Genomic DNA, 230,686 nt, shown 5'->3' on the forward strand with positions numbered 1-230,686 from the left:
CACCTTAATCCATTTTGAACAGCTCGTGTTCTCATAGGTCTACCGAAGAACTACCCCCGACTCCGACCAGCGTCTTGACCTCCGCCAAGTGGCGAATCTCGTAAGTCGGCTGTTGGTTCAGTGTATTCGGGCGGTCATTCGGGTTATACCAACAGGTATCGATCCCGTAGTTTAGACCACCCTTTATGTCAGAAGTCAACGAATCCCCAACAATTAACACCCGGCTTTTGTCCGCTGGCCGAAGCCCCAATGCTTCAAACGCATAGTCAAAAATCCCCGGATGCGGCTTCGAATACCCCGTGTCTTCAGAAACGATGACAGCCTCGAACATTTGCGCCAATGCCGATCCGGCAATTCGGCTCACCTGCACCTTTTTGATGCCGTTGGTGATGATCGCCAGGTGAAACCCAGCTTCCTGCAATTCGCGGCAGAGCTCAGTTGCGCCTTCCAGCAGGAAGGTCCCCTCCCCAAGCAGCTCCAAATAGCGCTCACTAATCTCCTCTACCTGAGAGCGGGGAGTTACGCCGAGCTCCTTCACCAGTCTGGCGAACCGTTCCGTCCGCAAAGTGACCTGCGTCACCAGTCCCTGCTCCAAATCGCGCCACAGCTGCTGGTTAATGGTCTGGTATGCCCGCATCACGTCGTCGGTACAAGGAATGCCCGCCTCCGTAAGCGTTCGGCTTAAGGCGTGGTTTTCCGCCTTCGGGTAATCAAACAATGTGTCGTCCGCGTCGAATAAAAGATGCGTATAAGTCATGGGGCTCCTCCTGTTGCATTCTCTATCCTCAAAAAATATTTACTGGCATCCGCTCAGGATCATTATTCACTTCCACTTATGCCCTTGCTTTAATCGGAATGTATAATTCGACCTTCGCCTTGCCCTGCGTGTCCTGCGCCGGATCGTTCATACTGAACTCCAGACAGTACCGATCATCCGGGTCGTATCCGCTGTCCGGCAGCCAATTTCCGAATATGCTCTGGTACAGCAGCGCAAGCTTTTCCGATGTATCATAAAAATAAAACTTCGCATAAAGCCCGCCCGGCAGCGTTTGGAAGCCGATCTCCGGCGGGGCATCCGCACGGCTAAGCGTATTCGGCACGGTGACGCAGGCATCGTACCGGCATTCCTCCTCCTCGGTCACGGCTGGATCGTCCAAGGAAATCCCGATAAAAGATTGCTCCGGCGGAAATAGCTGATGCTGCGCCGCCCACTTACCTAACTTTGCCCAGGCCTGATAGGTTTCCAGATAACTTCCGACATGTCTCACATACGCGGCTTCCATCAAAGGAAGCTCTACAATCGTGGCTTGCATTTGCCAAACCCTCCTCAATAAATTGTTTTTTACAGTTTGATGATAAGGGTTTGGCGCGGCACCGGCTTCCTGCCGATTGCGGTCCGCTTGCGAAATATTGCGATCTTGCCGGGCTTGCTCTCGCATCTCGGTTGGTGTACGACCAAAGTGCTTCTTGAACGCCGCATTAAAGCTCGAAGCAGACTCAAACCCGCATCCCAGCGCAATTTCCAGCACGGATTGGTTGGTCTCCCGCAAGTAAGCCGCGGCCCGGGCTAAGCGCTGCTTGGTGATGTACGCAAACGGCGTCTCCCCCGTCACCGAGGCAAAAATCCGCGAGAAATGATACTTGGAGAAGTGGGACAATTCTGCCAATTGATCCAAATTGAGCTTGTGATGCAAATGCGCATCGATATATTTGCAGACCTGGTCGACCCTTTCCTGGTAATCGTTCATCTCGCTTCTTTCCTCCCCGAAGCCCCTTCCCAATAGAAGGGCCGTTTGAGGAGGGGAGGCAGCTTGGTAGCCGCGTCTCCTTTGGCGGCATTGATCTGAGCTTGCGTCAGGAACAGGCTCTCTGATAGATCAGCTCCCCTTACATCGGCATCCCGCAGGTCTGCGCCAATCATGTCGGCGCCGCGAAGGTCCGCTCCCCGCAGATCCGCGGCGATCAGGTAAGCACCTCTTAAATATATGCCGCGCAAATCGGCGCCCCGCAGCTTGGCGCTGATCAAGTCGGCACCACGCCCAAAGCTTCTGCGGCGTCCGGATGCAGTTCCGGCCTTCCGCAGCGCTTCAGCGCGGACGCGCTTGCTCACCTCCAGCAGCAGCTCGTTGACCTTCGCGCGATGCGCTGCCACATCATAGCTGAGCAAGTCGTCCAGCTTGGCGGAGGTCAACCGTTCCGTCTCGTCATAACGAATCCGCAAACGTTCATGTAAATGACTGACCTGAGGTAGACTTAACGCTTCATCCAAGTACCAGAGCAATTCATGCAGCTGCCACATGACCGGGAACACATCAAACATCGGCTTTGCCGATCCGGGCACCTGACGCCAACTTAACCCGGCGAAAGTCACCTGAGACACTCGTTGCCCTGCGCCAAAGCAGTCATAAACGGAACACCCCCGGTACCCCTGCTCCCGCAGACTGCCGTGAATCCCGCAGCGGAAGTCATCCCGCAAATGGCCGCAGGGCTGTCCAGCCGCTTTGTCCGCAGCGAAGTCCACCGAAGCCGCAAAAGGCAGGGCCGCACAACACAAGCCAAAGCATTGCTCACAGTCCGCCTGCAGCGTGAAGCGACGTCGGCCATATGCTGGTTCCTTGGTCGATAAATTCTCAGACATCGTAAGATTCCCTCTCTTTTTGCCATCGTTGTGTCTCTAATATTTAACGCTTAGGATCGCTGATTTGCCCCAGATGATGACGCGCATGCCGAATATAATCTTCAAGCAATTCCTCAAGAGTCATCGAGATGCCATCCGTAAAAAAACACCGTTTCTCCCAATCCGTCTCGGCAGAACTGCGCAGCGCATTCAGGATTAACCCGTTGAGTTGGTTCCACACCAAGAGAAGCTCCTCACGCCCATAATGATGCTGATACCCGTGACGTCTCACCCATTCATCCTGTACGTATCCTTCGAATGTGACCGGCTCATCCGTGGTCAGGATCCTCATAAACCGCACATGGTTATTGGCTGCGGAATCACACAAGTGTCCGAGGATTTCCAGCTTCGACCACTTCTCCGGCAACGGTTTCTTCTGAAATGGTGCCTCATCGATACTGTTAACCGTTGTTGAAAGCTTCTCCAGCAAGAGCTCCAGCTGTTCGATTCTTTTACTCATCTACGCTTCCCCTCCTCAGATCACCTTCAATTTGCCCAATAATCCTATCTTAGTCTAGAACAAGACTGGAAGTAAATGCCGACTTCCTAACTTTTGCCTAATATAAAAAAGCCTGCCGAAGCAACACAGATTCCTGCTCCGACAGACCTCCCGTGATTCCTTATGGGTTAACCTTTTTCATATCGTTTATCGTTGTTTCGCTTCTCTCTGACTACTCTCTCTTTATTTCAACTTCGCAACGGTAACGGCGACCTCCTCCAGTTGCGACGAACTTAACTTCCCGTCCGGTGATCTCAATGTAACGAACCGGTCGTCCAGTTGGAAGGACAGCATCGGCGTGTCGGATGGTGTGTACCATTTGGCTTTCGTGCCGTTGGACAAGGTGACCGTTTCCCCTTCATATCCATAGGCGTAATCCCGCGGGGAAATTGTAATCGTCATATGATTAAAGATCAGATTCACGCCGTCATCCGAATCGCCCACCATCTTGAAGGCATCTCCTTGGGCCATTTGCTGGGGCGCGTAAGGCGTTTCAAAGGATTCGAATTTGGCGAACGCCTTTTTGATTTTTTCCAATTGGGCATTCGTATACTTCACTGGAGTTAAACCGGTCTCAGATCCTGGGGTTTCCGAAGTTTCGCTGCCGATCTGCACCAGTTGTTTGTTCGCATCATAATTTACCGGGACCTTCAGCACGTCTGCCAACGCCCGAACGGGCAAATACGTCATACCGTTATAGGTAATCGGCGCTAAATGACGGCCTTGCCCGTCAACTGGAGCATAGGTTTTGCCATCGACCTGGATGCTGATTTGGTTGTTCAGATAGGCGTTGATTTTCTGCAATTTCGTACCGGCATAAACTCCGGCAGCTCCGGATAAGGTCATACCTACTACGGCGAAAGCCAGAATTGATTTTTTCATGTTGTTGTTCATATCGTTAGTTCCTCTCCCTTAATAAATTTGAATTTGAATTTTCTACTTAAAATCGATCACTTGAGTGACCAGCAGCGATTTCGGATCGTCCACCGTAATGCCCAGCCGTTTGCCCGATGGGCTCCAGCTGAACGGATAGATCGCATGAGGAGGCGGATCGACCGATGCGTAATAAGGAGCGAGCGGGGACACTTGCCCGGAGCCGGTGTCAAAAATATACACGCCATTCATCCCCGGCCTTCCATCGATCCGGCAGCTAAAATGTACGTTTCATCGTTTAGCCACCCGCCCAGCCCCAGGTAGTTATCCCCCGGGATTTGAATGATCTCCCCGGTTTGACGATTCTCTACAAAGTTGTCGGCCGTGTACTTATTCTTCCATTTCTGAATGAAACGGTACTGGCCATCGGGAGACGGGGTCTCCTTCACAAGCATGTAGCCGTCCATCTGCTGTCTCTCCTCTCCCGCAGGCTGGCGTGTCTGGCCAGTCACCAGGTTCACGATCGAGACCTCATACGCGAATTGCGCTTCCTCCGTCGCTGTCCCGGGTTTGACCAGTCGGGTCTTTTCCACCTTCACCTCGTCCTCCGAAATCCAGGACTGGATGCTCGATCCTCAATGGCATGCGTCCTGGCGACGCGAATTCCCGGCCTGCCGACCGAGGCGCATCTACAACCGTCAGCTGTCGCTTGGTATCCGCTTGCTCCACACCGGTTTGAACGGGCTGTTGTTGCCCGGTTTGGTGCGTTCCGGGGTCAACGACCGTGAGTCGTTTCTCATTCGATTGGCAAGCCGTCACGATAACCAACACAAGCGCTGCTGCCATAAGTTGAAGTGCTTAGGTGCCAATAGGGGGCTTCATTCCAGGTACCTCCTGCGTTTTGCCACAGGAGTCGCCGTCCATACCGCTCACCCCCGTTGTTTCGGGGCGGCTGATTCGGTTCCCCCTGTTGACTTCAGTATAGGGAAGACCTTTCACATAAAAATATCCGACTTGTAACGTTCTTGTAACATCGACTGCGATTGTAACGTCTGTTGCGATTGTATTGTAGGCTACTGCGAGTGTACCGTTGGCTGCGGTTGCAATGTCGGTTGTAAATGTATCTCTCCTGCGATTGCATCGTCGGTTGTCATTGTAACGTCACCCGCAACTGCAAAAGTGCAGTTCATTTCCCGCTGTAGACGGAAAAATGCCCCTCTAGATGTAAAAGTGCAGTTCATTTCGGCCCAAAACGCCCTTTGGGAGCGAAATCGCCCCATTTCAAATGCACTTTTGCATTTCACCGGCTCAAAACCAGCGGTTATCCTAGAAATCAACTGCACTTTTGCATTTGGATGCAAAAAAAGCCCCGACTTATTCAAGTCTGGGCTGAAATGAGCCAGCTTAGCCACCGTTCTCAGGCTGCGGACGTTCAAGCGGCAGCTCGATCACAAACGTGGATCCTTCGGGACCGGAGGCCGCCAGGTTCACCGAGCCGTGCTGCTTCTGCGCAAGGCTGCGCGCCAGCGACCAGCCTAAGGCCCGTCCCGCCGTGGGCTCTGGACCGGTCGCTGCTGACGGTGTAGAACGGATCAAAGATGCAGGCCTGTGCCTCCGGCGGAATGCCGATACCGGTATCCCTGACCGTGATTTGCATCCGGCCGGTTATATTTCACCGCGTTATCCAACAGATCCATCACCATATGCATCACATTATTTGCATCGGCCCATACCTTGCCGTCCTGCAGGTCGGTGACGATCTGGATGCCTTGCTGCTCTGCCCTCGCCTGCAGGCGTGCCGCCGCCTCCTCCAGCAAGGGCTTCAGGTCCACCGAGGCCGCATGCGTCTCGAATTCATAGACGTCCATGGAGGAGAGCTTCAGCGATTTCTCAACCAGCGCGTACAATCGTTCCGCCTCCATGCCGATCTGGCGGCACGCCTCATCGAGCAGCGCCGGGTCGTCCCGATACATGTCCAACAGATCCGTATAGGCGAGGATCGAGGTCAGCGGCGTCTTCAGCTCATGGCTGATGTTCCCGATAAACAGCTCCTGCTGCTGCTCCAGCTCCTGCAATCGGGTCACGGCCTCGATCAGCTTGCTTTTCTCATCGGTTAACTGGGCGTGGGTCGTGGCAATTTTTCCGCTCATTTCAAAAATCCCCAACGCCAATTCGCCAAGCTCGTCCTTCCGGCGAACTGTTGGCTCACGGAGGTACTCCCCTTCCCCGATGCGCATGGCGGCGCGGTTTAGCCGCGTAATCACATTGGCCTGCCGCCAGACATAGAGGTAGCCGAGCAGAAATCCCCCAACCAGTACGGCCCCGCCTACAAGCCAGAACAGCCGCCGAATCCTTTCGTAAAAAGCTTGCTGCTCCGCAAGGGACACATGAAATTGGACCGTCCCTACCGGCTGCTGATCCATCGTATATAGCGATGCTAGATACAATAGCTGATCCCCTTGCGTGATATACGCCGACTGTCCTTTGGCCGTATAAGCCAGCGCGTCCTGGACGTCCACCTTCGGCTGAAACGGCAACGAGGTGCCAGCAAGCGTCCCGTCCAACTTATATCATGTGACCGGGAGTCCGCTTTCGGCACCTAAATTGACGGCAAGGCCTTGTCCGCTGAGTTCCATAAACGCGTCCGGAGCCGGTGATACGCTCGTAAGCGCTTCTTGACGGACCCGGAGATTCGCGGTTTCCGCCTCTGCGGCCAGCATTTGCTCCAAGCGCTTACGCTGGTCCTCCCGGATCCCGGCCAATACCAACAGGCTAAGCACAGCGATCACAGCAGCAAGCAGGAAAGCCAGCAGCAGCGCAGCTCTCCATTTCAAACCAAACCCTAGGCCCCGCTGTTTCATGGCGAAGGCTCCACGCTTTTATAGCCGATGCCGTATACGGTTTGTATGCAATCGTTCCACTGGCCCAGCTTCTTGCGCAGCCGTTGCACGTGCATGTCCACCGTTCGCGTGCCGCCCGCGAAATCCATGTCCCACACCTGCTCCAACAGCGCTTCCCGAGAATACACCCGTCCCGGATGACCGGCCAAGAGCGCCAGCAAATCAAATTCCTTTGGCGTCAAATCGATCAGGGTATCTCCGGCATGAACCGTCCGGTTGAGCAGATGGATCGTAAGGATCACTGGCCGCAATGGCCGCCCCTCCAGCTTGCGGCAAACCTCGTATCCGCTTAGCTTAGGCATCATCACGTCCAGCACCATCACGTCCGGTTTGAACACCTCAACTTGGTCCAAAGCCTCTTGCCCGTACGCTGCCATCTCCACCGTATACCCTTCCCGCCGAAGCGCATACGACACGGCTCCGGAAATACTCGCCTCGTCATCCACTACAAGCACTTTGGTCATGCGATGACTCCCTTTACTTCAAGCTCAAAAAATAATGATAAAACTCCGTATCCCGATCATACCCGCTTGTTTCATACAATCGCTGAGCCCGGACGTTCGTGATCGCTGTTGACAGCTCTAGGCCTTTTGCGTCCGTCCGCTGAGCGTGGGATTTTGCTGCTTCCAAGAGCAGCTTCGCCGCACCTTGGTTCCGATATTCCTCCCGCACGTACAAATCATTTAATATCCACACCCGTTTCATCGAGATCGAGGAAAAAGACGGGTACAGCTGCGTAAACCCAATCGCGTTCCCGCTGACCGAATCGATGGCCAGAAAGACGACGGATTCGCGCCGGCTTACCCTTTCCGCCAGAAAACTACGGGCTCCTTCGAGATCCGAGGCTTGTTCATAAAATTGGCGATACTCGTCAAACAGCCGTACCAAGGTCTCCAGGTCACCGGATTCCGCTTCACGGACGATCAATGATGTAGGATTCATCGGTTTAGCTCCTTCGTAAATGATAAACTACTCTATGTTCACGCCGCCGGCAACCAGCGAAAGCTCGTGCATTTCCCTCGGAGCTTCGAGCAGCAGCCGGAACTCAAACCAATGGGGTTCGGTCCAATCGATTTCCTCATACAAGCACATGCTGCCCTGCAGAAGCTCAGGCTTTTCCACACGAAGTGATTTCACGTTCTGAAAAACAAGACGCGTGAATTGTTCTTTACCAACCTCATCAAGTACAATCTCAACGGAACCATCATCGCGCGGAGTGAATACCTGGATTCGGGCATCATGAAATCGGACATTCTCCCAAAGTTGCCGAGCGTCTGCAGGAAGGTTCTGCATGATCTGTTCATATCTATCCCTGTATTCGTCGCAACGCCGTTTCCATTCTGCATCCCAGTTGCCTTTCCACTCCCTGATCCAGGCAGCCAATTCAGGACTGGGCCATCTTGTCTTCATGAAGCTCCCATCAAGAACCTGAGGATGAATGCTGGAAGGGAAATGCTTTAACATCAGAGGTTGAATGAACCATTTATACATCTCCTTGGCTTCTTTATCATAGTCCCTGCCTTGCTCGACATACCAGGCTTTGTCTGCCTCCAGCTCTTGCTCAGATTCCGGATAAACCAGGTACCCCCGGATTTGCATTTGCTCATACATTGCTTTGGTAAAATACTTCAACTCAACGCCCCCGTCATTGCTTATGTCCCCAATTCCAGCAACCGACGGAGCTGCCACTGCCGCTCCTGCTCGGCCCTTGCTTTGGCCGCTTCCGCGTTGTCCGCAGCATAGGCGATCGCCTTGGCGGCGTAGGTGGCGCTGTGCGCCGCGTGCCCCGCCACATGCGCGGTAGCCGCCGCGTGGCCGGCGGCTCGCGCCGCAGCGCCGGCGGAGGCATGGCCGGCATCATGCGCCGCGTTATGCGCCGCAACCGCCGCCGCGCGCGCCGCGGCCATGCTGACTTCGCCGCGCACCCAAGCGCGCGCCGCTTCGATCGCCTGCCGCGGCCGCAGGTCCTTCGGCCGTGCCGCCTCGAAGCAAGGCAGCACGCGTTCCGCGCATTCCGCCGCCCATAACGCCAGCGTTCGCTGGTCCATCTGCTCCGCTTGGTCTGCGATGGCCCGTTTGATTTTCACATCAACAAACTTCCTGGATTCCAAGTGGATTTTCCCCTTTCCCCGATACGAAGCTAGTTAGAACAATCCCCAATAGAAAATAAGCAAGAGCGCAAGAATCACAGCGGCGGTAATGGCCAGGTTTGGGATCAAATTTCCGTAATAGCTTTTGAGGTGTGTATAGCATTCCGTTAAGAGTAATAACCCGGCGAAGATCGTTACAATCATGCCAAGAGCGCGTATAAACCCGAAGATGGGACGAAGCAGAAAGAAATCCATCGCCGGAAAAGGAACCAGACAAAAACCAACGCCGACCAGAAAAGCGTATAGCAAGCTCTTTTCCTTGCTCAGCGGAAGTCACCTCCTTGCTTGTAGCTCATGCCGCACACTTCTATACCATTTATATATGCTGACGCCCAGCAGAAAACCCGCCACGTTCAGAATAAGGCGGTAATCCGGTCAAATAACATTTGATAATACTCGTCCGAATTGGGCGTAAAATCCGTGAGCCGCCACGTGGCCTGTTTTTCCTTCAGAACCCCGTTGGCTTCATCCACGTAAACTCCCGTTGACGTCAGCTCGTCGCGTTCCCCGCGGCGCAGCTCCTGAAAAGCCAGCATGCCCACCCAATACAACCCGGTCAGTTCCTCGGTCTGGATGCGGTAATCGAGCAAGGGCTTTTCATTTTCGTAGATAAAGACATGGTTGACCTCACGGTCGATCAAATCGGGTGAAGGAAAATGCTCTTGAGCTACCCTGCCGAGATAAGTCAGATCCTCGACCGGCACCGCTAACCCAAGCTCCTCCTCCAATTCACGGATACCGTCCTTTGCGTCTTCTCCGGCTTGGAGATGACCTGCGCAGGAAGTATCCAATAGCAACGGGAATACGTCTTTGTTGGGATGACGCCGTTGAAATAACAGATAAATCTCACCCTGGGCATCCCGTTTAATGATCCAGCAATGAAAGGTTTGGTGCCACCACCCTTTTGCATGGACCTCTTCTCTAGAGGCTGTACCCAGCTTCTTCATATCCTTCGTGTAGATGTCAAACATTTCAGTTTCGCTCATGCTGTCCTCCAAGTGGGTTCGTTGTCAGCCGTTCTTCTTTAGTCCTGATCCTCCGCTCCACCAAGCAGTACTTCCTTATATAAAACGGTGAGCTTTCGTAAAATTTCCAAGCTTTCCTCCACCCGTTCCGTTTCCAAGACATGGTTAGCGCCGGGGATCGGCACAATCTTCAGCCGTTCGGATGCCTTCAGACGGCTTGCCAATCCGGGTGGAAACACATCATCCTTCGTACCGTATACGACAACCGCTTGAGTTTCATGGATGTACGGGAGGGTATCAGAAATTGGCGTCAGATAAATATGCCGGATTTCCTCTGCTCTGACCCCCAATCTGCGATGAACTTCGCCAGCCACCACCGTCCCCAAGCTTTTGCTGATAAACACAATTTCTTCATAGCTGCCGATGACCTGCCGTATCGCGTGTTCGCAATCCTCAATAACCTGCGGGATCTCCCGATACTCGAGCTCCTTACGGGCGGCCTGATAACCGTACTCCAGCGCCAGAATATCATATCCGCACTCCCGGGCTGCAAGCGCGGCATAATGCAGCGTGGGTTTATCGCAAGAGTAATTTTTGCCGGGAAACAAAACCACCAGCTTTCGATTGGAATCCGTGACTTGGATATATCTTACGCTCATCTCGGTCTTCCAATGGGAAGGAAACTTCAGAGTGGATGCTTTCATCCTTGTCCCTCTCCTCTCAATATTAGAGTAACTCCAGAGTACCTATAGCTGAAAGCGCTCCTGAATGATTTGAGCCACCTCGTCTGCCGTCTCCCTTCCGCATATAATACAACCCGGCTCTCGTATACGTTTGGCCGGGTCATGCAGCATATCACGTTCTATTCACGGCGGGGCAGCTTAGCATCCAGAAAATTCGTCTGGCAATCGTCCCGCAGCAGTTCCATGTAGATTTCATCGAAGTAGGTATTGTTCACGTAGTAGCTTTGCGATCTGCGGCCAAACACGCGGAAGCCCGCTTTTTCATAGCATCGGATGGCCGGTTGATTGAACTCAAAGACGCGCAGCATGATGTTGTTGAGGTTCAGGATCTTGAATCCGTATTCGCATAGGAGCTGAAGCGCTTCGGTACCGTACCCTTGCCCCCGCTGTCCCTCATCTCCCAAGAAGATCCCAGCCTCAGCCACTCTGCGGACATGATCGATGGCAAATAACGAACAGTTGCCTAGCAATTGGTCTCCATCCAGCTGAACGATCGCGTAATTTTGGCCTTCCTTGGCCATGTCTTCCAAAAAGCTCTTCTCCCGTTGCAACCCGATCACTTCACGGGAAGTACCGAGCCGGATGGAAACGGTTAGATCGTTGATCCACCGAGCGTAAGTCTCCGCATCCTCCGGATTCACCGGGGACAGGTACAGTCTGAACCCCACCAGCTTCTTAAAATACTTCATCGGTTATCTCCCTCTCTCGTGCGCTTGGATTCACCTTCGTGCCAGCAACCAGATCGTGGCAGGTCCGGCTTCCCTTAGTGGAAAATAATATCACAAGATAAACGATCATTAAACCGTTCGGCAAGTAAATCCAGCCTGGATGAGCCGGCGTTTCCACGCTCCACCAAGGTTCGGGCACCAAAATGATGGCGTGGGTCATCTCCCAGGGAAGCAGGCGCACCGCCGTTCTAGCCAAAGCTTGCCATAACCGGATCGGCTCCCCCCGGCGGTTCGTAACGCGTAGATTAAGCCACTTTTTCCCAAACGTCTGTCCATCGCGCAGCTCCATCACAGTAAAATAACTCCATACGGGCAACGACATCGTGGCCAGCACCCAAAGCTCAATTTCAATCCCCTTGTCGAAATCGTCGAAGGGAAAGCCGGAAGCGGCGGCATTTATCAGCCATTGCAAAGACACCAAAATGACTGCCAGCATTGTGAAATCGATCCAATAGGCAAATAACCTCTTCAGGGCGAGTATCATGTCTCACCTGCCGATTCTTTTTTTATACAAGATACGCTTTTCGCGACTCCATCTGACCTCGATGGCGGTGTTCATGCTCACTCCAGCCTTAACGCCATATAATCCTCATCAAAATAGGCTCCATCCCATTTCAAGGCTCTTCGCTCGGTTCCATACCTCTGAAACCCGAGAGATTCGTAAAGCCTTCGTGCCGAATCATTTGTAGAGACCACCGTTAAATTCAGCTGTTCCAGCCCTTCCATCCGCTTGTCTCTCGCAAGGAGTTCTTCCATCAGCGCCTGACCTATCCCCTTCCCACGCATCCCGGGGGTTACTAATAAACCAAACACGTTTCCTTTATGCCGGGTTTTTGGGGAACTTTCTCGAATAAACGTAACGATGCCGGCTAAGGTCCCGTGCTCGTCGAACGCGCCTAGCACAAAGCGGTCTTCGGTTGGTTTGATGCGCTCCGTCACCATGTCCATTGTAAAGTCCGCCTCCCGCTCGAAGGTAGAGCCGAAGGCTTCCGGATTTACCTGCAATCCTTGCAAGCGAAGGCTTTGGTAGATCGACGCGTCGCTCTCCTCTAATATTCGCAGATTCATAGCTTTCCCCCGTTCCGTCTTGGATAGATACCAGAATACCAGAACCCCATCAATTTGAAAAACCTGTAAAAAAAGTTGTTGTAAAACAAACCTCTAAATGGTAATCTATGTAATGATAGCGCTATCATATCAAAATCGAAACCGGTTTAGTATGAATTTCGCCTGTGGTAAGTTAGCCCAATCCATTCATTTTTGAAAGGAGCGATTTTTCATGATGCTAAAACGCGGTAAACCGATTCTTCTCTTTCTGGTGCTCACCCTCCTGGTCGTCTTTGTCCCCGTCCCCAACACGACAAGCGCGGCTCCCAACTGGCAGTTGGTATGGAGCGATGAATTTAACGGTTCCTCGTTGAATCGCGGCGTTTGGACGCCCGAAATTGGCACCGGCCAGAACGGATGGGGGAACAACGAACTTCAATATTATACCGACAGGCCGCAAAACGTACAGGTGACGGGAGGCAATCTGGTCATCACTGCCCAACGGGAAAATTATGAAGGAAGAAACTACACCTCTGCACGAATCAAAACCCAAGGCTTAAAGAGCTTCCAATACGGCAAAATCGAAGCCCGCATTAAGCTTCCAACCGGACAAGGCATTTGGCCGGCGTTCTGGATGCTGGGCGAAAACTTCAGAGATGTCGGTTGGCCTTACTGTGGTGAAATCGACATTATGGAACATGTCAACAATGAATCGGTTGTCCATGGTACCGTCCATTGGGACGCCAATGGATATGCCTCTTATGGCCGGGCCTCGGGCAATTTGGATTTCTCTCAATTCCATACGTACTCCATTGAGTGGGACCCGAGCTATATCCGCTGGTTCGTTGACGGCGTTCAGTACAATGAGATCTATATCGCCAACGGAACCGGGAATACAGAAGAATTCCAGAAGCCGTTCTTCATTCTGCTGAATCTCGCCGTCGGCGGCAACTGGCCGGGCAGCCCGAACGGGTCGACACCTTTTCCTGCACAAATGCTTGTGGATTATGTTCGCGTCTATCAGGATCAAGGGGGTTCCTCGCCCGTCCTTGAGAACGGTGCCGTATACACCATCGCCTCCAAAGTCAGCGGCAAGGTACTGGATGTCGTGGATGTCTCCACTGCGGACGGGGCTAAAATTCAACAGTGGACCAACTATTCCGCCAGCAACCAACGCTTCCGGCTGGAATCCACGGGCGATGGCTATTATAAGCTGACCGCCATCCATAGCGGCAAGGTGCTGGACGTCCCTAGTGCAAGCACAGCCGCAGGCGTGCAGCTGCAACAATGGACGGATAACGGCACCGATGCACAGCGATGGCGAATCGTAGATGCAGGCGGCGGATATTTCAAGCTGATCTCCAAAGCCAGCGGATTGGTCATGGATGTGTCTGGCGCTTCAACAGCGGACGGGGCGGCGGTCCAACAGTGGACCGATAACGGCACGGATGCGCAGAAGTGGATGTTTACGAAGGTAAATTAAGCTTGAGCTTCAAAGGGGCGGATATCAATTTCCGCCCCTTTGGTTCTAGGTAAGCTGGCAGGATAGCCCTTTTCCCCCTGCTCAGGATTGATCGGCGATTTGGATGGAGGGGTTCCGGCGAATCAGCTCTTGAATAAACCGCTCCTGATCCACCGGCGAAATGACGACGCTGCCCAGGACACCGTTCCGGTAATGGATTTCGATCGCATCCCGCGAGAATAAGAGCCGATATCCCAACCAGATATTCGGTTGCCGCGTTATTCGAGTGATATCCTCATAACGAATTTTTGAATGAAACATCCCGCCTTTGACAAACAGCAGATCCTCCCTGATCACATAAGAGATATCAAGCGCTAACCAAGCCAGCAATAGGGTGACGAGCGCATCGGGCACGATGATCCCTACAAGCTCCGTTCGCGTTAACGCTTGCGGATCAAGAAGCAGCGGCCAAAGCAGCACTAGATTAGCAACCAAGAGAAAGAATAGCCAAAGGCATACAAACAACGGATCCCGTTTCGTTTTGAATCGCATAGCAACCCTCCTGCAATTCACGTTTACGAGTAACGTCGAGATATCGCCGGATGTATCCGGGTGTTACGTGCGTTTTTGTATTATTTTACGATCAGGCCAAGCAGTTTGGCAAAGCCGATCGCTTGCTCCGGGGAAACCGTGCAGCCTGCCAAGGCATAGGCCGGGATATCTACGCGTTCAAACGTGCAGGTGCTGATATCCATTCCCTTCAGTGAGGTATCGTTAAAATCCGCCTCATTCAGATCCGAGTTCAGCAGCTCAACCTCTTTAAATTTGGCGCTGTAAAAATTCGCGTTCTGCAGAGAACAGTCATGAAATCTCACCTGCTTCAAGGAGGCTTCCACGAAGTCGCTTAAATTCATGATGCAACACTCAAACATCACGGAGCCGGCATTCACTTTGGACAGATTCAGCCCCGTCAACTTGCAGTCTTTAAAATGCACCCGGTGGATAATGGCATTCTCCAGCACCGCGTTGGATAAATCGCAATTTTCCAGCACGACGTCGGTCATGTCCATCCGCTCAAAAGTGGTACCCACAAAGGAACAGCCCCGAAGCATCACTTTGGATAAAATACATTTTTCGATACTCCCGTACTCATAGGATGCGCCCGCCACCGTAGCTCCAACCAACTCATGGTCCTCATCGTCCAGCACATCCTCCCAATCGGCTTCCATTAATTCAGCCGTAAGCTGTGGGGGACTCATTTTCGTTTTTTTGCTCATCAAGTTTCCTCCCGGATGACGTCTTCGCCAACTCATTCACTTCATCGATCAAGCTTCGGAGTTCTTGGATGCTTTCGCGGAGTGTAAATCACTTGGCTTCTGCGCCGCTTCCAAAGCTTCGGCTAATCCCTTTACATCCAGCCCGTCCACGGCAAAAGCGCGCCGTACCAGCTCATGCGGCACAAACTCGTCGTATTTGCCCAGATAAGGGGCTTCCGACGCAGCTAGCAGCGCCTCCGGGTGAGGAATCGAGGCGAGTTCTGCCTCAATGGCAGCAAGCAGCTCCTTGGCGCCTGCTCTCCCCGACACGACCATATAATAGGGTTCCATCGGCACGACCTGGCGCAGGCCCATTGGATCCGACAAGTTGTGCTTCAGCAATCGTTCCAGGGTGCGAAATTGCTTGCTTCCCGCCCACGGCAAAATAAACAGCGAATCGCCGCCTGCCGGAATCACAGGACTGTTAAGCAGCCCGCTCTCCCGGGCTAACCGGCGCGCCCGTTCCAAGCGATTGGCCGCGCCCGGAGCAAGATACGGGTACAAAGTTTGCTCCTCCAATACCTGGCGCATCTTCTGCATGACCCGGGTATGGACATCTCCCCCGGCGCCAAGCCATAGCGTATCCACCTTGCCGCGCGAGGATTTGACGTACACCGCTTTATGCTTGCTGTCCACTTCCTCGACCTTCCACAGCTTCCCGGCCAAAGAGAAGCAATAGCCAGGCGGCGGCACAGTGGTGATGCTGCCAATTTCCTCAGAGCCGTTGTAGACGACATGCTCCTCGTCATCTTTAAAGACAGCGTAGAAGCGGAAGTTATTTACGACCTTCTCTCCGCCGAGTCCGATGATCAGCGTGCCTTCCTCGGTCTGCTGGATATGGTCGGTTTGCAGCAGGTACTGTAACAACGCCTTGTACTCCTCGGGCTCAACGCCGCGAAACGCCGGCAACGTCAGTACAGCCCGGGCCAAATCCGCCGGTTCCGCTTCGCCGATGCTCTTAAGCGTGCTCATCGTCTGATGGTACAGCACGCCAACCGGCTTCTTGCGCAGCTCGACCGGCTCCACCCAGCGCTCGCGCACATACAGCTCGATGACGGCGATCGCCCGCAGCAGCGTCCACGGCATGCGTGCCGGCAATTGGGCGTCCTCATCCTCTTCCTCTGCGCAGAGGAACATCATCTCCGACGCCTGATCGCCGCGCCGGCCAGAGCGGCCCAGCCGCTGCACGAAGCTGGAGCAGCTGTACGGTGCACCGAGCTGGATGACCCGCTCCAGCTCGCCCAGATCGATGCCGAGCTCCAGCGTCACCGTCGCTGCGGCTACCGCCGGGCCGGGGCCGGAGCGCAACGCGGCCTCGGTCTCTTCACGCAGCATCGCAGAAATGCTGCCGTGATGGACATGGAACACATCACGCTCCTCCCGCTTTGCCGCAATCCGGCGGAGCTCGAGCGTGGTCAACTCGGCGTCCGTGCGGCTGTTGGTGAAGACGAGTGCTTTTTTGCGATGGGTGTTGTCGTAAATGAAGTTATAATACTTCTGCTTGGCCAGCTCCAAATGCTCTGCTTCCCGTTCGTCGCGGGCATCCGGGAAGGAGAAATGCTCCACCGACAGCTTTAGCTTGCGTCCGCCCGGCGGGGAGACCACCTCCACCGGCTGCGGCGTCCCCGCCCCAAGCCATCGGGCAGCGATCTCGTAATCACCAAGCGTAGCTGATAAGCCGATTCGTCTCGGCTTGCAGGAAGCCATACGCTCTAATCGGGTCAGCTGGCTGATAACCTGAATCCCGCGATCGGCCCCCATAAACGCGTGCACCTCATCGATCATGATATATCGCAGATCATGGAACAACGCCGGGATCGCATTCGGGCGGTTCATGAGCAGCCCTTCCAGCGATTCGGGGGTAATTTGCAGGACACCGCTGGGGCATTGCATCAGCTTGGTTTTCTCCGCTTGGGCGACGTCGCCGTGCCAATGCCAGACCGGCACTTCCCCGTCTCGCAGCAGCTCCTTGATCCGCTCGAACTGATCGTTAATCAACGCCTTTAACGGTCCGATGTAAAGAATGCCAACCGACTCCGAAGGCCGATGATAGAGCTCCGTAAGCGCAGGGAAAAAGGCCGCTTCCGTCTTCCCCGACGCGGTGCCTGATGCGATGAGAAGATGGTGCGGCGTGTCAAACAACACGCGGCAGGCTTCGATCTGGGCGTCACGCAGCGAGTCCCATCTTTTGCGGTAAATGTATTCTTGAATAAACGGCGCCAACCGGGAAAAAGGGCTCGTCCCGCTCATAACTCAAACTCCGCCAAAAAGTCGTCCAGCTCGTCGGTGCCGCCCTTGTTCTTGTCCCCTTGGTTCGCAGACGCCGCATATTCCTGCTCCCGTTCGCCCATCAGTTCCTCGAACGACAGCTCCGGCTGCTGGTGCATCAGGTGCAGCACATCCATAAAATCGCGCACGACCTCCCGGGTCGTGAGCAACTCCTCGGCACCCAAGCGGTTCACCGCCGCCTGCATAAAGGCGATCAACTGCTCATCGGTCAGGCGCATCGTATAACCGAAATGGATCGCGTGAATCTCGCGCAGCTTCTGCAGCAAGAGCAAAATTTCCTCATGCGACAGCATGTCCAGCTTCAGGATCGGCGACGTATGCGAACGGCGCGTCCCACTGCTGTAGCGCCCATCGATCAGCCGCGAGCGCAGGGCATCGTAGCTGAACAGCCCGCGCCGCTCGTCTTCCACGAATTGCGGCGTGCCGCCCAAGAAGATGCCGAGGTACTGGGCTTTCCCCTGCATCGTGTCGTTGAACATCGTCAGGATCTTCTCGTAATTGCTTTGGCGGGAGATGCTGTTTGTGATTTTGTACAGATTGACGCCCTCATCGATGAACAGCAGCAGCCCGCGATACCCGATGCGCACTGCAAATTCCGCCCACAGCTTCATGTAGTCGTACCAGTTGTCGTCGTCGATGATCACGCCGACACCCAGCTCCTGGCGCGCCTCCGTTTTGGTTGGCACCTCGCCGCGCAGCCAGCGTAAAGCCGCGGCTTTCCGGTCATCGTCGCCAAGCTTGTAGCCCGACCAGTAGGCTGCCAGCACCTTGGCGAAGTCAAATCCGTGCACGAGGCTTTGCATCTCGTTGGTCACCGCATAAATTCGCAGCTCCACCGCATCATGCAGCTGCGGATCACCGGGACGCAGGCCGGTGGCCTGCATTTGCTCCTGCTGGAGAGCGGCGATCCACTTCTGCAGCATCGTCTCCAGCGCGCCGCCGTCAGGCCGCGTTCGGGTGGATAAATGCATCATCAGCTCCCGATAGGTTGCCAGCCCCTGCCCTTTTGTGCCGACCAGCCGGCGCTCCGGCGAAAGATCGGCGTCAGCCACCACGAAATCGCGGTCCATCGCATAATTGCGAATCATCTGGAGCAGGAAGCTCTTCCCGCTTCCGTAACGCCCTGTGATCAAACGGAAAGCCGCCCCGCCCTCCGCAATATTGTCCATGTCCTGCAGGATCGACGCCACCTCCGGTTTACGCCCGACCGCGATATGCTCCAGCCCGACCCGCGGCACGACCCCGGCCGTCAAGGAATTGACGAGCGCGGTGGTCAGCCGCTTGGGGATTTGCACCTGTTTCATTCTCGTTCACCTCATCGTTCCAAACTTATCCTATATCCTACAATGTATCTCTCTTATCGCTTAGCGTTGACTTGCAAGCCACTCGTCAAGCTCTGCGCGGTAGTCATCTACAACTTCGTCTCCGTCGATTAAGAGATCCCCGATCTGCTCCATCGCCAGCTCATTGATCTCATCGATCAGCAGCTCAGGCATGGAGCCAGCCTGCTCGGCAATCGCTTGGCGTTCCGCAGCACTTTGGCCCTGGAGTAGAGCGGCCAACATCTGCGCCTGCGGAGCCGTCAAGCCAGCGAACAGTTCCTGCCATTCCTCCGGCAGGTTCGTGATCGCCCCGCTTTGGAACTGCTCAGCATCGCTTCGTTCCTCGGCCAATGGCTGAGGAACTTCTTCAACCGGGTGCGGGGACTGCGAATCAATGGCCGTCTCTTCCCTACGCTCCCCAAACGAATCTGCTCTATCGGATCGCGCCGCCTCTGCCTCTTCCAGCACCTGTTCATATCCCCGTTCAAAATCAAAGGCGGGCTGCAACGGTTCCACTTCGACAGGCGATCGTCCTAACGAAATTGCAGCCTGCTCCAGCGGCAGTCCCGGTGCTTCCGGCGCAAAGGCCAGCGTCTGCTCCTCGCTAAGCAGCATGTCTCGCACCTCGTCGGACTCCTGCTGCAGCTTGCGCAATTTGGCGGTGTTAATTTTCACTTTGGGTGCCCGGGCTTTCGCTTCTTCTGCCTTCCGTCGTTCAAATTCCTTGCTCAAATAACGGCGGACCAGTTGCTCGATCTCCGGCCCCACGTCGATCCCCCGCAGCTTTCCCTTAAACCCGGTTAACTCCCGTAATTGGTTCTCGGTCAGGCGTACGAGCTGGGTCAGAAAGGCTCGCAGCGGCGGATGCCCGCTATAAGGCAAGACGGTGACTGGCTTCGTGCGCCCATACAATTCATGATCATACACCGCGCTGCGGAACAGGTAACGGGCGATTTGAGTCTCCTTCGGCTTATACAGCTCCAGAATCCGAATGCCCTTGCTTCTGGAAAGATAGCCGTCGACCAACGAAATGACCCTCGGCACGTAGTTTTGCATGTCCTTGCGCCCTTGCTCCTGGTAAAAGCGGCTCTTTTCCACATCATAATCCACCAGCTTGAGCAGCAGCTCCCAGCTCAGGTCCAGCGGTTCGGCGGTGAATCTTCTGCGCCATTCCAGCTCCTTCAGCTCCATGGACAGATTGCGTGGCAGCTTGGCCATCGGTTCAGTGAGACGTTCCTCCAGTTGGAACACCAAGGCCAAATCGAATAACCACTCCCGTACGTAGAGATCCAGCTTAGGATAACGCTGCCGGTATCCCTGCCAAACCTGTTCCATTAAGGCATATCCTTCGGCCGGCTCCGACCAGCCGATCCCATGGATCAGCTCGTACAAATAAACGAATACGTAAGACAGATCAGTATCCGGATAACGTCCGGAACGGACTTCCCCGCGCCAGAACAAATACCATTTCAGCTGCCTTGGCTGCATCTCATCATAGGTCGGCCAATACGTCTGAAAAGGAACAAACTCCGCTGCCCCCTCAAAGGCTGTCTCCAATTCCTTCGCCTTCTGGACAAACCGTTGCTCCCGGGAAATATAACGAAAATCCTGTTGCCAATCCGTAGTACGCTCCCAAAGATCCGGCGCAACCACCCGGCTCACCGGCTCCTTCCTGCCTTCCTCCGGCTTGTTTCCGTCCACTACTTCCAATTCGGCGAAGGTTAGCTGGTGTTCCGGGTTCGTCTGTCGTTCCCGATTATTATGTAGATGTCGGCTGAAAAAGCTGTGTTTTTCATCCGTTCCGTCGTTCATCGTTCCTAAACCTCCGTCACGTCCATTATACCACCCGACCGAAAATTTGTTCGCCTTTTGAATACTATTTTGCCCTCCCTTATAATGAAAAGCAACTGCAAGTTGCCGGGGAGGGCGAAGGTTTGATGAATCAATGGCTGAAAGCTTGTTTTTTTCTGATCGGAGCGGCCGTTTTAACCCGATTGATCCCGTTCTCCGATTGGTTCCGCATGCTGGACACGATGGTGCATGAGTTGGGCCATGCCGTGGTTACCTTACTTGCGTCCGGACAGGTGCTTCGCATCGAACTGCACCCGGATCACAGCGGCGTCACCTATTCGGTACTGGCATCGGGATGGAGCCAATTCGCCGTATCCTTGGCTGGATATACCTCGGCTTCCCTGTTTGCGGTCGCCATGTTCTTCGGCTATTCCCGACAACAACAAGCCGCCGGCCTCGTCTTGATCAGTATGCTGGCGTTGATCTCGCTGCTGCTGTTTGTACGCTCGGGCTACGGCCGGGGATGGTTGATTTTGTTTGTGCTGGTGAACGCTGCATTTTTCCTGTGGGGAGGACGCATTCGCAACTTCTATTACCTGCTGCTGTCGTTCCTATGCTTGGAAGAGTCGGTGCTGGGGCCGGTCACGCTGCTGCTAAATTCCATTGTATCGCCCAGCCAGGCGGGAGATGCGACCAATCTGGCCCAGCTTACAGGAGTTTCCCCTCTGGTATGGTCGCTAATCTTTCTAGCCATTTCACTGCTATGCGCCTTGTCCGCGCTGCAACTGTATTGGAATGACCGCAGACGGAACCGGGAGAAGCGCAGAATGAGCCGTTCGAGCTCGGTGAGCCCGTAGAGGGCTCCCCTCATCGATCCTTAATGATCGTACATCTCAAGACATGAACTTCCTGATTGTCACGGATCAATGCATCGACATCATCGCTGGACTCCATATAGCCCTTCCCTTTATTTCTCACAATTACGCCCAATACGGCCGTTTCATTTGGGTTCGCGGTAATGGACGTCATGGGATGGGTCATGGCACTATCATAATCGCTCTTGGGCATTTCCGCTTTGGAGCTGACCACGTTTCCTTTTTGCCGGAAAGCAATCGTCCAGACCTCGTCCCCGTTCCTCATGCCAAGGGTCGTTAAATACAAGCGAAAGGTGTCTTTGACCTGTTCCAGAGAAGTTTCCAGCCCGAGCAAGGATCCCACTTTCTCCCCATTCACATACTGATCAACCCAAAAATGAACCCGATTGGCTTGAACCTCACCTAAGTTCACGTCAAATATCAATGAACTATCCGATCCTGTCGCTTTCAGAATGGCATACTCTTCGTCGTCCATCGGCAGGGGTTCAATCTTGATGCCCTCGATTACCTTCTTTGGTAAATGGTTCTCTAGGTCAACCGTCTCCGAACGACTCCCTTCGCAACCCGAGAGGACCAAGGAAGCAACTAGAACACAAGCCAGGATGGGATAAAAATATTTTCTCATTCTACACCTCACAAACTACTGATATTAAATCGATTTCCGTCCGGATCATAGAAATGAAAACTTACTAATCCCTGGGTCAGATAGCCGCCGATCCCGGAGGTTTCGATTCCGCGTTGTTTTAAATATTGATGATACTTGAAAAAGTCTTGACGCTCCTGAATCCAGCACACCGGCTGAACCTGCCCGTCCACTTTGCCGACGTACGCCTCATCACTTTTTTGTTCAAGCACCCAAAGCGACTTCGCTTCGGAATGATTCAGCTGCAGCTCCATCACTGCGTAGCCGTCGGTCGGATGATGCTGGGTACATTTCATGCCCAGATGTTGTCCGTACCATTGAATCGCCTCGTTTAACCGGCTGACGCCTACCCTGATCCAAGAGGGCGCTAAGTCGGAAGATGGCAACGTCAAATCCTCCTGCAGCGTTAACCGGATGCCTTCGGCGGTAGCCCATACATCGAAATACCGGGATTGGGGCCCAGCATATACGGCAGATACTCGCACGCCATCGGTGACAAAAGCTCGCCGCAGACGATCCAATTCCCGGGTTCGAAAGCAAACCCGAAGGTCGGCATCCACGGTCCCTCGTTCAGCATAGTGATGGGGGAGCCGGGTATCCGTAAGATAAGTCACCAGCCAGGTTCCAAAGGGTAACTGAGTCATTTTACCTTGGGAACAGCGGGGATCCACCTTCCAGTTCTCTTGCCGAAGCACCTTCCAGCCAAAGTACTTCTCGAACCACTTCACCACTTGATCCTGATTATCCCACAACACATCGATCGTTTGCCCGTCAAAATAAAGCTCGGGAATCTCCTTGCCCGCTGCCATAGGGAGCCTCCTTCATCCATTCATACAGAACTTTCCAATCCTATTATCGCTGAACCTGTCCGCAGGATAAAGGTAAATATTTGCACTTTGCGCCGCTTCCTTCTGAATCTTTCGTTCATATAATGCGACTGGGACTCACAAACAAGTTTAAAGAATGGCGATTTTGCGGTAAGATGGTATTCGATGTTTCTAGGAACTAGGGATTGGAAAGGAACGGTGCAGATGGATCGGCAGCACATCATCGAACAAGCCGAGCACTTTGTGCAAAACGTGCACAGCGGGGACGGGAGCGGCCACGACTGGTGGCATATTCATCGGGTGCGGAACATGGCCTTGGCCATCGCCCGCAAGGAGCAGGCGGATTTGTTCGTATGCGAGCTGGCGGCCCTGCTGCACGACGTCGCCGACGAGAAGCTGAATCCGTCCAAGGAAGCGGGATTACTTCGGGTTCGCAACTGGTTGGAAGCACATATCGAGGATCCATCCGTCATCAGCGAAGTCATGGAGATTATTTCGACCATGTCATATAATGGCGGCAAAAATCCCCCTATGGCGACGCTCAACGGACAAATCGTTCAGGATGCCGACCGGCTGGATGCCATGGGAGCGATCGGCATTGCCAGAACATTTGCTTATGGGGGCTCCAGAGGCAGATCCATGCATGAACCGGGGCAGGATTTCTCCGATTTGGATTACCGCAGCCATGAGAAAACGACGATTTATCATTTCTACGAAAAGCTATTAAAGTTAAAAGATTTGATGAATACCCGGCATGCCCGGAAGCTGGCCGAATCACGGCATGAATTTATGCTGCGTTTCTTGGAGCAGTTTTACCGGGAATGGGATGCCGCTGACGAACATCAGGATGAACAAACCACAACAAATTCAGGTGATATGAGTGAGAATCGCATTTTTTGACTCAGGGATCGGCGGCTTGACCGTGTTAACGGAGGCGATGAGGAAGCTGCCGAACGAGGATTTTCTTTATTTTGCCGATACGCTCCACGTGCCTTACGGGACCAAAACGCTGCCCGAAGTGAAACGGTACGTCGAGGAATCGGTAAGTCGTATCATGCAGGGCGACATTAAAGCCTTGGTCGTGGCCTGCAATACCGCAACGAGCGCCGCCATCGAGGAACTTCGCCGTACGTACGACATCCCGATTGTCGGCATGGAGCCGGCCGTGAAGCCGGCCGTGAAACGAAGCCAAGCCGCCGGCAAACGGGTCTTGGTTTTTGCGACCTCGTTGACGTTAAGCCTTTCGAAATACACTGACCTGGTGGCCCGGGTGGACGACCACAAGGTGGTGGATTCGATGCCGCTGCCTGAGTTGGTGCAATATTGCGAACAACTGCAGTTCGATCGGGACGAAATCGAGCGTTATTTCAGCCGCAAGCTCGCGGGGATCGATTTGTCGCAATACAGCACGATTGTGCTGGGATGCACGCATTTTCCTTATTACAAAAGCATCCTGCAGCAAATCCTGCCGCCCCATATTGAGCTGATCGACGGCAGCCATGGCACGGTAGAGCGGCTGTGTTCGCTGATTGGCAGCTCGGCCAATCCCGGTCAAGCTTTTAAAGGGCATATCGAGTTCAAATGCTCCGACGAAAACCCGGCTTATCTGGACAAAATGGCCCGGGCGCTGGATTACCTGCAGACGCAATATTCTGCTCAATAATGCGCGGTAACGTATAAAAGCCTTGTCCCGGCGGTGAAATCGCTTAGGACAGGGCTTTTTTAGCTGCGCGGGCATGGGGTTTAATTACTCCATCTCCTCATTGAGCAGAACCATATGAATATGATCTTCCCACTTCCCGTTAATTTGCAGGTACTTTTTCGAGATTCCTTCATTTTGAAAACCTAACTTCTGCACCACGCGAAGCGATGCGTGATTTCTTGGCATGATGTTTGCCTCAATCCGATGCAAGTGCAACTCGCGGAACGCATGGCCAACCACCGCCTCGACGGCTTCCGTCATCAGTCCCTTTCCTTGCTCCTGCTCATCGATTCGATACCCCATGTGGCAGGACTGGAACGCCCCTCTGACAATATTGCTGAGCGCCACCGAACCTATAATCCGGCCATCTTGGAATAGCCAGAATTTCCGGAGCAAACCTTGCTCCATCTTCTCGGCTTCGTCCCGCAGGATTTCCTGTTGAACGGAGTAAGTGTAGAAATCTTCCGTCCTTAGCGGTTCCCACGCCTTAAGGAAGTCTTTATTCCGAACGACAAACGCCAAGACCTGATCCGTATAGGTGTCATCGATGATTTTAAGCGTCATGCGTTTCGTGGTGATTTCATTTTTCATAGATAATCCTCACTTTTTGTAAAAATGGGGGTTGACGCGGCGCTCTTTTTTCTGTAGAATAAAATTAGGGAGAATTTAAATTTATACATTAAATTTGCGCGCATGCTATACCAATATAGCACGCTTTTTTGCGTTTATCAATTTTTTGCGTTTATCAATATGAAAAAATGCCCAAAGCCGCCCCTCTCCAATTGGAGCAAAGGCGGATTTGGGCATTTACGCATCTATAAAGGGTTACGGCAGCGTCTTGATTTTTTCCGCGATGGGTGTTCTTGGCTTGGCCTCCGGAATTTCGGCCGGATACCCGATCCCAAATACGCCAATGACCTCGTAGCCTTCGGGTACACCAAGCACTTCCCGGTTTTGCGCCGAACTTCCGACGGATGACCAGAACGTACCGACACCTGCTTCATGAGCAGCCAGCAAAAAGTTTTGTGCAAAACAAGCGGCAGCCATCACATTCTCATCCCGCGCGAGCGGAGTGGCTCCCGGCTTGGACAACAACGCGATCACAACGGGAGCTCCCCAGAAATCACTCTTATGCTTCAGCTTCGCTCGCGTCTCCGGTCCAACGCGCAATAGCTCCCACGGCTCGTTAAAGCGATGGTTTGGCGCGTAGCTTGCAGCTTCCAGCCAGCCCATGAGTGCTTCCTCATCAATCGGGTCGGGTTTGAACGCTTTTATATTTCTCCGGCTTTTGATCAAATCGATCGTAGACATTGGGTATGTACCTCCTTAAGTAACGAACAAATGGAATAAATGACCTTAAACTCTCCCTCTTGTTTTTATACATATCCTGAGCAAAAGTCAAGCTCGCCCAGATCTACACCCTCAAAACAAAAGACAGCCCCGAACAAAACAGGGCTGCCTTGAGTCGAGAATCTATTGTCGCCTAGTACAAACGTTCCTCACCGGTGACCGGATTTTTAAAAGCCGATTGAATATCGCTTTGGGTCAATTCATCGGCAAATTCCGTATCCTCGGCACGTTTTACGGGGGTTGCCCGCTTCTTTTCCGGGGTTTGCTCCCGGGCTGCTTTGGACGTATCTTTGGATGGATTCGCCATCACCTATGCACACTCCTTCTGCCTTTCATGTTAGGCCTGCTTATGTGCGATAGGTTGCGGCCTAAAGCCCTTTTTTATTCCTATGTAAGCGAATGGCTTAATACGCCGTCCATCCGGCATCCGCCGTAAGCGTCGTACCGTTAACGAAGCTCGAATCATCGGAAGCGAGGAACAAGGCTACCTTGGCAATTTCCTCAGGTTGGCCCGCGCCGGGATTTACACCGATTCCGACTTGCGCCCGCTCCATGCCAAACGGATTGATCGCCGTAAGGGTTGAACCAATGTTCGTTTGTACCGCGCCTGGCGCGATCGCTTTGCCCATTCCGGATGCTGCACCTGTGACGACCGCAACTTTTCCACGTTCCCGCCGTTAATGATAACGATCAGATCCGCATCCTGAATGGTGCTTAACCGATGGGCAATAACGAAGCTGGTACGCCCCTTCCACATCTCGCTACCCGATCCTTTCAGCTACGCTTGTTCGTCGGAGCCATCCGTTCCATCCTTCATTTCATGCAGGCCAAACAGATGGATAAACTCCTGAATCAACTCGTCAACCGCTTTCAGCTCTCCGCTAATCACCGGCTTAATCGCCTCAAATTCCGCCTGACTTAGCTGCCTCTGCAAGGTTTCGCGTTTAATTTGCATCCGTTCCAGAAAGGCGATCGCCTTGCCGCGCCTAAAGGTTTGGGCGCTGCGCAGCTGCGGCTCGGCTTCCTCATGAAATCTTCGCTTCTCCTCTCTACCGTGTCCTCGCCCATCCCGATGCTCATGATGAACGCGTTCATAACGCCCTCCGGGTCCGTGTCTACCGTCTCGCATGTGGCTCCTCCTTATTGTATACATTCGTATACGTTATTTTTGTTATGTATACAAATGTATACTAAGACTAGCAAAAAATCAACTTCTACCAAGCTCATCCAAGCCGTCGTCTTCGAGAACAGCCGCCAGCAAGGCCAGCGTCAGCCCTTGCCCCCAGCCCTGGGCCCATTTCTTATCGATGCCCAGATATCCTTCGATGTCCTTCATCACTGCGGTCCCGCCGGAAACGTTGAGCACCCGCCCACGATCGGTGACGTTCTTGAGCACGCCCTCCAACGCTTTCTGCACATATTTGGCATGCAGCGGATTGCCCTGGATGACCATCGCCGCCGCGATGCCCGCCGTAGCGGACACTTCACCGTAAGCGTCCGGGTAATCCAGCACCGTGCCCCATAAACCGTCCTCGTGCTGTAATTTTTTCAACGCAGCAAGCTGATCGCGCAAAGAGCTCCATATATGCATCATTGGCGGATACAAATAAGCTTCCGGAAAAATCTTGGCCGCACGGGACATCGTGTACGCAGCCCAAGCGTTGGCGCGCCCCCAGTAGATCCCGGACATATGATCTTTGCCGATGTGATTGTACCCATGATACCAGAGCCCGGTGTCCTCGTCCTGCAAGTAATTGATATGCCAGAAGAACTGATGCAGCGCATCATCGATAAGCGGCTTCTCGCCCAGCAGGATACCGGTACGCAGCATAAAATACGCCGCCATAAACAACGTATCTGCCCAGCATTGCTCCGGAAAATCATTGCCCGCAGATACCGTATGCTGAAGCACCCGGTCCCCGAAACGGGGAGCTTGGTTCTGCAGATAGTCGATTTTGCTCAGGATCAGATCGAGATATTTCTGCTCCTTCGTTTGTTCATATAACGTCAGCAGCATATGCCCCATCGCGCAGGAATTTACAGTCCACACCGGAAGTCCGGCGTCGATGTACTCGTCGCACCACTGGGCCATTCGCTCCACATAGGCCTTCTCCCCTGTCGCTTCAAAGGCCCGGCTGATCCCGTAATAAGCCACGCCGCACGGCCAATCCCAGGTCAGGTCCATCCCGAAGGTGTACTCTACGATGCTCCCGGCAATTTGCTTCAACTCGGAAGGGGCTGCCTTCAGTTTCAATCTTTCCATCTCCCTTCGTGTGAACGGCTAACTCTTACTTGTAATTCCCGGCATCAATCGCCGCTTGCTTCTCGTCCAAAATCTCCTGGTATCCGGCATCAAGGTACGTTTTCTTCGCCGCCTCATAGGTGGCATTGAACTCACTCTCCGGCGCGATCGCGATCTTGACATACAGCTCCTGGAACAACGAATTCAGATCCGCTTTATATTCATTTACTTTCTCAAGCACCACGCTAAACAAAGCGTCCGGTGTACGGTACTCCGCATATTTGTCGTAATAAGCTAACGAATCCTTCGCCAAATCTTCATGCCCTGGAGGCGACATGCTGCGGAGATATGCTTCGCGCATTTTTACCGGATCGTCGTATTTCACCGTTTCAACCACAAGGCACCAATAGTCTTTGTTGTTATTTTGCGAGAGGACAGAATCTCCTTTAAAATCCGGATTTTTCACCGCGATGCCATCGGCATCCAGCGTGTAGTTTTGACCCTCCACGCCGTTTTGCAGGAAGAACAGGTTCTCCGGCTGGCTCATCCATTCCAGATACATCCATACCGCTGCGCGTTCCATATCCGAAGATTCATAATTAATGCCCATGATCATCCCAAACGGCCAGTATGCGCGTCCCTGCGGCTTGCGTCCCTCCGGCACCCCGGCTTGCGGGTCCAGTACCGCGAACTCGGCATCCGGATTATTTTTCAAGGTTGAAGTGATCACGTCGGTGTTGCTGGAAAGATAGAAGCTGAAGGTACCGGTTTTTCCTGCCACAAATTCAGCTTTGGCTTTGTTCTCATCATCGCGCAGATAAAATTCTTTATCAATTAAGCCGTTATTGTACTGGTAGTTCAGGTTGCGCAGGTATCGCTCCGTATCCGCAGTGGTCAGATCCGCAACGCCCAAGTCGGAGTAAAGGGCGCGGTACTTCTCGTCAATCGGCCAATCGCGGAACGCGTAGTTGAACGTGTAGTTGTTCTTTTTCAACGTTTCACCGCCGACGCCAAGGCCCGCATCTCGCCATTTGCCCAGCAGTTCATTATATTTTTCAAGGGAAGTCAGATCTTCGACCTTCATGCCCACCTTCTCAACCCAGTCCTTGCGGATCAGCGTCGTGAAGCTGTCCAAGCTGGGGCGTTCACCAAAGAAGAACACGTTCTTCTTATCAACGACCCCGTACTGCTGAATCGTATCCCCCATCGTTTTCCAATACGTCGGTGCATAATGTGCGATTTCGTTCCAATCCAGCTCCTGCATGACGCCTTCGCCGTAGTAGGCCAAAGCCTGAGGCATATCATAATGGAAAATAATATCCGGCGCTTTATGCGAAGCCAGCAGCTGCTCGTAATCCGTCACTTCGTTACTGCGAGTGATCGGAATAAATTTCACGTCAACGTTGTACTTGTCGCCGAATTGTTGTTGAATCCAACGCGTGTAATAGTTGTCAGTTACGTTCCAGCCTTCGAAAGCCCTTTCATAAACCGGAAGCTCAAGCGTGACCCTCTCCGGAAAACCCGTCGAATAATCGGGATACTTGCCATCGGTGTTCGTGTTGGAGGAAGGAGACGGCTCCGTGGTGTTGTTGTCCGAATTGGCGCTCTTGCTGCTGCCTCCCATACAGCCGGACAATAAACCAACGATCATCACCAAACTTAAGATCCAAGTGAACCTTTTACCCATATCGATTCCCCCTAATGAATAGATGGCTACTCCTTAACCGCCCCGAGCATGACCCCCTGGACGAAATACTTCTGGATGAATGGATACACGAACAAGATCGGCAGGGTAGCGAATACAACACACGAGGCTTTGAGTACCTCGGGATTGCTTAACGATACTTGTGTGGCTTCCAGTTGGAAGCTTTCGCTCGCCTGAATGACCAGGTAATACAATTTGAGCTGCAATGGCCGTAAATCCACCCGTTGTTTAATGTAAAAAAGAGCGTCTTGATAAGCGTTCCAGCGACCAACCGCGTAAAACAGCGACAACGTAGCCAGGATCGGCTTGGAGAGCGGGAGCACGATGCTCCACAGGATGCGGAAATGCCCCGCACCGTCGATCCGCGCCGATTCCTCCAGACTGACCGGAATGCTGCTGGAGATCGCCGTCTTCATGATCAGCAGGTTAAAGGCGCTGAACGCCTGCGGCAGAATGAGCGCTGACCACGTATCCAGCATGCCGAGATTGCTAATCAGCATGTATTCGGGAATGATCCCGCCGCTGAAGTACAAGGTGAACATAAAGAGGAAGGTCAACGTCGTGCGGCCCTTCAGTTGCTTACGGGATAAGGGATAAGCTGCACAAACCGTAATGATCATGCCAAGCAGGGTAAACAGCACCGTCACCACCACCGACACGTACAAGGAGCGCAGGATGCTGGCGTCGGCAAAAATTTTACGGTACGCCTCCAAGGTAAACCCTTCGGGCCATAAGAACACCTTGTTCGCAATGACATACGCATCATCGCTTAACGATTTGGCGACGACGTGGAGAAACGGCAGCAGGCATACGAGCGAGGCGAGAACAATAGCGAGATGGATGAGGACATCCCAGATATCATAGCGTTTGCTGCGGCGCAGCGGCAGCGTGTTTGCGGATGCTTTCATGGTTCGCCTCCTTTCTTAGAGCAACCCGTCTTCGCCAAGCTTCTTGGCGACCCGATCGGCCATCAGCACGAGCGCGAGTCCAATGACGGACTGGAACAGCCCCAGCGCGGTGGCGCGGCTGAAGTTCCCGCTCTCAATCCCCCAGCGGTACACCAGAACCGGAATCGTCGTCGTGAATTCCGTGGTCGCTTTATTTTGCAAGGCAAAGATCCGTTCAAAAGATCCTTCCATGACCCGCCCCAAATTCATAATGAGCAGCGTCACGATCGTTGGGCGAATCGAAGGCAGCGTTACATTCCATACTTTCCGCCACCTTCCGGCGCCGTCCACGGTAGCTGCCTCATACAGCTCGGGGTTGATGCCGCTCATGGAGGCCAGATAGATGATCGTTCCCCAGCCCATGCTTTGCCACACGCCAATGGCCAGATAACTGACTAACCAGTTGTAATCTTCTTGCAGGAAGGGAATCCGCGTACCGCCCATCATCGCAATCAGATTATTGATGACGCCGTTACTTTCGCTGAGCAGTTGATATGCGATGGCACCGATAATGATCCAAGACAGGAAGTGCGGCAGATAGAGCAGCGTCTGATTAATCCGTTTGAACTTCACGTTCTTAATTTCATTGAGCAGGATGGCAAGAAGCACGGGAATCGTGAAGCTAAAAACCAGGTCCAGCGTATTCAGCAATAACGTATTACGGACGGCGCGACCGAAGTCGTGTTTTCCGAAGATCTCGGCAAACACTTCAAAGCCCACCCATTCGCTGCCCCAGAACCCCCGGGCGATTTTATAGTCTTTAAAGGCAAGCACAAGCCCGGACATCGGTGCGTATTTGAACAGCAATACAAAGGACAACGGAATCAGTAGCAGCACATAAAGCTCCCAGTCCCGCCGAAGATAAAATGCGGCCCCCCGACCTAACGAAGGGTCCAGCTTTGGCTTGGACTTCACATTTGAAGCGCTTACAAATTTCATAACATTCACCTCCTCGTACATTCTGGCCTGGCTCGTTTCGGACTCGGTTCCATCTCATCTTGCGGTTTAGCGATGGTGAGTTTGTGTCAAATCATACCGCCCCGCCCGGCCGCCGTAAATCATGAGTTTTGATACTAAGCTTCATTTTTGATTCTAAAGCCTGCAAATCGCTTGTTTCCTGCAGCAAAAAGATCAAATTTGATAGGTTGTAGCAAAAATGGAGCTATATGCCTCGGCTCTCTCCGAAGCAATACAGCTCCACCGTATCTATCCCGAGCTCCGCAGCTTGCTTGCCTTGTAACCGCTCGGCGGCATCCCTTCATATTTCCGGAAAAACCGGTTAAAGCTCTGGACGTTCCCGTAACCCACTTCCGCCGCAATCTGCTTCACCGTCATCCCGGACTCCAACAGCAGCTCCTTCGCTTTCTCGATGCGCCGCAGGTTAATGTAATCGATCAAGCTGGTCCCCGTCATCTCGTAAACGATCTTGCGCATATAGGAATAACTGATGCCAATCTCTTTGGCCATCTCCTCAAAGACGATTTCTTCGCAATAATGCGAATCCAAGTAACGAAGAATGCGTTCCCCATACCCCGCATCGCTCTCTGGCTTGCGGGCCAGGTACTGGAGAATATCGCGGTAGAACTCGCGCATATACGCATCCAACTCATCCAAAGTGTCCATGGACGCGATGGAGGAATAGATGTTGCCCCGCCCGGCAAAAATCCGCGTCGGATTGATTTGATTTTCCCGGAGCTGCTTAATCGTAACCCCAACCAACTGATGATATATAAACATGATGTTGTCGTAGGAAATCGACGGGGACGATTGAATTTCCTGACGAATCACCGTTAATTCCTCCATCAGGCGCTCAAGCTCACCCGCAGCCAAGTAATTGAGAATCCGCCTCTCGCTATCCGCGGGATAAAGATAATGCTTGCCGCGCCCACATTCATCCTCCTCGCTCCAGAAGGAGATCCCGCCGCCACCGCTCACCATACGCTGCTTGATGACTTCCATCGCCTCCGCTGCCCGATCCTGAAGCTCGGAGCAGCTCTCCGTCCGGCTGCTAACGCCTACGGTCACGGAATGACCCAGCAAATTGCCTGCATACTGGCTAAGCGTCCCCAGCGCTTCCTTCATCCCTTCGTATCCGCCATCCGCTTCTCCTTCTCCGAAATTGACCACCACGGCGAAGCATCCCTCGCCTTGATAAACACACCGCGCCGATATCCCTGGTGGAAACACAGTTTCGCTATGGGTGACGATCAGATACCGGTGATAGCTGCGGGTTTCCGGGTTCGTCGCGTCCACATAGCTTCGGTACCGGTCAATCGAGAGAACGGCCACCAGGTAATAAGCTTCGGGAAACATCTCTTCGACGTGTTGCACCTCTTCCCCTCGCAGCAAACGGTGAACCGCCAGACTGCGGGCATCCTGCTCCCGTTCCCGCAGAAGCTTATAGAGCTGCTCCTCTTCCTCTTGCATCCGGTTGAAAACCGAGTTGAGGAAGGCCAGTTCATTTTTGTCCGATACCCCCCGGCTGCCGCGGGATCTTACGGTCCTCACCAATTCGCGCAGCGGCTTGGACAGCCAAGTCGCGAGAAACACCGTCAGCACTGAGCCGGCAAATATAACGACAGCCGTCAGCCAAACGATATTGTGCTGCAGCTTATTCGTTTTGGTCATCAGCGCGTCCATGGAATAGACGTTAACATTCCACCAGTCAAACAGCTTGGAATGGGACCACGTATATAACAGCCGCTCCCCGTCCAGCTCATGGAAGGCATACCCTTCCTCCGCTTTGCTCTCCAGAATCTTCTGAATATAAGGTTGATTGCGCCCATCGGTAAGCAGCAGTGACTTATCGTTATGCGATAGGATCGTCCCGTCCGCGTCCAGCAGCATATAACCTTGCTCCCCAGGTTCAGTGGACTGTAAATACGTCCCAATCTGGCTTTCCCGCAAGTTGACTACGATGGTGCCGCGGGTTGTCGTGGACAAGCGGCTGAGCGGCAAGACATAAGATACAACGGTCTCCCCAGTGGCCAGCTTGCGCGGGAACCATACGCCGCTAATCCCTCGGCGCCCGGCCAACGCTTCATCCAGCCAGTCTATCGATTCATAGCGGTCCAGTGTTGTGATGCCCTTGTCGGTTGAGATCACATAATTCGCGTCACTCAGGTAGAAATAAGAGGAATACACCCCGTTCACCCGATGATTCAAATTCACCAGTTCCCGGAGCACGACCAGGGCTTGGCTGACATGTTGATAGTTCTCCTGCAGCTGAGCATAAGTTTCGAACGAACGAATGCGGTCAAATACCCGGTTCGCAGTCAGACGGACCGTATCTTGCGCCAGATTATTTAAGGCCGTTTCATTGAGCCTTCGGTTCGCATCCAGCCCCGCCAGGGAAGATTCTGCAATCGCCTTTTCTGAGTACCGCAAAATCTGCGTACCGCTGTACAACGTCAGAATGATCGCAGGAACCGCCATGACGCAGAACAGGATGATTCCCAACTGAAGCATCATCGGAATCCGTTTCATCTTCCCCTTCATCCCCTCCGAAATGGTCTTTTCCGCAGCAGACTTCTGGGCCAAGGAAATAAAGCGCTTTCATCGCACACTTGGATAAATTATACAACATCGGTGCTCTTAGGGTCTATTTCTATCATCTAAAATCTAATCATTCTCCAAAAAATTAAAAGCCCGCACCCTATAGGTACGAGCCTGATGAATCGGATTTTCACTCGCCGTCCGTGGGGAGGTCGGCTCCTGCGAACCGGGCGTTGCCGGCCACTAACTTGTCTCGATACTCCTGCGGAGACACGCCCTCCAGTTCTTTGAAGACGCGGGAGAAATGACGGGTGTTCTCGAACCCGACGGCATTGCTGATTTCCGACAGCTTCAGCCAACCCTTTCCGAGCAGTTCCTTCGCTTTGCGGATTCTTACTTTTTTCAAGTAGGTCACAAAGCTTTCGCCAGTATACGCCTTAAACGCCTCGCTGAAATAGGAGTAATTCAGGGATACATGGTTGCTGACGATCGCCATGTTCAGTTGCCGGTCGTAATGGCTCTCGATATACGCCACCGCTTCTTTCATATCTCCGTGCTCACTATGAGCGGATCGGATCTCCTTAATGTATTCGTCGAGGTCTGACAACAGCTGCTCCAGCGACCGGAAGTAGTCGTGAAAATGGCAGAAGTTCGACATGTCTCCCACTTTGCGATACAGCTTCAGCACGTCGACGGAGGCTTCGCCGTACACGCGGAACACTTCGTCCAGCACCTCCTCATTCATATGCCGGCTGACCGCTTCCAGGTATGACATATCGATCTCAGGCAACTGGTCAACCCGAAAAATCTCATGGAGGAGCGCTCCTATCTCCTTCTCCCGGTTCGTGCCCAGGATATTGCCCAGCTTACGGATGGCCTCCCTCGGCACGGGATAAGACAACCGCTTCATCTGCAAGTCCTCATACCAGATCAATCGAGTCTTCGGATAAATAAAGGTGTATTTCAGCGATTCGCACGCCTGGTGGTAGCACAACGGCAGATCCGTGAGCCGGCTCCCCTCCTGGCTGACACCGATCAACATCCCGTCAAGTTCCCGTTCTGCCGCCAATAGGGACAAATCCTCAAACTTGCTTCTAGGGCCGCCAACCAGAATCATTCGCCCATCGCGATCCAGCAAGGTAGCGCTGAGAATCCCATCCACGCTTTCAAACATATGCTCGGCAAGCGACTTTAGATCTTCTTTCTTCATGCGACTGCCATCTAAATTTTTGTAAGTCAGGGCCGCAACCGAGAATGGTAAAGCATACTGGTCGAAACCGATTTCGGAACTCCAAATGCCAATATCCTCTTCGCTCAAATCCGTTTGCAGCAAGAGCTCCTGCAAGCGTACCGATTGAACCTGCAGTCGATAGCTTTCCGTCACGGCTAACTGCTCAGCCATTTGCGAACGCTTCGCGATGTTCTCCTCGCACTTGCGCAGCGCGGCAAACAGCTCATCCCGGCGAATCGGCTTGAGCAAATAATCCACCGCCTGATACCGGATCGCAGCTTTGGCGTACCGAAAATCTTCGTATCCACTCAGAATCAGAATCTGTGGTCGACCGTTTTGAATGGCGGGCTGCGGTCCTTCCGATACTTGTTCGATGAGTGCAATGCCATCCATGACGGGCATGCGGATATCTGTAATGATCACATCAGCGCCTTGGGCCTGATACAGCTCAAGGGCTTCTGCCCCCTGAGCTGCCATCGAGATCTCGAATTGTTCCGGGAACTCCCGTTCAATCATCGTTTTTAGCCCAATACGGATATTCTTCTCGTCATCCACGATCAATAGTTTGAATCTCATCTGTGCCAACCCTCCCTGTTAACAGCACCTTCGGCATTATCATCACTACCTCTGTGTACTGTCCTTGATCGCTGAAAACCTTGAGGCCGTATTGTTTACCATAATATAAGCGAATGCGCTCCTGAACATTGCGAAGGCCAATTCCGTATTGATTTGGCGGCTTCGGCGCTAAATTCCCCGGAGCTTTATCCGTAAGGCCGACCTTATCCAGTTCCAGGTTCAATTCGGCCAGCGAATTCTCGTCGACCCCTCTTCCGTTATCCTTGACGACAATTCGAATGTCACTTTGCGGCAATTGCTGCACCTGAATCGAGATGTTCCGCGGCCTCGTCTCATCCCCTTCCCAAGCGTGCTTCACCGCATTTTCGACGATTGGTTGAAGCGACATTTTAAGCATCTCCATATCCAGGAGATCACTCGGAATATCCAGCCGCAGCTCGATCGGTTCATCAAACCGGATATTCATCACATCGATATAATTTTCGATGTGGCGAAGCTCATCCCGCAGCTTGACGTACTCCCCGGACCATTTGAAATTGTACCGCATCATGCCTCCGAGAGAAGTCAGCGCATCCGAGATTTGTCTTTGATTTTCGATCTCGGCCAGCATTTTAATGTTCTCTAACGTATTATACAAAAAATGGGCATCAATCTGATTGTGAAGCGTACGCAGCTCCGCTTCTTTCGTGAGCGCTTCTTTGTATACGGCTTGAGCCACCAGCGTATTAATGGTGTTCATCAGCTTGGAAAAATGATGCGCCAACTCCCCAACCTCGCCGCCGCCGCGGATCGTGATGCCGCTGTAGGCCTCACCGCGCCGGACTTTCTTCATCTCTTCGGTCAGCACGCGGAGATTCTTCAGGATAAACGCATTGAGGATATAAGCAATGACCGTTACCAACGTAATAAATCCGATATTGGCGCCAATCAAAATATTTCGCATATGTGAAATTTCTTTAAACACGCCGTCCATCGAGACGACATTCACCAAATCCGCGTTGATTCGCTCGATGGGCTTGTGCAGCAGCAGAAATGATTTTCCGTTCTCCTTATAATGAATATCCCAAACCCCGGTCTCCTTAAAGCGCATCAGGCGTTCCCGGATCGCCTGCTCCAACCCCGGATTCGCTTGGAGATAGGAGCTCTGAGCGCGGGTAAATATTTGAGCTTTGTTGTCCATCAGCACCATTTGCGATTCACTGTTCGGAGCCGCCGCGTAAGTTCTTGGACTGAACTTTTCGAGCAGCATATCCACCTGCACCATTCCGACATGATGATTTGCCGGAATGCTCATTTCCCGCAGCAGCGACACTTTGGGCGTTGGGGCGGGGGTCTGCCCTTGGTACCGTTCCATGATGTCTGGATCATTGTGCAAAAACGACCAAGACTCCATGCCCTTTAATTCCTTCGCTTCTTGATACCACGGCTCATCCGCTACCCGGTTCTCCCGGAAAAAGATCGGCCAAATTTCGGTTACGTTGCTGCTTGAGAACAGGCGCAAATGCTCCACATTCGGGTTGTAATATTGAATGCGTGTTAGGCTTTTAAAGCTGTGGTTACTGAAATTCACCAGTTCCTCGGTGCCGGGCTCGGTGGTATTCGCTAGATAATCTCGAACTTCGATATCATCATAGGCGACCTGCACCGCCCGTACCATCGATTCAATCTGCGTCTCGATATGCTGGATTTCCATCTCCAGCAACGAGTTGTTCTTGTCCTCGGCATCCCGGATATACATATTGTTGATCAATCCATAGGAATAATAGGACACCAGCGCGCTGGGTCCCAAGATGATAAAGATATACGAAGCGAGCAGGCGGCTCTGAAGTGAGCGGCGCCCAAACCAATACTTAAATGACTCCCACCATGCTGTCCAAGGTTTGCTTCTTCCCATATGCCGAGCGACTCCTTTGAATAAAAGCCCAAAAGCCCGCGAAATGCGGGCATTTTTGGGGCATTAACGATTATTGCATGCCAAGTTTTTTCTTGTTCTCTTCATACTTAGTTTGCTGGAACGCTTGGACTTTGGCAAGCCCCAGATCTTCTTGCTTTTTGATGTAATCCGCCCAGATCTTATCGAATTCAGCCTCGGACGATGCCATCAACAGCTTCGGCAATGTTTTGCCGCGAAGATCCTTGATTTTGCTGAGGATGATGCCTTCTTCCGAGTTTGCCAGCGGATCAAGCAGGTCGAACTCGGATACGCTTATCGTTTTACCGCGAGTCCAGTCTTCCAATTGTTTGTACGGTTCTACCGATTCAGGCTGCCATTGTTGGATAATGTTCGTATCTTGCATCATCCAGAACGTGAAGGAGGAGCCATATTGCTTATCGAAAGCGGAACGATCCTTGTTCATGAGATCGAGGACTTCCGGTTTGAATTGATCTTTCCCGTCAATGGTATCGTAGCTTACGCCTTTTTCACCCAGATACAGGTCTTTCTGTCCTTCCTCACTCATCAGGTACGTCAGGAACTTGATCGCGCGAGCTTTATCCTTCACATCCTTAGAGATCAGGGTGACTGTCCAGCCGGAAATTGAAGGACCATTTAACGTAGGCGGATCCAGTTTGGAGTTAGCCGGACCGTCCACAGCGATGTAAATTTTGTTTGGATCTTGTTGATACAAGGTACCTTGTTGAGCTGCAAAGTCGGTGCGTTGATACAGCATGGCGAAGTAACGGCCTTGCGCAATTTTTTCTTCCATTTGAGCGCGTTTGTCGATGAAGATGTCCTTCGCCAACAAGCCTTCTTCGTTGGCTTTGCGCAGCGTTTTCAACCAAGTAATATATTCCGGATCCGTTTCGCGGTTGTACAGCTTGCCGTCTTTCTCTCTCGGAATCGCCAGGAAGTTCTGCAAATATCCTTCCAGGGAGTCGTTGCCGGAAGCCGTGAACTCATGCAAGCCAAGCGGAATCAGCGGCTGGCCATTCACTTCAGGGAATTTCTCTTGAGCCGCTTTCAGAGCGGCGATGAAGCCTTCCGGAGTCCGCATGTCCGGGCTGCCAATCGCTTCATAGATATCCTTCCGCACGACGAACGTTTGGTTCGATACATATTTGTCGCCGTATTTCTCATAGTCTTTCGGAGAGGAGGAAGAGTTCGGATAACCGTATACATTCCCGTCTGGTTGCGTGTACCAGCCCAGTTTGTCCGGGTCGGCCACCTTGAAGAAGTACGGGTCATATTGTTCGGCCAATTTGTTCAGTGGCTCCACAAGTCCGCCCTCAATCATTTTCTTCACGCCGTCTTCCCACCAGCCCAGCGTAATGAAATCAGGCAGCTTGCCGGAAGCGATCAGCGTGTTCAGCTTCTCGTTCTCATTCCCGGCAGGGACGATGAAGTTGATGTTAACCCCGGTTTTCTTCGTGACGTATTGGGAGGTTGGATCAACGCCCCATTTATTCGGGAACCAAGCAAAGTTCAGGTACCAATCGAAGGTGATGGGGGACGTATCGGATTTCCATCCCGGTTCGTCTGCCGATGGTGTTGCAGCCGGATCGGTGGTGTCCTGCGTGCTGGTATTGTTGCTGTTAGTAGCAGCGTTGTTAGCGCTTTCTTTGCTGTTATTGCTGTTGCCTCCGCAAGCAGCCAGGGACAGGACCATGATGGCCGCCATCAGCAGCATCATCACTTTTTTGGACTTTCTTTTCATGCCCATGCTTTTTACCCCTTTTCTCATTTGATGTGATTCCATTTATGTGCAACTCCAGAGCCGCCGTAATGCGGCTCGGAGGAGTTACCAACTGTGAGATGGCGAATTCGCCAAAGACGGTCTCTTAACCTTTGATCGAACCAATCATCATCCCTTTAACGAAGTAGCGTTGCAGGAACGGATAGGCAAATACGATTGGCAAGGTTGTCACGACCATTGTCGCCAACTTGATCGATTGGGAAGTGACCGTTTTGGTTATCGCACTGCCCTGCACCGCTGTCGTCATGATATTGGAGCTGGACTGGGCCACAACCCGGTACAGGAACGTCTGAATCGGCTGCAGGTTCTCGTTGTTGACATAGATGATCCCCGTAAAATAGTCATTCCACTGATACACCCCGTGGAACAAGGCGATGGTGGCGAGAACAGGCAGCGATACCGGCAGCACGACCCGCAGGAAGACGGTCCAATCGCTTGCTCCATCGATTCGGGCTGCTTCCTCCAGACCATCGGGAATGTCCCGGAAGAAGGTCATGAAGATAATCAGATCGAAGAAACTGAACAACACGGGAATAATATAAACGATAAATTTATCGAGCATATGCAAATCGCGAATGAGGAGGAAGGTTGGAATCAGCCCTCCGGAGAAGATCATCGTGATCGTTCCCATCAAGATATAGAACTTTCCTGCAATCAGGTCTCTGCGAGAGAAAGCGTACGCGACCATCGCAGTAAAGAAGACGTGTGCTATAACCCCAATGACGGTCTTGGCAACCGTGAGTCCCATCGCCGTCATGATGCCGGGATTATCAAAGACCGCTTCGAAGTTCTCAAAGCTGAACTTCCGCGGCCACCAATAAATGCCGCCAAGCATCGCGTCCTTCCCGTCGTTAAAAGCGTTCACCAACACGTACCAAATCGGATATAGCGTGACAAAACATACGACGAGCATGACCAAATTGTTAACTGTATCGAAAACGACATCGCCTTTGGTTCTGCGGCGTAATGAAAACATAAGCAGGTCCCCCTTGGCCTAAAACAACGAAGTGTCGTTGAGTTTTTTGGTTACTTGGTTCGCAATCAGCAGCAGGGCAAGTGCAATCACAGATTTGAACAAATTGATTGCTGTTGAGTACGAATAACGGCCAGAGGATATCCCCGTGTAATAGACATAATAATCGATTACATTACTTGCACTATCGTTCAGTGAGTTACGCAACACCAGGATTTGATCAAAGTTGGAGTTCAGCACACCGCTGACAGCCAGGATGAACAAAATACTGATGGTCGCTTTGATAGCTGGAAGCGTCACATACCACATTTGCTGAAAACGCCCAGCTCCGTCAATGGTTGCCGCTTCGTACATCTCGGGCGAAATGCTCGTAATGGCCGCCAAATAGATAATTGCTGACCATCCCAGCTCCTTCCAGACATCCGAGGTGATGACGATCGTCCAGAAGTACTTCGGCTCCGCCAAGTAGGAGATCGGCTTATCGATAATATGCAAAGCCATAAAGATCTCGTTAATAATCCCTACATCCGACAACCAGGTTGCCAGGATCCCGCCGAGCACAACCCAAGACAGGAAGTGAGGCAGGTAGGAGATCGTTTGGATCGCTTTCTTGTACCGGAGCGAGCGAACTTCGTTCAGGAACAAGGCGAAGATAATCGGCAACGGAAAAGTGAGCAGCTTCAGGAAACTGATCCCCAGCGTATTTTTGATCACATAGCCGAAATTTTCATCGGACAGAAACTCTTTGAAATGTTCCAAACCGACCCATGGAGCTTCTGCAATCGTTCGAATAATGTCGTAGTCCTTGAAAGCGATAATGACACCGTACATTGGAATATAGTTGAAGATGATCATCCAAGCGATGCCGAGCAAAGCCATAATTTGAATATGTCTTTGCGAGTAAAGTTTCTTCAGCCATTTCCGCCTTGACGAGGGCGGCGTTTCTATCTCTTGCATGGCTGCGGGTTGCGTCGACGGCTGCATATCCATCCCCTCTGACCTCCAAGCTGTTCTAGTCTATTAATGTAAGCACTTTCACCTATCTGTATCTATTGTACTTGGGATCGGATCGTAGGGATATGCTCCAGATTTCGTCTCGGTGTATTCGTTTTTCGGCTAAAAATGAAAACCCGTACCGAAAAGTACGGGTTTTCAATGCTTACTTAATAATCAGCTCTTTTGGCTGAACATCGTACGGCTCTCTTTTCCCTAGAAGCACGTCCAGCAATCCCTCATGGGTGGCCTTGATTTCCTGCACAAAAGCTTCATAGGGCCGGTGGCAGACATCCACGATCCCGATTTGGTAGTTCTCCCCGTCGAATCGGCCAAGCGTCGCTTGATCATTCAGAATAAAATAATGCGTACCGACCAAATGCTTCTGACTCGCCGCAAACTCCGTGTAATACCGGTAGGCTTTGCCGCGATCCGCCTGGGTATAGACGCCCTTCAAGCCGGGGCTTAGCAGCCCGACGTCCGGGGCCCCAAAGTGGAACTCCCCGATCATCACCGGCTTCCCGGTCTGTTCATAAATGTACCTGATATCCGCCTCATCCGGTCTGAACTTGTAGCAGTTATAGGTATAGACATCAAAATATTCGCTCCCTTCCAGCACCAGCTCCGACGATATCCAGGCGTACCGGATGCCGAGGTTCAAATGATTCGGGTCTACCCGCTTTAAAGCTTCAGCCGGAACTCGAATAAACTCATGCGCCATCCTGCGGGAAAATTCCAATAGATCCGCATCGGCCGCATCAGTAAATTGATCATAATGAAGTTGCCGGACCCCGCCGAAATCGGCGAGCTCCATCGCCCATGCCTCGCTCAGCGCCTGGGGATCTTCTTGATATTTGTGCTCAAGGTAATGAATCAGCTCCTCCTTGCTGGCAAAAGCATGCGCGCTGCGAAACATTTCCCGCGCCAGGTTCACCCGGTCCCCAAACGCCCAATGCGGTTCGTTGGACATAAAATATCCGATCAGGCAGCGATCTTCCTTAAACGGTTTCAGCTGCGCGGCATACCGCTCCGAGGCCTCCCGGTATTCCTCGCTGAACACATCCGGGAAATCCCGGTACACGGGCACTTCTGTCATCGGAAACTCGGCCAGCGGGATTACATAGGGCAGCTTCGCCCATTGGGCAAAGTTCAGATCCGACCAGTTTCCGATCGTATTAAATCCCCAATCGATTAGCCGGGAGCGGGTCATTTGGCTCCAAGCCTCATCATAATTCTCGCCGAAGGCCCGAATCAAATTGCTGACGGCATAACTATAATATCGCTCCCCCTTCCGCCCCCCTCTCGTTTCGAACGCAGGGCGGAAAGGCCCCTCCTCATCCGGGAGCCACTCGAAACAAGGCTCGATACCGTCGATCCGTCCCGTTTCCCCGGGAGCGACTACATCCAGCCCTTTGCTGTAAAAAGCATACCCGTCCGGGTCCACCAGCCAAGATCTGCCGTCATGCTGCACCACCCGAAAGTATCCCGTCGGTTCAAAGGAAATAGATTTGTACCCTCCGTACACACTATATTCCGGTCCAAAATCCGCTGCCGGACCGGCTTTGGCTTCCTTCCGCAAATATTGAACCAATTCGTCCGCCGAACCCGTTTTGCCGCTCCAGTCCTTCATCTTCAGCTGTCCCAGCTCATCGACGATCGGTTCCACTTCTGCTCCTAGGCTGCAATCGGGCTTCTCGTCCGCCAGATACAAATCATGCAAGATCAAGGAACGATTCGTATAGAAGGGCAGAAAAATCATCTCGAAATGCTGGGCTTGCTCCGGCTCCAAGGCGGCTCCCTGCAGGAACGACTTCAGTTTGCCTGGCGTTCGTTCCAGATAGATGCTTTGGGCATCTAGATGTACGAGATCAAAATAAGTACGAATCCGAATTTGGGGCAAGAAGCCGGTCATGCAATACAAATCCGGCACACCCTGCTCCGAACCGGGGTCACGCTTGGAGAATCCCAGCACCATTTGAAACTCCGTGATCGATTGAACCGTCAGCTCCATCACCAGGTACTGGCCTTTCTTGAACCGCAGGCCGGCAAAATGGAGTCTTCCCCCATCGGGGGAGATTTCGATGACACGCCCGCCTTCTGGAAGCGATTTCAATTTAATGCCGCCGCTTACGTTCACCTGTGTAGGTCTCATGTCTACAGTCGCTCCTTCGGAATGGTCAATTCTTAGAAATTATACGACATTCCGAAGCGCTTCCTGCGATTTTCCGAAATTGCGTAACCTCTTCCGAAATTAGGAGACCTCTTTCATAAAGAAAACAAGTGAACGATCCAGTTCATCATGGAACGGGATCGTTCGCCTGCCAATGGCATAGAGATTGCTGCCGAAATCAACATGGCCAAAGCATCCGGCTCCAAAGTACTCGTAAGGAATGTCGATTTAAGCTCCGGCACTAGCTCGGCGTAATCTGCCATCATTCGATGGTAGCGAACTCAGCGGACCGATGCAACGATGATCATGACCTTCTCCCCTTCCGAAATTCCCGAGGGCCGGACCGAATATGTCCCCACGGCTGCTGGAACAATGGCAGTTTCGGCATAATGAACATCGAAAGGAGGAAAAGCATCGGTTTTGCTGTAGATCGTAATTTGCCCTCCTTCAACTAGGTTCAGCACCTGTACGCTGTCCTTGCAGGCGATCTCTACCTCCTGCGAAAAGGTGTAACGGAAGGTCTCGATAAATTGCCGCACATGCAGGCCGGTTCGCTCCACTTTAAAGTGTTCGTTTTCCTCCAGCACTTTCCCCTGTTGAATGAGATTCTCCTTGACCCAAGCGGTGTCCCAATCCCATTGGATATTCTTTAACCCATGCTCCAAATGGGTAGGACGAGGGAGACCATCCAAGCCTACACGTCCCCAATCCCAAAGCTTAAAGGTAAAAATATAAGGGGTCGCGCTAATCTCCAGCACCATCGTGTCCTTGCCTGAGCAGTGGATCGTACCTGCAGGAATAAGCAAATGATCATGCTTTTTGACCGGGATTTTGTTGACATACTCCTCTGCCGGAAAGGGCGCCTCTCCACTTTTCGCGCGGTACAGATCGCTCGCCATGCGTTCGCTGTCCACATTTTCTTTGAGTCCCAAATATACGTAAGCCTCTCCGTTTTCAGCTGCATCCAAAATATAATAGCTCTCATCTTGGGTATAGTGCATGCCAAAGGTCTCTTGGATGTATTCGGTCAGCGGATGTACCTGGAGAGACAAGTTCCCGCCCCCCATTGTGTCCAGCAAATCAAAGCGGATCGGGAATTCCGCCCCGAATCGGGCGTGTACTCGCTCACCCAGCAAAGGACGGGGGCAGAACAGCACCAGGTCCATCGCCGGAATCTCCAAGGTGACCTGCCCGAAGCGAAACTGAAGGCTATTCTCTTCGGGTACCCCGTCAAAACTCCAGGCATAGTTCGGCGGTCCGTCGGGGAGGCCAAAATTCTCCCGCATCCACTGCCCGCCCCATACCCCCGGATCAAAATATGGCTTTAGACGGAACGGTCGCGAAGCCGCCGATTGAAGAGCGGCGCGAAAGGCGTTCCCGGTAACCATGTTGGGCTGCCCCGGCGTGGTGGTTTCTATCAGATAGTCCAAGCTTCCCAGCAACTTGGCTTTATGCCGGTCCGCCATGCGCCATTCGACAAAGAAGCCGCGTTTGTATTTTTCCAGAATGGGTGCATCGGGATTGTCGGCTAGCCAGTTCGTCATTCCCCGGCGATAGCGCAGCTGGATTTCCCAACGGGGCAAATCGAGGTATACGAGCAAATCTCCTTTGGTGACGAGCGACGCGCCGGTTCCATAGAGAAAGATTGGCCCATCGGATCGCTCAATTTCTGTCCGCAATGCATCCAGAGAGGCGGGGTCAAAGCAATAATCCAACTTGCCGTAAAACATCACACCAAAAACCGGATCCGGCGGAAGGCTGGGGGCAAAGAGCTGTTCTAGCTGCTCCTGCGGCAACAGGCAGGTTTCGCAGTCCACCATCCGCGCTGGAGACAAAAGCGCCAGCTCCCTAGCCACTTCTTCTTTGTCCGTGCCTGGATAACAATCAAAAACGAATATACGGCATTGATCCATTTGCCGCCTCAGCTCTTCTCGGATGGCTTCCCATCCCGAAAAAGCATGGTCATCCCAGCCCGGGATGTCCAATACCGGCTCCAAGTCATAATTGCGGTATTTCGTGTTGTTCATATCTAAGTGCTCCTCAACGATTAGATGTAGAATGCGAGCAAGCCCTCGTTATAAGCCTCGCAAAGGCGCATCGCTGCTTCGGTTGTCTGTTTTTCCTGGCTGGACAGTGTAAAAGCAAATTCATAAAAGCCGCCCAAGTCAACCTTGAAGTTGGTCTCCCAGTAGTTGTTCATGACCCAGGCAAAGGTTTCCCCTCGGTTCAGCTCCCAATTGTTGCCGTCGCATAGCTGGATCGGTTTTGCTTCCAGGGGGCCAAACGTCAGCAAAGGCGTATCTTTGACAGCGACCAGAACCTGCCGTTCGCCAGCTTCCATCACCAATCCGTTTTGGATCAGATAGAATTCCATATTACTGCCGGGCAGCTGATCAATGCCCGGACGAAGGATGCAGCCGGTTTTGTCCACATACTTCACCTCATCGTCGCCCGCCGTAAATGGCAGTGACACATAAAGGTTTTCCGGCTCCCACACGCTATCCTTGTGAATGCGCACCATCGCTTCGATTTTATTAATCTCCCGGTACAGCTTCAGGAACACCTTGTAGAACCGCGTGCCCTCTAGGCTGTAGTCGAGCTGCAGCGAGACAAACAACGGCCCGCTCTCAACAATTTGGATATCGGTCAGGTGAGCTTCATACCGTCTCGTTGCCGGGGATTTACGGTTGCGTCCCATTCGCCGGCGTTCCTCCGTCGGGGAGGTGCGGATATCGGTCACCTCGTAGATTCCGCTAAACGGGGCGTAGATCGCGTCCTGCCGGACCAGATTTTTTCCGGTCTTCCGATCGATGATCGAGGTAATCCCCCGCTTTTGATCAAACTCCACCCGGTAGAACGCCGTCTCCACGCAGGCCACATCCTCGCGCAACACCCCAGGCTGCAGCACATCTTCAACCCCCTCCGCGCCAATATGGGCATGGCTCTGGGAGGTGCCATTCGGATAGCGACCAGTCGCACGAACCCCGACGTTGCGTTCCTCCTTGGGCTGCACCTTAAGAGGGATTTCGATTTCGTAGGCCCGGGCGATACGCTTCACCTGATGCGGGATCACCTCATTTGTTGCCAAATCAAACACTTCGATGGGAACATCCAGGCTGTAGTTCAACCCATCAACATACTCCCAAAACTCGATATAGATTTTGGCGGTCGTCTCCAGCGGAATGTCGTGGGGATTGATAATTCGATAGTGCTGCGGCCGGTCTTGCCGGATGGCCACCTCCCCTTTTTTCGCTAAAATCCGGTCCAGATTATCCGCTACCTCAGTGTTGCCATTGATCGCGTAAGCAGATTTTTTGTGCTCCAGTTCCCCAACCAGAGTTTCCCAAGGTTCCGACACGGAGGAGGAATAACCCCAGGTGTGCTCGCTGTAGAGGATCAGATTTTCCGCCGCTTTCTGCATCAACCCCGCATCCCCCAGAGTGGAATCGGGATCCAGCTTTTTGCAGAGATCGTACTTGCGTTGCCCCTCCCGATACACCTTGACAACCGCCGGTGTGGAGCCCACGCCATCCGCCCACCAATCGTTCCAATCCCCCTGGTACACCGGAATGTCCTTCCATTCTGCTTCCAGACGATCGAAAAATTGGTCCAGAGTAACCATCCGTACTTCCAAGGTTCCGGCGTACTTCCGGTTCAGCAAGTCAACCCGTTCGGCAATCTTGACGTTTGGCGGGGCATTGTCCGTGATCGCGCCCGAAACCATGAAGGGCACAAAATCGCCTGGATACCCCTCGGCCTCCAGATTTTGCAGATAGCGCTCCAGCCGTTCATCGAGAATGGCTAACTCCGTTTGCTCCGTATCCTCGGGGCTGGTCGTAAAGAGCTGATTGCCTCTCATTTTCTTGCTGATTTCATCGAAAATCATATAAGTCGAAGCTGCGTGCGGCGAAAAGCAAAGCTCATTTCCAAAGTGGTAATGCTCTCCGTTCCAAACCAGCACCTTCTTCCCAGACGGCCCTTGCCAGTAGAACGGGGTCTGTTTTTTATAAAGAGGGAACATTCCGTGATGGGGATGCAGACAGGAAAACAGGCGTTCCACGCCGCACTCCTGCAGCACATCCGCATATCCCCAGGCAAACCCGTTGATATCGGCGCTCATTCCGCTGCGGATGGGATAACCGATCTGCTCGCCATACTTCTTCGCTTGAATCGTACAATCGTAGAGAATATCTCGACTAACCAGCTCGGTTAAATTTAAATAGTTGCCTGAAAGGCCAATCCGTCCTTCCCGCACATATTTTTCAAAGTCCGTAATATAGTCCGAAGGCGCATGGTCATAGAAGTTTTTGACCTGCCAATGGTTTTCACACTGCCACACAAAGCCTTGGCGAGCTTCATTGCCGGTGCGATCAATCTCTCTCAGAATATCCACGGCCTGTTTAATAAAATCGCAATGATAATGGATAATTTTATCCTGCCGCTCGGTGTAGCCAATATCGGTGTGTGAGTGATGAATGAGGAAGACTTTCCATTTTTTCGATAGTTTCATAAAGCCACTCCGTTCATTTAGGATTACTTGCTCTGGTAAGCATAGCCAGCCTCAAAATGTTTGTTCAGCAAGAAAAATAACAGCAGCGTAGGAATCGATGCTACCACGCAGGCCATAAGAATCACCGGTACATTCGCTTTGTCCATTAATGAAATCGCAGCCATCACTGGACGAATCTCCCGGGATTTCGTGAAGGTCAGACCAAACATGAGCTCATTCCACACCCAATTGAACTGGGTAAGGAAGATAACAGCCAACGGGGCGGTAGACATGGGGACAAAGATATGCCCTAAAATTTGCAGGCTGTTGCAACCATCGATTTTTGCCGATTCACAAATTTCCTTCGATATGCCAAGAAAATAATTCCGGAGCACAAACATGCAGAAAGGCACGCAGATTGCCGTATAGAACAAAATCATCCCCAATTGGGTATCGTACAGCTTGGTGGCCGTCAGTCCCTTGTAAACCGGAATCAAATAGATCTGGAACGGGAAGATCGTTCCACTGTAGATAAATAGGAACCAGAACATCGGCCGTTTGATCTTGAGATGGGAAATGGCATAGGCGGCCAGGATGGCGATGAGGACGGCTGCCCCCGCCGAAACAGAAGCATATAGGAGACTGTTGACCATCCCCTTCACCATGCCGAAGGCGCCGGCAATTCCCTTTAGATTTTCGGCCAGGCTTATTCCCTTCGGCAGATCCCAGAAGTTCCCCAGATTATATTCCTGCTTCTTCTTGAACATCCCGATGATGGCGAACAAAGCCGGGAATATCCAAAAAATCGATAGAATGATCAGCACCGAATTTACGGCGATTCTTCCTTGGCTTACTTTTTTCATAGGATGGGCTCTCCTTTCACGCTTCCTCAGGCCGTCCGGTCGGTGTCTCCGAAGGTGTTGCGGATATTAAAATAGGAGACGATCAAGATCATGATGGTGAGCACCACAGCCACTGCCGCACCGACACCGAATTTACCGTGGATAAAGGACTCCTGATACATCGTCAACGCCAAGGTTTCGGAAGTTCGGTAAGGCCCGCCTTTTGTCATGACCCAGATCGAGTCAAACACCTTAAAGCTGTTCACCAAAGACATCAGCAACACCACCATCGTGGTAGGCTGGAGAAGCGGGAAAATCACCTTGGTGTAAAGCTGAATCGTCCGCGCGCCTTCGATCTTGGCAGCCTCAATAGGGGAAGCGGGAATGGTGGTCAGCCCGGTAATGAATAGAATGGTGTTCAAGCCAACGCCCTGCCACGTTCCCATCAAAATCATGATGAAGGTATTGACATAAGGGATGGCCAGCCAATCGCGAACCCAGCTCTTAAATCCCAGTAAGCCAAACAGCTGAGGAATGCCGTATTTCGAGAGAATGGCCACCATGATAATGCCCCCGATGGTGCTCGACAGTGCCGTGGGATAGTAGAAAATATTTTTAAACCCGCCAACCCAGGAACTGTTCTTAATAAAAACGGCCAACAGCAGCGGCAGCGCTAAGGTAAACACAAGGGAAAACACAACCCAGATGACCGTGTTCATAAAAGAAATTTTGAAGTTCACATCCTGAAACAGATGGCGATAGTTTTCTATGCCCACAAACCGCATAGCGGAAAATCCGTCATATTCATAGAAGCTAAGACGAACTGTGTACACTATGGATGTGGCAAAGAAGACAGCAACCAGCAAAACCGCCGGCAGCAGATAAAGATAATTCGTCCAAGCGAAGCTGCTTTTCTTCAAAGGAACCCCCTCACTCCTTCGTAATTAAACCGAATACTTCATCCGCCTTAGCCTGGATGGTATTCAGCACATCGTCAATATCCGCGCCGCTGTACATAAAGCGAGAGAGCTCATCAATGGCCGTATTGCGTAGATCCTCGGGAGTATTTTCATAGAAGCGAAGCAGGAGCTGGTACTTGGAAGAATCTCCGGTCATATCCAAAATGCGCTGAATGGTTTGATTTTCCACGGATATCGTACTAATGTTGGCAATGCCGTGGTCGTTGACCATCACCATTTGGGTACCCGGTTTGTAGAAGCTGCGCAGAGCGGCGAGAGCCTGTTCTTTGGAGGAGCTAGCCTCGGTCACGACAATTGGCGAAGCTTCAAAGAAGATCGTCCCCTTGCCACCCCTCATGCTAGGCAGGATAAAGGCATCAATATGGGTTCCGGGCTCCATGCCGTAATCGTTCCGTAAACCAGTAACGGTTGGGCTATCCTCCAACATCATCGCAACGACGCCTGTCGCAAATTCTTTATGGAGATCGCTGTAGACGATGGGCTCTCCAAAATAACCTTTATTAAACATGTCTCTCCAGATCGCCATCACTTCCTTCACAGCCTCATCCGTATAGGGCTTGGTGCCATTGCAAATATCGATATACAGCTGAGGATCGTAAGCTGCAATTAATTGCTGGAACCAGATGAAGCTAGCCCAGGAGTCGTTCTTCAAGCCAATCGGGGTGACGCCGCTGGCCTTGATCTTCTCGCAGGCCTCTAGAAACTCTTCGAATGTCGTAGGAACTGCCACGCCGGCAGCCTCAAATACTTTCACATTATAGAGTACGGACATGTAGCGGAGACTGTAAGGAGCAGCGTAGACCTTGCCGCCCACCGTGAAAGCTTCCTTGATATCTGCGGAAACACCGTCAGCGATGTAGTGATCCCATTCCGCAGACAGATCTGCCAGCTTGCCGTTTTTGGCCAGCGTTTCCAATTGCGGACCGCTCCACCAGGTGAACAAGCCTGGAGCCCCAGGATCATCGATCGTTTGTTGGATCGCAGTCTGATAGGCGGCTACATCCGGGTAATTGGTAAACTCCACCTCGATCCCCGAATCGTTCTTCCAGGCTTCAGCCAAACGAGACGCCTTTTCTGCATCGCCCAGTTTATCCAGCCAAAACTCGACTTTTCCGCCAGTCTGAGTAGGTGTATTCTCGGATTTAGCTGTATTTCCGGTGTTTCCAGAGGTGTTATCGGAGGCGTTCCCTCCACCACATGCTGCAAGGATTCCCGTCATTAGGAACATGGTAAGAAATAAGGACATCATTTTTTTGCCAGACATCGATTTATCCTCCCCTTGTTTGATCTGTACAATGACCCCGCGGCACGATGTGCAGCATCAAGCGGGTTTGTAGACTAAACGCGTTTGATTCCTTGCTTTACTGCCGTTGCCTGATACCCGTGCAAGTAAGCTGCGCCAATGAGTCCGGCATCATTGTTTAGTTTGGCAATCGTAATTTGTGGCAGCGGAACTTGCTTGCAGTACACCCCCTTTTTTACATGGGCAAGAATGGGCTGCAACAGATAGTCGCCTTCGCTGCTAATTCCACCCCCGATTACAATCATCTCAGGCTGAAACATATTAATGATGTCGATAATCCCCTCTGACACAAAAAAGTAGTATCTGTCCAGCAGCCTTATGGCTGCGGGATCGTTTTGTCTGGCGGTATCAAAAATGTTCTTCCCGTTAAATTGCCCGGAGCGCCTCTTCACCTCGGCCAGAAGGGAATGCGGAAATTGCGCTGCCATCTCCTCAGCCATACGAACCAGTGCCGTGATGGAGGCGTAGGATTCCCAGCAGCCTCGTCGCCCGCAGGTGCACGACACCCCCCCGGACACGATGACCATATGCCCGATCGCATTTGCCGCCGAATTAAATCCGCTATGAATTCGTCCGCCAAGGATAATCCCCCCGCCAACCCCTGTGCCAAGCGTGACGGTAACCGATGAGCTTGTTCCTTGGGACGCTCCGCAGAGATACTCGCCCAATGCAGCGCAATTGGCATCGTTGTCGATATAGACTTCCTTGGGTACATAGTTCTGCAGCGTTTTTACAAGCGGTACATGCTCCCAGGCAATATTGTTGGAGTAAATCACTTCTCCCTTTTGCTGATCCAAAATTCCCGGGCAGCCAAGGCCAATCGCCTCAACCTCATCGAGTCGGATTCCAGCTAGGTCCAGAACAGAATAAATGGAATCCGCGATATCACGCAGCACCTCCGTATAGGGCCGTCCCCCCCTTGTATCAAAGCTTACTTTTGAAAGAATGGTCTTATCCTCTCCTACCAGCGCACATGAGACCTTCGTGCCGCCAATATCCACTCCTATCCGCATAACAAAATCCATCACTCCATTCGTATCCCCGCAGGTTATAGGCAGATTGCTTGATGAACTCGGTTCCGAAACCTTAAAGAGGCTGCGATTTCATGCGGGAATAGCAAATAGTAAATATCTCTTACTAATAGGATTATAAAATCGCTTTCAACGGGATGTCAATACAAAATCAGTAATTTTAAAACATAATATTTTCTTCGATATAGCGTATATTTTAAAAACCAACCGCAATTAATAATCCACGTTTACTATTTGTCCTTCCGGATGCGATATAAACTACAGAACTGTTGAGAAAACTGCTATAGCACGAACCTCACATAACTGTGATATAATACGAGTAATATACTTTGAAATTGTAAAGGAATACCTATTCTTACATATGGAGATGGCATCAATGCGGGGCGTAAATCATCAGAACATGATCGAAACCAATAAGTTTCTCATCTTAAAGACCATTGCCACATGTGGTCCAATATCCAGAATCGAGCTGAGCAAAAAAACTCAGCTAAGCAAAATGACCATCACTTCGCTGATTGCTGATTTTTTGGAGGAGGGAATCGTCCGCGAATGCGGGACTAGCGCTTCAACCTCGGGACGGCGCCCAACCTTGTTGGAAGTCGTCCCCGACAGTTTGCTGACGCTAGGCATCAGCGTAGGCCGGGATTATTTGCAAGTGGGAATTATCAATCTGACCGGCGCGATTGTTCTTCACAATCAGGTTCCGATCGGGCAATTTACGACCGAGGACAGCTTTATCAACGGCTTGCTGGCCATGTGCGAGGTCATCCTCCAAAATGTCCCCATCGAGAAGGTCTGGGGCATTGGGATTGCGAGTATTGGCCCCATCAATATGACGGAAGGCGTCATCATCGATCCGCCTGATTTTAATATCGACATCATTCATATCGTTCCCCGGTTGAAGGAACGTTGGAATCTTCCCGTTTATATTGAAAACGATATGGCCGTATCCGCCTTGGCGGAGATGTATTATGGAGGCGGGAAGCAGTATAACAACTTCGTGTATGTGGGGGTCACGGCCGGGATCGGCGGAGGAGTGATCCTCAATCAACGCTTGTATAGCGGCACGAATGGATTGGCTTCGATTATTGGTCATATGATTGTGCAAACCGATGGGGAGTTATGCGCATGCGGGCAGCGCGGTTGTCTGGAGGCCATGAGCAGCGTCCGCGCTACCCTCCATTGGGCGCATCAGAATGGCGCGCCGCACGACTTAGATTGGATGCAGCTGCTCATCAAGGCAGAAACTGGCGATGCGATCTGTTCCGCCGCATTGGAGCGAATGAATCATTATCTTCTGAGCGGCCTGATCAACATCGTGAACCTATATGATCCGGAGTGTATTTTTATCGGAGGTGACCTGTGGTTTGCTAAAGACCAACTGTTTCAGCATTTTGAGCAGGAGGTTAATGCCCGCATCATCGCTGCAGGCAACCGCCGTAAGGTCCAGATCGCACGTTCAAAGTTCCCTGGAAATGCGTTTTTTATCGGTAACGCCGCCCTTGTCATGGAAAATAACCTCGAGTACCGTAGAGTCAATAGAAACGGATGATGTTACACCCTCTACTGCTCTCTCATACCGCAAAAAAACGCAAAGCGACGGCTTTGCGTTTTTTGTATATCCCCCCCTTGACTTTCCACTGCGATGGAGAGTTTATAATGGGTTCACGATCATTTCGTTAAGATGAGAAAGGAATATGAGGATGTTCAAGATCAGCGAATTCTCCAAGTTGAGTCAAGTTCCTGTCAAAACGTTACGCTTCTACGATCAGCTTGATTTGCTGAAGCCTGCTTATAAGGACCAGCAAAGCGGCTATCGCTATTATACAAGCGAGCAATTGCTTGTCCTGCATCGGATCTTGGCGTTGAAATGAGAGGGGTGTTTCGACTCAAACAAGCAGAAGTGCAGTCCTTGATCGAGTCTGAAGTCAATCGATTAAGACGGATCGAGGCCAGACTGGAACAGATCGAACGAGGCGGAACACCTCATCATGAGATCTTGGTGAAAAAGGTGGAGCCTTTAAGGGTCGTATCCGTGAAAGAAACGACGAGCAGAGCAAACATCCCTTGTTTGTTTGAGGAGATTGTTTTAAGACCAAAGTGCTCCCGGAAGTGACCGTTGCTTCGGTTAAGCATCGGAGCCGTCCGGATACAGATACGCCGGTTAGCGTTGATCTGGGTTCCTGGATTGAGAAAAATGGCTACGAAATCAGTCCGGAACTTCCCAGCAGGGAGATCTATTTTCCCCGCGAGATGAACGGGACGCTGTTGGCAGGGCGTATCCTAAGTTCCTTCGCTCACGGCACTCTCTTCGGCACAATTGTTGTTACTGCGAAAGATCTGGCCCGCCCTGGTCGGGAAGGGAGAAGTATCGCATTTGTTAGCTCAGGGTTAACCGTATCCGTCATTCTAGGCGCTCCGCTTGGAACCTTGCTGGGGCAACTGTTGGGTTGGAGATTCCCTTTTCTAATCATCACGCTTCTGACAGCGATCGCCTGGATCGGCGTGATGAAACAGATTCAGCCTCTGCCCCGACCAGAAGGCATGTCATTAAAAGGGCAGCTACGAATCTTTAATGTTGACCACTGCTAAGGTCGCTATAATGGAAATGCCGTATACTCCTATATCGGAAATGTACTGAATGCAATACCTGTGCAACCAATTTTAAACTAACTCTCAACCCTTCAAAGGAGAAAGTCCATGTTTAAAGAATCTAGAACTATTGTTAAATGGACACTTATCTTTGTTTTTTTCTTATTAGTCATTGCCTGTAGCAAGAACAATGAAGTTTTGAAAGGGATTGTACACACGGTAGATGAAGAGAATAAAAAAATTTTAGTAATTTCACACTTAAAAAAGGAAGACCTGAGCAAGAATTACAAAGAAGTATTGGAATCCAATGAGTATTCTCAAGCCATCTGGGTAAATAAAATTACACCTTCAAAATATAAAAAAGGTGATGAGGTTACAGTGTTCTTTGAAGTAAGTGATGATTCATTTCCAGCACAAGTTACCGCCAAAAAGATTACAAAAGACAAAAATTAGGCAATGGCAGATACAACATCCATTGAATCAAACAATCACAAAAAAAGTCCGCGAAGCTGTCGCTTTACGGACGGATTACGAGATTTATTATTTCGCGTACTTATTCCTGATCAAAATAAACGATTTTCCCCGTTTCCGCGGATTGATAGACCGCCTCCAAGATCTGAGACACGATCATCGCTTCCCTTGGTTTCACAAGAGGTTCCGTGTCGTTGACGATGCTGTGAATCCATTGTTTGGCTTCATACTCGAAATCGGTCAACTTCTCCCCGCGGAACAGTTCTCTTGCGTTTGGGTCCACGTCGATTTCATTCACGAACAAGCTTCCGTCTCTTTCGCCGTTGATCCGCAGTTTACGGTTATTAAAGTCCGCCCCGCCCTTCGTGCCGCACAGCAGGTTGCCTCCGCCGTCTGCAATATTCAGGGCCCAGCTCGTTTCAATAATCACCGTAGCCCCATTTTTGAATTTCACGTAGCCAAATGCGGAGTCTTCGACTTCGAACTCATTGGGATCCCAGGAGCCCCATTCGTTTGCGGCATTTTCGGTGTATTTCAGCTTATGGAACACACTGCCGACGACGCTTTCCGGTTCATAGTTATCCATCAACCAGAGGATCAGGTCCAGGGAATGAGTTCCGATATCGATCATCGGGCCGCCGCCTTGCTTCTCTTTATCCAAGAACACGCCCCAGGTTGGTACACCTCTTCTGCGAGTAGCCACCGCTTTGGCGAAATAGATATCTCCCAGTTCGCCATTTTGGATCATCTTCTTGAGCAGTTGGCTCTTGGCGCTGGATCGACTCTGGTAACCGACGGTGAGCTTCTTGCCGCTTCGCAAGTGAGCTTCATACATCGCTTTTGCCTCAGCACCCGTGACCGCCATAGGCTTCTCGCACATGACATGTTTGCCGCTTTCGAGCGCATCGATGGAAATCGAGGCATGAGAACTATTGGGGGTTAACACATGTACAACCTCGATCTCTTCCAGCGCCAGCAGATCCTTATAATTCGTGAACACCTTGGCATCCGGCGTACCAAATTTCTTCGCGGCAGCTTCAGCTCTTTCCGGGATCAGGTCGCAGAAGGCTACCATCCGCACATTGTCCACCTTCGCTAAACTCGGCATATGCTTGTCATTGGCAATGAGTCCGCAACCGATGATCCCTACTTTTACCGTTCTCATCCTTTCCCCTCCTCCGCGCTACTTGAACTCCACCGTTCGATTTTCCTTGTGGGCGATATAGGCTGCTTCCAGGAGCTCCGTCAATTTCGTTCCATCTTCCAGTCCGAACGGCATCGGCTTATCCTCAAGCAAGGCATCCACCCATTGAATGATCGGGAGCGGCTGCGCTGCAGGGAGCTGTGTTGGCGATATCCATCCGGAGAAGGGGAAATCGAACTGCTTCGAAATGACTTTTACATTCGAATCCGAGATGATCAACGTGCCTTCTGTGCCATAAATTTCAAGTGCAGAAGGAGTACGGTACGTCACCAGGCTGGTTTCGACCAAGGCAACCGCATTGTTCGCAAACTCGATGGAGCATTGCGCATTATCTTCTACGGCGCGCTGAGTGAAGTAATGGAACATGGAGGTGATCCGTTTCGGCTTCCCTAAATACCAGCTGGCGAGATACATCGGGTGACAACCTAAATCCATCATCGCCCCGCCGCCGGCTTGCTTCTCATCATACCAGTACTCCGGAAGCCAATTGTTTAATGCCCCGTCATGCCCGTTCCGAATGCGCAGAAGTGTCACATTCCCTAGGATTCCGTCATCGAGCAGCTGCTTTGCGAACAATTCCTGCGGTCTCGTGCGGGCCGGGAAGGAGATACAGAACTTAACGCCGGCCTCACGTACCGCTGCCGATATTCGGTCACATTCCTCCGTGGTCAGCGCCATCGCTTTCTCGGTGAAAATATGCTTGCCGGCTTGCGCCGCAGCCACCATGACATCAGCGTGCATGCTCGTAGGGGCATCCACCACTACCCCATCCACATCTTCCCGCCGCAAAAGAGTGTCCAAATCTGCCTCAAAGTCCGCGTCTAATCGGGCCGCCCATTCTCTGCCGCGCTCCGGTTCTTCGTCCCAGACCGCAGTGATCTTCACGTTCCCATGGGATTGCAACGTTCTGGCATAATCCTCTGCGTGCACATGCCATTTGCTTAACATCGCCACGTTTAACATCCTCGTTCCCTCCTTCATCTTCAGGATGAGAAGGGGTTAGAACCCTACATCATCCCGTTCTGCCGCTTTTTGCGCCACAAACTCTGCCATTTCCTCTACGCCCGCATCTCTAAATTTCTCTTGAACTTTATGCAGCATATTTAAGGCTTCTTCATCCGACGAGGCAAACAGTGCTTTCTTAAATTCATCATCAAAATTCAAGCTGCTGGTCTTATTGACGTATTCCTCATATTTTGGCCATTCTCTCGCGAGGTAGCTGGCGCTGACCTTGTCGATGATTTTGATCGGCATTCTGGCCGAGAAGCTCTCCTCCAGCTTTTGCCACTGCGTTTTTTGATCCTCTGGCGTTGGCCAAGTGACGGAATCGGAGAAAGCGCCAATGAATCGTCCCGGAAGGAAATTCAGCCCTGCGTCTCTCTTCAGATCCGGATTCTCATCAAATTGCTTCTTCACATCCGGAATCCATTGCGGAATCCCGTTTTCCAGCGTGTAGTGCGTGCCTTCAATGCCGTAGTAGGCAAGCAAACGTCCTTCCTCACTGTTCACATAATCAATGTAACGCAACGCCGCATCAGGATCTTTGATGTTCGCGCTTAAGAACAGGACGGGGAAGCCGGAACGTCCGGGTTTCTCGACTTGCGTCCGAATTTCTCCGCGCTTATTCTTCATCGGTCCAAGCAGCTCATATTGCATTTCCGGATTCGTCTTATACAGCGTCTTGGACAACTCCGCTAACATCGGTTGAGCTCCGAATACAGCGAGCTTGCCTGTCGTCAGCTTTTCGTTTGCGGTTGTGCTCGTATTACTGAAGGCTTCAAGGTCAAACAAACCTTCGTTTAACAACTTTCTCATGTAGAACAGCCGCTCTTCATGATCCTTGGATTGCGTCCAATGGATCAGCTTACCGCCTTCTTCACGGTAGTCCGAAATGTTGTAGTCTGACCAACCGGCAAGGAATTGGCCATAATCCCAGCCATTCCACATCGTACCTGCCGGAATGACCGGTTTGCCGGCAATATCCTTAAAGCCGCCGTCTCTGATTTTAACCAGCAAATCATACAGTTCTTCTTGCGTATCGATATCCTCGGCTTTGACATTTAACGCCTTCAGAATATCTCCCCGGGCATAAAGGCCATAGTTCCAGTTATGAATGCTCTCAGGGGTTCCGTCTGGAGTTTCTGTAGGAATGAGATAGGTTTTTCCTTCAAAATCCGGGCTATTCAGATCGAACTCGTTAAAATCCTTGGCGATCCCGGTTGTCACCAGTCTTTTTACATTCGGGTACTTATCCAGATAAGGTGTTAAGTCCAGAATCTGGCCTTCCATGGCCGCCTTCTTGATAACTTGTCCTTCTCCCCCGGTCGTCGACCAGAATGGGGCATTCACGATATCCGGAACTGTGCCGGAAGCGAAGATGGTGTTCAGTTTCTCTACTTCGCTGGTCGTGATCGATTCTAGTTTTAAAGTGACCCCGGTTTTTTCCCGGATTTTTTGAGCTACGGGATTATTCTCCTGATCTTGCGGGAAGGCGCCTCCGCCGCCATTCCAGGCGCTGAGGTACGTTAAGGTGACAGGCTTAAATTCTTCGGCACCCGTCTCATTCACGCTACCCGGTTCGTTCGAACCCGAGTTAACCGTGCTAGCCTCCTTATTCCCGCCTGACCCTGCGCATGCCGTCAGCAGTAAGGCGATCAGTGTGATGATAAAACCGCTCCTCAACCCGTTTTTGCTCATACGCTACTCCCCTTTCAATGAACATTTTTTATATAAAAGGCTTAGCCTTTTATACCAACTACTCCTTAAGCGAACCAACCAATACGCCTTTCACGAAATACTTCTGGAGAAATGGATACACACAAATGATCGGTGTGGTAATAATGATGACGAACGTCATCCGCAAGGCTTCCGGAGTCACTCCCCGCAGCTCCAGCTGGGATTCGGTCATGTTCTGAATCGCAGAACCGCTGTTCCCCGACGACGAGGTCATCGACTGGAAGGAAGCTTCACTGATCATTTTGTTCAGGAATGTCGCGGCAGGGTGTAATTTCTCATTTTGGATAAAAAACTGCCCGGTGAACCAGTCATTCCACACCCCTACCCCAACAAACAAGGCAATGGTCGCCAGCACCGGCATCGAGAGCGGCAGGATGATTCTGGCGAATACGGATAACTCGCTGGCACCATCGATCCGGGCCGACTCTGACAAAGCCTCAGGAATTCCGTCAAAGAAGGTTTTCATAATAATCGCGTTAAAGAAACTGTAAAGGGAAGGCAGCACCAATACCCAAAACGTGTTGAGAATGTGGATTTGCCGGAACAGGATAAAGGTTGGGATCAAGCCCCCGCTGAACAGAGTGGTAAAGAAAAAGAAGAAGACGATATACTTTCGGCCCGGCAAGCCTTTCCGCGAAAGCGCATAAGCCAGCAAAGCCGTCAACAATACCGAGCCAACCGTAACGATAACGGTTCGGGTCACCGAAATATAAAACGAATTTAAGATCAATGGGTTGGTAAACGCTTTTGCATAGTTCTCTAACGTAAAGACTCTAGGAAAAAAATAGATTCCGCCCTTCATCGCGTCGTAGCCGTCATTAAACGAAAGGGCCAGGAAATAGATAAAGGGATACAGCGCCGTGGCGCAAAATATAAACAACACCGAATAGTTAAGCACCATATAGATTCGGTCCGCCGACGTCAGCCTTTTTGCCCCCATGCGCACAACCTCCTCATGCTTGCCGTTGGCTTATTACCATAGCGATACCTCGCTCACTTTTCTGGAGATATAATTGACAAGCACAATGAGCCCAAGTGAGATCGCTGATTTGAATAAACCGATGGCAGTGGAATAAGCTAATTGCCCTTGCTGGAGTCCTGTTTTAAGCACATAAGTGTCCAATATCTCCGACACGCTTAAAGTAGCCGGGGTTTGCATCAGCCAAATCTGGTCAAAGCCTGCGTTCAGAATGCCGCTGAGCGAGAAGATGAGCAGGATCGCGATCGTTGGCGTCAGGCTCGGAAGCGTAATTTTAAACAGCTTACTCCACCTTCCGGCCCCGTCGATTTCCGCAGCCTCATACAAATGCGGATCGATGTTCGTTAACGCAGCCAAGTAAATGATCGATCCCCAACCGACCCCTTTCCAGATGTCGGATATGACGACCAACGGATAGAACAATTCCGGCTTACCCATAAAGAAGATCGGTTCCAACCCCATTTGATACCGGATGTCATTAATCAGCCCAACGTTCGGGGACAGGATTTTTTGCAGCAAAGTCACGACAACAACCCACGAAACGAAGTGCGGCAAATAAGAAATCGTTTGGAACACTCTCTTGAGCCTCCGGTGCATCACCGCATTGAGCATCAAGGCCAGGATCAACGGCGCTGGAAATCCGAAAATCAGTTTGAGCGCGCTGATGGACAAGGTATTGCGGAGGACATCGTAAAAGCTGGAATCGTTTAAGAACTGTTCGAAATACTTAAAGCCAGCCCACGGGCTCCCTAATATGCCCAGATTGTATTTGAAATCTTTGAACGCTATTAAAATGCCGTACATCGGATAATAGGCAAAAATGAGATACCAAATGATCGCCGGAAGTAAAAACAAGTAGATGTGCCGGAAATACCAAATTTTGCGTAATTTACTGGATCCCATGCTGTGTTCACCTCCTAAAGCTTCGTTGGATGGATTCTAGTGACTTGTACTCCTAAGCTGCTAACTTTGCGATAGACTCCCCCCTTAGTTGCAAGCGTTTTCTTTTCTATGTGTTAATAATATTCGATATAAATGAATATATTCAATATGATATAAGAAAAATTCCAAGATATTTTTTTTAAAAGTCACCTCTAAAGCTTAATATGTGTAAATTTCTAGGAATAAATTGGTTTATATATCCATTTTCGTGTAACATTCAATATGACATAATCAATATATGTAATAAGTTTTAAATGTAGAAAAAAGCCTAAGCTTGTCAGCTTAGGCTGAAGTAATTCCGATATACTCATAAGGTCATATGACCCGAGAGGTAGCCTCTATAGGATAGAGAATCGATTAAATGCCCATACCTTCTATCAGCTCTCCCCAGTCAATTCCATCCGTCCATTTTAGCGCCGCCGGTGAGTCTGTAAAATAGTTTGTGTAAACTCCTAAACCCAGTAAAATGGAAAGAGCAATTGCGGGCCTTCATTAAGGAGAACAAGCTGGTAACGGCACCACAAGACGCGCAGAATGCTTTGAAAGAACTGTTTGCTGAAACTCTTCAAGAAATGCTGGAAGCAGAGCTCGATACGCACTTAGGCTACGAGAAGCACGAGGTCAAAGCCAAGATGACGCCAAATAGCCGAAATGGCAAGAGCAAGAAGACGATGGTCAGCGAATACGGAGAGCAGGAAATTGCAGTTCCACGGGATCGGATGGGTGAGTTCGAGCCCGTTGTTGTGCAGAAGCACCAGAAGAATGTAACTGGCATTGAAGATCAGATCATCGCCCTGTACGCCAAAGGTGTCAGTACACGAGAGATTCAAGACCATCTGCAAAACCTTTACGGTATCGAAGTCTCGCCTACGCTCATTTCCAATGTCACCAACAAAATCGTGCCTCTCATTAAGGAATGGCAGAATCGGCCGCTTCAAGGCGTCTACGCGGTCGTCTACATGGATGCGATTCACTTTAAAGTGAAGCAGGACGGGGCCATAGTTAACAAAGCGGCCTACATGGTGATTGGCATCGACCTGGACGGGAATAAGGATGTACTCGGTATGTGGATCGGGGAGAATGAATCCAGTAAGTTCTGGCTCAGCGTGCTAAATGACCTGCGAAATCGTGGTGTCCAAGACATTCTCATCATCTGTGTGGACAATCTGAGTGGTTTCTCCGAAGCGATTGCGGCCTGCTATCCAAAGACCGAGATTCAAAAGTGCATCATTCACCAGATCCGCAACTCCACTCGTTACGTGTCGTACAAGGATTTGAAGAAGGTGACTGCCGACCTCAAGCCCATTTACAAAGCCGCAACCGAGGAAGGAGCGCTGCTAGAGATGGACCGCTTCGAGGAAGTCTGGGGCGCTAAGTATCCGCTTATAGTCCGCTCTTGGCGCAACAACTGGGTGGAGCTCTCCACCTTCTTCAAGTATCCGCCTGAGATCCGCAAACTCATCTACACCACAAATATGATTGAGAGTTACCATCGGCAGCTTCGCAAGGTGACCAAGGGGAAGAGTATTTTCCCTACCGATGAAGCCCTGCTGAAAATGCTCTACCTGGCCACGATGGATGTGACACGAAAATGGACAGGCCGTGTCCAAAACTGGGGGCAGATGCTCCTTCAGCTTTCGGTCTTCTTTCCGGATCGGGTCAGTAACTATTTACGTTAGAAGCACCAAATCCCCCCTCGGGGGGATTGCTTGGAATGAGTTTACACAGAAATCTTGACAGACCCGAGTAGTGTACAAAAAAAGTTTAACTATTTTTTTGCTTCAGGTTTTTTTGAATTTATATTGGCCCAGTTAACATTTTCTCTCGAAATAATGTTTTCTACTCGCTCAACTAGTAATGCAAATGGGTTCTCAGTTTTGTAGACTCCTGTTCTCGTTAAGTATGTGTACTTTTCTTGTTTCAAAGTCTCACAAATGCTTCTGTACTCGATCCGTTCTCATGGTGTTTTGACAAGCTCATAAGTCCTTCAATAACCGCTATTGCAGCACCCAATATACCAACAGAAATAGAAATGAACGAAGTATCTTTTGAAAAACCTGATAATAGTGGGATGAGAGCAGCTAAGACAAACTCAATTCTCTTGGCCCATTTATAGTTTTTTTGATGATTTTGGCTCTTTTTATCGTACCATTCTATCTGTTGATCAAGCCTTTCTTTAAAGTAATCTTTTTCAGTGATGTCCATGGCATCCCCCTAACATATGACAAATTTACTAGTTCTTTTCGATTTAATTCTACAGTAAAAGACCTATATTGGCGATATGTGGAAATGAAATCATAGAAAAATCATGATATTTTATATAAATGCTTAATATACATAAACACGCCTAAGACTATAGACCTGTGTTCAATGGGGTATTTATCTCCTTTTAACGATTAATCCATAAACGATAACTAATGTGTACAGAAGAATTCGCCCATCTTGAAATGATCGCCACGATGGTCTACCAGCTGACGAAGGACGCTACTGTGGAGCAACTTAAGGAAGCAGGAATGGCTCCCTATTATGTGAACCACGATCGTGCCTTGTTCTATGAGAACGCTGGCGGCGTCCTTTTTACGGCGACATATATTGCTGCAAAAGGCGATCCGATTGCCGATTTGTATGAGGATATTGCTGCGGAAGAAAAGGCGCGGGCTACATACCAGTGGCTCATCGACATGACCGACGACGTGGATATCCAGGACAGCCTGAAGTTCCTGCGCGAACGCGAAATCGTGCACAGCTTGCGGTTCCGTGAAGCGGTAGAAATTCTGAAAGAGGATCGGGAGCATAAGAAATTCTTCTAATTTTTGAAATGAACTTATTTTATCGTTGAAGGGGATCTGATCATGGCCAAAAATAAACGTGGAAAATCGCTTTGGAACTTACCTTCGCGCGGTCGTGGAACGTGTCCAGTGTGCGGAAGCACACGAATCAAGCTGCTGCATGTCAAAAACACCAGTGCAGGGCAACAGCTGAAAGTTTGCAAGAAGTGCTCGAACGCCTCGCAGGAACGAATTGATGCAGCAGGCCAGCAGGCGGGTTGAAGTGAAGAGATAATAGGGAGCGCGGTAACAGGAGAGAAACGGCGATTTTCTGTTTCTCTCCTGTTTTTACGTTACTGCATTCTTTCAAAGTCTATGATTCTTCTTCCTCTTCTTGAACTTTTCTGAAAAGGTACATGGTGAAGCTGACCAGTGCTAATCCAAGTGAAGTTTTGAAATATGGGAAAACCTGATCCATATTTAAATTGAAAACATATAAATAGCTAATGTCTGTTGCTCCTTGCATCGTTTGAATATATCCATAAAGAAGTAATATAGAATTCAGTGTAAATAGAACCCCGAGTATTAAAAATAAGTCTCGAAGTTTATGTTTGCTTCTCATCAAAAATACAGCTTGAAAGAGTAAACAAAGCAGTAGAACAAAGCAACCGAACATTCCCAATGTGATAACCTCCACTTTCTAGGTAAATTAGCCTGATGTATAGGAAAAATACATATTGCTGGTTTTTTGGCCCACAGCAGGGCTATAGATATTTTGAGCATTCCAAACATAATAAGTCCACTTTAAGTTTAACTTTTTTTGACCTGGGGAGCTATAGTGGCCGATACTAAAATTTACATCAAAAGTATGGGAGGTAGTTTCTAATCTATTATTTTTAGAAAGCTCTACTTTGGTTTGTCGTACTTTTGTAGTCCCACTATTATCAAAATTTTTAAGTGTTTTGGCAGTTATTGTGTAGAATTAGTATGAGTGTTAATAATGCTTGAAACTAATGATAAACCTGAAATGACTCCCAACACACGAGAAGATGAGATTTTTATAAGTAAAGAAGAAATAGACGAACCAAATAAAAATGTAATGAGCAAATCAATCCATATAATTGGGATAAAATTGTATGTTTCATCCACAGTTTGTTGAACTCGAGTTTGATAATTAAAAGAAATAATTGCAAATATAACCAAACCGACCAACCAAATTATTTTCCAAATATAAGATGATAATTCAGATTTTTTCACTTAAGTACCTCCTTGTATTAAGCTAAGTTTAGAAATGCACTAGTCTCATATCACCTAATAAGTTTGATTACATAACTTTTGTAAATATATCTTGGCGTGTCGACAAACATGCTAATTCTTTACATATATCTCATTTTACACCAAACCACATGTCAGTACAATCCATTATCTACATCTAAAGTTCATGTGCTTGCATTAAAGGAAACAAGACGCAAGATATCTGTACATACCGTATAAAGCGATAGATGTTCCGTGGTGCTTACTCCTCAACTTTTTATTACGACACGCAGATGTAATAATCCGGGTCGCCTGATTCGAGGTACATTTTGGAGTATCGTGAGCAGCACTCCACTTTTTATCCCCATGCATTCACATTTTTGCAAAGTAAAGGTCAGATTTTAACGATTCACCGAAAATCCGTTCGCTAAAGATTATCTGCTCAATCAACATATTGAAGTTTTTTACGTCGAGACTTTTCCCGATCTTCATTCAAAAGTATTTCCTCTAACTAAATGAACTTACTTCCTGCCGAAAAAACAAAAGCCCGAAGCGGTATGTTTTGCTTCGGACTTTTTGCCCCCATGATCACAGTGCGGGAATTTTCTAAAAAATATGCATTTTAATGCATATCTATGCGTTTCTCATTAATTATGAAATTTCACTCTCATCATTTTTGAAATAGTTCTCAACGATTCTGACAACACACACGTTGAGCAGACCACTCGAGAGTATATCACATACTATAACGTATTTCGAATTCAAGCGAAACTAAACAACCAGTCACCGATTGAATTTCGGCAACTGGCTGTTTAGTAAAGGTGTTTTGACCCCTGTCTCAAATCAGGGGGGCAGCCCCATTTTGCTTCGGGCTTTTTGCCTTTTCGAAAAAATTCATTTATCCAATTCTTACGAGCACTTGCTATACCCGCAGTTGCTGCAAGTTTTGCAGCCCTCGATGTTGATCAGCGAGGCGGAGCCGCAGGATGGGCACAGGTCGCGCGAGGTGGCCGGTGCACTGCCGTGGCTGTAGCCGCCATGCGAGCCGTCTGCCGTGCCGTGAACGTGTGCTGTCTCCTGTGCAACCGTTGCGGCTACCGGCGCTGGGTCGTGGTCGCCGTAAGGTCCGTTTTGTACGTGCGTCTCCAACGCTTTGGCGACGGCGTCCGCGATCGATTCTACACGGTTCGGACCAAAGCCGATTGCTCCCGTTCCGCCGATGCCTTTGAGGTGCTTAATCAGCAGTTCAACCTTCTCGCCATGGTCGCCGTAACGCAGGAACAGCGAGCAGACGCGGCCAAGGGCTTCTGCCATCGCGAACACGTCAGAACCAGCTTTACCTACGTTCAAGAAGATCTCACCTGGAGTCCCGTTCATGTCATTGATCGTGATATAGGCCATGCCAAACGGCGTGTTGATTTTATACGTTGCTCCATGCAGCACTTGCGGGCGTCTCTTGTATTGTTCGCCGGTTTTTGGGCTGCTGGCTTGAACCGAAGCATTTGCCGGTTGTGGAGTTGCCGCTGCGCTAGGTTGAGCAGATGCTTCCTCTTTCTTCTCTTCCTTCTTCTCCGTTTGCAGAACTTGCACATCGCGGCTGCCATCGCGGTAGATCGTTACGCCTTTGCAGCCAAGGTCGAAGGCCAGCTCATACAGCCGTTTCGTATCTTCAACCGTAAAGTCGGACGGGCAGTTGGCCGTTTTCGAGATCGAGCTGTCCACCCAACGCTGAATCGCCGCTTGTACGCGGATATGATCTTCCGCCGACAAATCCATCGCCGTTACGAAGTAATCCGGCAGCGGTTCGCCTGGATGCGCGTCCATCCATTCCTGCGCGATCGGCACGAATTGCTCGTCGAAGCCGAGACGGCTTTGACGGTAATATTTGAAGGCGAAGTACGGTTCGATCCCAGTCGAAGTGCCAACCATCGTCCCTGTGCTGCCAGTTGGCGCTTGGGTAATGATCGTGACATTGCGAATCCCTTTGGTGCGGACAGCTTCACCAACTTCTGGATACACTTCCGTCATGTTCTTCATAAAGCCGCTTTGTAAAAATTTATCTGCTTCAAATGCCGGGAAGGATCCTTTCTCTTCTGCGATATCTGCAGAGGCCAGGTAAGCTTCCTTCGCAATAAAGCCATACAATTTATCGAGGAATTCCAGCGATTCCGGGCTGCCGTAACGGATGTTCAGCTTGATCATCAGCTCGGCCAGACCCATCGTTCCAAGGCCAACGCGGCGCTCTTTCTTCTGGTTCTTCTCGTTTTCTTCAAAATGATAAGGTGTCTTGTTGATGACGTTGTCCAAGAAACGAACTGAATAACGCGTAGTTGTCGCCAGTTCATCCCATGCCACATCGTGCTTCTCTTCATCGTAGAACTTGGACAAGTTCATCGCCGACAGGTTACATACGCCCCAGCCCGGCAGTCCTTGCTCACCGCACGGATTCGTACAGATGATCGGGTTAAAGTACCAGCTGTTGGACATTTGGTTGTAGTATTCCATGAAGACCACGCCCGGCTCAGCGGATTTCCAAGCCGATTCGATGATCGTATGCCAGATCTCACGCGCTTTGACGGTACGGTAGTGGATCACTTTACGTCCATCGGCTTTCCATTTATCGAGATCGCCGTCCCACACCTCGTTGTAATCCTCGTAAGTTGTATCCGGGAATACCAGATCCCAATCGAGGTCTTCTTTTACAGCTTTCATAAAAGCATTGCTGACGCAAACCGACAAGTTCGCGTTGGTCACTTGGCCCATCGTCTGTTTAACAGTGATGAAGTCCAGCACGTCCGGATGCCAGTCGTTGATCATCAGCATCAGCGCACCGCGACGGCTGCCGCCTTGCTCGATCAGGCCGGTTGTGTAGCTGAACAAGCCGCCCCAAGATACAGCACCGCTGGAAGAGCCATTAACGCCACGAACGATCGCACGACGTGGACGCAGGGAGCTCAAGTTAATGCCTACGCCGCCGCCGCGAGCCATGATCTCGGTCATTTCGGACAGCGTCTCCATGATGCCGCCCCGGCTGTCCTTCGGCGAAGGAATAACATAACAGTTGAACAAAGTTAACTCATCACTGGCACCGGCACCAGCCGCAATCCGTCCGCCCGGAACAAGCTTCCAATCATCCAGAATATAACGGAATTTCTCTTCCCATTCCTTCTGTTTCTCTGGCGTTTCCTCAACCGAAGCCATCGCTTTGGCCAGACGGTCCCACATTTCTTCAGGCGTTTTCTCGATATTGAGGGTCAGCTTCTCGACGTCGGTCTCCACCAGATCGCCCCGGCGGGTCTTCACCGTAACCTTACGGCCGTCACGGGCAACAACCTCCCCTACTTCCTTCGTCGGGAATTTTGGGTCGTCCTTCGTCAGAACGAGTACGACATCGCCCACTTTGGCGTGGCTAGGATCCGCGTCCTTCCAGGCGTACCGGTCCAAGAAGATTTTCTCACTTAGCCCCTCAAGGCGCTGTTTTTGCACAGTTTTCAAAGAAAACACCCTCCTAAAAATTGATTCAGAGTATCCTTTAATTAATCAGTCATTCGCCTCGATTCCTAAAGTCGAAATTAGGCAAAAAAACGAAAAAAACGCTGTATCAAGCCGGAAATCGCCCGCTTGATCACCGCGGCACACACCCTGTAAACGGTAATATCATATGTATGAATCACAATATATTGTGTGCGAATACCATTATACTATACAATATCTCGTTGTCATAGCAGTTCAGGGTGAAATTTTAGGCTTTAATCCGAATACATCTCGCCCAACCCCCTGTTTCCTTCAATTCTCTCTATTTTTCAGACTCAAAACTATAAAACCGCTTTGTAACCATTTCCAAGAAACCAGGGAAGCATCTCCTAAGTTTTATTAGATTTGAATTAACACAATTTTAACAAATCAATGGGAATCCTGCCCCCAAAAAGGAGTAAACTAGAAATTGAGGTTCATAACTTACGAGGAGATGAGTTCAAGTGAAAGCTTTAAGATGGCATGGCGTCAAGGACCTAAGACTGGAGAACATCGAGGAGCCAAAAGCGGAACCGGGCAAAGCGAAAATCAAGGTGGAATGGTGCGGGATTTGCGGCAGTGATCTGCACGAATATGTAGCCGGCCCGATTTTTATCCCTCTGGAAACCCACCCGTTAAGCGGAGATAAAGCGCCGATCGTCATGGGACATGAATTTTCCGGACAAGTGGTTGAAGTTGGCGAAGGCGTCACCCGCGTGGCCGTCGGCGATCGCGTCGTGGTTGAACCGATCTATGCCTGCGGAACCTGCGAGGCTTGTAAGCAAGGGAAATACAATCTTTGCGATAAAATGGGCTTCTTCGGCCTGGCGGGCGGAGGCGGCGGATTCTCCGAATATGCCAACGTACCGGAACAAATGCTACATAAAATCCCGGATTCGGTATCCTTCGAGCAAGGCGCCCTGGTTGAGCCATCCGCTGTAGCACTTCATGCAGTCCGCTCCAGTAAATTTAAAGTGGGCGACAAAGCAGCTGTCTTTGGCACCGGACCGATCGGTCTGCTGGTGATCGAAGCACTGAAGGCTTCAGGGGCTTCGGAAATCTATGCGGTCGAGCTGTCTGAGGAACGGAAGCAGAAGGCTGCCGAGCTCGGCGCCATCGTCATCGATCCGAAAGAATACGATGCCGTCGAAGAAATTCACAAGCGCACGCAAGGCGGTGTGGACGTAGCCTATGAAGTGACAGGGGTTTCTCCCGTGCTAACCCAGGCGATCCTATCCACCAAAATCGGCGGTGAAACGATGATCGTCAGCATTTTCGAGAAGGAAGCCTCCCTCCATCCGCAAAACATCGTCATGAAGGAACGTACCGTAAGCGGCATTATCGGCTACCGCGACGTCTTCCCGGCGGTGATCAGCTTGATGGCTCAAGGCTACTTCTCGGCGGACAAGCTGGTGACGAAGCGCATTAAGCTGGATCAAGCCATCGATGAAGGCTTTGAAGGACTCCTCAAAGAGCGGAATCAAATCAAAATCTTGGTGAAAGCGGAGTAAAATAGATCAAGCAATCGCCGGTCAGGGAGATGATCCCCGGCCGGCTTTTTTTTTAATGAGATAAACCACCCTCTTGCTCTTACAAGGTTATGAACTCCTTCCTTTTCGTCCATACTACACCTACGTCTGCAATTTAAGCACAAGATCTGCCAGATTCGGATCTTTTCTCTCCGTAATCGAGCCGACAATCACGCACCAAAAGGGAGGTTTTACAACTATGAATCCTCATCCCTCCGGCCCTTCCCCCCAACCGGCCGCGTTGCCAGAATTGCACGCCCCGATTCCCATCGACTTCGACCGGGGCTGGTTCAACGAACTTAAGACCCGGCATCAAAAGGGCGGCCCCTGGGACGATTGGAAGCTGTTTAACCTTGCCCTTGAGGCCGAAACCGCTTCGCTTGTGACCAGCTTTGAGGAAATGCAGTGCTTAAAGCATCTGAACAACGTCACCCCGCTGCCCCATCAGACCGAAACCGCCCGCAAAGTCCTGTTCGAGATGCGCGGACGGGCTATTTTAGCCGACGAGGTGGGGCTTGGGAAGACGATCGAAGCGGGCTTAATTTTAAAGGAATATATCGTGCGCGGATTAGTGAAAAAAGCGTTGATCTTGGTGCCGGCCTCCTTGGTGCTGCAATGGGTTCGGGAGCTGAACCAGAAGTTCGGCATTCCGGCCGTAGCCCAGAAGAAGGAGCATTCTTGGCACAACGACGTGGTGGTTGCATCCATGGACACGGCAAAGCGCGACCCGCATAAGAACATTTTGCTGAACAACGAATATGACCTGGTGATCGTGGACGAAGCCCATAAGCTGAAGAATAAGAAAACGTCGAATTATCAGTTCATGCTGCAGCTGCGGAAAAAATATTGCCTGCTCCTCACCGCCACCCCGGTGCAAAACGACCTCGGCGAGCTGTTTAACCTGATCACGCTGCTGAAGCCGGGTCAACTGGGCGGGCAGAGCGAGTTTGCTGCGAATTTCGTCGTCGATAAGCGGCTGCCGAAGAATGAGGAGCAGCTCAAGGATGAGCTGGCCAAGGTGATGATCCGCAACCGGCGCGGCGACGGTGAGCTGGAGTTCACCAAGCGGATCGTACGCAACATCGACGTGGAGTTATCCCCGGAGGAGAAGAACCTGTACAACGGGGTAACTTCCTTTGTCAAAGACCAATATCATGCCAACGGCGGAGACCTCAACAGCATGCTGTCCCTCGTCACCTTGCAGCGCGAGGTGTGCAGCAGCCGCGACGCCGTGTTTGTCACGCTGGTGAACTTGTCGAAGAAGCTGGCTCCGGACTCCCCGATTCGCGACCGGATTTGGGATCTCGTCGATCTGATCCGCCAGATCAAAGCCAACAGCAAAGCGGAGAAAGCGATGGAGCTGATCCGCGAAATGAACGACAAGGTGATCGTGTTTACCGAATATCGGGCGACGCAGGAGTATTTGCTGAAATATTTTCGCGAGCGCGGTATGACGGCGGTGCCGTATCGGGGCGGAATGAATCGCGGCAAGAAAGACTGGATGATGGACCTGTTCCGCGGCCGCGCCCAGGTCATGATCGCCACCGAAGCCGGCGGCGAAGGGATCAACCTGCAGTTTTGCCACCAGATGATCAACTTCGACTTGCCGTGGAACCCGATGCGCGTAGAGCAGCGGATCGGCCGCGTTCACCGCTTGGGGCAAACCAATGACGTCCATATATATAACCTGTCCACCAAGGGCACGATCGAAGAGCATATCCTTCACTTGCTGCATGAGAAGATCAATATGTTCGAAATGGTCATCGGCCATCTGGATGTGATTTTGGAACGGTTCGAGAAGCAGCATTCCCTGGAAAAAAGCCTCTACCAAATCATTCTGGAATCCGGCAGCGACGAGGAAATCGCCAGCCGTGTCGACTCGCTGGGACGCGAATTCGATACGATTAAATCCGAGCTGGATGCGGAAGCCGAAGAACGTGGGAACAACGGCGGTCTGCAGCAGCTCTTGGGAGGTTGAGTTGCGGTTATGTCCATGACCCGAGAGCAGATTCGCGATTTTGTGATGACTTATTTGGAAGCGACGGAATGCCAGTTTCTCGAAAAATCGCCCCATCACGTCACGGTGAAGCTCTCTCCCCGCGCCGACCGCGATTTGACGAACCGCCCTTATTATTGGGGGTTCATCGATCGGACCGGGGCGGAGCCAGAAACGATGTCGTTTTCGTTTATTTTTGACCCGGAGGCGCACCAAGCGGTCGAGAAGGCGAAAGCCGCTCAGGAGCAGGCGGACGCCGGGCAGCAGATGGAAAACGCCCAGGAGGACACCTTGCTGGGACGTTATTTTGGGGCGGTCCGGCCGTTGCCGGTGCTTGGCCCCGGCCGGATTCAACGCGAGGAGCTGGCGTTTGGCAGCTCGCGGCTCAAGCAGATCTTTGAGGCGGCGCGGAAAGGCGGCCGCTATGTGTACTTGTTCGAGGAGCCGGGGCAGCGGCAGCGGACGGCCTTGCTGCCCGCCGCTTACGAGCCGTGGCTGGGCGTCTGCTTTAAGGTGGAGTTCTGCTGCGATATGAAGCGGGAGGAGCTGCATTTTTACGGCGTATCCTTACTGTCGGGCGAGGTCGATGAATCGTTTCAGTCCCGGATCGTGGGCAAGCCGCTGGTCCCCCGATTGCCGGAGAATATCCATATCGAGCCTACCCGGCTGTCCTTGGATGCCGGTCGCTTGGCACTCGAGCAGCGTCTGACCGAACAGATCCAGGCCTACGATGACACCTGGGCGCAAGAAGCCCGCGAACGGCTGAGCGATGAGCTGGCGCTGATCGACGCCTATTACAAGGATCTGATCAAGGATCCCGAACCCGAGCGGGCGCAAGGCGCAACCGAGCAATACGAAGCGAGACGGGAGGAAATCCGCTGGCAATACGAGCCGAGAATTGTCGTATCCGCCTTGGGCTGCGGCATCTTTCATCTGCGTTCGCCGAGGTGACGAGAAATAGACGGATCTCGCTAAAAGACCGCAAAAATAGAAGCCGATGGCGGCCAAACCGCGCGACAGGTTGCAACATCCTTTTTGGACCGGCTTCGGTACAATGGACAAGCAATCGAAATCAACAGGCCAAGGTGCCATACGAATTGCCAGGGAGGCGATGTCATGCCACAACCGCGTTATCTCCGAACCAACCTGAAAAAACGATCGATCACTTGCAAAATTCTCTTATGCGCAAGCATCTTATATAGCGCAGCCAGCGCAGGTTTGCCGCTGGCGGCGCCCCGGGCCACGGCGGATGCGCCAGCGCCTGAGGCGCTGCGGCGCTTTGCCGCCGAGGCCATCGACAAGCTGGCCCAGGCCGAGCCGTTTACAGCCTGGGCCGGCGCCGCCGCCACCATCGAGCCGCTGGGACCGGGCACGCACAGCTGGCTCGTCACCTTAGCCGGCGGCGGCGGTGCGCCTGCGCCGCGCGGCTATCTCATCATCTCCGCGACGGAGAGCGGAGATTACAAGCTGGTCGAATACGGAATGGGCGCTTATTCCGTATTCGACCCAGCGCTGCTCGAGGCCGCGCTGCGGCAGAGCGGCCTCGGCGCAGCCGCTGCGGGACGCGTGACCGCCGTCCCGCTCTACGCCGGCCCGGCATTGGCCGCGTGGAGGGTTCACCTGCCGGAGGGCGGTGAACCCGGCTACGTCAATGCCGCCGACGGCGAATGGCTGCCCGAAACGACGGGCAGCTGGGACAAGCAGGCGGGCGGCTATGCGCCGCCGCGGCTGGCCGCCGGCAGCCGCGATTCCCTATCGCCCGCCCCTATGGTCTATACGTCATCCCGCTTCGATCCTTACGACAATCTGCGATGGATGACGGCCAAGCCTTTGACGCTGAAGCCCGACGCCTTCACCGGTAAATTAACAGCGAGCCAGAAGCTCGTCTATGCGGCTTCCGGAGCCGAACGCACTTATTCCTTTCCTTTGCCGGTCTACGGCTATCAAATTTGGAAGAGCGACAGCTTGTCCGAGGCACCAACCGCACCATCGGCAGAAGCCGGGGCCGAAACCGAGGCCGTCTACGTTGTCACCGGCACCGACACCACCCTCCGGCTGATCGCGCTGGATGCCTTGATGGCCAGCGGTAAATTCGTCACTTTCTAGCTGCTGAACCTATAGAGAAGAGCACTGCCCTTAGCTGGCAGTGCTCTTTTTGGCTTAATCACGCGTACCCTTTCAGGCGATTCCTGCAAAAATACAGTTTTTTGAGACGGAATCGCCGTTTTATCTAAAATAACTGCAAAAGTGCAGGCTTTTTGCCCCCAAATCCTCCATTTGCCCCAATTCGCGAAAAATAACTGCAGTTTTGCAGGCTTTCGCTGAAAAATCAGGATTTCCCCGAAAAAAACTGCACTTTAAGTCAATTTCATAATTCAATTTATTAGCTACTGCAGGTAACCAATTTCGAGGTGTACATTTTCAAAAAAAGTTACGCGGCTTGTTTGGTCAAACGGATGTTCATGTTCAAATAATCCAGCGCATATTTAGACACATTGTACGCTAGGTAACTTAGTTCGAGATCGACGAACGCACGTTTTTTGAGCCTTCGTGTAGTGCCCATGCCAAAGTATAACTTCAGATATGCAAAGACGCGTTCAATAGCGGTCCGCTGCTTAAACAATTCGGCAAACTTCTCGCTTCCCCGGCCAGGTGCTGTGTATTTGCGGACGTCGGTTTCTATCCGGATTTTATACACCTTCTGGCAGCCTTTAGCTTGCAGCGGACATTCCTTGCATTCTTTCGGACGGGTAAATTTCACGTTGCCCCCCTTCGGGTCGTAGCTGTCATAACGGTACGGATGGCCTTGTTCACACAGCGGACGATAATATTTGTCTTCCTTCAAAGGCAGCTTGGTGCGGTGAATTAACGGGATAATCGGAAAAGCACCTAACTTGCGGATTTGTCGGTATACCGCTTCGCCGTCATAGCCCTTATCAGCCAAAACGTGCTTAACCTGCAGATCCGGAAATCGCTCCTGAAGTCGCTTCAGCAGCATAATGGCCGGTCTCTGGTCACTGACATGAGCGGAGCAGGTCTCGCCGGCAACAATATATTGGCTTGCCGTGTCGACGAGCAGATTCGCCTTGTACCCGTACCAGAATTTCACGCGGTGGGTGCCTCGCGGATCGCCTTTTGCGCCAGTGCTTGGGTATTGCGGCATATCGCGGGCGAGTTCTTCGTAACTGGCTGGCAACATGTCGGCTACTCCCCGTTCGAAGAAACCAAGCGACGCTTCGTAAGCATCCATTTGCTTCCGCCACTCGTCCCATTCCGCTTTCGGGATTCTCCCGCGTTTGGAACGTTTGGGCTTCTCCGGCTTGGCTTCCTGGGACGGCGTGCATGTGTCCGCGGAGAACAAGGCAGGGTCTTCGTCAACGAGAGGGCTGGAAGAAGTCGTCGTCTTCCCTTCATCCAGCTTCGGATTTCGGTCGAAGGCCTCAATGTGGGACGAATCTATTGCCAGAACCTCACCCGAAAGAAACCCTGCGGCAATTGCCTGGTCTACCACTGTATCCAGAACGTGTCTCAGTACGCCGCTTTGAGCCAGCCTGGCTACAAGGCGGGAATAGGCGGCTTCACTCGGTACCCGGTCCGAATCGGTAAAGCGGCATAACCTTCTGAATTCGGAACTGGTTCGCAGACGCTTGATCAGATCTTTCGTATAGCGGATATGTTCCAGTTTTCCAATAATGAGGGAATACATCATCGCTCTGGTATTTAAACTTTCGGAGCGGCCGCGGGTACTTTTTTTGCTAACGGCATGCAGGATGATCCCCATGGGGACGTGTTCCAGAATGGCACTGTATTTTGCCTCATCCGCCATTCCCATTAATTCCTCGAAGGAAAATAGCTCTGCTTGTTGAATACCATACATGGGAGTACTCCTTTCTCGTGGTTGGTGTGGTAACCTTTACTTCGAGATTTTGGGGAGGTACTCCTTTTTTACATGCTGAAAAACCTTATCCCACAAGGGGTTACAAATTATGAAATTGACTTCTTTTGCAGCTTTCTCCGGGCAAATACCTCCGGCGGACCCTATGAACCCGCCGCCGAACCCGTACCTCCCTCTGCGGCGGCCTGCGCCGTCAATCGTGCCGGTCGGCTGAGCAGCTGGCGCAAGCTGTCCAGATTGGTCAACACCGTGCCGGCGATAATCGCGACCCCGCCCAACACCGCAAACCATCCGGCCGTTTCTCCGTAAAACAATACGCCAATCGTCATCGCAATCAGCGGCGATACGTACAGCCAAGTTGACGGAAACACCGGGTTGGTCTTGGCCACCAGCCAGTAAAACAAGCTGTGCCCCACCATCGAACCCACCACGGTTAAATATAACAGCGAGCCTAAGGCAGTCGGCTCTAGTAGGTCCCCCGCCGTCACCCGCTCGGTGAAGCCCGACAGGAGGAACAGCAGCAAGCCGCCGTAAATCATTTGTGCGGCGTTCAGCGCAATCGGCGACACCGCTGCAAAATTCTCAGTGACTCGTTTGGTATACAAAGCGCCGATCGAATACATTACTTCCCCGGTCAAAATCGCCGCGCAACCGATTACCCAGCGGGGTCCGGCCTGTACCGACACCATGTTGGGCAGCACCAGCAGCATGACCCCGGCCAAACCGATCATGATGCCCAGGACGGCGCGTCCCGTCGCTTTTTGCCGCAGCACCATCATCTGCAGCAGCAGGATCATCAGCGGCCCTGTAGCCGATAATACCGCAGCGACGCCGGACGTGACGTATTGCTCCGCCCAATAAAGTAACGCAAACGTCCCGAAGGTCAGCAAAGCTCCCGTAACCAGCATTTCCTTGCGCAGCAGCAGGGTCCACTCCGCTTTTTTTCTCCAAACCATCCACAGAAACAGAATCGCCCCGGCCGCGAAGAAGCGGATCCCCGCGGAGAAAAACGGAGGCGCCGCATGATCTACCCCGATTTTTATCGCTAAAAACGTCGTGCCAAATACGAGACATACGATCAAATAGTTGACCACAATCATGGAAATCTTCCCCTTTCAGCTGTTGAAATGTATCATACAGGAAAGAGGACAGAACAGATGACTCATCATAGAACAGATACTCGGTTTTTATGTATAAAATAGACTCACGCCACAAAGCGAAGGAGAGATGGCGATGAACATAAGGCCAAAGCCGGCAGAGCCTGGGAGGATTCGGTATACGCAAGTGTATAAGTATATCCTGGACCGGATTCATCGGGGGGATTGGAAGGCGCACGATAAGCTGCCCTCCGTGCGTGAGTTAGCGGGCGAGCTGCAGCTTCACCGGTTAACCGTCTTCCGGGCCTACGGGCTGCTGAAGGAGCAAGGATACATTTACGTCAAGGAAAAATCCGGTTATTACGTGTCCGGAGGCCGACCGTATACTGATCCCGCCGAACCCGAGGATGCGAGCAACACCCGTTCCAACCTGACCACCGGCGGAGCAGGCGGAACAACGTTTAACGCTCTAGCTCGGCACGGGACCGGTCATCTGCAGAATACCTTAAGCGAGATTCACCAGATCCCAGCGGTCTACTCTTTCTCCCAAGCGCTCATCGACCCGAACCTGCTGCCGAATCTGTTCCTGTCAGACCACGTGAAGCAGGTGTTCGACCGTTATCCTAAGCTGCTGGGCACCTATTCCTCCGTCCAGGGGGACGAGGAGCTGCGGGAACTGCTCTGTGCGGATATGCAGCGAAAAGATAAGCTTCAAGTCTCCTACGACGAGCTGCTGATCACGACCGGCGGCCAGCAAGCGATCGACCTGCTGGCTGGCGTTTTTCTTCGTCCGATGGATTATGTGTTGGTGGAACGCCCAACCTACAGCTCGGCGCTCGATTGCTTCCGTCAGCGGGGCGCGCGTCTCCTCCCTGTGGAGATTCATCGGGACGGATATGACCTCGACCTTGTTGAGGGTTATATGAAGCGCCATAAACCCCGGATGTTTTATATGAATCCTACATTTCATAATCCGACGGGATTTATCGTGCCGGCCAGCCAACGCAAGCGGCTGGTGGAGCTGGCCGAGCGCTACGGCTGCCTGATCGTCGAGGACGACGCGGTTCATGACGTTTATTTCGATGCGCCGCCTCCCCCGCCGCTCTATTCCTACGATACGGAAGGCTGGGTTGTATACCTGCGCACCTTCAGCAAATACCTGGCGCCGGGGCTGCGTATATGCGCCGTTGCCGCTCGCGCGGCGGTAATGGCCCCGCTGCTGACGGCCAAATCGCTGGCCGACAACGGCACGCCGCTGGTCAACCAGAAGCTGTTCCAGCACTGCTTCGAGTCCGAGCGGCTCCAGCAGCACCTGGAGAAGCTTCGGACGGCGCTGCAGATTCGCCGGGACGTGATGGAGCAAGCGCTTGCCGCCGGCACCGGATGGCAGTGGTACCGTCCGCAAGGCGGATTAAACTTGTGGGTCCGCCTTCCTGAAGGCTTAAGCTCCAATCAACTGCTCACCGAGGGCGTCCGCCGCGGGTTGACGTTCGTCCCCGGAACGATTTGTGATCCCTTGGGGGAAATGGATGACCGGATCCGACTCAGCTTTTCGTTTAAGAATGAGGCACAAATTCGTGAAGGCGTTCACCTGTTGGTCCAGTTAGCGGATGAGTTGGCGCGAGGGGGATGAGTTGGTGCAGGGCAAATGGGCACGAAGGCGAAGATGACGATGGCAATGACAAAGAAAGAATATCCCCGGCTCCCAAGCGCATCTAAAAACAGCCGCCCTCTCCCTTTCGGGACAGAAGGCGGCTGTCATCAATAACCGGGTTCAGCTTCGGCTTACTCAAACTTTCCGTGAGTGAGAAGCCTGTTCTTTTCTCTGGGCTTCTTTCTTCTTTGGCTTGGGAAGCTGCCCGGCCCACAGGGAGATGGAGGACGGGATCATGCCGAACCAGCGCCGGCTCCACGGTTCCTTCGCCTTCGACCGCTCGCGGCGGATTTCCCGCGGGGTTTCCACGTAATCTACTACCCGTTCGGTGATATATTTGACCAATTCGTCACCTTTGGCCATGGAGATAAGCTCCTTTCTCGCATTGTCGTTCTTCGTTAGCCCTAGTTTGCGCCGATTCCCTCCACCTTAAACCCGCAAATCCCCAGACGTATGACCGCAGCCGCGGAATGCATGATTTCCCCGCCGCAGGTTCACTCTATAGAGGAAGTATCTCCTGAAAGGTGAGACAAATGGGAAAAATGATACGATGCCTGTTAACGCTAACGTTGACGGTCTCCATTGCCTTGGGAAGCGGCATCGCTCCGGCCGCGGCGGATGAAGGCAACGACCTCAGGCATGCCTTCCCCGAGCCGGTGATTCTGATCGATGCCGGCCACGGCGGAATCGACGGCGGCACGTCTTATAAACAATATCTCGAAAAGGACATCAATCTCGAAATCGGGCGTCGGCTTTACGTCGTCCTCCGAAGCCACGGCTACCGCGCGATTCTCAACCGGACTGGTGATTACGCCTTAAGCGACGACAACCGCTGGCTTCCAAGCCGCTCGCGGCACCTGCGGGATTTGGCGCAGCGCAAGGAACTTAGCGAACAGTTGCCCGCTTCGATCGTCGTCAGCCTGCATGTCAACTGGGGACGGAATCCGGCCAAACGCGGACCGCTTGTGCTCCATCAGAATGAAGGACGCAGCGCCATACTGGCCGCTTCGATTCAACGGTCGCTGGAGCGGTTTTACCAGCTGGACGTTTCCCGAACCCCGGAGCTTGGCAAGCCGTTTTATTTATTGAACCATATCGATTGTCCGGCTGTAATTGTAGAGATGGGCTTCCTCAGCAACGAGGAAGACCGCGCTATCCTCACGAACAGACGCGGTCAACAGAAGATTGCCGAAGCATTGTATCGCGGCATCGCCGAATACTTTACGGTAATGTAAACCCCGGTCCCAGCTGAAGGCTAGGACTAATTTGTTCCCAGACCAGCTCACTCGTCCCGATGAATTGGACACCTACAGCCTGTAAAATTGGGATGTTCTTTTGCAAGGCGGCCGCGGTTTTCTTACCCTGTACCCCTACATGCCCGATCGTTACGCAGCTATTGCGCTTACCTTTATTTAGGATGTTCAGGACCTGCCGCAGTTGTTTCGTAACATGCGCTTCGCTGCCTACATCGTCCAGAAAAATATCGTTTTCCAGCCGGGGCAGCCCCATCTTCTCGCTTAAGCGGGGAACAACGGACCGAGAGTTCGTTTTGCTGTCAATGAAAAATAACCCCCGCTCGCGGCATACCTCCAAAATCACCGACATCACCCGCTCGTCCTCAGTCACCTTCGAGCCCATATGATTGTTCATCCCGATGGCATAGGGAACTTGGTCAATCGCGGCTTCAACCCTTTGCCGGATCTCCTCGTCTGTCATGCTGGAGAGGATCGCCCCAGGTCCCAACCATTCCGCCTTCCCTTGCTTGGGCTCCATCGGCATATGAATGATCACGTCGTGCCCGTACTCATGCGCCCGCCGGGCATCCTCCTGCGTCGTTTCCAGGAATGGCATGACCGCCACGGTTAATTTGATCGGCAGGTTGAGGATTTCCTCTGTACCGGCCATCCCGTTCCCTAAATCGTCGATAATCACCGCCACCTTGTGGGAAGCGGATCGCGGTTTGAGGGCGGCCTTATGATCTTGTGTTTCTGACTTCAGTTCACTTGATTCCGTGCCCGGGTTCTCTGCTAAATTATTTGCTGTCGGCGCGGCTTGTCCGCTAATCGAGGCCGTTAGCAACAGCGCGGCAAGACCACCGGCAGCCAGTATTGGGATCCGTCGAACCAGTTTTTTGAAATAGGACATGAGGCTTCCTCCTTTCTCTTAAGCAACGATGGGCTAGATCAAGCTCCCGCGATATTCTCTTCGCCGCGTAAGACAGGTCCACGCCAGATCAATGGCAAATAACAATAGTAGCGCCGGCCCAACCACCGGCCATACAGGAGAAACGCTTCGATAGGCCTGTTCCGCCAGCGGGTGCACCACTTTCAGCGTGAATACCGACAGAACGCCCCAATACAACGAAAACTTCAGACAAATATGGCCGCCAAGCTGGAAGCGCAACCCCGAATAATCCCACCATCTCCGACCAAACAACATCAGCAGCAAGCAGCCGCTAACTCCTTCCACTACGGTGGGGATGATTAAGCACAGCAATCCGGTAAGCAGTAGCCGGTGTCCTCCACCCTCCTGGACAAGCCACAGCAACAGAACTGGGGCAACGCCGTACATCGGCTTAAACGGTCCTTTCATAAAACCTTCCTTCCAGAACTCGCCTTGCGTAAAAAGGTTGTACACATTTTCGAGCAGCCAGCCAAATAACGCATACAGCAGAAAGTAAAAAGCGATTTCTCCCGCCGTCAATCCACACCAGCCTCCTTTCTGCTAGTATGACTGTCCCTGTCCGGAAACATGCGCTACGCCGCCCTTACCTGAGCTTGATCCAACCTATAAAAAAAGCCCCCCGGAGAGTGAAGCCTTAAATCAGACTTCTCTCCCCAGGGGTCGGCTCTCTTCCCATCAGCCCTGCACCTGGATCTTCTTCAACGTCTGGACCCGTTCTTGAATTAGCGTAATAAATTCCCGTGCCGCCGCACCAAGGTATTTATCCTTCAGGTACACGATCCCTACCTTCCGGGTCAAAGAAGGATTCCGCAGCGGAAGGAGGCATAATTTTTCCAAATCGTACATTTCCAACAGCGTCTTGGACAGGATCGTTACGCCTGCGCCGGAACGGACTAGCTGCAGCAAGGAATCGATGGTGGTTGTTTCGATGTGGGGGTGCAGCGTAAACCCCTTGATTGCACAAGCCGCATCAACCAGTTGGCGGCAGCGATGCGTCTCGGGAAACATCACCACCGGCTCTTGCGCAATCCGCTTGAAATCGACGGAGGATTGCCCGGCGAGCGGATGATCCGGCGAAGCGACGAAATAGAATTCTTCATTATAGAGAGGAATGACCGCAAACCGTTCGTCTTCCTCCTGCAGGATCGTCACAGCAAAGTCCGCCTCCCCCGATACCAAGTTTTCGACGACGTCTTCGACCCCCAGCAGTTTGAGGTGCAAGCGGGGATGCCGCGGGTAAAATTCACTTTAAACGGACTAACTTCTGCGACTGCATCCATCATTCGCCTTGGAAGGAATAAGCCCTTTCGCAGCAGCTTGACGGAACAACCCTTTTTCCGCACTTATTTAGCCGCCTCCATCGTTCACTTCACCCTTCTCTTTTTTCCGCCAATAAAGGGTTGACCTGAAATGCATTTCATCGATTAAAGTATCTTCAGATAATGAATCGGAACAATCGAGGTGAAGAACCGATGTATGGTTACGAGGAGACGATCGCTGAAATGGAACAGCGCCACGCCGCATGGCTCCAGCTCTTGGACCAATCAGCCGATCGGTTGGAGGAGGCGCTGCTGGAGCTGCCGGTGCCGCAGAACGTAAAGGCGTATGCCTACTTGCAGGGATTAACCCGGTTTCATAACTCGCTGCTTGCCTTGCGTTTGCTTGTCGTTTCCGGTTTCAGCGAGGAGGCAGCCGGTCTGTTGCGTCACATGACAGAAGCGGCGGCGATGGTAAGATACATCTCGATGAGCGGGGATTCGCAAGTATGGCCCCTCGTCGAGGAAGCGGGGTCTGTTCCTTGGGATCCAGCTGACGCCGCCAAACCGGATGGCGTTCCAAACCCGCGAACGCTTGCGGAGCAAGAAGACTGGTTTCCGCCGATTGGCCCCTCCCCGTTTGATGCAACCGACCTGCTTTCCAAGGGGTGCCGACTGGCTGAACTACTGCTGGAAACCCTCCCGGAATAAGGTCCTTATGGCGTTTCTACTGGAGGGTTCAGCGAGAAACCGTCACTTCGTGATATAGTAGAAAACAAGCATGTGACGTGCGTAAGCTGCTGGATCAGGGAGGTTTTAGTAGAAATCATGTTTAACCAAATTGTATGCGCGGACAACGTTGGGCTCGAAGCCTGGGCCTTCGAGGAATTGCAAAAGCACTCGAAACAGCCCATCCTTCGGTTTGACCACGATCCGCAAAGCAAAGACGAGTTAATGGAAAGGATCCAAGGAGCGGATTGTGTCTTGATATCCTGGAGAACGAGAATCGATGATGAGGTGATCGCAAAGAGCCCTGCGATTCGATATATCGGAATGTGCTGCAGCCTGTATGATGAGCGGTCGGCCAACGTCGATATCCCTGCGGCAAGGGCCCGCGGCATCGAGGTTCGTGGCGTCCGGGATTACGGCGATGAAGGGGTTGCCGAATTCATTTTGAGCGAGCTCATCCGTTTGCTCAAAGGCTTGGGCCCGCACCAATGGCAAAGTGAACCGATTGAGCTGCAGCAGCGCAAGCTGGGGATCATCGGGATGGGCGCGACCGGCAAAATTTTAGCGCATCGGGCTTCCGCCTTCGGCATGCAAGTCCAATATTTCAGCCGGAGCCGCAAACCGGATTGCGAGCAGGCAGGGTATGCATATGCTCCGCTTCACGATCTGCTGCAAACCTCAGAAATCATCTCCATGCATTTGCCTAGAAACACCCAGCTCCTTGGGCCCGAAGAATTCGCCGCTTTGGGGCATGGTAAAATTTTGGTGAATACCTCTCTGGGTGCACCATTTGATGCCGCTGCCTTTCGGGAATGGGTCCAAGCGAGCGGAAACTATGCGATTTTTGACGCGGACGGTGCCGGGGAGTTCAAAGCTGAGCTTCACCGCTACCCCCAAATCATCTATACCGCGAAAGTATCGGGTTTCACCCGGGAAGCAAGGGGACGGTTATCCCATAAAGTACTGGACAATCTAACGGGGTATCTTAGCACGAACCCATGAAAAAACAGCCTCCCAACCGCTCCGAAGAGCGAGTTTGCGAGGCTGTTCTTTATAAGATGCGGTCGAGAGGACTCGAACCTCCACGGGGGGTTAGCCCACACGGACCTGAACCGTGCGCGTCTGCCAATTCCGCCACGACCGCATATATATGGGTTGATGCATCGTTTGCAGCAACAGAATTTATATTATCACTTATTTTTTAAAGAGTCAACAAAAAAATACCTAGTCCAACATGCAGATGATAGTTCAGAGGGGCTGGTATTAAGCTCTAACTCCCTTTATACTTGATACTTGAAAATATCCCGATGTATGAACTTGGAAATGGAGACCTTTATCGATGTTGACTCATTCCAATCCTTCAATTAAGAAGCAGATTTATGATCGAATTTCATTTCTCGGCACCGTCTCCAAAGCCGATTTAATGAACGAATTTCCGCTCACCCCCAGCAGCATGACGCGGTTCCTGGAGGAGATGACCTCCCGGGGGCTGCTCGTCATCTCCGGGCTGGGGAACTCGACCGGCGGCCGCAAGCCGATCCTGTTCCAGACCAATCCGAAGTATCGGTATATCTTGGGGCTGGAGATTTCCCGAATTTACTCGGTCCTCGGATTGTATGACATGCATTTGACCCCGTTGTCGCGGGCCCGCTGGAAAATGGACGAACACATGACGCCGGAGGTGCTGTCTGACCTTGTTGCCGACACCGCCAAGACGTTTCTTCAAGAGCACGGCATCACATCCGCCGACGTTCTGGGTCTCGGCATCGGGGCGGTGGGCCCGCTGGATCACCAAAACGGCATCATCCTCGAACCGGAGTGGTTCCCCGCACCTTACTGGAGCCATGTCCCGATCTGTGCCATGCTTGAAGAAAGGCTCGGAATCCCCGCCAAGCTTGACAACGGCGCCAACACAGCGCTGATCGGCGAACACTGGGCGCTGCGCTCGGATACAATCCGGCATGCCCTTTATGTGCATGTTGGCGTAAATATCCGTTCAGCCGCCATGTCGGAAGGCCGGATTCTCCGGGGCGCCGCCGATACCGAGGGAGCGATTGGGCAAATGATCATTCAGATGAATGGGCCAAAGCTCCGCAATAAAGGCAACTCCGGCGCGTTGGAAGCTTTTGTGTCCGTACCTGCGCTGGAAGATCGGGTACGTGCAGAGCTGAAAGCCGGCCGCAGCAGCGTGTTGTCCGGCCTAGCCCCGGAGCAGATCAACTTCGCCACCCTTGTGGACGCTCTGTCGCAGGATGATCCGCTGGTTAAGGAACAATTTCAGGAAACGGCCGTTTGCCTCGGAACCGGATTGGCCAATTTGATTAATGCTTTGCACCCCGAATACGTTGTGCTAGGCGGCCCTCTGATCAGCGCACACCCGCTTGTCTTTGATACCGCGGTGGAGGTCGCCAAGCAAAATGCTTACCATTATCCCGAGTATAATCCGCTGTTCACCCAAGGGCAGCTGACCGAATCCGCCGTGGCCACAGGAGCCGCCTTGATGGTGTTGCAGCGCTGGTCAGGCGAATAGAATATCCCCCAAAGGCGTTGTATGCACAACGTCTTTGGTGTTTTTTAAGCGGCTACCTCTTATCTCCCCTTCCGTTCCCATGCCGATATTCGCTGGGGGACTTACCCGTGGATTTCTTAAATTGGCGTGAGAAGTACAGCGCATCATTAAAACCAACGGACGACGCAATTTGGTCGATCGTTAACGGGCCGGCAAGCAGCTCCTTCGCTTTCTCAATCCTGACCTTCGTTAAATACTGCTTCGGCGACAGTCCTGTCCGGGCCTTGAAGGCGCTGAACAGATGGGCCCGATGGTACCCTAAATTGCGCGCCAGCTCTTCAATGCCGATTTGCTGCGGATATTGCAGCTGGAACCAACGGATCGCCTGCTCCACCTGCCGGTCGATCATTGCCGGCTCCTTCGCAGCGGAACGAGGCAGGTGTTCCCGGTTCGCAACCCCAAAATGATGAAGCAGCAGCGTCACCCAGCCTGCCGCCTCGAGGCTTTCCAAATGCGGGTGATCGCTTTGGCGGAACGACGATCGCAGGCGAGCGTAAAGCTCCCGTAATTCCTCCGGCTCCCCGGAGCTAACCACCGGTTTATCCGGCGTAATGCCGACATCCGCCAGCTGCCGAAGGACACCCGAACCTCTTAACGCAACCCATGCGTAATGCCACGGATCTAGGGAATCCGCCTCGTAAGTGAACAATCCCTCTGGAAAAATGACAAAGGTATCCCCCGTCCGGCAAGAATATTCCTGTCCTCCCCAGGTATACGTCCCCTTCCCTTCAAACACCGTATGCAGCAAAAAATAGTCATGCACGGACGGCCCGATGCGATGGTTCGGGTGCGGCCGCCCTTGTCCGCTAAACAAGACCGTGATGTCCCGCTCCCGGTCATCAGGGTTCATATGGACTTCAAACAAGTCGTGCTCGGGAATCAATCACCACAACCTCCTGAAAGCATAATGGCCTGCTCTCCCTAGCGTAAGGGATGGCAGGCCAAAATACAACATTCCTCCATACTTCCCTTTCATTCCTCCATACCTTTCTTTCAGGTGGAGAGCTATATTGAGGAGGAAAAAGGAGGAGATCTAACATGTCCAAAATTACATTTATCGGGGCTGGAAGTACGGTATTCGCCAAAAACGTGTTAGGCGATTGCATGTTGACTCCCGCGTTGCAGGGCTTCGAGCTGGCTTTGTACGATATCGACCTGCAGCGCCTCAAAGATTCGGAGAACATGCTAAACAATCTGAAGCACAGCAGCGGCAGCACATGCGTCGTGAAAGCCTTCACCGACCGGAAGGAAGCGCTGAGAGGCGCGAAATACGTCATCAACGCCATCCAGGTCGGCGGATACGATCCGTGTACGATTACGGATTTTGAGATTCCGAAGAAATACGGGCTGCGCCAAACGATCGCCGATACAGTGGGGATCGGCGGCATTTTCCGCAACCTGCGGACGATTCCTGTCATGCTGGACTTTGCCGCGGATATCCGTGAAGTTTGCCCGGACGCCTTATTCCTTAACTACACGAACCCGATGGCCGTGTTGACCAACGTCATGAATACATATGGCCAGGTTCGTACCGTTGGTCTCTGCCACAGCGTGCAGGTTTGTGTTCCGGGATTGTTCGACAGCCTGGGGCTGGACGCAACCGGGGTTCAGGCAAAAATCGCAGGCATCAACCACATGGCTTGGCTGCTCGAAGTCACCCGGGACGGCGTTGACCTCTATCCCGAAATCAAACGGCTTGCGGCAGAGAAGCAAAAGCAGCCGCATCATGATATGGTCCGTTTCGAATTAATGTTGAAATTTGGTTACTACGTGACAGAATCGTCGGAGCATAACGCTGAATATCATCCATATTTCATCAAACGAAATTACCCTGAACTGATTGATCGTTTCCAAATCCCGCTGGATGAATACCCGCGCCGCTGTGTCGAGCAAATCTCGAATTGGGAGCGCATGCGCGAGGAGCTCGTCGGCAACCGGGAACTGACGCATGAGCGCACGCACGAATATGCTTCGTACATCATGGAAGCCATTGAAACCAATGTCCCGTTCAAAATCGGCGGCAACGTCATGAATACGGGGCTGATTCCGAACCTCCCGGCCGAAGCCTGCGTGGAAGTTCCCTGCCTCGTGGATGCCAGCGGCGTAACTCCTACCTATGTTGGAAATCTGCCGCCGCAATGCGCTGCCTTAAACCGGACGAACATCAATACCCAGCTCTTGACGATCGAGGCGGCGATCACCCGCAAGAAGGAGCATATCTACCATGCCGCCATGCTGGATCCCCACACGTCCGCTGAGCTGTCCATCGACGATATTATCGCGATGTGTGATGACTTGATCGAAGCGCATGGGGATTGGCTGCCAACTTATCATTAATGGCGAGCCCCTCGTTATTTCACCGACCCGATCATCCCGGCCACAAAATGCTTCTGCATCACGAAGAAAACAATGGCCGTCGGGAGCGTCGAAATGACAATCGCCAGCATGATCAGCCCGTAATCCGGTGAATAGCTGGAACCCAGCGTGGAGATCAGCAGCGGCACCGTCTGCTTCTGAGGTGTTTGCAGCACGATCAGCGGCCACATATAGTTGTTCCAGCTGCTCATAAACGTGATAATCGCCGCTGCCGCATACGTTGTCTTCATCGTAGGCACATAAACGCGGAAGAACATCCCCAGCTCGGATAAACCGTCGATCCGGCCCGCTTCCAGCAGCTCCTTCGGGAACATCTTGGTGCTCTGGCGGAAGAAGAAGATCAGAAACGCTGTCGTCATCGTCGGCAGCACAACCGCGGCCAGCGTGTCGATACCGATCAAGGGCAATAGATTGGTAATTCGGCCGAACATGCGGTAGAGCGGCACCATCAAAGCCGCAAAAGGCAGCATCATCGACAGCAGCAGCACGTTAAATACCATGTCCTTCGCTTTGCTGCGGTAAATCTCGAAGCCATAACCCGCCAGTGAAGCGATCAGCAGGGCGAGCAGCGTCGTGGAGACGGAGACGGCCAGCGAATTCTTAAGCGCATTTAGGATATCAACGGAATCCAGCAGGTTGCGCAGGTTTGCCCCAAAATGGGAGCCCGGCAGCAGCTTGCCCCGGGTGACGTCCACCGACGGGTTTGTCGAGCTCACAATAATCCATAGAAACGGAAAAATCGAGACAAACGCCGCTACGGCAAGGAATACGTACATGGAAATTCGTTTGGCCGCCCTAAGCATCGCGATCACCTGCCACTTTAAACTGGATGATGGATAAGAGAACGATCATCACTACGATGGAATACGACACCGTTGCCGCATACCCGAAATTCGCCGAGTATTTAAACGATAGATTGTAAATGTATTGCGAGATCGTAGAACTGGCATTCCCGGGTCCGCCCTGCGTAATGTTCATCACTTCGTCGAACAGCTGCAGCGTGCCGATCGTCGAGGTGATCGAGGTAAATAAAATAATCGGCTTCAGGAGCGGAATCGTAATTCGGAAAAACTGTGTAACCGCCGACGCCCCGTCGATTTTGGCCGCTTCGTAAATCGTTGGCTCGATATTTTGAATCCCCGACAGGTAAAAAATCATGTTGTATCCGGTCCACCGCCAAGTAATAGCGATAATGATCGTCACCTTCGCCCAGAACGGGACCGGCGGCATCCCGGGCTTCATCGATCGCTTTGAAATAAGCGTATTTTAATCCGTCCAGTTCCTTCGCTTCACGGTGAAGCTCCAAGGTGGCAATTGTGACATGGAAGACAGCGTTCCCCAGGAACGATTTGAATTCAAAAGGCGTTTGCAAGTAACTGCCGGCCGCTTCGGCGGCGAGCTCCCGCAATCTCGCGAATACTTCCTCCGCCTGCCCCCGCTTCAGTCCGGACAGCAGTTCCTTCATGTCGAACGCAGGAAGCGCGCGAGCCGGAGGCGCTCATCCGCCTGTAGGACGGTTTTCCCCGGAAAATAAAACCGAAAGCCCAGCAGCTTCTGCCAATCATCCCGATACACTTTCCCCAAGTCGCTCAGCTCTGTAAATTCGCCGCCGATAACCCACGTTGTCTCCGGCATTGCCTCCGCCTTGTTCCGCGCGTACTCGCGAATCGCCTCGATCACTTCCTGGCTGTACGCACCGGAAAAATTCAGCAGCATCAGCAACCTTTTGTCCCCAGTAAAAATACTTTGGAACCGCACCGGAACAGACAGCTCGCATAATCGGCTTTCCAGCCCTGTCGCAAGCCCCTCCACCATAAATGTTCACTTCTGATGACAGCGGTTACATAAAAAGTTGAAACGGCGAAATCCCGCCGCTTCAACGTCACCGCAGGTTCAGCCGATAATTCACGGCGTATTCCGCCTCTAAATAAACAGGATTAAGACCAGCACAACCGCCAGCACGCCGATGGCGTACATCACGCCCAGCCGGAGCCAATTTCGGCCCGATTGTTGGGTATAACGCGGATTTTCCTCCCGGTTGCTTTGCGATTGCCCGATCCTTATCGTCGCGATCAAACCAAATGCCAAGATTAGAATAATGACTAGAATTAACCACACCATACTGCCACCCTTACCTTCCTATAGGAGTCGTCGTCCCTATTATATAAGACCGGGTCAATAGCGTACTATAGCATCTTCCTTCCTTGCGCTTAATATATTTGAAATCAGGAAGACGCAGGGAGGGTGGAATATGGAACTTAACCAGAATCAAGTCCAGCGCGCGATGTTCTTAGCCGCAGTGTGCAGCCAGACCTATGCGCAATTCAAAAATCCGGACGGTTCATTTGTCCTTCCGCCTCCCTATGCGCTGTACGATACGCTTGAAGCGAAATCTTTGATCGGAGTATGGGAACGCTTCGGATTTATTTGGCATTCGCCGGATGAGATCATCATCGCTTTCCGGGGAACAAGCTCGGCCTCCAATTGGATCGCCGATGCCATCGCAACCCAGCAGAAATTCAAATGGGCCAAGGATGCCGGCAGCACGCACCGGGGATTTACCGGGATTTATGCATCGGCCCGCCGCCAGATTCACTCGGCGCTGCGCTGGCTGCCAGAGGACAAAACGTTATATCTCACCGGTCACAGCCTCGGGGCCGCTTTAGCTACGCTATGTGCCATGGATATCGCCGCCAATACGAACCGGGTTCCCATCCTGTTTACGTTTGGTTCTCCCCGCGTTGGAGACCCGGATTTCGTTCAAGCTTTTACTCAGTACGTCCCGAACAGTTACCGAATTCATAACGAATTTGATGCGGTGACCCACATCCCTCCGACTGTGTTCAAGCTGCCCAAACAAGCGAAAACCTACTACTACCGACATGTCCCCGCCTCTTACCCCTTGTACTTCGCCGATACTTCATTATCTACCAATCATGGGATCGGCAGCTATTTTGCCGAATTGGCTAGGCTTGATCCGGGTTACGCACAATATTTATCCACCGTAAACCCTGCCTTCTGCCCGGAACCCTCCTAAGCGCTGAAAAAAGCCGCTGCCCGGCAACATATGCCCGGCTAGCGGCTTTTGAGTTCAATAAGGTTATTTCCCGCCGGCCGGCAGTTTCATGGAAGGCTGCTTACTAATGATCGACGAGTGAACCATCAACCCTTGTTCGTCATATACGATGAAGCCGCCGCTTCCTTCCGTGTTCACGGTAATCGTCCGCCCGGCCAAGGAAGGCTGAATGTTAAACCATCTTGCCTGGCCGCTCGGTTGAATGGTGATCTTCGATGATTTGCTCATCCAGATGCTGAAGCTCCCGGATTAACGTAAGCAACATTTGCTTGATCTGCTCACGCTGCCGCTCTTCATCATCACAAACCGCCACTCGGAACAATTCGGCCTCACCTCGCTTGGATCGTTGGTCTCCTGCCCGCACTTCTTGAATGATTATCCCTTTCGATCAGAATGCTCACCTTGGTTCTTCTTCCCCTCTGATCCAACGGGATCAGGCTGCAAAAGAACGGACCGAAAGGGGCAGATCCGCTGTTCATGCCTAGTATGCAAAAAAGCTCTTAAATTCTACAGGAGAATTCAAGAGCTTCTTACAGTTGAACGAATGCGGTCGAGAGGACTCGAACCTCCACGGGGGGTTAGCCCACACGGACCTGAACCGTGCGCGTCTGCCAATTCCGCCACGACCGCTTAGTGTTACCTCTCCGCGAAAGCCGTTAAACCATTTTTCGCGGCGACAAGATATAAAATATCATGCACCGCGAAAAGAGTCAAGCCTTTTTTTTCATTTTCACAGCTGACGCATGAAAATGTTTGTAGGTCTTGCGAATGGCTAAAATGCCGTTTTTACGGGGTATCCTATGAACTTTTCCGGAAAATATCCGGCTGTACGGCTGCATCACCACCTTCTCGTGATGTACTTTCTTCTTTGAGCGTACTTTTTTTCCTTATAATGGACAGACGTGTTGCGTCGCACTCTTGGATTCTTTATGCACATTTGCAGGTCATGAAGCAAAACGCAGGTACCTCTTCTGTTCCTGAAGTTCCCGCATCCGTACGAGGTCTAACCACGGACTCGCAATCGTTTCCCGCAGCAGCCGAAGAAATCCGCGAATGCCGAACTGAGAAGTTAATGCCGCCACAACTTCAACCAGTCCGGCCAGTTCATTCATCAAATGGGCCAGATGCATAAGGTAGTGGTATCCTCTCATCGCGTTCCAATCATAGGCGAAAACATGCTCGTACTGGTACCCTTGCCGTTTCTCTTGCAGGATGTCGTTCTCCAGTCCCCAGCGGCTCCGGGCCATCACGTTGCAACGCACATGCAGGTTGCGCTCATGGAGCGGTTCGCTGGAAAGCCAGGCATGGCGGGAGGTTTTCGTGACGATCTTGGCCTGCTCATCTGCTTCTTCCCACGTTTCTTCACAGACGACGACGTGTACGGTCTGCTTCAACCGTTCATTGGAGCCATAAACGTATTCGATGTCATTCGTATACCGGAATGTCTGGGCTCTCCCCTTCCAAGTGCGGGTGACGGTCTGCTCCGGATGGAGCTTCATGAGCGCATGTGCTTCCTTCCATACGCTCAGCAGCGAATCGTTCTGCAGCACGATCATAAATTCCCACCGGTTTTTGCGGCAAAGCGCCATCACCGGACCGTTGGCATACAAGCCATCCAGCAGAAGCGTCACGGGCAAGCGGGGAAACGCCGCTTTCAGTCGTGCCGCCAGCCGGTAAAACGCCTTTAATTCACAATCCTGTTTGCTGCTCCCTTCATCGACCGTGTTATCCAGAAATTCGCTCATCAGCGGCAACACCAACCCGCTGGGAAACACCAGCTTCGCTTCCAGCAGATACACATAGTATTCCGGCTCTTCTTTGCCGCCCGGTTTCCGGTGCAGTTGCTCTTCGGACAAACACGTTTGCGTCACCAATTTTTGTGTGCCGTCTACCGCGATCAGATATCGTTTCTTCACCAGATCGTTTCGAAACTTTTTGCTTCGGATGAGCCGCCGAAGCAGCTTCAGGTGCGCCTGCTCAATCTCCTGTACTTCGATCCGCTCCAGCAACCGGCACAGCGTATCGTGATGCGGCAAACTTTCCAGTTCGGGAAACAACGCCTTTAGATTCTCGTACAGCACAGGACGGCTCATCTCGCGTCCGGCTTCCCGCCGCGACGCATATTGAAACACAAACGCCAGTATCCCGTACAGCATCAGCACGGTGAGCTTGTGCTTGACTTTGTTGGGATGGCGCGGATCCTCGATCTTCCCCAGGTCATGCAGCAGCCCCGGCAGCAGTTGCCGGAATACGTTCAGGGTTCCCTCCACCGCCTGCTGTCTTCCCGCCTTTTCCTCTTCCGGCGTCTTCCATATGCTGTTGCGATTCGGAAGCGTTGCTTTACGCGGCATGGCTATGCCCTGCTTCTGCTGACGGACTCGGAGCATCTTCTGGCTTCTTCTTTTGGCTTTGCGGCGTAACTGGGCTGCGGACACCGGTTTACTCATCCCGCTCACCCCCGGATACGGGCAGCGAACACAGCTGCGCTCGAAAATCCCGCCGCAGCGGATAGACAAAGATGCGTTTCCGGCTTAGCGCATGCTCGTGTGTTCGGTCCATGCGCCCCCGTCCGGCGGTAAGACCAAGATCGATCCAATTGGCCGCCCGGTAACACGTCCCTGCGTAATGCGCCGTGTCCACGAATGTCTCCAGCAGTACGGGTGCATAGCCGTATCGCTCCTGCCAATCGACGACGATTTGGCATGATGCTATCGCCAGCGCTTTGCTCGCCAGGTTCTTGATCTTCACCCATGGAAAGATGAGAAACCGAGTATTGTTCACGACCAGATGCAAACGCTGGCTGCGGTCTTCCCTGCTCCAGCCAATCCAGTTGTCGCGTTCAGCCAAGGCCCATGCCGACGCAGAAAACAGCAGACATCCGAGCCGACGCTTCGGTTCGGCGCTTGACCAGATAAAGTAGCGCTGATGGGCGCCAAACGGGCGTTTGTAGCCCAGCATGTGGTAACGTTCAATGAAACTGTTCCAAAGGCGAACATCGGCTTGGTCTTGAACGGGTTCCAAAGCGATTGGGGCATATTGAGATACAGTGCCGGAAAGAACTGCTTGCTCCTGAAGTTCATCACTTTGCGCGAAAGGAACATAAGGATTACGAACGACCGTCTTCCGCTTTGCCGGAAGAACAATCTCACCCTTGGCTTCCAACTTCTCAAGCAATGCCATACAGGCATCTCGCTTATACTTTCCGTTAGGAGCGAACCATTCAAGCCCCTCACAGATGGTATGTGCCAACTCTGTTCGGGTTAAGTGCTTGAACCGGCGTACGATGTACTTGATATCTTCCAACTCTTGCTTGGTAAATATCCGTCCAGCTAACAGCTCCGAGTCCTGAGTCATAAAGATTTCGCCCCCCCCCACAGGTTCCCACACTATTATCGCATAGTGTTTTTGCCTTGTCCAGCACGGGATTGCGAAAAAGTTTTTTCGACGATCTATGAAAACCCGCGTCAAATGTTACATCTCAGTTTCATGCGTCAGTACTGTTTCATTTTATTCCACTGTTATGGCATGTAATTCGATTCGGCCCGCCTCCACACTGACGGTCAGCGTGGTATCCGCTGCCTCGCCAAGCACGACGCTGAAGCGGCCGACATCACGGCTTGGAGAAAGCGTCATACGCCCTCGCTCAACCCCATCTTGCTTTAGAGTGATCACCGCATCTTCCCGGCAAATCAACTCCAGCGTCGCCGTGTTGCCCGCTTCGATGCCGCAGAACGAATAGGCGGCAAACTCGCCGTCCGTAAGCTCCAGAGCGAGATTTTGCCAGCCGCAGTCAAACCCAAATTTCTTAGGTTGCGGCTCATCCGAGATCGGCACAATTTTCATGCCCGTTTTGGCCCGGTACTTATAAATGTTCCCTTCCGTGCGGCGTCCGCTGAACGAGATGCCTCTGCCTGGCAGCTCATCATAATCCGTGCCGCGAACCCGGCAGCCCGGCTTGCGGAATACCGACGCTGTCACCTCTGGATGGGGAGTGCAGTTCTCAACCTTGATGTTTTCCAAATAAGCATCAAGAATCTGCCGTGCACGCTCATAACTTGGCCGTGCTCCACCTTCGACATAAGCAAGCAGTTCGTCCCAGCCCTCGGGTTTGTTGACCGAATACGGCGAGTTCGCTCGCTCCATCTTCTTCCACGGCCATAAGTTATAACCGATCCCCAGCGACAAGGATAGCGGATACATCGCCGCAAACCACTCCAGTTCGTTCTCCCCGGTCTCGCCGAGCCATAGCGGCTGGTCCAACGCCTCGGACAGCGCCAGAAACTCCTCGTACGCTTCTTTGCCGGGTTTGCAGGCGTACCGATGGAAATGGATCACCATATTGGGATCGTAACGTTTATAAAAAACAGCCGTATTCGTCGCCCAATGATGCCCTTCCACCGAGAGCAGGTGCCGGTCGTCAATCTCCCGAATCGCCGCGATCACTTCCTCATAAAAATCCGCCAGCCGCCGCACGAGAAAATCCTCGTGTTTCCCTTCCATCAAACCGGGGCGAACCGGCTCATTTAACAGGTCGTACCCGCCGACGATCCAGCGGTCCCGATACCGCCGGGCCAGCTCTTTCCACAGCTCGATCGCTTTGTTCCAGTTGTCTTCATCGGTGAACAGGCGAGGGAAGTCGTCAACCGAGTCGTCGATATTGGCTCCGGTCTGTCCGCCCGGCGCACCATGCAAATCCAAGAAGGCGTAGAGGCCAAACTCCTCGCACCAATCCAAACAACGGTCGATCAATGCAAATCCGTCCTCTTTCCAGCGAATGCCCGGTTCATCCTCCATCAGCACTCTCCAATTCAAAGGAATGCGGACCGAGTTATACCCCTGCTCCGCCATCCGCCGAATATCCTCTCGGGTCACATAGTTCTCTCGGAAACGCTTCCATAACTGCTCAGCATAATCCCTTCCGGCCAATTCCTGAATGACGGCCTCAATCCGCCGCGGGCGATCGAACCGGGAGTGATGGGATAACCACATATAACCTTCGCACAAGAGCCAATTGCCCAGTCCCCAGCCCGTCAGCAGGATCTCTTCTCCATCCCCGTTGACGATTTTTGTTCCCTCTGCGCGGAGAAAGCCTTTCACCCGCGAGCGATCCGTTTGTTCGAGCATCGTTCATGTCCTCCCCCTGTAGATCGGTTTGTACGCCAATCATTATAGCACCCTATTCCTGCTTGGGAGGGGAATCCCGATATTTGCGCCATCGACCCGAAAAGTGCACACCTCCTGTCCATACCAAAATCAGATTCTCGCATAAGATGCTAGAAGATTGAAATAAATCTTCGCGGCGTGAAATTGAAGGAGGCTGAACCGTTATGCCAGAGAATGGGGGCAAACAGAAGAAACTAATCATTGAGATTCATTTTAACGATTGGGGAGGAACGCCGGAACGGACAACTCGAAACTGGATTGAGAAAAGGCTGGCTCTGTTCATGACCTGCACGCGAAAAAGCTTGCAGCTGCAAACCTCGCAAGATTTTTCCTGCTATGTCATCTACGATCCCGCCTCCGAGCGAATAATCCGGGAAATCCTCGACCGGTACGTACCTCTGCCTAGAAATATTCAGTTTGTGACGCCAAGGGGTTATTATGCCCATGTTGCCGAAGATATCGCAGGCTATGACTGCTACTACCGGGTGTATCTATCGAGCGACGATATGTACCACAAAGATTTCATCCGCAGACTGCACGCTTATACGCCGAAAAAAAATACAGCCGCATTGGTCCCCCAATACGGCTACATTTACGATTCGGTGCAACACCGGCTGGGCAAATTTTTCTTCTGGCTGCCGAGCTACGGCGCGACAATCCATGATGTCGGGAAGTTTCTGCAAGGTCAGCGGCCGAATTTCAGCTGGCGTGACGCGCTAAAGGTGCCCCATGAGTTTATCCATGTCAAAGAACCGATTTGGATCAATCATATCCATGCTTTAAACACAGGAATGTCCTTTGAAAGAGTAAAAACCTGGAAGACTCCCGGCATCAAAGATGCCATGACGATCGAGCCCTGGTCGGACAGCCAGCGTGCCAAAACCTTCTTTGGCCCGGAAATCGTCAGCCCAAGCGAAATCAAACGGGTGTTGTCCAACTTTTTCTAGTGCCGCTCCACTAAGGGTTCCGGCTTGGCGGTCCGCTTCGAGCGGCACGCCGTCAGTTCAACGTCTTCCCCGTTTTCGATATAAAAAGCCGGACCCTCGTGGTTTTCAATCGACACTTGGTTAAATCGTACGTCCCGCACATTTCCCAGGTAGAACCCGCGCCGTGCCGTCTCCTCGATTCCATCCATCATGGCGGGGCGGCCGGGAACCGCGTCCTTCGCCATGGAAATCTCGATTTGGTCGAAGGTGACTTCGGAAATGTACTGCTCCGCCAACCCGTACAAGAAGCCGGCAGCGGCGTGCACCTCGCGCGCCGTGATGTCGGAGAAATGAATCCGCCGGAACTGCGGAGTTTCCTCCGTAACGGGATAAGGATTTTTGTCCCACACGTATTTCTCCTTGCCGCGTGGACCGCAGAAATAATACAGATTCATAATAAACGGACAGATCACGTTTTCCATGACGAGGTTGCTGACGCGGATATCCTCGACGATACCTCCGCGGCCGCGTCGGGACTTGAGCCGGATGCCGCGGTCCGTGTGCTGGAAGACGCAGTTCGAAATCGTCACGTTCCGGATATTTCCGCTCATCTCGCTCCCGATCACCACCCCGCCGTGACCATGAATCATCGTGCAGTTTGTGATCGTAATGTTCTCACAGGGAACCCGCTCCGCCGTTTCTTCGGTGCCTGCCTTGATCGCGATACAATCGTCCCCGACATCGATATGGCAGTTGCTGATTCGCACATTCGAGCACGATTCCGGGTTAATTCCATCCGTATTGGGGGAATCCGCCGGGTTCAGAATCGATACGTTGTCAATCGTCACGTTGTGGCAGCGAATCGGGTTGACCGTCCAGCTGGGCGAGTCGACCAGCGAAACGTCCCTGATCGTCACCCGCCGGCAGCGGTCGAAGCTGATCAGCTTCGGACGCGGATAGTGCAGCTCCTCCGGACGGTTGCGCTGCTTCTCCCACCAGGGCTGGCCGTTCCCGTTGATGCAGCCGCTCCCCGTGACGGTCACATTCTCGAGATCTTCCCCGTAGATACAGGAGGCATGAACCTCCCGTTGCACCCCTTCCCATCTTGACTTTACGACCGGATAATCATCCGGGTTGGTGCTGAAGGACAACACCGCCCCGGGACTTAACCTAAGCTCGATATGGCTCTTCAGGAAAATCGCTCCGGTCACGAACGTCCCGGCCGGCACGACCACCGTGCCTCCTCCGGCTTCGCTTGCCGCCGTAATCGCGGCCGCGATGGCCGCGGTTGCCGGAACCCCGCTGTCCTTCACCGCACCATAATCAACGATATTATATGTGCACATCCGCGGGATCCTCCATTCTGCTGAGGAACATTTCCATTTGGGTGCAGGCCATCACAAACGCGCCAACCCCGTGCAGATCGTTTTTCACTTTCGGGCGCGCAGCGTAATGGTCATAATCCCCGGCCGATGTGCCGATACAGATATCCGGCAGCACCAAACGGCCTTTATCGTCCCATTCCACCACCCGGGTCAGCCCTTCATATCCCCTCAATGCGGCTTGCCCGGCGTCTTCACCGGCAAGGCCCTGCTGCACCGCCTTCGCCAGGGTGTATACGAACAGGCAGGAGCCTGACGTTTCCAGCCAGTTATCCGGCCGATCGCCTTTGTCGACCACCTGATACCAAAGCCCACTCTCCTTGTCCTGATAACGGATCAGCGCATCCACGAAACTCGATAACGCCCCCGCGAGCTCCTCCCGCCCGGGCTCATCTGCCGGCAGCAAATCGAGGAATTGAGACAACGCCAAACCATACCAGCCCAGCGAGCGGCTCCAAAATTCCGAGGAACAGCCGGTTTCCGGATCCGCCCAAAGCATCCGCCGGCTCTCATCCCAGGCATGGTACAGCAAACCCGTCTTCGCATCGCGCATATGTTTGCGCATCAGCTTCTCCTGGTGCAGCACCTCTGCCCGAAGCCCTGCTTCCCCAAACGCATTCGCATATTTCAGCGAAAATACACCGGCCATATAGAGACCATCCAACCACATCTGATAAGGATACTTATCCTTGTGCCAATAACCGCCCTCGCTCGTGCGGTTCAGCGTCAGCAACAGGTAGCGCAGTTTATCGGCTGCTATCCGGTATTTGGCCTTCCCGGTCCGTTCGTATAACGTGAACAGCAGCAATCCGGCCTGCACGGCATCCAGCTCATCGCGAGCGAACATCAAATTGCCCTGCTCATCCACCCGATCATCCACGTATTGTTGAATGTACTTGATGTACTTCTCATCCTGAACGACCTCCCACAGTTGCTCCATGCCGCACAGAAAGACGCCTTGATGATAATGCCAGCGATGGGCGGGAGGGAGAGTTCCCGCATCCGTGTAAATGTCCATCATCGAATCGCATGCCTTCTTCGCCCATTCCAAGGGAGTGTCTGGACGTTGCCTCATCTTTTCCCAGCTCCTTCCGCTTCGTATTTCATCGCCATGGATCACTCAACCTTTCATCGACCCCAGCAAAGCCCCTTTGGCAAAATGCTTCTGCAGATACGGATACACCAGCAGAATCGGCAGAGTGGCAACCACGATGACCGCCATCTTGATCGTCTGATCCGGCGGCGGTACGGTTCCATCCAGCTCAGCGCTGTGGTCCAGCCCGCTCGCGAGCACGACGATTTGCCGCAGCAGCACCTGGATCGGCCATTTGGCGCTGTCGTTCAGATACAAAATCGCCGACATGTACGTATTCCAATACGTAACCGCATAGAAGAGCGAGATCGTAGCGATCGCCGGCATCGACAGCGGCAGCACGATTTTGAACAAGATGCCAAAGTCGTTGCAGCCATCGATCCGCGCGGACTCCTCCAAGCCCTCCGGAATGTTCTGAAAGAAGTTCTTCAGAATGATCATATTAAACGCGCTGATCGAGGAAGGAATGATCAGTGAGGCGTACGTATCGATCATCCCCAGCTCCTTCACAACCAGAAACGTCGGTATCAACCCACCGTTAAACAGCATCGTAAAGACAACCAGAAAATTGATCGTTCTCCGGCCGTCGAGGTCTTTACGGGCCAACCCGTAAGCCATCAGCGCCGTCAGCAGCATGCTGAACAACGTACCGATCAGCGTGACGCCAATCGAGACGCCCATCGCCTTAAAGATCGTATTCGTTGAAAAAATAAACCGATAAGCCTCCAGACTCCACACTTTGGGAATCAGCACGAATTTGTTCGCCGCCAGCTCTGCGTTTGTCGTAAATGAACCGGCCACGACATGCACGAAGGGCAGCACCGTTATCAACGCAATGATGGCCAGCAGCGTAAAATTGATTGCCGCGTAAATACGGCCGCTGACCGATCGGTCCTCCACCATCAGTAAACGCCCTCCTCCCCGAACTTCTTGGATAGTTTATTGACCAGCATGACCAGGATCAGGCCGATGACGGATTTGAAGAACCCAATCGCCGTGCTGTAGCTGTATTGCCCCTGCCGCAGCCCCGCGGTGTACACATACGTGTCGATAATTTCCGCAACCTGCCGGTTCATCGAATTCAGCAGCAGATAGACATGCTCGAAGCCCAAATCCAGCACATGCCCGATTTTTAAAATAAACAGCGTAATGATCACGCCCCGAATCGACGGAAGCGTAATATGCCACACCTGACGCATCCGGCCGGCTCCGTCCATCCGTGCCGCCTCATACAATCCGGGATCGATGGCCGCCATGCCGGCCAGGTAAATGATCGTCCCCCAGCCGGCCTCCCGCCAAATCACCTGAAGGATGTACATCGGTCGGAACCAGTCGGGATTCAACAGGAAGTTGATCTTTTCAAAGCCGAAGTACACCAGCAGCTCGTTAATAATCCCGCCATCCATCGTCACCATCACGTAGGTAATCGACACGATGATGACCCAGGACATAAAATGCGGCAAGTAAACGAATGTCTGGAACAGCCTTTTGAAGAAGTTCCCTCTCAGTTCGTTTAGCATCAACGCCAGGATGATCGGCACCGGGAAATAGATAAACAAGTTGAGCGCAAACAAAATCACCGTGTTTTTCAAAATGACCATAAAGTCCGGTTCCGTAAACAGCCGCTGAAAATGCTCCAATCCTACCCATTCGCTGCCCCGGATGCCGTTATACGGCTTGTAGTTCTGAAAGGAAATGATCAGCCCGTACATCGGCAAATATTTGAAGATGATGAAATACAGCACGCCGGGCAGCAGCATCACATACAGCCATTTATTTCTCCACAGCCGCTTGCGGAGCTGTGCGGCCTTCGCACGTCTTTCGGGCGGTGGAAGCTTTGGCGCGAGTGAACTAGGAGCTGTTGCGTCTCTCATACGAATCTTCCTCTCTTATCTCGCTGCGTTATATTCCTCGATAATCTTCGAGCCGCCCCGGCTCTTCCATTGCTCGATCGCTTTCTCGAAGCCCGCCTTGTCGATTTGACCGTAAATATATTGATATGTGGCGTCCGTAATCAACTGCTGCAGCTCCACGCCCTTCTCCGCGTAGGTTTGCGAATCCAGCGCCGCCGTAGGGTCAGGCACGCCCACCTTGACGTTCTCCTTGATTAATTCTTCCGCATGGATCCGGCCTGGCAGCGTATTGTAGCTTTCGTACATGCCGTTGGTTTCGGGTTCCCCGATGACGCTGTCCTTAAACGGCTTCACTTCGCGCTCGATCAATTCTTTGTTATCCGCAGCCTTGGCTTTGCCTTCTACGACCGTATAGTGCGTGCCTTCAATGCCCCAGTACATCAAATTGGCTACTTCCGGCGTCATCATCTTGTCAAAGAACGCCAAAATCTTCTTGAGCTCCGCTTCATCCTTCACCGCCGATTTCGGGAACAGAATGATATTGTTGTAGCCCGGAATCATCCACTGGGCGAACTTCCCGTCGGGACCGGCTACCATGCTATGCGTGTCGAGTACGGCGTCCGGCACATTTTTGATCAGATCCTTGTTCAGCGAATCGATGTCCTGCATGGACCCGCCGATATAGAGCCCGGCCTTGCCGCTTGTGAACATATTGACGGCATCGGTTTTGCTGGTCGCTGCAAAGTCCTGGTTAATGTAGCCGTTATCCCGCAGCTTCTTAAAGAAATCCATCGTATCGATATATTGCGGGAACATAAACTCCGGCAGCAGCTGGCCGTCCTTCTCGCCCCAGTTGTTTGGCGTGCCGAACCAAGCGGATACCGTCTTGAACGCTCCGTAGACCAGCTCGTTCCGGTCAGCGATTCCGATCGTATCCTTTTGGCCATTTCCGTCCGGGTCTTGTTCCGTAAACGCCTTGGCCATTTCAAACAATTCGTCCACATTGGCCGGTGCGGACAAGCCTAACTTATCGGCCCAATCTTTGCGGTAAATGATCCCTTGGCGTGCCAGCGGTCTGCCGATATAGAGGGAGTACAGCTTGCCTTCCACCTTCGTATTGTTCAGAATTTCCGGCTTTAATTTGTTCAGGTTCGGGAATTCGCTTAAGTACGGGCCGATTTCCCAAAACTGTCCGTCCTTAATCGCTTCTTTCATTTGAATAAACGTGGTTTGGTTTTTGAGGTAGGTGACTTGAGGCAAGGAGCCCGTGGCAAACGCGGTGTTCAGCTTTTCTTCATAGGTGTCCGCCGGGAAAAACTGATAGTTCAGCTTCGTGTTCGTCAGCTTCTCCAGCTCAGCTTTGATCGTATCCGGCGGCGTCTCCGACGTATTTAACGGCAGCATAATCGTAATTTCCGTTGGTTTCTCCGCCTCTGCGGTTGTGTTCCCGCCGTTGTCAGAAGTAGACGCGGCAGGCTCTGTCGCAGCTGAACTGCCGCCCCCCTTATTGTTAGCGCTTCCACAACCGGCCAGCACAACGCTTAACGATAACAGTGCGGTCAGAATGAGGATGAAGGATCGTTTCTTCATAACCTTTGGACCTCCCATGGTTTGGATTGCTTACTCTTCCACGGTATCGTCATGGCGGCAGTACGGAAACAATCATTTCCTCATAACGGCAGCTGCTAAGCGTTGAACCTGAACTAATGATTATCGGCGTGATAGCGCTTCCTCAAATTCGCGGATTACGGCTTGACCGCCGCTTTGCTTCCACCGCTCAACCTCTTGGCGGAAGCCGTGGGCGTCGATGCGCCCCAGGATATAATTGTAGGTGGCATCGCTAATGATCGTGGACAGCTCCGCACTCTTCTCATCATAAGTCGGCGAGCTGAGCCGAACCGTCGGATCGTCCACCAGGAACGCTTCGTTGTCTTTGCTAAGCTGTTCGGCGATTTGAGTCAAATGCTCTTTTTGCGCGACCTCCATCAAATTGGGGTTACTGATATCGGCGATCATCAGCGAATATAACGGATTCACCTCGTTCACCCGCAGCTGCGACGTTTCTTCCGGCAGAATGACCATCCCGTTCTCCGTCCGGTAGTGCCTGCCTTCGAAGCCATATTTCATTAAATTGGCCACATCCCGATCCATGGTCCGGTCGAAAAACCGCAGCGCATCTCTCAGATCCTCCTCCGTTGGAATCATCTTCTTAGAAAATAGATACAGGCCGTTAAAATTCGGAATCGACCATACTTTATAACCGTACGGACCTTTGATCCGGTTCACCAGCGTAAAATCCGCATCCGGGTTGATGGCCCGCGCTTCAATGGCAAGGCGCTGAACGTCGGTCATACTTCCGATCAAAACGCCCGCCTCGCCGCGGATGAACCGATCCCGTTGCACCTCTTTGCTTGTCAGCGGAAAATCCGAGTTAATCAGCTTCTCGTCGTATAGCTTTTTCATAAAATTCATCGTATTCAGATATTCATCCGTCATAAATTCCGGAATGACCCGGCCATCCTCGATCTTCCAGTTGTTTGGGGTACCGAAATAAGAGCTGAGCGTCTTAAAAATACCGTACACCAGATCGTTCCGATCCACGACGCCAAGCGTGTCCTGCTTCCCATTGCCATCCGGATCCCCATATGTAAACTGCCGTAGCACTTCATAAAGCTCATCCAGCGTTTTGGGCTCCTCCAAACCAAGTCGCTCCAGCCAATCCTTGCGTAAAATGATCCCTTGCCGTGAGGAAGGTCGTTCGGTATAAAGCCCATATATCTTTCCGTCTACAGCCGCCTGATCTAATATGTCCGGATCCAGTTTGCTCAGGTTCGGAAACTCCGCCAAATACGGCCCAATTTCCCAAAAGACGTCGGAGCGGATCGCATTCTTTACCAGATGATAATCAGAAAATTTCACAAAGCTGACCTTGGCAAGGGAGTTTGTGGTTAACCCCGTCATCATTTTGTCGGTATAGACGCCCTCCGGCACCCATCTAAGATCCAGCCGAACATCGGTTAACTCCTCGATCTTGGCTACAATCTCCTTTGATGGCGGCTGAGGAAAATGAAGCGGCACCAAAACGGACAAATAAGGCCGATCAGGATCGGATGCCTGGAGTTGCGTGTTCCGGTTCATACACCCGCTTAGCAAGGAAACCAAGAGTACGAGCACGAGTAAGAGTAGCGCAATCGCGGATAATCCGCGGCCCCCGTCTTTTGTTCTAATCATTGGTCAAAGCCCCCCCAAACCGAAGAATAATACAAAATGATTATTGCCTCACGAGATGATTATTGCTATTATTTGACAGACGTCATACACTTGGAAATAACGACTTTTTAACGATAAGGTCAGGTGCTGAGATTAGTGAAACCTTTAAGCTTCTTAAGCAAACTGATGATTTTTACAATCGCCGTAAGTACGCTGCCCGTCCTGTTCATCGGTACGTTCTCCTATCTGACTTCAACCCGGGAAATCCAAAAAAATGTAAACCGAAGCAAAATTGAGCTAATTTCGCAAATTAACTCCAATGTAGAACGGAAGTTAACAACTGTCAACCAAACGTTAAATCAAGTCGTGAACTCGACCGTACTCAAAAGGGCTCTTCAAAACCCGTTAACTGAAAGCGATTTCAAATTATATAACGACCTGCGTAATGAAATCCGAAACATGCAATCCTTCGACACGAGGCTGGAGGACGTCGTTCTGATTAACCTGCAGCAAGACTGGATGGTGAAGAACTCCGGCTTGTACCGGATGAGCGAATATAAGGACCGTAAAGGCCTTGAACGGTTGATGGACACGCCTAATGACACCACCTGGATGTTAACGCCGTCCTCCTGGTTTTACAGCGAGGAGAATGCGGATTCCGCACCTTGCCATTATAGCATTAGCCTGATCAAGAAGCTGCCGGTCTCCAGCTTGCACAAATACGGGCTGGCGTTGGCTAATTTTCCCGCCTGCAGCCTGCAGGACGTTGTGGCGACGGACATCCAGACGGAGGACATCGTCATTGTCGTAGACGAGCGCGGGCAAATCCTGATGCATCCCGATCCGTCGCAGATCGGGCAGCAGCTGGAGGAGACCGGATGGGAAGATACCTCCCTGCTAGCGGACGAGGCCCAGCCCTCCGGGCAGTTTCAGACAAACATCGGCAAGAAGGCCTATGCCGTCACCTACTTGCGCTCCCAGCTGAACGGATGGATGTATCTCTCGGTAACCTCCATCGGCAGCCTGACCCGGGAAGCAGGAAAAATCGGGCTGTTCACCTTCTATGTCTGCCTATTCATGCTGGTGCTGTCGATCGGGCTGGCTTGGTTTGGTTCGCGTCGGATGTACTCGCCGATTGAACGCCTTCTGCATCTGATCGGCCGGCGCAAAACCGATGTCCGCCGGGGGCATGCCGATGAATTTGAGCTCATTGGCGAGGAGTATCATCGTTTGTTCCAGTCCAAATCGCAGCTCGAAACGGAAGTTCGTCAGCATATCCGACAAGTGCGGGCTTTTTCCTTGATTGAAGCGTACCAAGGGCATTACACCAAAAGCCAATTACTGGAGAAGCTTGAACAATACGGCTACCAGGAGCAGATCCACGCTTGGCGAACGATGGCGGTATTCACCTTAGCCCTGGATTTTACGGAGGATTCGGCCTATGCCAAAAAGGATCTCAACCTGCTTCTGTTCGCCGCGCAAAATATCATCGAGGAACTGCTGGATCCCCAAAGCCGGTTCACTCCCGTGATTATGGATCAGACGATCGTGACGTTGATCGGAAGTCCTGAAGAGGGGCCCGATTCGTTTCGCCAAGCCGTTTATGCCTGGACGGAGAAGCTGCAGCACGAAATCCATCAATGCCTGAAGGTCCATGTCAGCATTGGCTTAAGCCTGCCATTCCAGTCTATCGCGAAGCTGCCCATCGCTTACCGCGAAGGGATGGAAGCATTGAAATATCGAATGAAGCTGGGGACCGGGGTCATTATTCAATACGAGAACCTCAACTCCGGCAAGCATGTCCTGAACGTCAATTACCCGACGCATAAGGAAAGCAAGCTGCTAGACGCCATCAAGCTGGCGGAAACGGAGAAAGCCAAGGAAGTGAACGCGCGGTTGTTTAACTCCTTGTTTAGCCAGGAGCTGTCGCCGCAGGAATATCAAATTCCGCTGACCCGCCTGCTGAACAATCTGCTGGTGATGATGCAGGAAGCGGGGATCGCCTTGCACCAGATCCGGCCTGCAGGCAGCGGCTCATTATTTGAAGAGATGCTGGGGCTGCACACCAAAGCGGAAATCGAGGATTGGTTCTGGACGACGGTCATTCAACCGATGATCCGCATCTTTAATAACCGGCAAAACGCCCAATACCAGAACATTTCGGAGAAGATTATCGATTTGATTCACCACGAGTACGACACGGATCTGACCTTGGAGGCTTGCGCCGCCCGTCTTCATTACAACGCGAACTACATCAGCAGCATTTTCCGGAAAGAAACGGGCTACTCCTTCAGCGAATACCTCACGATGTACCGCTTCAAGATGGCCAAAGAATGGCTGCGCAACACGGAAATGCCCGTCAAGGAGATCGCAGCCAAGCTGAGATACAACAACTCGCAGAACTTTATCCGTTCCTTCCGAAAGGTAGAGGGTATGACGCCGGGGCAGTATCGGGAAGCTGAGTCTGCGCATTCGCCGGGGAACATTCGGAAATCGATTTAAAGCCGCGTGTGCAGTGTTCGTTGGCTGGGGGCTTTTGCAGGATTATCCCGTATGCTAGAGGGGCGTGCCCCTGAATGGAAACACACTCACTGCAGCGGGATCAAAACATACTCTTCATATCCCGCTTCGGTTTTGGAGCTCACTTTTTGGGAGGCCTTATCCTTCGATTCGATATAAAACTGCATGATCTCAAAAGCAACTTCAACCTGTCCCCGATTTCTTTCCGAAGTTAACTTGCGGACCGCGGGAGACAGCAGTTCAGGACATCCGCTCGTACAGAGGACGGTCAACTCAAGCTCCATTCCATGTGAGGCATTCGCAACGATCATGCCAACAAACTCATTTACCACGATCCCGCTGCCCCCTTGAAACCGCGCCAAAAAATCGGGCAGCTTGTCCACGTTATCGGCTGTCAGCACGAAAACCGCTTTCGGTTCGAGCTGAGCCGCATTCATGATCGTCTTCATCGTGTTCTCGTTCGTGAAGTCGTCCAGCACCAAAAAGCGCCGTTCGCTAGTTGCCGATCGCTCTCTCCATAAGGTGAACGCCTTCCGGTAATCAATCACAACTTTATGAAACAGCGGATCGTCTATAGGGGTGTCGAGCAGCACGATCGGCACCCCAAAGCTAAAGTGGATGGAGATGTCCCGGAATACTTCCTGCTTCACTCCGGCCAACAGTACCCCATCCACCTCCCGCTGCCGGATGATCTCTGGATTGGGTCGCTCACCGTCCATCCCCAGCACGAGCAGGTGATAACCTGCCTGCTTGCAGAGCGCTTCCATCCGTTCGGCCAACCTGCCGTAATACAGCTGCTTCCATACCCCGTCCCGCTCGCCGCGGCTAAAGAGCAAGGCTACCATGCCGGATTTACCCCGGACAAGCGAACGTGCCGCAAGACTTGGGATATAATTCAGCTTATTCGCGGCTTCCAACACTCGGCAACGCGTTTCTTCCGTAATTTTCTGGTTGTCTACGTTATTTAAAATGTAGCTGACCGTCGCCACCGAAACCTTCGCTTCACGGGCGATGTCTTTCATCGTTGCTTTTTTCACATCTAACACCTCATCGATTCACTAGCACTCTGGTAGGATGACAGCATATCCCTGAAGGCAACTGCTACTGACTTGTCCCGCATAGAATCAGGAAGTTGAATCATCCTCCCATTCCTCCACATTGAAATGCAGACGAACCGGCTCGGAGGTGTCGAAGCGTCGACTCGTTTTTCTGCGCTCATGGCAACCAAAGCCCCGGGATACCTTCACATCAAACGCCAGATCTCTGGGCAGCAAAAAGCTTCCCTGGTAGAAACCGTCCCGAACTTTCGGGATTTCGAACCCCGCATGGATTTGAGCATCCGCCGGGGTAGACGGAGGAACGGTCACGCTGATTTCGACCTGCACGTGATCGGATAATTCCGGAATCACCTCTATGTTTGCCGTTCCTGTAAGGCCGCCGAATTGAACCGCTACGTCGGCCTTCCCTGAGGCTAGCGGAACAATCAAGCCGTTGGATCCCACCGTCAACACTTCCGGACAGTCCACCTTATATTCCGCCGTGAGTAAACTCATTTCGAAGCCCGTGTCATAGGTCACCTTCGGATACAGCCGAACCCGGTATCCTTCTAGCCCGACTTGCCTTCTCCCGGCCAGCCTCAGGCTGCAAGGGCGTCCAATCTCGCCAAACAGATACATCAGCGGACGATGCAACCGTCTTGCCCAATCGGCTTGGGAGTGGCCTGCCGTCTCGTCGAGCAAAAACATCAAATCCTCGCCCGGCGTAAAGCCGCTTTCGATCATTTCATCCACAAACGCCCGTACGTGACGAGGCATGATAAGCCCTTCCGCTCCTCCGATATCGACCCAAACACGCAACGACGGCGGTTTCACCGGGAAGGAATGGTATACTTTTTGTTCGATCAGCGGCTCCTGTTTGTTCGTACCGTCTCCTTGCTTATTCACCACCGCATGCACCAGAAATGGCGACAGGATCGCCACCTGCCCGAATACGTCCGGCCGGCGAAACGCGATATGATACGAGACAAGTCCCCCCGCGGACGAACCGATGATCGCCGTATGCTCCCGATCCGTCAAAGTACGAAACCTAGCATCGATCATCGGCTTCAGCTCCTCGATGAGAAACCTTTCGTACAACTCCCCCTTACAGGTCGTATGGAAAGCTTCCCGAACTCCCGGATGATTGTGAAAATACTCCGAGCCCCGTTGATCCGAAATGGACGAGACGGCTACGATAATCACTTCTTCCATCCGGCCTTCCCGGCTTAACCGCTCCGCCGTTTGATGCATTTCCCACGAATCTCCCTTCGCGTCGGACGCAAACATATGCTGTCCATCCTGCGCATAAAGCACCGGGTACCGACGATTCTTCGACTCCGCATAAGAAGGGGGCAAATAGACGTAAACCTCCCGCGAATTCCCCAAAAGCTTGGAGTGCACGTTGGCAAGTGTGACGATTTTCGCTCCCATTCCTAGTCACCCCTTCGATAGACAATTTCAACTTAAACGATTAATCTCTATAACTTATACGTTTAAGTTTAAATCGATATTAGGCTAGCTTTTTCGATTTGTCAACGCGATTCCCCACAAAATGAAACAAAAAAAGCTCCTGATTCACCCTAAAGGCAAATCAAAAGCTCTTCTTCGTTAAAATCAATGCGGTCGAGAGGACTCGAACCTCCACGGGGGGTTAGCCCACACGGACCTGAACCGTGCGCGTCTGCCAATTCCGCCACGACCGCATAATCGGTATCGTACAAAATCATATTTTGCAGCGACAAGATAGATCATACCACGTCCAACCCAAAAAAGTCAATGCCCAACTTTCGGATAAGCCCCCTTGATTAAAAATAATCTATTGGGTTATGATAAGAACATAAGTTCGCATAAAGAGGTGTTGACCTATGGCCGTTCCCGGCATTAAGGAAGAGGAACTCGCGCTGATCAAGAGCGCGTTGCTGCTTGGTTTTTTGCAAAAAGTATTTCAAAGGGACGCCCGAATTCTCGAGCAAAGCGGGCTGCTGAAGAGCCCCGAAGCTTACGTTGAACTCATCCGCAACGGCGAGCGGCGAGCGGCGCTGGTTCTCTCGGAAATCCACGGCAATCTCCGCGAGCGGAACATCGCTATCGAACGCATTCACCAGGATGAGAACGGCATTCAGGCGGAATACCGTTGCCGGGGCTATCGCGGAAAGATGAGGATTTTGTGGGCCGGCCTGCAACAGGAGGTATCCTCCCGGATGCGCGCTTATTTGAACGGAACCGCCCAGGCGGCAGGTTCGTCCCGGAGAGAACGCATGGAAAAAGGGAACCTCAAGGCACATCTCCTTCCTTAAGTTCCCCCTTTTCCTTCATATCTTAATCCACCGGCGAAATTCTAGGCTCTTTCGCAGGCTGATAAATGTAATTGCGGTCCAGCTTCACCACGTTGCGGTTCGGTTTGCGGATTAACACATGCGTGTCGTCCCAAGCTACGACGATTCCCCGCACGTCGTTTTCCGGAAGGCCGTCGCGTACGACGCGTATTTTTTCTCCGGACAGCCGGTATTGGTCCAATAATTCATCCGAGATCATCGGATACCCCACCTCCTGGGAATCATTATACAACAGTTGCAGGTCCCGTCCATCCTTCGCCTTAGGGAAATGCAAGAAAAAGCCCCGCCGGCGAACCAGCGGGACTTCGATCATTTTGAATGCTTTAAGCAGCCGGTGCAGCACCGGACAGTATCAGGTCGCTTTGGACCTTGCGCAGGGGATTATCGCGAAGCGTGCTCCCTGCTGTCATTCGTTTCAAACCAGAAATCAAGCACTTTGGCCGACATGACTCTTTGCTCCAAATACCCTACTTGTTGCGGGCTGAACTGTTCCTTCCAAGGCACATCGAGCTCTTGGCACAGCCCGGCTATCGTTAACAATTGCGACCATGCTACATAGCGTTTGTACCAGAAAAACTGGGGATGTTCAAGCATATAGGGATAAAGGTCATCAAACTCGGTATGTTTGCAATCCAGGGCACGTTCAAAAGTTACCTTCGCTTCGGACAATTTCGAAAGAAAAAACTCCGCGTCTACTGCCAATTCTTTCCCCATTCTTTTAGCCTCCTCTCCCTAGTAATCCTCATTATAGCGAAAAAACGGAGGCCTGCAAAGGATTAACCGTAATTTGGCTGCATTTTCTTCGCCCGTTTGTCCTCAGTCAGCGAACGTGATTTGTCCGCCCTCCAACGATGCGATGCGGGCCAGCGTCTCCAGACGGATCCCCTGCTCCCGAATCGCCTGGGCTCCGGGCTGGAAGCATTTCTCGATGACGATTCCCGCTCCAACCAGTTCCGCCCCGGATCTTTCAATAATTCGGATCAATCCCCGGGCTGCGTCGCCATTCGCGATAATATCGTCAATGAACAGCACCCGGTCGTTCTCCCCAAGAAAATCGCGTGACACCAGAATGTCCGTCACGATTCCTTTCGTAAACGAAGGGACACGCTCGCACAGCATGTCCGGCTCGGCCAGCAGCGTTTTCTTCCGCCGCGCAAATACAAGCGGGACGCCTAACTCATAAGCGGTCGCAAACGCCACCGCGATCCCCGACGACTCCACCGTAATGACGCGGGTAACCCCTTGGTCGCGAAACCGTCTGGCAAATTCCTTGCCCATCTCCATCGTCAGTTGCGGATCCACCTGATGATTCAGCAGCCCGTCCAACTTCAGCACTTGGTCCGAGACGATGACCCCTTGCTCGACGATCTTTTGTTTTAACAATTCCATATCATTTCCTCCAAAGATCATGATCTATAGCTTCGTCCAACAAGTCAGATTTCGAGTTCATGCGGGAGCGGTGTGCGGCTGGGCGTAACGGAACGTACGGCCCTTATTTGCCCATTTCCCGGCTATTTCCCGCGCTAACGGAACCTAGAGGCCTTATTGGACCATTTTGACGGTCAATCAGCTGAATTTGTCCCAAATAAGGTCAGCTCGTTCCGTTAGAATCTGAATAGTCCCATTCTCCGGCGAATAACGTCTCTCAGTTCCGTTACATTGACGGCCAGCAAACCTGCCGCGCTCGAAAGATGACTTTTTGGACGACCTATAGGTTTTAAGTCATGTCCAGTTCTTGGACAACATACCTTGTACTATATATAGCACAAGAACCGGGGGGAAAACCATGAAAAATGCCGTAAAAGTTCTGCAGATCGCCTTCACCTACATCGGCACCGTCGTTGGCGCCGGTTTCGCGACGGGACAGGAAATTCTCCAGTTTTTCACCCGGTACGGCAAATGGGGCGTATTGACGATCCTGTTGTCCACGCTGCTGTTCGTTTGGCTTGGCACCAAAATGATGCTGCTCGCTCGAAGCATTAAAGCAGCTTCCTATGAAGACCTAAACCGCCGCTTGTTTGGCGAACGGATCGGCAGTGCGCTCAGCATATTTACGTTGATCGTGCTCATCGGCGTCAACAGCGTGATGCTGGCGGGAGCCGGCTCCGTCTTTATGGAACACTTGGGCTTGCATTATCAGACAGGCCTATGGATCACTTTGATTGCTACCTATTTGCTGCTAGGCCGGGGAATCAACGGAGTGCTGCAGTTAAACTCCATCGTGGTGCCGATGATGCTGATCCTCTCGCTCGCGATCATTATAAATACCGCGGGCTCGCCGGGGGCGGCCCGTTTCCTGACGTTGGAGACGGATACTCCGCTGATCGCAGCTTGGGCGTCGCCGCTGATGTATGCAGCCTTTAACCTGTCCATGGCTCAGGCGGTGCTCGTGCCGATCGGCAGCCATACCGAAAGCCGCCGGGTCATTGTCCTGGGCGGCGTTCTCGGCGGGCTGGGCGTTGGCTTTATGTTAATGGCCGGTCATTTTGCCCTGTCGGCTTACATGCCGGGGATCGTACAATACGAAATCCCGATGGGCAACATTGCCCAGCAGTTGGGGACAACCATCCAACTGATCTATGTCCTGCTCATTTTCATGGAAATCTTCAGCACCTTTGTCGCCGACGTGTATGGGGTGACCCTCCAGCTGCAGCAGCGGGTTCAAGTGCCGCCGATGCTGATTTCGGTTACGATTTTGTGTATCTGTTATATCACCAGCCAATTTGGTTTTAGCTCCCTGCTATCGGTGCTATATCCCGTGTTTGGCTTGTTCAGTTTGATCTGGGCGCTGATACTCGGGTTGTATCGGCAAAAAGAAACCCCCCGGGGTTAACCCCGGGGGCTCCAGGCAGCTTTCGCTGCCTAACTTATGTGATGGGTCTACATGTGCACGACCTTCGCTTCCGGCAACAGGTTTTGGACATGCCGAACCACATGCTCATGGCAAGTCATCATAATGAGTTGCTGGCGTTCCGCAACCTTCCGCAGCACCGATATCGCCCCGACTAAGCGGCCTTCGTCAAAGTTAACGAACAGGTCGTCCAGCAGCAACGGCAGCGGCGTTTGACCCGATACCGCTTCGGATAATGCCAGCCGCATCGACAAGTACAGCTGCTCCGCTGTCCCTCGGCTGAGCAGCGCGCTTTCGAGCGGACCCAGCTCCGAATGCTCGGCCATCAGCTCCTGCGTGCCGATTTTCATGACGATGCGGCGATAGGTGCCGCCGGTCATTTCCGCAAAGTATCCCGAGGCGGCTTGCAGCACTGCTGGTTGACGCTCTTCCTCATAAACCCGCCGTGCGCGGCCGATCAGTTCATGGCAAACCGCCATCACCGCATACTGATCGAGACGATCGCGCAAGGCCGCCCGCTGCTCCTCTAACTGCTGCATCAGATCGTCCTGCAAGCAGCGGGCGGCTAAGCTTTCCTGCTCCTGCAGCAAGCGTCCGCGTTGTTCCTGGAGCTGTCCAAGCCAGGCTTCCGCTTGCGCCAACTCCTGCTCCACCGTTTCCAAGCGCTGGCGGAGCTCCGATTCCTCCGTCGTCCGCAGAAGCTGCTCCAACTCCTCCTGCTTGGCTTCGTCAAGTCCCGCGAACAACATCACCTCCAATTGCCGAAGCTCCCGCTCCAAAGCCTCCCGCCGTTCTTTCGCAGCACCAAGACGCAGCAACTCTTCGCCGTCTGCAGCGCCCGCTTCGGCGAGCAACGCCTGCTCCGATTCAAGCACTTGCCGCAAGCGGTCGTCTAAGCGCTGTCCTTCCTCCTCCAGCGGTAACAGCTGGGCGGAAAGCTGGTCGTGATGTTTTTTCGCTTCGAGCGCGCCGTCCAGGTGAGATAAGGCTGCTCGCAGAACTGCCGCGGCTTGATCGGAGGTTGCTTGGTCGCCATAAGCCAAGCATTCCTGTTCAAACCGCTCGTTCTCCGCACGGAGCGCGGCCATCTTGGCCGCCAGCCCATCCAAGCGGGCCAGCCAGTCCCAGCCTTGCTCCGCGAGGCGGAACACGTCCGCAGCCGCCTCCGGGGACAGATCGGCAGACAATTTTCGTTCGGTCAGCCATGTCTCCCACTGCCCGGCCAACTCCTCAAAGGCGGCTTCGCGGCGCGCCAGCTCGCGTTCGGCAGCCGCGAGCTCATCCCGGGCGGCGGAGGCCTGGCTCAAGGCGGCCTCCGCCTCGCTCTGGAGCGCGGCGTGGCGCTGATCCCACAGCTGCCACGCCTCCATCAGCCGGCGCAGCTGCCGCTCCTCCTCGTCCCAGTCCACCGGACCGGACGAAGGGGCGGCCCCGCTGCGCGACCGGGAAGCGGCCGCGGCGCTCTGCGGATGGCGGACGAGCCGGGACAGGAGCGCGCCAAGGCGCGCTTCCGGGCCGGCGTCGTCCCCGGCGCCAAACGCGGCCGCACCGCGGCGCAGCCGCCGCTCGCCGGCAGGCGGTGCGCTGCGGAAGGCGGCCCGCGCCAGGGCCGCGTCCAGGCCCAGCAGCGCCGCCGCTGTGGCTGCGGCCGCCCAAGGCGCGTCCACCGTCAGCCACAGGATGACGGGCAGCGCCACCGTCAGCAGGCCGCAGCCGGCGAGCAGCTTGCGGTACAACGCACGCATCTGCGCTGCGGCCAGCGCCCTGGCGTCAGCCGCCCGCTGCTCGGACGCGAGCCGCCCTTGGCCTTCCCGCCAGCGGTCCAGCTCGCCGCGCAGCTCGCTCCAGAGCGCGCGGATTTCGCTCGGCTGCTGCGGGACCAGCATGGCGAACTGCCGCCGCCCCTCCGCCGCGCTGGCCTCAACCCGCGCGACCGCCGCCGCGGCGGCCTTCTCCGCGGTTGCCGCGGCCCGCTCCTGCTTGGCACGCTCGCTCCGCAGCAGCTCCATCTCTTTGTCGTACGCGGCAAACCGCGCCGCAAACCGGCGAACGCTCTCCCGTTCGCCCACTGTCCCGGCAAAAGCGCGCAGATCCTCCGCGCCCCATGCCGGGTTGATGCTGCGCAGGCACTCGGCCAGCCGCCCTTCGAGCTGGAGCGCTTCCGCCGCCAGCTCGGCGAGCTCGCCCTGCCGGGCCTCGTAGCCCGGCAGGCGGCCGGCCAGCTGCCGCAGCGCCGGCTCCTGCGCCAGCACCGCCGCATCCGGGCGGTGCCGCGCCAGCTCCGCCTGCAGCGCTTCCCGCCGCCGGGCCCACTCGCTGCGCTCGAGCTGCAGGCGCTCGCGTTCCGCCTGCAGCGCCTGCCAGCGCGCCGCCCCCTGCGCGGGGAAGCGGGCGACCGGCGGCAGCGCCGCCAGCTCCGCGCGGAGCGCCTCGCGCTGCAGCCAATCGGCCCGGCTGGCCGCCGCCCGCTGCAGCCGGGCCGTCTCCCGGCCCCGCGCCGCGCGGGCGGCTTCGGCTTCCGCCAGCTGCGCGGCCAGCCGCTCCAGCTCCTCCAGCACGTCGTTGTACCGCGGCAGCAGCGCTTTGGCCGCCTCGGCCTCGCGCTCCAGCCGCTCCACCGCCTGGAGGAGCTGAGCGATTTCCTGCGTGCGCCCGCGCGGCCGGTACAGCTTGTCCATGTCCTGGACCAAGCGTTTCTCCCCGCGCAGCACCGCCGCTCCGCCGCCGATCCCGGCGTGGAACAGGTAGCGGCTGAGCTCCTCCGACTGCAAGGCGCCAACTTCTTGCAGCTCCGTCAACGACACGGCGAACAGCTGCTTAAACATCGCCTTGGACAGACCGCCGAGGAGCTCCCGCTGCATCTCCTCTTGCGACGCCTCCCGCACGCCGCCGCGTTCATCGCTGCGCGTGATCCGCAGCCGGTCGCCGCGTGTGCCGGGCAGGTTCCGCCCCTCCGGCGGCTGCGAATACCGCTCGATCATCCAGCGCGTCCCGTCGTCGCCCAGGATCGTCAGCACCCCGCCATGCGCTCCGCCCCGCAGCGGCTCATACCGTTCGGCCGCCGCTGCCCGGGTGGGGATGCCAAACAGCATCGCCCGGACGAAGCCAAGCAGCGTGCTTTTGCCCGCTTCATTGGGGCCGTACAGCACCGTCACCTGGCCGGGCAACTCCACGTCGAGCCCGTTCAGGCGGCCGAAGCCGCTGATCTGCATCCGTTCCAGCTTCATGAGACGCTTCTCCCTTCCCGCGACGACGGCGTATCTTCATTCAGCAAGGTAGCCGCCAGCTCCTCAGCCCGGCGTACCAGCTCCAGCTTGGCTTCCGAATTCAGCTCCTGCAATATACGCCGCAGCTGCCGGTTGTCCACCAGCGGGGCCAACGCGGTGCCAACCAGCTCCTCCACCCGTTCAGGCTCCGCTGCCGTCCGTTCTCCTAACCGGAACAGCTCACCGAGGAAGCTGTCCTCCGCAAGCAGCCCCTCGCGGTCCAGCTCCATCCCGGTTTCCAGCTTGAAGCCCGCTGGCCATACGATTCCTTCGCCCAGCCCTGCAGCCTCGAAGCGTCCCAATTCTTTGCGCCGCAGCTCCTGCAGCAGCTCCGCCGCTTCCGGTCCTGATTGAAGCATTCCATGCAGCGGCCCGCGCCCGGTAAAAATCAACCGAACCACCGTGATCCGATCAGGCTCGGCTTCCCGCAGCTCGTCCAGCCGCTCCTCGACGCTCACCTTCAACGCTTCTTCCGTAGCCAGACCGTCGATCGCCAGGCCGCTCTCCAGCCACAACACTTGATCGAGGCGCCGAAAGGACAACTCCGCTTCTCCGTTCTCCGCAACCTCCACCAGATAGCAGCCCTTCGGGCCGGTTTCCTTTAAGCTGCGCCCTTGAATGTTGCCTGGGTACACGACCCACGGCGAGTCGCAAAGAATCTGCCGCTTATGGATATGACCCAGCGCCCAATAGTCGTATCCCGAGGCCTGTAAATCGCGAAGCGAGCATGGCGCGTAAGCGTCATGCCCCTCCTGGCCGTCCACGTTGCCGTGCAGCAGCCCGATGTGGTAGAGCGCCGAGCCCGGCTCGCGCCGATACTGGATCGCCAAATTCTCATGCACCGCCGGGGTCGGATAAGAAGCCCCGGTCAGCACCGCCACCGGCTCCCCGTCGCTGCGCCGTACAGCGATCACGCTTTCCGCCTTGGGACCAAACTCCGTCACATGATCGGGCAAGGCTAACCTGAGCCTCCGGCCGGACAAAGGGTCATGGTTCCCCCGGATCAAGTATACCGGAATGCCGTGCTCCCCCAGCTTGTCCCAGCCCTCTCGCAGGCGCAGCTGTGCGCGAAGCGAAGAATCTGAAGCGTCGTAAATATCGCCGCTGATCACCACGAAATCAACGGCTTCCTCGATCGCAAGCCGAATCAACCGCTCGAACGCGGTAAAGGTAGATTCCCGCAATAACTCGCGCAGCCGATCCGGCACACCGGACATCCCCGAAAATGGGGTATCCAGGTGCAAATCGGCCGCGTGTAGAAAACGAAAGGCTTTCATCCGCACAACAACTCTTTCCTATTTGAATTGCAGGTACAGCTTCTTCAGCTCGTGGACCACCCGGTTCAGCGAGTAATGAGTTTTGGCCTTCTCCGAGCCGCTACGGGCCAGCTGATAACGGTAATCCGGATCCACGATCACTTTCTCCAGCGCCTCGGCTAAGGCCTTCGGATCTTCCGGAGGCACCAGCAGACCGTTCACACCGTCCTCAATTTGCTCGGCAATCCCGCCGATCCGCGTTCCGACGAGCGCAAGACTGCACAGCGCCGCCTCGGCAAACACATTGCCAAATGCCTCCGCCCGGGAAGGCAGCACGAAGATATCAAAGAACGGCATAAATTCCTCGGGATGCAACGTATACCCGTAAAAAATCGTCTCGTCATAAATGCCCAATCGCTGCGCCAGCTGCTCCAGCTCCTGACGGATCGGACCGTCGCCGATGATGTGCAGCACATAGTTATGACCGCGCTTCTTCAGCTCCGCGCATGCATGCAGCAACGTATCCAGCCCCTTGGCCGGCACGAGACGGCAGACGGTGACGAGCTGAGCGACTTCATTTTCATGAGGGACCGGTTTAAACCGCTTCTCGTCAAACCCGTTGGGAATCACGCCGATGGCCGCAGGATCGTCCACGTACGGCGCCAAATATTCGGCAAAGGATTTCGATACGGTGAACAACCGGTCGGTGCGATGCTCCAGTTCGCGATACAGCGACGTAAGAAACCGGTGCTCCGGCCCGTTCTCCCGGATGCGGCCGTTTAGAATAAGTTCTTTTTCATAACTCGAATGAATGCTTTGGATGACCGGCGTCTGCGGAAACACTTCCTTCATCGCCAGCCCCGCGATCGGGTGATGGGCATGGATGAGATCGTACGGCTGCTTCAGTCGCAGCTTGGTCCACCACAGATAGTCGCGATAGGTTTGCACGTATTTTTGCACGATCGGGCTGTCCCCGTATTGCTGCCAATCAAAGGTATGAAAAATAACGGGATCGCTCCCCTTCGAACGGATCCGTTTTGGCAGAGAAAACAACTCCATCTCCCAATGAGGAGGATTAAACCGGTCTTGCAGGTACGGAATCATCGACGATACGCCCCCGGGCTGTTCCGGTGGAAAAAATAAAGCCTGCAGCAGTTTCATTGTGCTTCTCCTTTGCATGTCGTTACGTTTTGGCGAAAAGTCCGCTTCTTTTTCCATTATGCCATAGGCAGGAAGGAACATCCATTCCCCTTTTTTGCGAGTCATAAGAAAAACGTCTATCGACGTACATTCAAAGTAGACAGACCGCGTTTAGCGGATGTTTTTCTTGCGATATCACGATGCCAATCCCACGAAGTTTATACTTTCTGATATCTTCAAAAAGTCACTGCTTTATCAACTGCCTCTTTTGTGAATAAAAAGTGATATGATAAACTGCTGAAGTAGAGATGATCCGGCCTCCGATGGCCTTTTTTAGATTTTGGAAGGAGCAACAACGATGAGTAATCCATCCCTGCCGGCCACATACCTTGAGGCGGTAACGGCCCTGCTCGGCCCGGCCGAGACCGAGGCGTTTCTGGCAAGCTATGATGCGCCTCGCACCTATGGACTAAGATTAAATACGCTAAAAATCACCCCGTCCTCCCCGGCGGCAAACCAGCTCGCGGAGCTGTTCGCCTTGCGTCCGGTGCCCTGGTGCGGGACGGGCTATTATTACGAGGAATCCACGCGGCCGGGGAAACACCCATACCATGCTGCCGGTCTCTATTATATTCAGGAGCCGTCAGCGATGTCCGCCGTGGAGCTGCTTGACCCGCAGCCCGGTCAGACGGTGCTGGATCTAGCGGCTGCGCCCGGCGGCAAAACGACCCAAATCGCTGCAAAAATGGCCGGGCAAGGCCTGCTGATCAGCAACGAAATTCACCCGCAGCGCGCGCGCATTCTAGCGGAAAACGTGGAGCGCCTGGGCATCCGGAACGCCGTCGTGACGCAGGCGGCACCGCCGGCGCTCTCCGCCCGCTTCCCGCTTGCCTTCGACCGCATCATGCTGGATGCCCCTTGCTCCGGCGAGGGGATGTTCCGCAAGGATCCCAACGCGATCAGCGAGTGGTCGCCGGAGGCCGTGGAGCTGTGCGCTGCCCGGCAATGGGACATCCTTCAGGACGCGGTCGCGATGCTGAAGCCCGGCGGCCGGCTCGCCTACTCGACCTGCACGTTTAACCGCCATGAGAACGAGGACACCATCGCCCGTCTGTTAGCGGAGTACCCGTTCCTGCGGCTGATTGCCGAGAAACGGATCTGGCCGCACCGCGAGCAAGGGGAAGGCCATTACGTCGCCCTGATCGAACGGGATAATGACGAGAGGGACAGCGCGATCACACTTGCCGGCGCCGGACGGGCGGGGGCAGACGGAGTTCGCAGCGGCGGACGTGAGCGCGACCGCAAGCGCGGCGCCCGCTCCGGTCCGTCCGAGCGAAGCGCCGCCGCGGCCTGGGACAGCTTCCGCGCTTGGGCGGCGGACGAGCTGCCTGCCTTCGCGCCTCCCGCTGGAGGCACCCCGCTCCTGTTCGGCGAGGCGCTTTATCTGCTGCCAGCCAGCGGCGGTTTGGCGCTGACGCCGGAACACCTGACCGGCCTGAAGGTTCCACGCGCCGGGCTGCACCTCGGCGACGTCCGCAAAGGCCGGTTTGAGCCCGCCCATGCGCTGGCCATGGCGCTGAGCGCGAACGAAGCCGACCCGCGTCTGTGGACGCTGGACGAGAATTCGCCTCTCGTCGCGGCCTACCTGCGCGGCGAGACGCTCGAAGTGCCCGCCTCCTTGCGCGGCTGGCACCTCGTGACCGTCGCCTGCGGCGACGGCCAATACCCGCTGGGCTGGGGCAAAGCCAGCGGCGGACAACTGAAAAATCACCTGCCCAAAGGATTGCGTCATTAAAGTTTCAAAGGCGCCTATTTGCAGGTCACTCCTGCCGGATGTCCAAACGTATACCTCCTTGGCTGCATACAATGCACTATCTCGTTTTAAAAACGGGAAACCATCCTGACGTAAGGGAGGAATAACAATGAGTGGAATCCATGGAGGGGGCTTCACTTCAACGGCAGCAATTTTGGTACTGTTCATCTTGCTCGTGATCGTTTCCCGTTCGCTTCTGGTGTAATGCAGCCACGAGCCTGTAAAGAGGTTGGAATCCGGCCTGGATTCCAACCTCTTTTTTTATCCCTTGACAAGAAACCGCTTAGGATGAAATAATACACTCATCTAATTAAATGATTATCGAATTAGCGAGGGATGAGGATGCAGCTCGACCGATTAGTTCATTTTCATAAAGCTGTTGGCGATGTGACCCGGATCCGGATTATCGCCTTGCTTCAAAACGGCCCGTTACACGGTCAGGCACTGGCCGGAAAGCTTGGCGTCACGCCGCCGACGATTACCCACCATATGACCAAGTTAAGGGAGGCGGATTTGGTGTACGAACGCCGCGACAAGAATACGATTTATTTTTATTTGAACGAAAAAAGCCTCACCCAACAAGCTCAAGCGATTCTAAAAGTCGGCAAGGCGAGTTCTGCGGCCGAGGACAAGCAAGAAGCGGCGGCACGCAAAGCCGCGATCCAGGACAACTTCTTTAACAGAGACGGTACCCTTAAGCACTTGCCTGCTCAACGCAAGAAGAAGCTGATTGTGCTCGAACGTCTCGTCAAAGGCCTGGAGCCGCACCGCAAATATACGGAAAAAGAAATCAACGAGTATATTCGGCAATACCACGAGGATTATGCGACGATACGCCGGGAGTTTATCATGAACCATTTCATGTACCGCGAAAATGATATTTACGAGTTGAACCCGCCGGAGCTCTGGGACAAGAGCCCATCCTGATTGCAACAACAGCGGTCCAGGAATATCTCGCCATGCAATAAGGCTGTCCGTGCCCTTTTCGCCTTGTTGCCTTTTTTTCGTGAATGTAATTAGATAATCATTTAATTAGATAGATGTATAAAAGGAGTTGGCCTCATCCCATGAAATCATTACGAATCCTGCGCCACGAACCTTCCTACCGCCGCCTGTTTGCGGCTGGTCTGGTGAACGGCATCGGCGACCGCTTCAGTCAGGTGGCTGTCCTCGGTTTGCTGCTATCGTTGACCGGCTCGGGTCTGGCCGTCGGCATCACCTTTGCGGTTCGCCTCGTTCCCTACCTTGTCTTTGGGCCGATTGGCGGGTGGCTTGCCGACCGTTTTACCAAAAAAACGATCATGCTCTTCACCGACGTCGTCCGGATCTTCTTTGCGTTAACACCGCTTCTCGTTCACGATGCCGGAGACGTCTGGATCATCTATGTCAGCTCATTTGCCTTGTCCGCGGGCGAAGCGATCTATGCCCCGGCCCGCATGTCGCTCATTCCCCGACTCGTCCGTCGGGAGAACCTGCTGGCGGTAAACAGCCTGGAGCAGGCGATGACGGGATTTGTACTCATCGGCGGTTCTGTCACGGGCGGCATCGTTGCTGCGGCAGTTGGCAGCCAGGTGTCTTTTGTGTTGAACGCCCTGTCCTTCCTCGTCTCCGGCCTGCTGCTTCTTCGCTTGAATCCGGCAGCCCAGCCCGCAGCCGGAGCAGACGCGATCGACGCAGAAGCGGCTAAGTCAAGCTCGCAGCCCGCGATGCCCTCATCCACCACATTTCGCCGGCTGGTACGTCAGACTTTCTTTTTGCAAATCATGCTGATTGTCTTTGCCATTTGGCCGATCGGGGACGGGATCTTTAACGTACTGATCAGCGTATACGCCTCTGAAGTGTTTCACATGGGAGACGTCGGCATTGGGCTGCTGTATGGGGCGCTGGGTGCCGGGATGCTGATCGGCTCTGGACTCGCCGGCAAGATGGCCCGTCATATGCGGACCGCCGCGGTCCTCACCCTTGGACTGGAAGGAATCTCTCAAGTGATCAGCAGCCAATCGCCTTCATTTCTCCTGCTGCTTGGGCTGCTGACTTTCTCAGCGGTCATCACCAGCGTAGGCAACGCCTGCAACAAAACGGTTCTGATGCAGTTGATTCCAAGCGAATGGCAAGGCCGGTTCTTCGGCGGCCTGGCCACCCTGCAAAATACCGTAATGGGCGTCGCCATGCTCGCTTCAGGTTTTCTGCTGGAAGCCGTGACCCCTAGAACGTTGGGACTCGCCGGGGGAACGTTCCTCGCTTTGCTGGGCTTTGGCCTAGGCCTCGTCTGGCTGCTGCACCGCCCCAAATCCCGTCCCCTGCCGGACGCCGAGCAGCCGCGAATCTCCCTAGACTGACCATTTATGAGCACCCAAAAAAGCCGAACCCGGTTCCGGGCTCGGCTTGATCTATGTTCACGCTGTTAGGCTTCCAGGCAATATTTCTCCAACGCCCGCTTCACGCCTTCCTCGTTATTCGAGGCCGTGACGGCATCGGCGGCAGCTTTTACGTCGAGCGGCGAATTGTCCATCGCTACGCCCAGTCCGGCATAGGTGAGCATCGTGATATCGTTATAATAATTCCCGATCGCCATCACGTTTTCCGCCGGGATTCCGCGTTTTTCCGCCAGCTTCTGCAGGGCCGCTCCTTTCGAGGCGTCTTTATGCATCAAGTCGATGAAGAAATCGCCGCTGCGCAGCATATTAAACTCCTGCGTCCACTGACTCCAGTCAGCATACACCCGATCCAGCTCCTCCATCCCGCCGGCTGCGTTGAACTTCACGATCGGTTTGGTGAAATCTGCCCAGGCTGGCATATCCTCCGGTTCCATAAAAAACTGGTGGTACACGTCCAGCGTTTCTTGGGTCAGCCCGGCCAGATTTTCCACATACAACGTAAAAGTGGTATTCACGTCAAAATGAATGTTGTGTTTGCGGCAATACTCCATGTACGGCTCCAGCCCGTGCGGATTCATCGCAAATTCATGGATAACCTCCTCGGTCCGCACATCCACCGTAGCTGCACCGTTATGGCAAATGACGTAGCCGCCCAAGCCAATCTCACGCATATATGGGATCGAGCTCCGAGGAGCCCGGCCGGTGCACAACACAAACTCTGCACCTTGTTCCGCGATGGCGCGGATCGTCTCGATGGTTCCCGTCGTCAGAACATGGTCATCCGTCAGCAGCGTGCCGTCTACATCCAAAGCAATCAGTTTATATTTCATGTATGGTGGTGTCTCCTTTCTGTCTCAACCCTCCCCATCCCTCCCTTACCGTAAGGGAGGGGGCCCGAGGGCCTGCTGCCCTCTGGTCTCCCGCAATGGCGAGGAACGTGGGAGGCACAGAGGCGCTCCTGCACGCTCTCCCCTTTGGGGAATCGCTTAGGTTGGCTCGTGGAACGCTTTTCCCCCTTCGGGTACGTCTTACTTTTGGCGCTCCCGGGTTCCCTGGTGAACCGTGCTGCTCAACTCTGCTTCTGTCGGCGCACCCGGGCAGACTTCGTGCGTTTAGCCGCTTGTCGCCCTGCAGGCATGCTCTGCTTGGGGGCGCTCCTGCTAACTGGCGAACACTGCGACATAGGGCTTTTTATCCTTCTACTCCGTGCAAACAAACCGCTGTCCCTTCGGGATTCGCTTACTGTAGCGCAAACCGCTGGTTTGTTGGGGCTACTACGTGCTTCTTTGCCTCATTCCTGCAAACCCGGCGCTCTCCCTGCGGGATTCGCTTACTGTGGTGCTAAGTTTGAGTTACTTTGAGGGCTACTTTTTTGTCGCTCCGGGGCTTTTGTATGTTCGCAGCGACTGTAGCTCGGACTCGGTCAGCTCGCGGAAAGCGCCCAGCGGCAGGGTCTCGTCAAGAACGAGCGGGCCCATCGATATGCGCTTCAGGTAGGTCACCCTCGAGCCAACGGCTTCGAACATCCGCTTCACCTGATGGAACTTCCCCTCCGAGATCGTCAGCTGGATGCGTGAGATAGGAGTTCCGTCGGCATCTATGCCGTGCTCCAGCACCTTAAGCTCGGCGGGTAAGGTAACATAGCCGTCGTCGAGCTCTACGCCTTCCCGGAACCGGGCGGCTTCCTCATCGCCGACATGGCCGAGAACAACGGCTTCGTACGTTTTAGGCACATGCTTGCGCGGAGATAACAGGTCGTGTGCCAACTGACCATCGTTGGTCAGCAGCAGCAGGCCCTCCGTATCCTTGTCCAACCGACCGACAGGGAATGGGGAGAACACTTGAAAATCCACCGGGAGCAAATCAATGACGGTTTTCTCCCTCATATCCTCCGTAGCTGAGATGACGCCGGGCGGCTTATGTAACATCAAATAGACGAATTCGCGGTAAAAAATCTGCTCCCCGTCCAGCTCCACAACATCGACATCAGGATTGCATTGAATGCCGCTGTCCTTGACAACCACACCGTTGATCGTGACCCGGCCTTGTTTGACGTATTTTTTAATCTCCGATCGGGTGCCATAACCAAGATGGCCTAAAATTTTGTCCAGCCGCTGCGTCTTCTTGCCCTTACTCATCTTATGTCCACCTCCACCCGGCGGGATATTCGTTCTTCAGCAAGCCATCCTGCCATTTGCCCCAGCCCAGCGAATAGCCGTCGACCGTGACCAGAACGTAGCCTTTGGGGCTGGCGCCTTCCCGGCAGCGAATCCGCTCCTTGTCCACCTGCAGCGTCTCTCCCTTCAGGTATCGGATCACCTCGCCGTCCGAAGAAGGGAGATCCAGCACCCGCACCGCTTCGGTTGGCGACAACGCCGTTGCCAAAGGTTGTCCAGGCGTCAAACGCCCGTTTTTCACAGTTCCCACATACCAGCCGGGGCGCACGACTTTTAAGCCGTCCAGCCGCTCTTTAGCCAGCGGGGACAGATAGACGTTGCCGCCAAATAGCAACGGTTCCCCCGGCAATTCCGCTCCATCGAGTTGTTCCTGGGCAAAAGTCCGCCAGCTCTCCAGCACCTCCCGATCATCCACAGCCTTCGAATCACGACCAGTACCGGGACGGGACCGATGGGGGTGACGGGAATTCCGTTTATCTCGAGCGCCCCCTCCCCATTTCGAGGAGACGTTACGATCTTCTTCGGCTTCCTTCTGGAACTTCTCCGCCCCATGCCGCTCCAGCACAGCGAGAAAATGTCCCTCGCCCTCCACTTTGTGCGGCCAGAGCCTGCCGCAGCCGGCGGTTTGTGCAGCGATTTCCGGCGGATACATCTTGCCCTCACCCCACTCAGCGAGCCAAGTGAGCCACTCCGGCCGCCCGGGGGCGATGCCGTCATCTAAGCGCAAAGGCACAACCCGAAATTCCGGGTGCTCCAGCAGGAACTCGGCGATCGTCGCCTCATTCTCTTCCGGCGCAAACGTGCAGGTGGAATACACGATTCTCCCGCCCGGCGCCAGCATCGACGCAGCCGATTTCAAAATCTCCTGCTGCATGCCGGCATATTTCCGAACCCATTCCGGTTCCCAATGCCGCGCCATATCCTCGTCCTTCCGGAACATGCCCTCGCCGGAGCAAGGCGCATCGATCAGAATTTTATCGAAAAAAGAAGGAAACGCCCGCGCGATCCGCTCCGGCGACTCACCCAGCACGACGGCGTTTCGGACGCCGTACAGCTCGATGTTTTTGGCCAACGCCTTCGTCCGCTCCGCGTTGATGTCGTTGGTGACCAGCATCCCACGTCCGCACAGCTTCGCTGCGATTTGCGTTGACTTCCCGCCGGGGGCCGCGCAAAGGTCGAGCACCCGCTCCCCGGGAGTGACGTCCAGCAGCTCCACCGGCGCCATCGCACTCGGCTCCTGAATATAATATAGCCCGGCATGATAATACGGATGTTTGCCCGGCTTTGCCTGCTCCTCGACGTAGTACCCTGTCTGGCACCAAGGGATCGGCCGCAAATCAAACGGCACTACCGCCTTGAAGTCTATCGGATCGATCTTTAGCGTATTAACCCGGATTCCTGCAAATTTAGGACTGTCATAGGACGCGTAAAAGTTCGCAAACTCTTCCTCGCCCAAAAGCCCGCGCATCCGTTCTATAAATTCCTTTGGTAGTTGAACCGCCATGCTTGTCCCATCCATTCTTTGTTTCAATCCTGTTGGTAGCAGCCTTGTGCAAACGGCATACCGTAAAAACGCCCGTCTCCCCAACACCGGGGGACGGGCCGCTCTCAGCCTTGTTCACGCGCTCTCCTTTGTTCCAGCTTCCGCTGTCGCTCCGCATGCTTCTCCCCGCGCTGCGGCGTGCGCCGCTGCGGAATGTTCGGGGCGATGTTATGAGAAGCCTCCGCCACCAGGCGCACCAACTCCGGGTCCAGCACCTGGATCGTGAGGTCGTAATACGTAAAAGCTTGAATACTCCCTTCTGTCAGCTGCCGGACGTACGCTTCCGTGTCCCGACGCAGCTTCCCCAGGTCGATGCCAAGCGTGTGTTCCGGATAGGGGGCCAACCGCTCTAAAGCGGATTGCAGCATCTTCCGTCCGCCGGACAAATTGCCGCGCCGCGCGTGGAATAATCCGACAGCAACCTGCAGCAGTCCCTTATACAGCGGACTATGCCCCTGCTCTAGCCACAATTCTTCGAGCACCTCATGGCACTCGAAGTAATCGCGGTCGCGGTTGAAATATACGAGATACGCCACAAACAGCGGCTCATAACTCATCCCCGGGCTCCTCCACTTTTTTGTGCAGCTTGATCAGATCCTTCAGTTCGACCTGCAGCTGCTTCAGCCCATCAAAATCCTTCGCTTCCCACAACCGGTTAAACCGGTCCTGGCTTTCGATGGCTTCTTTGACCAGATGGTAAAAATAAAGCTGATGAATCGACGCAAGCACGGAGGAAACCACGTTAGAATCGTCCTCAAAGCTCTTCTGCGCCTGCAAAATTTCCTGGCGAATGCTCGACATTTCATTATCCAGTACGAATGCAGCTTCGGCAGCCTTTTTGAGCCGGCCCCGCATTTCTTCAGGCAGACTTTCCCGATACTTGTAGTTCAAAGAATGCTCAATCGTCGCCCAAAAATTCATCGCCAGCGTACGAATCTGAATTTCGGCCAGCACTTGCTTTTGACCCAGCGCGGTTTGCACTGGATATTCCACGATCATATGGAAGCTGCGATAGCCGCTTTCCTTGTAGTTTGTAATGTAGTCCTTTTCGTAAAGAACCTTCAGGTCCTTACGCATACGAATATATTCCGCCACCCGGCGGATATCCTCAACGAACTGACACATAATGCGAATGCCTGCGATATCCTCGATTCCGGTCTCCAGATTGTCCATGGACACATTTAACCGCTTCGCCTTGTCCAAAATGCTGGAGATTTTCTTAACCCGTCCGGTTACGAATTCGATTGGCGCATACTCTTCGCGTTTCTTCAGCTCGGCGCGCATCGTCTTGAATTTAACCTTCAGTTCTTCTACCGCTTGTTCATATGGAAGCAAAAATGTTCCCCAATCTCTACTGTCCATCCTTATGCCTCCTGTCTTCTGTCCCCCGGCTTGAATCGATGCCGGCTTAGCTTATCGGAGATCCGCCCCAACCGCCTCGGAGATATGGCGATAGCCGTCCCGGCGCAGCAACTTCCGCAAGCCGCGATGCAGTTTGCGGTTGATTTCCGGGCCTTCGTAGATCAACGCAGTGTAGATTTCGACTAAGCTGGCGCCAGCCCGGATTTTGGCATAGGCATCTTCCGCTGTGAAAATCCCGCCCGATCCGATAATCGGCAATCGGCCTTCCGTTTGCCGATACACGCGCGAGATGATCTCTGTGGATCGCGCGTTCAGCGGTTTTCCGCTTAAGCCTCCAGTTTCCCGAGCGTTCTGGTGCGTGAGGCCGTCCCGCGACAACGTCGTATTGGTGGCGATTATGCCGGAAACGCCGCTATTGCGAATGGTGTCGACCATATATTCCAGCTCATCCAAGCTTACATCCGGCGCGATTTTAACCAGCACTGCTTTGGATTTGCCATGCCGCTTCGCTTCGGCCGCCATCCGATCCGTTACTGCAGTTAGCAGCGAAGCTAACTCATTGCCATGCTGCAATTTACGTAAGTCCGGCGTATTTGGTGAACTGATGTTCACAACGAAGAAATCGGCGTATTCATATAAATCCGAAATACATTTCTCGTAATCTCGATAGGCTTCTTCGTTGGGTGTGATTTTATTTTTGCCGATGTTGACGGCAATCGGAATCGGGCGGTGTTTCAGCGCTTTTAAACGCTGTGCCATCGCCTCCGTTCCGCGATTATTAAAGCCCATCCGGTTAATCAACGCTTCGTCCGAAGGCAAGCGAAACAACCTTGGACGATCATTGCCGGGCTGTCCCAGCGGCGTGACCGTACCCACTTCCATAAATCCGAATCCGATGGCGGAGAAACCAGGCACCGCGTCGGCATTTTTATCAAGACCGGCAGCTAACCCCACCGGGGAAGGAAAATGAATTCCAAATAAATCCGTCGCGAGCTCCGGAGCTTCCGGCACGCCGTACATTCCGCGCAAGAGCGGCAGCATTCCAGGAACGGCAGCAGCAGTATGTAATCCGTTGATAACGAGATGATGGGCATTCTCCGGATCCATCCGAAAAAATACCGGTTTTCCCAATGTGCGATACAACACGTTGTACAGTTCACTCCGATCTTACGCTTTGCATTTTTGCTAATATCAGTTTAGCTGTTTCCGCTGGAAAAGAAAAGTTTAACCTATATGCCACGTGAAAGAAACAACAAGGTGATGGAATTTTGCCGTGAAAGCCATTACAATAAGGGGGAAAGCACCTCTAATATCGCTTAAAACTAGGTTAGAGAGGGGAAATGATCATGTCTGCCAAGCGCATGCCGCCTACACTCCAGAAGAAAAAGGACGAAGTCAACAAGAAAGCGCTCATCTGGTCCATATCCATCGTTGCCGCGCTGGTCATCGTGACTACCGTCCTTTTAATTGTAACCTAAGCTAGTTCAGCCAATGGTAAGTGCGGTGGGGATTAGTCTGATCCTGTCTATCGCCCAGGGCGAAACGCTCCGCCGGGACGTTCTTCAGCTTCGGCAAAATCCCCTTCCCAATCCTCACCTTCGTTCCCTTCGGAACCAAATCAAACAGCTCCTCCACATCCTTCTTCCCCATCCGGACGCAACCTAACGACTCATCCTTTCCAATACTATCCGGCTCATTTGTTCCGTGAATCGCGTAGTTCGTATCGGATAGCTGCATGCCGCGGTTGCCAAATTCGCCGTTATCCTTCCCGTTCGGGTTGATCACTTTTTCAGAAATAACAAACGTACCCTCCGGTGTCTGCGAGCCGCCCAATCCAACGGGATAACTTCGAATCAAAACGTTCCCGCTGACCACTGCCAAAGTGTGCGTGTCCGTATCGACGATCATTTCATAAGGTTCGGCAAAAAAAGGCTGCTGCCCCGGTGCCATCCCCTTCGCGAGCACTTCTGGCGCATCCGCATTTCCGGTTGCGCCGTCAACGCCTTTGCGTTTTAACTGTACAAGCAACGGCTGAAACGCCTGCTCCATCGTCGAATCGGTTCCGGCAATCCAGTTGTCGGGATACGGCCCGGCCAGGTCTTGCAGGCTCGCAGGCCATGCCCCGTTCGCCTGCTTGTAGTGGATCATCGCCGAGGCAAGCACGCCCAGCGATTCCTGCTGCGGGATCCACTGCCGCGCGCGCTGTTGCAGCGCGGCTGAATCCGGCGGCGCGCATTCGCACGCGCGCGCATCATAGGCTTGGAGCGCCGTCCGCCCCTCGGCCGGACTCTGCTCCAAGCCATACGCGACTGGCAGGTCGTCCGACCAGACCAGCCAGTCGCCGGCCTGCTCCATGCCCAGCGCTGCGGCATGGAGCAGAGGGGTTGCGGTTTGCCGCTGCAGCGCGAGCAAACCGCTTACGGCTGCCGCCTGCGTCCCGGCAGGGTCGCCGGCGAAGCCGATGGCGGTGAACGCCGGCTCCGCGAAAGCCGGCGTTCCCGCAGGCGCCCCTCCGCCCGCCTCATCCCCGGCGGGCTTCAGCGGTTCCTCCGATGCCTCCTCGTGGTCGGCATCGTCACTGGTACCCGCATCGACGGCGTGCACGGGCACCGCCGCCTGCCGATCCCCCGGCGCATGGGCGGAAGGAATCCACACCAGCAGCGCAATCAACAGCGCAAGACTGAGCTTGCGCAGGAAGCGGCTTCGTTTCTCCTTCCGGTGTGACTCCTGCAACAGCCCTTCCTTATAGCCGGCCAGCACTTCCTCCGGTAGCGGAATTTTGCTGGATTCAAACGCCTCGTACACGTTGCCCGCCTGAATATAACAATAGTGGGCTTTCCCCGCTTGCCCGTTCGCTTCATATTCTTTGCCCAGCAGGTACCAGGCCATTTTATTGTTCGGGTGGTTTTCCACGTATTTTTTAAGGTAAGCCGAGTTCCCCATCAGTTCCTCCAGATTAGAGAGTAGTTGAGAAATCCCCTTTCATTACTTATATCGGCAAAAAAATCCGCGTTCCTAACCCAATTCTCGCCAATCCCGCAATTTTGCGACTTAGTACCTACCAGCAGGTCGGTATCAAGGTAAAAACGCCGCCGTTCCTCAGTCGTATCACTGCACAGCTCTTTGCATGATTATCCCTTTCGTTCAGAACTCATCAGGACCCAACGGGATAATCCCTCAAAGAGCCGCACAAAGCGACCTGAGCCAGCGGGATAATCGTGCAAAGGGGGGCAGCAGAGGTAGTAGACCCCAGCCCCCGATCGCGATCACCGCATCATCTAATAAGAAAAACGTCTATCGACGTACATTCAAAGTAGACAGACCGCGTTTAGCGGAAGTTTTTCTTGCGATATCAGGATGCCAATCCCCGTAGTTTATACTTTCTGGCGTGTAATATAATCAAAATATAAAGAGGAAATCCCCAGCGACTATCGAAGAAAGAAGCACCTGACAGGGAAGCTTCAATCTTACCTACCAACCACAGGAGGTTAAAGTCGCATGGGGAAATCCTCGCACATTCAAGGCCGTAAGGGAACTAAGTTCAGTCAACAGCTAAGGGGCGTTAACCTGGAGCAAGTCCTCATCGTTGCAATCGATGCGGCCAAGCTCCACCAAAAAGCCTTAATATGCAATTATTTCGGCGACATCATTGAAAAACCCTTCTTTTTCTCAGCGAATAATTCTGGTATGGAGCTGCTTTGCAAGAAGATTAATCAAGCGGTTACAGCCACAGAGGCTGTTCGCTTGTTCCTGGGTATTGAGGCAACAGGCCATTACTATGAAGACATCGTCCGCGAGATGGCGAAACGAGGGTACCACGTTCAGATCTTGAATCCGTATACCACCTTCGAGGAACGCGCCGGCGCACTGAATTGGTGCAAAACAGATGATCTTGATCTTGTGGCCATCGCCCATGCCATCAAAAGCAACAAAGCCACTGAAAACCAGCTTTTGAATGGCGTGCAGCGTCAGCTCCATGTCTTGACTCGAGCACGGCGCTCAGAGACACGGAAGCGTGCTTCCTTGCGTACAGAGATTCGAGCACTTATGGACCTCATCTGGCGCGAGTACCAAGGATATGCAGATTATTCAGCCGGTAGAGCTCGAAAAATCAAAGTATTCAGTGACTTCTGGGGGAAAGCCTCGCTCTTCTTCATGGAGCATTATCCACACCCCGCTGCTGTCCTGAAACTAGGGGAGACCGGGCTACGGAAGCTCTCGATTCAGCATAATCTCAAATTGCGAAACACCACCATCCAGAAGCTCTTGCACGTCGCTGAACAAGCGTTATCGAGAAACTTACAGGAACTTCGGCCTGAGCTTATGTTACTGAAAATGAAGCTACGTGACTTACGAACATTTGATGCCAAAATTAATGTTTTGGAACAAGAGATCGAGAACCTTCTCCTTCAGACAGACGGACGACTGCTTCTTACCGTCCCGGGCTTAGGAGTGACTACCGCGGCTGAGCTTTATGCTGAAATCGGCGATGTATCTCAGTACTCGAACGCAAACCAGTTAATTAAGAAAGCTGGCACAAACCCCATTGTTAAGCAAACAGGTGGCGGCAAAGGCTCCTACCGCAAGATTTCCAAACAGGGAAACGATCACCTTCGTTATGCGGTATATCTAGCAGGTAAGAGTCTCTGCATGCATAATAAGGACCTTAAGCCTTTCTATGATCGTCTGAAGGAAAAAGGAAAACATGAACGAGCCATCTTTGTTGCAATGGGTAATAAGATGCTCAAAGTCGCTTTCGCCATGCTGCGAGACCGTTTACCGTTTCAATCGCAGTGCTCTGATTATCACATCCTTGATGAGGTCAATAAGAAGTTGAACTTCAATTGCGTTATGCCGACACTAGCGACGGCCTAACTAAGCAAGATCTTGGAACCGGTCTTTCTGGGACTGAGGGAAGATCGGATCACTTTCTTGGAGACCTTGGATCTCGTATGTCAGCTTTATCCACCTCGCCCTGTGAATGCGAATTGTACGTTAGCGTATACTCTGCACTCAGCCAGATTGCATCGCAGGATTGAAAAAACGAGGCTATTTCCTTTCAAGTCCGAGAAAGGCCGGTTTCAAGCATCGCTTCTCTGTCAGTTGCTAACTTTTTTGAAAATCTGGGGGGTTAGGTGTGTTTGGGTTACCCAGAAACCTAAAAATTCTACTTGACATAGTACGCTGATATCTTAAAAAAAGAGCACCCCCGCCAAAATCGGCGCAGGGTGCTCCTTATCCCAGTTATTCCAAAGGCTTAGCCTTCTTTATTAAATGGCTCATCTGCAACTTTGATGGAATCCGTTGGGCAGCCGTCGCAAGCGTCTTGGAGATCGTCGTACAGATCTTCCGGAATCTCCGTGATCCCGCGGTTGCCGTCATTGCCGTAAATTACTTCGGCCAAACCCTCATCGTCATAATCGTAGATATCCGGTGCTGTTGCGCCGCAAGCGCCGCAAGCGATACATGTGTCCTTCTCAACCCAAGTATATTTCGCCATCTCTTATCTGCCTCCTGAATAAACGGTACGAGTCCGGTGCTTTTTATAACACCATGATCAATATAATATAAATAGTTTACAATTTCAATTCATTTTCCGTATTATTCCAATCCCGATAGGTGATAATTCCTTCAACGAGCAGGGTCGTCCTCTTCGTCCCGGTTCTGGCGAAGGAAGTCAGTTTGCAACGAAGTTCCGCGAATGCGATGATTGCGAATTAATGCCGAGGGATCATCGGTCAACATTCCTGCCGTCAGCACAGCATCTTCTCCGAACTTATCTCTTAGCATGTCCATTGTTCGCGTTAATGACTCTTTTTTGGGCTGCCGCTCATAATCAAACAGATCCAGTTGCAACGCCGATTCCTCCCTGGGAACCAAATTTTGCAAAGTGATTCCTAGGAGTCGAACCGGCTTATCTTCGCTCCAATGGCGGCGGTACAACTCACAGGCTTCCCGGTAAATCACTTCCGCTTGTTCGGTGACGGTATCCAAACTTTGCGAGCGGGTGATCGTCTTCATGTCCGGGGTGCGGATCGTAATCTGGATCGTCTGGGCCATCAGATTTTGCCGCCGCAGCCGACGCGCAACTTGATCGGCGATGTTCAACAGCACGCGTTGCACGTCCTCCATCCGGCTGATATCCCGCGGAAGGGTGGTCGTATGGCCAATTGATTTATTCCGCTCGCGCTCATCGCTCACCGGCGAATCGTCCCTGCCGTTCGCCGCCTGCTTCATCCAAGCACCGGCCACCCCAAACCGCTCGATCAGCTTGCGTTCGTCGGCAGCCGCCAACTGCCCGATCGTATAGATTCGCATCGACTTCAGCTTCTCGGCCGTCTTCCGGCCGATGCCAAACAAGTCGCTGCACGGTTTGTCCCACAGCAGCTTCGGCACGTCCCGGATGCGCAGCACGGTGATGCCGTTTGGTTTTTTCATATCTGAGGCCATCTTGGCTAGCAGCTTGTTCGGCGCAATCCCAATCGAACAGGGAAGGCCTAGTTCTTCACGGATCCGCTGTTGGATTTGATTGGCAATTTCAAGCGGGGTCCCAAATTGTTTGGAGCCGGTAATATCGAGATAACATTCATCGATGGAAACCGCTTGAAGGAGCGGCGTGTATTCGTACGCAATGTCCATAAACGCCCGGGAATATTTGCGGTATAGATGGAAATCCGGCTGGATGACGATTAGCTCGGGACATTTCTTCAACCCTTGGCTCACGGTCATTCCGGTCGACACTCCCATTCTACGCGCGGTATACGAGCAGGTGACGATTACTCCTTTGCGCAGCTCCACGCTCCCCGCTACCGCGGTAGGTCGGTTTCGATATTTGTCCGGCTCCTCCGCCTCATGAACCGAACAATAAAAGGCGTTCATATCGACATGCAAAATGACTCTACCCCGCGCCGGGTAAAAATCAGCGGTATCTCTCATTTCCTACCCCTCGTTTATCATACGTTACTCCTAAGTTCAGCATACCTGTCCCCGGAAAGTCGGTCAATATCGCTAAGGGGCAAGAAGTTTATACTTTCTGTTCTCTCAAAAAAGCATGTTACATTTAACATGTTGATGTTATAATTATTAATTAAAAACTAAACATTCGGGGAGAGCTAACCACCCTCATCCATTGCTAAAGGGGGATACTTCGATCATGTCAAAGCCAATATCCATCTTCGACACAACCTTGCGAGACGGTACCCAAGGCGAGGGCATCAGCCTGTCGGCGGACGATAAGCTGAAGATCGCCAAAAAGCTGGATTACCTTGGGGTCCATTATATTGAAGGTGGAATTCCGGGCAGTAACGGGAAGGACATCGAATTTTTTAAGCGGGTCAAGGAGCTGAAGCTGCAGGCCAAGATTACCGCTTTTGGCAGTACACGCCGAAAAGACAGCCTAGCCGAACATGATGCTAACCTTAATCGGATGATCGAAGCCGGTGTTCCAGCTGCGACGCTGGTTGGAAAATCGTGGGATTTCCATGTGCATACCGCGCTGCAAACCACGCTAGAGGAAAACCTCGCCATGATCTCCGATTCGATCGCTTATCTGAAGCGGCAGGGGCTGGAGGTCATTTTTGACGCGGAACATTTTTTTGACGGGTATAAAAACAATCCGGAATACGCCCTCTCCGTCTTACGCAAAGCGGAGGAGGCTGGTGCCGACTGGCTGGTCATGTGTGACACGAACGGCGGAACGATGCCGCATGAGGTGTATGATATCGTCAGCGCATTGTGCGAAGTGATTCCCGGCTCGAAGCTGGGCATCCATACCCACAACGACTGTGAGCTGGCCGTCGCCAACTCGCTTAGCGCCGTCCGGGCCGGCGTAACCCAAATCCAAGGGACGATGAACGGGTACGGGGAGCGTTGCGGCAATGCCAACCTTTGCTCGATTATTCCAAATCTGCAGCTGAAGCTGGGCTACGAAGTGCTCGAGCCCGACCGGTTAAAGCAGCTGACCAATACCGCCCGTTACATCAGCGAGATCGCTAACGTGCACATGCCGGTCAACCAGCCGTATGTCGGGAACGCCGCGTTCGCCCACAAAGGAGGCATTCACGTCTCCGCCATCCTCCGCGATTCGCGGACATATGAGCACATCGCTCCCGAATTGGTCGGTAACCGCCAGCGCGTGCTTGTCTCCGAGTTGGCCGGGCAAAGTAACATCCTGTCCAAGGCGCAGGAGATGGGAATCGAATTCAATCCGGAGAACGAGAACACCAAACAAGTGATCGCCAAGATTAAGGAACTGGAGCATCAAGGGTATCAATTCGAAGGTGCGGACGCCTCGCTCGAATTGCTGCTGCGTCAGGCCAATGGCGATATGAAGGAACTGTTCGTCTTTGAATCGTTTAAGATGCTCGTTGAGAAAACCGCTGACCGTCCTGTCGTTTCCGAAGCCTTCGTCAAGCTGAAGATTGACGGAGTCAGTGTCTACACCGCTGCCGAAGGCAACGGCCCGGTTAACGCTCTCGACAATGCGCTTCGCAAAGCCTTGATCACTTATTACCCGGGCTTGAAGGATATGCATCTGTCGGACTACAAGGTGCGCGTTCTTGACGACAAAGATGCCACCGCTTCGAAGGTACGTGTACTGATCGAATCCCAGGATTATCACAACTCCTGGAATACCGTTGGCGTGTCCAGCAACGTCATTGAAGCGAGCTGGGAAGCGCTCGTTGACTCGATCCGTTACGCGCTGCTGGGGCAGACAAAACGGGAGGACTATGAAGAGATTCCTTCCGCCGGATGGGGACTCGTCAACCATTAAGCATCACCTCTTAAGCGAAAAGCCCAAATCTCCGTTACTGACGGCGATTCGGGCTTTTTACTTGTTAAATCAGGCTTTTAATCTTGGCTTCCAACTCTTCCGGCGAAATGACTCCGACGATGACATCTCGAATCACGCCTTGTTCGTCAATCAGCACGTTGGTCGGAAAGGCAATACCATTATACTTCCGGTAAAGCTCCTCTTTTTCATCCAAGAGAACCGGGAAGGTGTAGCCATATTTTTTGACGAAGGCCTTGGCCTCATCCAGGTTATCGTATAATGTAACGTTCACGGCATAGATGTCCAGTGAATCCTTGTATTTCTCAGATAACGCCTTCAGCTCAGGCGCTTCCTCCTTACACGGATCGCACCAGGACGCCCAGAAGTTCAGAAGCAGTACTTTATCCCGCTTGCCCCCAACCTCATACGTCTTGCCATCCAAACCGGTTAACTCGAACGTTGGCGCAGTCGTTCCTGGCTTCGGTGCCCCTTCGGCTGCCATGGCGCCAAGCGAAGGTTCGTTATTGTCTCCCTTAGAGCCGCTGAGGAAGCTGCCAAACCAGCCCTCCTGTCCCCCACGGTCCAGCAGAGCGATAACCAGCAACACTAGCAACCCGGCAAGTATCCATCGATTCCGTTTCATCTTTTGCCCGTCCTTTTATGACCTCATCTGGTTTTGAAGATTATGTTTACCGTAATTATTGTACCCTTTTTTAACGATTTGTTACAATGGATCGAGAAAAAGGTGAACTCTAACCTATCACGACGGGAGCATGCAAAATGAATCAATCCTGGATATTGCCGCCGCATATTCGTGACGAAATGCTGCAGGATGGGCAAGATCGTTACCCGGAGGAAGCCTGCGGGCTGCTGTTTGGATCGCTGGACGGCCGCATCGGCACCATTGAACGTTATCTTCCTGTGGCGAACCATTCGAAGATTCCGTTGCACGCTTTTGAACTCGACCCCGCCATCTGGGTTCGCAGTTGCTTTGATCCGCGATTGATTGGCGTCTACCACACCCACCCCACTTCACCGCCGCAGCCATCGTCAGAGGATTTGCGTCAGCTTCCGAATTTTGCCGATCGCCTTCAATTGTACCTAATTGGTGGTCGGATGAATCCATCAAACGATAAGCCGCCCGGCGAACCGGACGGCTTCATGCTACACGCGTATGGGATAAGTGCTTATTCAGGAGGTTATCGTCTGCTGCCCATCAAGTTACGTGAAAACTAGGACAGCAAAGGCTTACGTTCGGCTTAAGAAGGTGTACAGATCTCCCAAAGTAATCACGTTTTGTTCTTTCAACCGTTGGATTAACGCGGTCCACAGCTGAGCTGTCATCTTGGAGTCTTCCAATGCGTGGTGTCGCTTCGTTACTGGAATCTCGTACACGGCCAGCCATTCGTCCAGGCTGCCAGAGATACGCCGGTCCGGTTCCAGCTTACGGGCGATCATCATCGTGTCCAGCACCCGATGCCCGAGATGAGCTTTGCTTGTTTTCCATAACGCCACGTCCAGAAAAGCTTTGTCATGCGCACTGCCGTGGGCAACAAGCACCCGGTCATCCACAAATGCCATAAATTCGCGCAACGCCTCCAGCAAGGATGGAGCCGACTGGGCCATCTCCTGCGTAATTCCGGTTAGTTCTATAATCCGCTCAGGAATTTGGCAAGCGGGTTTGGCAAGCGAGTAATACACCTCATCGGTGATCCGCTCCCCTTCCACTTTCACGGCTCCAAAGGACAAGATTTCATCACCATAATGGTAATGAAATCCTGTTGTCTCCAAATCGAAGACGGCCGTTTTTAATTCAGCCAGCGGAACGTGAAGCGTCTCCGGACGGCGCTGTCCTTTGGTTAATGAACGAACGAAAGCGATCTGCTGTGCGCTGGGAGCACCAAGCATCGAGGCGATCCTTGGCGACACTCCGCCGCCCTTAAAAGCATCCCAAAAACCACCATTTCCCTTCATCGGTTCTTTCATAACCATTTCCTTTCCGCATACCGGTGCTGCCTTTGGAGTGTGCGGTACATGACCTTGACCGTACTGAGCGATTCCCGCAGCTCGCGCCGGAGCTCTTTCTGTTTTAGCATGTCTTGGGGCAAGTAGTGAGAACCCGTGAGCAAGCCGTCTTCGATAACCGGCGATACAAGCGATCTCAACTTGACCGCCGTGTTAAACGCGCGACTGCACGATTCCAGCCACCGCGTCGGAACAGCCTCAAGCTGAAGCAGTTGAGCGATCCGTTCCCAGGTGTTCGAGGCTTCGATCCCGTATTGCAAAGCCAAATAACGCACGGCGTTCACGATCGGGATGTACAGCCCGTATTTCACGTCAAATTCCCCGGCATGTTCACCGCTTTGCTCTGTGATCACTTGCCCCAACACATTTAGTGCCGCTTTGTGACGGACGGTATTACGCAGAATTGCCGCCACCACATCGCGTTCTCCGCCTTGATCCGCCTCCATAATCCGCTTCATGGTCTTGCGCAAGCCAGCGGTTAGCTCCGCATTCCCGCAGATATGGCGCAAATCGGCGGCAATCATCAAGTAGCGAACCTGTTCCCAAGCCAGAATGTCCCGCCATTCCAGCAGTTGCTTCTCCCACGAAGCGAAGTTGCCGCGCCATAACGGATTGGACACCATGACCCTGCCCGGGCATGGGGGATAACCAACCTGCTCGAGAATCTCTGACAGCTTCTGACCAAAGATCTCAAAGTAGACTTCCAGCTGATCCGCATCACCATCCCCGTAGATCAAACCGTTATCCTGGTCGCTCCATAACGTGGGTTCCGCCCGACCGGCGCTTCCAAACGCAATAAAGGCATAATGCGAAGGAGGAGGGCCGAAGCCCTCCTGGATCATTTCTTCTTCACAGCATCGGCAAGCTTGGGTCATGACGGCATCATGCAGGTCCGAGACCTCACGGTTCCAATCCTGAATCGGCATCGTTGTCAGTTTGCGATACAAGCGATTCTGCTCATCGATTCTGGCCGCTCTTAGCGAACCGGGAGTTGCGGCGGACCGAATCGCGTCTAAATTTGCGTTGTTCATGGCCGTCTCATGACTCATAAGCCCAACTTCCTTTCTCTTCCGGACGCCTCACGCCAGGATCTCTGTCTTCAATTATTCCGCAGGAATACCAGACGAAGTTGTTTTGTTCAGTATGCTCATTTGCTCCGGATACCCGTAAGTACCATGTTCGCTGATATCCAGACCCATCGTTTCTTCTTCTTCTGTAACGCGAAGCCCCATCGTCCATTTCATAATTCCGAGAATCAGGAACGACAGCACCAGTACGAAAGCGAAAGTCCCGATAACACCCAACACTTGAACCCCTAATTGCCCAAAACCGCCGCCGTAGAACAAGCCTGCTTTACCTACACCTGTAGTTTCAGCCAGCTCCGGCGTTGCGAAGAGACCAGTGGAAACCGCACCCCATACCCCGGCGATCCCGTGTACGGAGAAGGCATAAATCGGATCATCCACACCAGCACGTTCAAACCATCTAGCGGTAAAGAAGGTCAAGATCCCAGCAACCGCACCGATGATAACGGAAGCCCAAGCATCAACGAAAGCACAAGAACCAGTAATCGCTACGAGAGCCGCCAGCACGCCGTTCAGCATGCTTGGAATATCCGACTTGCCCAGAACTGCCCAGGAGATCAGCAATGCAGCAACTGCACCAGCTGCAGCAGCCAGGTTCGTTGTCATCAACACATAACCGAAGAATCCATCACCCAAAGGAGTTAATGCACTACCTGGGTTGAAACCAAACCAGCCAATCCACAGAATGATAACGCCGAGTACCGTCAACACTTGGTTATGACCTGGAATGTTGTTCGGTTTACCGTCTTTATTGTATTTACCAAGACGCGGTTTCAGCAGAATCGTTGCTGCAAGCGCCGCTGTAGCACCCGTTAAGTGAACTACCGTCGAACCAGCGTAGTCTTGCATCCCCAAGTTACCAAGCCAGCCGCCGCCCCATACCCAGTGAGCGACAATTGGATAAATCAATACGATAAAGATTGTTCCGAAGATAATGTAGACACTGAGTTTCGCACGTTCTGCCATCCCGCCGCAGGCGATCGCCAGCGATACTGCCGCAAACGCCATTTGGAACAGGAACATCAGATTTAATGGTACGCCGATTTCAGCAAATACGCTGAACGAACCGATATCCCCTTCTCCTCCAAAAAAGAACCCGGTTGTACCTAGGAAGCTGTTGCCGTCGCCAAAAGCGAAGCCAAAACCAATCAGCCACCAAGCAAGAATAGCAATCCCCAAGGTGAGGACGGTTTTACCTGCAACGTGTCCGGCGTTCTTCATCCGAACTGTACCCGCTTCAAGAAGAGCAAAGCCTGCTTGCATGAAGAATACGAGCATGGCTGCGACGAATACGAAAAGCGAGTTCAGGCCCAGCTCCAGAACCGGAGCGGTAACCTCTCCCTCCGCTGCGAACGCCGAGACCGGAAACGCAAACGATGCAAGAAAAATGAGTACCCCGTAAAGCCACTTCTTCTTCATTTTGAACACTCCCCCAATGTTAAGTTTCCTAACACAAAATGAATTGTTAATGTGATTATAAGAGAAAGATTCAGGGATGACAATACTTTTTTCAAAAAAAATCGCCAAATTGCATGTATTATTACATTGTATGTAAGGTATTTCGATAACACGCCTTATAGTTACTGACAAAAATAAAGTATGACGTTTGACTGTATGCTTGTTGTTAAGTATTATGGGGATAAATAGAATAAATATAGAACTCAATCCTTTGGAATTGTCGGGAGAGGTGATGAACTTGGAGTAAAGAAACTGTACCGGATCGGAGAGTTAGCGAAGGCAGCTGATGTGAGTGAGCGTACGATCGATTATTATACGAAGCTCGGGCTGATCTCCCCGGAGAAGCGAACCCAGACAAATTATCGTTTATACAGTGCTGAAACCTTGATCAGGCTGGAACGTATTAATCAATTGAAACAGGAGAAATATACGTTGGAAGAGATCCGTGAGAAGCTGGACCAGTGGCACCGAGTTTCTCCGGAAGAACAAGTGACGGAGAAGCTAAGCTCATTAGAGCTCCATATGCAGCAGCTGGAACGCGAAGTCAAAGAGCTGGAGCCGCTCATTTCCAGCTTACAGCCGAACCAGGCCAAACGCGCTTTCGCCAATTTGCTTCCGCAAAGCTTGGCCTGCATGGAAGCGATTCGGCTTCTGCTGAATCACGGACCCTTTTCCTAACTTTTACTCCTGAAACAACCTCAGTTACTTCTTTGATAACTAAATCATATGGAGGAATGATTCATGTATTCAGACGTGATGCTGATCCCCATTCTGCTCGCATTTGGGTTGTCCCTGTGGGCGCAGTTTCGGGTCAAAGGCACATTTAACAAATGGGCGAAGGTCCAGAACCTCTATGGCTTAACCGGCCATGATGCCGCAAGACGTATGCTGGATGCGAACGGTCTCTATGATGTCCCGATCGAGCCTGTGCACGGCGCCCTGACGGACCACTACGACCCGATTCACCGCGTGGTCCGCTTGTCAGAGCCGGTGTATTATGAGAGCTCCATCTCTGCGGTAGCCGTCGCTTGCCACGAGGTAGGACACGCAATCCAGCACAAGCAGAAGTACCCGATGCTGGTGCTGCGTCATCGGATGTTCCCGGTGGTGAACTTCGCCTCGGGGGTTGCTCCTTTCTTGCTTCTGGCTGGTTTCCTGTTCGGCGCGCTGAACCTGATCGGTCTGGGGATTATCTTCTTCTCCGCGGCCGTTTTGTTCCAGATCGTGACGCTGCCGGTCGAGTTTAACGCCAGCAACCGGGCCCGCAAGATCATGCTTCAACAAGGCTTTATTTCGCCTAATGAAGCACGCGGAGTTGGCAAAGTATTAAACGCCGCGGCTTTGACTTATGTAGCTGCCGCTTTGATCTCCATTTTGGAGCTGCTGCGTTACATCCTGATTTTCACAAGCAACCGCGAATAACAAGTAAACCAAACAAAGAGGCTGCACGGTACTGAGCCCATGGGCTCGAGATCGTGCAGCCTTTTTTTTCGTCCCCACATCTCGGAGAACGTTCCATGATGATTCAATTACTGCTGCTGGTTTGGCGGCGTATCCACCTGAAGCCCAAAGTATTCCAGCAGGAACATTCGGAACGATTGGGCTACCAGCGGCAGTTTCTCGTCGACCCGATGAATCAGCCCAATGGTGCGGGTGACCTTAGGTTCCGAAATCCGCACACGGATCGGCTGAAGCGTAAAGCTCTGAAACAGCGCCATTTCCGGTAGCAGACTTACGCCCATCCCAGCCGCAACCAGCCCCCGGATCGTATCGGTCTCTTCGCCCTCGAAGGCGATTTTTGGCGTAAACCCTGCCTCCAGGCAGGCATGCCAAACGATTGGCCGCAAGGAATAGCCTTTGCTGAACAAAATAAACTTCTCGTCCTTAAGCTGGCTGAGCTTGATGCTTTGCTCACCAGCCAAAGGATGCCCCGGCGGAAGGATGGCCACCAAATCCTCGGTTAATACCACATTGCCGGTGACTTGATCATGATTTTCCGGAAACGGAGAAATAAAGGCTAAATCCACTTCCCCTGAAACCACATCCCGAATTAACGTAGGATAAGTGCCTTGCCTAAAACGAAACTTCACATTGGGATACAGCTTGCGGAATTCTGCCACCACGCTGGGAATCATATGAATACCTAGGCTATTGGGGAAGCCTAAGCGAATTTCCCCTTGCTCCGGATCGAGAAATTCGTGCACCTCGCTCACGGCCCGGTCGAGATCCTTCAGAATCATCTCCACCCGGCTGCAGAATAGCTGCCCCACAGCGGTAAGGTGGAGATTCCTGCCCTTCTGCATAAACAAATTAACGCCAAGCTCCTGCTCGAGCTGGTGAATTTGCCGGCTTACCGCCGATTGGGCGACGTGCAGTTCCTCGGCAGCCTGAGTCACGTGCTCTTTCCTCGCCACTTTTACAAAATACTGCAGTTGTCTCAATTCCACGAATCTGATCGCTCCATTTCGCATGTGCTACGAACATCGAACATCTTCTGATGACATAATACTCTAAATTTAATGTACCATTTACAATCCATTGGTTCAACGCCGTTTTAACAAGCGGACAATGAGTCCATAGATAAAAAAGCCGCCGACAAGCCCGCCAAAATGAGCGGCCAGGTTGATCTTGGGAACCAATACCGAATAGATCACCCCGATAATGAGAAGGCTGTACAGCGTTTTTCGCGAGCTTTCATCCATCAGGTGACGCTGCAGCAAGGCAATGTAGAGAAACGCGCCATACACACCATAGACAGCGCCTGAGGCCCCAACCGAGATATGAGGGACCGAGCTAAACTGGTACACACCCATACTGATGAGGTTTCCGACCAGTCCGCTGCCCAAATAGACCAAGGCATATCGCCACCAGCCGAGCAGACGCTCCAGCGGCGGCGCAAATACCAGGATCGCAAACGAGTTGGAAAACAGGTGATCAAACCCGTTGTGAAGAAACATCGCCGTAAACAACCGCCAGCTTTGTCCGGCAAAGGGCTCGATGTCGCTCATTGCCCCGAACCTTAGCAGGGTGAGCCCGTTCCTCGATCCCCCATTCAGCGTAAGCACGATAAACATCACGATGTTGGCCGCCAGGAGCAAGCAGGTAACGGGATAATATCGCAGGTAACTTCGCCAGTTTTCGTATCGTATGAAAATCATCGGATCCTCCTTACCGTTGTTTTTCCTAATGTTGGACATTTTCTTTTCAAAACGATTATAATTAAATTTGATTGAATAAATCCATCTGACTAGGAGGAAATAAACATGGCCCAAGAACGCGCAAATGTAGCTACATTTAAAGGCAATCCGATCACGCTGATCGGACCGGAACTTAAAGTTGGCGATACGGCTCCGGATTTCCGCTTGAATAAAAACCTGCTGGAAGAAGCCACACTCCAGGACTTCGCCGGCAAAATCAAACTGATCAGCGTGGTTCCTTCGCTGGATACAGGCGTCTGCGACGCGCAAACGCGCCGGTTTAACCAAGAAGCTGCCGGCCTTGGCGATGACGTCGTTGTGCTGACGGTCAGTGCCGACCTGCCTTTTGCCCAAGCCCGCTGGTGCGGCGCCGCTGGCGTGGATCGCGTCATCACGTTGTCGGATTACAAAGACAACTCCTTTGGCAAAGCCTACGGCGTGCTCATCAAAGAGTTCGCGCTCGACATGCGTGCCGTGTTTGTCGTCGATAAAGACAACAAGATCCAATACGTCGAAGTATTGAAGGAAATGACCGAGCATCCGGATTATGAAAAACCGGTGGCTGCCGTTAAAGCGCTGCTTTCTTAATCGAAGGCCCTTCGGCACAAACGAAAAGCGAGTAGGAGAGGAATCTCCCTGCTCGCTTTTTTTTGTCGTAGTCAAGCGGATTTACTGGTTCGAGGACACTTTATAAGCCGCCAGCTTCTTATCCAGCACAGAGAAAAGTTGAAGAATGTTACGGTAATTTGCGCCGAGATCCCCCATCGATCCACGTGTCGCCGAGTAAATATCAATCGCGCTCCGTACCGGCCCGGTGCCCACGATCGATACGGTAATGTCCATCACGCGTCCGAGGCTGGTCCGTTTCTCCAGCGTAATCTCGCCGACGGACGGCACTTCATGCAGCACCTTATAGCCCGGAATTTTCTTTAAGGTTGAGGAAACTTCCTCCCAGCATTTCTCTTTGGATAATTGATAATATCTTGTTTTGAGTTCGGGCATCTTCGCACGGTCGCTGGTCCCTTCTTGGCTGCGGAAAATGCCGATTAACGTTCGCTTGAATGACAACTGTTCTTCCTCCTTCACGATCCTGCCCCATGTGACTTGGGTATGCGTTTTTCTTAATTTCTAGTTTAACATTCTTGGCAGACAAACAAAAGCGAGGCTGAACATTTTGGCACAAACAAAAAAGCACCTTGTCCCTTTTCTCAAGCGAAAAGAGTACAAGGTACCATTCTCATGCTTCATCATAGACCCGCCTATGCCGTCCGATTACATTATCTCGAACCTGCACCCGCAGGTGGGTGACCGCAACGACGCTTTTGAAGTCCCCTCATCCGATGGATAGGGCCTTTCAGCGGCGGCGCAATGTAGGTCTCCCGAGATAACTGTCATTGGTTCAAAATAACGGAAACCGAAACGCACATCGCAGGACGTACACCTATTATACGGCTTCATTAAGCAAATGTAAACTCATCTAACAAGGAAGATGATGGCAATTTAAGCCATTTTTCAATCCTTCTCTTTTTCCTCACTCGAAGGAAGTTCAAGCGCCAGGTCCTCGTCGTCTTGCTGGGTGCTACCATTATTCGAAGCGTCTTCGTTTTGGCGCATCCGCTCCACCTTCTCCTGGATCTTGTTATAAGCGATGTAGAAGTTATAAAACGCCACGAAGGCAGTTAAGCTGCCGAACCCGAAGAAGATCAACCAGCCGAAGCGTAAAGTCAGAAAACCAAGCACACCCGCGCAGATCAGCGTGGACAAGGTCCGAAACGGCCGAAGAATCGTAAACAGGATCGCATTCTTGATCAACTGAAGCGCACCCAGATGGTAATGCGCCACCAGCGAGAAGAAGTTAAACAACGACAGGGATAAGATCAACAGGAAGAACAGCATCACCATGCCAATCATCTGCAGGTTGTTCATCTGGTTCATGTAGACTTCATAGTCCACATACATAATCGCGAACAGGATCGTATAGAAAATACCGCCGACCATGCTTTGCTTGTAGTTCTCTTTGTACCCTTTGAAGTAGACTTTGATAATACTCAAGTCGCTTTCCCCCATCACCCATTTCCGAGTCACGGAAAATAAAGCGGCGGTTGCTGGAAACAGTGTAAACGGTGCCAAAACACCCATAACCCAAATCGTCAGCGTCTCCGGCTGAGGCGTCGGTGATTGCAACACCAAGAGCAGCTTCATCGCAAGGACGATCATAAATGGCGATGAGCACAGCAGCCACAGCAGGTTACTGCCGGCAATCCGCATAATCCATTCGGTAATTTTATAAAATCCGCCCATTAAACCTTTGTATTCCAAGTAAAGTTCCCCTCTCAAGCGTTGTATAGTGGATCGCTCTGCCTATATTAACTATACATGATTCGTCCAGCTCGTTCCAGCGCCTAATTTGTACTGCTTTGGGTAAGCGTCTAATCTCAACAGGCCGCTGTGCCATAGTATATACCGTAACTTCAAACCATCAACATCATCAAAGGAGGTTATCACATGTCCGGCGTAGGATATGGCGGTGGATTCTGGACTTCCACGGGTACGATTCTGGTTCTGTTCATTCTGCTCGTAATCGTGAGCCGTACAATTCATCTGTAATGAACAAACAAGAAGAAGACGGAGGTTCCTCCGTCTTCTTTCATTAATAGGATATTCGAACAACCTCCAGGATCCGCTTAATTGTCGAACGAGGAGTTGTCGTCGTATTTCGAAGGTCTGCGGTCTCCGCCGCCCGAGCTGGTACGCGGCTTGCGGTCGGAGGAACGATAGTCACGGCCGTCGCGGTTGTATCCGCCTTTGCCATAACCTCCGCGGCCGCCTTGGGAATCACGCCGGTATCCACCGCCGCGATTGCCGTAACCTGACGGTTTCCGCCCGCTGGAACGGATGTCCGGGTTGCGGCGTTTCACGCGGATCGGTTCTTCCGGTGTCAGCTCGATGCTGACTTTCTCATTCTTGTCACCCGTGATCAGCTTAAACGCAGCCGCCAACAGGTTCACCGAATCGTATTGCTCCAAGAGCTGGATCGCAATGCCCTTGTTCTCGTTCAGTTCACCGTTCTCCACCAGCTCGATCAAGCGTTCCGCAATAATCCGTTGCTTGCCTTCGATCGCTTCAGCAATACTTGGCAGCGGCTTGCGAGCAATCTTATGACGGGTAATCCGTTCGATAAAGCGCAGGTGATCCATTTCGCGCGGCGTCACGAAGGACCACGCTACCCCTTCTTTCCCGGCACGGCCCGTACGGCCGATCCGGTGAACGTAACTTTCCGGATCCTGCGGCAGGTCGAAGTTCACGACATGGGTAACCCCGGAGACGTCCAAACCGCGCGCAGCCACGTCGGTTGCAACGAGAACGTCGATGCTGCCGTCACGGAATTTACGCATGACGTTGTCACGTTGGTTCTGCGACAGGTCCCCGTGCAGGCCGTCGGCGGAATAGCCTTGCTTCTGCAGCGCTTCGGACAATTCATCGACGCGGCGCTTCGTCCGGCCGAACACGATCGCCAGCTCTGGCGACTCCATATCCAGCAACCGGGTCAAAGCATCAAATTTCTGCCGTTCATGAACCTCGATGTACGCTTGATCAATGAGCGGCGCGCTGACCTGTTTCGGAATAACGGACACGTGCTCCGGATTTTTCAGGAACTGCTGAGCCAGCTTCTGGATATTAGCCGGCATAGTTGCGGAGAATAGCATCGTTTGACGATCTTCTGGAACCAGCTTCAGGATCGATTGAATATCGTCCATAAAGCCCATGTCGAGCATTTCGTCAGCTTCGTCCAGAACGACGGTTTTCACATCGTCAAGCTTGATCGTTTTCCGGTTGATGTGGTCAAGCAAACGGCCCGGCGTACCGATAATAATTTGGGGCTTCTTCTTTAATGCGCGAATTTGGCGTACGATGTCTTGTCCGCCGTAGATGGGAAGAGAGCGGGTACCCTTAAAGCGGGACAGCTTGCCGATTTCTTCAGCGACCTGAATGGCCAGCTCCCGAGTTGGGGTCATAACCAGCGCAACGATACGGTCTTCTTCCTTAGGGATCTTGTTGATCAGCGGCAGGCCGAAGGCCGCGGTTTTCCCCGTACCCGTCTGGGCTTGTCCGATTAAATCGCGACCGGACAATGCGATCGGGATGGATTTCGCCTGGATCGGTGTTGCTTCTTCAAATCCAAGTTCCGTAATAGCTTGCAATACTTTAGGCTCTAGGCCGAAATCTGCAAATGTGTTCAATGTATCATACTCCTTCTATATAGTGGACATTCCACCAGCTTAACGGTATTCTTAAGTAGCGTTTAGTCCTGCTTTGCCCACACTCAAAACCTGACCTCGGGGACCTTCAAACGTATATAGGCTGTCCAATCCGCCTGTAAATTTTACATAGTACTAGCTTGGTACTAGCTTGAAAAATGGAAAAGAGTACCTACTCAAGAATATCTCAAACATTATAGCACAAAACATAAATGGAATACCAGCAAGCAGGTTGGGATACTTCCTCTATTTTCGTGAGGTGAACGATGGTGTTAAAGGAAATTCGAAATGCGGTTGTCATTGTACTCGGGGCGGCTTTGATCGCTGCGGGTTTTAATCTGTTCCTTGTACCGCTTCATTTGCTCAGCGGCGGCGTGTCGGGGTTAGCGATGCTGACAGCCTACTTCACTCCACTCGATATTAGCACGATGTATCTGGCTTATAACGTGCCGCTCCTGATCGCCGGATTGTTTCTGCTAGGGAGACGATTTATCGGACTTAGCATCCTGTCGGTTGCCGCCACGACCTGGTTCATCGCCTTGATCCCGTCGCCGGACAAGCTGCTGTCGTCGGATACCCTGCTCTCTGCGGTATTCGGCGGCGTGCTGGTCGGCATCGGCAGCGGGATCTCGTTCCGCGTCGGCGGCTCGTCCGGCGGGTTCGATATCGTGGGTTCGATCGTGACCCGTTTCCGCGATTTCCCCGTCGGCAATGTGATCGTCGGATTAAACGGCTTCGTCATCCTAGCGATGGGGTATCTCGAGGGCAACTGGGATCTGGCTTTGGCTTCCATGGTCTCCATTTATATTACCGGCAAGGTCGTTGACCTGATCCATATCAGCCATATCAAAGTCACGTTGTTCATTATCACCGACAAAACTGAAGCGCTGCTGGAACGACTGCTGACGCTGCCGCGCGGGGTAACGCTGATGAAAACCCAAGGCGCCTTTTCCCATAAGGAAAAAGATATGCTGATGACCGTCACGACCCGTTATGAGCTGGCTGAACTGCGGGAAATCATCAAGCAAACCGATCCCGCCGCCTTCGTCAATATCGTGGAAACGGTCGGGGTCATGGGCTCGTTTCGCCGTCGTTAAGCGTTTTCTTGAAAGAAGCGGCCGTTTTCAAACAGCCGCTTCTTTGTTATAATAATCACAGCGGTTCCTTCACAATTTCAAAGGGTTCAGCTTTACCCCGTATTTCACAGGCTTTTTGCTTTTCCGATTTAGGATTGATTCCGCGGCGAATGATTCTGAAAGGAAAGGGTGATGGATGTGGAAATGGAAACGGTAAGACTGGAACAAATCGTAAAGAAATGGTTTCCGGATATGCTGCCTTTTCTGAACCAAAAGGAACTGAATTCTACGATTCTCCTCCGGGATGGCCTGACCATCTTGGAACCGCAGGATGCGCTGGAGATTATTCAATTCAGCATCTGCGAGCATCAAAACCCGGCGTTGCTTCATTAATATGTAACGCTTCCATGCAGGATGAGTCGTTTCTTCTGCTTATGCAGGGGAAACGACTTTTTGCGCTTTATCGTCTATGAAACTCTGAAACTTTTTACCAATTATGACATTCCTGTTCTCTCTGAGGGCCGCTCTTCCGATATAATTAACAGCGAGTGCAAACAAGGGAGAGATATCATGTGAACATCATCTGGACATTACTACTTCTGGCCTTGGGAACAGGCAGCGGAGCAGCGCCTCAGGAGCAGGCAACGGGGAACGAAGCCATACAGGCGGACACGATGTGGGCATCGGTCGCTCACACTTTTAAGGTAAATCTAGCAGAAGGCCGCCTGGACAATCCGATCAAACCATCGGAACTGAAAGTAAACCCGCAGGTGGATGCCCCTAAAGTGAAAGGCATTTACGTTACAGCTTATAGTGCCGGGGGATCCCGTATGGATCAGCTCGTTGATCTCGTCGACCAAACCGAGCTGAATGCGATGGTCATCGACATTAAGGACGATTTGGGATATATCACGTACAAGACCGATAATCCCGAGCTGAACAAATGGGGGAAACCGCAGCCGTTCATCCGTGACATCGATGCGTTAATGGCCCGATTGCAGAAGCATGATATTTATCCAATTGCCCGGATCGTCGTGTTTAAGGATACGATTTTGGCCAAGAAGCATCCGGAGCTCTCCTTCCGCCATAAGGACGGATCGGTATGGAGCAACGGTAAAGGAGACAGCTTCGTAAATCCTTATAACAAAGAGGTCTGGGATTACAATATCGCAATCGCGAAGGAAGCAGCGGAACTAGGCTTTAAGGAAATCCAATTCGACTACGTGCGTTTCCCGGAAGGCTTCGAGAAGCGCGCAGACAGTCTGAGCTATACGAAAAATGAGATGAGCCGCGTCGACGCCGTCTCCTCGTTCGTCAAATACGCCAAGGAGCAGCTGGAGCCGTTAGGGGTTCGAGTATCCGTTGATATTTTCGGGTACGCCGCATCCGTGCCTTCGGCCGAAGGCATCGGCCAGGATTTCGTGAAGATCTCCGACAACGTGGATGTTATTTCTCCGATGATTTATCCTAGCCATTATACAACCGGTTGGTTTAATGCGAAGGACCCCGACAAAGCACCTTATCAGACCATTAAGGGTGCGGTGCAGGATACGCAAACGAAGCTCGCGGAACTAGGCGATAAGCAGCCGATCATTCGTCCGTGGATTCAGGACTTTACCGCCAGCTGGCTGGGAAGCGGTCATTATATCAAATACGGCAAGCATGAAGTGGAAGAACAAATTCGGGCGCTGAAGGAAATGAAGGTGGATGAGTTCCTGCTCTGGAACGCCTCCAACCGTTATACTTCCGGCGTCGATTATGAATAATAAAGCTGCACCGCCGTCAAACCCGGGCCCGCTGCCCGGGTTTGACGGTTGGTTGGGCTTGTACTCAAGTAACTAAATGATCGGAGTTAAGTTGGTTTATGAAACAAACGCATACGCTAAAGCAAAAATACGCTCAATTTTTACGCATATTGGTTCCGATTCTGATCACCCAGGTCACGATGTCGTTGATGACTTTTTTCGATACGATGATGTCCGGCCATGCGAGTCCGGCAGACCTGGCCGGCACAGCGATCGGTTCAAGCCTGTGGATTCCGGTGCAAACCGGACTCAGCGGTATCCTGATGGGCATCACGCCCATCGTTTCTCAGCTGATTGGTGCCGGGGCGAGGGACAAAGTAGGCTATCACGTCATCCAGGCGTTATGGTTATCGGTAGCCGTGAGCCTGGTCGTCCTGCTTGCCGGTGCGCTGTCCGTCTCCCCCGTGCTGAATTCGATGGATCTGGAGCCTAAGGTCCACCATGTTGCTTTCTATTTCCTAGTGGCGATTTCCTCGGGAATCGTACCCTTGTTTGGTTACATCGTGTTGCGGTCGTTTATCGACGCGCTGGGGCAGACCCGGGTATCGATGATGATTACGCTGATCTCGCTTCCGTTAAATGTGGGCGCCGGATACTTGCTTATTTTTGGCCACGGCGGCTTCCCACGTCTTGGCGGCATCGGCTCCGGGATCGCTACGGCTTTTACGTACTGGTGCATTTTTCTCATCGCCTTGTGGATCGTGCATCGGCAAGAACCGTTCGCGGCGTACGGCGTCTTCCGCAAGCTGCATCGCGTCTCACTGGCAAAATGGCGTGAGCTGATGCGTCTCGGCGTCCCGATCGGCTTCGCCATCTTCTTCGAGACGGCGGTCTTCGCCGCTGTGACGCTGCTCATGAGCCGGTTCGATACGGTGACGATCGCCGCCCACCAAGCGGCGAACAATTTCGCCTCAACGCTGTACATGATTCCGCTCAGCATCTGTCTGGCGCTGACGATCCTCGTGGGCTTCGAGACCGGAGCCGCCCGGCTGAAGGATGCCCGGCAATACGCGGCGCTTGGCATCGGCACCGCCGCCGCTATGGCTTTGGCCACCGCCGTCCTGCTGATGCTGTTCCGTCAAGGCGTCGCCCAGCTCTACTCAAGCGAACCCGAGGTCGTATCGCTGATCAAGCACTTTCTGGTGTACGCAATCTTCTTCCAGATGTCCGATGCCATTGCAACGCCAACCCAAGGCGTGCTGCGCGGTTACAAGGACGTCAGTCCCGGCTTCTGGATCTCGCTGCTCGCTTATTGGATCATCGGACTGCCGCTGGGGTTCGTCCTGGCCAACTACACCTCGCAAGGCCCTTACGGATACTGGATTGGTCTCATTACCGGTCTGGCCGTCGCCGCCGTTTTGCTGCTGTATCGCCTGATCGTGATCCAGCGCCGCCTGGCCAGCCGTCAGATTCATCCTGCGGAAGCGCAATAAAAGCAGAGAAGCCCGTGACCTTCATTCGGTCACGGGCTTCTGTCATTAGCGCGGTTCGCCGATAGCCACCACGTACCCGGCCCCGGGCACGATCCGCTTCTTCTCCACAATCGACAGCTCCGTGATTGTGGGAGCGGGCAGCACCTGCCGCTGCAAATGCTCTTCCGCCGCGGCAAACGCCTTCTCCTCCCCTTCGGCAGCAATGATGATCGTAAACGGACCGGCGGAGGTGTCGGCCTCCAAACGATACAGGTACATGTGAGATCCTCCTCTGACCCTTAAGCTCAACTTATTATAGCAAACTTCCCCATATCGTGGAGTTTCATCAACGGGCATCAAGAAGAGGCCGCCCCAACAGGGAACGGCCTCCTTCATCCATATCGGTTACTTGGCATAGGGATTAAATTCGTTGGTATACAGATCCTCCGGTTTCAATTGCCCCTCCTTCAGTTCACCCTCGTTAACCAACCAATCGATCCAGCGCTGGTATTCCTCCGGAGTAATCACTCCTCCTTCCGTAGCAATCCCCGGACTCTTCCAGTATTTCAGATTCAGGGTTGCGTCCTTGCCGTCTCTCTTCTCTACGATGCTTTCCATTCGCTTGATCACTTCTTCCCGCGGTGTGGTGCGTTCCCATTCGATCGCTTTTGCGACGCCTTCAACGAATTGCCTTACCGTGTTCGGGTTATTCTTAATGTACTCCTCGGTAAAAAAGTAATCGCCCGCCGTAAACTCCGTCTGATAAACGTCGATATCCCTGAATAATTCCACGAGGCCGCCCTTTTCCAAAGCCCGGTCTCTGGCCACGCCGCTCAATAGGACGACTTCGATCTGCCCGCTGCGCAAAATTTGCTCCGCGTTTCCAGAGGGCACCGTAACCAAGGTGACTTGGCTGATTTCTTTCTCGGTTAATCCGCCTAGACGCAAGTAATCCTTGGTCATAAATTCCAAATGCGCGCCTAACGTGTTCACTCCGACCTTTTTGCCGATAAAATCTTTGGCCGTCCGGATGGAGCTGCTCTCCAGCACATAAGCGCCGATATACGTATCTTTATCGCTGCCGTACGAGCCGACCACGGATTTGATCTTTACGTTCTGGACCACCGATTTAATGATCGCCCCGTTAAAAGCCGATCCAAAATCGGTCTGCTTCGTCGCCGTTAATTGAATGCTTTCCGGACCACCTGTCGTACTCCCGATCGACTCCAGCTTCACATCCCCCAGATAGCCGAGGTCCTCTGCCAGCTCCGGGAATGACACCGTGCCTGGGGACGAATTGTATTGGAGGACCTTATCTTCTCCTCCGTTCGCCCCGGCCCTGCCCCCAGCGCAACCCGCCAGCAAGGCCCCGGCAACCAGCACCACCGCCAGCAGCGTTATGGATTGTCTCCTTGGTTTATGCATTTACTTACACCGACCTTTATTTTTCGTTTGGATTTAGATCAAAGCGGATGGCGCTTCTTTGCGAGAGGGATAAGCGGGAACAGATAACCCTAGATTGCCGCGTAATGTGGTGCTCTCATATTCCGTGCGAAACAATCCGCGCCGCTGTAGCTCCGGAATGACCAGTTCGACGATATCCCGAAATCCTTCCGGGAACGTAGGCGGCATGATGTTAAAGCCGTCCGCCCCTTCATTCAGGAACCATTCCTCCAGTTGGTCCGCGATCTGTCCCGGCGTGCCCACAATTTCCCGGTGCCCCCGTGCTCCCGCAATATGCTCATACACCTCGCGGATCGTAGTTAACCCTTCACGTTCGGCCAGCGCACGGATCAGATTGGAGCGAATCTGCGGATTCGTCTTGTCCTCTGACGCCGCAAATTCCGGCAGCGGTGCATCCACATCATAGCCCGTCAGATCCGTCCCGATGAAGTTGGATAAATACTCCAAGCCGACTTCAGGCAAAATGTAGCTGTTTAACTCCTTCCGCTTGGCGATCGCTTCCGCTTCCGTCTTCGCCACCGTAATGAACACCCCCGGCATGATCTTCAGATCGTCCGGTTTACGCCCATATTTCGCAAGGCGGCCCTTCACATCCCGATAGAACGTTTGGGCTTCCTCCAGCGTTTGCCATGCGGTGAAGATAACCTCTGCGGTTTTGGCCGCCAGATCTTTTCCCGCCTCCGACGATCCCGCTTGTACGATGACCGGATGCCCCTGCGGCGTCGAAGGTGCGTCAAGCAGCCCCTGAACTTTAAACCACTCGCCTTCAAAATCCAACGGGTGGAGCTTCTCTACGTCCAGGATTCGGCCGCCTTCCTTGTCAAGAACAATCGCTTCCCGTTCGATGGAGAGCCAGAGCTTCTTCACGACTTCCACAAACTCATCCGCCCGTTCATATCTGCGAGCATGCTCGAGATGCTTGAGCTTTCCGAACAGCAGTGATTCCCGCTCATTGGCAGAGGTGACGACATTCCAAGCCGCACGCCCCTTGGATAAGTGATCGATCGCCGCAAATTTGCGTGCCACCTGATAAGGTTCGTTATAGGTCGTCGTCAGCGTCGCGGTGAGGCCAATATGTTTCGTGACGGACGCGAGCGCTGCGAGAATAATCAGCGGATCCAGCTTGAGTGCCGAAGCGGCCTGGTTACCGGAAGGGCGCAAGCCAAGGACGTCGGCGAAGAAGATCATATCAAATTTCCCCCGCTCAGCTAACCGCGCCAAATCCTGCAAATACTCGAGGTCGAACGTACGGTGAGCCTCGGTTTGCGGATGTCGCCAGCTCGCCACATGATGCCCTGGCAAATTAAAGAAAGCTCCCAATTTCATTTGCTTGTTTGACATCGTTCACCACTCCTAGTTTTCCAATTTGTTTAGTCATATTTTGACTATAAGAAAAACGTCGATTAACGTTATTCCTAACCTTAAACTCGTCAATTAGCCGTTCGTCTGCGTATTCCATTTCGATAATTTGCGTTCTAAACTTACTAAACCGTAGTTAATGATCAGACCCAGCAAAGAGATGGCAAGAATCCCCGCATACATCTTCGGAATTTCGAAGTTGTACTGCGAATACGTGATCAAATACCCGAGCCCTTCCTTCGCCCCGACCATCTCAGCGGCAATCAATACGAGAATCGCCCCTGTCCCAGCCATGCGGATTCCGGTAAAAATCGTTGGCACGGAGGCCGGCAAAATCACCTTCAAGAACAGCTTGGAAGAGGATAACTTCATCGACTTGGCGGACTTGATGAGCAAGGGGTCGACGTTGCCAACGGCCGCGATCGTATTCAGAAGGATCGGCCAGGCGCAAGCAAAGAGGACAATCGCAATTTTGGAGGTCTCCCCAATACCAAGCAGCAGCATAAACACCGGAAGCAAGGCCAGCGCTGCGGTATTCCGGAACAGTTCAAGGATCGGATTTAGCAGCTCCCGCGCTGTAGGGTACCAGCCAATGATGAGTCCTAACGGAATGGCCACAATCAAGGCCAACAGAAATCCGGTCAGCGATCGGACAATACTTGCCGAAAAGTGTTGGAGCAATTCACCCGAAGTGATCAAGTGAACCAGGGACCTCACCACCTCAGTGAACGGCGGCAAAAATGCCGGATCGACCAGCCCCAATCGGGGAGCGGCTTCCCATAGCAGAAACAAGCCAATCAGAACAATCGATTGCCGTACCAATTTGCGCAGACCTGCAACCAGAGTTACTTTTAAATTCCTTGCCGGCAGGCTTGCTGGGACGGACTTTGCGGTTTCCATTTGTATCCACTCCTTTTTTCGTTTAGATATAAGCTCCTTGATACACCGGCTCGTGAAGCAAATTCCAGACTTCATGACGGATCTTTACGAAATCGGGATGGGAGCGAACATCCGCATCGTCGAGTCTCGAATTAAGCGGGACATCGACGATATGCCTAACCGTACCGGGGCCCGGTGTAAGAACGACAACCCGTTCCCCCAGATAAACAGCCTCATCAATCCCATGGGTGATAAAAATAATCGTCTTTTTCGTTTGCCCCCAAATCCTTAACAGTTCCCCCTGCAAAGATTCGCGCGTCTGGGCATCCAATGCCGCAAACGGTTCATCCATCAGCAGCACATCCGGGTTAAACGCAAGGCTGCGGGCGATCGCGACGCGTTGCTTCATCCCGCCGGACAGCTCATGCGGATATCGGTCGCCGAAGGATGCCAGGCCGACAAGGGAGAGAAAATGATCCGCTTGTTCCTTCCTTTCCTGCTTGGGCACCCCTTTGGCCTCCAAACCAAACTCGATGTTGCCTCGGGCCGTCTTCCAAGGAAATAAGGCGTATTGCTGAAATACGATGCCGCGATCTAAGCCGGGACCGGTAATTTCCTCGCCATCCATCAGAATTCTCCCGCGGGTCGGAGCGGATAAGCCGCTGATCATGTCCAGCAGCGTTGATTTGCCGCATCCGCTTGGTCCGACCAACGTTAGAAACTCCCCTTCTCTGACGGTGAAGTTCAAATCTTTGACCGCTGTAAACAGTTGAGCTGCCCCGCTTTTTTTAGGGTCACGGACGGTGAACGTTTTCGTCACGTTCTCGAACCTGATTTTTGCGTGTTCTGACATCCTATCTACCTCCCCATTGTTTCATTGGAACAAAAAAGGCCCAGTAGACAAGACGCAAGCGTCTCTATCTGCTGAGCCTCCGGTGACCCGGTCAGCGATATTTTAAATTCCAACTATTTCGATGTGATTATATTAACATCTTGGATTTCTTTGTCAACCCCTCTATGGATTTGAATTTATAAAAAAGGAGCCAGGTCATAAACCCGACTCCCTTAGTTAATAAGGCCTAGCTCTAAATATTATTACTGCGACAACCGCGATGCCAGCTCGTACAGCTCCATGTTAAACGGCTTCTTCGTGCTAACGACCTTCTCGATGTCGGTCAATACCATTTCTCCGCCGATCATGCCGCAGGCTTTGTTCGATTCGCCCGCAATGAGGCTGCGAACGGCAAAGTCGCCGAGACGGCTGGCCAAGTTACGGTCAAACGGGGTAGGCGATCCGCCGCGTTGAATGTGACCCAGCACCGTTGCACGTGGTTCAACGGAGGGTTGACGTTGCTTGATCGCTTGTACTACGTCCTCGCCGCTGCCAACGCCTTCGGCTACGATCACGATGCTGTGGCGTTTCCCTTTTTCAAAGTTTTGCTTCATGCGGTCCGCTACTTCGTCCAGGTCAAACGGTACTTCCGGTACAAGGATCGTCTCCGCCCCCGCAGCCAAACCGGCATGCAGCGCGATATCGCCGCAATGACGGCCCATAACCTCAACGACGGAAGCCCGTTCGTGAGAGGACATCGTGTCGCGCAGCTTGTTGACCGCGTCCACGACGATGCTTACTGCGGTATCAAAACCGATGGTGTAGTCCGTAAAGGAGATGTCATTGTCGATCGTCCCCGGCAGTCCCATCGTCTTAATGCCCAGCTTGCTCAGCTTCTCTGCCCCTTGATAGGAGCCGTCGCCGCCGATGACGACAAGGCCGTCGATGCCGTGCTCACGCAAAATTTCCGCGCCGCGTTGTTGGCCTTCCGGTGTCTTGAACTCCAGGCAGCGTGCGGATTGAAGAATTGTCCCCCCGCGTTGAATGATATCGCCAACGCTGCGGATGTCCATTTGGAAAATGTCATTATTCAGCAAGCCTTGATAGCCGCGTTGAATCCCGTACACTTCCAGGCCGTAGTACAACCCGCTCCGGACAACGGCGCGTACAGCTGCGTTCATCCCCTGGGAGTCTCCTCCGCTGGTAAGCACTGCGATTTTTTTAACTGCTGACATGATAATTCCTCCTAATTCAGTTGTAAGTAAGTTAACAATGCACTAAATCTTAAAGATGCTTGCGAATCCACAGGCTGTTAGCGAAAAAGAACAACCGCATCAGCGGGCTCCGGCGCATCAACCGTTTGGATACCTCGCGGATTTCGTCCTGCTGGCTGACCTTCGGATCAGATAAATACAAGGCCAGCAGGCCTTCAATGATCATTTTATGAAACGAGGAAGCCGGCAGCTTCCGGATATCCTGCCGCGCTCCCTCGACGATCAACGTGATTCGGCTCAACATCGTTTCCTTGCTATCGTAGTAACTGCAAAAGTTCAAGTCCCCGCCAAGCTCATCCTCCGCTTGGTCAATCAAGTAGTCCAGCAGGATATGCAGCCCGCAGACATGCGGAAAATAAGCCGCGTGGATCGTTTGTGCGCTTCGTTCATCCAGCCCTTTGTGGCTAGACGCCAGGAACAACATAAACACCCCAAGGGTGGAGCCTGTCGCTGCCGCGAACTCATTCCATCGCAAATGCGGGGCACGGTGCTCGTGCTCAGCCCACCAGCTCAGCAGCTTCGCTTCGCGTTCCTGCGGATCGATGTGCTTGTACACCTGCAGGTCGGTATAAAGTCCTACAAGATCAACGATGTACGGCATGGCAGCCGGGTAACCCTGCAGCTCGGCAATTTGCGTCTGACAAGTCTTCACCAGCCGGTGCAAATAACCTCCATCGTCCTGCTCCTCGCGAAGGGCGTAGTAATTTCGCAGCTGTGCCGCTGGATTCACCGCGTCGAGCATGCTCTGGTGCAACAGCCGGAAATCCTCAGGATCCTTGGAGGTGCTTCGGTCGCATAAATTGTCCAAATAATCGCTGATCGTTTGAAACGCAACGATAAGCGGAATCAAGACGTGACGCATCGGTAAATTGGCGGCCGCATACACGGAACCGCCCTGGCAATGGAACTTCTTCGTCGCGATGCTGGCCAAAGCCTGTCGCCTTAGCTCAGGATCGGGAATCGCATCGGCATCCTTCCGCCAACGCTCCAACTCCTTATGGACATCCGGCAAAATAAATTTATAAACCCGACTCATCAGCCGGAGCGGCTCCTTCGGGAATTGGTTTCGGCTTTGCTCAAGTTCTATCAATGGCTTGCCTCCACTGCGTTGTTAATACGGCCTGTCTGAAAACCATTCTATATTATAATATGATCCAACTTTAAGCACAAATAAACAAAATCACATATGTCTTTTGGCCGAGGGCTCTTCCTGGACCGTACGGTACCAAATCAGCAAATCGTTGATCCGGCTGGCCAGCTCGGCAATCTCCCCATTCAGACGGCAGCTGCGCTCAAAGTCGGTCTCCTCGTTCATTTCGTTCAGCTTGTGCTCAATGGACTGTTCCAGCACCATCACTTTCGTTGGAATCCGGCCGCGGACTTCCTCCCAGTAGGCGATCATCGCCAGCCGTTCATCCAGCTCATATTCGTCAAAAGGGCGCTCCAGCATCGGCACATGGATATCCAGCCGCTCATCGTATACAAATCCTTCGATCATGGCGTTTCGCCTCCTTCTTAAGATTTAGTATAAAGGATTTTCGTCAATGAAAAGGAATTTTTATTGCCGCCGAACCTCTGGATTTCTGGTATACTTGCTAGCATAACGCAAAAAAATGATGTGACTGCAGAAACGGAGTACGTAAACCCCATGAATCGGAAAACCACGGCCCGCATGGATATCGCATGGCTGCGCGCCTTTACCTTTACAATATACGGAACAAGTGTCCTTGTTTCCTCCTACTTCCCGCTGTTTTACGCCCAGCTTGGATTTTCGACCAGCCAGATCGGCTTGCTGTACGCGCTGGGACCCATGATCTCCGTCGTCTCCAATTTGCTATGGAGTCTGGCCAGCGACCGTTATCAAACGATTAAGAAAGTCCTGCTCATCCTGTTGATCGGGCAAATTGCGCTGACGTTTCTTTTATCGGCGTCGACCTCGTTTTCTCTTATCATGGCGGTTATTACGTTGTTTTACTTTTTCTTCTATCCGGTCTTTCCGCTGTCGGATACAATCTCGATCACAACCGCCAAGCAGCATGGCATCCATTTCATCTCCATCCGGCTGTTTGGCTCGTTTGGATATGCTTTCTTTGCCTTGCTTATCGGTTACGTGCTCGCCCGGATCGGCTCCTCCAATACGATGTGGGTGTCGATTGCTATCGCCGGCCTTGCGCTAGGATTCATCCTGTTCGTCAAGGACCAGCCAACAACCGTGGCGAAGATGGACCTGTCGGGCATATGGGGCATTCTGCGGCAAAAAGAGCTGCTATGGTTCTTTGGCTGCGTCTTCTGTCTGGCGATCGGCATGCGGATGAACGAAGCGTTTATCTCGATCAGCCTGAAGGAGCTGGGGGCTAACGAGAATCTGATCGGCTGGGCGATGCTGGCCTCGTCGCTGTCAGAAATCCCCGTATTCATCTACCTCAGCTTCCATGGGGAAAAATATAAAGAGCTGCCGCTCCTGCTGCTAGCCAGCCTGCTGTTCGCCGTCCGGTTCCTGCTGATGGGGCTGACGGGGTCGCCATACGGCATCCTCGCGATCCAGGCGATGCACGGCGTGACGTTTGGCATCTTCTATGTCACGGCTATCCGCATGCTCACCCGGCTGATCCCCGACGAATTTCGGGCAACGGGCATGGCCTTGTACACCATCGTCTGGTCGAGCCTCGCCGGACTGCTCAGCGGAACCTTCGGCGGCGTGATGTTTGAGCAGCTCGGCCGACAGCCGTTCTACCTGACGGCGATGGGAGCGGCGCTGGTCGCGTGCGTCGGGTTCGCCAGCCGTTATTTTCAGAAGGGGCCGGGAGAGAACACCCCCTCGAAATTCGAGCATAAAGCCTAATGAATCAAGGCGAAGTGCCGTCACGGCGCTTCGCCTCTTGTTTGTCTCTGTTCAAAGGACAAGTCTTCCTATATAATAGTTATTATCAGATGATAGTACCTGGTGTTAAATTTGATAAAGCAGGTGAAAACGCATGGATTTCGCTTTGTTTCGGGACATCCTTCAAACCCGCCGCAGTATCCGGGAATTTACCCAAGAGCCTGTCAGTGTCTCCGATATCAAGGATCTCATCGACTGCGCTCGCTATGCGCCCAGCGACACGAATTCGCAAACCTGGGAATTCATCGTCGTCATGAACGCAGATAAAATCAAGCAGATCGAGGATTTTACCTGGGAAAGCCTGCATGAAATCGCAGCACGCGCCACAGAACAGGGGAAGGATCGGGAAGCCAAGCTGCTTGTGAAATCGTTTGGTCCTTATGCTACCGCTTTTTCCGGCGCTCCGGCGTTAATCGTAGTTTTGTCTGCGCCGTACACCTCGAAGTTCCGTGAGCGAATTTTTGACCCGATCTCCTTCGTCACTCCTGAAATTTGGGACGAAGAAGGCCTCAAGAGCAGCTGTCTGGCCGCGCAGAACCTGATGCTGGCCGCGCATGCCAAAGGCCTCGCCACTTGTCCGATGACCGGACCGGTACTGCTCGCGGAAGATAAGCTGCGCGAATTCCTCGACATTCCTGCCGATCGCGGAGTGAATATGGTGATCGCACTGGGCCATCCGGCGATCTCACCGAAGCCGGTGCCGCGGAAGGAAGTATCCGAGATTTTGCGGATCGTTGAGTAAAGTCCATACATGAAGAGGCTCTTTCCAGCAACATGTTGGAAACGAGCCTCTTTCTAATCTGGCTTAGGACAAGCGGCCGTAAGCCTTCAGCGTCTTCAAATTCTCTATGGTCAGCCAACCGCGCCATTCCTGCTCGCCCGCCGGGCTTACTGCCGGAAACGTGAGCGCCCAACCGCCATCCTCCTGCTGCGTGCTTATCAACCAATTCAAGTGCTTCTCGATGTCTTGCTCCGAGATGAGCTTCGCCGCGTAACTCTCCGGCGTTGGTGCGTAGTCCAGCACTTTATGGACGTACCCCTCCGCCAGCGGATCCCGCTCAATCCCGTTTGGTCCGGTCAGCCAGGCATCCAACCTGGATAGCGCCTTCACCGCCCGCTCCTGATCTGGCACATGCTGCAGGAAGGAAATCCACTGAACCGCGTCATGATAATCCTCGGGAAGGCCTTGCTCTACACATCCCCACAGATAGGCGACATTATTTTGGAACCAATCCTCACGGAAAAAATCGGTGCGTTCCTGTTGCCCCAGCAGCATGCCGATGATGCTTCCCGTCGGGTTGATCGAGGGGCCCCCGTCCTGCTCGGTCGTCCACCACGGCGCATGCGGATATCGATTCACTTCCGTCGTTGCCCGCGGCAAGCCGCCTCCCGGCAGTGTCAAACTGCGCAGATAACGGATCACTCCGTCCAGCAGATCCGACCCGAATCCGCCCACCTCGCGAATCACCAGCAACGCCGTTTCGGTTGCCACCGGCTGGCTATGCGGACCGCGCATATCCGGCTCCAGCGCATGACCAAATCCGCCATCCCCGTTCTGGTACGGGCGAAGCGCGCGAAGCACCTCCTCCGCGCTCCCTCCTTCAAAGTGGTAAGCAAACCGCTTGCGATCCAACAGCCGGGCATGCGAATAAATAAAAGTACTGGCCCGTTCCAATACGTCCCGTTTTTTCATAAAATTCTCGTCCCCTTCGCCACTCAGGCTTCGAATACCCATTCAGGATTGAAGACAACCTCCCACAAATGCCCGTCGGGATCTTGAAAATATCCGGAGTACCCTCCCCAAAACGTATCGTGAGGCGGAACCACGATCTTAGCTCCAGCTGCTTTCGCTTGCCCCATCACTTGATCCACTTCCGCTTTGCTCGCCACATTATGACCCAGCGTAATTTCCGTTGGACTTGGGGCATGAAGCGTTAGACCAGTGTCATGGGCGATATCCGCCCGCTTCCACAGCGCCAGCTTCAGTCCCGCCTGCAAATCGAAGAAGGCAACCGCCCCGTGCTCGAACTCTTGACCTACGATCCCCTCCGTCGCCCAGCCAAGGCCATCTCGATAAAATTGCACCGCTCTTTCCAAATCCTCCACACCAATCGTTAACACCGACACTCTAGGTTTCATGCATTCACCCACCGTTCTTCTTCGAAATAAATAGGTCTAAGCTAAGCGTTCAAGTCGGCGGTATCAGCTTAAGTCCGGTACCGCTCGGCCAGCTCCAACGCGCGCTGATGCAGCTCCTCGCGCATCGCCTGGGGCTCGAGGACTTCCGCATCCCGGCCAAGACCAAAGAAATAGGAAAACCGCCCAATCCCATTCCGAACCCGGCAGGGTGCAGTCGAGCTGCCACTCGGCCTTCTCCACCTGCTGCACCTCCTGACCAAAATGCGGATCCTGCTCCGCCAGCAGCGAACCGCGATACGTCAATTTCACGCGCAGCCGGAAATCCTCTCTCCCGGTTGCCGCCCGGGGAGGAGTCCCTTTGGCGGCCTCTCCCCTTCCGGCACCCGCACCCGGTGGGGGAGACGTCTCGGCCGCCTCGACGAAGCGATCGACGCGGAACGTTCGCTTCTCCCCATGCTCCAGCGACTCGGCTTCGCAGTACCAGAAGCCATGCGCGGCGTACACGCGCAGCGGCTTCAACGTCAGCTGCCGGCGATAATTCAGCGAGCGGTACTCTGCTCGGATCCACTTCCCGCCGGCAGCATATGCCATCAAGGCGCTGAGGAACGGCGCCTTGATGCCGCGCTCCGGCACCTCCATTTCCACGTGCCGGAGCAATGGAGCAATTTGCCCTAGCATTTGCTCGGGCAAAGCGGAGCGGATCTTGTCGCCGACAGTCCTTTTCGCCTCGCGAAAGGGGCTGTCGGCGTATTTGCCGATGCCGTCCAAAGCCAGCAGGACGGTCAGCGCCTCGCCGGCGTCAAGCTGCAGCGGAGGCAGCCGAAAGCCGTCCATGAGGCGGTAGCCGCCGCCCGGTCCTGGAAGCGCAACCAAAGGAATGCCGATTTCCGCCAAAGCCTGCATATCGCGAAGCACCGTCCGCTTGGACACCTCCAGCTTGTCCGCCAAGGATTGTGCGGTCTCCGGGCGCTGCTGCAAGGCCATCACAATCGCCATCATCCGGTCCATTCGCTTCATCGCGTTTGGTTCCCCTCCCGTTAACATCACTATAGCAGAGTAATGGTGACAACAGATTGTCACCAATTAATTTCATTCTATCTATGTATACAAAAAAACACAGCCCTATAAAGAGCTGTGCCTTTCATTATCGCGCTTAGTACCAAACTTTATAAGTGATCCGCTAATACGGAAGTGATCTTATAATTTGATTACGTTAGCAGCTTGAGGACCACGGTTGCCGTCAGTAATTTCGAACTCAACGGCTTGGCCTTCTTCTAGAGTTTTGAAACCTTCGCCTTGAATAGCGGAGAAGTGTACGAATACGTCTTCGCCACCTTCAACTTGGATGAAGCCATAGCCTTTTTCTGCGTTAAACCATTTAACTGTACCTTTCAAATGAACAACCTCCTAAAAATAATCGCCATCATTGACGAATACCCATATTATACTCTATGCCCACCGACAATGCAACGTGTCAGTTCGCCCATAACTTTTCGCGCCAAAAACCGCCGCCAGAATCGTATGGTTTCATTTGCTTTCCTCGGGGGCGTGAGTTATCATTTTACATAAAATATTCCCAATATCCCGCAGGTTTCATACCTGTGGTGCAAAGCCAAAGATTGGAGAACGTCAGAGATGATCAAAAAACACGAAATATACAAAAAAGACAAATGGAATATGATGACGGTAGAGGTTCAAGGCAGATACATCGTTCTCCGCGAAATTTCCGACCAATGGGGCGAGGAATCGCATACGTTCCTCAGCCGCCCTGCCATGATGGATTGGGTGAAGCGCCGGTTCCCAAAAGAGGAATATGCCGGCAACGAGGCGGAATGGAATGAAATTATGAACGCGTTTAAGCAGGTGTAGCCCGCCGTCCAATCTCGTACGAAACGGAGCATTGATTTTGATGGACACTTCCAATCTCTTGATCTTCATCATTTGCGCTTTTGCGCTGGGCGTCGTGGTCATCCTGAACAAGGATCGGCTGGAGCCGCGTCTAAGGCGCAGTCTGGCCTTGGCCTCCGTCGTGCTAATTGCACTGGCGTTTGGGCTGATGATCTACAGCTTCCTTGCTTGATCCCCTATATTTCCCGCAGCAGGCGGCCATACTAGGAAAATGCCCAAAGCGAACCGGACCCTAAGGTACGAAAATCGCGTTGGGCTCCCGACATCCATAAGGGAGGTTTTCTTGGTATGCGACCTAAGCGCATCTCACGTGCGATTCCCCTGTTGCTCACCGGCGCCCTGCTAGCTGCCGCATTCCCTGGCAGTGCTGCGATGGGCCAGCCGGCATCATCATTTTACCCAGTCCAAAGGAGGATTCCGATGAGCACCGTAATGAAACGTTCTGAAGTACCGAAGGAGCACACATGGCAGCTCCAGGATTTATTCCCTGATCAAGCCGCTTGGGACAAATCGTATAACGACCTCAAGAAGCTAAAGGATAAAGCGGCTGAGTTTGAAGGCAAGCTTACCGATGCAGAACATATCAAAGCCGTTTTCGAGTTGGAAGATGAACTCTCTTTGCAAATTGAGCGGCTTTACGTATACGCCCATCTCCATCACGATGAGGATACGACCAACCCTACATATCAAGCCCTTGTGCAAAAAGCGAAAAAGTTAAGCGTTGAAGTCAGCGAGGCCTTGTCTTTTATTACGCCGGAAATTTTGGCCCTGCCGGAGCAGGAGCTCGACAAGTTGATCAACGACCCTGTGCTGGCGGATTACAAGTTCACCTTGCAGGAAATCAAACGCGAAAAGGCGCATGTCCTGAGCAAAACGGAAGAAGCGCTGCTGGCCCAAGTAGGCAATTTGTCGCAGGCGCCTCAGCAAATTTTTGGCATGATTAACAATGCCGATATGAAATTCCCGAAAATCAAAGACGAAAACGGGAACGAAGTGGATTTAACCCACGGCAGCTACATCCAGTTCCTGGAGAACCCCAACCGCGAAGTACGCGAGCGGGCATTCAAAGCTGTCTACGAAACCTATCGGAAGCAGAAAAATACCATCGCCGCTACACTGAGCGCGAACGTGAACAAGAACATGTTCTACTCGCGGGTCCGCAAATATCCTTCCGTGCTGGAAATGTCCCTATATGGCGACAACATTCCGAAGGAAGTGTATACGAACCTGATCGACGCGGTGCATGAGAGCTTGCCGCTCCTGCAACGTTACATGAAGCTGCGCAAGAAGCTGCTGGGCGTTGACGAACTGCATATGTACGATTTGTTCGCTCCACTCGTTGAGGAATATAAGTGGGAAATCCCTTATGAAGACGCTAAGAAAATGGTCGAGGAAGGGCTGAAGCCGCTGGGCGAGGAATACCTGAAGGTCCTGCGTGAAGGCTTCGAAAACCGCTGGATCGACGTGTACGAGAACGAAGGTAAACGCACCGGCGCTTATAGCTGGGGCGCTTACGGCACCCATCCTTACGTGCTGCTGAACCATAAGGACAATCTGAACAGCATGTTCACCTTGGCGCATGAGATGGGGCACGCGTTGCATTCCTATTTTTCGGATGAAGCCCTGAAGTACCGTGATGCCCAATATACTATCTTCCTGGCTGAGGTCGCCTCGACGACCAACGAAGCGTTGCTGATGGATTATCTGCTCAAGAAATCCACCGATCCGAAGCAGAAGCTGTACCTGCTGACCTACTACGCCGACCAGTTCCGGACGACGTTGTTCCGGCAAACGATGTTCGCCGAATTTGAGAAGCTCATCCATGAGCGCGCGGAAGCCGGCGAATCGCTCACACCGCAGGAGCTGTCGGAAATTTATTACGACTTGAATGTGAAATACCATGGCAAAGACATGGTCGTTGACCAGGATATCGAAATGGAATGGGCACGGATCCCTCATTTCTATACGAGCTTCTACGTCTACAAATACGCTACCGGTTTCTCTGCAGCGACCAGCTTCTCGAAGCAAATTCTTGAGGAAGGCAAACCGGCGGTTGACCGTTACCTCGGCTTCCTAAAGAGCGGCGGCAGCGACTATTCGATTAACATTCTGAAGAAAGCCGGGGTCGACATGTCCTCGCCGCAGCCGATCCGTGAAGCGATGAGCGTGTTCGAGAACGTGATCGAGCAAATGGAACAGTTGACGAGCTAACATGTCCTGGGCCATAGCGACTACAAAATCCCTTGCTCCAAGCGGACAAGGGATTTTATACTGTCCTAGAAGGAGGTGTACCCTCATGAAAATCCAATGGTCCCTAATTCTGGCTTTGTTCTTTGCCTTGATTACCGCCGTATTTGCGGTGATTAACGTCGATCCGGTGCAGGTCAATTTGCTGTTTGGCTCCGTCAGCCTTCCGTTGATTTTGCTGATCCTTGGCAGTACGCTGCTTGGCGGTATTATCGTCGGGGCGTTTGGCATTTACCGCGGTTACCGGCTGCAGCGTGAAGTCAAAGGCTTGCATGCCAAGCTTGTACATATCCAGGAGGCTACCGGCTATGTTTTCCCGGAACCGGAGAAGCCAGAGCGCGGCAAGAAGAAGAAATCTGCCGGCAATGAAGCTGAAGCTGAAGCTGGAGCGGGAGCCGAATCGGCGGAGGAGGACTCCCCCATCCAGCCTTAACGCGTAATGAAGAGTCCGACCTAACCCATAAAGGAGGTTTCCCATGAATATCCAACCGAATGAAACCTATATTTTAAATTTGCTCAAATCCTTGCTGGACACCCCAAGCCCAAGCGGGTTTACACACAATGTCATGACGTTCATCGGGCGTGAGGCCGAAGCCTTGGGTGTACCTTGCAGCTTTAATGAAAAAGGTGGAGCGATCCTGACCGTGCCTGGCCGCGATTCGTCGCGGCGCATTGCACTCAGCGGCCACGTTGACACGTTAGGCGCCATGGTGCGCGCCATCCGTTCGAACGGTACGCTGGCAATCACCTCCGTTGGCGGGTTCATGATGAACAGTATCGAGAACGAATACTGCCAAATTCACACCCGCAGCGGCCGAGTATATACCGGCACGATTCTGTCGACCCATCCTTCCGTTCACGTCTACAGCGATGCCCGCGATTTCAAACGTGAGGAGAAGAACATGGAGGTCCGGATCGACGAGGTTGTGGAAAGTAAAGAGGACGTGCTGAAGCTTGGGATCGGGGTCGGCGACTTCATTTCGTTTGATGCCCGCGCCGTGATCACGCCAAGCGGATTCATTAAATCTCGCCACCTGGACGACAAAGCCAGCGTAGCGGCCCTGTTCGGGCTGATCGAATCGATCCGCCGTGAAGGCTGGACGCCGAGACATGATCTGGTGTTCCTCATCTCCAACTACGAGGAAGTGGGGCACGGCGCCTCCTGGATTCCGGACGGCGTGAACGAAATGATCGCCGTTGACATGGGCGCTATGGGCGATGATCTGAGCTGCAAAGAGACCGATGTCTCGATTTGCGCGAAAGACTCCAGCGGCCCTTATGACTACGAGATGACCACCCGGCTGATCGAGCTTGCCAAGGGCCTTGGCATCCCGCATGCGGTTGATATTTATCCGTATTACGGCTCCGATGCCTCGGCTGCCCTGCGCGGCGGCCACAATATCCGCGCTGCGCTGATCGGACCGGGCGTGCACGCCTCGCACGCCATGGAGCGGACACATAAACTGGCGGTCATTAATACGACCCGCCTGCTGGCAGCTTATGTTGCCGATTAAGGAGCAACGATGGGGAATCGCCATGGCTTCGGTCATGGCGATTTTTCTCGTCATCCTGCTGATGATCGGTTGGGGCAGCCGCTACCTGCTCCCCCGCCATTATGAATATCATGAAACTACCGCAGCAAACGGTGTCAAACTGCATGCCTTAGTTGTAGATCCGGAGCGCATTGAACTGCGGGCGGCGGATCAGCCACTGGGACGTTACCGCGTATATGGGATGAACGGCGGATTCTTTTACAACGAAGCCGTATTGTCGCTGGCGGTGAACAACGATCAGCCGGTCCAAGGCACGGCCGGCGCCTACGGGTCGGGGTGGTTCAACGCTAAATACGCGCGCGGCACGCTCGTGTGGGACGGCGCCACGGGCAGCTTCTCGGTGCAAGTGGTATCCGCCGCAAGCGAGCTGGCCGTTACGGACCGCACCCGCTATTTTGCCCAAGGCGGCGTCAGCATGAAGCTGCCGGATGACGCCGGATGGCGGGCTGCGGCGGTGGAGGCTGAGCACCTGCCGAATCCCGATGAGAACCGGCTCCGCTCCGGTCTCGCGTATGACGCGAACGGCCAGCTGTGGCTGATCGTCACCCCCACCCGCTGCACCGCCGAAGCGTTCCGCACCGCCGTCAAGGCGGCGTTAGCCGACGGCCAGCTCGTCGACGGCATCTTCCTCGACGGCGACGGCTCCGCGCAGCTGAACGCCGCCGAAACCAAGCTAAACGGCGATTCCCGGGATTTGCGGCAGATGATTGTGATTCGGTAAAAGAAAAAACGCCTGTTCGTTAAACTTAACGAATAGGCGTTAACTCTAATAGTCTCTTATGTAAGTTTTTTATGCGCCACCATTTTGAACATAAGTAGTGTAAGCAGGTTGATCTAAGTGAATCGCGCTAGGAGCAGTAAAAACTAAAGAAAAAAGTACCGCTAAAATAACAACGACTTTAGATTTCATAAACCTCGTTTCACCTCACTTACAATATTCTTAAAATTCTGACAGATCTCTACTGAAGCCATGTGCCTATGAAGTTCAAATAATATCATAAAATCTAGAAGGCCTTCCTTATTATTTATTATAACTGAATTCTCAAGGCCTTGCAGCAAATAATTAAACCCCAGTCTGTAATCTTTTTTACGTAGATAGTAATTGGTAAGATCATACAAAAATTGATTGTAACTATTAGGTAGAACCTGGTCTTTATATAAGTCATTCGTTTGTTTACGATTGATATATACCTCAATTTCCGACTTAAATTGATCTAGAATATGATCTACATTAATATGGTATCGGTTCGCAGCATACATCACATTCGAAATCGAATGTATGAATTCATCAGGGTTTTCTACCATAAACTCTACGTATTCAGGTAGATATTCGATTTCACCGCTCTTGAGTCGATTGACACAGATGTTGGCCCTCGACCATTTTTGGAATAAACTTAACCAATGCTTGGTATCCTCATCCGTTTCTCGTACCCAGCTCAAATCAGCATATTGATAAGTGTACTCCAACGCTTTAGCATAATCTTCTCTACCATCATATACTTCTGCACATAATAGTTTAGCATAAACAATGTATACAAACATCGGTCTGCTAAGCCGACGTTGCATTTCGTAAAATTCCTTTTCTGAGCGTCTGTTACTGAAATAGAGGAGGCGTGCCTTGCGCTCCATCTCGAGAGCTAGAACCTCAAGCCGGTCCCACTCACGAAGCGAGCGGTACAGGTTAGCCAAGTCCTTTAATGCGTCCAACTGCGTAACCTCATCCAGCCGATCTACGTAGGGTTCAAATTGGTAAGCAATTTTGAGATTGTGAGCCTGGTCCGACCCAATCCGAATCTTAAACAGCCGATACTGGCATAAAGCTAACCGCTCAGAATGTTGCTTTGTTTCGCTCATGGCCACATTTTCATACAGAATCTCCGCAGCACCATATAATCCCTTCTCATAAAACTCCTCGGCCAGCTCGAATAAGGACGTAGAGTACGTCAAATTATCCAACAGCATGCATATCGTTCTGCGAATGCAATCCAGCTTGTTCAATTCAGCACATTTCCGAAGGAAAGGGGCCACTCTCCGCCAATCTGGATTTCTCTCTTGGAGATAATCGTTAATATAATGCTCATAATAATGCCCCATGGGTAAGCCCATGATCTCCGTAATTCGATCCAAATGATCGATGGTTAAGGTGCGGTTACCATTGAGGATATAACTTAACGTACCCGCATTAATATTTAACTTGGCCGAAAATTGACTTAAACTTAGCTCATTTTCTTTCATAAAGGAGTGAACTTCCGCCAGAATCGTTGCTGTACTCATTGGCTTTCTCACCACACATTCTTTAGATAAAATGAGGTTGGAATTATATGTATGAAATAAATATATCTTGTTTTCATACTATGGTCAATTTTGGTATTTTACAAGGAAGTAAAAAAATCCTTGCTCTCCCTGTTTAAGAGATTGCAAGGATTTCCCTATGAAGTTATCCTAGTTGGCGTAAAAATATCCTTCTAATTCCTCACTATAAGTGAATTTAAGGACTAATGGGCAATCAAAAAAACCTTTAAGCCGCCATATTCCGCCCGCTCGAACTATTATATATGAAAAATCGATTAGATTTCGCTCGTTTTGGGGATTTCGACGAAATGTATATGAAATTTCATATAGATTTCGGCTTCCGAAGGACAAATCCCTCAATTCTATATGAAAAATCGAATAGAATACGGGTTATCGCCGCAAAAGGGAACAATTGTATGCGAAAAATCGAATACAATGTTGTTGCTCTCATTGCTGTACCTGCCGCAAGTGTAACATCCAATGCTGAATTGCATCGCCGTATCCCGAAAAAGTTGCAACCACCCTCACCCGTTCCGCTGGGCTTCGATCTTCTCCGCCAGCTCGTTCAGATACGTCCAGCGCTCCATCAGCCGGTCCAGCTCGGCCTCCGCTTCCTGCTGCTGTTGCATCAGCTCCTGCAGGCGAACGGCATCGCTCGCCGCAGCTTCCATTTCCTCGGAAATAGCGGCAAGACGTTGCTCGGCTGCTTCGATGGTCGCGTCGATCGTTTCGAACTCCCGCTGCTCGTTATAGCTGAACTTCAGCTTCTCGCCACGCCCTGAATTGCGGTTGCCAGTGTTGGCTTGGGAGGCTGAACCTCTGGCAGCCGCTGAGTCCGAAGAACCTGCCTTCCGCGAGCCCGAAGCCGCTGAACTACCTTCGCTCCCTTTACCCGCGCCATTCGCACCGCTCCCCTGCGTCCGTTCCTCGTAATCGCTATAGTCGCCCACATGTACAGCAACGACTCCGCCGCCCTCAAACGCCATAATCTTGTCCACGGTCCGATCGAGGAAATACCGGTCATGGGAGACAACAAAGACGGCGCCGGGGAACTCATCCAAATACGCCTCCAGCACGGTCAACGTCTGGATATCGAGATCGTTAGTTGGTTCGTCCAGCAGCAAAACGTTAGGCGCTCCCATCAGCACACGCAGCAGATACAGTCGCCGCTTCTCACCGCCCGACAGCTTGCCGATCGGCGTCCATTGCATCTCCGGCGGGAACAGGAACCGCTCCAGCATTTGCGATGCGGTAATCCGCGAGCCGTCCGCCGTCGTCACAACCTCCGCCGCTTCCTTGATATATTCGATCACCCGTTGCTGACTGTCCATTTCCTGATGCTCCTGAGTAAAATAACCCAGCTTCACCGTCTGGCCCAGCACAATATGGCCGGCATCCGGTTCGATTCGACCGGCGATCATGTTCAGCAGCGTCGATTTCCCGCTGCCGTTAGGCCCCACGATGCCCACGCGGTCGCCCGGGACCGCCGTGTAGGTCAGATCCCTGATGAGCAGCCGACCTTCAATTGATTTACGCAGCCCTTCGATCTCCAAAATTTTGCGCCCCAATCGAGTTGAAGCCACCGAGATTTCGAGGTTGTCGCTTTTGTATTCCGTCTTGGCCGCTTGCAGCTTCTCAAACCGTTCGATCCGCGCCTTCTGCTTGGTCGAACGTGCCTTGGCTCCGCGGCGAATCCAAGCGAGCTCACCCCGCAGCAGATTTTGCCGCTTCTGTTCGGAGGCGGCTTCACGCTCCTCACGCTCGCTCTTGAGCTCCAGGAAACGGCTGTAATTCGCCTCGTAGCGGAACAACCGGCCGTGATCGAGCTCCAGCATCACATTGCAGACGCGGTCCAGAAAATAACGGTCATGCGTAATCAGGAGCAACGCCCCGCGCCGTTTCTGGAGATACGTCTCCAACCAAGCGACGGATTCATTGTCGATGTGGTTGGTGGGCTCGTCCATAATCAATAGCTCCGATGGGAGAATTAACGCTGAGGCGAGCGCAACGCGCTTCCGCTGACCCCCGGACAAGCTGCCCATATTCTGGGTAAAATCGGTGATGCCCAGCTTGGACAAGACGCTTTTGGCCTCGCTGACCAGGGTCCATGTCTGCAGTCGGTCCATCTCCTGGGACAGCCGCGCCAGTTCCGCTTGCCGCCCCGCATCCCCCGGTTCCCGTTCGATCGCTTCCTCTGCCTCCATATAAGCAGACACCAATTGGAGCTCAGGCCCGCCGCCTTGGAACACGCCGCGCAACACGGAGATGTCCGGATCATAGTCGGGATTTTGCGCCAGAAACGTCACGCGGACGTCCCGGTTGATGGCGACTTTGCCGGAATCGGCTTGTTCCAGACCGGCGATGACCTTCAGGAACGTGGATTTGCCCGTTCCGTTGACGCCGATGATGCCGATTTTATCGTTTTCGTCCATGCCAAAGGAAGCGTCCTGAAACAACACTTTCTCCCCATAGGTTTTGGTCAGATGCTCCACCGTTAATATGTTCATGCTCGAATCCCTACTTTATCCTATCATCCCGATTCCCCAAGCCAGCAAACCCGCCGCCAGGGAACTGAGTAAATTCACCATATCATTATCTATCCAGCGAAAACCTCGCAGCACCACGGTCTCCTGACCGCAATGCGTCGCCACCTCAACCTCTTTGCCGCAAACGACGCAGCGATGCATATATTGAACCGTCGCGCCCAGCCAGGAGTCGGCAAAAGCCCCGGCCAAGCCGGAAATCCCGCCGATCAGCCCCCATTTCACCAGCGCAAGCAACGCGGAACCTACTCCGGCATAAGTGTCATCTCCGGTCCACATGCGCAGCAGCCATGCAGCCCCGCCGATGCATACGGCCCCGGCCAGCGCCGCCGTGCTACCCAGCAGCGTCACCCCGCCCGATGTTCCCGGAGGAACCCGGCGGCCGTTCAGAATCGAACGCGGCTCGCTTTTGCTAAGGCCGCCCCATTCCGTTGCCCACGTGTCCGCCGTTACTGCGGCCATCGTGCCTACGAAGAAGTAGGCCCACGCCGGATCCGGCCAAAACAGGTTGCCAAGGCAAGCTAGCATCCCCAGTCCGCCGTTCGCCAGCACCTGCCCCGCGTCCCGGCGGCCGCTCTTGGCATACGATTTTTCTAGCTCCGCCTTACGATCCCCGCGAAAATGCGAAAAGACCGACGAGCTGACGAAAAATAGCAGCAAGATCCCAAACCAGAACAAGTTGCCGGCCCCGTAGTATACGGTTCCCATGATCCATGCGGCCAGCATGCCGGAGAGCGATAACGATCGCTTCTTATAGGCGGCTGCAGACACGATTAGGGCGCAAAGCGCCCCAATAATCCAATCCATCATCATTTTGCCGAAGGACCGACAGCCACTGTGCAGCTGCCAAGCACTTTATCGCCGTAGGACAGCTCCAGCTTGTCCCCTTGATATACCGGGCCTACCCCTTCAGGCGTTCCGGTGAAAATCAAATCGCCTTCGCCCAGCCCATAATGCTCAGCGATATAATCAACGATTTGCTGCAGCGGGAAAATCATCCGGCTGATATTGCCGCGCTGCACAATCTCCCCATTCTTCCGCAGCACAAAATCTTCATTTGCCGTCTCCACCGCGCCGGGGAAAGCGATGTATGGCGTGATTGGCGCCGATTGCAGGAAGCCTTTGGCCGGCGTCCACGGATTGCCCTTGTCTTTGACGATGTTCTGCACGTCGCGCAGCGTGAAGTCGATCCCAAACGCGATCACATCCACCAATTCGTCGACCGTCATCCCCGGCTTATAATCGCGGGCGATACGCAGCACCAGCTCAGCTTCATAATGCACCGAGCCCCGGTCCGCCGGAAGCTCCAGCCCCCTGCCGTCCATGGCGGTCACCGCATGGGACGGTTTCAGGAAGATCATCGGCTCAGTAGGCACCTCATTGCCAAGCTCCTCGGCATGTGCCCGGTAATTTCGGCCTACGCAATACACATTAGCGATTAATTTGTTCATCGTCATCTTCTCCTCCAGGGGATTGTGGTTTCCCAATCGAATTTTTCACTTTCCCGTTACCGATCGCTTGGCGCCAGACATCCGGCCGGTTCGTGCATAGCAGGATTTCAGGATGCATCGCCGCCACCTTCCGCAGCGACTTCACATCATCCATCGTCCAAGCCATCACCTCAATGCCGTGTTTAAACGCTTTGGCAGCCATCTCTGCGGTTAATGCGCGATAATAAATCGATAAGAACGAACAGTGCAACAGCTTCAGCCGCAGCAGCAAATCTTTGGGCTGCCGGTCGATGATCAGACCCGTGCGGATCCCCCGGCCGATCTCCTTGATCTTCGCCAGTATCCGTGGTTCAAACGAAGTCAGTACAACCTCGTGCTCCATATGCCGCCGTTTGACCGCAGCGACCACCTTTTCCTCCAGCCCCGGGTACATATTCCCTTCGGTCTTGATTTCCAGATTAACCCGCAGTCGTCCGGCAACGGCATCCAAAAATTCATCAAGGCTTGGCAGCCGTTCCCCACGGTAGGCCTTGGATTTCCAGCTCCCGGCATCCAGCGTTTGCAGCTCCGCCCAGGTTTTATCCTTGACCGGTCCCTTTCCGTTTGTCGTGCGGTTCAGCGTAAAATCATGAATCAGCAAAGGCACGCCGTCCTTTGAACATTGTACATCAACTTCGATCCAGTGGACATCCTCCTGCTCCATGGCGAGCTGGACCGCAGCCATCGTGTTCTCCGGGGCAATTCCAGAGAAACCGCGATGGGCAACGCATGGGTTACGCATGCTCTCGCCTCCTTCTTATCGGAAACGAACCTTCCACTTATGTCCGGTCATCCGCTGACAGCGAAGTACCGGATTCTTGAATCCGCCCGGTCTTCGAGGCGCTCACATCTCCGTCCTCCGAGATCCGTACCCCCGGCGAGAAGCCTTCGATTTCTTTCAACAGTTTGTTTCCGTCCTCGGCGCTCATCGGCACGGGCTGGCCCAGTTCTGTACGAAACGGGATCAGCTTGAGATCGCAATCCCCGTCGCGTGTGCAGGAAGCGGCAAACACTGCGGTTTCCCACGTCTTCGGATCCTTTGATTTCGTAAAAATAAAGTTACCCGTACTGTACGCAATCCATTTGCCTTTGTATTGCTCCAGCCCTTGCATCACATGCGGATGACCGCCGATGACCAGATCCGCCCCGGCATCAATGAAGGCGTGCGCCAGCTCTTGCTGGTGCTTCTCCAGTTTGGTTGTCCGCTCCTTGCCCCAGTGGGCGATCACGAACACAAGATCTGAGTTCTTGCGGGCCGCCTTAATGGCGTTCAGCGCAGCTTCCGGCGCATACACGGAGGCTACCCCCGGTTTGTTTGCTCCAGCGACCCACCCTGGCTCCGGGACGACCCGGCTAAAGCCAAACAGGGCGATCTTGATTCCTCTACGTTCGAGATAAACCGGAGCGTACGCTTCCTTGCTGTTCTTGCCAGCCCCGACATACATCACGTTTTGCTGCCGCAGAGCTTTCATCGTATCCAGGAGACCGGGAACGCCTTGGTCCAACACATGGTTATTCGCCAAATTCACCGCGTCCACGCCGGCCTGAACCATCGGTCCAATCGCCTTTGGCGGCGACTTAAACACATAGGTTTTATCCTCCGCCGGCTCCCCGCCGGTCGTCATAGGCGTCTCTAAATTCAGTACGCTTAAATCGTCGTTCTGGAACAATCCCCGCACGTACTCATACGGGAGCTCGTATCCCGCTTTCTCTAACCGCTCCTCCACTTTGCCGGAGAACATCGTATCCCCTGCAAAATGAACCAACAGCCGAGCCGCATCGCCGCCTGCCTCGCTTAAGTCTGCACCAGCATTGGATGGCAAATTCGTTGCTCCATCTTTATCCTCGTTACCTGTATCGGTGTTATTTTTTCCGGATGAGTTCTCACCTGTATTCGTTGGATTCTGCTCGCTCTCGTCTTCCGTTTCCGTCGACGCAGCATCGCGATCATCCGGCTGCACAATCGGCGTCTCTCCGGTCGTCGGATCGCCAACATCCGATCCGGTGTCGCTCCATGCGCCTGGCAGCTGCTGCTCCGTTCCCGAGTCCAATCCAGCCTGCCCGGTGCGTTCCTCCAAATAAAAGTAAGCTCCCAGCACGAAAATTAAAGTGATGAGAGTCAAGTTTAACGTCAGCCAAATCCGGTTTAGACGCCGCTTTTTTTCCTGCTGTTTCTTCTTGTATTTTTCCGATCTTGATGGGTACATTACGGACTCCTTTTTGCATAGATCTATCGTTACGATGGAAGGCGCTGTCTCCATTCCTTCGTGCTTAAAAGCCGACCGTTTGATTTTATTATATCAGGTCTCCGGAAATAAATAGAACCCCTCGCCTATTTTGCGGGCAAGGGGTCAGGAAGTCCTATGTCAGGCCGTTTAGCCGGCCTTTGGCTTAAGCTTGAGCGACCTTCAGCTGGTCTGCCATCTGCTCCGCCAGCTCTTTCGCTTGCTTGATACAGTCGGGCAGGCCAACGCCGTAAAATGCCGCCCCCGTCGCATATACGCCAGGCAGCTTCTCCTCCAGTTGGCTGCGCAGCTCAGCAACCTGCTGCAGATGGCCCACCGGATACTGCGGCATCGATTTTGGCAGGCGGGTAATTTCTGTGAACAACGGCCGGGCCGTGATGTTCATCAGCCGCTTCAAATCGCCGAGCACCAGCTCCAGCAGTTCCTCGTCAGGCAAAAACGTTTTCTCCTCGTCGCCGGAACGGCCAACGTAGCAGCGCAGCAGCATTTTGTCTTCCGGGCTCGTGTGCAGCCATTTGATGCCGGTCCACGTGCAGGCGGTGATGTTCATGCCTTCCTTGCGCGGCACGAGGAAGCCTGAGCCGTCGAACTGGCCGGTGACATCCTTGCGATCAAAAGCCATGACAACGTTAGCCACGGACACGTAGTTCACTGCGTCCAGCGCGGCCACATCCACATGCGGCCGCAGCAGCTCGGCGGCGGCAAACGCCGGCACCGTAACGATCACGTCATCCGCCGGGAGCGATTCGCCTGAGGCGAGTACGACCTCGTACGCGTCAGTTCCGGTGCGGCGAATTTCCACCACCTCGGTCCGCAAGCGGCAGTCCACATCCGACAGCGACTCGACCAGGCCGTTGACCAAGGTCTTCAGCCCTTTGCGGAACGTGAAGAAGGCGCTGCGTTTTGTGCCGGTGTGCGTCTCCGTGGGCTTCTTGCCGGACATCATGCCTTTAATCAGGCTGCCGTATGCCCGTTCCACCTCGCCAAACTGCGGGAAGGTCGATTGCAGGCTGAGGTTGTAAGTGTCGCCCGCATAAATGCCCGCGAGCAGCGGCTCGGTGATGTTTTGCAGCACTTCGGCACCCAGCCGGCGCTCGATAAATGCGCCAAGCGACTCATCCTCTTCGCTGAGCCGAGGCGGCATCACGAGGTCCAGCATCGCCCGGGCTTTGCCACTCCATGAGACAAGACCGCTGCGCAAGAATGGCCCCAGCTCTGTCGGGATGCCCAGCACCAGCCCAGAAGGCATCGGATGCAGCTTCCCTTCGCTGACGATGTAGGTCTTCTTGGCCTCCGGATTCATCGAGACGAGTTCGCCTTCCACCCCCAGCTCCTTCGCCAGATCAATCATCGCCGTCTTGCGTGCCAGGAAAGAGTCCGGACCTTTCTCGATCACAAAATCGTCCTTCTCCAGTGTTTCAATTTTGCCGCCTAGGGAGCTCCCCTTCTCCAACAGCGTAATTTGCGGGGTAACACCCCGTTCCTTGTAAAATTTCCGAATGTAAAAGGCCGCGGACAGACCGGTCAGCCCCCCGCCGATAATGACCACTTGACGTGAAGAATCACGCATGCCTTCTCATCTCTTTTCCCAAGATTTGATAATGACGTCGCTGAGCGCTTCCATATACAAAGGTTCGGTGTTCAGCGATTCGATCCGCTCCAGCCGCATATCCAGCTCTTTGGCGACTGTTTTAGCTTCGATGTCCAAATCGTACAGCACTTCCAGATGGTCCGACACGAAGCCAACCGGAGCCACCAAGACGTCCTCTACCTGTTGCTCGCTTAATTCCTTCAGCGTGTCCAAAATATCCGGCCCAAGCCAAGGGTCAGCGGTACGTCCGGCACTTTGCCACGTAAACTGCCAGTTCTTCACACCGGCTTTCTCGGCAACAGCTTGGGACGTCTCCAGCAGTTGATCCCGGTACGGATCGCCCATTTGCAAGATTTTCTCCGGCAGGCTGTGAGCGCTGAACAGCACTTTCACTTCATCACGCAAAGCGCCAGCCTCCTCGAACTGATCCAGCTTAGCGGATACACGTTGGGCGAACGCCTCAATCAGCTTCGGATGCATATGATAGCTCTCTACGAAGCGTGCCGACACTCCCAGTTCCTCCGCTTTCGCTTGTGTCCGCTTAATATACCCGCCGATGCTCATTACGGAATAATGCGGAGCAAGCACGATGCCAATCGCCTCACGGATGCCGTCTTTCGCCATCTGCTCTACGCCATCTTCAATAAAGGGATGAGCATGTTTTAATCCTTGGTAGCAGACAAATTCAACATCTAGGTTCGCGGACATCCGGTTCAAGCTCTCCTGCAGAGCGGCAACCTGTTTATCGGTATTGGCGCGCAGCGGGAACACCCCGCCTACGATCGCCTCATACCGGCTGACCAGCTCCTGAAGTTGTTCTGCGGTTGGAGGATGTCCACGCCGAATATGCGTATAATACGCCTCAACCTGATCCATACTTTGCGGCGTGCCATAAGACATCACCAAAACTCCGATTTTTGATTTCACGATATCAATTCACCTCAAGTACAAAAGTTGTGTGGCTACATTCAATGCGGCTTAGTCTTACGCACGCCGTACAGGTTGATGCATGATGGCTTCCGCTGAATATTCGTGTACGAATTCCGTCAGCTCGCGCAGTTTGTCCAGCGAAACCTCCGGAAACAGACCGTGGCCCAGGTTAAACACATATCCAGGGGCGTTCAGGCCGTCATCGATAATTTCCTTTGCCTGCGCCTTAATGACGTCCATTGGCGCGGTCAGCACATACGGGTCCAAATTGCCTTGCATCGCAAACTTTCCGCCCGTCCGGCGCCGGCCTTCCGAGATCGATACCCGCCAATCAAGACCAATGGTATCGGCAGCGATATCCGTTAACGTCGGCAGCAGCTCTCCCGAGCTGACGCCAGGAAAATAAATTTTAGGTACATCCAAATCCTGAAGTTCGGCAAAAATACGGGTAATCGTTGGGAGTACATACCGCTGGAAATCTTTTGGAGCGAGCGCGCCCACCCAGCTGTCAAACAGTTGGAACGCCTTGCCTCCACTTTCCACATGGGCCCGCAGGTAGGTGATCACCATATCGCCCAGCTTGTCCATCAGCTTGAACCAAGCTTCCGGATCGCCATACATCATCGCTTTGGTGCGGCTGTAGCTCTTGGACGGCCGCCCTTCGATCAAGTAGCTGGCAATCGTAAACGGCGCGCCGGCAAATGTGATCAGCGGCACATCCAGTTCCTTGTCCAAAATCGCGATCGTCTCCAAAATATGCGATAAATCCTTGTGAACGTCGATAGGCCGAAGCCGCTCAATATCCGCAAGCGTACGGATCGGTTGTTCGATGACCGGACCGAAATTTTTGACGATGTCGAATTTGACGCCCAGCGAAGCAACCGGATTCATAATGTCGGAATACAAAATAGCCGCGTCCACGCCAAGCTTACGGACGGGCATCATGGTCACTTCCGCCGCCAGCTCCGGCTGCCGGCAAATTTCCAATAAGCTGTATTTCTCTTTGATTTTCCGGTAATCGGGATCATACCTGCCCGCCTGGCGCATGTACCAAACCGGAAGGCGATCCACCTCCTGCTTCCGCAGGGCCCGGATCAAGCGATCATTGTAAACCAAACCGCACGCCTCCAATACTCGTAGAAACCAAATTTTGATAACAAATCATTAAAGCTACACTATAAACATTCTAATTTACATTATGCCCTACTTAAAAATAAGTAACAACTATCACAACGTGGCGAACCTATGACAATCGGATGAAGATGCTATGAAGAATGCCCCGGACCCGGTTTTCAATGGTGTATACTGGTATAACTCTGATCTGGTTTCTCGCATCCTAGAATCCCAGCGAAAGGAAGTGAAAGCACAATTGAATACCTGGAAGATTAATCTCATTGTGCTTTGGTTCGGGCAGTTTCTGGTCAACGCCGGGATGACGATGATTACACCGTTTCTCTCGCTGTACCTAGCGCGGGATTTGCACGTGCAGGGAGAGCAGGCGATTGGGCTGTGGGCAGGAATGATTTTTGCCGCTAACTTCGCGACTTCGTTTATTTTTCAACCGATATGGGGGAAGCTCGCCGACAAATACGGCCGCAAAATTATGCTGCTGCGCTCCGGCTTCGGCATGGCCATCGTCATTACGTTGATGGGCTTCGCCACCCAACCGTGGCACCTACTTGGCCTGCGGCTCCTGAACGGGACGATCTCCGGCTTTAATCCGGCTTCCGTCGCGTTGATCTCAGGTACGGCGCCGAAGGAGCGGATGGGCTTTGCGATGGGCACGATCCAGTCCGGCAACGTGGCCGGTACGATCCTCGGACCTTTGATTGGCGGGCTTATGGCGGAGCGGATTGGATTTCGGCCGATTTTTTACATTACCGGGGTGCTGCTGTTTATCGCATCCATGCTGGCGCTCCTCTTCGTACGCGAGAAGTTCGACCGGGAGGAGGCGCTGCATACGCCGCAGCCTTCTGTGTTGCAAGGTTTCCTGGAGCTGAACAAAACACCGCAGCTCACCGCGTTGTTCGCCGTAACATTCTTGCTGCAGTTCGCCATGCTGAGCCCGATGTCGCTGCTGCCTCTCTATGTAGAGAAGCTGCATGGACAAACCGCCGATGTGGCATTCTGGGCCGGGTTCGTCAGCGCCGTCACGGGCATTTCCAATATGATTACCTCGCCGGTTCTCGGCAGAATCAGCGACAAGCTGGGGGCCCACCGCATTCTGACCTATTGCCTGATTGGAGCGGCGGCCACGCTGATCCCGCAGGCGTTCGTGCAGACGGTATGGCAGCTGATCGCTGTTCGGTTCCTGATGGGCGTGTTCATGGGCGGATTGCTGCCTAGCGTCAATGCGCTGATCCGCTATTATACCCCGGACGGCATGGAGAGCCGGGCGTTTGGTTTCAACAGCAGCACCCTCGCCCTCGGCAACATGATGGGCTCGCTGATTGGCGGCTTTCTCGCCGGGTACATCGGCATCGAGGGCTTGTTTGTGATCTCCGGCATCCTGCTGCTGATTAATATGCTCTGGGTGCGCGTGAAGCTGTACGCCCGGCCGAAGGTGACGGCGCCGAGGTAAGCTGCAGATTTGCAGGCTGCCTCCCGGCTTATGTTTGAATAATATCGGTTGCCGATCTCTCTGCTCGGGGAAATGAGACAACTAACTGGAAATCCTACTGTTATTTTGAAACCAAACCGCTGTTTTAGCTTAATTAACTGGAAAAAGTAACGTTATTTCAGGCGGTTTTCCCCAGAAGTGCACATTTCCTCAAAATTAACGGTAGGATTTACTGTTATTTTCTGAACACGAGGAGAATGTTAGAAATTAGCTGTAGGATTTACAGTTAAGCTTCCCACGTAAAAAAAAGCCGGGACATCTCCCGGCTTGACTACTAAATGTAAGATTATTTTCGCACCGTTACATTATACTGCCTGATCTTCTCGGTAATTTGCTTGGCGGCGTCTTCCAGCGCCTGCTTCGGAGCTTTTTGTCCGTTCAGCACTTCCTCAATTGCCGCTTCCACGAATTGCCGCGCTTCCGGGAAGACGCCCATAACCGCACCGGAGGTTGCTGTAGATTCGGTCGACGCATGCAACTGATCTACGGCGGTTTGGAATTGCGGATATTTCACCATATTATCCTTCAGCACCTGCTCGTCGTAAGCCGCCTTCGTAATCGGGAAGTAGCCGGTGTTTACGCTCCATTTCGCCTGCGCAGCCGGGGAGGTTACATATTTGATAAATTCCCAGGCCGCTTTTTGCTGTTCTTCCGATTTGTTGTTCATGATATACAAGCTGGCGCCGCCAATGATCACGCCGCCTTCTTTGGCGCTGGCTGGTCTTGGCAGGAAGGCGGTGCCTACTTCGAATTTGTCGCCAACCGCTCCCACGATGTTACGCAGCGCCGCAGTTGAATTTAGGGTCATGGCCACTTGGCCTGCAGCAAAGGCGGCGTCCGTATCATCGGTTTTGCGGCCCAGATTGGCTACCACCCCATTGTCCACCATCCTTTTCCACCATTCCAGTATGTTCACGCCCGCCTCCGATGCGAGCAGCGACTCGGTGGCATCCCCTTCACGCCCATTGCCGTTATTCACGTAATCGGCATTTTGGCTAGCAAACCACTGCTCGATGAGCCAGGCATAAACGGCGATCGCAGCGCCTGGCTGCCCCTTCTTGGTCAATGCGGTAGCTGCCGCTTCAAACTCCTCGAACGTTTTCGGCGGGTTTTTAGGATCGAGTCCGGCCGCTTTGAAAGCGTCCTTGTTGTAGTAGAGAATCGGGTTGGAAGTATTAAAAGGCATTGCGTTTAATTGGCCGCCGATCGTGTAGTAGCGAATAATGTTAGGCTCTAACTGCGAGAGGTCGTAGCCATCCTCATCAATAAACTTCTGCACCGGCGTGATCGCCTTGGAGTCGATCATAAATTTGCTGCCGATCTCGTACACCTGGATCAGGTCCGGGCCGCTTTTTGAGCCAAGTGAAGCTTTCAACTTATTTAAGCTTTCGTCGTAACTTCCTTGGAATACCGCTTCGACCTCAATATCGGATTGGCTGGCATTGAAATCCGAGACTAGCCCGTTAATCGCCTTCTCCCCCGCCCCCGACATCGAGTGCCACCAGGTTAGATGCACCGGCTTCTTCCCAGAACTGGCGCTGGCCGAATCTTCACCGCGAGTATTGGTTCCCCCTGTTGCCGTGCTGCTTCCTGCGTTATTCGTATTCCCGCCGCATCCGGCTATAACGATCAACAACGCTGCCATGAGCAGCAGAATACTTTTGAAGCGAAAGCTTTTCATTATTCGAATCTCTCCCTCATCAAATGATTTGGATATCCCTTATCCTTTCAGCGCTCCCGCCGCCATCCCGCGAACGAGCTGCTTGAGTCCAAACACCAATAGCAGCAAGGACGGCAGAATGACCAGCGTAATCCCCGCGAATACGAGGTTCCAGGAGGTTGTCTCCTGGAATTCCAGCATGGAGATACCGATCTGCACCGTGCGCATCGATTTGCTGTTTGTGATCAGAAGCGGCCACAGATAACTGTTGTACATGCTCAAAAAAGAGTACACCGCCAACGTTCCAAGCGCCGGTCTAGCCAGCGGAAGCACATGAAACAGGAAGTACCGGACATGCCCGCAACCATCGATCTTCGCAGCCTCGAACAGTTCCTTCGGCAGCTGCAGGAAAAACTGACGAAGCAGAAACGTCCCGAAGGCGGTAGCCAAAAACGGGACGATCAGCCCCTGGTAGCTGTCCAGCCAATTTAAGCTGCGTACGGTTAAATAGTTGGGAATCATCGTCACTTCCCAAGGCACCATCATCGTGGCGACAAACAAGCTGAACATCAGGCCTTTGCCCTTGAACTCCATTTTGGCGAAGGCATAGGCTGCCAGGCTGGAGGTGATCAGTTGACCGACCATCACAATGCCGGAGACCAGGAAGGTATTCCCGATAAACACGGCGATCGGAACGATACGAAGCACCTCGGTGAAGTTGGTCAAATGCAGCGAATGCGGCACCAAATGCGGTGGATAGGCGCTGGCTTCCTGTGGCGTCATCACGGACATAAACAGGCTGTAAACAATCGGATAAAGCACAAGTACGGCGGCAACGGTCATGAACAACAGAACGACAATTTGGCTTAAGGTCAGCTTGTTCATTGATAGTGAACTTTCCTTTCCACCCAATTGAACTGGATCAAGGTCAACAGCAGGATTACCAGGAATAGCAGAAGCGCTTGGGCGCTGCCCGTTCCAAACCGGAAGTTCACGAATGCCTCCTGGTAGATCGTGTAGACGAATACGTTCGTACGGTTCATCGGCCCACCCGATGTCAGAATGTTGATCTGCCCAAACGACTGGAAAGCGCTGATGATGGACACAACCAAGAGGAAAAATAACGTTGGTGACAGGAGCGGCAGCGTAATTTTGCGAAACGTTGTCAGCGGTCCGGCTCCATCGATCTTGGCACTTTCGTACAGCTCGTCGGGAACTCCCTGCATCCCGCTGGACAGGATGATGTAATTAAAGCCCATATTCATCCAAACGGTCATCAGCGACACGGACCACAAAGCCCAGTCAGGACTGATCAGCCAAGGTACCGGACGAATACCGGCCAAACCAAGCAAGTAGTTAAGCATGCCTAATGTAGGGTGAAACAGAAACTTCCAGATGACAGCCGCTGAACCAACGGAGAGCACCAACGGCAGCGAGTAGGCGAACTGGAAAAACCGTTTTCCCCGCCGAAGATGATGCGTTAATGCCGCGAGCACCAAGGCGATCAGCATTCCAGTCGGCACGGTGAATAAGGCAAAGAGCGCCGTCACCTTCATGCCGCTGGCAAACAAGCCGGAAGTAAAAAGGCTAGTAAAATTGTCGAAGCCAACAAATGAGGCGATCCGGCCAGTCGGGTCGGTGCTGTGTAAGCTCAAGTACACCGACTTTAGCAGCGGGTAGAACAAAAATACGCCGAACAGGAGCAGCGATGGAGCTAGAAACGTGTAGGCCAGCGCATGTTCTCGATATTTCTGTTGTCTTAAGGTTGCGGCATGGGCAGGGCGACGAGTCGCAGCAGAGGCAGACGGCACGGAATGGCCCCTAGATGGCAGACTCACCTGGTGATCCAGCTCGCTCATGACGGAAGCCTCCTTTTTTGTGCAGGTTGATGTGGGTTTGTTCGAATTCCTCTGCCAGTGTATAGCTTGGATGTCAGCGGAACGTTAGGCATAGATCAAGGGGGCGTCAAAATCGTTATCGCACGGTAAAGAAAACGCAAAAAAGCCGCCTCACGCGCGTTTGCGGTGAAGACGGCTTATAAGACAATGGACTTTTTCATCATGCTTTGGATTCGCTAACGATCAGCCGGAGTGAACCTGTCATGGCGGGCATGGTTCGGTAAGCTCCGTATTTGCGGTCCCATTCCCCGGATTTCAAAGCGTCGGCCAAGTGTTGGACAAGCCGCTCCTCCACGATGAAAGGGGCTAGATGGAATGAATTTGCATGCTTTACGGCTGTTTCACGTCATTGCGGAGACGGGCAGTGTGACGCGCGCTTCGGAGCTATTAAACATCAGCCAGCCGGCCATCTCCACCCAGATCCGAAAGCTGGAAAAAGAGCTGGGGTTGCCCCTGCTGAAAGCACAAGGACGCGGCATCGCCTTAACCGACGTCGGGAACAAGCTGTTTACATACAGCAGACGCCTCTTTGCGGTAGAGCAGCAAATCGAGCAGTTTTTACAAAATTACAAAATGGGGGAGCTGGGTCATATCCGGCTGGCAGCCACCTATTTGCCCGCGCACTTCCTCGTCCCGACCTGGATCGCGAAATTCAAATCGCAATACGAGCATGTGGAGATGAGCATCAACACCACAAATTCGACGGATGCGCTAAAGCAACTGCTGAATTTGGAGGTGGATTTGGCGATCTACGGCGGATTGCCGGAAGCTCACCCCGAATCCGTTTACGCGGAGGAAATGTTCCGGGACGAATTGTGGTTTGTGGTCTCCCCAAAACACCGGTATGCGGGACAACGCGTCTCCTTACACGACATGGTCAAGGAACCTTTTGTTATGAGGGAGATCGGCAGCTCGACGCGGGAGCGATTTATGGCGTTATGCCGTACCTACAATGCTCCTGCGCCACGCATCGCCTTGCAGTTTAACGGGTTAAACGAAACCGTCAAAGCCGTGATTGCCGGGTACGGGGCCAGCTTCGTTTCAGCGCTGGTGGTGAGGGAATACGTGGAGCGCGGACAACTGAGCCGCGTCTTCGTTGAAGGCGTGGACCTGATGAATACGATCTCGGTCTATACGCGAAAAAATGAACCGCTGTCTCCAGCGGTTCAACGTTTTGTCGATTTGATCCGTGAGCATCCGCATGGTTGACGCCCGGTATTTTTCATTACAGCCCTTGTTTAACAAACTCATAAAATGTGAGCGCATCCTCCCAGCTGCTGAATCCGGCCTGTGCCAGCTTGTCGCTGCCGCCGCCTTTGCCTCCGTATGCAGAGAGATGCTCCTTGAAGAATGCGCCGCAGGACAGCGAACGGCTGCCGTTATGGGCCAGCACCACCTTCTGCTCGGCTTCCGTTGCCAGCAGGACCGCTGCATCACTATGCGCCGTCAGCTTTTGTGCGAGGATCTGCAAATCCTTCAAGGACTTGTTCGCGAAAATTTGCGCAATGATCCCGCCTTCCCGCTTGGTAAGCAACTCACGAACGGTCATTTCGTCCATCGCTTCTTTTAACGTATCGAACTCCCGTTGCAGTCGCTTCTGCTCGTCCTCCCATTTGTCGAGGCGCTCTAGAATGCTGTCCCGGCCTGTTCTTAATTTGGCGGTGATGGAGCCTAAGATATGTTGCTGCTCCTGAAACTCTCTTAAGGCTCGGTATCCACATTTGAAAAAGATCCGGACATTCCCTTTCTGCTTCTCGGTCTTCAGCAGCTTAATCATCCCGATCGCGCCGGTCGCCGCCACATGCGTACCTCCGCAACCGTTGTACTCCACATCTTCCATCTCGACGATGCGGACGCGGTCCACCGCCTTCGGCGGCTTCACGAGCGGCAGTCGGGACGCCTCCTCCTGCGTGACAAAGTAGCCGGAGATTTTGTGATTCAAATAGATATGGCGGTTTGCTTCGCGTTCAATGGCTTCCAGCTGTTCCGATGACAGCTCGGGCCGGTCCACATCGATGGTGCAATAATCTTCACCCAGGTGAAAGCTCAAGGTCATCGCCTCATAAAGCTCGCGGCAAACCGCAGATAACAGATGTTGTCCGCTATGCTGCTGCATATGGTCAAACCGGCGGTTCCAGTCGATTTCGCAGCGCACCTGGGCCTCCTCTGGGAAACGCTCCACCTTATGCAGCACCTCATCGCCTTCACTAATCACATCCAGAACAGGAATCCCGCCAATCCTTCCGGTATCGTTGGGCTGTCCGCCCCCATGGGGGTAAAAGGCGCTCTCTTCCAGCACGACGTAAACGCCGTCCTCCCGCTCCAGCTTGTCCTTGACGCGGGTGGTCCAATCGGTTAAATAGGCATCGTCAAAATAAAGTCTTGTCGTCATCACTTGGTTCCCTCTCTTTTAGGTAACGGTCTATAGGATCCTCATCACCAAACTTCTTCCATCTACTATACCGAATTATCGCCGGACTTTACACCATCCCCCACTCATATAATGAGGTGACAGGTAAAGGGAGGGAGCAAGGATGGCACTGAGCAACGGCGAGATCCGGGAAGAAATACAACGATTATCCGAGGAACTGATTCAGCGGCAGGAGCCGGACGGTTCGTGGCGCTTTTGCTTCGAAAACGGCATCACGATTGACGCGTGCACGATCATTCTCCTTCGCACGTTAAATGTCGACAAGGAGGAATTGATCCGACAGCTGCACGATCGCATCGTCGCCGCCCAGCAGCCGGAGGGCTGCTGGCGATGGTATCATGACGACAAGGAGGGCCATTTGTCCGCTACGGTTGAGGCATACTACGCCTTGCTGTGCTCCGGATACAGCCGGCCGGAGGATGAACCGATCCAACGGGCGAAACGATATATCCTGGATCGGGGCGGCATTGGTCAAGCGCGAAGCCTGCTCACCAAAGCCATCCTGGCCGCCACTGGACAAAGAAAATGGCCGGCCTCCTTATCGCTCATCCCCATCGAAATCCTGCTGCTGCCCGAATCGTTACCCCTGAACTTTTATGATTTCTCCGGATATTCGCGAGTTCATCTCGTGCCGCTTCTGATCATGGCCGAGCGAAACTTTCGCACCAGATCGGTGCGGACGCCCGATTTAAGTGAGCTGTTTCTCGACGCCCGCAACGGGGAGGAAGACCCGCTCACGCTAACCCCGGAAAGCCGGGAACCGCTGAAGCTCATCCAATCGGGGCTGGCGCATCTGGTAGGTACACCCCGGCGCATCCGGCAAGCTGCTGTAAACCGAGCCGAGCAATACATGCTGGATCGGATTGAAGGCGACGGGACGCTGTACACGTACGCCAGCTGTACTGTGCTGATGGTGTTCGCCTTGCTGGCGCTGGGATACGAACCGCAGCATCCGGTGATCCAACGTGCGGTTGAAGGGTTATCTCAGATGAAGTTTACGGTGGACAGCACCGGCCAAGGAGGAACCCGCTATGTCACGATCCAGAACTCCCCTTCCACCGTTTGGGATACCGCGTTGATCTCCTACGCTTTACAGGAAGCAGGGGTTTCATCTTCCCATCCGGCCATTCAACGGGCCGCCGATTACCTGCGGAACCGTCAGCATCGCCGCCCCGGCGATTGGCAGATTCATAATCCGGGCATCGTACCCGGCGGCTGGGGTTTCTCGGAGACAAATACGTTCGTCCCTGACGTTGACGACACCACCGCCGCCCTCCGTGCCCTATCTGCCTTACACGGCAGCGAACCTGCGGTCTTAGGCGCATGGAACCGCGGGCTCAACTGGGTCTGGTCGATGCAAAATAACGACGGCGGCTGGCCGGCTTTCGAAAAAAACACCAACAAAGAAATGCTCACCTGGCTGGCGATTGAAGGGGCGAAATCCGCAGCCACGGATCCTTCCGAAGCGGACTTGACCGGAAGGACGCTGGAGTATTTGGGTAACTTCGCCAAGCTGAGCGTTCGGCAGGATTGGGTTGCCCGCGGGGCTGACTGGTTGCTGAGCCATCAGGAGGCGGACGGCTCTTGGTATGGTCGCTGGGGGATCTGTTACATCTACGGGACCTGGGCGGCACTCACCGGGCTGATGGCCGTGGGCATGCCCGCCGATCACCCGGGCATCGCCAAGGCGGCTAACTGGCTGATCCGCATCCAAAATGCAGATGGCGGCTGGGGCGAATCATGCCGCAGCGATCAGGTGAGACGATACGTCCCGCTCCATGCCAGCACGCCGTCCCAAACCGCCTGGGCGTTGGATGCGCTGATCGCCGTCCACGATCGGCGGGCGCCGGAGATCGAGCGAGGCGTTGCCCGGTTGATCGCGCTATTGCATGAGGATGACTGGCCCTCCACTTATCCAACGGGAGCCGGGTTGCCGGGTTATTTTTACGTGCACTATCACAGCTATCGATATATCTGGCCGCTCTTGGCCCTTTCGCATTACGTCAACAAATATGGGGACAGTTCGCCTTAGCGGTGAATCTGTCCCTCACGACACAGGCTGCGAATAAGATAGTTTCCAAGACGTCTTCTGCCAGGTATAATGGCCATAAGACGAAGAACGTCCCGATCCATTTAGGTTGATGGAGCCGGGGCGTTTTCTTTTTTTCCTGGGAGGGATGGAATGATGGGAACGGAGATGGCGTTTGAACAAGCGCACGCCGCATTTATTGAGGAGCACCTGAAGCGTAGGACCGGTGAACGCAAAGGACGTTTGGAACGCGGGCATCGAGAGGCCGAAAAGCTCTTTTGCCGAAAGGTGTGGTGGGAGGTTCAAGGTAACTTCGAGGGGCTGCACCCGGAGTACGAAGTGTTGGACTGGAGGGGATTGTCCTATTTTTGCGATTTCGTTTGGTTAGCTGGGCCGGTCAAGCTGGTTATTGAAATTAAAGGCTATGGCCCCCATGTCAAAGATATGGACAGGCAAAAGTATTGCTATGAGCTGAACCGGGAAACGTTTTTGGCCGCGATGGGGTTTCAGGTGATTTCTTTCGCCTACGATGATGTCGCCAACCGGCCGGAACTGTGCGTCACCCTGCTTCGTATGGTGCTCAACCGCTACTTGCCGGCCGCTTCCCCAGCCGATCCGCTTACGCTAAGGGAGCGGGAGATTTTGCGCCTAGCCTGCACGCTTGCCCGGCCGCTGCGACCCGTGGATGTTGAGACCCACCTGGGCCTCAATCATCGGACCGCTGTACGTACGCTGCAATCGTTAAGCGCGAAAGGGGTTCTCCTCGCAGTCGCAGGACCGGAAGGAAAGCACGTTACAAAGTACGAACTCCATAAGGATGCGATTTTGCGGTTATAGGGGGAGATTGAGGGGAGTACCCCTCCCTCCCTGCAACTTTCATCACTGGCAGGCCGCCGAAGTATAAAACTGCAAAAGATTTTTGCAGTTTTATGGAGGCGGCAGAAGCGAACAGCCAAGCAGCCAGTTCTTGGATGGAGGGTCTCCCCCCTAGATGGATCACTTCATAAACCACCGAATCACGGCCATGATTATAGAGAACACGACACTGAGCACGATACACGTTACGATCGGGAAGTAGAACCGAAAATTGCCGCGTTCGACCGCAATATCCCCCGGAAGCCGCCCCAGTTGCACAAACCTCCCCAAGAACATCCACAGCAAGCCAATCACGATAAGAACCGCACCGGCAACGATCAGTATTTTCGGAACGTTACTCATGACCTGTCTCCTTTAATGTAAAGGCTGTTTTGACCTCATCATACAAACCGTCTGCCGAAAATGCAAACCCGAGGGCTCCTATAAGATTCCCCAAAACATACATATCAACCAGATTTCAAACATAGATATTCTGTAGAAGCAATAGCGCCTATACATCGGAAAGGCAGGGAACAACATGGCGGTTTCTTATATGGATTTCACGTCACCAAACGCACAGTTCACGTTCGACGTCAACCGGAACACGACATTCCGCAAGGATCAACGTAACTTCATCAACACACTATCCATTCAGCAGCTAAATACGCTGGGCAATATGTCGTTATTGGATACCTACCTCGACAAAGGTAACGTCATCGAAATGCATATTCACCAAAACGCCTCGGAGCTGGTGTATTGCATTTCGGGTGAAGTCGTCGTCTCGATCATCAACCCGTTTACCAAAGAACTGAAACACTACCCCACCCGTCCCGGTTGGGCGACCAGCGTCCCGCAAGGCTGGTGGCATTATGACACCGCGACGATGGATGGGACGCGTTTTCTGGCTATTTTTGATCAGCCGATTCCGGAGATCATTCCCGCTTCCGATATGTTGCGGCTAACTCCGCCTGAAGCGTTCGCCCACACCTATTGCCTGGATGTTGAAAAAGTGAGAGCCGCGTTCGCACCGCTGAATCAAACCGTAATCATCGGTCCTCCGCTAGGCTGTCATCAACCGAACCCGCAATTCCAGGCGCAACAGACTTCTGCGTCACATTCCTATCATCCGCCGTATAACCAGGGTTACGGGCTGCGGCCTTACCAGCAAAGCGACGGCAATCCCCGTCGTCCGCAGGTCATTGGCAACGGCTGGGCGCATTTGTACCACGACGGACCCTAAAGGCAGCGGAGAGAACTCCAAGCATTCCATCAAATTTCTTAGTGTGGATAACAAGACCCCCAAGCGAAACTTGGGGGTCTTAATCTTGATATACCCTAGGTTTAGGGGTTCCGGGTTTATCCAATCTTCTCAATACTCACCTGCGTCCGAAGCTCCTCGATCAGCCCGCGCTCGGCCAAATCGTCGGAAAAAGCGGTGGCGCTGCCCGAGGCAACGCCGGCCCGGAACGCCTCCATCAAGTCTCCGCCCAAGGCGAGCATCCCCGTAAATCCGGCGATCATCGAATCGCCGGCACCAACCGAGTTGCGCACCTTGCCGGGTGGGACGTTCGCATGGTAAACCTCGTCGCCGCTGATCAACAGAGCGCCTTCTCCAGCCATCGAAATCAACACGTGCTGTGCCCCTTCTTCCAGCAGCTTGCGGCCGTAAGCGATCAACTGCTCCCGGGTCTCAATCACGACGCCAAACAGCTCGGCTAGTTCATGATGGTTCGGCTTCACAAGCAGCGGGTGGTACGCCAGCGCCCGGCGCAGCGGTTCACCCGTGGTGTCGATGACGAACTCAGCCCCTTGCTTTTGGCACATCCGGATCAGCTGCTCATAGAAATCACCGGGAAGCGTTGAAGGCAGACTGCCGGCCAAAATGACCAGGTCGCCTTCCCTCAAGATGGACAGCTTCTCCACCAAGGCATTCGCTTCTTCCGCCGTGATAGGCGGCCCTCCGCCGTTAATCTCGGTTTCCTCGCCATGCTTGAGCTTAATATTGATACGGGTCTCTCCGCCGCGAATGCGTACAAAATCGGCAGGAATTCCCTCCTTCTGTAAAGCTGCTTCAATAAAATCACCGGTGAAGCCGCCAAGAAACCCCATAGCGGTCGTGTCCGCCCCAAGCCGCTTTAGAACGCGGGAGACGTTAAGACCTTTCCCGCCGGGGAGCTTCAGGTCCCGTTTCATACGATTAAGTCCGCCAAGCTGCAGGTCGTCAACCTCCACGATATAGTCAATGGAAGGATTTAAAGTGAGGGTATAGATCATCATGGGTTTATCCTCCAATTAGGTTTGTGATTTCCGTGATGGGCTTGCGCCAGCGTTCCGGAACCTGCTCCGTAATAAGCGTCGCCCGCTCCAACTCGAACATCTTGGCAAAGGCAATGTTCCCGATTTTGCTGGAATCGGCAAGTACATACGTTAGGGAGGACTGCTCATGAGCGCGGCGTTTTAACGCAGCTTCCTCCGGATCCGGCGTCGTATACCCCGCATCGGGATGAACCCCATTCGCCCCAAGGAAACACCGGTCAAACCGAAAATGTGCCAATTGCTCCAACGCCAGGTGGCCGACTAGGGCTTTCGTGCGTTTTTTGGCCAGACCTCCGAGCAGATAAGCCGGAATGTCCGCCTCCAACAGCGCCTCCACTTGCGGCAAGCCGTTCGTCACGACGGTGATCGATTTCCCTCGCAGATAAGGGATCATGGCCAACGTCGTCGTTCCCGCATCCAGATAAATCGCCTCCCCGCTGCGTACCAAGCCGGACGCCATTTCAGCAATTTGCTGCTTTTGCGGGAGATTGACGGCGGACTTCTCCACCATCCCCGGCTCCAAGCCTCCGGGCATCATCGGGAGCGTCGCACCGCCGTGCACTCTGCGAAGCAGCCCCTGTTCTTCCAAATCGGCTAAATCGCGCCTTACGGTGGATTCGGACGCTTCAAGCAAGACGCAGAGCTCCTGAAGCTTAACGGTGCCTACCTCCTGCAACCGTCCCAGAATCCGGCGATGTCTTTCTTCGGTTAACATCGTTCCCCCTCCCAACTCCAACCATCGTATCATATCCTACGCAAAAATCAATCATATTCTATCATAATCAATCATTTTCAATCAAATTCTATCATCCTTCATCACAAGTTGTGAACGCCGCTTCCGTTCCCCTGCAAATCCGACATATGCAATACCTAGCCCGATCCCCACCATCGTAGCTGCCAACCAAGGGTGGAAGTGAAGCGTCGATACCTGCTGGAACAGCACTCCCCCGGTCCCGGCCCCCGCAGCCAAACCAATATGGGTCATGGACGTATTGATGCTCAGTGCCATACCGGAAGATTCAGGCGAACGTTGAATAAAATAGCTTTGGATCGCCGGCCCGGTCATAAACATGGCTACAACCATCAAACCGATAAAGCCAATCCCAGGAAAAACCGCTCCCGCCGTGAAAGGTAAAACGGTCAAAGCCGCGGTTTGTGCAATTAGCCCTGCCGCAATCGTGCGGGTTGCTCCCCAACACCTTAAACTGTTGAAAATAAGGTACAGGCGCATCCCCTTCTATAGGTGGCAGCAGCTTGGTAATCAACCAGGCGACTCCGGCGCTGATCAGACCAAGCAACAAGAAGATCGCTTTCCGGTTCAACCAATCGGCGATGGCGATCCCAATCGGAACGCCCAATATCATGGAAAGACTGAAACCCAGAACCAGGGTGCTGATGGCACTTCCGATTTTGTACGGAGCGATGATTTTGGCAGCCGCCGCAAAGGAAACGACAAGGAACACGCCCGAGCTCGCTCCTAAGATCACGCGCGAGATCATCAGCACGGCGATATTCGGGCTCACCCAAGCCACGAGGCAGCCGGCGATAAAGGCAAGCTGAGCATAGAGAAGCAGCTTTTTGCGATCCCAACGTGACGTGAGGGAAATCAGCAGCGGGGTCCCGATGGCATAAGCCAATGAGAAAACCGTGAACAGTTGCCCGGCAAGGCCTAATGTAATACCAAAATCCCCCGCAATCTGGCTGATCACCCCTGAGACGGTTAGCTCTGAGGTCGCGGTTAGAAAGACGCCAAGCGTTAACATCCATATCGTTAAGTTTTGGGAACGTAACGACGACGAATTCGGCAATATCTGCTCTGTGCTGCAAATTCTTGGGGCGAAATGGTCGTTTCTTGTCATGTTCGAGCTCTCTAAAGGACCGAAACGGTTCCAGGAACTTCGGCGCGCCTTGTCCATCGTCCGGACGCAGTCATTGACCGACACATTGCGTCATTTGGAGAAGAGCGGCATCGTTCACCGCCAGGTCTTCCCCACCGTCCCCGTCACGGTTGAATATTCGCTAACTCCTAAAGGCCTCGATTTCCAGAGTGCGCTGAAGGAGATGGAAAATTGGGCAGCCAGATGGAATAACCCCCCCTGTTCGACACCATGACAACTAAATGTCCGGCGAAAAAAAATCCCCCGGCGGCAAGCCGAGGGATTTTAGGTTATTCAGGTTATTTCAGCAGCCACAAAGCCGGTACGTTCGGCGGCTCCCAGCCTACTAGGGAAGTATGGGCCTGGCGGCATTCGTAGATCGCCCCGTTGTAACTGACCAATTCCCCTACCACATAAGCGGTATTGGGGGCCCAAGGCTGCGCGGCGGGGGCTGACGCTGTCGTCACTTGCACCGCGTTGCTGGCTGCCGATTCGTTGCCGGCCGCATCAATCGCACGAACGGTGAACGTATACGAAGTCGCAGCGCTAAGTCCCGTTACCGTAAAGCTGGTCTGCGTCCCAGGCACAGTGACGGACAAGGTGGATCCGCGATAAATCCGGTAGCCTGTTACACCCACATTGTCACTGGAAGCATTCCACATTAACGTCACGCTGGAGGACGTAGCTGTCCCCATGACATGCAGGTTGCCGGGAGCCGAAGGAGCCTCGGGATCGTTAGCGGCCGGGCTTGTCGTCACCGTCACCGAATTGCTGGGCGAGGAGCTGTTGCCCGCTCCATCCACCGCCCTGACGGTAAACGTGTAGGACGTGTTCGCATTCAGCCCGGTCACGGTATGGCTAAGCGTCGATCCCGATACAGTGGCGACCAGGTTGCTGCCGTTATAAATCCGATAGCCGGTGACGCCAACATTATCACTGGAGGCGTTCCAGCCCAGCGTAACCGAGTTCGAGGTGACCGCCGTAGCCGTCAGATCAGTCGGCGCCGTTGGAGCGGTCGTGTCCCCTGAATTGCCGCCGCCAAAATCCACGTCAATTACGTTGTAGAAGGCATTCGCGGTATCGGCGATCTCCCAAACGGCTAAGATGACATGGTACCCTGTCCGCGCCGGTACGTTGCAAGTATGCGAATACGTAAACGGAGGCTGCACACCGCCATAGTTAACCGTGCAAAACGGTGTCAGATCAAAGGAATTGCGCGTTAACGGGGCATTAGGGTCCCAGCCCGGCTTCGTCATGTAATATTTCCAGTTTGCCGTAGCATGGGGAGCGGTAAATTTCCAGGTGAAGGTGTTCGTACCAGCCGAGATGTTCACTTTGGTCCAGCGGTTAGCCGACTGCTCATCAAGTTTGGGGAAAGCTCCATTTGCGCTGGCGATCTTCCCATCCGCCGGGCCGGAATTGGGGAAGCCCTTGGGCGCTTCCAAGCTTTGAGGCTCGTACACGATCGCACCGCAGTCCGTATTCTGGCCGTTTTTGCACAAGATCGCCCGGCTTGCCGGCCCGTCCACCCAGCCGTGGGCCGAAGCTTGTTCCGATAACAGGATCATTCCGATTCCAGCAATCACCATGACCAACAAAGAAGTAAGCGCCTTCAAAACTAACGATTGTGCTAGCCGTGTTGAAGTCATGCTTGTCCCTCCTTTGAAATTGGAAATGTGCCTTGTGTCTGATCCTTGGCTGTGCATTTCAGATTCTACCTTCTACATACCTTCTGCAGGAACCCTAAACGCCCCCCTTTCTGAAGGAAGTATATATAAACCCCCAAAGGAGCTTATACCGTAAGTTCATTTCGCCGTGAGATCATGAAGGGAATTAACAAGAATAGAAGAGGATGTTAATTATGGGGAATATTGCTGATGTCCAAATTATACACGATTTGCTGCATTTTTGTGAACAATTATTTATTTTTTTGTAAAAAATAGTGCATTCTTGGCAACTTGCCACATCAAAAAACCCGCCATTCCAGCAGGTTCTTGTCTATCTTATGTTTCTTGTCGGATGCCTTATTTCACCATCGCCAGCGCCAGCCCGTCATACGCCGGCAGCAGCGTGCTGATCAGCCGCTCGTCTCGGGCGATCATCTCGTTGAACCTGCGCATCGCCTGCACCGACGGCCCGTTTTTGTCCGGATTTAACGTCCGACCGCGCAGCAGGATATTGTCGCCGGCAATCAGCGCCCCCGGTTTCGCCAGCTTGATCGCATATTCGAGATAGTTCGGGTAGTTTTCCTTATCCGCATCAATCAAAAAGAAATCAAACCGCTCCCCCCGTTGCTCCAAGGTATGCAAGCTGTCCAGCGCGGGGCCTACCATATATTCCACCATCTGCCCGAATCCAGCTTCTTGCAAATTGCTCCGCGCCAGCTCGGCGTTCTCCTCCTTCAGCTCCAGGGACACGAGCCGCCCGTCCGCAGGTAATCCCCGCGCCATGCAGATGCCGCTGTACCCGCCCAGCGCACCGATCTCCAGCACGGATTTGGCTCCAGCCAGCTTAACTAACAGCGTCAGCAGCCGCCCATATCCCGGTGCAATCGACACATCCCGCATCCCATGGTTTGCGATCGATTCGGTCACCCGTTCCAGCACTTCATCCTTGGCATATAATTCATCACCGTATTCTTCCGGTGTCAGCATGGATTAATCTTCCTTTCATCCGTTCATTCCTTAATCGAAGAACCGTTTGTAACTTGTTGGACATTGGCCTATACTGAATTGTATGGTTTTTCCGCTATTCTCACAAGTCTATGCGAAGCTGGAGTGATTGACGTAAATATGGCTGGACCTTTGCAACTGATCGCAACCGCCCCGATGGGCCTGGAAGCCGTGGTGGCGCGTGAATTAAAAGAATTAGGTTATGAAGATACGGCTGTGGAGAACGGCCGGGTGAATTTTACCGGAGATTTGATCGACATTTGCCGTTGCAATTTGTGGCTCAGAACCTCGGACCGCGTCCTCATCAAAATGGGCGAGTTTACTGCCGTCACCTTTGACGAGCTGTTTGAGGGTACCAAAGCACTGCCTTGGCAGGATTTTATCCCGGCCAACGGGGAGTTTCCGGTGGAGGGCCGCTCGCACAAATCGCAGCTCAGCAGTGTGCCGGCGTGTCAGGGGATTGTTAAAAAGGCAATTGTCGAAAAGCTGAAGCAATCCTATCATACCGAGTGGTTCGAAGAAACCGGACCGCGCTACGTGATCGAAGTGAACCTGCTCAACGACAAGGCGCTGCTGACACTGGATACCACCGGTCCGGCGCTGCATAAGCGCGGCTACCGCAAGCACGCGACCGAAGCACCGCTCAAGGAGACGATGGCGGCGGCGATGATCCTGCTCAGCCGCTGGAATCAAAACCCGGTGCGCCCGTTCTACGACCCGTGCTGCGGTTCGGGGACGCTGCCGATCGAGGCGGCGATGATCGGCTGGAACATCGCGCCGGGCTTGCGGCGCACGTTTAACGCCGAGCGTTGGCCGGTTGTACCGCCAGAGCTGTGGCAGCAAGCGCGCGACGAGGCGATTGACGCGGTACGGGATGACGTGCCGCTGAACATCGCAGGCAGCGACATTGACCCGGCCGCGATCGAAATTGCCAAAGCCGCGGCCAAAAGCGCCGGGCTGGCGAACGAAATCCGGTTCGCCTGCATGCCTGCCGCCAAGATCCAGCCGCAGGGCGATTACGGCGTGATGATCACCAACCCGCCTTACGGAGAGCGGATTGGTGAAGAGAAGGAAGTGCGCAAGCTGATCGCCCAGCTTGGGAGAGTGATGGCCGGACTGCCGACATGGTCCTTTTTCGCGCTGACTCCGACCAAGCAGTTCGAGCACGACTTCCAGCGCAAAGCGGACAAGCGCCGCAAGCTGTACAACGGGCGTATCGAATGCCAATATTTGCAGTATCTTGGGCCCCTTCCTCCGCGCCATTAGGTGCAGAGGGAGGGTCTCTCCCTTTTACACCTTTGCAAGGAAAGGAGCTGACATGTCGTCATGCTGCGTTTGACATCTCCTCGCGGTTTCGGCAGTCGATTCAGCATTCGGCTGCAGTACCGCCATTTCGTCTATTTCTTTTTTGTGGCCGCCATCTTCATGAAACTTGTCATTTTGCATAATAATCTGCACGCCCGCTATATCGACATGAACCTGCTGGACGATCTGATCGCCGTCGGTTCCATCCTACTGGCTTCGTTCTGGACGTTGTGGCTGCCCCCGCGTGGCAGAGGGATCGCGTTAGGCGTGCTAAACGTGCTGCTCACCGTACTCATCTTCGCCGATTTGATCTATTACCGCTATTTCGGCGATTTTCTGACCGTGCCCGTCCTGCTGCAGGCCGGACAAGTCGGGGATCTGGGCGGAAGCATTCGCGAGCTGATCCGCGTAGCCGATCTGTGGCTTATCGCCGATTGGGCCGTTTGGGCGGCGTTTAAGGCTGTCCGGCGCTTGATACGCGGTGGCGGAAGCCGCCGTCAATCAGGTTGGCTTCGCAGCTCCGGCGGCTAAAACGCCTACACCGGCCTGGGCGGCGGCTCCTTCGCGCCCGTCTCCTTTGGCGGCACCGCCCGCCGCTCGGTCGGCTGGCGCCGATTCAGCCGCCTCTATACGGGGATCGGCGTCTTTGTGCTCGGCTTTGCGCTCACGATGGGGCCCATTCGCTTCTATACCCAAACCTGGGCGGTGGGGCTGTTCGAAAACAACTGGTGGAACGTCTCCTTATACAATGTGACCGGCTTGCTAGGCTTCCATTACTATGATACGAGCCGGTTCCTCAAGGAGCATCTCGGAGGCGTCCAAACGGTCAGCGCCGAGGAGCAGGATGAGATCCGCCAGTGGTTCAGTGAAGCCAGCCAGCGCCGCCATGCGGATAATGACCTGTTTGGGGCGTACGCCGGCAGCAATGTGATCGTCATTCAGGCCGAAGCCTTTATGAATTTCATGATCGGCAAGACCATTGGCGGCCAAGAAATCACGCCGAACTTCAACAAGCTAATGGATGAGAGCCTTTATTTCTCGAATTTCTATCATCAGACGGGTCAAGGGCGCACCTCGGATGCGGACTTCTCCTCCAACAGCTCCCTGCATCCGTTGCCAACAGGCTCGGTTGCTGTCCGTTACCCTAACCATACGTTCGACGTGCTGCCGCAGATTCTGAAGACGCAAGCCGGCTATACCGCCGATGCTTTTCATGCGTACGAGGGCAGCTTCTGGAACCGTAACAATATGTATCAAGCGATGGGCTACGACCGGTTTTTCAGCAAAAAAGATTTCCAACTGGACGAGCCCCTGGGCTGGTCGCTGGGGGACAAATCCTTCTTCCGGCAGTCGCTCACGATCATGGCTCAGGAGAAACAGCCCTTTTATTCGTTTATGATCACCTTATCGAGCCATCATCCCTATTCGCTGCCGGCTGCGGTACAGGAACTGGATACCGGTGAGTTCAAAGGCACTATTTTCGGCGATTATTTGCAGGCCGTGCATTACGTGGATGCCGCGCTTGGGGAGTTCGTGGAGGGCCTAAAGCGAGAAGGCTTGTGGGAGCATACGATCTTGGCATTTTACGGGGACCACGACAACTCGATCACCGACAAAGCGGTGTATGAGCAGTTCTTCGGCAAGTCGCTAAGCGATCTCGATATGCACCAAATCATGAATCAGGTGCCGCTGCTCATCCATCTGCCGGACGGCCAGCACGCCGGCGTCTACGAGGAGCCTGCCGGTCAGCTCGACTTGGCGCCGTCGCTGCTGCATCTGCTGGGCATATCCTCGGATTCCTACTACATGATGGGGCATAATCTGTTTGCCGGCACCGGAAATGACCACGCGCTGGATCGTTTGGTCGTGCTGCGCTCAGGCGCGTTTACGGACGGCGAGCGGTACTACATTCCGTCCGACGATAACTTGTTCACGAATGGCAGCTGCTACGACTTGACCAGCCGGAACGCTACCGACATCGAGGCATGCCGCGCTCCGCACGAAGAAGCGATGAAGCGCCTGCGCATCTCAGACGAAATCATCACTTCCGATTTGATTGCGACGTTCCGCAAGGAGGATTAAGGGGCCGCGCGGCGAGCAACGCGAGCGAGTGGAATAGCGGTAATATAGGGCGTTATTTCGTCCAATTGTTGATCATATCGCGAAATAGCGCCCTTTTATGGTGTTATTTTCGTGGACAGTTGGCTAAATCGCCATTTGGAGCTATACTACCGTTAGATAGAGCCAAAAAAGTCCGTTATTCTCGGTCAGTTACGTAAATTGGCTGATATAGCGAACTTTTTTACCGTTATCGGGAAGAACGAAATGGAGTGTCGCCAGCGTCGCTCTTTCCCGCTTTAAGGCCTTGGATGATTTATGGATTATCGGTAGGTCTTATTTGGGCTGCCCATCTTTGGAGCCAGTTTAGATCAATGGCGTTCGGGGTTATATTTTCGGAGGGATAAGTATTAAAGTGCTCTGCCCCTATCTCTTTATCATCGCGGCAGCCGGACTGCTGTCCAGGGTCGAGAAGAATGAGGGGTACGGGAAGGCTTTAGGGAAAATCATTCTACTCGGTGTCCTTCCTTTACTGCTGTTTGCATCCATTCCGTCGTCTGCAAGCCTTCTGCTATATGCCGCCACGTTCACCTTCATGTTAGCCATCTCCAGGTATGCACGTCCCTGGGCAGCCGCTTACCTGGCATTCGTCACAGCGGCCTACCTCTTGCCGATGCTGCTAAGCGAACGCAGTCACGATCGGCTGCTCGGATTTTTGCTGCGCCAGCGATACTTATGGGAAAATGCTCATTTCCGGACTTGGAGCTTTATTCGTCATTCAATTCCTATGGAGCATGGGCATGTCGCTGGGATTGCTCCCGATTTCTGCAGTTTCGTTTCCTTTTCTTAGTTATGGAGGAAGCCAGTTGTTGGCTCAGTTAGCTGCCATCGGCCTCATCTACAGTGTCTATCGCAGGAAAGACATGATTAGCTTAAAAGGCAGAATCCGAAACGGCTGATACCCTTAAAAAAACCGCCGGAGCCCAGCTCCGGCGGTTTCAATTCCTTCCCTTACTTCGGTTTCTTCACAAAAGGCGCAGCCTTCGCCAGCACCTCGTCCTCTGTCGGTGCGCTGACGTATCTGCCGTTGATATATACGAACGCTCTTTTGCCGCACGGACCGCAATACGATTTGCAGCCGATTTTGATCTCGGCATCCGGCGCGAGCTTTTGCAGCTTCGGTACAAACGTCTTCATGCGGATATGATTGCATTTATCGCAAATCCGAATATCGTTAGCCATGCCAGGTCCCTTCTTTATCGTTAGCTAAAGCTTAGCTTAGTGATCCCCGTGATTGCCTTTGGAAGGGTTGGTAATCACGAAGCCTTCCTCCGGAAAATACAAATAATCGATCTTCACGCCATCCAACAACGGATCCGTTCCTTCCACGATGACATCGATGTCCTTATCGGTCTTGACGATTTGGTCGTTCTCGGTAGGCTTGACCAAATCCAGGCCGTAGTGAGCATGGTCGCCATGAGAATGGGTGATGAATACCTTCAGCGTCAACCCTTGGTTTTCTTCCTTGGCCAGTTCCTTTTGTATCACTTTCGCCGCATTGCGGGTAATTTTGACTCTCATATGATCTCTCCTATCGCACAAAATGGCTTCCCCTAACATTCCTATTGTAAAGAAACACAGCTCAACAAGCAAGGCTCCGCGATCACTCAGTTAAAATGTTACTAAAGAGGCATCGGTTCACTCACATCGAAATGTTACCGAAGGGATGTGTTTTGAAACTGAGCATGAAAACACGACGTGAAGTAATCCGTACCTTGGCTGATCAATACATGAGAGCGAAATCGCGAAATGAGAAATCTGCAATCCTTGACAACGCCGTGAAGGTGCTGGGTTGCCATCGGAAGCATGCTATCCGCGCTCTCACGAACCCTCCTGCGCTGACACCAGCGAAATCGAAACGTAATCGGCCATTAGCTTACCAGGAGGCGATGCCCGTCATTGAGCGCGTTTGGGAAGCCCTGGATTATCCTTGTGCCGAGCGACTGCATCCTGTTCTGCTCGATACAGCCCAGAGCCTTGCCCGGCACGGTCACCTGCACCTTACCGACCTTATCATATCGCAGTTGCAAAAGATCAGCCGCCCGACATTGGCGCGCAGGTTATCCACACTTCGTTGTCCAAAAGCCAGACCAGCTGTCAACAAGCGAAAGCCGCTCGCCGAACTCCGTTCACAAGTGCCCATGATCGCCTACGATTGGGATGAAACGCGTCCGGGCGCGCTGGAAATCGATTTGGTCGAACACAACGGCGGATCGTCGCTCGGCCACTTCGCCTATACGCTGACTGTGACCGACGTGGTCTCCGGCTACACCCGCAGACGCGCGCTGCTCGGCAAATCCCAACTTGCCGTGCTTCGTGAGCTCAAGCACATCATCGCGGAGTGGCCCATGCAGCCTTGGGGGATCCACAGTGACAACGGCCAAGAGTTTTTAAACGCCCATTTGAAAACCTTCTGCGCTTCGAACAACATTCGTTTCACGCGCAGCCGCCCTTATCGCAAAAACGACAATGCTCACGTGGAGCAGAAAAACGGCTTTCTCGTCCGCCAGCTGGTCGGCTACGAACGCTATGACCGCACGGAACAGGTGGAGTGGCTCAACTCCATCTATGCTCTGCATGATCGGTACTTCAATTGCTGCTTGCCCACTCGCAAGCTGATCGGCAAGGAGCGTCGCGGGGCTCGTGTAAAGAAAACATTCGACACGGCCAAAACACCCGTTGCCCGGTTAATCGAATTGGGCGTGCTACGACCAGAACAAACCCAACGGTTACAGGCGTATCAGACTTCCCAAGATCCGCTTGCATTACACAATCAGTTGGAAGCGCTGCTTTCCCAACCCGTGACGCCTGCCTCCGCTACGCGCCCAGTGGAGGCTATGTAACAGCCTCCACTGGGTAACAAAATTACGTGAGTGAACCATTATCCTTCGGTAACATTTTTATATGAGTTGACACGGGCTCAACGCTAAGCACCCGGATATTTCCGCTCTGCCCGGGTCACAAACCAATCCATCAGCAGCATCGTCACCGCCATGTCGTCGATCGGAATCCACGGCAGCACATCCGGCAGAACCCAATAAGCAAGCGCCGGCACGACCAGCAACAGCTTATCGGTAAGCGGAATGTTGCCCGAAGTGAGCAGCGGGAGAGTCCGGCGAAAAATATGGGACCAACGACGAAGCGACCACCAGCTTTTCCATTTCATTTCCATCCCTCCCGTTTCGGCGTAAGTGTTGCGCTGCTACTTAGGATACCCTATTGTACCATGGTTCATGGCCCAATAAAAAAAATCCGAGACAAACCCCGGATTTTTCCACCCCCAAACTTGGCTCCATTCTCTCTTTACAACAGGTACACCAAGATCGCCAGCACCACTAAATGCGCAGGATAAAAAGCTCTCCACACCCAGCGGGGCAGCCGCCAGGCTTCGAGCTTTCGCCACAGCCCCGGCCCGTAGGCAATCACCAGCGTCGGCAGGATGCTGGCCAGCTGAATCACCCAGCCGTAGGCGAACAGATACACGAGGTTCAGGAGCAAGTGCATCGCCACCGTTTTTCCTTGATTGGCAAATTTGAAGATCAGCACCAGCAGCAGGCCGTAAGCGCCATAATCAAACGGAAGTACCTCCATGATCACGCAGACACCGGCGATAATGATCGCGGACAGCGGCCCCGGTTTCGATGAATCCAGCATGCGCAGAACCAATAAAGAGACAAACAAGGTCGCCACAACATTTAGACCGTTCGTATCGAAGGCTAGCTGATAAGGAATTTGCGAAAGTACAGCAATCAGTAACAACCGTAAAGCGTACTTCCGGTAATTGGAGGTGTGTTGATAACCCTGGACCAGCGCGTAGGCATAGATCGGGAAGGCAATTCGTCCGATAATCCGCCACAGTACATCTCCGGGAAAAAACAGCAGCCCGACATGGTCGATCAGCATGGTGATCATGGCGATCAGTTGCACGGCCTACACTCCTTTCGTCGATCGACAGGGGTTTAAAAAATTTTGATTTTCATTTTTTCCAAACTTCAGTAGACTGAAACTATGCCAAATTGGTGTTGCCATCATAGATAGGGGAGTCATCATGTATTTGTTTATCGTCAATCCAAATGCGGGTAACGGCGAAGGCCGCCGGGGTTGGAATAAAATCAGCAAAAAGCTGCAACGGCTTGGTATTCCTTACGAGCACGTCTACACAACAAGCGCCGAGCAAGCGCATACATTCCTTCAGGCCAAGCTATCCGGGGAAGTGCCTTGGCGCGCGGTGGGCGTAATCGGAGGCGACGGCACGATCCATAGCCTGCTGCCCGCAATGCGCCACTCCGGCGTGCCGCTGGCCGTATTCTCCGCCGGGTCGGGCAATGACACCGCCCGTGGATTCGGCATCCCGCGCCGGGTAGGCGGCGCACTGAAGGTGCTGCTGAGCGGCCGGTCAACGGCGGCCGATCTCATCTCCATCGATGGAGACAGCACACTGACCGCACTGGCTGTCGGCTTTGACGCTCAGGTTGCCAGCAACGTCAACAACAGCCGCTACAAAAAAATATGCAACGCGATTGGACTTGGCAGGTTAGCTTATATCATCGGCATTTTTCATACCCTTCTAACCTATCGTCCCGGACCGTTAACGCTCGAATGTGACGGAACTACTTACCGGTTCGAGTCAGCCTGGCTGACAGCAATAAATAATGTTTCCAGCTATGGCGGGGGAATGACCATCTGTCCGGACGCCAAGCCGGATGACGGAATTTTGGGTATCAATATTAAAATATGTGTGCATAAAACTAAAAAGCCTTTAATCGCCTGGAAAAACAGTGTTTTTTGGGCAGTTTAATATTGAGCATAAATAAATATTGAGCATAATTCTGTCTATTTATGCTCAATTTTGCGGGAAGGTGTCGAATGAGGAGTTAGGCGGGAGGCTGATTGTATGACACAAGCGCCCTTGGAGACTGAAGGAGACCTCCAATTGGTCAAAGAATACATTTTACTCCCTATTCTTTTGGATGTGTTGGAAAGGGATATTAAAGCATTAGGGACAGTAAAGCTAAAGATGGACGTTGTATATGTAAGAGCCTTACGATCTGCGCAAGATTTAATCACTGCAGACGTTACGTTGCTTCGGAAAAAAATGCGCGGCAGAGGAATAAAGGTGTACGAGCAACAGCGAACCGAATTGTGCATTGAGGCCCGTTATTTGTGCAGGGGCTATCAACATAGGTTCTCTATGCTTTGGGGTTTGGTAAAAGCGGAGCTTAATAAATATTTGAGTAAATATCTGAACGTCGACTTAAGGAGTAGCCTATGAAAAGCGATAACAAAGGTCGAATCGTAATGTTGGCGGATTGTCAATCATTTTACGCAAGTGTTGAAAAAGCCGCCCATCCCGAGTATGAAGATCAACCTGTTGTTGTTGCAGGAGACCCAGCCCGTCGCTCCGGGATCATCCTCGCCGCGTGTCCCCTTGCAAAGCAACATGGTATTACTACTGCAGAAAGGCTTGGAGAGGCACTTGCAAAATGTCCTGATCTAGTGGTCATTCGTCCTCGTATGGAGGAATACATCAGGGTATCCTTGCAAATTACAGAAATTTATCAATCCTACACTGACTTGGTAGAGCCGTACAGCATAGATGAACAGTATTTGGATGTCACGGGAAGTTTACAGCTTTTTGGCGATCCTCATGAGATTGCTAAGAGCATTCAGGATAAAGTCATGAAAGAAACGGGCGTTCGTGTACGCATTGGAATTAGTGAAAATAAGGTACTCTCCAAAATGGCATGCGATAATTTCGCCAAACGTAATTCTTCGGGTATTTTCCACTTGCCTGTGGAAGATCTGCAAGAAGTGCTTTGGCCTTTGCCGATTCATCAGATGTTTATGGTGGGCTCCCGGATGTGCCGGCATTTAACGAGCATGGGGATATATACAATTGGCCAGTTGGCTCAGACTCCCCTGGCAAAATTAAGATCCAAGTGGGGAGTGAATGGCGAAGTTCTGTGGCTTATTGCCAACGGCAAGGATAATTCCCCGGTAACTCCAAGTACACACGATTTGCAAAAAGCAATCGGCCATCAGATGACCCTTCCATTCGATTATCGGGAGTTTGACGACATCATGGTTCCCCTGTTAGAACTCTCGGAGTTAGTATGTCAACGAACCCGAACGAAAGGCTATATGGGCTCGGTAGTCTCGGTAGGTTGTCAAGGAGCCGATTTTGATCACCCTTCCGGCTTCTACAGACAAATGAAATTACCCGACCCGACGAATCTCACGGATGAGGTTTTCCATGCAGCGAAAAAACTATTTAAACGACATTGGGATGGGTTGCCCATTCGAAAAATTGGGGTCACTTTAAGTCAATTGGTAAGCGATCAGGAATATCAGCTTACTTTATTCAATAACCGCGAAGTAAAGTTAGCGTTGGAAAGAACCACTGACCGTATTAAAGAGAAATACGGAAGCACCGCGATCATGAGGGCCTCTTCTTTAAAAGCTTCGGGCCAAGCGCGGGATCGAGCGCAAAAAATTGGAGGACATTATAAATGAGTAAAAAACTGCAAGGAAATGGTCTGTTCGAATCGTCCAGAATGATGCTTCCGGAACACAGGGAGGCTTACATCATGCACCAGCAGAATTTGCGAAAGAACTCGCGGCCACAATTAGATGATCAGGAGATGGAACGGATATCCATGCTCCTCGCTGAATCAATGCAGCTCAGGAAAGAGGTAATTTTAGTATTATTCGGTGAATTTAATGTAACGGAAATAACAGGAGTCGTGACAAAAATTGATCTACAACAAAAAAACATCAAATTCACCCATGGCAATGATTTTCGCTGGATAAAGGTATCGGACATTATTGACGGTATGTGGAAATGATTTGTAATAAGGAAAACTTGAAGAGCTATCCTTAAAAGTCATCGCAGATGGCTTCCGGTATAGCTCTTTTTTACTGAAATATGCAAAGGTCTGAAAGGAGCCAATAGATACAGAGGAATTAATTACTGGTGATAGAGGGAAATAAAGTCTTAGACTGACTACCGGCGTTAAGCTAAATAATTTAATGGCCTATTAATCTCCTTGAAGTCCAAAATGTATTGACAAGAGAATCTAAAACAGTTTACGTTTCTCTTAATATAGAAAATGGAGGAAACCCTATGGCCGGTAACAAAGTAATTAACCAGCATACCGTATCCCAAAGCTATCTTCGCTTTTTTGCGAACAAGGCCGAACAGATTTACGTATTTGACAAGCTACAGAAAAAAACCTTTCCAACTCATATCCGTAACGTCGCAAGCGGCAGATATTTTTACGATTTTCCCGAAGGACTTCCGCCAGATGAAGAAGGGGAACTTCCGGATCAAATTGTGGAGAAGTTCTTCGCCGAGATTGAAGGGGAATACCCAAAGAAGATCAATAAAATCATCGCCACGTATCACATGGCACATCCAGATAAAGTATACAGTATGCCCGCATTTTCTCTTGAGGATAAAATGGAGATAACAGGGCTTATCACCCTGCAAATCTTACGGACGAAAGAGTTTAGGGCAGGGCTTGTAGAACTACATGAAAAATTCACCAAGTCACTGTTGGATCGTTTTATACAGGAAGATGAGTCCGAATTTGACCCAGATAGCTACGAATTAAAAATCAAGAACGAATTTTACTCGGTCCTGCAAGCGCAGCAACTCGCTAACCCAGAGTTTCTAGATAGTATGACGCAAACACTGATGAATCATATTTGGGTAGTTTTTGTAAATTTAACCGACTTGCCCATCTACACATCCGACACCCCGATTGTCAAACACGCCAATAAAGATGACAAATTCATCAGCTATGGCGGATACGCTTCGGAAGGAATTGAGATCCATTATCCGCTCAATAGTAAATTTGTATTAACCTTAATGGATCGCAGATATTTTAAGGACATGGAAGCATTAGAGAACTGCTTTTTACCATTGGATAATGTTGAGAACATAAAATACCTAAACGGCCTACAGATCAGCCATGCTTATCGCCAGGTATTCTGTGCAGAAGACAAATTTGATATGGCGTTCGATTATTGCAAACAGTACCCAGATGCTTGCGAAGAAGCTAAAAACCGTGTAAGTGTTCATGCATTCGGACGCAAGTATTAAAAGAAAGCTACCTTTTTTGGCCTAAAATAGAAAGGTTATTCAGTGGGTGGCTCGGCTCCATTTATTAATTGAAGTATCGAGGAACGTTAGTTCAACAAAACGGTAGCAGTGTAGGTCTTTATTTTCTAGTCCATGGCTGTTGCTGTTCTTACTTCAAGGGTCAGTCTAATACTTATTCTTCTGGAACTGACAGATTTGTAATTCGTAAAGCAGCGATTGATCAATCTCTTCGGTCTAATACTTTATTTTCCGGTATCAACTGGATCTCGATCCTGAATATTTTAGAACCAGCGAAGTTGATACTACCCGCAAAGTAGATATATATAGGGAATCATTTTCTGCTCTTCGAGGACTCCGCCTTGGCTTCGTCGTTCCGAAGGCTGATGATCGCCAAACAAAAAAGCGTGCCATAACGCTGCACGCCTTTTCTGTAATTTTAGCAACCTTCGGCAAGAAACTTTTCGACACGCGACTTAATCGCGTCCCGAACCGCTCGAAATTGGCTCATGATTTCTTCCTCGGTGCCGGTTGCCTTGGCTGGATCATCGAAGCCCCAATGCCATTTCACGACGTTTTTATTCGAAATCACCGGACAATGTTCGTCTGCATGGCCACATAACGTAATCACATAGTCAGCCCGATTCAAAATCTCCGGATCGATAACATCCGATGTATGACCGCTAATATCGACGCCAGCTTCCTTCATCACCTGGACGGCACGCGGATTCAGCCCATGTGCCTCCAACCCGGCGCTTTTTACTTCGTACCGATCATTACCGAGCGCCTTCAACCAACCATCCGCCATTTGGCTGCGGCAAGAGTTTCCCGTACAAAGAAAATAAACGAGTTTTTTGTTATCTGACATGATGATTCCTCCTGTTTATGTTAAGCTGCTTCCTTCGAAAAATACTTTCGCTGAAATCGGAGCGCGACGTTGACCAAGGCAATCATCACAGGGACTTCTACAAGAGGTCCGATCACGGCCGCAAATGCAGCGCCGGAATGAATTCCAAAGACCCCAACGGCAACAGCGATTGCCAGCTCAAAGTTATTCCCCGAGGCGGTAAATGCCAGTGTAGAAGTCACCGGATAATCAGCTCCGGCTTTTTTGCCCATGAAGAACGAAATCAGGAACATAACGACAAAGTAAATCAATAGCGGAATCGCGATCCTCACGACATCCAAAGGCAATTGGATGATCATCTCGCCTTTCAGCGAGAACATGACGATAATCGTAAACAGCAATGCGATAAGTGTAATGGGACTGATTTTCGGAATAAAGACCGTTTTGTACCAGGATCGCCCTTTTGCCTTCACAAGCGAATAGCGCGTAATCATCCCGGCCAAAAACGGTATCCCTAAATAAATAAACACGCTCTTGGCGACTTCGGCCATCGTAATATCAACAACGACGCCCTCCAACCCGAACCATCCCGGCAAAATCGTAACAAAGATATAGGTGTAGACAGAGTAAAACAAAACTTGAAAGATCGAGTTGAAAGCAACGAGTCCCGCCGCGTACTCGGCATCCCCTCTGCACAAATCGTTCCAAACGATAACCATTGCAATACAACGGGCTAAACCGATCATAATCAGGCCGACCATATATTCCGGATAGCCTTGGAGAAAAATAATAGCCAAGAAAAACATTAAGATCGGGCCGATAAGCCAGTTTTGAATCAATGAAATGGTTAACACTTTGCCATTTCGAAAGACACGGCCGATTTCTTCGTATCGTACTTTCGCCAGCGGCGGATACATCATTAAAATGAGGCCAAGCGCAATCGGTATCGATGTGGTTCCAACTTGAAATTCATTCAAACCGGCGACAAAGTTAGGAAATACGTAACCCAAGCCAATTCCTATCGCCATCGCAACAAAAATCCATAACGTCAAATAGCGATCCAGAAATGAAAGTCGCTTTTTCTCTTGTTTACTCACTTGCTGTACACCCCCTTTACTCGCATATAACCGTTAGTCCTTGTTGCTCCAATTCCCGCAGCTCCTCGGATAGATCAGGCAAATGGGACAAAGCATAACGAATTTCCTCTAGCCGCTTTTCATTAATCGAATAGAACACCCATTGCCCCTTTCGCGTTTCGCGGACCAGTTCAGCCGTTTTCAGACGGCTTAGATGTTTAGAAATGGCTGGCTGAGAAATGTTAAAGATAGGAACCAGTTCACATACACAGCAATCGCGAATCCGGAGCAAAGAAAGGATTTTCAGCCTTGTCGGATCGGCAAGAGCTTTCAGAATATCCGCTATCTTTTCAAATTCCATTGTCATGATGATCACCTCACATGAAACCATATAACCATATTGTTATTTATGCATGATGAAAAGTCAATATTGAAATTTGTACGTCCTTTCACAGCTCATTTTCCGGATACAAGTAAATCAATACTTGCAAATTGCAATCAAATGTTTTATAACTGTTTCATGAGGTGAAGCACCGTGGAAAATGTACGTGAACTATTTCAAATCATGACTCGACGCTTTGGCTTTCTAAATAAAAACTGCTGTTCTGCCGGTGGCTGCGACATCTCCTTAATTCAAAGCCATATCCTTTACGAAATTGATCGCCAGCATAAGCCGTCCATCCAGCAAGTAGCAGAGGCATTAGGGACAGATATAACGACATTCAGCCGACAAGTCCAATCGTTAATCAAGATGAAATTAGTGAAGAAAACGCCCGATCCAGACGACCGGAGGGTAAATCTGCTTTCCCTAACGACGGAAGGCAAGTATGTTGCGGCGTCGATTGACCAACAAATGAACGACTATTTAAACGAAATCTTTTCGCACATGAACGATTTTGAAAAAGATACCGTCATTCGCTCGATCAAGCTATTAAACGAAGCGATGGCGAAATCCGGCCAATGCTGTTCAACCCCTTCTAGAGGGTGATCTTTTTTCTATATTACTTGCATATTGCAAGTAATTTGAGGAGGAATTGGAATGTCAGCGATTTTCGATGCAATCGTTATCGGGGGTGGGCAAGCCGGTCTTGCTTCCGGATATTACTTGAAGAAGAACGAGCTGCAATTTTTGATCCTGGAAGCAAGCGAGCAGGCAACCGGTTCTTGGCCACATTATTACGATAGTCTGAAGCTGTTTTCGCCAGCTCGTTTATCATCATTGCCGGGCATGAAGATACCCGGAGTTGCAACCCACTACCCATTGCGAAACGAGGTGATCCAGTATCTAAAGGCGTATGCCCAGCATTTTGACTTGCCGATTCGCACCAACCAGAAGGTTATTGCCGTGGAGAAAAGCGATAACGGTTTTTCGATCCGAACGGCAGCTGGAGACGAATATCAGACGAGAACGATCATCAATGCGACAGGCTCCTTTCATAATCCCTATATGCCAGACATAAGCGGAAGGGAGGCCTTTCAAGGGGAAGTCCTCCACTCTTCATCGTATCGAAATCCGGATCGTTACCGGGGGCAACGAGTGGTGGTCGTCGGGCGCGGAAATTCTGCAGTTCAAATTGCGGTAGAGCTTGCCGACAGCAGCCATACATCGCTTGCCGTGCTTCGGCCTGTTCAGTTTACGAAAACAAAAGTACTCGGAATTGATCTGCATTTTTGGATCAGAGCCGTCGGCTTCGATACCTTTCCATTCTGGCGATTTGGCAAAAAGCCTCCAAGTTCGAGCTCTGTTGCGGATTTGAACGATTACCGAGCAAGATTAAAGGCTGGGAAGCCGGATCAACGGTCCATGTTTACCTCCTTTTACTCCGAGGGCGTCGTGTGGCCAGACGGAACGGAAGAACCGGTACAAACCGTCATCTTTGCGACCGGGTATCGTCCCAATCTGACATACCTTCAGCCCATCGGGGCGCTTGATGCCGAAGGGAAACCGTTGCAGACAGCAGGAATCAGCCTTTCCGTTCCGGGACTGTATTATGTCGGTTTGGAAGGACAGCGTTCCTTTGCTTCCGCCACATTAAGGGGGGTGGGGCCGGACGCGAAATATGTTGTTCGCAAGCTACTGCGTTACCTGAAAAATCACCTTTAGGGAGGCTAGTTCCCATGAACTGAATTGGTTCGCCGCGGAATACCTTATGAAACAGGAGCAGCGTGAAATAGAGCGCTCGGCACGGGAAGCTTGGAAATGGCAAAATCCCACGGAGTTATCGAGCCGCTTCCTTCGGAGACGGCAACTCACGATAGCAAACAAAGCAGCTTGTTGTACCCCTAGCTGCTGCTGATTTGATAAAAAAGTTGAAGGAGAGATGATCCATGAACCAAGTAAAGAATGATCAAATTCGTCAAAATGTACGCAGTCGTTATAAGGAAATCGCCTTGCAAGAAGTGGAGCCGGGTTCGTGTTGCTCGCCAGCTTCAAGCTGCTGCGGAACGGCCAATGACGTTTCTTCGCAGTTGGGCTATTCAACCGAAGAATTAACGGCTGTTCCGGACGGTGCAAACCTTGGTCTTGGTTGCGGTAATCCGCAAGCCATTGCGGAGCTTAAGCCGGGTGAAGTGGTATTGGACCTAGGCAGCGGCGGCGGTTTCGATTGTTTTCTGGCGGCTCGGCAAGTCGGGGAAACCGGCTATGTGATCGGGGTCGATATGACGCCGGAAATGGTGAGCCGCGCGCGCAACAACGCCGCGAAAGGCGGGTTCACGAACACGGATTTTAGGCTGGGAGAAATCGAGCATTTGCCGGTCCCGGATCAAACGGTGGATGTTATCATTTCCAACTGCGTCATCAATCTTTCGCCGGATAAACAGCAAGTGTTTGATGAAGCATTCCGCGTTCTGCGCTCCGGCGGGCGTTTGGCCATTTCCGATGTCGTAACGACGGCAGAGCTTCCTGCGGAAATCAAAAACGACTTGGATGTTTTATATTCTGGGTGTATATCCGGGGCCTCGTCCGTTGACGAGCTGAAAACGATGCTTACGCAAAGTGGATTTAAGGATGTAGTGGTCGAGCCGAAAGAGGAATCCAGGGCGTTTATCAAAGATTGGGTTCCTGGATCGAAGGTAGAGGACTATATTGCCTCTGCCGTAATCAAAGCAATCAAACCGTAATGAATGTATAAACGTTCCACCTTTGAATAATCAAAGTGAATCGGTCAAAGCAGCTCTAGCAAACATGTCCGGAGCTGCTTTGTTCGTGCTCCCTGCATGCCTGATCATTCTATTTAAGGAAACACATCTAGGATCAATCAATTTCAATATCGATATAATGGCCACCTTTTCGTACATGCTCATGCATTCTTATATATTTTAAGGCATGCTGAATACCCTTTATTTTCCCTTGAAGAAAGAGATCATCAGGATCACGCTGAAGTTCCAAACCTAGTTCCAACAAGTATGATTCTAAATATTCTATAAGGTGAAAAAATGATTGTTCTCCTTCCATATCTTTCAACCCCGATACTTATCTATTGCCCAACGTTCATTATATAGATTTTCAGCTTCTTCTATGGACATTTGATTCAGAAGCTGCTCAAACTCAAGAATGATCGCTGCTGCATCCATTGAATCAACATATCCAACTTTATCGAATGCAGCTATTAACGCACCTATCGCCAGTTTAATAGTAATCTGGTTGCTCAAAATATTAGTAAGAGCGTCTATAAACAATTCACTATTAGCAAACGCGGCTTTCTGGAGAAACGAATCATCATGCTTTAAAATGCCACATATGGATTCAAGATAATTTGTAAAGGTATCTCCACATGGGAGCTTTTGAATATGGCGATTTAAAATATCAGTTAAAAAAGCGACTTTCTCACCGTCATTTAATAATGACATGTTTATTCGCCCCCGTTACCTTAATATTTGGCAGTGTCCCGTCAAGTGGTGTAAAATGAATTTCTGCTGCATGACCCGGATTTACTTCTGCAAAAGCGTGGTGGATGTAAGAGGAAGTTGCTCCCATTTGACGATTTTCGCCATGGATTCGAGACTGAATAACGACGTGCGACGGTCCATTCATCTTGCTTCTCGATTAAGATGGCACCAATCAGTCGGATAACAGATTCCCTTTTGGAAAGATTCCTGCTTCGTCTGAACGTCGGCGGATTTCGCGATTTATACGCTCTAATGGGCTGGTAGAACGAATTTGCAGCTAATGCTCCCCAGGAAAAGCCATGTTCACTTCACTTTAGTAGAATTCATACCGTGGCTTCCCTTGTCAAGAAGCCCGGAGCATTTTACACCACTACTATGGACTATAACATTTCAGTTGCTCTAATACACGGCTTTTTTTCCATCCGTATTGGAATACAATAGGTGTATTTTCTAAAAAGACATGCTATAATATGGATGTTTCGAGTGAAACAAGCGAACCTTACCAATAGAGCGATCCTCGAGAGGGTGTCAACCTTATTCGATAGATCGCTCTATTTGGTTATAATTGGGTTAAGTGGCGGAGAAGGGAGGATGGGGGATGACGAGCCGTCGCGAGATGAATAGACATTATGCTCAAGCGGTGATTTGTGAGCTTCAGCGATTAGGTTATTCAGGTGAACAGGCGACGGACGTTTTTTTTCGTCATTACCGTGATATGAAGCGTACCTTTGGGCTTGAACCGAATGTACATGATTTTGCAATGTTAATCGATGAGTTTGAACGTGCAATGAATCGCAAGTATAATCCGAACGATCCAAATTCAATTTATGTCGGACATTTACGTGATCGATTGAAAAGGAAAAAATGATGGAATCAAGACGATGTGACTGAATGAAATGACTGAACATAACGAGTGTGTCGAGTTTAGAACTAAGTAAGTAACGAACGGCTATTACGAAGATTGATAAGGTTTGATACCCCGAGCACTCGAGTCGGCAAATATCATTCTAAATTTTGGAGAACTTATAAAATGTCCTCAGATGAAAAAATAAAGTTGTTTGTAAAGAACGCTGGGATACAGGTAATACATATCGGGGTTGAAAGGACATTATATTGGTGATGGCAAAACATGAATGCAGAAAAAGAAAACTATTCAATACATAATTGAGTACCTTGAAAATACAACAAGCCGACGGGACAAGTGTTGCTGGCACTGCTGCAGTCTGTGAAAGTGATACTGTTGCAATATTCGGGTCGGACAGAACGTGTGGTGGAGATGGCGGGATATGACATGACGATCTATACGGCGAACTATGTCGAAGCAGTAATCCGCTGAACAAAATCGGGAAGGTTAGTTACGAATCTGTCGAATGCGGTCATGACCGTCGATTCTTCCCGATTGCCGGAGTGGGTGTTATGCTAGCAGAGTGAAATTGAATCACAACACAGAAATATTGTGAATCTGACCACCGAACGAGCGTAATATGGGCATAAGCTTTTTCGTGTTTGAACAACCTTATTTGTTTGTGAGCTATTCAGCCGCTCATCTTACCTGTTATCCGCCGGGTCTCCCCTGAAATCCAATTATTGTGCGTACAGCTCCGCCGGTGTTTCGATCTGCTTCGCTATGTATTGAATAACCGCTTTGGGCGCTTCGAATTTATGTGAGGGGAATCGCGCTTCGTATTGGAAAAACTTAAACAGAACGGCAAACCCCAACCGAGTTTCCCCCGACTTGTTTCCGACTTGCTGCATTTCGTTAGGAAGAAACGTAAAATGCTCAATTAACTCGTCCAGTTCCCAATTTCGCTTCACATGATCCCCTCCAAGAAAAGTTCCTAAAATGGTTAGAATCGGAACATACTCCTTTCTTTCAGTATAGTTTATAGGCCAAAATCACACCAGTGAATAATAGAATGATGCGAAGTGCCATTTCCATAATTAAATTCGGAACTTTTTACTTGATGATTCCCAAACGCGGGTAATTTGAATGAATTCAAAACTTCATCTTTACATATCCCCCCCAGGGGGATATTATTCTTTTGAGGTGATATTATGAGTGAGCATCATCATGTGCATAAACAACGCAAGCAAGTTGTGAACCGGCTGGCTCGAATCGAGGGCCACGTGCGCTCCATTAAAGAAATGGCCAATGAAGAACGTGATTGTTCCGAAATTCTTTTACAAATCGCTGCTGTCAGAAAAGCATTAGACAGTACGGCCAAAGTTTTACTCAAAGATCATTTGGAAAGTTGCGTAGTCGATGCAGTGCACCACGGAAATCAAGATAAGGTACTGGAGGATTTAAACAAAGCATTGGAAAACTATATTCGATAAGGGAAGTGGCTGCCATGCCGGGGGTAATTCCTGTTGGAGAAACGACTCAAACACAAAGAATAAAGGTGATTCTGGCTTTGGGAGTACCTGCAATGATCGAAAACTTATTGCAGACCATCGTGGGGTTTGTAGATACCCTGTTCGTGGCCAAGCTTGGCTTGGCTGAAGTAGCCGCGGTTGGTGTAACAAATGCGATCCTGGCTGTTTATTTGGCTGTGTTTATGGCTATGGGCGTTGGCACATCATCCCTGATTGCGAAAAGTGTAGGGGCAGGTGATATGGAAAGGGCTAAAGTGATTGCCAAGCAATCTACTTGGCTCTCTGCTGTATTAGGTATCGTTTTCGGCATCATTACGCTTCTTTTTGCCGAACCGTTATTACGTATCATGGGGGCGGAACCTGACGTATTGGCGGATGGGATTGTTTATTTCCGGATCGTCGCCATTCCTTCGATCTTTATCTCCCTGATGACCGTATTCGGAAGCGTATTGCGGGCTGCAGGCGATACTAAAACACCTATGAAAGTAGGCATTTGGATCAATCTGATTCATGTTGTGCTGGACTACATTCTCATCTTCGGACTATTCGGAATGGGAGGATGGGGGATTGCTGGAGCCGCCTGGGCAACCGTGATTGCAAGGGCAATCGGGACCGTGTTATTGTTTTTGTTTATTAGAAAATCGAAACTTTCGTTTTCATTACGGACAGCAACCTTGAGCGAAAGGTTTACTTTGCCCCTTCTGAAGCTCTCCACACCAGCGGCGGCAGAAAGGTTGATCATGCGATTTGGGCAAGTGCTTTACTTTGGATTGATCGTCCGAATCGGAACAGATGTGTATGCTGCACATATGATTGCGGGAAACATTGAGATCTTCTCGTATATGCCTGGATACGGATTAGCCGTGGCGGCAACCACATTAGTAGGTCAGAGCTTGGGAGCAAATCGTCGAGCAGATGCTTACCGGTATGGTTTGTTGACAACAGGTATCGCAGTTATCTTTATGTCCCTAATCGGTGTGCTGTTGTTTATATTTTCACCTTTAGCCGCCACTTGGTTCACTGGTCAAGTTGATGTCGTCGACATGGTAACGACTGCGCTTCGGATCGATGCCTTTGCGCAACCGTTTTTAGCCGTAGGCTTGGTTCTGGCAGGTGCTTTGCAAGGTGCCGGGGATACCAAAAGCCCGATGTACAGTACAGCCATTGGTATGTGGCTGATTCGTGTCGTAGGAGTTTATGTTTTATGTATATATTGGGGTATGGGTATTGCAGGAGTATGGCTCTCGATTGCTATTGATCTTCTGATACGCGCCGTTTATTTACTCTTTCGGTTTAAACGAATGTTCCGGGATGTAGGAAAAGACGCACCTGTTAGTAGCTCTCAACAATTTTAGATAACTAACAGATATTACATTCTACTTTGCGGGTGGTGTCAGCTTCGCTGGTACTACCCCTAATTGCCCGATGCAGGTATCTAATAAGGCATATTGCCGGGCTTTAATTTCCATTTATCATCAAATATCTTAGATATACAGTCTCTTATATTCTTCAACTCTTCCTCTGAGAAAAGAACATCTATAAGAAATTTTCGAAAATCATCATAATTCAGATTCATGAATCATGGAGTCTATACGCGCTGTGCTGCCTCAACTGGGTCAACTTTGGTCAACCATAAAAACCACGGTAGACCAGCAATATTTCGAGTAGACCGTTGTCTACAGTGAAGCGTATTGAATATCCCAAACAGCGCAATCCACCAATTATAACAAAACAAGCGATCCGTCGAGATAAAGGTTTGACCGCCGTCTCGAGGATCGCTTGTCCAGTGACCACGCTTAGTCACAATATCAATTATACCATAAGTTGTTGATTACCGCGGAGGGCAGAATATGCTGGCCTCACATCAATTATCAAATAACTCGGGATACATCTTTACAATATCAGCATTTAAGGCTCGATCCTCTGTTTTTTTATTTTTAGTGATGGATATGATTTTTTCAAGCCCTTCTTCGTCTTGGAAGGTCTTATATGTGCTTTTGACCGCTACTTCAAGATACTGTTTTTTTAGTAATTTAATCTCGTTCTTGAGCGTTTTAATCTGCTCTTCTTTTAATGACAATTTAGCAACTAAGTCTTGGTTTTCCTGAAGAATTGTGTCATATTTCTTAGCCTTTTGATGCAAGGCATTGAGCATCTCATTATAGTGAGCTAATGCGTTAATCAAACCCGCTTTATTGTTCCAGTATGTTTCAACAAGCTCAACAACATTTGGTAAGGGAAGTGCACCATCAGTTCCTGCAACCTCCTGCTGCACTGGCTCGTTGAGCTTCGCTATTTGCTCTGACATTCTTCGTGTCCAAATAAATCGATTTATCCCGGTCTCTCTTTCCAAGATGGAAGGATTAATCTTCTTCCCTGGATTCTTTGAGATATATTTTAATAGGATGTCTTTTAATTGCTTATCTGTATATTTTAGCGGTGCTCCCTTTTTCACAATTCATCCTCCAGAAGGTGAGAATCGACCATTGCTTTTTGATCCATCAATCTCCTCAGTTCATTGCAGGCTGAGGATAGCTTTTCTTGGCCCGTTTGCTGATAAGTCAACGTTGTACAATCGTAATTCATTGATTTTGTGACATATCGAATGAGCTCCAATTGTTCCTTAATTCTGGTTTCCAGCAAATTAGAACAATCTTTCAGCCATGCCAATCCCTTTTGTTCGTCATCTGGCGAGAAAAGATAATATTCGCAAAAGCGGCAATCCCCGACCTGACAACGCGATGGGTGATCCGTACAATAGCCGTTTTCCACTTTGTATGTCTCTTGAAAATCATCAAGTCGGTAGATTCTACTTTTAGCAATTATAGCTTGAGTGCCAACATCCCAATTTGACCGCATTAATTTCTTACGGTTCATTCGAAGCATCTGCGCCGCGTGATGGACGAAAGATGAAGCGAAGTGATCCAAATGTTTATGATAATGCAATTGGGTTTCCAGTTGGTTATGCCCGCCTATACGGGCAATAGTTAGCATATTAAACCCTTGCAACATCATGTTGCAAAAGGCAAAGTGCCTGGTATCGCCAGGCTTTATTCTTTCTAAATCACCGTACTTCGGAGTAACGATTTCATCGTAAAATCGATCAATGATATTGATAAATTGGAAAGCGCCCATCTTTTCTCGCGCTTTTTCCTTCGTTTTTATTTTTACGTATTTCCGATATGCCTTATACGAGATCAAATAGTAGGATTCAGAATCGTAAGCTGATGTAAGTTGTTTATAATCCTCAATAAATTCAAAGACTTCTTGATTTATCTGGACAGTATCCGTTATCTCGAGTTTTCCCGGAAGGGTAGATTTCTTCTTTTTTCTCGGCAAAACCATCCAATATCTATCCTCATTATCTTTGAACGTGCAATCCCGGCGTAATGAATAAAATTCGACGGGACGCATGGGAATGATACGGGTGATTCTCCACCATAACAAGAGTGGATAAAATTTCAATTTTTCTTCGTCAGTAGTACAGGTATTAAAATATTCATCTAAAGCATGATCGAAAAGCAGGATATCATGAAAATTGGGCAATTCGCGTACATTCGAGACTTTCGTATTAAAAATTGAACACAAATCGCTATACGCATCCGAATATGGGTGATTATAATAAGCGAGAAATTCCCTTATACTGGTGGCCATGGTAAACTGTTTATGCATCCCGAAACGGTTGAACGCATCTTCTAAATGTGATAAATAATCCGGTCGAAAACCCCGGGTAATTCGTATGGCTTCTTTTATTTTTGCTACATTTAGCCGAACGGTTTGTGCTTTAATGCCATTATATATTTTTTGTACTGTATAGCATTTTAAAGCCAAGTTGACCTCGCCATAGAGTTCGCAATCAAAGCGGAAAAGAATTTTGCTAGATTCACCTTGGGTGGACCATAAGTCGCCTTCAAAAGCTCCTGTAACAATAACTCCTTTCTGTTGCAATTCTCTAAACATTTCTTTGTATTCGTGAAGATCATTTCGACTAAAGGTGATCAGCTCAATACTTTCCAAGATAGTTCGATCACTTAGTTCCTCTATGGTTTTTCTTCTGTGTAATGCCGCGTGGAATTTAGCCATTAAACTTCCTCACTAAGTAAATTTTGAATAGCAATCATCTTTTCCTTTAGATTGTTAAGATCAATAAAAGTTTGAACATAGGATCTGCCAAATTGCTGCACTGCCTGACTTAACAGATCCAGAATTTGAAACAAAAACTTGCGGTCCCTGACACGTACAGCGGGATATTTGGTATTTTGAATCGATGAAATTAAACGCTCAAGTTCATGTTGGATCGAAATCAGGATATAAACTTTTGGTATCGCGTTTTCACAATGTAGGCAACTTATAGCAGTTGGGGAAGTGCAATTTGGGTATGTCAAGCATTGTACATGCTGCAACTTGGCGGGCATCTCACCCTTATAAATTTTAAATAACAATGTGTTCAAGTCTTTTTCCGTAAGATTGGATAGTCGCAAAGCCAAAGATTGTTTGCTTTGTTGCTGCCGGATTAGGAAATAGCTAAGTTGTTCCAGTTGGTAAGGACTAAAATCATTTCGAAATTGTTCGATCAACACGGTGCTTTGCTCTAACTCCAGCTGCGGCGTGTTTGGCATAGAGAGACGAATAAGAAGATGGTATAGCCATCCAAAATGCCCCCGGTTAAACAAATTCAGACTTACACGTTCTATAGAACCATCTTTGTTTACTGCTTGAATGTATGTTGCAGTCGAATTTTTATCGGTATGTCCTCTCATCCGTTGAGACAGTTCGTAAGCGATATCGGCATTCCCTTTTCCCTCTACGACACTGTAAAAGAAATAAGTTAAGAGAGTCCTATTCATTTTCCGACTTTGGAAATCAACAAGATCCGGACGCTTATCGAAAAATAACCGAAAATGGATTTCTTTTTCAAAATGGGTGAATCTTCTTCGGCCAAGTCTGACTAGTTGCTTATCATTTTCAATTCTACGATGAATTTCCGTGATCACAAGAACGGTAGCCGTGGGGACAATCATATCCTGATTGACGAGGAAATGCCCCAGAGCACCGGTCTTGCTAATATACATTCGTTCCACCCGTTTATACAGATGATTAATGACTGCTTGCGCTTGCTCTTGAGTGATTTTCGTTTTCCTGAGTTGGTCAAAAGTCTGCAAATTGCAGGCCTCCAGCGCAATATTCGGCATCTTAACAATGTCTGATGGTCTCCATGCATCAATGACATGCATTAAGACATATAGCCATGTTACAGCATAATCCCTACTTTGGATGGCCTGCTCAATGTGAATGTCGACATCCCGAACATAATTGTAATAAGCTAAAAATTGTTCCGGACTGTACATCTCCCTTTCTTCAACAGGAAGGGGAGTGACTGCATAACTTTTCGAGTATGAACATAATCCTTTGCCAGTGCAAAACTCCAAAAAGTAAATGAAAGTACGTTTATCCCGAATCCCCATTTCTGCACTTCGAAAGATAATTTCTAATTGTTCCGCATCCATTAAGAATACTTCAGTATTTAGCAAACGGAATAATCGCTTTAATGTGCTGATATACTCTAAGGCTTGATTGTGAATCGTATGGCTGTTGCCTTGGCTGCTATTGATTTTTAACGTTACAAATTCACGGTAGAGCGCAACTGTTTTTTGTAAAGTATCCGGTACATCCAGTTCAGCCAACCGAAATTCAAATAACTCAAGCGGTGTCGATTGTTGTCTTTTTCGTTCTCTTTCAATAAACCTGTTCGCCTCATCGGTTGGAACAATCCACTCGTTGTTGTGTTTTATACCTTTAGGTATCACGCCTGTTCGGATTAATTTAGTAATCCAGGCTTTGCTAACCTCTAACTGCGCAGCAATATCTGTTCCAGAAATATAATTGCTCGGAAAGGAACGAGACTCCTTATATTCCCTTAAGGACTCAACTGGAATAACCCATCCTGCGTGATGATACGGTATTTTTTGTTTTTTTGCACCGGGAAATGCTCCTTCTTTTGCCAAGGAGTTAACGGCTGTTTTGCTAAGGGATAGTTCTTGTGCAGCTTGAGCAGCGGAGACGTATCCTTCTGGCGGCGATATCGATTTTAAATATTCGTCGATGCACTCTTTTCGGATGTAACGGACGCCATTGATGACTTCCACGCCCGATAAAATTTTTCTTAACACTAATTTTCTGATCCATGACTCACCTACGGATAAATATTCAGCGGCTTCCCGGAAGGAAAGAAACCCATCAGGGGAGGAGGACGACTGAATATACTCCTCTACAGAGGTGGAAGGCACTATCCAAGAACCTCTATGTTTCTTTGCTCCAGCAAATGTCCCTCTCTTAATTAGTCTGCCAACCCAGAGTTCGGTAAGATTAAGTTGTTCGGCTATTTCGGCAATAGTTAGATATCCCTCAGGAATGTTTAACGATGCCTTGTATTCCTCTATGGCTTTGAGAGGGATTTTCCACGAACGATGTACTTTTATTGCCCCGGTAAGCACCCCCCTTTTCAACAAGCGTAGTAAGCTTTTATAGCCTATTTCTAATTTTTCTGCAGCTTCGGCTGGATTCAAATACGACATGTTTCTTATTCTCCAAAAATTTATTTTTTAACTCAACTTTCGCACCTTGAAAATTAGTGTTAAGCCTTGATATGACTAGGATTTCTTATTGAAAAATCTCGTTCTTGACAGAAAAACACCTTTCCGTTTGGTAAAATGGAAGTGGATAGTCTTCCCATCCCAAACAGAAAGGTGCGTAACTCTATGGTACAACACAACTTCCTGTCTGAAAAGGGCCAAGAACGAATCTCGACTTTATTTTCCGCTTTGCAAATCGGACAACTGTTGCGCAAAGCCGGCATTTCCAAGTCGTTCGGATTGTCCAGTCTTGCCATCTTTCAGCTGATCTTTACGCTCGTGTTTGAAGGGCGCAATTGGTTTCGTCTTCTGCATAGCGACCGCCGCCAGTCGTTGCCTGGCAAAGATGTAGTCTATCGATTCTTAAACCATCCACGCTTTGCCTGGCGACGATTTTTGCATGCCTTGAGTCTGAAGGTCGTTCAGCATTTTGATTCCTTAACCTCTTCGTCCCGCGTTCGGACGTTCATCATTGATGATTCGGTTCTTCGCAGGGATCGCAGCAAGAAAGCCGAGTTGCTTGCCCGCATCTTCGATCATACGACGGGGAGATATGCTCGCGGCTACAACATGCTCACGCTCGGATGGTCGGATGGCTTCAGCTTTGCGCCCATCGATTTTGTCATGCTCAGCTCGGCCAAGCTGACGAATCGCTTTTGCGAGATGAAGGAACGTCTGTCCAAGCGTACCCAAGGCTACAAACGCCGCATCGAGGCGCTTTCACGCAAACCGGATGCCGTGGCGGCTCTGCTTGATCGAGCGATTCAGGCTGGATTTAGCGCTGACTTTGTCCTGATGGACAGTTGGTTTACCCAAGCGCCTCTGTTGCGTGAACTGATGGCGAAAGGTCTGCATGTCATTGGGATGGTCAAGGCGATGAAACAACGATACCGGTTCGACGGAAAAAGCCTGACGCTCCATGAACTGTATGCCCTTTTGCCAAAGCAGAAAAACAAAGAAATCCTTGGCTCGGTCATCGTTCAAACCGCCTGCGGTTTGCCGATCAAATTGGTCTTTGTACAAAACCGCCATCGGCGGCGGGATTGGCTGGTTCTGCTTAGCACCGATTTGACGTTGGAAGAGGCTGAGATCGTTCGCATCTACGGCATGCGTTGGAGCATTGAGACGTTCTTCAAATTTGCCAAATCGTACCTGAAGCTGGGAACGGAGTTTCAAGGTCGTTCGTTTGATATGCTCATCAGCCACACCACGATCGTGTTTACCCGTTATCTCGTAATGGAATGGGAACGCCGTCACAACAACGACGCGCGGTCGTTGGGCGGTCTGTTTTTCCTGTTTTCCGACGAAGTTCGAGACCTGGATCTCAAAACGGCTTTGCAGCATCTGATCGCATTTTTCATGGCGTTCACGGAAGCAAAATCCAAACGGGATCAGTCTGCCGTTGTATGTCAACTCCAGCAATGGATTGCGAGTTTGCCCAATTATATCAAGGCTTTGTTCGGAAAATTAAGCTGCGAAAGTTGAGTTTTTTAATTAAATTTGGTAAGTAATCCTTATATAAATGTTGCATGCGGTCCTCAAGTTTTTTTCTCATTCGTTCCGTATTTCCTTGATAAACAAGAGATGATGCAAGATTGGAGTCTCCTCTTGGCAAAGCAATATCGTATGGGTTATCAGCTTCTTCTGCTAAAAGATTTGTAAATATGCCCCTGCCTAGATGAGTGGACCATTTATATTCTTCCAATTTGATAGCGTAAACCAGATCATCCGGATTTGAAGAATTCCTTAGTTGCTTCAAAAACTCTCTTTTTAATTTACTGAAGTATGCCCTGTAACTTTGTCCCGACATGGCTTTGCCATCCCGATTTACAAATAACGCATCAGATCCATCCACAGGAGTATAATTTTCAATGTGGTTTCGATACAACTGTTGTAGCCAGTCTTGAATTGGAAATACGATTTGTCTTCTTGGTTTTTTAACGCCACTTGCACCGGCACTATCTTTAATATCTGTTCTCAAGTTTCTTTTTTGTAGACGAACCACTAAACCAAACTCTCCGAAAGAACCGATAGAATTTACATCGGATCTTCGAATGTTCACAAGCTCACCTTGTCTAATTCCACCAAAGCACTGCATATAAATCCCCAAAGCAATGGGATTCGCGATCTTCACAGCCAACTCGATCAAAGGCAAAATATATCGTTCAGGTAAATCATGAGCTATATGGCCTTGCCTATTTCTCGGCATAACGACCCCTTTGAATGGGGAAACCGTATATTTTTGATTCGATTTGCCGTAAAGGATCTTCTTTTTAAAGGCACTTTCGTCAACATGCTCCAACAGTTTTTTCTTCGCTAAGAACTCAAAAAATAGAGTTAAGGTTCTTTCCGCCTTTCTAACCGTCATTCTTGATTTTTCTTTTCTCGTCAAATTGTTCAAGAACTCTGTGGCATGAGAAAAGCGTAGTTCTTTTAAAGAAGTAAGTTTGTATTTCATACGATTTTCAATAAGTATGTAATTTAAGAAAGCGCAGAGGTAATTAGCATGTAGTCTCTGAGAATTGTAAGCTCTGTATTTCCAGTAATGAAAAATGCTTCCTCGCTATAGTTCATGGCTAATGTCTGCTTAATAGAAATTTAGTCAATACTGCTCTGTAAGATGATTAATAGGGCGGGATGACTAGTGTGGACTACATTAAGCAGTAGTGACAATATGATTTCAGAGATGTTCAAAGTGGCGTTACAGTTGGAAGAACCATGGAAATTGACGCATGTTGAGTTTGACGATATGGATCAAGCTTGGCACCTGTTTATCGACTTTGCACGAGGAGCAACCTTCGCTTGTCCCTTATGCGGGATCGCTTGTAAAGCATATGACTCCGAGAAGAAGACCTGGCGACACTTGGACTTCTGGAATTGGAAAACATATATGCACGCCAGAATGCCACGAGTAAAATGCAAGGCGTGTAACAAGATAACGCAAGTATCGGTGAAGTGGGCCAGACCGCTTTCTCATTTCACTTTGCTCTTTGAAGCATGGGCGATGCGATTGATGGCGGAAATGCCCGTCAATGCGGCAGCCCGTGAGCTGAGAGAACATGACACACGGATGTGGCGCATCTTCCATCACTACGTCGATAAAGCGATGGCAGAGCTTGATATATCCAAGGTGAAACGGATTGCGATTGACGAGACGTCATCTAGGCGAGGGCACCGCTACATTACCCTGTTTGTTGATGTTGATCGCAAAACCGTGCTGTTTGCAACTGAAGGCAAAGGAATGGATACGTTGGAGCGCTTTAAGTCGTATCTGACAACAAAAGGTGCTGCCGCGCAGCAGATTGAAGAAGTATGCTGCGATATGTCACCCGCCTTTATTCGAGGGATTGAGGAATATTTCCCTGATGCCGAGATCACCTTTGACAAATTTCATGTGATGAAGCTGGTGGGCGAAGCCCTAGATGAGGTTCGAATTCAAGAGCAGAAGCAAATGCCAGAACTGAAGCGAACGAAATACATCTGGTTGAAGAACGAAGCAAACCTCAAAGCGGAGCAGAAAGAAACCTTACTGCGCCTAAAGGACAGCAACCTGCAGACTGGGCGGGCTTACCGTCTTAAGCTGGCCTTACAGGATCTCTGGACTACCCCGCATATTTTGGCGGATGTGTATTTGCGGGAATGGATCGGCTGGGCCACTCGATCAAAGCTCTCGCCCATGATTAGCTTAGCCAAGACGATCAAGCAACATGAGGAAGGCATATTACGCTGGTTCCACAGCAAGATGACGAACGGTTTGCTCGAAGGTATTAATAGTCTGGTGCAAGCAGCCAAACGGCGAGCCAGAGGTTACCGCAACGTAGAAAATCTGATCGCCATGGTCTACATGACCGCGAATAAGCTCCGACTTCCAACGCTCGGAGCACGCCGAGCTCAATAACCCTTACCGCCTTAATACCACGCTTCAGAGATTGAAACAGCGGTCAAGTGCTCTTCATGAGGGCTGTTTCAATCTCTGAAATTCTCTTAGAGGCGGAAGGGTTATAAAACTAATATTTGCGCCTCTACCCACCCAGTAGAGCGAAGAGCCTGAAAAATAAATTCCGTAAGAGGATGAACAGATAGTCTGCCGTTCATTTTATTTTGCAAAACGATCACAGCATGCCTATTAACGACAGGCTCGCTATCACGATGCCTTTTCCACAACTCAATTCCTACACTCTGCACACCAAAACGCAACTCATCAATTCTTCTGGAGAAAGGCACGATTGAACCACTATGGTCCATTTTATAACCCCCGAATCTATTTCAGCTTACAATTATGCTCATAGATTATCAATGACAACAAAAAT

218 protein-coding genes, 3 tRNA genes, 1 other RNA gene and 10 pseudogenes are annotated in these 230,686 nt (G+C 52.1%); 75 read left to right on the forward strand and 157 right to left on the reverse strand.

The features are described 5' to 3' along the window. Positions 1 to 31 precede the first annotated feature (31 nt). From ACL02P_RS08585 to ACL02P_RS08675, 19 genes and pseudogenes are all read right to left on the reverse strand, one after another. On the reverse strand, positions 32 to 757 hold the full coding sequence (locus ACL02P_RS08585) for a YjjG family noncanonical pyrimidine nucleotidase (protein WP_412837116.1): 726 nt from the start codon (positions 755 to 757) through the stop codon (positions 32 to 34). A gap of 76 nt (positions 758 to 833) precedes the next feature. Beyond that, positions 834 to 1,748, reverse strand: a complete 915-nt coding sequence (locus ACL02P_RS08590) for an AraC family transcriptional regulator (protein WP_412837117.1) — start codon at positions 1,746 to 1,748, stop codon at positions 834 to 836. Beyond that, complete coding sequence (locus tag ACL02P_RS08595) at positions 1,745 to 2,638, reverse strand: pentapeptide repeat-containing protein (protein ID WP_323076391.1); 894 nt, start codon at positions 2,636 to 2,638, stop codon at positions 1,745 to 1,747. The genes ACL02P_RS08590 and ACL02P_RS08595 overlap by 4 nt, the downstream gene beginning before the upstream one ends. 43 nt (positions 2,639 to 2,681) lie before the next feature. Continuing rightward, complete coding sequence (locus ACL02P_RS08600) at positions 2,682 to 3,137, reverse strand: DinB family protein (protein ID WP_260071967.1); 456 nt, start codon at positions 3,135 to 3,137, stop codon at positions 2,682 to 2,684. A gap of 222 nt (positions 3,138 to 3,359) precedes the next feature. Then, positions 3,360 to 4,070 (reverse strand): stalk domain-containing protein, encoded by a 711-nt coding sequence (locus ACL02P_RS08605; protein WP_009222901.1) that lies wholly within the window; start codon positions 4,068 to 4,070, stop codon positions 3,360 to 3,362. Positions 4,071 to 4,112: 42 nt separating this feature from the next. After that, positions 4,113 to 4,301, reverse strand: a complete 189-nt coding sequence (locus ACL02P_RS08610; RefSeq protein ID WP_036643716.1) for a hypothetical protein — start codon at positions 4,299 to 4,301, stop codon at positions 4,113 to 4,115. Next, positions 4,298 to 4,642 carry a hypothetical protein gene (locus ACL02P_RS08615; protein WP_412837118.1) on the reverse strand — a complete coding sequence of 115 codons (345 nt, stop codon included), beginning with the start codon at positions 4,640 to 4,642 and terminating at the stop codon, positions 4,298 to 4,300. The genes ACL02P_RS08610 and ACL02P_RS08615 overlap by 4 nt, the downstream gene beginning before the upstream one ends. After that, positions 4,581 to 4,895, reverse strand: a complete 315-nt coding sequence (locus ACL02P_RS08620; protein WP_412837119.1) for a hypothetical protein — start codon at positions 4,893 to 4,895, stop codon at positions 4,581 to 4,583. The genes ACL02P_RS08615 and ACL02P_RS08620 overlap by 62 nt, the downstream gene beginning before the upstream one ends. A gap of 558 nt (positions 4,896 to 5,453) precedes the next feature. Further along, positions 5,454 to 6,910 (reverse strand): annotated as a pseudogene (locus ACL02P_RS08625) (ATP-binding protein). Then, on the reverse strand, positions 6,907 to 7,413 hold the full coding sequence (locus ACL02P_RS08630) for a response regulator transcription factor (RefSeq protein ID WP_412837120.1): 507 nt from the start codon (positions 7,411 to 7,413) through the stop codon (positions 6,907 to 6,909). Before ACL02P_RS08630 ends, ACL02P_RS08625 begins: the two are co-directional and overlap by 4 nt. A 13-nt stretch (positions 7,414 to 7,426) precedes the next feature. Then, positions 7,427 to 7,876, reverse strand: coding sequence for a GNAT family N-acetyltransferase (locus tag ACL02P_RS08635; protein ID WP_036643904.1), 450 nt, complete (start codon positions 7,874 to 7,876; stop codon positions 7,427 to 7,429). A gap of 42 nt (positions 7,877 to 7,918) precedes the next feature. Beyond that, positions 7,919 to 8,581 (reverse strand): DUF4085 family protein, encoded by a 663-nt coding sequence (locus ACL02P_RS08640; RefSeq protein WP_412837121.1) that lies wholly within the window; start codon positions 8,579 to 8,581, stop codon positions 7,919 to 7,921. Positions 8,582 to 8,601: 20 nt separating this feature from the next. Then, on the reverse strand, positions 8,602 to 9,066 hold the full coding sequence (locus ACL02P_RS08645) for a putative immunity protein (RefSeq protein WP_260071420.1): 465 nt from the start codon (positions 9,064 to 9,066) through the stop codon (positions 8,602 to 8,604). A gap of 27 nt (positions 9,067 to 9,093) precedes the next feature. Further along, positions 9,094 to 9,348, reverse strand: coding sequence for a hypothetical protein (locus ACL02P_RS08650; RefSeq protein ID WP_009222895.1), 255 nt, complete (start codon positions 9,346 to 9,348; stop codon positions 9,094 to 9,096). Positions 9,349 to 9,452: 104 nt separating this feature from the next. Further along, positions 9,453 to 10,085: an NUDIX hydrolase gene (locus ACL02P_RS08655; RefSeq protein WP_009222894.1), complete on the reverse strand. Its 633-nt coding sequence runs from the start codon at positions 10,083 to 10,085 to the stop codon at positions 9,453 to 9,455. A 38-nt stretch (positions 10,086 to 10,123) separates the two neighbouring features. Then, positions 10,124 to 10,768, reverse strand: a complete 645-nt coding sequence (locus ACL02P_RS08660; RefSeq protein ID WP_009222893.1) for an alpha/beta hydrolase — start codon at positions 10,766 to 10,768, stop codon at positions 10,124 to 10,126. Positions 10,769 to 10,926: 158 nt separating this feature from the next. Then, a complete protein-coding gene (locus tag ACL02P_RS08665; protein WP_412837122.1) occupies positions 10,927 to 11,496 on the reverse strand; it encodes a GNAT family N-acetyltransferase in 570 nt (189 codons plus the stop codon). Then, the gene (locus tag ACL02P_RS08670; RefSeq protein ID WP_323076384.1) at positions 11,483 to 12,019 is read right to left on the reverse strand and encodes an RDD family protein; all 537 of its coding nucleotides are present in this window, start codon (positions 12,017 to 12,019) and stop codon (positions 11,483 to 11,485) included. The genes ACL02P_RS08665 and ACL02P_RS08670 overlap by 14 nt, the downstream gene beginning before the upstream one ends. 77 nt (positions 12,020 to 12,096) lie before the next feature. After that, a complete protein-coding gene (locus ACL02P_RS08675) occupies positions 12,097 to 12,603 on the reverse strand; it encodes an N-acetyltransferase family protein (RefSeq protein ID WP_412837123.1) in 507 nt (168 codons plus the stop codon). 214 nt (positions 12,604 to 12,817) lie between these two features. Here ACL02P_RS08675 and ACL02P_RS08680 point away from each other — a divergent pair, with 214 nt between their 5' ends. Then, positions 12,818 to 14,065, forward strand: coding sequence for an RICIN domain-containing protein (locus ACL02P_RS08680; protein WP_036643901.1), 1,248 nt, complete (start codon positions 12,818 to 12,820; stop codon positions 14,063 to 14,065). 81 nt (positions 14,066 to 14,146) lie between these two features. On the opposite strand, the gene ACL02P_RS08685 is transcribed toward ACL02P_RS08680, so the two are convergent. The 5 genes from ACL02P_RS08685 to ACL02P_RS08705 all read right to left on the reverse strand — a co-directional run bounded on the left by ACL02P_RS08685 (position 14,147) and on the right by ACL02P_RS08705 (position 20,783). Beyond that, complete coding sequence (locus ACL02P_RS08685) at positions 14,147 to 14,596, reverse strand: PH domain-containing protein (RefSeq protein ID WP_009222888.1); 450 nt, start codon at positions 14,594 to 14,596, stop codon at positions 14,147 to 14,149. Positions 14,597 to 14,676: 80 nt separating this feature from the next. Beyond that, entirely contained in the window at positions 14,677 to 15,321 is a 645-nt protein-coding gene (locus tag ACL02P_RS08690; RefSeq protein WP_009222887.1) for a pentapeptide repeat-containing protein, read from the reverse strand. A gap of 48 nt (positions 15,322 to 15,369) precedes the next feature. Further along, positions 15,370 to 17,610: a DEAD/DEAH box helicase gene (locus ACL02P_RS08695; protein ID WP_412837124.1), complete on the reverse strand. Its 2,241-nt coding sequence runs from the start codon at positions 17,608 to 17,610 to the stop codon at positions 15,370 to 15,372. Then, on the reverse strand, positions 17,607 to 18,953 hold the full coding sequence (locus ACL02P_RS08700) for an ATP-binding protein (RefSeq protein WP_412837125.1): 1,347 nt from the start codon (positions 18,951 to 18,953) through the stop codon (positions 17,607 to 17,609). Before ACL02P_RS08700 ends, ACL02P_RS08695 begins: the two co-directional genes overlap by 4 nt. A 60-nt stretch (positions 18,954 to 19,013) precedes the next feature. Next, positions 19,014 to 20,783: a TerB N-terminal domain-containing protein gene (locus tag ACL02P_RS08705; RefSeq protein ID WP_412837126.1), complete on the reverse strand. Its 1,770-nt coding sequence runs from the start codon at positions 20,781 to 20,783 to the stop codon at positions 19,014 to 19,016. A gap of 125 nt (positions 20,784 to 20,908) precedes the next feature. Between ACL02P_RS08705 and ACL02P_RS08710 the strand changes: the two genes are divergently transcribed. Beyond that, the gene (locus ACL02P_RS08710) at positions 20,909 to 21,619 is read left to right on the forward strand and encodes a M50 family metallopeptidase (protein ID WP_412837127.1); all 711 of its coding nucleotides are present in this window, start codon (positions 20,909 to 20,911) and stop codon (positions 21,617 to 21,619) included. A 10-nt stretch (positions 21,620 to 21,629) separates the two neighbouring features. Here the strand turns inward: ACL02P_RS08710 and ACL02P_RS08715 are convergent, their stop codons facing one another. Both ACL02P_RS08715 and ACL02P_RS08720 read right to left on the reverse strand, forming a co-directional pair. Then, complete coding sequence (locus ACL02P_RS08715; RefSeq protein ID WP_036643708.1) at positions 21,630 to 22,262, reverse strand: hypothetical protein; 633 nt, start codon at positions 22,260 to 22,262, stop codon at positions 21,630 to 21,632. 8 nt (positions 22,263 to 22,270) lie between these two features. Next, entirely contained in the window at positions 22,271 to 23,089 is an 819-nt protein-coding gene (locus tag ACL02P_RS08720) for a VOC family protein (protein ID WP_412837128.1), read from the reverse strand. A gap of 183 nt (positions 23,090 to 23,272) precedes the next feature. Here ACL02P_RS08720 and ACL02P_RS08725 point away from each other — a divergent pair, with 183 nt between their 5' ends. Together ACL02P_RS08725 and murI are read left to right on the forward strand one after the other, a co-directional pair. Then, a complete protein-coding gene (locus ACL02P_RS08725) occupies positions 23,273 to 24,007 on the forward strand; it encodes an HD domain-containing protein (protein ID WP_009222880.1) in 735 nt (244 codons plus the stop codon). Continuing rightward, entirely contained in the window at positions 23,988 to 24,770 is a 783-nt protein-coding gene (gene murI, locus ACL02P_RS08730) for a glutamate racemase (protein WP_412837129.1), read from the forward strand. Before ACL02P_RS08725 ends, murI begins: the two co-directional genes overlap by 20 nt. A gap of 84 nt (positions 24,771 to 24,854) precedes the next feature. Here the strand turns inward: murI and ACL02P_RS08735 are convergent, their stop codons facing one another. The 22 genes and pseudogenes from ACL02P_RS08735 to ACL02P_RS08840 form a co-directional block, all read right to left on the reverse strand. Further along, entirely contained in the window at positions 24,855 to 25,400 is a 546-nt protein-coding gene (locus ACL02P_RS08735) for a GNAT family N-acetyltransferase (protein WP_009222878.1), read from the reverse strand. Positions 25,401 to 25,634: 234 nt separating this feature from the next. Beyond that, positions 25,635 to 26,120 carry a nitroreductase family protein gene (locus ACL02P_RS08740; RefSeq protein WP_260071293.1) on the reverse strand — a complete coding sequence of 162 codons (486 nt, stop codon included), beginning with the start codon at positions 26,118 to 26,120 and terminating at the stop codon, positions 25,635 to 25,637. A 172-nt stretch (positions 26,121 to 26,292) separates the two neighbouring features. Then, complete coding sequence (locus tag ACL02P_RS08745) at positions 26,293 to 26,469, reverse strand: hypothetical protein (RefSeq protein ID WP_323076348.1); 177 nt, start codon at positions 26,467 to 26,469, stop codon at positions 26,293 to 26,295. A 94-nt stretch (positions 26,470 to 26,563) separates the two neighbouring features. Continuing rightward, a pseudogene (locus ACL02P_RS08750) lies at positions 26,564 to 26,779 on the reverse strand (SDR family oxidoreductase); the annotation flags it as partial. Positions 26,780 to 26,937: 158 nt separating this feature from the next. Continuing rightward, complete coding sequence (locus ACL02P_RS08755; RefSeq protein ID WP_260071295.1) at positions 26,938 to 27,288, reverse strand: hypothetical protein; 351 nt, start codon at positions 27,286 to 27,288, stop codon at positions 26,938 to 26,940. Positions 27,289 to 27,366: 78 nt separating this feature from the next. After that, entirely contained in the window at positions 27,367 to 28,422 is a 1,056-nt protein-coding gene (locus tag ACL02P_RS08760; RefSeq protein ID WP_412837130.1) for a glycoside hydrolase family 88/105 protein, read from the reverse strand. 25 nt (positions 28,423 to 28,447) lie between these two features. Next, positions 28,448 to 30,088, reverse strand: a complete 1,641-nt coding sequence (locus ACL02P_RS08765) for an ABC transporter substrate-binding protein (RefSeq protein ID WP_412837131.1) — start codon at positions 30,086 to 30,088, stop codon at positions 28,448 to 28,450. A gap of 26 nt (positions 30,089 to 30,114) precedes the next feature. Continuing rightward, entirely contained in the window at positions 30,115 to 31,014 is a 900-nt protein-coding gene (locus ACL02P_RS08770) for a carbohydrate ABC transporter permease (protein ID WP_085278312.1), read from the reverse strand. 15 nt (positions 31,015 to 31,029) lie between these two features. Beyond that, a complete protein-coding gene (locus ACL02P_RS08775) occupies positions 31,030 to 31,992 on the reverse strand; it encodes an ABC transporter permease (RefSeq protein WP_085278313.1) in 963 nt (320 codons plus the stop codon). A gap of 267 nt (positions 31,993 to 32,259) precedes the next feature. Next, positions 32,260 to 34,539: a helix-turn-helix domain-containing protein gene (locus tag ACL02P_RS08780; protein ID WP_260071298.1), complete on the reverse strand. Its 2,280-nt coding sequence runs from the start codon at positions 34,537 to 34,539 to the stop codon at positions 32,260 to 32,262. Between the two features lie 199 nt (positions 34,540 to 34,738). After that, positions 34,739 to 36,355, reverse strand: coding sequence for a response regulator transcription factor (locus ACL02P_RS08785; RefSeq protein WP_412837132.1), 1,617 nt, complete (start codon positions 36,353 to 36,355; stop codon positions 34,739 to 34,741). Continuing rightward, positions 36,327 to 38,249, reverse strand: coding sequence for a cache domain-containing sensor histidine kinase (locus tag ACL02P_RS08790; RefSeq protein WP_412837133.1), 1,923 nt, complete (start codon positions 38,247 to 38,249; stop codon positions 36,327 to 36,329). Before ACL02P_RS08790 ends, ACL02P_RS08785 begins: the two co-directional genes overlap by 29 nt. A 70-nt stretch (positions 38,250 to 38,319) precedes the next feature. Then, the gene (locus ACL02P_RS08795) at positions 38,320 to 40,014 is read right to left on the reverse strand and encodes an ABC transporter substrate-binding protein (protein WP_412837134.1); all 1,695 of its coding nucleotides are present in this window, start codon (positions 40,012 to 40,014) and stop codon (positions 38,320 to 38,322) included. A 118-nt stretch (positions 40,015 to 40,132) separates the two neighbouring features. After that, a complete protein-coding gene (locus ACL02P_RS08800; RefSeq protein WP_412837135.1) occupies positions 40,133 to 41,023 on the reverse strand; it encodes a carbohydrate ABC transporter permease in 891 nt (296 codons plus the stop codon). Between the two features lie 18 nt (positions 41,024 to 41,041). Next, the gene (locus ACL02P_RS08805) at positions 41,042 to 42,010 is read right to left on the reverse strand and encodes an ABC transporter permease (RefSeq protein WP_397376627.1); all 969 of its coding nucleotides are present in this window, start codon (positions 42,008 to 42,010) and stop codon (positions 41,042 to 41,044) included. A gap of 169 nt (positions 42,011 to 42,179) precedes the next feature. After that, entirely contained in the window at positions 42,180 to 44,165 is a 1,986-nt protein-coding gene (locus tag ACL02P_RS08810) for a hypothetical protein (RefSeq protein WP_412837136.1), read from the reverse strand. A gap of 299 nt (positions 44,166 to 44,464) precedes the next feature. Continuing rightward, positions 44,465 to 46,210 (reverse strand): class I mannose-6-phosphate isomerase, encoded by a 1,746-nt coding sequence (locus ACL02P_RS08815; RefSeq protein ID WP_412837137.1) that lies wholly within the window; start codon positions 46,208 to 46,210, stop codon positions 44,465 to 44,467. A 20-nt stretch (positions 46,211 to 46,230) separates the two neighbouring features. After that, complete coding sequence (locus ACL02P_RS08820) at positions 46,231 to 48,693, reverse strand: glycosyl hydrolase (RefSeq protein ID WP_323076330.1); 2,463 nt, start codon at positions 48,691 to 48,693, stop codon at positions 46,231 to 46,233. A 23-nt stretch (positions 48,694 to 48,716) separates the two neighbouring features. Continuing rightward, a complete protein-coding gene (locus ACL02P_RS08825; RefSeq protein WP_323076329.1) occupies positions 48,717 to 49,535 on the reverse strand; it encodes a carbohydrate ABC transporter permease in 819 nt (272 codons plus the stop codon). Between the two features lie 26 nt (positions 49,536 to 49,561). Then, positions 49,562 to 50,434, reverse strand: a complete 873-nt coding sequence (locus ACL02P_RS08830) for a sugar ABC transporter permease (protein WP_323076327.1) — start codon at positions 50,432 to 50,434, stop codon at positions 49,562 to 49,564. A gap of 10 nt (positions 50,435 to 50,444) precedes the next feature. After that, complete coding sequence (locus tag ACL02P_RS08835; protein ID WP_412837138.1) at positions 50,445 to 51,758, reverse strand: ABC transporter substrate-binding protein; 1,314 nt, start codon at positions 51,756 to 51,758, stop codon at positions 50,445 to 50,447. 74 nt (positions 51,759 to 51,832) lie between these two features. Further along, positions 51,833 to 52,810 (reverse strand): ROK family protein, encoded by a 978-nt coding sequence (locus tag ACL02P_RS08840; RefSeq protein WP_412837139.1) that lies wholly within the window; start codon positions 52,808 to 52,810, stop codon positions 51,833 to 51,835. A gap of 394 nt (positions 52,811 to 53,204) precedes the next feature. On the opposite strand from ACL02P_RS08840, the gene ACL02P_RS08845 reads away from it, so the two are divergent. The 4 genes from ACL02P_RS08845 (at position 53,205) to ACL02P_RS08860 (ending at position 55,873) form a co-directional block, all read left to right on the forward strand. Further along, on the forward strand, positions 53,205 to 54,380 hold the full coding sequence (locus tag ACL02P_RS08845; RefSeq protein ID WP_323076324.1) for an ROK family transcriptional regulator: 1,176 nt from the start codon (positions 53,205 to 53,207) through the stop codon (positions 54,378 to 54,380). Between the two features lie 151 nt (positions 54,381 to 54,531). Continuing rightward, complete coding sequence (locus tag ACL02P_RS08850; RefSeq protein WP_339302012.1) at positions 54,532 to 54,702, forward strand: MerR family transcriptional regulator; 171 nt, start codon at positions 54,532 to 54,534, stop codon at positions 54,700 to 54,702. A gap of 238 nt (positions 54,703 to 54,940) precedes the next feature. Continuing rightward, positions 54,941 to 55,420, forward strand: a complete 480-nt coding sequence (locus ACL02P_RS08855) for an MFS transporter (RefSeq protein ID WP_323076321.1) — start codon at positions 54,941 to 54,943, stop codon at positions 55,418 to 55,420. 108 nt (positions 55,421 to 55,528) lie between these two features. Further along, the gene (locus ACL02P_RS08860; protein WP_323076319.1) at positions 55,529 to 55,873 is read left to right on the forward strand and encodes a DUF3221 domain-containing protein; all 345 of its coding nucleotides are present in this window, start codon (positions 55,529 to 55,531) and stop codon (positions 55,871 to 55,873) included. A 100-nt stretch (positions 55,874 to 55,973) separates the two neighbouring features. Here the strand turns inward: ACL02P_RS08860 and ACL02P_RS08865 are convergent, their stop codons facing one another. From ACL02P_RS08865 to ACL02P_RS08885, 5 genes are read right to left on the reverse strand one after another with little or no spacing between them, the layout of a single operon-like run. Then, on the reverse strand, positions 55,974 to 57,056 hold the full coding sequence (locus ACL02P_RS08865) for a Gfo/Idh/MocA family protein (RefSeq protein ID WP_412837140.1): 1,083 nt from the start codon (positions 57,054 to 57,056) through the stop codon (positions 55,974 to 55,976). 18 nt (positions 57,057 to 57,074) lie between these two features. After that, on the reverse strand, positions 57,075 to 58,058 hold the full coding sequence (locus tag ACL02P_RS08870) for a Gfo/Idh/MocA family protein (RefSeq protein ID WP_412837141.1): 984 nt from the start codon (positions 58,056 to 58,058) through the stop codon (positions 57,075 to 57,077). Between the two features lie 36 nt (positions 58,059 to 58,094). After that, complete coding sequence (locus ACL02P_RS08875; RefSeq protein ID WP_260071308.1) at positions 58,095 to 59,792, reverse strand: extracellular solute-binding protein; 1,698 nt, start codon at positions 59,790 to 59,792, stop codon at positions 58,095 to 58,097. Between the two features lie 58 nt (positions 59,793 to 59,850). Further along, positions 59,851 to 60,771 (reverse strand): carbohydrate ABC transporter permease, encoded by a 921-nt coding sequence (locus ACL02P_RS08880; RefSeq protein WP_260071309.1) that lies wholly within the window; start codon positions 60,769 to 60,771, stop codon positions 59,851 to 59,853. A 33-nt stretch (positions 60,772 to 60,804) separates the two neighbouring features. Beyond that, positions 60,805 to 61,713, reverse strand: a complete 909-nt coding sequence (locus ACL02P_RS08885; RefSeq protein WP_323076311.1) for an ABC transporter permease — start codon at positions 61,711 to 61,713, stop codon at positions 60,805 to 60,807. Between the two features lie 518 nt (positions 61,714 to 62,231). Between ACL02P_RS08885 and ACL02P_RS08890 the strand changes: the two genes are divergently transcribed. Next, entirely contained in the window at positions 62,232 to 63,431 is a 1,200-nt protein-coding gene (locus ACL02P_RS08890; protein ID WP_412837142.1) for an IS256 family transposase, read from the forward strand. A gap of 89 nt (positions 63,432 to 63,520) precedes the next feature. Here the strand turns inward: ACL02P_RS08890 and ACL02P_RS08895 are convergent. After that, positions 63,521 to 63,957, reverse strand: a pseudogene (locus ACL02P_RS08895) (DUF4231 domain-containing protein). 218 nt (positions 63,958 to 64,175) lie between these two features. Between ACL02P_RS08895 and ACL02P_RS08900 the strand changes: the two are divergent. Both ACL02P_RS08900 and ACL02P_RS08905 read left to right on the forward strand, forming a co-directional pair. Continuing rightward, a pseudogene (locus ACL02P_RS08900) lies at positions 64,176 to 64,562 on the forward strand (manganese catalase family protein); the annotation flags it as partial. Positions 64,563 to 64,604: 42 nt separating this feature from the next. Next, complete coding sequence (locus tag ACL02P_RS08905) at positions 64,605 to 64,802, forward strand: hypothetical protein (RefSeq protein WP_339302007.1); 198 nt, start codon at positions 64,605 to 64,607, stop codon at positions 64,800 to 64,802. A gap of 687 nt (positions 64,803 to 65,489) precedes the next feature. Here the strand turns inward: ACL02P_RS08905 and ACL02P_RS08910 are convergent. After that, positions 65,490 to 65,777 (reverse strand): hypothetical protein, encoded by a 288-nt coding sequence (locus tag ACL02P_RS08910; RefSeq protein ID WP_412837143.1) that lies wholly within the window; start codon positions 65,775 to 65,777, stop codon positions 65,490 to 65,492. A gap of 684 nt (positions 65,778 to 66,461) precedes the next feature. Between ACL02P_RS08910 and ACL02P_RS08915 the strand changes: the two are divergent. Further along, positions 66,462 to 66,590 (forward strand): annotated as a pseudogene (locus ACL02P_RS08915) (IS3 family transposase); the annotation flags it as partial. A 93-nt stretch (positions 66,591 to 66,683) separates the two neighbouring features. Here the strand turns inward: ACL02P_RS08915 and ACL02P_RS08920 are convergent. After that, positions 66,684 to 69,269, reverse strand: coding sequence for an adenosylcobalamin-dependent ribonucleoside-diphosphate reductase (locus tag ACL02P_RS08920; protein ID WP_036643702.1), 2,586 nt, complete (start codon positions 69,267 to 69,269; stop codon positions 66,684 to 66,686). Between the two features lie 482 nt (positions 69,270 to 69,751). Here ACL02P_RS08920 and ACL02P_RS08925 point away from each other — a divergent pair, with 482 nt between their 5' ends. From ACL02P_RS08925 to ACL02P_RS08940, 4 genes are all read left to right on the forward strand, one after another. After that, positions 69,752 to 70,798, forward strand: coding sequence for a 2,3-butanediol dehydrogenase (locus ACL02P_RS08925; protein WP_323076302.1), 1,047 nt, complete (start codon positions 69,752 to 69,754; stop codon positions 70,796 to 70,798). 217 nt (positions 70,799 to 71,015) lie between these two features. Further along, positions 71,016 to 72,794, forward strand: a complete 1,779-nt coding sequence (locus tag ACL02P_RS08930; protein WP_412837144.1) for a DEAD/DEAH box helicase — start codon at positions 71,016 to 71,018, stop codon at positions 72,792 to 72,794. Between the two features lie 9 nt (positions 72,795 to 72,803). Beyond that, a complete protein-coding gene (locus ACL02P_RS08935; protein WP_009222858.1) occupies positions 72,804 to 73,763 on the forward strand; it encodes a YqhG family protein in 960 nt (319 codons plus the stop codon). Positions 73,764 to 73,928: 165 nt separating this feature from the next. Then, a complete protein-coding gene (locus ACL02P_RS08940; protein WP_412837145.1) occupies positions 73,929 to 74,918 on the forward strand; it encodes a hypothetical protein in 990 nt (329 codons plus the stop codon). A 325-nt stretch (positions 74,919 to 75,243) separates the two neighbouring features. Here the strand turns inward: ACL02P_RS08940 and ACL02P_RS08945 are convergent, their stop codons facing one another. Further along, positions 75,244 to 76,689 carry a transposase gene (locus tag ACL02P_RS08945; protein WP_412837146.1) on the reverse strand — a complete coding sequence of 482 codons (1,446 nt, stop codon included), beginning with the start codon at positions 76,687 to 76,689 and terminating at the stop codon, positions 75,244 to 75,246. 161 nt (positions 76,690 to 76,850) lie between these two features. Next, positions 76,851 to 77,807 carry a DMT family transporter gene (locus ACL02P_RS08950; protein ID WP_009222855.1) on the reverse strand — a complete coding sequence of 319 codons (957 nt, stop codon included), beginning with the start codon at positions 77,805 to 77,807 and terminating at the stop codon, positions 76,851 to 76,853. A gap of 133 nt (positions 77,808 to 77,940) precedes the next feature. Between ACL02P_RS08950 and ACL02P_RS08955 the strand changes: the two genes are divergently transcribed. Next, positions 77,941 to 79,437 (forward strand): PLP-dependent aminotransferase family protein, encoded by a 1,497-nt coding sequence (locus ACL02P_RS08955; RefSeq protein ID WP_412837147.1) that lies wholly within the window; start codon positions 77,941 to 77,943, stop codon positions 79,435 to 79,437. A 156-nt stretch (positions 79,438 to 79,593) separates the two neighbouring features. Here the strand turns inward: ACL02P_RS08955 and ACL02P_RS08960 are convergent, their stop codons facing one another. Then, positions 79,594 to 79,821 (reverse strand): YqzE family protein, encoded by a 228-nt coding sequence (locus tag ACL02P_RS08960; protein WP_009222853.1) that lies wholly within the window; start codon positions 79,819 to 79,821, stop codon positions 79,594 to 79,596. Between the two features lie 161 nt (positions 79,822 to 79,982). On the opposite strand from ACL02P_RS08960, the gene ACL02P_RS08965 reads away from it, so the two are divergent. Further along, complete coding sequence (locus ACL02P_RS08965; protein ID WP_009222852.1) at positions 79,983 to 80,693, forward strand: N-acetylmuramoyl-L-alanine amidase family protein; 711 nt, start codon at positions 79,983 to 79,985, stop codon at positions 80,691 to 80,693. Here the strand turns inward: ACL02P_RS08965 and ACL02P_RS08970 are convergent. From ACL02P_RS08970 to ACL02P_RS08980, 3 genes and pseudogenes are all read right to left on the reverse strand, one after another. After that, positions 80,680 to 81,603, reverse strand: a complete 924-nt coding sequence (locus ACL02P_RS08970) for a divergent polysaccharide deacetylase family protein (protein ID WP_009222851.1) — start codon at positions 81,601 to 81,603, stop codon at positions 80,680 to 80,682. The two genes, ACL02P_RS08965 and ACL02P_RS08970, sit on opposite strands and share 14 nt — an antisense overlap. A gap of 33 nt (positions 81,604 to 81,636) precedes the next feature. Then, positions 81,637 to 82,161, reverse strand: a complete 525-nt coding sequence (locus ACL02P_RS08975; protein ID WP_009222850.1) for a putative ABC transporter permease — start codon at positions 82,159 to 82,161, stop codon at positions 81,637 to 81,639. Positions 82,162 to 82,317: 156 nt separating this feature from the next. Further along, positions 82,318 to 82,875 (reverse strand): annotated as a pseudogene (locus ACL02P_RS08980) (LysR family transcriptional regulator substrate-binding protein); the annotation flags it as partial. A gap of 239 nt (positions 82,876 to 83,114) precedes the next feature. Here ACL02P_RS08980 and ACL02P_RS08985 point away from each other — a divergent pair. Both ACL02P_RS08985 and ACL02P_RS08990 read left to right on the forward strand, forming a co-directional pair. Beyond that, a complete protein-coding gene (locus ACL02P_RS08985; protein ID WP_036643696.1) occupies positions 83,115 to 83,609 on the forward strand; it encodes a hypothetical protein in 495 nt (164 codons plus the stop codon). A 117-nt stretch (positions 83,610 to 83,726) separates the two neighbouring features. Beyond that, positions 83,727 to 84,629, forward strand: a complete 903-nt coding sequence (locus tag ACL02P_RS08990; RefSeq protein WP_009222847.1) for a D-isomer specific 2-hydroxyacid dehydrogenase family protein — start codon at positions 83,727 to 83,729, stop codon at positions 84,627 to 84,629. A gap of 57 nt (positions 84,630 to 84,686) precedes the next feature. On the opposite strand, the gene ACL02P_RS08995 is transcribed toward ACL02P_RS08990, so the two are convergent. Further along, positions 84,687 to 84,771 (reverse strand) — tRNA-Leu (locus ACL02P_RS08995). Between the two features lie 195 nt (positions 84,772 to 84,966). Between ACL02P_RS08995 and ACL02P_RS09000 the strand changes: the two genes are divergently transcribed. After that, entirely contained in the window at positions 84,967 to 86,157 is a 1,191-nt protein-coding gene (locus ACL02P_RS09000) for an ROK family protein (RefSeq protein WP_009222846.1), read from the forward strand. 52 nt (positions 86,158 to 86,209) lie between these two features. Here ACL02P_RS09000 and ACL02P_RS09005 read toward each other — a convergent pair whose 3' ends face one another. Continuing rightward, positions 86,210 to 87,079 (reverse strand): helix-turn-helix transcriptional regulator, encoded by an 870-nt coding sequence (locus ACL02P_RS09005; RefSeq protein WP_009222845.1) that lies wholly within the window; start codon positions 87,077 to 87,079, stop codon positions 86,210 to 86,212. A gap of 155 nt (positions 87,080 to 87,234) precedes the next feature. Between ACL02P_RS09005 and ACL02P_RS09010 the strand changes: the two genes are divergently transcribed. Next, positions 87,235 to 88,533 (forward strand): alpha-glucosidase/alpha-galactosidase, encoded by a 1,299-nt coding sequence (locus ACL02P_RS09010; RefSeq protein ID WP_009222844.1) that lies wholly within the window; start codon positions 87,235 to 87,237, stop codon positions 88,531 to 88,533. 14 nt (positions 88,534 to 88,547) lie between these two features. Here ACL02P_RS09010 and ACL02P_RS09015 read toward each other — a convergent pair whose 3' ends face one another. From ACL02P_RS09015 to ACL02P_RS09030, 4 genes and pseudogenes are all read right to left on the reverse strand, one after another. Continuing rightward, positions 88,548 to 89,375 (reverse strand): carbohydrate ABC transporter permease, encoded by an 828-nt coding sequence (locus ACL02P_RS09015; RefSeq protein WP_009222843.1) that lies wholly within the window; start codon positions 89,373 to 89,375, stop codon positions 88,548 to 88,550. Then, positions 89,368 to 89,790, reverse strand: a pseudogene (locus tag ACL02P_RS09020) (carbohydrate ABC transporter permease); the annotation flags it as partial. The pseudogene ACL02P_RS09020 and the gene ACL02P_RS09015, both read right to left, overlap by 8 nt. 243 nt (positions 89,791 to 90,033) lie before the next feature. Beyond that, the gene (locus ACL02P_RS09025) at positions 90,034 to 90,387 is read right to left on the reverse strand and encodes a hypothetical protein (protein ID WP_009222838.1); all 354 of its coding nucleotides are present in this window, start codon (positions 90,385 to 90,387) and stop codon (positions 90,034 to 90,036) included. A 108-nt stretch (positions 90,388 to 90,495) separates the two neighbouring features. Then, complete coding sequence (locus tag ACL02P_RS09030; protein ID WP_412837148.1) at positions 90,496 to 90,693, reverse strand: hypothetical protein; 198 nt, start codon at positions 90,691 to 90,693, stop codon at positions 90,496 to 90,498. 130 nt (positions 90,694 to 90,823) lie between these two features. On the opposite strand from ACL02P_RS09030, the gene ACL02P_RS09035 reads away from it, so the two are divergent. Beyond that, positions 90,824 to 91,609 (forward strand): lipase family protein, encoded by a 786-nt coding sequence (locus ACL02P_RS09035; RefSeq protein WP_260071344.1) that lies wholly within the window; start codon positions 90,824 to 90,826, stop codon positions 91,607 to 91,609. A 63-nt stretch (positions 91,610 to 91,672) separates the two neighbouring features. Here ACL02P_RS09035 and ACL02P_RS09040 read toward each other — a convergent pair whose 3' ends face one another. The 6 genes from ACL02P_RS09040 to ACL02P_RS09065 form a co-directional block, all read right to left on the reverse strand. Continuing rightward, entirely contained in the window at positions 91,673 to 91,876 is a 204-nt protein-coding gene (locus ACL02P_RS09040; protein WP_009222835.1) for a hypothetical protein, read from the reverse strand. Then, a complete protein-coding gene (locus tag ACL02P_RS09045) occupies positions 91,821 to 91,970 on the reverse strand; it encodes a hypothetical protein (RefSeq protein WP_339301988.1) in 150 nt (49 codons plus the stop codon). Before ACL02P_RS09045 ends, ACL02P_RS09040 begins: the two co-directional genes overlap by 56 nt. A 223-nt stretch (positions 91,971 to 92,193) precedes the next feature. After that, positions 92,194 to 92,278: transfer RNA gene (locus ACL02P_RS09050), tRNA-Leu, on the reverse strand. Between the two features lie 314 nt (positions 92,279 to 92,592). Then, positions 92,593 to 94,095, reverse strand: a complete 1,503-nt coding sequence (locus tag ACL02P_RS09055) for a transposase family protein (RefSeq protein WP_412836758.1) — start codon at positions 94,093 to 94,095, stop codon at positions 92,593 to 92,595. Continuing rightward, complete coding sequence (locus tag ACL02P_RS09060; RefSeq protein WP_412836711.1) at positions 94,088 to 95,002, reverse strand: DUF4338 domain-containing protein; 915 nt, start codon at positions 95,000 to 95,002, stop codon at positions 94,088 to 94,090. The genes ACL02P_RS09055 and ACL02P_RS09060 overlap by 8 nt, the downstream gene beginning before the upstream one ends. Before the next feature lie 153 nt (positions 95,003 to 95,155). Continuing rightward, positions 95,156 to 96,772: a glycoside hydrolase family 5 protein gene (locus tag ACL02P_RS09065; RefSeq protein WP_412837149.1), complete on the reverse strand. Its 1,617-nt coding sequence runs from the start codon at positions 96,770 to 96,772 to the stop codon at positions 95,156 to 95,158. 203 nt (positions 96,773 to 96,975) lie between these two features. Between ACL02P_RS09065 and ACL02P_RS09070 the strand changes: the two genes are divergently transcribed. Beyond that, the gene (locus ACL02P_RS09070) at positions 96,976 to 97,758 is read left to right on the forward strand and encodes a glycosyltransferase (RefSeq protein ID WP_339301986.1); all 783 of its coding nucleotides are present in this window, start codon (positions 96,976 to 96,978) and stop codon (positions 97,756 to 97,758) included. Here ACL02P_RS09070 and ACL02P_RS09075 read toward each other — a convergent pair. The 6 genes from ACL02P_RS09075 to ACL02P_RS09100 all read right to left on the reverse strand — a co-directional run bounded on the left by ACL02P_RS09075 (position 97,755) and on the right by ACL02P_RS09100 (position 105,296). Then, positions 97,755 to 99,083, reverse strand: coding sequence for a glycoside hydrolase family 28 protein (locus ACL02P_RS09075; protein ID WP_009222831.1), 1,329 nt, complete (start codon positions 99,081 to 99,083; stop codon positions 97,755 to 97,757). The two genes, ACL02P_RS09070 and ACL02P_RS09075, sit on opposite strands and share 4 nt — an antisense overlap. Further along, the gene (locus ACL02P_RS09080) at positions 99,070 to 100,194 is read right to left on the reverse strand and encodes a glycoside hydrolase family 88/105 protein (protein ID WP_412837150.1); all 1,125 of its coding nucleotides are present in this window, start codon (positions 100,192 to 100,194) and stop codon (positions 99,070 to 99,072) included. The genes ACL02P_RS09075 and ACL02P_RS09080 overlap by 14 nt, the downstream gene beginning before the upstream one ends. A gap of 45 nt (positions 100,195 to 100,239) precedes the next feature. Next, complete coding sequence (locus tag ACL02P_RS09085; RefSeq protein WP_323076278.1) at positions 100,240 to 101,115, reverse strand: carbohydrate ABC transporter permease; 876 nt, start codon at positions 101,113 to 101,115, stop codon at positions 100,240 to 100,242. Beyond that, a complete protein-coding gene (locus tag ACL02P_RS09090) occupies positions 101,115 to 102,086 on the reverse strand; it encodes an ABC transporter permease (protein WP_009222828.1) in 972 nt (323 codons plus the stop codon). The genes ACL02P_RS09085 and ACL02P_RS09090 overlap by 1 nt, the downstream gene beginning before the upstream one ends. A gap of 15 nt (positions 102,087 to 102,101) precedes the next feature. Beyond that, positions 102,102 to 103,655, reverse strand: a complete 1,554-nt coding sequence (locus ACL02P_RS09095; protein ID WP_260071341.1) for an extracellular solute-binding protein — start codon at positions 103,653 to 103,655, stop codon at positions 102,102 to 102,104. A gap of 120 nt (positions 103,656 to 103,775) precedes the next feature. Further along, positions 103,776 to 105,296, reverse strand: a complete 1,521-nt coding sequence (locus ACL02P_RS09100; protein ID WP_260071340.1) for an extracellular solute-binding protein — start codon at positions 105,294 to 105,296, stop codon at positions 103,776 to 103,778. Between the two features lie 135 nt (positions 105,297 to 105,431). On the opposite strand from ACL02P_RS09100, the gene ACL02P_RS09105 reads away from it, so the two are divergent. Further along, positions 105,432 to 107,777 (forward strand): helix-turn-helix domain-containing protein, encoded by a 2,346-nt coding sequence (locus ACL02P_RS09105; protein WP_412837151.1) that lies wholly within the window; start codon positions 105,432 to 105,434, stop codon positions 107,775 to 107,777. A gap of 86 nt (positions 107,778 to 107,863) precedes the next feature. On the opposite strand, the gene ACL02P_RS09110 is transcribed toward ACL02P_RS09105, so the two are convergent. The 3 genes from ACL02P_RS09110 to ACL02P_RS09120 all read right to left on the reverse strand — a co-directional run bounded on the left by ACL02P_RS09110 (position 107,864) and on the right by ACL02P_RS09120 (position 110,535). Beyond that, complete coding sequence (locus ACL02P_RS09110; protein ID WP_412837152.1) at positions 107,864 to 108,832, reverse strand: LacI family DNA-binding transcriptional regulator; 969 nt, start codon at positions 108,830 to 108,832, stop codon at positions 107,864 to 107,866. Between the two features lie 87 nt (positions 108,833 to 108,919). Further along, on the reverse strand, positions 108,920 to 110,263 hold the full coding sequence (locus ACL02P_RS09115) for an alpha/beta hydrolase (RefSeq protein WP_323076272.1): 1,344 nt from the start codon (positions 110,261 to 110,263) through the stop codon (positions 108,920 to 108,922). A 187-nt stretch (positions 110,264 to 110,450) separates the two neighbouring features. Next, a tRNA-Leu gene (locus tag ACL02P_RS09120) sits at positions 110,451 to 110,535 on the reverse strand. Positions 110,536 to 110,697: 162 nt separating this feature from the next. On the opposite strand from ACL02P_RS09120, the gene ACL02P_RS09125 reads away from it, so the two are divergent. After that, on the forward strand, positions 110,698 to 111,129 hold the full coding sequence (locus ACL02P_RS09125) for a hypothetical protein (protein ID WP_009222822.1): 432 nt from the start codon (positions 110,698 to 110,700) through the stop codon (positions 111,127 to 111,129). A gap of 22 nt (positions 111,130 to 111,151) precedes the next feature. On the opposite strand, the gene ACL02P_RS09130 is transcribed toward ACL02P_RS09125, so the two are convergent. The 3 genes from ACL02P_RS09130 to ACL02P_RS09140 form a co-directional block, all read right to left on the reverse strand. After that, positions 111,152 to 111,367, reverse strand: a complete 216-nt coding sequence (locus tag ACL02P_RS09130) for a hypothetical protein (RefSeq protein ID WP_009222821.1) — start codon at positions 111,365 to 111,367, stop codon at positions 111,152 to 111,154. A 182-nt stretch (positions 111,368 to 111,549) separates the two neighbouring features. Beyond that, positions 111,550 to 111,882 (reverse strand): hypothetical protein, encoded by a 333-nt coding sequence (locus ACL02P_RS09135; protein WP_009222820.1) that lies wholly within the window; start codon positions 111,880 to 111,882, stop codon positions 111,550 to 111,552. Between the two features lie 102 nt (positions 111,883 to 111,984). Continuing rightward, positions 111,985 to 112,557: a xanthine phosphoribosyltransferase gene (locus ACL02P_RS09140; RefSeq protein ID WP_009222819.1), complete on the reverse strand. Its 573-nt coding sequence runs from the start codon at positions 112,555 to 112,557 to the stop codon at positions 111,985 to 111,987. Positions 112,558 to 112,954: 397 nt separating this feature from the next. Here ACL02P_RS09140 and ACL02P_RS09145 point away from each other — a divergent pair, with 397 nt between their 5' ends. Continuing rightward, positions 112,955 to 114,001 (forward strand): hypothetical protein, encoded by a 1,047-nt coding sequence (locus ACL02P_RS09145; protein ID WP_260071336.1) that lies wholly within the window; start codon positions 112,955 to 112,957, stop codon positions 113,999 to 114,001. A 47-nt stretch (positions 114,002 to 114,048) separates the two neighbouring features. Here the strand turns inward: ACL02P_RS09145 and ACL02P_RS09150 are convergent, their stop codons facing one another. The 4 genes and pseudogenes from ACL02P_RS09150 to ACL02P_RS09165 form a co-directional block, all read right to left on the reverse strand. Then, positions 114,049 to 116,088, reverse strand: a complete 2,040-nt coding sequence (locus ACL02P_RS09150) for an ATP-binding protein (RefSeq protein WP_412837338.1) — start codon at positions 116,086 to 116,088, stop codon at positions 114,049 to 114,051. 483 nt (positions 116,089 to 116,571) lie between these two features. Further along, positions 116,572 to 117,246, reverse strand: a pseudogene (locus ACL02P_RS09155) (AAA family ATPase); the annotation flags it as partial. Further along, the gene (locus ACL02P_RS09160; RefSeq protein WP_412837153.1) at positions 117,243 to 118,562 is read right to left on the reverse strand and encodes a metallophosphoesterase family protein; all 1,320 of its coding nucleotides are present in this window, start codon (positions 118,560 to 118,562) and stop codon (positions 117,243 to 117,245) included. The gene ACL02P_RS09160 and the pseudogene ACL02P_RS09155, both read right to left, overlap by 4 nt. 18 nt (positions 118,563 to 118,580) lie before the next feature. Then, on the reverse strand, positions 118,581 to 119,702 hold the full coding sequence (locus tag ACL02P_RS09165) for a glycosyltransferase family 4 protein (protein ID WP_036643689.1): 1,122 nt from the start codon (positions 119,700 to 119,702) through the stop codon (positions 118,581 to 118,583). A 337-nt stretch (positions 119,703 to 120,039) separates the two neighbouring features. Here ACL02P_RS09165 and ACL02P_RS09170 point away from each other — a divergent pair, with 337 nt between their 5' ends. From ACL02P_RS09170 to ACL02P_RS09185, 4 genes are all read left to right on the forward strand, one after another. Continuing rightward, positions 120,040 to 121,476 carry an RsmB/NOP family class I SAM-dependent RNA methyltransferase gene (locus ACL02P_RS09170; protein ID WP_412837154.1) on the forward strand — a complete coding sequence of 479 codons (1,437 nt, stop codon included), beginning with the start codon at positions 120,040 to 120,042 and terminating at the stop codon, positions 121,474 to 121,476. Between the two features lie 127 nt (positions 121,477 to 121,603). Next, a complete protein-coding gene (locus tag ACL02P_RS09175) occupies positions 121,604 to 121,699 on the forward strand; it encodes a hypothetical protein (RefSeq protein WP_009222812.1) in 96 nt (31 codons plus the stop codon). 137 nt (positions 121,700 to 121,836) lie between these two features. After that, entirely contained in the window at positions 121,837 to 122,421 is a 585-nt protein-coding gene (locus ACL02P_RS09180; protein WP_009222811.1) for a metalloregulator ArsR/SmtB family transcription factor, read from the forward strand. A gap of 140 nt (positions 122,422 to 122,561) precedes the next feature. Continuing rightward, positions 122,562 to 123,833 carry an MFS transporter gene (locus ACL02P_RS09185; RefSeq protein WP_412837155.1) on the forward strand — a complete coding sequence of 424 codons (1,272 nt, stop codon included), beginning with the start codon at positions 122,562 to 122,564 and terminating at the stop codon, positions 123,831 to 123,833. 65 nt (positions 123,834 to 123,898) lie between these two features. Here ACL02P_RS09185 and ACL02P_RS09190 read toward each other — a convergent pair whose 3' ends face one another. The 6 genes from ACL02P_RS09190 to ACL02P_RS09215 all read right to left on the reverse strand — a co-directional run bounded on the left by ACL02P_RS09190 (position 123,899) and on the right by ACL02P_RS09215 (position 130,100). Beyond that, positions 123,899 to 124,702, reverse strand: coding sequence for a Cof-type HAD-IIB family hydrolase (locus ACL02P_RS09190; protein WP_412837156.1), 804 nt, complete (start codon positions 124,700 to 124,702; stop codon positions 123,899 to 123,901). A gap of 534 nt (positions 124,703 to 125,236) precedes the next feature. Further along, entirely contained in the window at positions 125,237 to 126,010 is a 774-nt protein-coding gene (locus ACL02P_RS09195) for a pseudouridine synthase (protein WP_412837157.1), read from the reverse strand. Between the two features lies 1 nt (position 126,011). Then, entirely contained in the window at positions 126,012 to 127,553 is a 1,542-nt protein-coding gene (locus ACL02P_RS09200; RefSeq protein ID WP_412837158.1) for an RsmB/NOP family class I SAM-dependent RNA methyltransferase, read from the reverse strand. A 104-nt stretch (positions 127,554 to 127,657) separates the two neighbouring features. After that, complete coding sequence (locus tag ACL02P_RS09205; RefSeq protein WP_009222806.1) at positions 127,658 to 128,149, reverse strand: DUF309 domain-containing protein; 492 nt, start codon at positions 128,147 to 128,149, stop codon at positions 127,658 to 127,660. Then, complete coding sequence (locus tag ACL02P_RS09210; protein ID WP_009222805.1) at positions 128,139 to 128,954, reverse strand: GTP pyrophosphokinase family protein; 816 nt, start codon at positions 128,952 to 128,954, stop codon at positions 128,139 to 128,141. The genes ACL02P_RS09205 and ACL02P_RS09210 overlap by 11 nt, the downstream gene beginning before the upstream one ends. A 51-nt stretch (positions 128,955 to 129,005) precedes the next feature. Then, positions 129,006 to 130,100, reverse strand: a complete 1,095-nt coding sequence (locus tag ACL02P_RS09215; protein WP_412837159.1) for a quinone-dependent dihydroorotate dehydrogenase — start codon at positions 130,098 to 130,100, stop codon at positions 129,006 to 129,008. A 200-nt stretch (positions 130,101 to 130,300) separates the two neighbouring features. Here ACL02P_RS09215 and ACL02P_RS09220 point away from each other — a divergent pair, with 200 nt between their 5' ends. Beyond that, positions 130,301 to 130,432, forward strand: a complete 132-nt coding sequence (locus tag ACL02P_RS09220; RefSeq protein WP_016312727.1) for a hypothetical protein — start codon at positions 130,301 to 130,303, stop codon at positions 130,430 to 130,432. Position 130,433: 1 nt separating this feature from the next. Here the strand turns inward: ACL02P_RS09220 and ACL02P_RS09225 are convergent, their stop codons facing one another. Then, positions 130,434 to 131,897, reverse strand: coding sequence for a L,D-transpeptidase family protein (locus tag ACL02P_RS09225; RefSeq protein ID WP_412837160.1), 1,464 nt, complete (start codon positions 131,895 to 131,897; stop codon positions 130,434 to 130,436). A 555-nt stretch (positions 131,898 to 132,452) separates the two neighbouring features. On the opposite strand from ACL02P_RS09225, the gene ACL02P_RS09230 reads away from it, so the two are divergent. Further along, positions 132,453 to 133,829 carry an IS110 family transposase gene (locus ACL02P_RS09230; protein ID WP_009227146.1) on the forward strand — a complete coding sequence of 459 codons (1,377 nt, stop codon included), beginning with the start codon at positions 132,453 to 132,455 and terminating at the stop codon, positions 133,827 to 133,829. Between the two features lie 382 nt (positions 133,830 to 134,211). Here ACL02P_RS09230 and ACL02P_RS09235 read toward each other — a convergent pair whose 3' ends face one another. Both ACL02P_RS09235 and ACL02P_RS09240 read right to left on the reverse strand, forming a co-directional pair. Further along, entirely contained in the window at positions 134,212 to 134,454 is a 243-nt protein-coding gene (locus tag ACL02P_RS09235) for a ferredoxin (protein ID WP_009222802.1), read from the reverse strand. A 131-nt stretch (positions 134,455 to 134,585) separates the two neighbouring features. After that, positions 134,586 to 135,890, reverse strand: coding sequence for a DNA polymerase IV (locus ACL02P_RS09240; protein ID WP_016312729.1), 1,305 nt, complete (start codon positions 135,888 to 135,890; stop codon positions 134,586 to 134,588). A 217-nt stretch (positions 135,891 to 136,107) separates the two neighbouring features. On the opposite strand from ACL02P_RS09240, the gene cimA reads away from it, so the two are divergent. Then, a complete protein-coding gene (gene cimA / locus ACL02P_RS09245; RefSeq protein WP_412837161.1) occupies positions 136,108 to 137,727 on the forward strand; it encodes a citramalate synthase in 1,620 nt (539 codons plus the stop codon). Between the two features lie 64 nt (positions 137,728 to 137,791). On the opposite strand, the gene ACL02P_RS09250 is transcribed toward cimA, so the two are convergent. After that, a complete protein-coding gene (locus ACL02P_RS09250) occupies positions 137,792 to 138,370 on the reverse strand; it encodes a TlpA family protein disulfide reductase (RefSeq protein WP_028538731.1) in 579 nt (192 codons plus the stop codon). Positions 138,371 to 138,507: 137 nt separating this feature from the next. Here ACL02P_RS09250 and ACL02P_RS09255 point away from each other — a divergent pair, with 137 nt between their 5' ends. Continuing rightward, a complete protein-coding gene (locus ACL02P_RS09255) occupies positions 138,508 to 138,963 on the forward strand; it encodes a M67 family metallopeptidase (RefSeq protein ID WP_009222798.1) in 456 nt (151 codons plus the stop codon). A 12-nt stretch (positions 138,964 to 138,975) separates the two neighbouring features. Here the strand turns inward: ACL02P_RS09255 and ACL02P_RS09260 are convergent, their stop codons facing one another. Genes ACL02P_RS09260 through ACL02P_RS09270 form a run of 3 tightly spaced genes read right to left on the reverse strand, consistent with a single transcriptional unit; the run spans position 138,976 to position 142,256 of the window. Next, positions 138,976 to 139,713, reverse strand: coding sequence for an exonuclease domain-containing protein (locus ACL02P_RS09260; protein WP_412837162.1), 738 nt, complete (start codon positions 139,711 to 139,713; stop codon positions 138,976 to 138,978). Then, positions 139,710 to 140,801, reverse strand: a complete 1,092-nt coding sequence (locus tag ACL02P_RS09265; RefSeq protein ID WP_412837163.1) for a DUF294 nucleotidyltransferase-like domain-containing protein — start codon at positions 140,799 to 140,801, stop codon at positions 139,710 to 139,712. The genes ACL02P_RS09260 and ACL02P_RS09265 overlap by 4 nt, the downstream gene beginning before the upstream one ends. A 54-nt stretch (positions 140,802 to 140,855) precedes the next feature. Next, positions 140,856 to 142,256, reverse strand: a complete 1,401-nt coding sequence (locus ACL02P_RS09270) for an ammonium transporter (protein WP_009222795.1) — start codon at positions 142,254 to 142,256, stop codon at positions 140,856 to 140,858. A 291-nt stretch (positions 142,257 to 142,547) separates the two neighbouring features. On the opposite strand from ACL02P_RS09270, the gene ACL02P_RS09275 reads away from it, so the two are divergent. Together ACL02P_RS09275 and ACL02P_RS09280 are read left to right on the forward strand one after the other, a co-directional pair. Further along, entirely contained in the window at positions 142,548 to 142,973 is a 426-nt protein-coding gene (locus ACL02P_RS09275; protein ID WP_198136143.1) for a MerR family transcriptional regulator, read from the forward strand. 63 nt (positions 142,974 to 143,036) lie between these two features. Further along, positions 143,037 to 143,717, forward strand: a complete 681-nt coding sequence (locus tag ACL02P_RS09280; protein WP_009222793.1) for a zinc metallopeptidase — start codon at positions 143,037 to 143,039, stop codon at positions 143,715 to 143,717. A 107-nt stretch (positions 143,718 to 143,824) separates the two neighbouring features. On the opposite strand, the gene ACL02P_RS09285 is transcribed toward ACL02P_RS09280, so the two are convergent. After that, positions 143,825 to 144,742, reverse strand: a complete 918-nt coding sequence (locus ACL02P_RS09285) for a LysR family transcriptional regulator (RefSeq protein ID WP_009222792.1) — start codon at positions 144,740 to 144,742, stop codon at positions 143,825 to 143,827. 96 nt (positions 144,743 to 144,838) lie between these two features. Next, positions 144,839 to 145,453, reverse strand: a complete 615-nt coding sequence (locus tag ACL02P_RS09290) for a rhomboid family intramembrane serine protease (protein WP_260070048.1) — start codon at positions 145,451 to 145,453, stop codon at positions 144,839 to 144,841. 105 nt (positions 145,454 to 145,558) lie between these two features. Here ACL02P_RS09290 and tpx point away from each other — a divergent pair, with 105 nt between their 5' ends. After that, positions 145,559 to 146,080, forward strand: a complete 522-nt coding sequence (tpx, locus tag ACL02P_RS09295) for a thiol peroxidase (RefSeq protein WP_009222790.1) — start codon at positions 145,559 to 145,561, stop codon at positions 146,078 to 146,080. 81 nt (positions 146,081 to 146,161) lie between these two features. Here the strand turns inward: tpx and ACL02P_RS09300 are convergent, their stop codons facing one another. The 3 genes from ACL02P_RS09300 to ACL02P_RS09310 form a co-directional block, all read right to left on the reverse strand. After that, positions 146,162 to 146,560 (reverse strand): DUF1499 domain-containing protein, encoded by a 399-nt coding sequence (locus tag ACL02P_RS09300; protein WP_016312740.1) that lies wholly within the window; start codon positions 146,558 to 146,560, stop codon positions 146,162 to 146,164. A gap of 180 nt (positions 146,561 to 146,740) precedes the next feature. After that, positions 146,741 to 146,930: non-coding RNA, 6S RNA (gene ssrS / locus ACL02P_RS09305), on the reverse strand. A gap of 74 nt (positions 146,931 to 147,004) precedes the next feature. Continuing rightward, positions 147,005 to 147,811, reverse strand: a complete 807-nt coding sequence (locus ACL02P_RS09310; protein ID WP_009222788.1) for a YesL family protein — start codon at positions 147,809 to 147,811, stop codon at positions 147,005 to 147,007. A 186-nt stretch (positions 147,812 to 147,997) separates the two neighbouring features. Between ACL02P_RS09310 and ACL02P_RS09315 the strand changes: the two genes are divergently transcribed. Continuing rightward, complete coding sequence (locus tag ACL02P_RS09315) at positions 147,998 to 148,099, forward strand: hypothetical protein (RefSeq protein ID WP_009222787.1); 102 nt, start codon at positions 147,998 to 148,000, stop codon at positions 148,097 to 148,099. A 77-nt stretch (positions 148,100 to 148,176) separates the two neighbouring features. Here ACL02P_RS09315 and ACL02P_RS09320 read toward each other — a convergent pair whose 3' ends face one another. Next, a complete protein-coding gene (locus tag ACL02P_RS09320) occupies positions 148,177 to 149,733 on the reverse strand; it encodes a DEAD/DEAH box helicase (RefSeq protein WP_009222786.1) in 1,557 nt (518 codons plus the stop codon). A gap of 287 nt (positions 149,734 to 150,020) precedes the next feature. Here ACL02P_RS09320 and ACL02P_RS09325 point away from each other — a divergent pair, with 287 nt between their 5' ends. From ACL02P_RS09325 to ACL02P_RS09340, 4 genes are all read left to right on the forward strand, one after another. Then, entirely contained in the window at positions 150,021 to 150,848 is an 828-nt protein-coding gene (locus ACL02P_RS09325; protein WP_260070071.1) for a YitT family protein, read from the forward strand. Positions 150,849 to 151,019: 171 nt separating this feature from the next. After that, positions 151,020 to 151,220: a hypothetical protein gene (locus ACL02P_RS09330; RefSeq protein ID WP_009222784.1), complete on the forward strand. Its 201-nt coding sequence runs from the start codon at positions 151,020 to 151,022 to the stop codon at positions 151,218 to 151,220. 179 nt (positions 151,221 to 151,399) lie between these two features. Then, the gene (locus ACL02P_RS09335) at positions 151,400 to 152,593 is read left to right on the forward strand and encodes a putative glycoside hydrolase (RefSeq protein WP_009222783.1); all 1,194 of its coding nucleotides are present in this window, start codon (positions 151,400 to 151,402) and stop codon (positions 152,591 to 152,593) included. 98 nt (positions 152,594 to 152,691) lie between these two features. Continuing rightward, positions 152,692 to 154,065: an MATE family efflux transporter gene (locus tag ACL02P_RS09340; RefSeq protein WP_009222782.1), complete on the forward strand. Its 1,374-nt coding sequence runs from the start codon at positions 152,692 to 152,694 to the stop codon at positions 154,063 to 154,065. A 45-nt stretch (positions 154,066 to 154,110) separates the two neighbouring features. On the opposite strand, the gene ACL02P_RS09345 is transcribed toward ACL02P_RS09340, so the two are convergent. The 8 genes from ACL02P_RS09345 to ACL02P_RS09380 form a co-directional block, all read right to left on the reverse strand. Beyond that, entirely contained in the window at positions 154,111 to 154,323 is a 213-nt protein-coding gene (locus ACL02P_RS09345) for a DUF3906 family protein (RefSeq protein ID WP_036643682.1), read from the reverse strand. A gap of 126 nt (positions 154,324 to 154,449) precedes the next feature. Next, positions 154,450 to 155,469 carry an ABC transporter substrate-binding protein gene (locus ACL02P_RS09350; RefSeq protein WP_412837164.1) on the reverse strand — a complete coding sequence of 340 codons (1,020 nt, stop codon included), beginning with the start codon at positions 155,467 to 155,469 and terminating at the stop codon, positions 154,450 to 154,452. Positions 155,470 to 155,502: 33 nt separating this feature from the next. After that, a complete protein-coding gene (locus tag ACL02P_RS09355; protein WP_009222779.1) occupies positions 155,503 to 156,849 on the reverse strand; it encodes an LLM class flavin-dependent oxidoreductase in 1,347 nt (448 codons plus the stop codon). Positions 156,850 to 156,942: 93 nt separating this feature from the next. Continuing rightward, positions 156,943 to 157,767, reverse strand: a complete 825-nt coding sequence (locus ACL02P_RS09360; protein WP_412837165.1) for an ABC transporter permease — start codon at positions 157,765 to 157,767, stop codon at positions 156,943 to 156,945. Between the two features lie 22 nt (positions 157,768 to 157,789). Next, entirely contained in the window at positions 157,790 to 158,599 is an 810-nt protein-coding gene (locus ACL02P_RS09365) for an ABC transporter ATP-binding protein (protein WP_085278778.1), read from the reverse strand. 242 nt (positions 158,600 to 158,841) lie between these two features. Continuing rightward, positions 158,842 to 159,813: a 6-phosphofructokinase gene (gene pfkA, locus ACL02P_RS09370; RefSeq protein WP_412837166.1), complete on the reverse strand. Its 972-nt coding sequence runs from the start codon at positions 159,811 to 159,813 to the stop codon at positions 158,842 to 158,844. Between the two features lie 49 nt (positions 159,814 to 159,862). Next, positions 159,863 to 160,942: a tetraprenyl-beta-curcumene synthase family protein gene (locus ACL02P_RS09375; protein ID WP_339301967.1), complete on the reverse strand. Its 1,080-nt coding sequence runs from the start codon at positions 160,940 to 160,942 to the stop codon at positions 159,863 to 159,865. A 90-nt stretch (positions 160,943 to 161,032) separates the two neighbouring features. Beyond that, positions 161,033 to 161,350 carry a hypothetical protein gene (locus ACL02P_RS09380; RefSeq protein WP_323076249.1) on the reverse strand — a complete coding sequence of 106 codons (318 nt, stop codon included), beginning with the start codon at positions 161,348 to 161,350 and terminating at the stop codon, positions 161,033 to 161,035. Positions 161,351 to 161,500: 150 nt separating this feature from the next. Here ACL02P_RS09380 and ACL02P_RS09385 point away from each other — a divergent pair, with 150 nt between their 5' ends. Continuing rightward, positions 161,501 to 162,694: an MFS transporter gene (locus tag ACL02P_RS09385; protein WP_260070039.1), complete on the forward strand. Its 1,194-nt coding sequence runs from the start codon at positions 161,501 to 161,503 to the stop codon at positions 162,692 to 162,694. A gap of 133 nt (positions 162,695 to 162,827) precedes the next feature. Next, positions 162,828 to 163,475 carry a nitroreductase family protein gene (locus ACL02P_RS09390; RefSeq protein ID WP_339301966.1) on the forward strand — a complete coding sequence of 216 codons (648 nt, stop codon included), beginning with the start codon at positions 162,828 to 162,830 and terminating at the stop codon, positions 163,473 to 163,475. A gap of 63 nt (positions 163,476 to 163,538) precedes the next feature. Here the strand turns inward: ACL02P_RS09390 and ACL02P_RS09395 are convergent, their stop codons facing one another. The 4 genes from ACL02P_RS09395 to ACL02P_RS09410 all read right to left on the reverse strand — a co-directional run bounded on the left by ACL02P_RS09395 (position 163,539) and on the right by ACL02P_RS09410 (position 166,267). Continuing rightward, the gene (locus ACL02P_RS09395; RefSeq protein ID WP_412837167.1) at positions 163,539 to 164,426 is read right to left on the reverse strand and encodes a prenyltransferase/squalene oxidase repeat-containing protein; all 888 of its coding nucleotides are present in this window, start codon (positions 164,424 to 164,426) and stop codon (positions 163,539 to 163,541) included. A gap of 23 nt (positions 164,427 to 164,449) precedes the next feature. After that, complete coding sequence (locus ACL02P_RS09400) at positions 164,450 to 164,872, reverse strand: VOC family protein (RefSeq protein ID WP_339301965.1); 423 nt, start codon at positions 164,870 to 164,872, stop codon at positions 164,450 to 164,452. Between the two features lie 63 nt (positions 164,873 to 164,935). Next, on the reverse strand, positions 164,936 to 165,889 hold the full coding sequence (locus ACL02P_RS09405; RefSeq protein ID WP_412837168.1) for a helix-turn-helix transcriptional regulator: 954 nt from the start codon (positions 165,887 to 165,889) through the stop codon (positions 164,936 to 164,938). 180 nt (positions 165,890 to 166,069) lie between these two features. Beyond that, entirely contained in the window at positions 166,070 to 166,267 is a 198-nt protein-coding gene (locus ACL02P_RS09410) for a cold shock domain-containing protein (RefSeq protein WP_009222768.1), read from the reverse strand. A gap of 240 nt (positions 166,268 to 166,507) precedes the next feature. Between ACL02P_RS09410 and ACL02P_RS09415 the strand changes: the two genes are divergently transcribed. The 6 genes from ACL02P_RS09415 to ACL02P_RS09440 all read left to right on the forward strand — a co-directional run bounded on the left by ACL02P_RS09415 (position 166,508) and on the right by ACL02P_RS09440 (position 171,301). Continuing rightward, positions 166,508 to 166,741 carry a hypothetical protein gene (locus ACL02P_RS09415; RefSeq protein WP_009222767.1) on the forward strand — a complete coding sequence of 78 codons (234 nt, stop codon included), beginning with the start codon at positions 166,508 to 166,510 and terminating at the stop codon, positions 166,739 to 166,741. Positions 166,742 to 166,781: 40 nt separating this feature from the next. Beyond that, positions 166,782 to 166,952, forward strand: coding sequence for a hypothetical protein (locus ACL02P_RS09420; RefSeq protein ID WP_009222766.1), 171 nt, complete (start codon positions 166,782 to 166,784; stop codon positions 166,950 to 166,952). 248 nt (positions 166,953 to 167,200) lie between these two features. Next, positions 167,201 to 168,991, forward strand: coding sequence for an oligoendopeptidase F (gene pepF, locus ACL02P_RS09425; RefSeq protein ID WP_036643671.1), 1,791 nt, complete (start codon positions 167,201 to 167,203; stop codon positions 168,989 to 168,991). Positions 168,992 to 169,076: 85 nt separating this feature from the next. Then, on the forward strand, positions 169,077 to 169,460 hold the full coding sequence (locus ACL02P_RS09430) for a lipopolysaccharide assembly LapA domain-containing protein (protein ID WP_050769656.1): 384 nt from the start codon (positions 169,077 to 169,079) through the stop codon (positions 169,458 to 169,460). A gap of 43 nt (positions 169,461 to 169,503) precedes the next feature. Continuing rightward, positions 169,504 to 170,541: a M42 family metallopeptidase gene (locus ACL02P_RS09435; RefSeq protein WP_009222763.1), complete on the forward strand. Its 1,038-nt coding sequence runs from the start codon at positions 169,504 to 169,506 to the stop codon at positions 170,539 to 170,541. Then, a complete protein-coding gene (locus ACL02P_RS09440; protein WP_412837169.1) occupies positions 170,528 to 171,301 on the forward strand; it encodes a hypothetical protein in 774 nt (257 codons plus the stop codon). The genes ACL02P_RS09435 and ACL02P_RS09440 overlap by 14 nt, the downstream gene beginning before the upstream one ends. Positions 171,302 to 171,486: 185 nt before the next feature. Here ACL02P_RS09440 and ACL02P_RS09445 read toward each other — a convergent pair whose 3' ends face one another. The 9 genes from ACL02P_RS09445 to hemE form a co-directional block, all read right to left on the reverse strand. Then, positions 171,487 to 172,854, reverse strand: coding sequence for a helix-turn-helix domain-containing protein (locus tag ACL02P_RS09445; protein WP_412837170.1), 1,368 nt, complete (start codon positions 172,852 to 172,854; stop codon positions 171,487 to 171,489). Between the two features lie 542 nt (positions 172,855 to 173,396). Then, positions 173,397 to 175,379, reverse strand: a complete 1,983-nt coding sequence (locus tag ACL02P_RS09450) for an ABC-F family ATP-binding cassette domain-containing protein (protein ID WP_260070031.1) — start codon at positions 175,377 to 175,379, stop codon at positions 173,397 to 173,399. A gap of 15 nt (positions 175,380 to 175,394) precedes the next feature. Continuing rightward, entirely contained in the window at positions 175,395 to 176,222 is an 828-nt protein-coding gene (locus ACL02P_RS09455) for a DUF92 domain-containing protein (protein WP_412837329.1), read from the reverse strand. 2 nt (positions 176,223 to 176,224) lie between these two features. Beyond that, a complete protein-coding gene (locus tag ACL02P_RS09460) occupies positions 176,225 to 176,866 on the reverse strand; it encodes a fumarylacetoacetate hydrolase family protein (RefSeq protein WP_260070029.1) in 642 nt (213 codons plus the stop codon). Then, positions 176,847 to 177,647, reverse strand: coding sequence for a glycerophosphodiester phosphodiesterase (locus ACL02P_RS09465; RefSeq protein ID WP_260070028.1), 801 nt, complete (start codon positions 177,645 to 177,647; stop codon positions 176,847 to 176,849). Before ACL02P_RS09465 ends, ACL02P_RS09460 begins: the two co-directional genes overlap by 20 nt. A gap of 37 nt (positions 177,648 to 177,684) precedes the next feature. Continuing rightward, positions 177,685 to 179,112, reverse strand: a complete 1,428-nt coding sequence (locus tag ACL02P_RS09470) for a CapA family protein (RefSeq protein WP_260070027.1) — start codon at positions 179,110 to 179,112, stop codon at positions 177,685 to 177,687. 184 nt (positions 179,113 to 179,296) lie between these two features. Then, the gene (gene hemG / locus ACL02P_RS09475; RefSeq protein ID WP_412837171.1) at positions 179,297 to 180,721 is read right to left on the reverse strand and encodes a protoporphyrinogen oxidase; all 1,425 of its coding nucleotides are present in this window, start codon (positions 180,719 to 180,721) and stop codon (positions 179,297 to 179,299) included. Between the two features lie 6 nt (positions 180,722 to 180,727). Continuing rightward, on the reverse strand, positions 180,728 to 181,669 hold the full coding sequence (hemH, locus tag ACL02P_RS09480) for a ferrochelatase (RefSeq protein ID WP_412837172.1): 942 nt from the start codon (positions 181,667 to 181,669) through the stop codon (positions 180,728 to 180,730). A gap of 57 nt (positions 181,670 to 181,726) precedes the next feature. Further along, a complete protein-coding gene (gene hemE / locus ACL02P_RS09485) occupies positions 181,727 to 182,788 on the reverse strand; it encodes a uroporphyrinogen decarboxylase (RefSeq protein WP_412837173.1) in 1,062 nt (353 codons plus the stop codon). Between the two features lie 253 nt (positions 182,789 to 183,041). Here hemE and ACL02P_RS09490 point away from each other — a divergent pair, with 253 nt between their 5' ends. Further along, entirely contained in the window at positions 183,042 to 184,253 is a 1,212-nt protein-coding gene (locus ACL02P_RS09490) for an MFS transporter (RefSeq protein WP_412837174.1), read from the forward strand. 325 nt (positions 184,254 to 184,578) lie between these two features. Here ACL02P_RS09490 and ACL02P_RS09495 read toward each other — a convergent pair whose 3' ends face one another. The 3 genes from ACL02P_RS09495 to ACL02P_RS09505 are packed head-to-tail and all read right to left on the reverse strand — an operon-like array spanning position 184,579 to position 187,811. Continuing rightward, positions 184,579 to 185,973, reverse strand: a complete 1,395-nt coding sequence (locus tag ACL02P_RS09495; protein WP_412837175.1) for an ABC transporter substrate-binding protein — start codon at positions 185,971 to 185,973, stop codon at positions 184,579 to 184,581. A 39-nt stretch (positions 185,974 to 186,012) separates the two neighbouring features. Then, positions 186,013 to 186,837 (reverse strand): carbohydrate ABC transporter permease, encoded by an 825-nt coding sequence (locus ACL02P_RS09500; protein WP_009222749.1) that lies wholly within the window; start codon positions 186,835 to 186,837, stop codon positions 186,013 to 186,015. Next, positions 186,834 to 187,811, reverse strand: coding sequence for a carbohydrate ABC transporter permease (locus ACL02P_RS09505; RefSeq protein ID WP_009222748.1), 978 nt, complete (start codon positions 187,809 to 187,811; stop codon positions 186,834 to 186,836). The genes ACL02P_RS09500 and ACL02P_RS09505 overlap by 4 nt, the downstream gene beginning before the upstream one ends. 354 nt (positions 187,812 to 188,165) lie before the next feature. On the opposite strand from ACL02P_RS09505, the gene ACL02P_RS09510 reads away from it, so the two are divergent. Beyond that, entirely contained in the window at positions 188,166 to 189,059 is an 894-nt protein-coding gene (locus tag ACL02P_RS09510) for a LysR family transcriptional regulator (protein WP_339301948.1), read from the forward strand. A gap of 16 nt (positions 189,060 to 189,075) precedes the next feature. Here ACL02P_RS09510 and ACL02P_RS09515 read toward each other — a convergent pair whose 3' ends face one another. Further along, a complete protein-coding gene (locus ACL02P_RS09515) occupies positions 189,076 to 190,242 on the reverse strand; it encodes an alanyl-tRNA editing protein (RefSeq protein WP_339301946.1) in 1,167 nt (388 codons plus the stop codon). Positions 190,243 to 190,384: 142 nt separating this feature from the next. Here ACL02P_RS09515 and shc point away from each other — a divergent pair, with 142 nt between their 5' ends. Both shc and ACL02P_RS09525 read left to right on the forward strand, forming a co-directional pair. After that, a complete protein-coding gene (gene shc / locus ACL02P_RS09520) occupies positions 190,385 to 192,313 on the forward strand; it encodes a squalene--hopene cyclase (protein WP_412837176.1) in 1,929 nt (642 codons plus the stop codon). Between the two features lie 150 nt (positions 192,314 to 192,463). Further along, positions 192,464 to 193,147 carry a DUF559 domain-containing protein gene (locus ACL02P_RS09525; RefSeq protein WP_323076224.1) on the forward strand — a complete coding sequence of 228 codons (684 nt, stop codon included), beginning with the start codon at positions 192,464 to 192,466 and terminating at the stop codon, positions 193,145 to 193,147. A 159-nt stretch (positions 193,148 to 193,306) separates the two neighbouring features. Here the strand turns inward: ACL02P_RS09525 and ACL02P_RS09530 are convergent, their stop codons facing one another. Next, entirely contained in the window at positions 193,307 to 193,528 is a 222-nt protein-coding gene (locus ACL02P_RS09530; RefSeq protein WP_009222742.1) for a DUF2905 domain-containing protein, read from the reverse strand. 175 nt (positions 193,529 to 193,703) lie between these two features. Here ACL02P_RS09530 and ACL02P_RS09535 point away from each other — a divergent pair, with 175 nt between their 5' ends. After that, positions 193,704 to 194,405 (forward strand): cupin domain-containing protein, encoded by a 702-nt coding sequence (locus tag ACL02P_RS09535; RefSeq protein WP_009222741.1) that lies wholly within the window; start codon positions 193,704 to 193,706, stop codon positions 194,403 to 194,405. Positions 194,406 to 194,521: 116 nt separating this feature from the next. Here the strand turns inward: ACL02P_RS09535 and pfkB are convergent, their stop codons facing one another. The 4 genes from pfkB to ACL02P_RS09555 all read right to left on the reverse strand — a co-directional run bounded on the left by pfkB (position 194,522) and on the right by ACL02P_RS09555 (position 197,340). Further along, the gene (pfkB, locus tag ACL02P_RS09540) at positions 194,522 to 195,439 is read right to left on the reverse strand and encodes a 1-phosphofructokinase (protein WP_412837330.1); all 918 of its coding nucleotides are present in this window, start codon (positions 195,437 to 195,439) and stop codon (positions 194,522 to 194,524) included. A gap of 7 nt (positions 195,440 to 195,446) precedes the next feature. Beyond that, the gene (locus ACL02P_RS09545) at positions 195,447 to 196,196 is read right to left on the reverse strand and encodes a DeoR/GlpR family DNA-binding transcription regulator (protein ID WP_323076221.1); all 750 of its coding nucleotides are present in this window, start codon (positions 196,194 to 196,196) and stop codon (positions 195,447 to 195,449) included. Between the two features lie 81 nt (positions 196,197 to 196,277). Continuing rightward, entirely contained in the window at positions 196,278 to 196,553 is a 276-nt protein-coding gene (locus ACL02P_RS09550) for a transporter (RefSeq protein WP_412837177.1), read from the reverse strand. Further along, positions 196,501 to 197,340 carry an MFS transporter gene (locus ACL02P_RS09555; RefSeq protein ID WP_412837178.1) on the reverse strand — a complete coding sequence of 280 codons (840 nt, stop codon included), beginning with the start codon at positions 197,338 to 197,340 and terminating at the stop codon, positions 196,501 to 196,503. Before ACL02P_RS09555 ends, ACL02P_RS09550 begins: the two co-directional genes overlap by 53 nt. Here ACL02P_RS09555 and ACL02P_RS09560 point away from each other — a divergent pair. Continuing rightward, on the forward strand, positions 197,339 to 197,593 hold the full coding sequence (locus ACL02P_RS09560) for a winged helix-turn-helix transcriptional regulator (protein ID WP_157273284.1): 255 nt from the start codon (positions 197,339 to 197,341) through the stop codon (positions 197,591 to 197,593). The two genes, ACL02P_RS09555 and ACL02P_RS09560, sit on opposite strands and share 2 nt — an antisense overlap. A 64-nt stretch (positions 197,594 to 197,657) precedes the next feature. Here the strand turns inward: ACL02P_RS09560 and ACL02P_RS09565 are convergent, their stop codons facing one another. After that, on the reverse strand, positions 197,658 to 199,007 hold the full coding sequence (locus ACL02P_RS09565) for a lytic polysaccharide monooxygenase (protein ID WP_412837179.1): 1,350 nt from the start codon (positions 199,005 to 199,007) through the stop codon (positions 197,658 to 197,660). 375 nt (positions 199,008 to 199,382) lie between these two features. Then, positions 199,383 to 200,012 (reverse strand): O-methyltransferase, encoded by a 630-nt coding sequence (locus ACL02P_RS09570; protein ID WP_009222735.1) that lies wholly within the window; start codon positions 200,010 to 200,012, stop codon positions 199,383 to 199,385. Between the two features lie 138 nt (positions 200,013 to 200,150). Here ACL02P_RS09570 and ACL02P_RS09575 point away from each other — a divergent pair, with 138 nt between their 5' ends. From ACL02P_RS09575 to ACL02P_RS09590, 4 genes and pseudogenes are all read left to right on the forward strand, one after another. Next, entirely contained in the window at positions 200,151 to 201,296 is a 1,146-nt protein-coding gene (locus ACL02P_RS09575; RefSeq protein WP_412837180.1) for a THUMP domain-containing class I SAM-dependent RNA methyltransferase, read from the forward strand. 60 nt (positions 201,297 to 201,356) lie between these two features. Further along, positions 201,357 to 203,417: pseudogene (locus ACL02P_RS09580) on the forward strand (LTA synthase family protein). Between the two features lie 391 nt (positions 203,418 to 203,808). Beyond that, positions 203,809 to 204,243, forward strand: coding sequence for a hypothetical protein (locus ACL02P_RS09585; RefSeq protein WP_412837339.1), 435 nt, complete (start codon positions 203,809 to 203,811; stop codon positions 204,241 to 204,243). After that, a complete protein-coding gene (locus tag ACL02P_RS09590) occupies positions 204,170 to 204,352 on the forward strand; it encodes an FtsW/RodA/SpoVE family cell cycle protein (protein ID WP_412837331.1) in 183 nt (60 codons plus the stop codon). Before ACL02P_RS09585 ends, ACL02P_RS09590 begins: the two co-directional genes overlap by 74 nt. 52 nt (positions 204,353 to 204,404) lie before the next feature. Here the strand turns inward: ACL02P_RS09590 and ACL02P_RS09595 are convergent, their stop codons facing one another. After that, entirely contained in the window at positions 204,405 to 204,635 is a 231-nt protein-coding gene (locus ACL02P_RS09595; protein WP_009222730.1) for a DUF1450 domain-containing protein, read from the reverse strand. A 36-nt stretch (positions 204,636 to 204,671) separates the two neighbouring features. Then, positions 204,672 to 204,974, reverse strand: coding sequence for a heme biosynthesis protein HemY (locus ACL02P_RS09600; protein ID WP_009222729.1), 303 nt, complete (start codon positions 204,972 to 204,974; stop codon positions 204,672 to 204,674). Between the two features lie 152 nt (positions 204,975 to 205,126). On the opposite strand from ACL02P_RS09600, the gene ACL02P_RS09605 reads away from it, so the two are divergent. Beyond that, positions 205,127 to 206,296, forward strand: a complete 1,170-nt coding sequence (locus ACL02P_RS09605; protein WP_198136244.1) for a DDE-type integrase/transposase/recombinase — start codon at positions 205,127 to 205,129, stop codon at positions 206,294 to 206,296. A gap of 83 nt (positions 206,297 to 206,379) precedes the next feature. Here ACL02P_RS09605 and ACL02P_RS09610 read toward each other — a convergent pair whose 3' ends face one another. Both ACL02P_RS09610 and ACL02P_RS09615 read right to left on the reverse strand, forming a co-directional pair. Next, positions 206,380 to 206,619, reverse strand: a complete 240-nt coding sequence (locus ACL02P_RS09610; protein WP_009222728.1) for a hypothetical protein — start codon at positions 206,617 to 206,619, stop codon at positions 206,380 to 206,382. A gap of 137 nt (positions 206,620 to 206,756) precedes the next feature. Beyond that, a complete protein-coding gene (locus ACL02P_RS09615; RefSeq protein ID WP_323076209.1) occupies positions 206,757 to 207,380 on the reverse strand; it encodes a TraX family protein in 624 nt (207 codons plus the stop codon). A 121-nt stretch (positions 207,381 to 207,501) separates the two neighbouring features. On the opposite strand from ACL02P_RS09615, the gene ACL02P_RS09620 reads away from it, so the two are divergent. The 5 genes from ACL02P_RS09620 (at position 207,502) to ACL02P_RS09640 (ending at position 211,557) form a co-directional block, all read left to right on the forward strand. Continuing rightward, positions 207,502 to 208,251, forward strand: coding sequence for a diacylglycerol/lipid kinase family protein (locus tag ACL02P_RS09620; protein ID WP_412837181.1), 750 nt, complete (start codon positions 207,502 to 207,504; stop codon positions 208,249 to 208,251). Between the two features lie 96 nt (positions 208,252 to 208,347). Continuing rightward, complete coding sequence (locus ACL02P_RS09625; RefSeq protein WP_055107623.1) at positions 208,348 to 208,725, forward strand: hypothetical protein; 378 nt, start codon at positions 208,348 to 208,350, stop codon at positions 208,723 to 208,725. After that, positions 208,722 to 209,966, forward strand: a complete 1,245-nt coding sequence (locus ACL02P_RS09630) for a DNA polymerase IV (RefSeq protein WP_055107622.1) — start codon at positions 208,722 to 208,724, stop codon at positions 209,964 to 209,966. Before ACL02P_RS09625 ends, ACL02P_RS09630 begins: the two co-directional genes overlap by 4 nt. Then, positions 209,963 to 210,298, forward strand: a complete 336-nt coding sequence (locus tag ACL02P_RS09635; RefSeq protein WP_197186642.1) for a YolD-like family protein — start codon at positions 209,963 to 209,965, stop codon at positions 210,296 to 210,298. The genes ACL02P_RS09630 and ACL02P_RS09635 overlap by 4 nt, the downstream gene beginning before the upstream one ends. 278 nt (positions 210,299 to 210,576) lie before the next feature. Next, entirely contained in the window at positions 210,577 to 211,557 is a 981-nt protein-coding gene (locus ACL02P_RS09640) for a DUF4238 domain-containing protein (RefSeq protein ID WP_412837182.1), read from the forward strand. A gap of 436 nt (positions 211,558 to 211,993) precedes the next feature. Here the strand turns inward: ACL02P_RS09640 and arsC are convergent, their stop codons facing one another. Genes arsC through ACL02P_RS09655 form a run of 3 tightly spaced genes read right to left on the reverse strand, consistent with a single transcriptional unit; the run spans position 211,994 to position 213,838 of the window. Then, complete coding sequence (gene arsC / locus ACL02P_RS09645) at positions 211,994 to 212,422, reverse strand: arsenate reductase (thioredoxin) (protein WP_009225278.1); 429 nt, start codon at positions 212,420 to 212,422, stop codon at positions 211,994 to 211,996. 20 nt (positions 212,423 to 212,442) lie between these two features. Next, positions 212,443 to 213,498 (reverse strand): ACR3 family arsenite efflux transporter, encoded by a 1,056-nt coding sequence (arsB, locus tag ACL02P_RS09650; RefSeq protein WP_213529275.1) that lies wholly within the window; start codon positions 213,496 to 213,498, stop codon positions 212,443 to 212,445. 16 nt (positions 213,499 to 213,514) lie between these two features. After that, a complete protein-coding gene (locus tag ACL02P_RS09655; protein ID WP_213529286.1) occupies positions 213,515 to 213,838 on the reverse strand; it encodes an ArsR/SmtB family transcription factor in 324 nt (107 codons plus the stop codon). A gap of 174 nt (positions 213,839 to 214,012) precedes the next feature. On the opposite strand from ACL02P_RS09655, the gene ACL02P_RS09660 reads away from it, so the two are divergent. The 3 genes from ACL02P_RS09660 (at position 214,013) to ACL02P_RS09670 (ending at position 216,600) form a co-directional block, all read left to right on the forward strand. Continuing rightward, positions 214,013 to 214,465: a MarR family winged helix-turn-helix transcriptional regulator gene (locus ACL02P_RS09660; protein ID WP_213529274.1), complete on the forward strand. Its 453-nt coding sequence runs from the start codon at positions 214,013 to 214,015 to the stop codon at positions 214,463 to 214,465. Between the two features lie 51 nt (positions 214,466 to 214,516). Beyond that, positions 214,517 to 215,581: a flavin-containing monooxygenase gene (locus ACL02P_RS09665; protein ID WP_412837183.1), complete on the forward strand. Its 1,065-nt coding sequence runs from the start codon at positions 214,517 to 214,519 to the stop codon at positions 215,579 to 215,581. A 224-nt stretch (positions 215,582 to 215,805) separates the two neighbouring features. Continuing rightward, positions 215,806 to 216,600, forward strand: coding sequence for an arsenite methyltransferase (locus ACL02P_RS09670; RefSeq protein ID WP_026326927.1), 795 nt, complete (start codon positions 215,806 to 215,808; stop codon positions 216,598 to 216,600). Positions 216,601 to 216,733: 133 nt separating this feature from the next. On the opposite strand, the gene ACL02P_RS09675 is transcribed toward ACL02P_RS09670, so the two are convergent. From ACL02P_RS09675 to ACL02P_RS09685, 3 genes and pseudogenes are all read right to left on the reverse strand, one after another. Then, the gene (locus tag ACL02P_RS09675) at positions 216,734 to 216,934 is read right to left on the reverse strand and encodes a hypothetical protein (RefSeq protein WP_412837184.1); all 201 of its coding nucleotides are present in this window, start codon (positions 216,932 to 216,934) and stop codon (positions 216,734 to 216,736) included. A 5-nt stretch (positions 216,935 to 216,939) separates the two neighbouring features. Next, positions 216,940 to 217,329, reverse strand: a complete 390-nt coding sequence (locus tag ACL02P_RS09680; protein ID WP_213529273.1) for a hypothetical protein — start codon at positions 217,327 to 217,329, stop codon at positions 216,940 to 216,942. A gap of 81 nt (positions 217,330 to 217,410) precedes the next feature. After that, positions 217,411 to 217,669 (reverse strand): annotated as a pseudogene (locus ACL02P_RS09685) (transposase); the annotation flags it as partial. A gap of 297 nt (positions 217,670 to 217,966) precedes the next feature. Between ACL02P_RS09685 and ACL02P_RS09690 the strand changes: the two are divergent. Next, a complete protein-coding gene (locus ACL02P_RS09690; RefSeq protein WP_412837185.1) occupies positions 217,967 to 218,236 on the forward strand; it encodes a hypothetical protein in 270 nt (89 codons plus the stop codon). Between the two features lie 716 nt (positions 218,237 to 218,952). Here the strand turns inward: ACL02P_RS09690 and ACL02P_RS09695 are convergent. Next, positions 218,953 to 219,183 (reverse strand): DUF4158 domain-containing protein, encoded by a 231-nt coding sequence (locus tag ACL02P_RS09695; RefSeq protein WP_412837186.1) that lies wholly within the window; start codon positions 219,181 to 219,183, stop codon positions 218,953 to 218,955. A 240-nt stretch (positions 219,184 to 219,423) separates the two neighbouring features. On the opposite strand from ACL02P_RS09695, the gene ACL02P_RS09700 reads away from it, so the two are divergent. Next, positions 219,424 to 219,705 (forward strand): metal-sensing transcriptional repressor, encoded by a 282-nt coding sequence (locus tag ACL02P_RS09700; RefSeq protein WP_412837187.1) that lies wholly within the window; start codon positions 219,424 to 219,426, stop codon positions 219,703 to 219,705. Between the two features lie 14 nt (positions 219,706 to 219,719). Next, positions 219,720 to 221,099, forward strand: coding sequence for an MATE family efflux transporter (locus ACL02P_RS09705; protein WP_412837188.1), 1,380 nt, complete (start codon positions 219,720 to 219,722; stop codon positions 221,097 to 221,099). 509 nt (positions 221,100 to 221,608) lie between these two features. On the opposite strand, the gene ACL02P_RS09710 is transcribed toward ACL02P_RS09705, so the two are convergent. The 3 genes from ACL02P_RS09710 to ACL02P_RS09720 are packed head-to-tail and all read right to left on the reverse strand — an operon-like array spanning position 221,609 to position 226,319. Beyond that, complete coding sequence (locus tag ACL02P_RS09710; RefSeq protein WP_197186635.1) at positions 221,609 to 222,199, reverse strand: hypothetical protein; 591 nt, start codon at positions 222,197 to 222,199, stop codon at positions 221,609 to 221,611. Continuing rightward, complete coding sequence (locus ACL02P_RS09715) at positions 222,196 to 223,827, reverse strand: integrase (protein ID WP_197186634.1); 1,632 nt, start codon at positions 223,825 to 223,827, stop codon at positions 222,196 to 222,198. Before ACL02P_RS09715 ends, ACL02P_RS09710 begins: the two co-directional genes overlap by 4 nt. Continuing rightward, the gene (locus tag ACL02P_RS09720; protein WP_197186633.1) at positions 223,827 to 226,319 is read right to left on the reverse strand and encodes a helix-turn-helix domain-containing protein; all 2,493 of its coding nucleotides are present in this window, start codon (positions 226,317 to 226,319) and stop codon (positions 223,827 to 223,829) included. Before ACL02P_RS09720 ends, ACL02P_RS09715 begins: the two co-directional genes overlap by 1 nt. 183 nt (positions 226,320 to 226,502) lie before the next feature. Between ACL02P_RS09720 and ACL02P_RS09725 the strand changes: the two genes are divergently transcribed. Beyond that, on the forward strand, positions 226,503 to 227,861 hold the full coding sequence (locus ACL02P_RS09725) for a transposase (RefSeq protein ID WP_103110947.1): 1,359 nt from the start codon (positions 226,503 to 226,505) through the stop codon (positions 227,859 to 227,861). On the opposite strand, the gene ACL02P_RS09730 is transcribed toward ACL02P_RS09725, so the two are convergent. Then, positions 227,824 to 228,744, reverse strand: a complete 921-nt coding sequence (locus ACL02P_RS09730) for a hypothetical protein (RefSeq protein ID WP_412837189.1) — start codon at positions 228,742 to 228,744, stop codon at positions 227,824 to 227,826. The two genes, ACL02P_RS09725 and ACL02P_RS09730, sit on opposite strands and share 38 nt — an antisense overlap. 381 nt (positions 228,745 to 229,125) lie before the next feature. Here ACL02P_RS09730 and ACL02P_RS09735 point away from each other — a divergent pair, with 381 nt between their 5' ends. After that, a complete protein-coding gene (locus tag ACL02P_RS09735; protein WP_412837322.1) occupies positions 229,126 to 230,274 on the forward strand; it encodes an ISL3 family transposase in 1,149 nt (382 codons plus the stop codon). Positions 230,275 to 230,375: 101 nt separating this feature from the next. Here the strand turns inward: ACL02P_RS09735 and ACL02P_RS09740 are convergent, their stop codons facing one another. Continuing rightward, on the reverse strand, positions 230,376 to 230,621 hold the full coding sequence (locus ACL02P_RS09740; RefSeq protein WP_412837190.1) for a hypothetical protein: 246 nt from the start codon (positions 230,619 to 230,621) through the stop codon (positions 230,376 to 230,378). Positions 230,622 to 230,686 lie beyond the last annotated feature (65 nt).

Origin of the sequence: Paenibacillus sp. MB22_1 (genome assembly GCF_047200555.1) — a bacterium.
GTDB classification, from domain to species: Bacteria; Bacillota; Bacilli; order Paenibacillales; family Paenibacillaceae; genus Fontibacillus; species Fontibacillus phoenicis.

Bases quoted from the DNA above. Each gene is read 5' to 3' on its own strand.
- ACL02P_RS08675 (WP_412837123.1), bottom strand. From the start codon at position 12,603: ATGAATCTGCGAATATTAGAGGAGAGCGACGCGTCGATCTACCAAAGC.
- pepF (WP_036643671.1), top strand. From the start codon at position 167,201: ATGAGCACCGTAATGAAACGTTCTGAAGTACCGAAGGAGCACACATGG.
- ACL02P_RS09705 (WP_412837188.1), top strand. From the start codon at position 219,720: ATGCCGGGGGTAATTCCTGTTGGAGAAACGACTCAAACACAAAGAATA.
- ACL02P_RS09345 (WP_036643682.1), bottom strand. From the start codon at position 154,323: ATGTACCTGTATCGTTTGGAGGCCGACACCTCCGCCGGTCCGTTTACG.
- ACL02P_RS08595 (WP_323076391.1), bottom strand. From the start codon at position 2,638: ATGTCTGAGAATTTATCGACCAAGGAACCAGCATATGGCCGACGTCGC.
- ACL02P_RS09240 (WP_016312729.1), bottom strand. From the start codon at position 135,890: ATGAGAGATACCGCTGATTTTTACCCGGCGCGGGGTAGAGTCATTTTG.
- ACL02P_RS09690 (WP_412837185.1), top strand. From the start codon at position 217,967: ATGACGAGCCGTCGCGAGATGAATAGACATTATGCTCAAGCGGTGATT.
- ACL02P_RS08810 (WP_412837136.1), bottom strand. From the start codon at position 44,165: ATGAGACCTACACAGGTGAACGTAAGCGGCGGCATTAAATTGAAATCG.
- ACL02P_RS09460 (WP_260070029.1), bottom strand. From the start codon at position 176,866: ATGAACAAATTAATCGCTAATGTGTATTGCGTAGGCCGAAATTACCGG.
- pfkB (WP_412837330.1), bottom strand. From the start codon at position 195,439: ATGATCTATACCCTCACTTTAAATCCTTCCATTGACTATATCGTGGAG.
- ACL02P_RS09180 (WP_009222811.1), top strand. From the start codon at position 121,837: ATGCAGCTCGACCGATTAGTTCATTTTCATAAAGCTGTTGGCGATGTG.
- ACL02P_RS09055 (WP_412836758.1), bottom strand. From the start codon at position 94,095: ATGAGTAAACCGGTGTCCGCAGCCCAGTTACGCCGCAAAGCCAAAAGA.
- ACL02P_RS09735 (WP_412837322.1), top strand. From the start codon at position 229,126: ATGGATCAAGCTTGGCACCTGTTTATCGACTTTGCACGAGGAGCAACC.
- ACL02P_RS09730 (WP_412837189.1), bottom strand. From the start codon at position 228,744: ATGACGGTTAGAAAGGCGGAAAGAACCTTAACTCTATTTTTTGAGTTC.
- ACL02P_RS09595 (WP_009222730.1), bottom strand. From the start codon at position 204,635: ATGGCTAACGATATTCGGATTTGCGATAAATGCAATCATATCCGCATG.
- ACL02P_RS09635 (WP_197186642.1), top strand. From the start codon at position 209,963: ATGAGTAAAAAACTGCAAGGAAATGGTCTGTTCGAATCGTCCAGAATG.
- ACL02P_RS08665 (WP_412837122.1), bottom strand. From the start codon at position 11,496: ATGAAGTATTTTAAGAAGCTGGTGGGGTTCAGACTGTACCTGTCCCCG.
- ACL02P_RS09670 (WP_026326927.1), top strand. From the start codon at position 215,806: ATGAACCAAGTAAAGAATGATCAAATTCGTCAAAATGTACGCAGTCGT.
- ACL02P_RS09210 (WP_009222805.1), bottom strand. From the start codon at position 128,954: ATGGACAGTAGAGATTGGGGAACATTTTTGCTTCCATATGAACAAGCG.
- ACL02P_RS08775 (WP_085278313.1), bottom strand. From the start codon at position 31,992: ATGAAATTTGTAAGCGCTTCAAATGTGAAGTCCAAGCCAAAGCTGGAC.
- ACL02P_RS09185 (WP_412837155.1), top strand. From the start codon at position 122,562: ATGAAATCATTACGAATCCTGCGCCACGAACCTTCCTACCGCCGCCTG.
- ACL02P_RS08780 (WP_260071298.1), bottom strand. From the start codon at position 34,539: ATGAAACGGATTCCGATGATGCTTCAGTTGGGAATCATCCTGTTCTGC.
- ACL02P_RS09385 (WP_260070039.1), top strand. From the start codon at position 161,501: ATGAATCGGAAAACCACGGCCCGCATGGATATCGCATGGCTGCGCGCC.
- ACL02P_RS09610 (WP_009222728.1), bottom strand. From the start codon at position 206,619: ATGAAATGGAAAAGCTGGTGGTCGCTTCGTCGTTGGTCCCATATTTTT.
- ACL02P_RS09405 (WP_412837168.1), bottom strand. From the start codon at position 165,889: ATGAAGCGAATGGACCGGATGATGGCGATTGTGATGGCCTTGCAGCAG.
- ACL02P_RS08685 (WP_009222888.1), bottom strand. From the start codon at position 14,596: ATGCGATTCAAAACGAAACGGGATCCGTTGTTTGTATGCCTTTGGCTA.
- ACL02P_RS09225 (WP_412837160.1), bottom strand. From the start codon at position 131,897: ATGGGGAACTCGGCTTACCTTAAAAAATACGTGGAAAACCACCCGAAC.
- ACL02P_RS09290 (WP_260070048.1), bottom strand. From the start codon at position 145,453: ATGATTTTCATACGATACGAAAACTGGCGAAGTTACCTGCGATATTAT.
- ACL02P_RS09205 (WP_009222806.1), bottom strand. From the start codon at position 128,149: ATGAGTTATGAGCCGCTGTTTGTGGCGTATCTCGTATATTTCAACCGC.
- ACL02P_RS08850 (WP_339302012.1), top strand. From the start codon at position 54,532: ATGTTCAAGATCAGCGAATTCTCCAAGTTGAGTCAAGTTCCTGTCAAA.
- ACL02P_RS09655 (WP_213529286.1), bottom strand. From the start codon at position 213,838: ATGGAATTTGAAAAGATAGCGGATATTCTGAAAGCTCTTGCCGATCCG.
- ACL02P_RS08670 (WP_323076384.1), bottom strand. From the start codon at position 12,019: ATGATACTCGCCCTGAAGAGGTTATTTGCCTATTGGATCGATTTCACA.
- ACL02P_RS09040 (WP_009222835.1), bottom strand. From the start codon at position 91,876: ATGAGCAAATCATCGAAGATCACCATTCAACCGAGCGGCCAGGCAAGA.
- ACL02P_RS09495 (WP_412837175.1), bottom strand. From the start codon at position 185,973: ATGAAAAGCTTTCGCTTCAAAAGTATTCTGCTGCTCATGGCAGCGTTG.
- ACL02P_RS09270 (WP_009222795.1), bottom strand. From the start codon at position 142,256: ATGAAGAAGAAGTGGCTTTACGGGGTACTCATTTTTCTTGCATCGTTT.
- ACL02P_RS09200 (WP_412837158.1), bottom strand. From the start codon at position 127,553: ATGGCGGTTCAACTACCAAAGGAATTTATAGAACGGATGCGCGGGCTT.
- ACL02P_RS08940 (WP_412837145.1), top strand. From the start codon at position 73,929: ATGCCACAACCGCGTTATCTCCGAACCAACCTGAAAAAACGATCGATC.
- ACL02P_RS08785 (WP_412837132.1), bottom strand. From the start codon at position 36,355: ATGAGATTCAAACTATTGATCGTGGATGACGAGAAGAATATCCGTATT.
- ACL02P_RS09740 (WP_412837190.1), bottom strand. From the start codon at position 230,621: ATGGACCATAGTGGTTCAATCGTGCCTTTCTCCAGAAGAATTGATGAG.
- ACL02P_RS09640 (WP_412837182.1), top strand. From the start codon at position 210,577: ATGGCCGGTAACAAAGTAATTAACCAGCATACCGTATCCCAAAGCTAT.
- ACL02P_RS09265 (WP_412837163.1), bottom strand. From the start codon at position 140,801: ATGAGTCATGAGACGGCCATGAACAACGCAAATTTAGACGCGATTCGG.
- ACL02P_RS08970 (WP_009222851.1), bottom strand. From the start codon at position 81,603: ATGTCCTATTTCAAAAAACTGGTTCGACGGATCCCAATACTGGCTGCC.
- ACL02P_RS08795 (WP_412837134.1), bottom strand. From the start codon at position 40,014: ATGGGCATGAAAAGAAAGTCCAAAAAAGTGATGATGCTGCTGATGGCG.
- ACL02P_RS09170 (WP_412837154.1), top strand. From the start codon at position 120,040: ATGAGTAATCCATCCCTGCCGGCCACATACCTTGAGGCGGTAACGGCC.
- ACL02P_RS08765 (WP_412837131.1), bottom strand. From the start codon at position 30,088: ATGGGTAAAAGGTTCACTTGGATCTTAAGTTTGGTGATGATCGTTGGT.
- ACL02P_RS08870 (WP_412837141.1), bottom strand. From the start codon at position 58,058: ATGTTAAACGTGGCGATGTTAAGCAAATGGCATGTGCACGCAGAGGAT.
- ACL02P_RS09505 (WP_009222748.1), bottom strand. From the start codon at position 187,811: ATGAGCGAGCTGGATCACCAGGTGAGTCTGCCATCTAGGGGCCATTCC.
- ACL02P_RS09025 (WP_009222838.1), bottom strand. From the start codon at position 90,387: ATGGTGGAGGGGCTTGCGACAGGGCTGGAAAGCCGATTATGCGAGCTG.
- ACL02P_RS09085 (WP_323076278.1), bottom strand. From the start codon at position 101,115: ATGGTGGAGGACCGATCGGTCAGCGGCCGTATTTACGCGGCAATCAAT.
- ACL02P_RS09455 (WP_412837329.1), bottom strand. From the start codon at position 176,222: ATGGATTGGATTATTGGGGCGCTTTGCGCCCTAATCGTGTCTGCAGCC.
- ACL02P_RS09510 (WP_339301948.1), top strand. From the start codon at position 188,166: ATGAATTTGCATGCTTTACGGCTGTTTCACGTCATTGCGGAGACGGGC.
- ACL02P_RS09340 (WP_009222782.1), top strand. From the start codon at position 152,692: ATGAAACAAACGCATACGCTAAAGCAAAAATACGCTCAATTTTTACGC.
- ACL02P_RS09060 (WP_412836711.1), bottom strand. From the start codon at position 95,002: ATGACTCAGGACTCGGAGCTGTTAGCTGGACGGATATTTACCAAGCAA.
- ACL02P_RS09135 (WP_009222820.1), bottom strand. From the start codon at position 111,882: ATGGGGAAAGAATTGGCAGTAGACGCGGAGTTTTTTCTTTCGAAATTG.
- ACL02P_RS09080 (WP_412837150.1), bottom strand. From the start codon at position 100,194: ATGAGGCAACGTCCAGACACTCCCTTGGAATGGGCGAAGAAGGCATGC.
- ACL02P_RS08825 (WP_323076329.1), bottom strand. From the start codon at position 49,535: ATGAAAAAAGTAAGCCAAGGAAGAATCGCCGTAAATTCGGTGCTGATC.
- ACL02P_RS08630 (WP_412837120.1), bottom strand. From the start codon at position 7,413: ATGACCAAAGTGCTTGTAGTGGATGACGAGGCGAGTATTTCCGGAGCC.
- ACL02P_RS09445 (WP_412837170.1), bottom strand. From the start codon at position 172,854: ATGAGTACAGCAACGATTCTGGCGGAAGTTCACTCCTTTATGAAAGAA.
- ACL02P_RS08990 (WP_009222847.1), top strand. From the start codon at position 83,727: ATGTTTAACCAAATTGTATGCGCGGACAACGTTGGGCTCGAAGCCTGG.
- ACL02P_RS09030 (WP_412837148.1), bottom strand. From the start codon at position 90,693: ATGGTGTGGTTAATTCTAGTCATTATTCTAATCTTGGCATTTGGTTTG.
- ACL02P_RS09065 (WP_412837149.1), bottom strand. From the start codon at position 96,772: ATGCTCGAACAAACGGATCGCTCGCGGGTGAAAGGCTTTCTCCGCGCA.
- ACL02P_RS09430 (WP_050769656.1), top strand. From the start codon at position 169,077: ATGAAAATCCAATGGTCCCTAATTCTGGCTTTGTTCTTTGCCTTGATT.
- ACL02P_RS08690 (WP_009222887.1), bottom strand. From the start codon at position 15,321: ATGAGCAAAAAAACGAAAATGAGTCCCCCACAGCTTACGGCTGAATTA.
- ACL02P_RS08760 (WP_412837130.1), bottom strand. From the start codon at position 28,422: ATGGAAAGATTGAAACTGAAGGCAGCCCCTTCCGAGTTGAAGCAAATT.
- ACL02P_RS08610 (WP_036643716.1), bottom strand. From the start codon at position 4,301: ATGAATGGCGTGTATATTTTTGACACCGGCTCCGGGCAAGTGTCCCCG.
- ACL02P_RS09435 (WP_009222763.1), top strand. From the start codon at position 169,504: ATGAATATCCAACCGAATGAAACCTATATTTTAAATTTGCTCAAATCC.
- ACL02P_RS09145 (WP_260071336.1), top strand. From the start codon at position 112,955: ATGAAAAATGCCGTAAAAGTTCTGCAGATCGCCTTCACCTACATCGGC.
- ACL02P_RS09675 (WP_412837184.1), bottom strand. From the start codon at position 216,934: ATGGAAGGAGAACAATCATTTTTTCACCTTATAGAATATTTAGAATCA.
- ACL02P_RS08735 (WP_009222878.1), bottom strand. From the start codon at position 25,400: ATGAAAAATGAAATCACCACGAAACGCATGACGCTTAAAATCATCGAT.
- ACL02P_RS09165 (WP_036643689.1), bottom strand. From the start codon at position 119,702: ATGAAACTGCTGCAGGCTTTATTTTTTCCACCGGAACAGCCCGGGGGC.
- ACL02P_RS09630 (WP_055107622.1), top strand. From the start codon at position 208,722: ATGAAAAGCGATAACAAAGGTCGAATCGTAATGTTGGCGGATTGTCAA.
- ACL02P_RS09680 (WP_213529273.1), bottom strand. From the start codon at position 217,329: ATGTCATTATTAAATGACGGTGAGAAAGTCGCTTTTTTAACTGATATT.
- ACL02P_RS09390 (WP_339301966.1), top strand. From the start codon at position 162,828: ATGGATTTCGCTTTGTTTCGGGACATCCTTCAAACCCGCCGCAGTATC.
- ACL02P_RS09360 (WP_412837165.1), bottom strand. From the start codon at position 157,767: ATGGAAACCGCAAAGTCCGTCCCAGCAAGCCTGCCGGCAAGGAATTTA.
- ACL02P_RS08950 (WP_009222855.1), bottom strand. From the start codon at position 77,807: ATGATTGTGGTCAACTATTTGATCGTATGTCTCGTATTTGGCACGACG.
- ACL02P_RS09000 (WP_009222846.1), top strand. From the start codon at position 84,967: ATGTTGACTCATTCCAATCCTTCAATTAAGAAGCAGATTTATGATCGA.
- ACL02P_RS08600 (WP_260071967.1), bottom strand. From the start codon at position 3,137: ATGAGTAAAAGAATCGAACAGCTGGAGCTCTTGCTGGAGAAGCTTTCA.
- ACL02P_RS08695 (WP_412837124.1), bottom strand. From the start codon at position 17,610: ATGAGCGGGACGAGCCCTTTTTCCCGGTTGGCGCCGTTTATTCAAGAA.
- ACL02P_RS09160 (WP_412837153.1), bottom strand. From the start codon at position 118,562: ATGAAAGCCTTTCGTTTTCTACACGCGGCCGATTTGCACCTGGATACC.
- ACL02P_RS09365 (WP_085278778.1), bottom strand. From the start codon at position 158,599: ATGTCAGAACACGCAAAAATCAGGTTCGAGAACGTGACGAAAACGTTC.
- ACL02P_RS09700 (WP_412837187.1), top strand. From the start codon at position 219,424: ATGAGTGAGCATCATCATGTGCATAAACAACGCAAGCAAGTTGTGAAC.
- ACL02P_RS08755 (WP_260071295.1), bottom strand. From the start codon at position 27,288: ATGCGAGACGGTAGACACGGACCCGGAGGGCGTTATGAACGCGTTCAT.
- ACL02P_RS09140 (WP_009222819.1), bottom strand. From the start codon at position 112,557: ATGGAATTGTTAAAACAAAAGATCGTCGAGCAAGGGGTCATCGTCTCG.
- hemG (WP_412837171.1), bottom strand. From the start codon at position 180,721: ATGCGTGATTCTTCACGTCAAGTGGTCATTATCGGCGGGGGGCTGACC.
- ACL02P_RS09570 (WP_009222735.1), bottom strand. From the start codon at position 200,012: ATGCTGACACCGGAAGAATACGGTGATGAATTATATGCCAAGGATGAA.
- ACL02P_RS09550 (WP_412837177.1), bottom strand. From the start codon at position 196,553: ATGTTTATGACCGGGCCGGCGATCCAAAGCTATTTTATTCAACGTTCG.
- ACL02P_RS08865 (WP_412837140.1), bottom strand. From the start codon at position 57,056: ATGAGAACGGTAAAAGTAGGGATCATCGGTTGCGGACTCATTGCCAAT.
- ACL02P_RS09350 (WP_412837164.1), bottom strand. From the start codon at position 155,469: ATGCATAAACCAAGGAGACAATCCATAACGCTGCTGGCGGTGGTGCTG.
- ACL02P_RS08885 (WP_323076311.1), bottom strand. From the start codon at position 61,713: ATGGGATCCAGTAAATTACGCAAAATTTGGTATTTCCGGCACATCTAC.
- ACL02P_RS08715 (WP_036643708.1), bottom strand. From the start codon at position 22,262: ATGAGAAAATATTTTTATCCCATCCTGGCTTGTGTTCTAGTTGCTTCC.
- ACL02P_RS09330 (WP_009222784.1), top strand. From the start codon at position 151,020: ATGGATGTGGAAATGGAAACGGTAAGACTGGAACAAATCGTAAAGAAA.
- ACL02P_RS09420 (WP_009222766.1), top strand. From the start codon at position 166,782: ATGGACACTTCCAATCTCTTGATCTTCATCATTTGCGCTTTTGCGCTG.
- ACL02P_RS08585 (WP_412837116.1), bottom strand. From the start codon at position 757: ATGACTTATACGCATCTTTTATTCGACGCGGACGACACATTGTTTGAT.
- ACL02P_RS09010 (WP_009222844.1), top strand. From the start codon at position 87,235: ATGTCCAAAATTACATTTATCGGGGCTGGAAGTACGGTATTCGCCAAA.
- ACL02P_RS08770 (WP_085278312.1), bottom strand. From the start codon at position 31,014: ATGAAAGCATCCGCAAACACGCTGCCGCTGCGCCGCAGCAAACGCTAT.
- ACL02P_RS09125 (WP_009222822.1), top strand. From the start codon at position 110,698: ATGGCCGTTCCCGGCATTAAGGAAGAGGAACTCGCGCTGATCAAGAGC.
- ACL02P_RS08620 (WP_412837119.1), bottom strand. From the start codon at position 4,895: ATGGCAGCAGCGCTTGTGTTGGTTATCGTGACGGCTTGCCAATCGAAT.
- ACL02P_RS09255 (WP_009222798.1), top strand. From the start codon at position 138,508: ATGAATCAATCCTGGATATTGCCGCCGCATATTCGTGACGAAATGCTG.
- ACL02P_RS08705 (WP_412837126.1), bottom strand. From the start codon at position 20,783: ATGAACGACGGAACGGATGAAAAACACAGCTTTTTCAGCCGACATCTA.
- ACL02P_RS09015 (WP_009222843.1), bottom strand. From the start codon at position 89,375: ATGCTTAGGGCGGCCAAACGAATTTCCATGTACGTATTCCTTGCCGTA.
- ACL02P_RS09235 (WP_009222802.1), bottom strand. From the start codon at position 134,454: ATGGCGAAATATACTTGGGTTGAGAAGGACACATGTATCGCTTGCGGC.
- ACL02P_RS09220 (WP_016312727.1), top strand. From the start codon at position 130,301: ATGTCTGCCAAGCGCATGCCGCCTACACTCCAGAAGAAAAAGGACGAA.
- ACL02P_RS09100 (WP_260071340.1), bottom strand. From the start codon at position 105,296: ATGATTAGAACAAAAGACGGGGGCCGCGGATTATCCGCGATTGCGCTA.
- ACL02P_RS08680 (WP_036643901.1), top strand. From the start codon at position 12,818: ATGCTAAAACGCGGTAAACCGATTCTTCTCTTTCTGGTGCTCACCCTC.
- ACL02P_RS09115 (WP_323076272.1), bottom strand. From the start codon at position 110,263: ATGGGAGCGAAAATCGTCACACTTGCCAACGTGCACTCCAAGCTTTTG.
- ACL02P_RS09725 (WP_103110947.1), top strand. From the start codon at position 226,503: ATGGTACAACACAACTTCCTGTCTGAAAAGGGCCAAGAACGAATCTCG.
- ACL02P_RS09535 (WP_009222741.1), top strand. From the start codon at position 193,704: ATGGCGGTTTCTTATATGGATTTCACGTCACCAAACGCACAGTTCACG.
- ACL02P_RS09545 (WP_323076221.1), bottom strand. From the start codon at position 196,196: ATGTTAACCGAAGAAAGACATCGCCGGATTCTGGGACGGTTGCAGGAG.
- ACL02P_RS09130 (WP_009222821.1), bottom strand. From the start codon at position 111,367: ATGATCTCGGATGAATTATTGGACCAATACCGGCTGTCCGGAGAAAAA.
- ACL02P_RS08820 (WP_323076330.1), bottom strand. From the start codon at position 48,693: ATGAAACTATCGAAAAAATGGAAAGTCTTCCTCATTCATCACTCACAC.
- ACL02P_RS09530 (WP_009222742.1), bottom strand. From the start codon at position 193,528: ATGAGTAACGTTCCGAAAATACTGATCGTTGCCGGTGCGGTTCTTATC.
- ACL02P_RS08740 (WP_260071293.1), bottom strand. From the start codon at position 26,120: ATGTCTACGATCGATTTGATCAAAAGCCGGAGAAATATAAAAGCGTTC.
- ACL02P_RS09070 (WP_339301986.1), top strand. From the start codon at position 96,976: ATGCCAGAGAATGGGGGCAAACAGAAGAAACTAATCATTGAGATTCAT.
- ACL02P_RS09395 (WP_412837167.1), bottom strand. From the start codon at position 164,426: ATGAAAAAACGGGACGTATTGGAACGGGCCAGTACTTTTATTTATTCG.
- ACL02P_RS08790 (WP_412837133.1), bottom strand. From the start codon at position 38,249: ATGGGAAGAAGCAAACCTTGGACAGCATGGTGGGAGTCATTTAAGTAT.
- ACL02P_RS09515 (WP_339301946.1), bottom strand. From the start codon at position 190,242: ATGACGACAAGACTTTATTTTGACGATGCCTATTTAACCGATTGGACC.
- ACL02P_RS08720 (WP_412837128.1), bottom strand. From the start codon at position 23,089: ATGGCAGCGGGCAAGGAGATTCCCGAGCTTTATTTTGACGGGCAAACG.
- ACL02P_RS08860 (WP_323076319.1), top strand. From the start codon at position 55,529: ATGTTTAAAGAATCTAGAACTATTGTTAAATGGACACTTATCTTTGTT.
- ACL02P_RS08815 (WP_412837137.1), bottom strand. From the start codon at position 46,210: ATGAACAACACGAAATACCGCAATTATGACTTGGAGCCGGTATTGGAC.
- ACL02P_RS09190 (WP_412837156.1), bottom strand. From the start codon at position 124,702: ATGAAATATAAACTGATTGCTTTGGATGTAGACGGCACGCTGCTGACG.
- ACL02P_RS09380 (WP_323076249.1), bottom strand. From the start codon at position 161,350: ATGATCGAAGGATTTGTATACGATGAGCGGCTGGATATCCATGTGCCG.
- ACL02P_RS08840 (WP_412837139.1), bottom strand. From the start codon at position 52,810: ATGCGGATAGGAGTGGATATTGGCGGCACGAAGGTCTCATGTGCGCTG.
- ACL02P_RS09715 (WP_197186634.1), bottom strand. From the start codon at position 223,827: ATGGCTAAATTCCACGCGGCATTACACAGAAGAAAAACCATAGAGGAA.
- ACL02P_RS08845 (WP_323076324.1), top strand. From the start codon at position 53,205: ATGCGGGGCGTAAATCATCAGAACATGATCGAAACCAATAAGTTTCTC.
- ACL02P_RS08590 (WP_412837117.1), bottom strand. From the start codon at position 1,748: ATGAACGATTACCAGGAAAGGGTCGACCAGGTCTGCAAATATATCGAT.
- ACL02P_RS08945 (WP_412837146.1), bottom strand. From the start codon at position 76,689: ATGTATGGTATTCAACAAGCAGAGCTATTTTCCTTCGAGGAATTAATG.
- ACL02P_RS08955 (WP_412837147.1), top strand. From the start codon at position 77,941: ATGAACATAAGGCCAAAGCCGGCAGAGCCTGGGAGGATTCGGTATACG.
- shc (WP_412837176.1), top strand. From the start codon at position 190,385: ATGGCACTGAGCAACGGCGAGATCCGGGAAGAAATACAACGATTATCC.
- cimA (WP_412837161.1), top strand. From the start codon at position 136,108: ATGTCAAAGCCAATATCCATCTTCGACACAACCTTGCGAGACGGTACC.
- ACL02P_RS09280 (WP_009222793.1), top strand. From the start codon at position 143,037: ATGTATTCAGACGTGATGCTGATCCCCATTCTGCTCGCATTTGGGTTG.
- ACL02P_RS08700 (WP_412837125.1), bottom strand. From the start codon at position 18,953: ATGAAACAGGTGCAAATCCCCAAGCGGCTGACCACCGCGCTCGTCAAT.
- ACL02P_RS09625 (WP_055107623.1), top strand. From the start codon at position 208,348: ATGACACAAGCGCCCTTGGAGACTGAAGGAGACCTCCAATTGGTCAAA.
- ACL02P_RS08805 (WP_397376627.1), bottom strand. From the start codon at position 42,010: ATGGATATGCAGCCGTCGACGCAACCCGCAGCCATGCAAGAGATAGAA.
- ACL02P_RS09465 (WP_260070028.1), bottom strand. From the start codon at position 177,647: ATGCGTAACCCATGCGTTGCCCATCGCGGTTTCTCTGGAATTGCCCCG.
- ACL02P_RS08800 (WP_412837135.1), bottom strand. From the start codon at position 41,023: ATGTTTTCATTACGCCGCAGAACCAAAGGCGATGTCGTTTTCGATACA.
- ACL02P_RS09555 (WP_412837178.1), bottom strand. From the start codon at position 197,340: ATGACAAGAAACGACCATTTCGCCCCAAGAATTTGCAGCACAGAGCAG.
- ACL02P_RS09195 (WP_412837157.1), bottom strand. From the start codon at position 126,010: ATGAGTAAGGGCAAGAAGACGCAGCGGCTGGACAAAATTTTAGGCCAT.
- ACL02P_RS09230 (WP_009227146.1), top strand. From the start codon at position 132,453: ATGGGGAAATCCTCGCACATTCAAGGCCGTAAGGGAACTAAGTTCAGT.
- ACL02P_RS09095 (WP_260071341.1), bottom strand. From the start codon at position 103,655: ATGAAGAAACGATCCTTCATCCTCATTCTGACCGCACTGTTATCGTTA.
- ACL02P_RS09175 (WP_009222812.1), top strand. From the start codon at position 121,604: ATGAGTGGAATCCATGGAGGGGGCTTCACTTCAACGGCAGCAATTTTG.
- ACL02P_RS08875 (WP_260071308.1), bottom strand. From the start codon at position 59,792: ATGAGCAAAAACGGGTTGAGGAGCGGTTTTATCATCACACTGATCGCC.
- arsC (WP_009225278.1), bottom strand. From the start codon at position 212,422: ATGTCAGATAACAAAAAACTCGTTTATTTTCTTTGTACGGGAAACTCT.
- ACL02P_RS08725 (WP_009222880.1), top strand. From the start codon at position 23,273: ATGTTTCTAGGAACTAGGGATTGGAAAGGAACGGTGCAGATGGATCGG.
- ACL02P_RS08930 (WP_412837144.1), top strand. From the start codon at position 71,016: ATGAATCCTCATCCCTCCGGCCCTTCCCCCCAACCGGCCGCGTTGCCA.
- ACL02P_RS08660 (WP_009222893.1), bottom strand. From the start codon at position 10,768: ATGAAAGCATCCACTCTGAAGTTTCCTTCCCATTGGAAGACCGAGATG.
- ACL02P_RS09400 (WP_339301965.1), bottom strand. From the start codon at position 164,872: ATGAAACCTAGAGTGTCGGTGTTAACGATTGGTGTGGAGGATTTGGAA.
- ACL02P_RS09575 (WP_412837180.1), top strand. From the start codon at position 200,151: ATGGCTGGACCTTTGCAACTGATCGCAACCGCCCCGATGGGCCTGGAA.
- ACL02P_RS09035 (WP_260071344.1), top strand. From the start codon at position 90,824: ATGGAACTTAACCAGAATCAAGTCCAGCGCGCGATGTTCTTAGCCGCA.
- ACL02P_RS08835 (WP_412837138.1), bottom strand. From the start codon at position 51,758: ATGTCTGGCAAAAAAATGATGTCCTTATTTCTTACCATGTTCCTAATG.
- pfkA (WP_412837166.1), bottom strand. From the start codon at position 159,813: ATGTCAGCAGTTAAAAAAATCGCAGTGCTTACCAGCGGAGGAGACTCC.
- ACL02P_RS08880 (WP_260071309.1), bottom strand. From the start codon at position 60,771: ATGGGGGCAAAAAGGCTGACGTCGGCGGACCGAATCTATATGGTGCTT.
- ACL02P_RS09315 (WP_009222787.1), top strand. From the start codon at position 147,998: ATGTCCGGCGTAGGATATGGCGGTGGATTCTGGACTTCCACGGGTACG.
- ACL02P_RS08935 (WP_009222858.1), top strand. From the start codon at position 72,804: ATGTCCATGACCCGAGAGCAGATTCGCGATTTTGTGATGACTTATTTG.
- ACL02P_RS09250 (WP_028538731.1), bottom strand. From the start codon at position 138,370: ATGAAACGGAATCGATGGATACTTGCCGGGTTGCTAGTGTTGCTGGTT.
- ACL02P_RS09450 (WP_260070031.1), bottom strand. From the start codon at position 175,379: ATGAACATATTAACGGTGGAGCATCTGACCAAAACCTATGGGGAGAAA.
- ACL02P_RS08655 (WP_009222894.1), bottom strand. From the start codon at position 10,085: ATGAGCGAAACTGAAATGTTTGACATCTACACGAAGGATATGAAGAAG.
- ACL02P_RS08710 (WP_412837127.1), top strand. From the start codon at position 20,909: ATGAATCAATGGCTGAAAGCTTGTTTTTTTCTGATCGGAGCGGCCGTT.
- ACL02P_RS09560 (WP_157273284.1), top strand. From the start codon at position 197,339: ATGTTCGAGCTCTCTAAAGGACCGAAACGGTTCCAGGAACTTCGGCGC.
- ACL02P_RS08985 (WP_036643696.1), top strand. From the start codon at position 83,115: ATGTATGGTTACGAGGAGACGATCGCTGAAATGGAACAGCGCCACGCC.
- ACL02P_RS09720 (WP_197186633.1), bottom strand. From the start codon at position 226,319: ATGTCGTATTTGAATCCAGCCGAAGCTGCAGAAAAATTAGAAATAGGC.
- ACL02P_RS09525 (WP_323076224.1), top strand. From the start codon at position 192,464: ATGATGGGAACGGAGATGGCGTTTGAACAAGCGCACGCCGCATTTATT.
- ACL02P_RS09665 (WP_412837183.1), top strand. From the start codon at position 214,517: ATGTCAGCGATTTTCGATGCAATCGTTATCGGGGGTGGGCAAGCCGGT.
- ACL02P_RS09355 (WP_009222779.1), bottom strand. From the start codon at position 156,849: ATGTCAAACAAGCAAATGAAATTGGGAGCTTTCTTTAATTTGCCAGGG.
- tpx (WP_009222790.1), top strand. From the start codon at position 145,559: ATGGCCCAAGAACGCGCAAATGTAGCTACATTTAAAGGCAATCCGATC.
- ACL02P_RS09620 (WP_412837181.1), top strand. From the start codon at position 207,502: ATGTATTTGTTTATCGTCAATCCAAATGCGGGTAACGGCGAAGGCCGC.
- ACL02P_RS09415 (WP_009222767.1), top strand. From the start codon at position 166,508: ATGATCAAAAAACACGAAATATACAAAAAAGACAAATGGAATATGATG.
- ACL02P_RS09090 (WP_009222828.1), bottom strand. From the start codon at position 102,086: ATGAGAGACGCAACAGCTCCTAGTTCACTCGCGCCAAAGCTTCCACCG.
- ACL02P_RS09440 (WP_412837169.1), top strand. From the start codon at position 170,528: ATGTTGCCGATTAAGGAGCAACGATGGGGAATCGCCATGGCTTCGGTC.
- ACL02P_RS09470 (WP_260070027.1), bottom strand. From the start codon at position 179,112: ATGTACCCATCAAGATCGGAAAAATACAAGAAGAAACAGCAGGAAAAA.
- ACL02P_RS08960 (WP_009222853.1), bottom strand. From the start codon at position 79,821: ATGGCCAAAGGTGACGAATTGGTCAAATATATCACCGAACGGGTAGTA.
- ACL02P_RS08905 (WP_339302007.1), top strand. From the start codon at position 64,605: ATGGCCAAAAATAAACGTGGAAAATCGCTTTGGAACTTACCTTCGCGC.
- ACL02P_RS09500 (WP_009222749.1), bottom strand. From the start codon at position 186,837: ATGAACAAGCTGACCTTAAGCCAAATTGTCGTTCTGTTGTTCATGACC.
- ACL02P_RS08605 (WP_009222901.1), bottom strand. From the start codon at position 4,070: ATGAACAACAACATGAAAAAATCAATTCTGGCTTTCGCCGTAGTAGGT.
- ACL02P_RS09600 (WP_009222729.1), bottom strand. From the start codon at position 204,974: ATGAGAGTCAAAATTACCCGCAATGCGGCGAAAGTGATACAAAAGGAA.
- ACL02P_RS09565 (WP_412837179.1), bottom strand. From the start codon at position 199,007: ATGACTTCAACACGGCTAGCACAATCGTTAGTTTTGAAGGCGCTTACT.
- ACL02P_RS09260 (WP_412837162.1), bottom strand. From the start codon at position 139,713: ATGAAAGAACCGATGAAGGGAAATGGTGGTTTTTGGGATGCTTTTAAG.
- ACL02P_RS09075 (WP_009222831.1), bottom strand. From the start codon at position 99,083: ATGTGCACATATAATATCGTTGATTATGGTGCGGTGAAGGACAGCGGG.